Origin of the sequence: Pelagibacterium limicola, assembly GCF_015694405.1 — a bacterium.
Lineage (GTDB): Bacteria > Pseudomonadota > Alphaproteobacteria > Rhizobiales > Devosiaceae > Pelagibacterium > Pelagibacterium limicola.
On sequence record NZ_JADQDB010000004.1, the window covers coordinates 112,033 to 339,768 of the forward strand.

Here is a 227,736-nt window from a genome sequence, read left to right on the forward strand (position 1 = left end):
GAGAACGTAGTATTTGACGTCGAGGATACGCGCGGTGTTGTCGGCCCGCTCGATGAACCCGCCCGCTTGCGCGAAGGCAAAGCCATCGGTCCGCATGAGCGTGCCGAGTAGCGCTCCCCGAAACTGGTTCGAACTCTGCTTGATCGATTGCATAAAGGCGGGGAGCTTGTTGCCCAGCACATGTCGGGGCTGGACCTGCGAGAATTCGAGCCATGTGCCGTTAAGGCTCTCCCACATGTCGGTGGTGATTTCGGTGCGTACCGACTTGGCATTGGTGCGCGCATTGAACAGGCAGCTCTTGACCGAGGATGGATTGTCGGTGTCGAACAGCATGTAATGGGCAACCGAAGCGACATCGACCGCTTCGTGTTTGGCAGCAAAGCCTTCCTCGGCCTCGGCGGCGCGCAGCATCGACATAAGATATTCGCTCGTGCCGTCCTCGCCGCGTTCGGTCAGGCTCATGCGATAGCCCACCTCGAGTAGCCGGGCCATGTTCTCGGCCCGCTCGACGTAGCGCGACATCCAGAAAAGATTGGCAGCGGAACGTCCCAGCATCGCCCTAGTCCTCCAGCACCCAGGTGTCCTTTGTGCCGCCTCCTTGAGAGGAGTTGACGACGAGGGACCCTCGCTTGAGGGCGACGCGGGTCAGCCCGCCCGGGGTAATGCGGATCTGGTCGCCCACCAGAACGAAGGGGCGCAAATCGACATGCCGGGGCGCGATGCCGGCATTGGTGAAGGTGGGGCAGGTAGAGAGCGCCAGCGTCGGTTGCACGATGTAGTTGTCGGGCCGCGCCCTGATCTTCTCGGTGAATTCGGCGCGCTGTTTTTTGGTCGAGGCCGGTCCGACCAGCATCCCGTAGCCGCCTGATCCGTGCACCTCCTTGACCACTAGCTCCGCCAGATTGTCGAGCACATAGGCGCGCTCGTCGACGTTGGTGCAATTGTAGGTCGGCACGTTCTTGAGGATCGGTTTTTCGCCCAGATAGAATTCGATGATCTGCGGCACGTATGTGTAGACCGCCTTGTCGTCGGCGATACCTGTGCCTGGTGCATTGACCAACGTGACGTTGCCGGCGCGATAGGCGTCAAAAAGCCCTGGCACTCCGAGCATCGAATCGGGCCGGAAGGTTAGGGGATCGAGGAAATCGTCGTCGATCCGGCGATAGATGACATCGACGCGTTCCGGTCCAAGGGTCGTGCGCATGTAGACCTTGCCGTTATCGACAAACAGGTCATGCCCCTCGCAAAGCGTTGCGCCCATCTGGTCGGCGAGGAACGAATGCTCGAAATAGGCCGAGTTGTAGATGCCCGGCGTCAGGACAACGATATTGGGTGATCCCGCACAGCTGTCAGGCGCCACGCTTTCGAGCGTACGGCGAAGATTTTCCGGATAGGTCTCGACCGGGGCGACCTTGAGCTTATGGAACAGGTCGGGGACCAGATGCATCATCGCCTCGCGGTCCTCGAGCATGTAGGAGACCCCGGAGGGCGTGCGCAGATTGTCCTCAAGCACGTAGAAATCGTCGGGCCCCGTGCGGACGATGTCGACACCGATGATATGCGAATAGATGCCACGCGGCGGATTGAGTCCCATCATATGCGGGCAAAACGCTTCGTTCTGTATGATGAGCTTTTCTGGGATACGCCCGGCGCGGATGATGTCCTGGTTGTGGTAGAGATCGAACAGGAACATGTTGAGCGCCTTGACGCGCTGCTCGATCCCCTTTTCCAATCGCCTCCACTCGTTGGCGGATATGACCCGGGGGATGACGTCGAACGGGATCAGCCGTTCGGTGGATTCATTGGAACCGTAAACGGCGAAGGTGATTCCCAGTCGGCGAAAGATGGTTTCGGCGTCGGCGGCTAGTTGCTTGAGCGCCGTCTTGGGTTGGGATTGGACCCAGTCTGCCAGTATTCGATAAGGGTCGCGAACCGAGCCGTCCGCATTGAGCATTTCATCGAAATATTTTTTCTCGCTCATTCGCCTTCTTTGCGCAGCCGTTTTTTACCGGCCTTCCCCTCACATCGCCCATTGGTGCACATTTGCGCATCCCCTGTCCAGCGGGCGTTGCAAGGGAAAGTGGTTCTCTAAAGCCAGCCCTGCGGGTCGGCGATCGGTTTGGAATCGATCGCCAGAACCAGCCCGCGTACGCTGCGGAACAGGAACCAGGCTGCAACGGCAAGCATGACGAGCGGCCCGATCAGGACGATAGTGAGCACCAGCCCGACCAGCGCGGCGACCAGTCCGATCCAGAACGTCCGGATCGCCGAAACCGCGTGCGATTCGAACGCCGTGCCGGCAAGCTCGTCGCGCTTCAAATAGGCGAGGATAAGGCCCACCAGACCGGAAATGCCGGTGACGAAACTGCCGAGATACAGCGCCCAGATGACTATGGTCCATGTACGCGGATCAAGAGAAGAATTGGATGTCTGAAGTGACATTGCTTTTGCCCCACAAGCCGATGTGCCCGTCTTCGCATCGCCCGAACACAAGTTCTCTTGCCTCGGGTGCTTTGCGATCATGCAGCATCGGACCTGTTTGACAAGGCCATTGCGACCGGGTCCAATCGATTCTACCGGCACCCGGCGCTCAAAGAGGAGAATAGGCGGTGAAACCAGCCGTATTGTTGACCCATCGCCTTTACCAATCCACAGTCGTAGCCATAGAGGCGCGCTTTGACGCCATCCGGCTCTATGAGGGCCCCGATCCTGACGCGGTGCTGGTCCGGGTGGGGGAACGGGTCCGGGCCATTGCAGGCGGACACGTCAGTGCTGACCTCATGGCGAAACTCCCCAATCTCGAAATTATCGCCAATTTCGGAGTGGGCTACGATTCGGTCGATACCACCGCTGCCAAGGCGCGCGGGATCGTCGTCACCAATACGCCGGACGTGCTCAACGACGCCGTTGCCGAACTCGCCATCGGGATGATGCTCGCGCTCGGCCGGAAAATCCCCCAGGCCGATCGCTTCGTCCGTGAGGGGCAGTGGGCGCATGACGCTTACCCCCTCACAGGAGAACTCAACGGAAAGACCGTGGGCATTCTCGGCCTCGGACGGATCGGCAAGGAAATCGCCCAGCGCGCGCAGGCCATGAAGATGCGCGTCGTCTATCACGGCCGCCAAAAGCAGGACGACCAACCCTACATCTACTACAACAATCTCTCCGACATGGCGCGGGACGCAGATTGGCTCATGGTCATCGTTCCGGGCGGCGCAGCAACGCAAGGCATCGTTACCCGCGATGTTCTCGACGCGCTGGGTCCCGAAGGCGCTATCGTCAATCTAGGACGCGGGAGCCTTGTCGATGAACCCGCTATGCTCGACCTTCTCGAAACCGGCAAGTTGGGCGGCGCAGCCCTCGATGTGTTCCTCGATGAGCCCCGCGTCGATCCGCGCTTCTTTGCGCTCGACAACGTGGTCCTTTCTCCCCACCAGGGCAGCGCCACGCACCAGACCCGGCACAAGATGGGGCAAACCTTAGTGCGCAATCTCGAAGCCTATTTCGCCGGCCATCCGCCTCCGAACAGGGTTATCTAGCACGGCGCATCCTCGAGATTGGTCTGGACGATCGTATCCGCATCGTGAATGCACATCATCTTGAGTGGTGCATCGCCAGGATTGATGAAGCCGTGCGGCGTGTTCGGCTCGACGACGACGATATCGCCGGGCGTGCCCATGACGGTCTCTTCGCCCACGCGGAACCGCACGGTTCCCGACTGCACCATCCATACCTCGCTATATGGATGGACGTGTAAAGGCGCACCCTTGCCCGGATCGGCATCGACCGCGAAAAACGAGACATTGGCGCCAAATGGTGCACCCTCGAACTTCACTGTTCGGCTTGGCCCGGGCTGCCTGTCTGCGGCGCGGAGAATATGCGGCATGTCGATGATCCTACGTGATCCTCAGAGTCGTATCGGGATCGAAATAGCATATTCCTGACGTGTCGACACTGAGCGATACGGTATCCCCCGTTCGAACATTCGCCTTGCCCGAAAGCCGCGTCATCAGCTTTTGTCCGCCGAGCGTGAAACTGGCAAAGGTGTCGGAACCCGCATTCTCGGTCATGCTCGCCGTCAGCGCGATATCGCCGTTCCCCTCGGCAATCTCGAAGGCTTCCGGGCGCATACCGACAACGACTGGACGGTCGCGATAATGTGCCAGCGCCGAGGGGGAGGGGCCTGCCGTAAGCGATACGGCGTCCGCCCCGCTTCCGAATGTGATCCTTGTCGACCCGCCCTCGGGCGATACCGCGCCACGGATCAGATTCATGGGCGGGGAACCCATGAAGTCGGCCACGAACATGTTCTCGGGTTGCTCATAGATTTCCGTTGGCATGCCGTGCTGCTGGATGATGCCGTCCTTGAGAACCACGATCCGCGTGCCCAGCGTCATCGCTTCGATCTGGTCGTGGGTTACATAAACGATCGATGCGTGAAGCCGCTGATGCAACGCCTTGATTTCGGTGCGCATCTCGACCCTTAGCTTGGCGTCGAGGTTGGAAAGGGGTTCATCGAACAGAAACAGCGCGGGCTCGCGCACCAGCGCCCGCCCCATCGCGACACGCTGACGCTGGCCGCCCGAAAGATGGGCCGGCTTGCGGTCGAGCAGATGCTCGATCTGTAATAGCCGCGCGACATCCTTGACCTTGCGGACCTGCTCGGCTTTTCCCACGCGCCGAATCTTCATGCCGAACGCGATATTTTCCGAGACCGTCATCGTGGGATAGAGCGCATAGGACTGGAAGACCATCGCGATGTTTCGGTCCCGCGGCGGTACCTGGGTCACATCGCGCCCGGCAATCGAAATAGTCCCGCCACTGGTTTCTTCCAGCCCGGCGATGCAATTGAGCAGGGTCGACTTCCCGCACCCCGAGGGGCCGACGAGAACCAGGAAATCCCCTATCGCCATCTCCAGTGAGATGTTTTTGAGCACGTCTACCGTGCCATACCGCTTTTCTAGCGAAGCGATGGCCAGAACCGAGGGATATGCCTCGGCCTGAGGTGCGGCCGCTACCATGATTGTCCTCCGGTTGCAGGCGCGGCGCCCGTCGAGCCGCGCACGATGAGATCGACATCTGCCGTCTTTTGAAGCGTTTTTGGATCGGCGCCACCGATCCGCTTGTAGATCATGTCCGCCAGCGCGAACCCCGCATCGCGGATCGGCACCCGTGTCACCGTCAGCGGTGGCCAGTAATTCTCGGCCCGCAAATGCGGCAGCACGTCGTCATGGGCGATGATCGAGATGTCCCTGCCAACCTCGAGCCGCGCTTCGGCTGCGGCGCGGTATACGCCGAGGGCAAGCAAGGTGGAGGAGCAGAGGAAAGCCGTGGGGGGAAGGGCGTCCCGCGCCGCCAGCCACTCGGCCGCCCTCTGGTACCCTGCATCTTCGCTCATGTCCGAATGGCTCACGAACCTGTCCGGGACGTGAATCCCGTTTGCGGCCAGTACCGTGAGGAACGCGGCCTCGCGTTGGATGGCGAAGGCGAGCCCACTCGCTCCGTTCAAAAATGCGATCCTCCGATGGCCCAACGCGACCAGCAGTTCGGTGGCGCGGGTGAAGGCGCCGTGATTGTCTATGTCATAATAGCCATAGGGAAGGTCTTCTCCAACCCGGCCGTGGACGACGAAGGGAAAGTCGCGTTCGGTCAGCATGGCGATACGCCGGTCATCCACCTCGGGCGCCGAGACGATCAGCCCGTCGATCGCCCCCGAGGCGATCAGGCGTTCGTAAGTGGAGAGTTGCGCCCCGGGCGGCGCGTGGCGGAGGATCAGGTCCATATCCCGTTCGGCCAGCCCCATGCTGAGCCCAGCGAGATATTCCACGAAATGAGGATCCACCAGCAGGTTCCGCGCGGCCCGGAAGATGATGCCAACCATCCCCGATTTGCCCGTGGCCAGTTTCTTGGCAGTGGAATTGGGCCGGTAATTGAGTTCTTGTGCTGCAGCGATGACCCGAGCCCGCGTCTTTTCCCTCACTTCGGGGAACCCGTTGAGAGCGCGGCTAACGGTTGCCGGCGAAAGGCCCAAATGCCCAGCGAGTTCGCGCAGCGTCGTCACCACAGGCCTCCCATCCCAGGTTCCCAATATTGGCCAAACTTAAACCGGTTTGAATTTTTGATGTCAAGCGAGCGCGGTGATTTATAAGCAATGGGGCAGCGATGCTGTCGCATGTTCAAATCAGTGTTGACAAGAGTTTCAAACCGGTTTGAATTGCCGGCGATTTGAGGGGGCTGGTAACCTGAAACGAGACTTTGGGAGAAAGCGCATGGCTGAATGGTGGCGTGGCGGAGTGATCTATCAGATCTATCCGCGCTCCTTTCAGGACAGTAATGGCGACGGAATTGGCGATCTCAGAGGCATCATTTCTCGGCTTGAGCACGTTGCCAGCCTCGGTGTCGATGCTATCTGGCTCTCCCCCATCTTCCCTTCGCCCATGGCCGACATGGGGTATGACGTTGCCAACTATACCGATGTCGATCCGTTGTTCGGCGTACTCGCCGATTTCGACGCCCTCATCGAAAAGGCGCATGCGCTGGGCCTCAAGGTCATCATCGATCAGGTCCTGAGTCACACTTCCGATCAGCATCCCTGGTTCCAGGAGTCAAAAACGTCGCGCACCAACCCGCGCGCCGACTGGTATGTCTGGGCCGATCCCAATGACGACGGTACCCCGCCCAACAATTGGCCTTCGGTGTTCGGCGGTCCTGCCTGGGAGTGGAATGGCGCGCGCCGTCAGTATTACCTGCATAATTTCCTGATCAGCCAGCCGGACCTCAACTTCCACAACCCCGACGTGCAGGACGCGGTTCTGGATGCAATGCGCTTCTGGCTCGACCGTGGTGTGGACGGCTTCCGGTTCGATACGGTCAATTACTATTTCCATGACGAGGAACTGCGTAGCAACCCACCCGCCCCGCGCGAAAAGGAAACGCCGCTGGAGGCTGATCCCTACGGGATGCAGCTCCATCTCCATTCAAAGAACCGCCCCGAAAACATAGACTTCCTCAGGCGCGTCCGTGCGCTGCTCGATGAATATCCCGGCACGACGACCGTTGGCGAGGTCGGCGAGGCGCATCGCGCGATCGATATCATGGCCGCCTACACCACCGGCGACGATCTTTTGCACATGTGCTACTCGTTCGACATGCTTGGCCCTCAGTTTGCTGCCAGGCATTTCCGCTCGCGCGTCGAAAAGTTCTTCGCAGGCGCTCCCGATGGCTGGCCGTGCTGGAGCTTTTCCAACCACGACGTCGTGCGTCACATTTCCCGCTGGGAAGCCCACGAGGTTACGCCTGAAACGCTCGGGCGGCTGACCATTGCCTTGTTGCTGGCACTCAAAGGGTCGGTCTGCCTTTACCAGGGCGAGGAACTCGGTCTGCCTGAAGCCGAGCTCGAATATTCCGAGCTCACCGATCCTCCGGGTCTCCGCTTCTGGCCCGACATCAAGGGGCGCGACGGTTGCCGTACGCCCATGCCCTGGACGGACGCACCAAACGGAGGGTTCTCGGAAACCAAGCCGTGGCTTCCCGTCAAGCAGCCCCACCTCCAGCGCAACGTGGCGGCGCTCGAGGCCGATCCGGACGCGCTTGTTCACTACTACCGACGGATTCTATCCTACCGGAAGACCAACCGCGCGCTCGTGGATGGCGACGCCCATTTCTTCGATGTCCCCGAACCGATCTTGGCCTTCGCACGCACGGGCGCTGACGGTGATCTCGTTTGCATCTTCAATCTTTCGGCAAAGCCGTGCCGGCTCACACTTGCCGGGTTGCCACGGTCGTCAGTGCTTGCTGGGGTGTCGAATGGCGCTGAGCGCAAAGGCGGCACGCTCGCGCTCGCAGGCAACGGCTTTGCCTATCTCGAATGTGGCGCAGGGCTCGACCCCAAAGCCATTTCGGTCAAACCCGCAAAGGGCTAGGCCGCAACCAAGACGCCGCCGGTTCATGCCCGGTGGTGCATCAAGCATAGTGTCAAGGGAGGACACATCATGAAAAACAAGGCTTTGAGCCTTACCGCCGCGCTCGGCCTGCTGGCGGCTTCCACTTCGATGACCTTCGCGCTGGAAGACGGCAAGCTGCTCGTCTGGATCAATGCCGACAAGGGCTATAACGGCCTGCAGGAAGTCGGCGACTGGTTCACTGAGGAACTCGGCATCGAGGTCGTCGTCGAGTACCCTGAATCGGTCACCGACCGTTTCCAGCAGGCTGCCGCGACAGGGCAGGGCCCCGACATCTTCATCTGGGCGCACGACCGCTTCGGCGAATGGGCTGCTGGCGGACTGATTTCTCCGGTCAATCCGAGCCAAGCCGCCCGCGACCGGGTTTACGATTTCGCCTGGGACGCCGTGACCTTCGGCGGCGAAACCTGGGGCTATCCGATCGCGGTGGAAGCCGTGGGGCTCATTTACAACAAGGACCTCGTTCCTACGCCCCCATCCTCTTTTGAGGAAATCGTCGAAATGGATCTTGGCGACGTGACGCCGATCCTCTGGGACTACAACAACACCTACTTCACCTTCCCGCTCCTGATGGCGAATGGCGGCTATGCCTTTGAAATGCGAGACGGCGCCTATGACGGCACTGATACAGGCGTCGCCAATGAAGGCGCTATCAAGGGTGCGGCGATGCTGCGCCGCCTGATCGACGAGGGCGTCATGCCTCCGGGTGTCGACTACGGCGTCATGGAAGCTGCCGTCAATCGCGGCGAAGCAGCCATGATGATCAACGGTCCCTGGGCCTGGGGGAACCTCGAACAGTCGGGCATCAATTTCGGCGTTGCGCCGATCCCGAGTGTCGACGGCGCACCCTCCAAAGCCTTTGTGGGCGTGCTCGCGGCGACCATCAACGCGGCCAGCCCCAATAAGGACCTCGCGGTTGAATTCCTCGAGAACTACCTGCTCACCCCAGATGGGTTGCGCATGATCAACGATGACGTTCCGCTTGGTGCTGTCGTCGATGTCGAGTTCGCAGAGGAAGTCGGCGAGAACGAGAATATCGCCGCAACCCTCGCCAACGCCGAAACAGGCGTCCCGATGCCGTCCAACCCTGAAATGGGCAAGTTCTGGGCGGCAATGGAGCCCGCACTTCAGGCCATCACCTCCGGAGCCCAGTCGGTCGAGGACGCATTGGCCGATGCTCAGGCGCGTATTCTCGCGAACTGATACTGCCCGATTGCACGCGGCGGCCGGCGGCTTTTCGCCGGCCGCTTCGGGTTCCGGTCCCAATGGCGCGAGGCACCGATGGCGACGATGGCTCTGCAACGCGATATCCCGCCCGCGGGATCTCCGCTTGAATTGCGCACAATCGTCGGCACCCTGATCAAATGGGCGTTGCTTGCGGTTTATGGCCTCGCGCTGCTTTATATCGCCTGGGGACTCTACGCTGCGGGCGAGGCGCTGTTTGCCGCGGTGGTGCTGGCGCTGATGGTCGGCACGACCATCGTTTTCGGCCTGCGCCGGTTCTATACCATCCGCTTCATCTTCCCCGCCGTCATGGCGGTGCTGATCTTCATCGCGCTGCCGGTCGGCTTTACCTCCTATGTCGGCTTCACCAATTTCGGCGCCCGCAATCTGCTCACCCAGGATCGCGTGATCGCTTACCACATGCAGCGCACCATCGTGGATGCGAGCACCGAGCGCCCCTTTGTGCTCAGCCGCGATGTCGAAGGCTATCGTCTATTCCTGCCGGAAGGGGAGGGCGGGTTCATCTCCGAGCCCTTTGCCCTCGATGGTTCACCGGTCGAAATCGGAATGACGCCGGTGTCCCAGGCTCCCGAAACCGTGCTCGAAATGCGCGACGTCGTACAACTGCGCGGACCGCTCGGCGCGGTCACTGCCGTCTTGCCTGATGGCACCGACCTGACACTTTCGGGACTGCGTTCCTTCGCCACCGTCCGTCCGGTCTATGAAGAACAGCCCGATGGCTCGCTCCTCAACATCGCGGATGGCACAGTGCTGACACCCGATCAGTCGGTGGGGTTCTACCGCAATGAGGAGGGGCAGGCGATCGCGCCGGGTTGGCGCGTACATGTGGGCTGGGCAAACTTTCAGCGCGTGCTCTTTTCGGACAACGTGCGCCAGCCCATGCTCCAGATTTTCGTCTGGACGGTCGTCTTCGCCTTCCTCTCGATGGTGCTGACGTTCTCCGTCGGCATCCTGCTAGCCTCGCTGCTGCAGTGGCCGCACCTGAGGTTCAAGGGCTTTTACCGGATCATGCTTGTGCTGCCCTATGCGGTGCCTGCCTTTATCTCGATCCTCGTTTTCCGAGGATTGTTCAACCAGAATTTCGGTGAGATCAATCTGATCCTCCAGACGCTTTTCGGCATCAAGCCGCAATGGTTCACCGATCCAAACCTCGCACGGGCCATGACGCTCATTGTCAATACCTGGCTGGGCTACCCCTATATGATGCTGCTCGGCATGGGCTATTTGCAGGCCATCCCGCAGGACCACTACAAGGCCGCCGCGCTCGAAGGATCCGGGCCGCTTCGCAACTTCTTTGCCATCACCCTGCCGCAACTCCTGCCGCCCTTCGTGCCGTTGCTGATTGCCAATTTCGCGTTCAACTTCAACAATGTCGTGCTGATCCTCTTGCTGACGCGCGGCCTGCCCAACATTCCCGGCACCGAAATCCCGGCCGGAGCGACCGACATCCTCGGCTCGTTCACCTACCGGATGAGCTTTAACGACGCGGGGCAGAATTTCGGGATGGCGGGCGCCATTTCGACTTTGATCTTCATCGTCGTGGCCATCATTGCCTATGCCAACTTCGTCGCCATGCGCCGCTATGCGGCGGCAAAGGGGAGGGGACAATGATCGTTGAAAACCCGCGCGCACTGTTCTTCAAAAAACTGGCCGCGCACACTTTCCTCATCGCGTTCATCGCGCTGATCCTTTTTCCCTTTCTGATGGTGCTCTCGATTTCCTTCCGCGAGGGCAATTTCTCGACCGGCAGCCTCTGGCCCGAACGCCCGACGCTCGAGCACTGGTATCTTGCTTTAGGCATTCCCTACGAGCGGCCGAACGGCGTCATCGTCCAGCCGCCGTTCCCTGTGATGCTCTGGCTCTGGAATTCGATCAAGATCGGGGTCATCGCCTCGGCGGGCATCCTGATGCTTTCGACCACCGCAGCTTATGCGTTCTCAAAACTCCGCTTCCGCCACAAGGGGATCGTCCTCGATTCCCTCCTCATCATCCAGATGTTCCCGGCCGCCCTCACCGTCATAGCGCTCTATACGCTGTTCGATGCGCTTGGCTCGATCACCCCGCTCCTCGGCGTGGATAGTCACTGGGCGCTCGTTATCGCCTATCTCAGCGCTATCACGCTCCATATCTGGACCATCAAGGGCTATTTCGACTCGATGGACCCCGCGCTCGACAAGGCCGCCCAGATCGATGGTGCGACGCCCTGGCAGACCTTCCGCTTCGTCTTCCTGCCCATGAGCATTCCGATCCTTGCGGTGGTGTTCGTGCTGGCGTTCATTTTTCTCGTCACCGAATATCCGATTGCGGCGGTGTTGCTGCGTGAGCAAGGCCAGATGACGCTGGCCGTGGGGGCGCGGCAATACCTTTACGAGCAGCGTTACCTCTGGGGTGATTTCGCTGCCGCGGCGATCCTCTCGGGTATCCCCATCACGCTGGTCTTTCTTCTGGCCCAGCGCTACCTGGTGTCGGGGCTTTCCGAAGGGGCGGTGAAGGGCTGAATGCTCCCTACTGCGCGGGAAGCGCTCGTTCGGCCAGCCGCGCCCAGAAGCTCACGCCGTAGGGAATGGCCTCTTCGTTGAAATCGTATGTGTCGGTATGGAGGTCCGAGGTATCGCCATTGCCGAGGAAAATATATGCGCCCGGCCGGGCGTTGAGCATATAGGCGAAATCCTCCCCGCCCATAGTCGGGTCGACATCGGGGTTCACATTGGCTTCCCCAACGATTTCGCCCGCGACAGACGCCGCAAAAGCCGTCTGTGCCGGTGCGTTGACCGTTACAGGATAGCCGCGCCTATAGGTAACGCTCGCCGTCGCACCGAACGCCTCGGCGAGCTGTGGTGCAAGGCGCTTCATGCCCTTTTCCATCTGTGTACGCACCTCCTCATCGAGCGTGCGCACCGTTCCCGTAAGGCGCGACGTGCGCGGGATGACGTTGTGTGCCGTTCCCGCATTGACGGTCGTGACTGAAAGCACCGCCTGCCGGATCGGGTTCACGTTGCGCGAAACCAGCGTTTGCAGCCCCGTGATGATATGCGCGGAGACGATCACCGGATCGACGGCGAGATGCGGCATGGCCGCATGGCCGCCATGCCCCTCGATATCGATGATGAACTCGTCGGTTCCTGCCATGATTCCGCCCTCGCGGATGGCGAACTGGCCGAGGGGAATTCCCGGCATGTTGTGCATCCCGAACACTTCGGAAATTCCGAAACGCTCCATGATGCCGTCCTCGACCATCTCCCGGCCGCCGCCGCCGCCTTCCTCGGCGGGCTGGAAGATAACCGCGACCGTGCCGTCGAAATTGCGCGTCTCGGCGAGATAGCGCGCCGCGCCGAGCAGCATCGCCGTGTGTCCGTCGTGCCCGCAGGCGTGCATCAAGCCCTGGTTAGTGGAAGCATAGGGTTTGCCGGTCGCCTCGGTGATCGGCAAGGCGTCCATGTCGGCCCGCAGGCCGACGGTCTTGCCACTCGTGTTTGTCTTGCCCCGGATGACACCCACGACGCCCGTCCGCCCCAGCCCGGCCACCACCTCGTCAACCCCGAAGGACTTGAGTTTCTCCACAACCAAAGCCGCAGTACGGTGCACGTCGAACAATAGCTCGGGATGGGTGTGGATGTCGCGCCGCCACGCGACGATATCGGCCTGCAAATCGGCGATGCGGTTGATAATGGGCATAGAAATTCCTGAAGGGATCGTTCAGTAAGGGGGTAGTTTCGGTTCCCTGACCGGGCGCGTCAATGGGCTGACGACAAATTGTCGACCAGGATAATGGAGAACATGCCGGTCGAAGAACGTCTGATCATCGATTTTGTAGGTGGTGCCGTCGGCTACCGCCTGCGCCAGCGCGAGGGTCGCGGACAGGCGCTTCCGAAAGCCATCGGCCTGGGGAAAGGCGCGCCACCCTTTATCGTCGATGCCACAGCAGGTATGGGTCGCGATGCCTTTCTTCTCGCTTCGCTCGGTGCCCATGTAACGCTGATCGAGCGCAACACGGCGGTTCATGTTGCGCTCGCCGACGCAATGGAACGGGCACGGAAAACCTCCCCCGAGTTCAGCGAAATCATCGGCCGGATGACGCTCCTTTGCGGCGACTCGCGCGAGCTTCTCGTGGGTCTTGCGCCCGAAGTCGTGCTGGTCGATCCCATGCATCCTCCGCGCGGAAAATCGGCGCTGGTCAAAAAGGAAATGCGCGTCCTGCGCGAATACGTGGGAGACGATCCCGACCAGCGGGAGTTGATCGAGACGGCGCTCAATGCGGCGCGCCAGCGGGTCGTGCTCAAGTGGCCGTTGCGGGCAAAGCCATTGGGAGGGCTGCGCAAACCCAGCCACCAGATCATTGGCAAGACCACCCGCTACGACGTCTTTATGATCTCATAGCAACGATTCCATTGCAAACCGTCCGCCGCCGACTATAAAGACCGCGCGCCTATCTCCTCTTCTCCGGAAAACCAGATGTTCGAGACTCTCTCCAAGGCACCACAGGACAAGATTTTTGCGCTCATGGCCGAGGTCGCTGCCGACGCGCGGCCCGGCAAGATCGATCTCGGTATTGGCGTCTACAAGGACGACGACGGCAATACCCCGATCATGAGCGCGGTCCGCAAGGCCGAGGAACGCATTCTCACGACCGCCAGGACCAAGACTTATATCGGCGTGGCAGGCAACAAGGGGTTCTGCACCGCCATGGTCGACCTGGCGCTGGCAGGAACCGTTCCGGCAGAGCGCGTGCGTTCCGTGCAGGCGCCGGGTGGCACGGGCGCGGTTTGGGTACTGTTGACGCTTTTGAAGCGGGCAAAGCCCAACGGCCGCGTCTGGATATCCGATCCCTCCTGGCCCAATCATAAGCCGATGGCTGAGCAGGCTGGTTTCGCTGTCGCCACCTATCCATATTTCGACCCCGCGACGCGAGGCGTGCGGTTCGAGGAAATGCTCGCAACGCTCGACACGCTCGGGCCGGACGACATCGTGCTCCTGCATGGCTGCTGCCATAACCCCACCGGCGCGAACCTGACGCCCGGCCAGTGGGACGAAGTCGTGGCCTCGCTTTCCCGCACGGGCGCGTTCCCCCTCATCGATCTCGCCTATCAAGGCTTTGGTGACGGGCTCGAAGAGGACGCCTACGGCGCCCGCGCCATTGCAAAGGCAATTCCCGAATTCGTGCTCGCCACCAGCTGCTCGAAGAATTTCGGCATCTATCGCGAACGCGTCGGGTGCGCCATCATCGCGGGCAAGGACGCGGCCGCTGCAGATGTCGCCAATTCGCAGATGCTCAACATCGTGCGCGGTGCCTATTCCCAGCCCCCTGATCACGGCGCGGAGATCGTACGCATCATCCTTGAAGACAAGGACCTGCGCGCCGAGTGGCAGGCTGAGCTCGAAGCGATGCGCCAGCGAATGGTAGGCAACCGTCAGGCGCTTGCCGACGCCATCCGTGCCAGATCCAACAGCACCGACTTCGATTTCGTCGCCCAGCATCGCGGCATGTTCTCGCTGCTCGGACTCGGCGTTTCGACGGTCGAACATCTTAAGGCCAACAATGCGGTCTATATGCTCGACGACAGCCGCATCAACATTGCGGGGCTGGCCGACGAACGTATCCAACGGCTGGCGGATGCCATTGTCGGAGCGACGCACTGACGGCGAAATAGGGTCTCCAAAGAAATCCAGCTTTCAGCCTTGAAGCTGGCCGGTCCTTGGGCCATTTTGGATATTAGACTAAAGTATCATCCCAAAGGGGGAGAGAAATGAAGTTTTTTGTCGATACGGCCGAAGTTGCCGAAATTCGTGAACTGCACGAAATCGGGCTGCTTGACGGCGTCACCACCAATCCTTCGCTCGTTGCCAAGTCGGGCCGCGACTTCAAGGAAGTGGTCAAGGAAATCTGCGACCTGTTGCCTGGCCTGCCCGTTTCGGCCGAAGTGGCGGCAACCGACTTTGACGGCATGATGGCAGAAGCGGACGTGCTGTCCAGGATCGCCGACAATGTTGTTATCAAACTGCCCCTCACGCTTGCCGGCCTCAAGGCCTGCAAGGCGCTGACGGACAAGGGAATCAACACCAACGTCACCCTTTGCTTCTCGGCCAACCAGGCGCTGCTCGCCGCCAAGGTCGGTGCGACCTACATTTCGCCGTTCATCGGGCGCATCGATGATATCAACCTCGACGGTATGCAGCTCATCGAGGATATCCGGCAGATTTACGACAATTACGGCTTCGAGACCCAGATTCTCGCCGCTTCCATCCGCTCGATGAACCACGTTTCCGAAGCCGCGCTTGCCGGTGCAGACGTGGCGACCATCCCGCCGAACGTTCTGAAGAAGCTGGCCGACCATCCGTTGACCGACAAGGGTCTGGACGCCTTCGTCAAGGATTGGAAGTCCACGGGCCAGTCGATCCTGTAGGCGTCGATGGCCGAGGAAGCCATAAAGGCCGCGATCCTGAAGGCGCTGGGCTCCATCGAGGTGCCCGGCGGCGCGTCGCTGGCCGAATTTCCAGGGCTCTCCGATGTCATCGTGACCAAGGGCGCGGTCGCCTTCGCCATATCGGTCACCCCCGGAATGGAGGCCGCGTTCGCTCCTGCGCGGACGGCAGCCGAACAAGCAGCGGCAAGCGTAGCCGAAGGCCGCAAGATCATGGTGTCGTTGACCAGCGACAGGACCCCGGTGCAGGCCGCGCCCGGCGGCGCGCAGAAGCGTCCCGGTCCGCCCCCGCGAACCCCGGTTCCCGGCATCCGGAACATCCTCGCTGTCGGATCGGGCAAGGGCGGGGTGGGCAAATCGACCTGCGCGGTCAATATCGCGCTGGCCCTTTCGGCCAAGGGCCTGCGGGTCGGCATTCTCGACGCCGATCTTTACGGCCCCTCGATTCCCAAGCTTCTTGGCATCGACGGCAAGCCAGCCTTCCGCGATGACGGCATTTTCCGGCCCTTTGAGGTCTTCGGCATCAAGGCGATGTCGATTGGCCCGATGCTGGAGGGCAACCAGGCCGTTGTCTGGCGTGGCCCCATGGCAACCTCGGCCTTGCGGCAATTGTTGCGCGAGACCGATTGGGGCGAGTTGGATGTCCTCGTCGTGGACTTGCCGCCTGGCACCGGCGACATTCAGATATCGCTCGTCCAGCAGGTGGAATTGGCCGGTGCCGTCATTATCTCGACGCCGCAGGACCTTGCGCTGATCGACGCAAAAAAGGCGATCGACATGCTGGCCAGGGTCGGGGTGCCCGTCACAGGGATCGTCGAGAATATGAGCTATTTCGTAGCGCCCGATACCGGCAAGCGCTATGACATCTTCGGACATGGCGGGGCCGAAAGGGCGGCTGTGGAACTGGGCCTCCCGTTCCTAGGGAAGGTGCCGCTCGTCATGACCATCCGCGAGGGTTCTGATCGAGGCACGCCACCCGTTGCCGCCGAGCCAGAAGGCCCTGAAGCCAACGCCTTCAGCGACATCGCACAAGCCCTGCTTTCCCGGCTGAAGCTCGACACCCACGCTTGACGCTTTCGTCACGGATGGTGACAGAATGTCACGAGTCTGCTACATCTCGTTGTAATCGATTACAAATGTATACCGGGTGGAGAATAGCGCTATGATGTTCACGCATAAGCGCGCCGATTTCGGCGAAGGTTTCGTGTTTGGTGCGGCCACCGCCGCTTATCAGATCGAGGGCGGGCACACCGAGGGCAGGGGCTCTTCCATCTGGGACACCTTCGCGGGGACCCCGGGCAATGTTCATAATGGCGATAACGGCAAATATGCCTGCGATCACTATAATCGCTGGTCGGAGGATCTTGATCTGCTCTCCGATGGCGGGTTCGACGCCTATCGCTTCTCGTTCGCCTGGCCGCGCATTCTGCCTGAGGGCATAGGACAAGTGAACCAGCGCGGGCTCGACTTCTATGATCGCCTGATCGACGGGATGCTGGAGCGCGGCCTTAGTCCATTCGCGACCCTTTATCACTGGGATCTTCCGAGCGCGCTGCAGGACAAGGGTGGGTGGCTCAATCGCGACATCGCCGGATGGTTTGCCGATTACGCGGTTCTCGTTACCCGCCGGTTCGGCGATCGGCTCGCCTCCACGGCCACGATCAATGAACCCTGGTGTGTCGCCTTCCTCTCGCACATGCTCGGCATCCACGCGCCGGGATATCGCGATGTGCGCGCCGCCGCCCGCGCCTCCCACCATGTCCTTTACGCTCATGGTACGGCCATCGAGGCAATGCGCGCCGTTGGGGGCAAGAACCTGGGAATCGTCCTGAATTTCGAGGTCGCACAGGGCGCCACCAACAAGGCAGAAGACATGGCCGCCGCGCGGCTCTGGGACGGGATATTCAACCGATGGTACCTCGACGGCGTGTTCCGCGGCAAATATCCCTCCGATGTGCTGGCGCATTTTATGCCGCACATGCCTGACGGCTTCGCCGACGATATGGCGAGGGTTTCGACGCCGATCGACTGGCTCGGCGTCAACTATTACACGCGCGGGCTTTATGAGCACGATCCGGACCGCGCCGTATTTCCCCTTCGGAAGGTCGACGGCCCGCTCGAAAAGACCGATATCGGCTGGGAGATTTTCCCCCAGGGACTCGAGGATATTCTCACTCGCATATCCGCCGATTATACATCCATCCCGATCTACGTGACTGAGAACGGAATGGCCGAAGTCGAAGGTGTCGATGATCCGCGTCGGGTCGCCTATTACGATTCCCACCTTGCTGCAGTCCTTGCGGCCAAGCGGCGCGGGGCCGATGTGCGCGGATATTTCGGCTGGTCGCTGCTCGACAATTTCGAGTGGGCAGAAGGCTACAACAAGCGCTTCGGGCTGGTCCATGTCGACTATAGGACCCAGAAACGCACGCCGAAATCGTCTTATCGGGCCTTCCAGGATCTTCTCACCGGGGCCAACCGCAAAGTGGCGTGACTTCACGCCCTATTGCCCGTTTCGCGATTTCTAGGCCTGACCTTTCCCTCGAGGCGAGGGCTTGCCGCTGACCGTGGCCACTCGGGCCGTGGAGTGAAAGGGCAGGAGATCCGACGCAAAACGATCCCGTCTTGGCAAGAATGGGAGTTTGTGCAACCTTTTGCGATACCGCAAAGCGTTAGCAGGCTGCCCCAATTCGCAGCGAAAACGTTTTGGTTGCCAAAACGTTTTGGAAGGCGTAAGCGGCGTGATGGACGCTTCATGCAGTGTCCGAAAGTGTGCCATGGGAGGACTACATGCACAAAACCTTACTGGCCGGGGCATCTGCTCTGGTGCTTTCCCTTGCTCTTGCCGCTCCTGCTTCCGCGCAGGCAGTCGAACTGCCGGATTTGAGCGGTCAATCCCTGACCGTCTTCGGGCCCTGGGTGGGCGGCGCAGAAATCGCGGCGATCTCGGCCGTGATTGCCGAATTCAACGAACAGACCGGCGCCAACGCCGAATATGTGGGGTCGGACAGTCTCGAGCAGCAGATCGTCATAGATGCTCAGGCCGGCTCGGCTCCTGAAGTGACATTCTTCCCCCAGCCCGGCCTTGCCGCCAACATGGCATCCCAGGGTTTCCTCACGCCATTGCCCGAGGGATCCGATCAGTGGATTCTTGACAACTACGCCGCCGGCCAATCCTGGGTGGATCTCGGTACCTATGCCGATGCGAACGGCGAGGACCAGCTCTATGGGTTCTTCTACAACGTGAACCTCAAGTCGCTTGTCTGGTATGTCCCGGACAACTTCGAGGATGCTGGCTACGAAGTGCCCGAAACGATGGAAGATCTCATCGCCCTTTCGGAACAGATCGTTGAGGACGGCGGTACCCCGTGGTGCATCGGCCTCGGTTCGGAGGCAGCCACCGGCTGGCCTGCGACAGACTGGGTCGAAGACCTGATGCTGCGTCTGCACGCCCCCGAGGTCTACGACCAGTGGGTTTCCAACGAAATTCCGTTCAACGATCCGCGCGTAGTCGAAGCCATCGAAGCTTTCGGCATGTTCGCAAAGAATGATGCGTGGGTAGCAGGCGGCGCGCAGGCGGTCGGTACCACCGACTTCCGTGACAGCCCTGCCGGCCTGTTTCAGGTGCCCCCGCAGTGCTACATGCACCGCCAGGCTTCGTTCATTCCGGCCTTCTTCCCGGATGGAACCGAACTCGGTGTGGATGCGGATTTCTTCTACTTCCCGTCCTATGCCGAAAAGGACCTCGGCAACCCCGTGATGGGCGGCGGTACGCTGGCGGCAATCACCAACGACTCGCCTGCTGCCCAGGCCTTCATGGACTATCTCAAGCTGCCCGTGGCCCACGAAATCTGGATGAGCCGCTCGGGCTTCCTCACCCCGCATCAGGGCGCCGACCTGGCCGCTTATGCCGACGATACCCTGCGCGCCCAGGGCGAGATCATGCTCAATGCGACGACGTTCCGCTTTGACGGATCCGATCTGATGCCGGGTGCCATTGGTGCCGGAGCTTTCTGGACCGGCATGGTGGATTTTGTTGGCGGTGCGTCCGCAGAAGATGTGGCCAACAATATAGAAACGGCCTGGAGCAACCTCTGATCCTCTGACAAACTGACGCCGGTGCGGTTTCGCACCGGCGTTTTCAAATCGCCCGGCATATGAGCGGTTCCGGGGAAAGCTCTTTGGGGAGTGGGGGAGCACAATGGTTGAGCAGATACTCTACGCGGCCCTTACCATCGCCGTTGGCGTGGGGTTCGCCTTCGTTTATTTCTGGGGAAGCAACTGGCTGCTGGACAGGGCTCTTTCCACACAGGGGCTCGACGGTCCCGCCTCGGCGCGGCGCGATACCTTGCGCACCCGTATCCGCCCCTGGCTGTTTCTGTTTCCGGCCCTTTTCTTTTTGACCGTCTATCTCGTCTATCCGGTCTTCGAGACCATCAGACTGACGTTCTACGATGGCGGCGGACGCAACTTTGTCGGAGCCGCCAACTGGATTTGGGCTCTCAACAGCCCCGCCTTCGTGCAATCGCTCATCAACAACGCGCTGTGGCTTATCTTTGTGCCGACCGCCGCAACGGCTTTCGGCCTGCTCGTCGCCGTCCTAGCCGACAGGCTTTGGTGGGGCAATATCGCCAAGTCGCTTGTCTTCATGCCGATGGCCATTTCCTTCGTCGGCGCATCTGTCATCTGGAAGTTCATTTACGACTATCGCGGCACGGGCGAGCAGATCGGCCTTCTCAATGCCATCGTCGTCGCCTTCGGCGGCGAGCCCCAAGCCTGGATCACCGTGCCCTTCTGGAACAACTTTTTCCTGATGGTCATTCTCGTCTGGATTCAGACCGGTTTCGCTATGGTCATTCTCTCGGCCGCTCTCCGGGGCATCCCGGAGGAGACCATCGAAGCCGCTCGCATCGACGGGGCCAGCGATGTGAGGATTTTCTTCGACATCATGATCCCCCAGATTCTGCCCACCATCCTCGTGGTCTGGACCACCATCACCATCGTCGTGCTAAAGATCTTCGATATCGTGCTCGCCATGACAGGGGGGCAATGGAACACACAGGTTCTCGCGAACCTGATGTACGACCAGATGTTCCGCGCCAACCATTTCGGCCGCGGTTCTCTGGTGGCTCTGGTCATCATGATTGCTGTTCTGCCTGTGATGATCTGGAACATCCGCCAAGCCAGATCTGAAGAGGGGACGCACTAAATGGCCACGATCACCCAATCGAGCCCGGTGACGGCGGAGCCCAAAGCCGGCATTCTCAGCAATATCAAGGTCACGCCGGGCAAGGCGATGGCCCACCTGGCGCTATTGCTTCTGGTTCTCATCTGGACCGTACCGACCTTCGGTCTGCTCATTTCCTCGGTTCGCGACAGGGACCAACTTGCGGTCTCCGGGTGGTGGACGTCACTGACCACCGTTCAACGGTCCTTCGCCGGCGTCCTGGGCACGCCCGCAGATCAGGTCCAGGAGGACGACCAGTTTGTCATTCGAGGCAATGTTCTCGGAGACGATTCGAACCAGGTGCTCGTGGGCTTCGGCACCTCGATCAACAATCCCGCCGAGTTTCCCGCCGGATCGAGCGTCGAGATGCGCACTGGCGGCACGATCACGGTCTCGGAGGACGGCAGCTACGTCTGGACCTCGCCAACCGCTTTCGCTCATAACCGCGTTCGTCTGTTCTACACCTCGCAGGTTCCTCCCCGCTTCACGCTCGATAACTACGTGGAGGTTATTACGGCGGCCGGGATCGGGCGGGCTTTCGTCAACTCGTTCACGGTAACCGTCCCGGCGACCATCATCCCTATCCTCATCGCGGCCTTTGCCGCCTATGCCCTGGCCTGGATGCGGTTTCCAGGCAGGACATTGCTGGTGGCGCTGATGGTCGGGCTTCTCGTCGTCCCGCTCCAGATGTCGTTAATCCCCCTCCTGAGGCTATATAACGGCATCGCAACAACGTTCGGAGGCAGCGCCAAGTCCTATCTCGGCATATGGCTGGCCCACACCGCCTTCGGTCTGCCGCTCGCGATCTATCTGTTGCGTAACTATATGGCCGGGCTGCCCCGGGAAATCATGGAAAGCGCCCGCATGGACGGCGCGTCCCATTTCCAGATTTTCGTGACGATGGTTCTGCCGCTATCCTTCCCGGCGCTCGCCTCGTTCGCGATTTTCCAGTTCCTCTGGGTCTGGAACGATCTTCTCGTGGCCATCGTGTTCCTGGGCCAAAGCCAGAATGAACTGGTGCTCACAGGCCAGTTGCGCGCACTGCTCGGCTCACGGGGAGACAATTGGGAAATTCTGACCGCCGGCGCGTTCATATCGATCGTCGTGCCGCTGGTCGTTTTCTTCTCGCTGCAACGCTACTTTGTCCGCGGCTTGCTCGCTGGGTCGGTCAAGGGCGGATAAGGACGACTTGCCCCATCTCTTCCAAGGAAAGGCCGCCTCTAAGGCGGCCTTTTTTTAAGAGAGACAACTCAGGCGAAGAGCACCTTGTCGCGGATGGCCGCCGGATCGACCCCTTCTGCGAGGTCGAAGAGCGAGGGGATCAGCGTGCCGCTCACCTTGTTGCGCTCGCATTGGCGGATGACTTCAGCGACCAGCGCGCGCCCCGCCGCACGAAGCGAAGAACGCACGAACGTCATGTTGGCGCCGTCATGGGGCAGATGCAGATATTGGAGTTCGTCGTTCATCGCCGCGATCATCACGTCGCGCCCCGGCTTTCGTCCCGCGCGGCTCAGGGCTGACATTCCCTCCACGGCGAGCAGCACGGACGAGTAAAGGAAAGCGGTGACGCCAGGCTCGCCCAGCGCAAGCTCGGTGAGTTGGTATCCGGCTTCGAACATGGGATGTGTGCCGCGCAGGTAGAGGCAGCTATCCTGCGAAAGCCCCATATCGCGCAGCGCGTCCTCCACCGCCTTGCGGCGCGTGGTTGCGTACATGAAACGCTCGTCGCCATTGATGAAGGCGAAACGCTTGTGTCCGTTGGAAACGATCAGCCGGGCGAGATTGTAGAAATTGCCGTAATTGTCGACGTCTACCCAACCATAGTCATCGGCTTGCTCGTTCCGCCCATGCACCACGAAAGGCACCCCAGCCTCGCGCAGGAACTTGATCCGCGGGTCGCCCGGCTGCGGCAGGTCGACGATGAACCCGTCGACGCTCCCGTCGCTCACATAGCGCTCATAGGCCGCGATCTGCCGTTGGGGCGTCTCGCTGGTCATGACGATATCGTAGTGGCTCTGGCGCGCCTCGCGCAGCACGCCAACCATGACTTCCACAAAGTGGGGGTCGACGAACTTGTTGTCGTCGTCCGACTGCACCCAGGCAATCGAGTGGCTTCGCCGCGTCACCAGCCTCTGCGCATTGCGGTTGGGCGTATAGCCCAGCCGCCGCGCACCTTCCACGACCCTTTTCCGCGTCTTCTCGCCAACGTCGGAATAGCCGTTGAGCGCACGGGAAATCGTGGTGATCGACAGTCCGAGTTCTGCTGCAAGGTCCTTGATCGTAACCTTGCGCGGCGTTCCCGTCGTCCCCCGATTTTGGCGTTCTTGCCGCGGCGCCATCACCTGAGACTTCTTGTTTGTAGCCGTTGCAGGATAGACAAGACCTGCTCCTCCCTTTGCGCCTCGCGAACAGCCTCCTCTGCGCCAGCGTCGGCGATACATTTAGCGTCTGGATAATGCAAGGACCACCGCAATAATCCCGTTGACGAAGGGCGAAGCGGGCGCGTATGGATTCCTTTGCCAAAACGTTTTGGTAGTATAGCCCGTTTGGCACGAAAAGGGCATTCCTGATCGACGGCGGGCGAAAATTTCCCGGCTGGACCGAACAGGGCTCGTCAGGATGAGGTGCGGCGGCGGTTTTTGCCGCAGGCGGGGCGACTTTGAGCGCCACAACGGTTTTAAGTTTCTGGAGCGTGCGGAAGCGGCATGAGTTATTTTACGCTTGAGTCCATGCAGGTCTCGCACCCAGCGGACAATTCCCCTGTTAATGCCAATTGGTGGCGTGGCGCAGCCATTTATCAGATCTACCCGCGCTCCTTTCAGGACCAGAACGGAGACGGTATCGGCGATTTGGTCGGCATTACGTCACGCCTCGAATACGTGGCTGATCTTGGTGTCGACGCCATCTGGCTTTCTCCGGTCTTTACGTCCCCGATGAAGGACTTCGGGTATGACGTCGCCAATTACCGCGACATCGACCCTCTGTTTGGAACACTGGAGGATTTCGACCGGCTGGTAGAAAAGGCTCATGCGCTCGGCCTCAAGGTCATCATCGATCAGGTGATCTCCCATTCGTCGGACCGCCACCCCTGGTTCGCCGAAAGCCGAATTTCGCGCACAAACGAGAAGGCCGATTGGTATGTCTGGGCCGATCCCAAGCCCGACGGTACGCCGCCCAACAACTGGCTTTCGATCTTCGGTGGCTCGGCCTGGCACTGGGATGGGCGTCGGATGCAGTACTATCTGCACAATTTTCTCTCCTCCCAGCCAGATCTCAACTTTCACAACCCAGCGGTTCAGGACGCCGTTCTTTCGGAAATGCGGTTCTGGCTCGAGCGCGGCGTTGATGGCTTCCGGCTCGATACGGTCAACTTCTATTTCCATTCCATAGGACTTGAGGATAACCCGCCCATCCGCCCCGAGGAGTTCAACACCTCGACGGCGCCGGCGGTTAATCCCTACAACCTTCAGGACCATCGCTACGACAAGAGCCAACCGGAAAACGTGGCTTTCTTAAAGCGTGTGCGTGCGCTGCTAGATGAATATCCCGGCTCGACCAGCGTGGGCGAGATCGGAGATGCCCAACACCAGCTCGAGATCATGGCCGAGTATACCTCCGGCAATGGTATGCTGCACATGTGTTACACGTTCGATTTTCTCGGGGGGGAGTATTCGGCGCGCCATTTCGCGCAGGCGATCGATGCAATTGCGGAAGCGGCGCCAGACGGTTGGATATGCCTTGCCTTTTCCAACCATGACGTCGTACGCCACATTTCGCGCTGGGCGCCCCACGGTTACGAGGACGTCATGGGGCGCCAGGCAGCGACGCTTCTGCTGACCATGCGCGGCTCGGTATGCCTCTATCAAGGGGAAGAACTCGGACTGACGGAAGCCGAATTGGCCTTCGAGGACCTCGCGGATCCCTATGGCCTCGAGTTCTGGCCAGAGTTCAAGGGCCGCGACGGTTGCCGCACGCCGATGGTCTGGCAAGCCCACACCCATCAGGGCGGGTTTTCCTCAGCCAACCGGACTTGGTTGCCGGTGCCTGCGCAGCATCTCGGCTATGCGGTCGACCAGCAGGAGAACGTCGCCAATTCCATGCTGGCCTTCTACCGCGCCATGTTGCGTTACCGCAAAGGTCACACGGCGCTGATCACGGGCGACATCGAGATCGTGAGCGGCACGCCGGAGGCCGTTCTGGCCTTCACGCGTCGGTCCGAAGAGGAGACGCTGTTCTGCGCTTACAATATGAGCGCCGAGCCGGTGGAATACGAAATCCCGGGCGGGCTTGCCCTTACGGAGGCGGGAGCGCCCGGCTCGGACACTCCGCTCGAGGATGGCAGGTTGAGTTTCGGGCCGTTCGGGTCCTATATTGGCGTAGTAAATCAGGGTATTGAATAACAAATTCAAACGGGGAGGGAGCTATGGCTGATCTGAGGATTACCAATCTCCACAAGCGCTATGGCAATGTCGAGGTCTTGAAGGACATCAACCTTGACATAAAATCTGGGGAATTCATCGTTTTCGTCGGTCCGTCCGGCTGTGGCAAGTCCACTTTGCTCCGCACAATTTCGGGGTTGGAGACGATTTCAAGTGGAACGCTCGAAATCGGCGGTCGCGTTGTCAACGACATCGCGCCCTCCAAGCGCGGCATCGCGATGGTCTTCCAGTCCTACGCGCTCTACCCGCACATGACCGTGTTCGACAATATGGCCTATTCGCTCAAGCTCCAGCGCGCGTCGACCGCTGAGATCAAGCAGAAGGTCGAAGCGGCAGCCGACATGCTGCAGTTGCGCCCCTATCTCGAGCGTCTGCCCAAGGCGCTCTCGGGCGGCCAGCGCCAGCGGGTTGCCATCGGACGGGCCATCGTGCGCAATCCTCAGGTCTTCCTGTTCGATGAACCCTTGTCCAACCTGGACGCTGCGCTGCGGGTCGCGACCCGCATGGAGATCGCCAAGCTCAAGGAATCTCTACCCGACACCACAATGATATATGTCACGCATGACCAGGTCGAAGCCATGACACTGGCCGACCGGATCGTCGTTCTCAAGGATGGCGTGGTGATGCAAGTCGGCTCGCCCATGGAGCTTTACGACCACCCGCAATCGCTCTTCGTTGCCGGCTTCATCGGTAGCCCCAAGATGAACTTCATGACCGGCGCCGACGCTGCCAAATATAACGCAGCGACAGTCGGCGTGCGTCCCGAACACATGGAAATCCAGCCCAAGGGCAAAGGCGTCTGGAGCGGTAAGGTCATCTATTCGGAAAACCTGGGCTCGGACAGCTTCATCTATGTCGATATCGGCGCTGAGGAAGCGGTTATCGTGCGACAGGAGGGCAAGGCGAGCTACCATGCCGGAGAAACCATCAGCTTTGGTCCGCAGGGAAATCTGTTCCATCGGTTCGATGCCGAGGGCAAACCGCTGAACGGAGGCGCCGTGACGCCCCCCAAGGCGCCGGCTAAGCGCCCCGCCAATGCGGCCAAGGAAGGCGTGCCCGACAAGGGCGTCGTCGGTTCGGCCGGTGCCGTGGCGATGCCTGCGAGTTCCGGCAAGAAACCGGCAGCCAAAGGCCCCTCGCCTAAGGCCGGCACGATCAAGTCGGCGGCCGCGCGCAGAGCGCCGGCCCGCAAGGCGCCGGCCAAGCCCAAGGCCTGAAATCGTCAGGATATCGTGATCAGGGCCGGGCCGCTTTATGCGGTTCGGCCGTTCCCATTCGGGCCAGAAGGATCACCGGCAAAATGCCGATAACGATAATGATGAGCGCGGCCAGTGATGCGTCTTCATAGACGCCGCGGGCAGCTTCCCCATATAGCAACGTCGAAAGGCTTTCGAAGTTGAGCGGGCGCAGCAGGAGTGTTGCGGGCAGTTCCTTCATGCAGTCGACGAATACAAGCAATCCCGCCGCGGTCAGCGCGGTGCGCGACAGCGGCAGGTGAATACCGAAAAACGTGCCCGTTGCGTCGCGCCCGAGCGTTCGCGCAGCTTGATCGTATGAGGCGGGAATACGGCTCAGCCCCGCTTCGATGCCCCCCACGGAAATGGCCATGAAGCGTGCTGCGTAAGCGTAGACGAGCGCCGCGCCCGATCCGAGCAGCAAGAGCCCGGTCGAAACGCCGATCGTATTGCGCAGGAGCCCATCGAGCGAACGGTCGAACCACGCAACAGGGATAAGGATGCCGATCGCCAGAACCGTTCCAGGAACTGCATAACCCAGCGATGCGGTACGCATGACAGCGTTGGAGAGCGTTCCAGGCCTGAGGCGGGCAGCATAGGCGGCGGCGAATCCGAGCACCAGTACGGCTACGGTCGCAGCGCTCGAAACCGTCACCGTATTGACCGTCGCCCTCACAATAGCCGCCGAAATTCCGTTATGTTCGATACGCTTGAGGGCGGACCAGACGAGGTAAATAAACGGGCCGGCAAAGCCGACGAGAATGGGGAGAAATCCGAAGCTGAAGGCGATCAGTGCCTTGATGCCGGAAAGGCGTACAGGCTGCATGGGCCGGGCGCGCTGTGCGGAGTGCGAGAACCGTTGATTACGCCGCGCCCAACGCTCCACCACGATCAGGGCCACCACCACCACCAGCATGGCCAATGCGATTTGGGCCGCTCCTGGCAGGTCGCCGCGATTGATCCAGGTCGAATAGACCGAAGCGGTCATCGTCCGGACGCCAAGGAACTGCGTCGCCCCGACATCGTTAAGCGCCTCCATGAGCGCAAGGCTTACGCCCACCGCTATGGCCGGACGTGCCAGCGGCAAGGCAACCCGCCAGAATATGCCGGACCGCTTGACACCCAGCGTGCGCGCCACCTCAACGACGTTGGCTGCCTGGGTGAGGAACATCGCGCGCGTCGTAAGGTAAATGTATGGATAGAGGACAAAGCCGAAGATCAGGATCGCGCCCCACATCGCGCGGATGTCGGGCAGGCGGAATTCGCGGGGGCTGGAATAGCCGAGCATCCAGCGTATCCCGCCTTGAATGGCCCCGAGCGGGCTTAGAATATCGAGATAGGCATAGGCCATGATGTAGGTCGGTACGGCCAGAGGCAGCAGAAGCGCCCATTCGAGAAAGCCGCGCCCCCGGAAATCATAGGCCGAAACCAGCCAGGCCGCCCCGGTACCGATCATCGTGGCGAGAATGCCGGCGCCAACAAGCAGCGTCACCGTATTGCGGGTCGCGTGCGGAAGCACGTGAACGAGGATATGTGACCATAAATGTCCGGTATCGGCAGCGGCCATGACCGCGAGCGTGCCCACCGGCAACAGCGCAAGAACCGCGGTGGCCATCGCCAGCGCGGTCCAGATATTGATGCGACTTTTACTCCGGCCGTTTATCCGGCCTGCTATCGTGCTCATGCATGGACTGGCGGCGGGTTGCCCCGCCGCCATGATTCTCAGTTCTCGAAGGAGTCGAAATTCACCTCATCGACCAGCTCGCTGGCGCGGGCGCGGTAAGGCAGGATTTCGGTGAGCGAGGTTCCGTCTATATTGAGTTCACCGAACGAGGCGATGATCGGATGCACTTCAGCGGCAGGGTTCACCGGGTATTCGAAATTGGCCTCGGCGTAGATTTTCTGGGCCGGCTCTGACGCCAGATATTCGAGAAGCTGAATGGCTTCGTCACGGTTCGGTGCGTGGGCAGCAACACCAGCACCCGAGACGTTGACCAGCGTACCCCCATTTTCAAACGTGGGCAGGATCACCTTGATGGCGTCGGACCAGCCCTTCTGTTCTTCGCCGGAGCTGCCGCTGGCCATGTGGCCGTAATAGTAGGTGTTGGCAATGGCGATGTCGCAGACGCCCGCGGCAATGTCGCGCGCGCCGTCACGGTCGCCACCCGCAGCGGGGCGGGCCTGGTTGGCCTTGAGGTTCTCGAGATAGGTGCGAGTCGCATCTTCGCCGTGATGGGCCATATAGGCCGCGAACAGCGCGGTGTTGTAAACGTGCTGGCCGGAGCGGATGCAGAGACGGCCGCGCCACTCTTCGTCGGCAAGCTCTTCGTAGGTGATCGCTTCGATATCGCTTTCGATAGGCAGGTAAACGGCACGTGCGCGACCGGAAAGCGCAAACCAGTTGCCTTCGGGGTCGCGCAGCGCTGCGGGTACTGCGGCTTCGAGGGCCTCCGACTGTACCGGTTGGGTCAGTCCGGCTGTGACCAGCTCGATCAGATTGCCGAAATCGACAGTCATGAGAACGTCGGCGGGGGAGCTTTCACCTTCGGCGGAAACGCGCTCGACGAGCCCGTCTTGCACATGCACGGTATTGACCGTAACGCCGGTTTCGGCGGTAAAGGCATCCAGAAGCGGCTGGATCAGGCCGGGCTCGCGGGTGGTGTAGATATTGACTTCGGCGGAAACGGCTGGTGCGGCTGCGCTGAGCGCTATGAGGCTGGCAGCGGCAAGGGCCTTGATTGAAATCTGGCGTGACATGGGAATTCCCTTGAATGAACGTATGGTTCAAAGCGCCTGGTGAGGAGCAGCGCGCTCGACGGTCCCGCTTAATTCATAGTTGAGAGTGGCAGTCAAGTAATTTCGACATAGTTTAGAAACGTTCTAAATTATTGGAATTCTTCGGGTTTTAGGGCGTGGTTATACGCCGGGCAGAGCGGAGCGTGCACTTTCGTCCGCTGCAAAAACCATGATTTCGTGCGGGTCGATCTTGACCTGTACCGTGTTGCCCACGTCGAGGCCGCATCTGGCGCTCGTGCGCATGATGAGCGGCGTCTCAAGCCCGCTGACCGACAGGCTGACCTCTTCGATTTCCCCCAGCAGCGTGCGACCCATCACGGTGGCCGCCACGCCTTGCGTGTCCAGCAATACCGATTGTGGCCGGACATAGACCAGCACCGCGCCCGAGCTTCCACATGGTGCGGGAAACCGCCCGACGGCTGTATCGAGCCAATCGCCAGAGCGGTGGGCAGGAATGCGATTGACGCGCGAGAAGAACTCGGCGGCATAGGCAGTCTGGGGGAACGAATAAATGGCGTCCCCGCTCCCCGTCTCGATCACTTTCCCCTTGTGCATCAGCACAACCTTGTCACCCAGTGACAGGGCTTCCTCGGGATCATGGGTCACGATGATCGCTGTCGTTCCGAGCGAACGCAGCAGCGTTACGGTTTCCTGTCGCACCGTATCGCGCAGCCGCCTGTCGAGATTGGAGAACGGCTCGTCCATCAGGAGCACATGCGGCTGCGGCGCCAGCGCGCGCGCCAGGGCAATGCGCTGTTGCTCGCCGCCCGACAACATATGCGGATAGCGGTCGGCCAGTGCAGAAATGCCCAGCCGCGCAATGGTCTCGTCGGCGCGCACCGCTGCTGCCGCCCGCCCTAGCCCCTTGAGGCCGAACAGGATGTTCTGCCGCGCGGTGAGGTGAGGGAACAGCGCGTAATCCTGGAACATGAAACCGACATTGCGGTCTTCGGGCTCGACGAACACGCCCGATCCCGTCACCACCCTTCCCTCGATGGTAATCGTGCCGCCATCGATATCCTCGACGCCGGCGATCGTGCGCAGCAATGTCGATTTGCCGCAGCCGGATTGGCCGACGAGACAGGCGATCTGGCCGCGCGCAATGTCCACCGACACCGCGCTCAGTGCTTCGAGCGAGCCGAAGCGCTTGGTCACCTTGTCGATGGAAAGGGCGGTGCTGCTGGTGGCCATTGCCATGTCCTCAAATCCGTCCCTTCAAAGGACCAACATGAACATGTTTGTCAAGTTGTACCCCACATGGGACGTGGGAAGGGGGATGTAAAGGCTGAGAGCCGCCCGGGATCAGGGGGAACAGACTTAGGAGAGGTTCTCCGCCCGTCGTACCACCAGTGAAGCGGGAACGGTGAGGGTCATCAGCGTGCCGGATTCCGCCGCCGGATCGAGGCTCAGCGAACATGCGTTTACGGCCACGAGCGTGCGGGTCAGGGTCAGCCCGATGCTCGACCGTACCGGCTGGCGGGCCGACCCGTCGCGCGATTGCCCGTCGCGGAACACAACGAAGTGATCGGCCAGAATGTTAGGTCGTCGCGCCGCGTCGCGCACGTGAACGCTGACCGTGCCGTCGCTATCCTGTTGGGCGGAGACCACGACCTTATTGCCTTCTCCGGCCTCGTTGATCGCGCTTGCCAGCATGTTGAGAATCGCCTGCTTGAGCGTCCCTGCATCTGCGCGGACCATTGGAAGACGCTCGGAAATGGCACTGCGCAGCAAAACGCGCTCGGCTCCGGCCTGTCCACGTACGCGCACGAGGCAATCGGCTAGCAGCGCAGAAAGGTCGATATCGGCTGGCGTGAGTTCGACCTTGCCTTCGGCCAGCCGCACATAATCGTCGAGTTCGTCCGCAAGATCGGTCATGACCGCGCCAGCGGCATTGATGTCCCTCGCATATTCGAGATAGCGCGGATTGGATACCGGACCGAAACTCTCCGATGCGATCAACTCGGAAAAGCCGACGACGGTGTTGAGTGGACGGCGCAATTCCCTCCCGATGCGTGCAAGCGCTGCTGCAGGCAGGCCGCTCGGCTGGTCTGCTGAATGGCGGCCTCTTTCAAACAACGCGCAATATCCCGTCACTACCCCCGCCCGCCCCAGCGCGAAAACCGTGAGGCTGCTTCCCGGCACCTTGCCATTGAGCGCAACCGCCGGACGTTCCGTTTCGGCAAAACGAGCGGGCAAGGTGAGAAAACCCGAAAGGGCAGGCAGGCTCTCGACGGCAACCAGTTGCGAGATGCGCTCGCCAGGCTTGGCAATGGAGGGAAGAGTGTCGGCTGCCCCACTCGTTGCAGTGATGATCCCGATCTGGTCGGATTCGACATAGCCCGCGCCCATTATTTCGGCGAGTTGGGCGGCGAATCTGCGGATTTCGTCCTCGCGCCCCGCTATGCCTTCGAGGATGCGGGCCGAAAGCATGACCGCGCTGCGGCCCTGCCAACTCACCGTGTTGAGGCGCGCAGCGACGGCGACGCGCGCGCCGTCACGCCTGAGCAACTGACTGACCGGGCCGGCGGGTTCGTTCCCTTCGGTCACCGGTATGACAGCGCTGAGCCCTACGGCGCGAAGCATGGTCGCGTTTCCATATCCGGTCATATCCACCAGCGCGCGGTTAGCGAAAAGGATGTCCTGGTCGCGAAAGATCAGGATGCCCAACGGCAGACGGTTGAGCACCAGCGTCTCATCGCTCAGCGAAACGAGGTTGGACGGTTGCTCGGCGATTACCGGTTGCGGCTCCGATTCCGTCGACGGCTCCTCGGCCTCGCGCCCCACCCGGTCGTGCAGGATACGCGCCAGTTCCTCGAAATTGTATCGCGAAACCTGTTCGATGGATTCGTCCTTGGGCGCCCCCGGAAGTTCTTCGTCTGGGAGTTCGACCGGGGCGATTGTCAGTCCACGACCGACAAGCTGCCACAGGCCCGCACGGCTCGGTGTCTCGTCGGCATGTGTATCGTCGGTAAAGGCCTGTTCTTCGCTCGAAAACGAACCCGGGTAATCCCAATCGCTTTCCCGTTTCGGCAGATCGGCGGCAGTCGCGATATCTTCCGGGCCCCTGTCAGGCACTGCCTCCATCGTTTGTGCAAGCGGGTCCAACTCCTCCTCATCGCCAAGAGGCGCGAACAGCCGCTCGTCGCCTGCCAGACGATCGACCAGAGCGCCGAGGCCCTCGCGCGCAGGCTCCAGTTCATCGGTCGTCACCGGCGGTGAGGGGGGAGCCTCCTCGTCATGTGCGTCTTCGAGTGCCGGCGATTCGATCGGATCGAATGCCAGAATCTCTCCAGCAATCGGATCGACGCCAGTTATCAGCAGGCCCGGCCTATCCTCGCCTATGGCGAGCGGTGTGCAAAGGCAGGTCGCGGATAAGGGCTTGCGCCCAGCGATGAACTGCATGCGCGACAGCATCGGCCGGCCGGCGAGTCCCAGCCGCAGTATGCGCCCGATCTGGCCTTTGATTGGCACGGGCGCCTCGGCGCGCTTGAGCGTCCCGTTCTTGGCTTTCGCCCCGAACAGCGTCGCAGCATGGTTGTGCCAGAGGAGCCGCGTGCCATCGCCCGACCAGAGCCACGCCGGACGTGGGTCCGCTGCGAGCGTGAAAGCACGCTCCGCATCGGGCTGGCTGGTCCAGGCATCGGTCATTAGGCGGCATTTACTCCGGCGGTTTGGCCTAGGTCTACATGCGGCTGTTGTTCATAGTTTGTTAAATATAGTGCTGGCCGCGCGCGGTCCATCGCCCGGCGACATTGGACCGCAGCCAATCGCTATAATGGTTAAAGGCAAAAACGGCATTAATGGAGATAAACGGCCTTGTCTTTGGCGGCGAGTGGCAATATGTTCCGCCCCGTTCCGGAGACGAGGCCTTGCCCGCCGGCAACCCCCGTGCCGTCGTAGCTCAGTTGGTTAGAGCGCCAGATTGTGGATCTGGAGGTCCCCCGTTCGATCCGGGGCGACGGTACCACTCAACTCCCAGGTCGAGGAAATCAGCGCGAAATCCTGAGCGCCGCGAGCTGACTCGCAATTTCCTCGAACACGCCATTGAGTTCGGCCGGGTTGTTGGTGAAGTGTGCGTCGGCCCGATTCGAGGCGCAGCGGCGCAGGAGTTCCTTTGTCGCCTCGGTGGGAACCGAAAGCCCAATGGAATAGATGCGTATGCCGGCGGCCTTGGCGTTGGAGCAGGTCTCCTCGAGCCGCTGGTCCATGATCGCTTCCATCTGCGCGTTACTCCAAAGCCGCTTGCCGAGCCTAATCACACCATCGAGGCGGTCTGCGGTATTGGTTGAACTGCGCTGGTTGTTTACCGGGTGGCCGTAGGCCGAATAGAACCACGACCCATTGAAGTCGTTGTTCTGATAATAGGTATTCACCCCGTCGGTCATCAGGATCATCACCTTGGCGGTCTGGTCCTCATAGGGCCGGGCCGGAAACGGTTCATTGGGCGATAGCAGATGGAAACCCCACATCGCGCCGAGGTGAATATTGGTACCGCCTTCGGCGACCATTGCATTGATCCCGGCCTGGATCGGCGCACGCTGATTGGTCATCGGTTGGATCGGTGAGCCACAATCTGCATTCGGTCCCCGGAACTGGGCTGCGGTGTTGGCGGTCGCGCCAATGTATTTGCACAAGCGTTCCTGGCGGTTGAGGTCGCCATTGGCGTCGTTGGTGGGGGCCGGGTACGACGAGTTATAGTTACAGATGCCCCCGGTATCGCCGACATACTGGAGATAGGTATAGTTGCCGCTGCTGCCAAACCGGTCCGGAATATCGGGTGCAAACAGCGGCACAAAAAGCGTATCGGTGTGGGAGAGACCCGTGGGAAGCGGGAAAGCCGGATCGTATGACGCCATGGGCGGGGTGTCGCGCACGTCGAGGGGGTAGGGACGCGACTCGACGCAGCCTTTCCAGTTAACCCCGTTGAGACGGCTATAAAGCCACACGCGGTCGACGCGCGCATTGTTGTATGTCGTGCCCGTATGGGGGCGCTGGGAGGCCGGTAGGCCGTTTATGAACGACTGCGTGCGCGTGTCGTACTGGAAATTGTCGCCTGAAGCCTTCGATTGCCCCCGATCGATCCACCAGAAAGGGTTGTTCGGATTCGCGCCTACATTGACCTGATACGTATAGGGCACCACACTGAGAAATGTGTCCTCGTGGCTGTTCTGTCCCTCAAAGAGGATGTTGACGGCATTGAGCGCCGCTTGCTTGAGGTGAACCATGCGGTTCTCCTGCAGCATCGATCCTGAATTATCGAGAACCAGCGCGACTTCGAGCTTGAGCTTTTTCTGAATGGCCTCGGAGACCAGCGTCGCCTCGAGATAGTTCACGCCGATCAGCCGGGCGAAGTTCATCGGCACGTTGATGCCGCCCCTCAGCTGGAGCCTGCCCGCCGTGATCTCGACTTCCACATTGTCGATCCAGGAAGAAACGCCTTCCGACCCGAGCCGCTCGGCAACCAGTGCTGCAGCGGCTGCGCGGATCTGGTCGGGTGTGTCGGTATAGATGCGCGGTTGGAGCGCCAGCGTTGCCGCATCGAGTGCGATCTGCGCGCGGTTCCGCTTTTCCTCGAGAGAGGTGTAATCCACCACCGCGCCCGTCAGCGCCACGAGCACCACCGCCATGAGCCCGAACATCATGGCAAATGCGCCCGAATCGTCTTTTACGAAACGGGAAAACAGGGAGTTAAGGCGCCGCACTTTTGTCACCACCGCAAAAGCGTTAACTAATCGTCGCGATCCTTCGCCGGAAAACATTACTAAATGACCACAACTTTAGTTCCAATTTGAACGCGCCGGTATAAATCGATCACATCTTCGTTGGTCATGCGAATGCACCCCGAGGAAACCGACTGGCCGATGCTCCACGGCTCGTTGGTGCCGTGGATGCGGTAAAGCGTTGAGCCGAGATAGAGCGCCCGCGCGCCCATCGGGTTATTTGGCCCGCCTGGCATGAACCGGGGCAGGCCTGGTTGGCGCGCATGCATTTCAGTCGGCGGTGTCCAGCTTGGCCATTCGCGCTTGTCGGTGACCCGATGCGTCCCGCTCCACTCGAAGCCGAGCCGCGCCACTCCAATACCATACCGAATGGCTTTGCCGCCGGGCATGACGAGATAAAGAAAGTGCCGGCGCGTGTCGACGACGACCGTCCCCGGCGCTTCGTGAGTCTGGTAATTGACTACTTGGCGCAGAAACATCGGGTGGCGCACATATTGCGTCTGGTACTGAAGCTGGTGCACCGGCGCACGTTGGGTCAGTTCTGCCCCCGCCGGCGGGCCGAACATTGCGTCCATGAAAGCACGGTTGGAAGACGCAGCGGCCGGCGCGGCAAGCGCTGCGAGCAATGCAAGGGCGGCGAGGATACGCATGGCGATTGTCCGGATCTCGTCGAAATTGCGAAAGACCCCAACCTACGCCCCGAACAGAAATATTGAGTCAAATGAGATGGTTAAGGCTCTCTGGCCCGCTATGGTTGAGAGTCCCTGAACATGTGATTCCCAAGGGGAAGAGATGACCGAATTTGCAGACGGAACCCCGTGCCCCTGGGCAGGAAGCGATCCGCTCTACATCGCCTATCACGATAACGAATGGGGCCGGCCCGTGGCCGACGACGCACGGCTTTTCGAAAAGCTCTGCCTTGAAGGCTTCCAGTCCGGGCTCTCCTGGATCACCATACTGAGAAAACGCGAAAATTTTCGCGCGGCCTTCGCTGGGTTCGATATCGCAAAGGTTGCCGCTTTCGGGGAGGGGGACATCACCCGGCTCCTAGCCGATGCAGGCATCGTCCGCCATCGGGGCAAGATCGAATCCACCATCAACAACGCCCGCCGCGCGCTCGCCCTGCGCTATGAGTTCGGCTCGCTCGCTGCCTATTTCTGGCGCTTCGAGCCGCACCCCGACGCAAGGCCGGACGATCTTTCGTGGGAAGCTCTGCGCAAGATCGCCCACACCGATGCCTCCAAGGCATTGTCAAAAGATCTCAAGAATCGCGGCTTCTCTTTCGTCGGTCCCATCACCTGCTACGCCTTCATGCAGGCGATGGGCATGGTCAATGACCACATAGAATCCTGCCCCCAGCGCTTGGAGGTCGAACGGCTGAGGGCAGGTTTTGTGAGGCCGCGTTAACGGACCCTCCAGGCTAGGGCTTGTGATACAGCATCATCACAATCGGCGTTGGCGGGTCGTCCGCTGGCGGCAGGCCGATGTCCGCGCGCAGCCGGTTGGACATGTGCGGGACGTAATGCCGCCGCTGCCGACGCGGTTGGGACTGCATCGCTGCAACCAGCGCAGCGAGCGCAACGCGCCAGCGGCCATGATCGGCGATGAGGGTATCGACGCTGACCCGCAGCAGGGCGGAATCGTGGCGTGCTTCAATATTGGACATAGTGTCATCCAGACGCTTGTAGCGTGCTGGCTCCTGGTTTGGAGGTGGAGTGGTGGCTGGCGGCAGGGCGCAATATGCCCCGGCGTCAGAACCGGATCGTCACGGAAGGGTGGTGTAGGAAGGGGGCCGGATCGACCCAGAAATTACGCCCGGTTGAGGCGCATGTGGAGGCAGGCTACGTGCCAACCTCGGCCTTCGACACCACGGGTGAGGCGAAGTACTGATACTGTCATGTCGCGCCTCCCTGAGAGGTTGGTGTTGAAGGTGACGGTTTCATACGCCCGTGAATTCGAGTCGCCAACCCCGCATGTGGCGGGTTGTCGCACTTGAACATGGGTTGTGGCAGATCGGCAACACCGCCCTTTGCCTTGTTTCGATTGGGCTAATCGGCTAGAGCGTGTCCAGCAAATCCGCCCGTATTCGCAAGGGCAAAGGGACTTTTAGGCCAATGGCAAAGAACACCTCGCTCATCGAACCGCGCCTGCCGCGCGGTTTCGTCGATTCAGAACCTGCCGATCTCGCCGCCATCGAACAGATGGTGGCAAAGATCCGCAAGGTTTACGAGCGCTATGGCTTTGACCATATCCAGACCCCCTTCATGGAATACACCGAAACCCTCGGCAAATTCCTCCCCGATACCGACCGGCCCAATGCCGGAGTTTTTTCGGTGCAGGACGATGACGAGCAATGGATGAGCCTGCGCTACGATTTGACCGCCCCGCTCGCCCGCTATTTCGCCCAGAACTATCAGGAACTACCAAAGCCCTTCCGCTCCTACCGGCAGGGCTGGGTGTTCCGCAACGAAAAGCCTGGCCCGGGCCGCTTCCGCCAGTTCATGCAATTCGACGCCGACACCGTCGGCGCGGCAGGCCCCGAGGCCGATGCCGAAATGTGCATGATGATGGCCGACACCATGGACGCGCTGGGGTTGGCGGGGAAGTATGTGGTGCGGGTCAACAACCGCAAGGTGCTCGATGGCGTGATGCAGGCCATCGGCGTCGCCGATGAGGCACAGAAGCTGACGGTGCTGCGGGCGATCGACAAGCTCGACAAGTTCGGGCCGGAGGGTGTGCGCCTGTTGCTTGGTGAAGGTCGTAAGGACGAGAGCGGCGATTTTACCGAGGGTGCCAAGCTCAATGCCCTTCAGGCCGAAGCTGTTATAGAGTTGATGGGCGCTGGGCGGCTGGATGATCTGGTCGATCTGGAGGACGATGCGGGCTCCGATGGTTTTCTCGATGCCGAGTTCAAGACTTCGGCACTATCGAGCTTCAAGATTACGACGGCGTTTGCGGAAGGCTTTGCTGAGCTGCAGGCCATGGCGGCGCTGTTCGCCTCAGCCGGATATGGCTCCGACCGCATCAAGATCGACCCCTCCGTCGTCCGCGGACTCGAATATTACACCGGCCCGGTCTTTGAGATCGAAATGACCTTCAAGGTACAGAACGAGAAGGGGCAGGATGTCGTGTTCGGCTCGGTCGGCGGTGGCGGGCGCTATGACGGGCTGGTCTCGCGCTTCCGCAATGAGGAAACCCCGGCCACCGGCTTTTCCATCGGCGTCTCGCGTCTGGCCTCGGCGCTCAAGCTCACCGGCAATCTCTCGTCCGAGCCGACGACCGGCCCGGTCGTCGTCACCGTCATGGAAAAGGAGCGTATCGCGGACTACCAGCAGATGGTCGCCGACCTCCGCAACGCCGGCATTCGCGCCGAACTGTTCCTTGGTGCGTCCAAGAACATGGGCAAGCAGATGAAATACGCCGACAAGCGCAACGCGCCTGCGGTGATTATTCAGGGTTCCGATGAACTCGCGCAGGGCGTCGTCCAGATCAAGGACCTCGCTGAAGGCGCCGAAGCGGCCGCTTCGATCACCGACAACGCCGCCTGGAAAACAGAACGTCCCGGCCAATACTCGGTGCCACGCGCAGAGATGGTGGAGTTCGTAAAGCAGATCCCGGCGGTCGCCGCGTGGATGAAGGCGAACGGGTGATGGTCAAAATGGGGCTGATACGAAGCGCATGGCTTCACCCCACCCCTGGCCCCTCCCCCTCAAGGGGAGGGGGACGACGGAGTGATTATTCTTCCAATAAACCTGGAGAAACGAACGAACGTTGCCCCACGGTCTCCCTCCCCCTTGAGGGGAGGGAACAAGGGTGGGGGTGTTGAAGCCAGCCATGTCCGCTGAAACCCGCCGCGAAGCGCTGAAATCCCTCGTTTCTGGCGAAGGCGTCAACTTCGTCACCACGCCCATCCTCATTCCCCCCGCACCCTATTTCGATCTCGCGGGCGAGGAGTTCGGTGCGCGGCTGATCCTCACGACCGGCGCGGATGGCGCGGAGTTCTGCCTGCGGCCCGATTTCACCTTGCCGATTGCCATCGAGCATCTCAAATCCGGCGCGGCGACGCCCGCCGCCTACGGCTATCTCGGTCCGATCTTCCGCCAACGCACCGACGGCCCCGCCGAATTCGATCAGGCCGGGCTCGAGCTGCTTGCAGCGCCCGATGCGGATGCAGCGCTCGATCAGGTCATTGCATTCGCTCGCGCCGCACTCGACATCTATGGGATAACGCACCCGGCGATCCGCGTCGGCAGTATCGATCTTTTCGAGGCGCTGCTGGCAAAAGCCGACATGCCGGACGTCTGGCGCCCCCGCATCCGCGCCCGCTTCGGCCATCCCGAAGCAATGAGCCGGTTGCTTACCCGGCTTGCCAACCCTCACAAGCCCGCCCCCGGTCCTGAGGGCATGCCCGTATCCGATATTGCCGATTGGGTGAGCGAGTTGCTTTTGACCAACGGGCTCAGCCTCACCGAAAGCCGCGGCCCTGAAGAGATTGCCATCCGCTATCTAGAAAAACAGGCGCTCGAAGCCGCGCACGTGCCAGAGGCGACAATAGCCCTTTTGCGCGAATATCTTGCCATAGCCGGGGATGCGGACGCAGCGCTTAGCGCGGTCGAAACCCTCGCCGATGCCAACGGCATCGTCCTCGACGCGCCCTTGCAGGCTGCACGTCAGCGCCTTGCCCAATTGCGCAATGGCGGCAGACTCAACGGCCTCGTTTTTGACGCCGGGTTCAGTCCGCGTCTCGATTATTATACCGGCATCACCTTCGAGATGGCCGGCGCAGGGGGCGAAGTGCTCGTTTCGGGCGGCCAGTACGACCGTTTGCTGAGGCGTCTCGGCGCGGGAAGCGATGTGCCATCGGTTGGGTGCGCCCTCTGGGTTGACCGGCTGGAGAAGGAGGCTGGCCGATGAGTGCGATCATGCTTGCCTTGCCCTCCAAGGGGCGTCTGCAAGAAGAGGCAATGGCTCTGTTTGCCGGATCGGGTCTCGCTATCGAGCGCCCCGGCGGCGCGCGCTCCTATCTCGGCGAAATGGCTGCGATGCCCGAGGTGGTCGTGCGGTTCCTTTCCGCCTCGGAAATTGCGCGGGAACTAATCCGCGGCACTATCGATGTCGGGATCACCGGAGAGGACCTCATCCACGAAAGTGCAGAGACCGGCCCCGCGCAGGTGCGGATCGTCAAGCGTCTGGGCTTTGGCCGTGCCGATGTGGTGGTCGCGGTGCCCGACGCCTGGATCGATGTCACGACGATGGACGATTTGTCCGACGTTGCGGCCGATTTCCGTGCCCGGCACGGCCGCTGGCTGCGTGTTGCAACCAAATATCTCAATCTCACCCGCCGCCATTTCGCGCAGGCCGGCATCGCTGAATACAGGATCGTCGAAAGCCTCGGCGCCACCGAAGCCGCTCCGGCCTCCGGTGCCGCGGATCTGATCGTCGACATCACGACAACGGGGTCGACCCTTCAGGCCAATGGGCTTCGTGTCATCACCGACGGGGTGATGCTTGAAAGCGAAGCTGTGCTGATGGTGTCGCGCAACGCCGGTTGGGAAGGTGCCAGACGCTCAACGCTCGATGCACTGCTGCAAAAGATCGGCGCCGAGCCGTTCTAGAATAAAGGGCCGCTCGCGAGCGGCCCCTGTTTGATTAGCGGTTGTCCACCGAAAATGGACCCGCGCCAAAGGCAAACACATAAAGCATGCCGCCGGCGATCGCGAGGTTCTTGAGGAACGCGGTCAACTGCATCTGGTCGGCGAAGTCGGTATGGAAGATGACGGCGGTGAGGAGCGAAAAGAGCCCAAGCGCCAGCGCGGCCCAGCGCGCCTGATATCCGACGAGAAGCGCTATGCCGGCTCCGACTTCAACGATAACCGACGGCCAGAACAGGATGCCGGGAACGCCATAGGCTTCCATATAGCCGATCGAACCGGCAGGGGCGGGAATCTTGCCCAGCCCGGCAAGGATGAAAATTAGAGCGAGAAATACCCGGCCCAGGGCCGGCGAAAACTTCTGAACAGCGTCCATCTAGAGGAACCTCGTGTTGACATAGATCAATACACTGCCCGTCATCCGCCTGGGCGAGAATTCCCCGCGTACCGGACAATTCGTTCACCATTTGTGACCAATCAGGGACGAATGATCGGCCTTTGTCTGGAAAAGGCCCGTTGCAAATTACGCGAGCTTGGTGCAGCTAGCGCACGTTCATTCCTCTGCCTCGGGGCATTCTCTTGCTTGATCTTTGGGTTCTTTTCGCTCTTGGCGGGGTCGGTGTCGTCGCCGGTTTCGTGGACGCGGTGGCCGGTGGCGGCGGGCTCATCGCACTTCCCGCGCTGTTGAGCGTCGGGCTTTCGCCCGTGGCGGCGCTGGCCACCAACAAGGCCCAATCCGTCGTCGGGACTTTCACCGCCGCCTTCACCTTCTGGCGCGGCGGGTTCGTGGCGCTCAAGACGATGATTCCCGGCATCGCCTTCACCTTCGTGGGCTCATACATCGGCGCCTTGGTCGTCAAGGCGATCGATACGTCCGCGCTCTCGGTCGCGGTGCCCGTCGCCGTCATCGCGGTCGCGCTCTATTTCAGCTTCTCGCCCTCGATCAAGGATGTCGACAGCACCGCGAGGCTCAAATTCGCGATCTTCGTTCCCGTTGTCGGCTTCATCATCGGCTTTTACGATGGGCTGTTTGGCCCCGGCACGGGTTCGTTCTTCATGCTGTGTTTCGTGGCCCTCTTCGGTCTTTCCGCCACAAAGGCGTCCGCCCACACCAAGGTTCTCAACGTTACCTCCAACCTCGCCGCTCTCGCGCTGTTCATTCCCGCAGGGGACGTCCTATGGCCCGCCGCCATAGCAATGGCCATCGGGCAGTTGATCGGGGGCTATTTCGGTGCGCTGACAGGAATAAGGTTCGGTGCGAAGGTGATCCGGCCCCTGGTGATTGCGGTGTCGGTGATCCTTGCCATCCGGCTCTTGCTGTTCCCCTGAGAAAAAGCACTCCGGCGCTGTCGGAACGGGCGGTTGTCGTTCGTCTAATCTGTGTGAACTGAAGCCCACCGGATAAGGAAGAGCAACGAGAACCGCCATGCCCTATGTCGAAGGTTTTATCGCCGCCGTGCCGACGGCCAACAAGGACGTCTATATCAGGCATTCGCGGGAAGCGGCCGACTATTTCAAGAAGCACGGCGCCACACGGCATGTCGAATGTTGGGGCGATGATGTGCCCGCCGGCGTTGTTACCGACTTCTATAAGTCCGTGCAGGCCAACGATGACGAGACGGTCGTCTTCAGCTGGATCGAATATCCCGACAAGGCGACCCGCGACGCTGTGAACCAGAAGATGGGTTCGGATCCCCAGATGATGAACATGGACATGCCGTTCGACGGCAAGCGCATGGTCTGGGGCGGTTTCGAGATCGTCATGGACGAATAACAGCGCGAAAGGGCGGCCACCCTAAAGAAAAGGGCAGCCCTGAGGCTGCCCTTCCCGTTCGAGACCTGGAGAGGTCTGGATAGCGTGAACCTTAGAAGTCCATGCCGCCCATGCCGCCCATGCCGCCGCCGCCAGGCATAGCCGGAGCGGGATCCTTGGGCAGTTCGGCAATCATCGCTTCGGTCGTGACCAGAAGACCGGCAACCGAGGCAGCATCTTCCAGAGCCGTGCGGACCACCTTGACGGGGTCGATGATGCCCATCTTGATCATGTCGCCATATTCGCCGGTCTGCGCATCATAGCCGAACGCATCGGAAGAATTGTCGAGGATCTTGCCCACGACGATCGAGCCTTCGCTGCCCGCGTTGTTGGCGATCTGACGGACAGGCTCCTGGAGGGCACGCTTGACGATAGCGATACCAGCGTCCTGATCGGCATTGACGCCCTTCACGGTGAGAGCAGCCCCTGCGCGGAGCAGGGCGACACCACCACCCGGTACGATGCCTTCTTCGACGGCAGCGCGGGTTGCGTTGAGCGCGTCGTCAACGCGATCCTTGCGTTCCTTCACCTCAACTTCGGTCGAGCCGCCGACCTTGATCACGGCAACGCCGCCCGCGAGCTTGGCAAGACGCTCCTGGAGCTTCTCACGGTCGTAGTCCGAGGTGGTTTCCTCGATCTGCGCCTTGATCTGACCAACGCGGCCTTCGATGTCTTCCTTGGCACCCGAACCATCGACGATGGTGGTGTTTTCCTTGGTGATTTCGACGCGCTTGGCAGTGCCCAGCATGTCCAGCGTCACGTTCTCGAGCTTGATGCCGAGGTCTTCCGAGATAACCTGGCCACCGGTCAGGATCGCGATGTCCTCGAGCATGGCCTTGCGGCGGTCGCCGAAGCCCGGAGCCTTGACGGCAGCAACCTTCAGGCCGCCGCGCAGACGGTTGACGACGAGAGTGGCGAGCGCTTCGCCTTCCACGTCTTCGGCAATGATCAGCAGCGGACGGTTGGACTGGACGACGGCTTCGAGGACCGGCAGGAGCGCCTGCAGGTTCGAGAGCTTCTTTTCGTGCAGCAGGATGAGGGGATCTTCGAGCGCCGCCACCATCTTTTCGGTGTTGGTCACGAAGTAAGGCGAGAGGTAGCCGCGGTCGAACTGCATGCCTTCGACGACATCGAGTTCGGTTTCAGCGGTCTTGGCTTCCTCGACGGTGATGACACCCTCGTTGCCGACCTTCTGCATGGCGTTGGCGATCATCTCGCCGATTTCCTTTTCGCCATTGGCCGAGATCGTGCCAACCTGAGCGACTTCTGCCGAGGAGGTGATCTTGACGGCCTTGGAAGCAAGGCTCGAGATCACTTCGGTTACGGCGAGGTCGATACCGCGCTTGAGGTCCATCGGGTTCATGCCGGCGGCAACGGCCTTGACGCCTTCGTTGACGATCGACTGTGCCAGAACGGTCGAGGTGGTGGTGCCGTCACCGGCGATGTCGTTGGTCTTGGAGGCGACGGTGCGCAGCATCTGCGCGCCCATGTTCTCGAACTTGTCTTCAAGTTCGATTTCCTTGGCAACCGTCACGCCGTCCTTGGTGATGCGCGGGGCGCCGAAGGACTTTTCGATGACGACGTTGCGGCCCTTGGGGCCGAGGGTCACCTTGACCGCATTGGCCAGGATGTTGACGCCGCGCAGCATCTTGTCGCGGGCATCGGTCGAGAACTTTACGTCTTTAGCGGACATGGCAAGTTTGCTCCGATTGAGGTTCAGATAAGGGGCCGAAAGCTTACGCCTCGATCACACCCATGATGTCGGACTCTTTCATGATCAGCAGGTCCTGCCCGTTGATCTTGACTTCAGTGCCGCTCCACTTGCCGAAAAGCACGCGGTCTCCGGCCTTCACATCGAGCGGGGTAACCTTGCCCGCATCGTCGCGGGCGCCCGGGCCGACCGAAACGATCACGCCTTCGGATGGCTTTTCCTTGGCAGTGTCGGGGATGATGATGCCGCCAGCGGTCTTTTCCTCGCTGTCAACGCGCCGGACTACAACGCGGTCATGCAGGGGACGGAAGCTCATGGTCGCTCCTTGGAACGTAGGGTTGAAAAAGCAATTTCCCAGCTGTTAGCACTCTATCCACAAGAGTGCTAACGGCATGGCGGTGAAATAGGATCAGCCTGCAACGGAGTCAAGGCGCGCGGAGCCGAAAAATTTTGCATCCCGGAGCGCCACTTGCTATGCGAGCGTCGAGCCGACGTCTGTAATAAGAAGATTGATATGACCTCCAGCCTATCCGCTCTGGACAACATCGCCTGGACGCCGCCAAAACTCTCGGTCATCGTGCCCACCTTCAATGAGCGCGACAATATCGCGCCGCTGATAGAAAAGCTTGAGAAGACGCTGAAGGGGACGGCGTTCGAGGTCATCATCGTCGATGACAACAGCCCCGACGGAACGGCCGATCTCGCCAAGGATATCGCACGCCAGAAGGCCCATGTGCGCTGCATACATCGCGTGGGTCGCCGTGGACTGTCTTCGGCCTGCATCGAGGGGATGGCGTCCTCGTCGGCCGATTACGTGGCCGTCATCGATGCGGACCATCAGCACGATGAATCCATCCTGCCTGAAATGCTTCGGCGCGTGGAAGAGGGGGCCGACATTGCCGTAGGTTCGCGCTATAGCGGGGAGGGCAGTTCGACCCAGGGGCTATCGAAACGCCGCCAGGCCGGTTCGACGCTTGCCACACGCCTCTCCGGCATTCTCACCGGAAAGGCACTGGCCGACCCCATGAGCGGCTTTTTTCTCATGCCCCGCAGCCTTTTCAATGAGGTCGCGCCCAGGCTTTCGCGCGAAGGCTTCAAGATCCTTCTCGATATCATCGTCTCGGCCAATCGCCGCCGGGGCGGCAAGCTCGTTCTCGCTGAAGTGCCCTATAGCTTCCGCCCGCGCTTTGCCGGCGAAAGCAAGATGAGCCCGTTGATCGTCGCCCAGTTCCTGGGATTGATCGTTTCGCAGATTTCGCGCGGCCTCCTGCCCACGAGTTTCCTGTTGTTCTCGCTGGTCGGCGCCTCGGGTGTCGTTGTGCACCTCGCCATGCTGACACTGGCCTTCGAGGTGCTCGATTTCAATTTCGCCAACAGCCAACTCGTCGCCACGCTGGTTGCGATGACGAGTAACTATCTCCTCAACAACGAGCTGACCTACGCCGACAAGAAGCTGCGCGGGCGGCGGTTCTGGACCGGGCTCCTGAGCTTTTACATCGTATGCAGCTTCGGCACCTTGGCCAATGTCTCGGTGGCCAGTGTCCTCTACGAGGCCAATCTCGCCAATTTCCTCATCGCGGGCATTGCCGGCGCCGTCATGAGCGTAGTCTTCAACTATGCGGTTACCCGCATGTTCACCTGGCGGTAGGCCGATGACCCGTCACGACCGGACAATGTCCACCCGCATTGGCCCGTTCACCCCTGAGCAGGCCGTATTGCTCCTTATCGCTGCCACTTTCGTGCTGCGGATTCTGGGTGGCGCAGCCATCGGTTGGGGGACAGGGGAGGCCTATTACCTTTCCTCGGCACGCCAGTTTCACCTGAGCTATTTCGATCAGCCCCCGCTCTCGCTCTGGATTATCTGGGCGACGATGCAGCTGACAGGTTCGGAGCATGTCCTTGTCGTCCGGTTGCCTTTCATTGCCATGTTCGCCGTTTCGACATGGCTGGTCTTCGATATCGGCCGCCGCATTCATACCCCGCTCGCGGGGTTTTACGCGGCCCTGATCGTCAACGCCTGCGTCCTCTTTTCGCTTTCGATCGGTTCATGGACGCAGCCGGACGCGCCCATGGTCCTGTTCTGGCTCGCGACCGTCCGCATCTTGCTCGAAGTCTTCTTTGGGGAAGGGGGGCGGCGTCCCTATGCCCTCTGGGCGCTTGCGGGACTGATGCTTGGCCTCACCTTCCTCTCCAAATATCACGCCGTCTTTCTCGTCGCGGGGACAGGGCTGTTCATCTTGTTGAACTCCACCCAGCGCCACTGGCTCCGCCACAAGGGGCCCTGGCTGGCCCTTGCAGTCGCGTTCACGGTATTCTCGCCGGTTATTATCTGGAACGCACAGAACGATTGGGCGTCCTTCGGCTTCCAGGGCGGGCGGGCGCTGGCCGAATCCGGCCTGCGGTGGGACGGGTTCCTGCGCATGATCTGGGGGCAACTGCTGTATATGGTGCCCTGGCTGGCCGTGCCGGCGCTTTATATCGGTACCCGAGCCCTAAAGGCAGGCCCACGTGGACAGTTCCCCACAGGTGCAGTTGCCGGCTCGGCGGCCCTGTTCGCCTATATCGGCTGGCCGCCCATTGTGTTTTTCACCCTGGTTGCCCTCTGGTCCGACACCCAGTTCCATTTCCATTGGCAGGCGCCAGGCTATCTCATGCTGTTTATCCTGATGGGGGTATGGGCCGCCGAGCGGAATACGCTGGGCATCCGCATCTGGCTTTGGGGTTCCGCGGCGGCGACGCTGGCCATCTTGACGCTGCTCGTCACCCACGCCGCCACCGGCTGGGCGCGCCATGTATTTCCCGGCGAATGGGAAGATCCGACGGCCCTGCAACTTCCATGGACCGAGCTGGGCGAAGCCCTCGAAACAGAAGGGGCGTTCACCGGCGGGCGGGTCTTCATCGCCGGAACCGACTGGATCGATTGCGGCTATATCGATACCCAGGTCGCCGGGCGGACGCCGTTCGCCTGCATCGGCCCCGATCCCCGCAACCTTGCCTATAATTTCGATCCCGACAGTTATGCCGGCTGGGATGCCTATATCGTCGTGCAGACGGGTAGGATCCGATACGCCGAGCCGCATTTTGAGGACATCGAGCACATCGCGACGCTTGATATATCCCGAAAGGGAATCGTCGAACTGACCGATATCGCCGTTTACCGGGCGACCGGGTTCAGGCCCTAGGCTGCTCCCCGGTCCCAGCTGACCTTCTTGCGGTAGATGGTGGAGGGGCTGATTTCGAGCGCGGCGGCGGCGCGGGCAATGTTGCCCCCGAAGGCCTGCAGCGCGTCCTCGATAATCTTCTGTTCCTGTTGCCACATCGGCAGTATCCCGTAGTCGGGCTGCGTTGACGCTCCAGGAAAGGTCGCCACCGTCTGTGCGGCTCGGGACTCGATATCGGCGGCCATCGCCATCTCGGCTGAAACGATCCCGCCGTCGAACATCACGACGATCCGGCGCACCAGGTTCTGGAGCTGGCGTACATTGCCCGGCCAGTCTCGCGCAATGAACAGATCCGCGGCCTCGGACGCGAAGCCCTCGAATCGCTTTTTCTCTTCTGCGGCAAACCGAGCGAGAAAGTTCTGTGCCAGAGGCACGATATCGGCGGGCCGCTGCCGCAAGGGGGGCAAATGGATCGGCAGCACATGGAGGCGGTAAAAGAGATCTTCGCGGAACTTCCTTTCCGACACCAGTTGCATGGGGTTGCGGTTCGTGGCGCAGACCACGCGCACATCGACCTGATGGACCTTCGATTCCCCGATCCGCGTGATGGTGCCCGTCTGCAGGAATCGCAGCAATTTCGATTGCAGCGAAAGGTCCATTTCGCCGATCTCGTCAAGAAACAGCGTACCGCCATCGGCTGACGCCACCGCACCCCGGCGATCCTCGGTCGCGCCGGTGTAGGCGCCGCGCACGACCCCGAACAGTTCGCTTTCCATCAACTCGCGCGGAATCGCCCCGGCATTGATCGCAATAAAGGGACCGTCCGCGCGGGGCGAACGCTTGTGTAACGCCTCAGCGCTCAGTTCCTTGCCGGTCCCGCTTTCCCCTGTGATGAAGACCGGGGCAGAGGACGGCGCGATGCGCAGGATTTGATCGTAGATCGCCTGCATTTGGGGCGACGCGCCGACAAAGCCCTCGAAATCGGCATCCGCGCCTCGCGGCGTCTCGGCGAGCACAGCCCGCGCCTTCCCGTGACGCTGGCCAAGTTCTTCGAGCCGCATGGCCAACAGGCGTCCACCGGCCGGCTTGGTCAGGCAATCGTGCGCGCCCGAGCGCAAGGCCGCGACGGCAGAGGAAACCGAATCGCTCTCGGAAAGCGCAATCACCAAAGCCCCGCGCGCCGATTGCGAAAGCGCAGCAAACGCATCCTCGAGGCTCCGCCCGCCTTCGGTAAGCGAGGCCATGTCGGCCAGCACCACGTCGAATATGCCGGTCTTGAGATAATCGAGCGCCCGTCTTCCATCAGCACATATCGTGATGCGCGCAGCATCGCACCAATGATCGGCAATCGCCGCCATTGTTTGGCGTGCGCTCGCCGGTACGGCGTCGATGAGTAAAAACGTCACGTCTGCGGCGGATGGAACTCCGGGTCGCATGTGCGGGCGTCTCCTGGCAAAGTCTCTCGCCGCACTATCTTTCAGTTAGGGTAAACAAACAGTTGGCAAGTGGAGCGATCATGGCCATGAACGCTTTTTCCCGGCTGCCCTCAATGGTAAGACTTGACAGGCGATTCCCTTCAAAAGGCATGAAGGCGTGCAAGGTCTGGTCTACGTGTTCATGGGGTTGTGCGGTCTCGCCATCGGCGTGGCGGGATATTATCTGCTCGCGCTTACCCCGGTAGAGTCCACCCTGCTGGCCATTCTCGCAACTCTGACCGCCGTCATCGTCCACGAGCAGCGCCTGCGGCGCCGTGCTGAAAAACGGCTGGAAAAAGGTATAGAGGAATTGGGGCGCCTCCTCAGCACCGACGCCCAGGCGGGTCAGGTGCTCAGCCAGCGAGTCAACACCCTCGTCAATCTCGATATCGGCTCGCGGCTCGACGTGATGGAAGCCGATATGAGTGTATTGGGCACCGTTGTGCGGCAGGTTGCCGAAGCCGTGTCCGAACTGGAATCCAGCCGGGCGACGGAAGCCGAGGCCCCAACGGCCGGCGGAAACGGCAAGGCGGCCATTATCCGTCACATCCCGACCGTCCCGCTCCACACGGTGAAAATGGCTCTCGATGAAGGCCGTCTCCTTCATCACGTCCAGCCCGTGGTTACGCTGCCTCAGCGCAAGATCCACGCCTACGAACTCGTGCTGCGGCTCATGCTGGGCAAGGGCAACATCGCCGATCCTCCCGACTACATGCCGGTGCGCAACGCCGAGGGCGACATTGTCCTGCGCCGGATCGAGCGAATTCTGGCCGACGAGGCAGTGAAAATCGTCCGGCGCGGACGCCTTGCCGGCAATCCCGTGCGGCTGCTGACCCGGCTGTCGCTGGCGACTCTTTCGGACAAGTCCGCGGTCGATCAGCTCATCGCGGTGCTCGCCGGCAACCGGGCCGTCACCCCCGACATGTGTTTCCTGCTGGACCACGCCGATTTCGGCGACATGGACCGGCTCGAGACCGACATGCTGAACCGCCTCGTCCAGCAGGGCATCACGGTCGGCCTTAGCAGCTGCCACTCCCTACGCCTCGATTTTGCCGGCCTTGCCGGTCGCGGCGTACGCTACATCGCAGTCGACGCCGTCGAATTCCTCGGCAATCCGACGCGCTTTTCCGATTTCCACGCCTCGGACATCAACGATTACGTTGCCCGTTTCGGTATCAATCTTGTGATGAGCGGTATTTCGAACGAACAACAGGTGCTTGCGTTGCTCGATGATGGCATAAAGTTGGCGCAGGGCGACGCGCTCGGTCCGCTTGGCCCGTTGCGAGAAGATTTGCGCGACGACGGCAACGACGATTTGCGCAGCGCCGCCACGAACTGAAGAATTAGCAGGCCCTAATGACGCGTATTCAAGGACCCCAGCCGGGCCTTTCGGCAATCGCAACAGGTTTTGACGGTATTCTCTCCGACGTATGGGGCGTGGTCCATAACGGCCAGGAGCCGCACGGCCCCGCGGTCGACGCGCTGGTCCAGTTCCGCCGCAATGGTGGCCGGGTCGTATTGATCACCAACGCTCCCCGCCCGCGCGGGCCCATCATGGAGCAACTCGATCGCATCGGCGTCACCCGCGAGGCTTATGACAACATTGTCACCTCGGGCGATGCGACGCGCATCCTGCTCGAAGGCTACGCGGGAAAGGTCGTTCACCGCGTCGGCCCCGCACAGGATGTCGTCCTCTTCGAGGGGCTGGGCATTACCTTCGGGAATGTCGAGGAGGCCTCGGCGGTGGCCGTCACCGATCTCGATACCGACGACGATACCCCGGCCGATTACACCGAACGCATGCGGGCTTGGCTCGCGCGGGGACTACCCCTCATTTGCGCCAACCCGGACAAGGTGGTGGAAGAGGGCGACCGGCTGATCTATTGCGGCGGCGCGCTTGCCGATGCTTATGAGGATATCGGAGGCCGCGTGATGATGGCGGGTAAGCCGTTCAATCCGATCTACGAAGAGGCCAAAGCCCTGCTCGACAAGGCCGCGGGACGTCGCATTGCGCGAGAGCGCGTCCTCGCGATCGGGGACTCGGTGAGAACCGACGCGGTCGGCGCAGCGCAATTCGGTATTCCCTTGCTGTTTGTCACCGGTTCCATTCACGCAGAGGAACTCGACGCCTTCAACGATCCCCCGCCCAAGCGCGTCCACGATTTCGTCTCGGTTTCTCGCGCCAACATGATCGGCTATATGCCCCGGCTGGCGTGGTGAATGGCGCGCGACCCTGCGCAATACATCGCCCGTAATCTTCCTGTCCGCCCCGTGCCGCACTTGCCCGGAATCCGCCTGTACATGGCCGTTCCCGAAAGCGGGGTCTGGCGGCTGGCCCGCAATGGTAATCCGCCCTATTGGGCATGGTGTTGGCCTGGCGGTTTGGCGCTGGCGCAATACATCGCGGCCAACCCCGGATGTGTCGCGGGCAGGACGGTGCTCGATCTCGGCACGGGCTCCGGCCTCGTCGCGATTGCGGCCGCGCTGGCGGGAGCCCGGCGCGTCCTTGCTTGTGACATCGACCCCGTCGCGCTAGCTGCCGCGCGCCGCAATGCAGATCTGAACCAAGCGGCCATCGAAACGCTGAATGAAGATCTGCTGGAAGGGCCGCCGCCCGATACCGACATCGTTCTGGCGGGGGACGTTTTCTACGATGCCGGCCTTGCGAGCCGCATGCTGCCTTTTCTCCGCCGATGTCGGTCGGCGGGCGTCGACGTGCTCGTTGGCGATATTGGCCGCGCCGATCTTCCGCGCGAGGCGCTGAGCGAACTGGCCGCCTATCCCGTTTCCGAGTTCGGAGAGGGCCTAAGTGCCGGCCAACGCTTTGCCTCGGTCTTTGGCCTCGCGCTCGACATCTGAACGCTTGCATTCTTTGCCGCAAAAAGGCAGGTTCCGCCCCGCGTAATCCAAAAGGCCTCACCCTTATCCATGACTTCCGGCAAGAGTTTCACCCGCCTCGACGGTCTCGACAGCGTTCCGGAAACGCTGCGTGGCGGCGTGGTCGCCATCGGCAATTTCGATGGGTGCCATCGCGGTCATCAGCGGGTGTTTGCAGCCAGCCTCGAGATGGCGCGCGCGAGTAACGTCCCGGCGCTGATGCTTACCTTCGAGCCGCATCCGCGCGATGTCTTCGCCCCCCAGCCCTTCCTGCACCGGCTTACGCCGCCTGACGCCAAGGCCGAACTTGCGAAGGCCCTTGGCTTCGATGCCATCGCCATCATGCCCTTTTCGCGCGAGCTGGGCGGGGTTGAAGCCGAGGATTTCGTGGCGCGCTATCTGGTTTCCGCGCTCGACGCCCAAGGCGTGGTGGTCGGCGCCGATTTCCATTTCGGCAAGCAGCGCAAGGGTACTCCGGAGTTCCTCAAGGCCGAGGGCGAACGGGCCGGCTTTGCCGTGCGCGTCATGGACATGCTCGCCGAGGGCGAGGCGCCGGTATCGTCCTCCCGCGTCCGCGAGGCGCTCGCTACGGGCGAGGTCGAAACCGCTAACGCACTTCTGGGCTACCACCATTTCTTTTCCGGCACGGTTATCGAAGGCGACAAGCGCGGGCGCGAACTTGGGTTCCCCACCGCCAATTTCGCGCTGCCCGAAACGGCCCGGCTCGAGCAAGGTGTCTACGCCGTCAAGGCACGGGTGGGTGGCAAGGTTTATGGCGGGGTCTCCGCCTACGGCAAGCCCATGTTCGACAACACGCGCCCGCCCTTCGAGACTTTCATTTTCGATTTCGACTCCGAGATTTACGGGCAGACGCTCGACGTTGCGCTCATCGCCTTCATACGCGGCCAGATGACCTTTGACGGCCTTGATGGCCTCATCGCCCAGATGAAGAAAGACACCGTCGATGCCCGAATTATGATCGCCCGCGCGGCTCCGCTTTCCGGGCTGGACGCTGCGCTGGGCATGATCGATGGCGAAAAGCCATTGGATTGAGTGGCCCCCGCTGTTAAAAGCGGTGCCGAATTCAGGCCGATTTCCAATAATCCCTGTGAGATTTATATGACCGAGACCCAATCGGGCGCGACCACCGAGCGCGACTATTCCGCAACTCTTTTCCTTCCGCAGACCGATTTCCCGATGCGCGCGGGCCTTCCCGACCGCGAGCCGTCCTGGCTCGAGCGCTGGGAGAAGATGGACCTCTACAACCTCCTGCGAGAGCAGAGCAAGGACCGCGAGAAGTTCACCCTCCACGACGGCCCGCCCTATGCCAATGGCAACATCCATATCGGGCATGCTCTCAACAAGACCCTCAAGGACCTCGTTTCGCGCTCCATGCAGATGCTGGGCTACAACTCGGCCTATGTGCCGGGCTGGGACTGCCACGGCCTTCCGATCGAATGGAAGATCGAGGAGCAGTATCGCGCCAAGGGCAAGAACAAGGACGAAGTGCCGGTCAACGAATTCCGCGCCGAGTGCCGAACCTTTGCCGAGCACTGGGTGGACGTGCAGCGCGAGGAGTTCAAGCGCCTCGGCGTGATGGGCGATTGGGACAATCCCTATCTCACCATGAGCTACGACGCCGAAGCGACCATCGCCAGCGAGCTGATGAAAGTCGCCATGAGCGGCCAGCTCTATCGCGGGTCCAAGCCCGTCATGTGGTCGGTCGTCGAACGCACCGCGCTGGCAGAAGCCGAGATCGAATATCAGGACTATGAGTCCGATGCGATATGGGTGAAGTTTCCGGTTCAGACTGGTAGCGTGCTTCAATCAATGCCGCGTGGAAGCACGCCAGAGTATAGTTCACTTAGCAAATTCTACGACGCTTCAGTTGTCATCTGGACAACTACCCCGTGGACCATTCCCGGTAACCGCGCGGTTTCATATTCAAATAAGATTGCGTACGGTCTCTATCAGGTTGTCGCCGCCGAGAACGAATTCGGCCCCCAGCCCGGCGAAAAGTTGATCTTCGCCGACAAGCTGGCGGATGATTGCGCGACCAAGGCCAAGCTGACCTTCAATCGCCTTGGCGATGTGGCGGCCGACGAACTCGCCTCCATGACCCTCCACCACCCCCTCCGCGGTGTTGGCGGCGGCTACGAATTCCTCGTCCCACTTCTCGATGGCGATCACGTCACCGATGACGCGGGCACGGGTTTTGTCCATACCGCACCCGGCCATGGCGCGGACGACTTTGATATCTGGATGGCCAAGGGCCGCGAGATCGCTGCCAAGGGCATCGATACCGCAATCCCGTTCACCGTCGACGACGCAGGCTATTACACCAAGGACGCTCCGGGCTTCGGGCCGGACGCCGAGGGCGGGCCTGCGCGGGTGATCGATGACAAGGGCAAGAAGGGCGATGCCAACCAGCGCGTCATCACGGCTCTGATCGCGGCGAACAACCTTTTCGCGCGCGGGCGATTGAAGCACCAGTATCCCCATTCCTGGCGCAGCAAAAAGCCGATCATCTTCCGCAACACGCCGCAGTGGTTCGTCTATATGGACAAGCCGCTCGACGACGCGAACGAAACCCTGCGTACCCGTGCGCTCGCGGCCATCGATGCCACCAAATTCGTGCCCCCCGCCGGCCAGAACCGCCTGCGTTCGATGATCGCCGACCGTCCCGATTGGGTGCTCTCGCGCCAGCGCGCCTGGGGCGTACCGATCACGGTTTTCGTCAACGTTGACACCGGTGAAATACTCAAGAACGAAGCCGTCAACAAGCGCATCTTCGATGCCTTCATGACCGAGGGCGCCGACGCCTGGTATGCCGAGAACGCAAAGGCGCGGTTCCTGGGCAGTGATGTGGCCGACCATGACAAATGGACCAAGGTCACCGACATTCTCGATGTGTGGTTCGATTCAGGCTCGACCCACGCCTTCGTGCTGCGCAACAGGGAAAAGTGGCCGCATCTGAAATTCCCGGCCTCGATGTATCTCGAAGGCTCGGACCAGCATCGCGGCTGGTTCCATTCCTCGTTGCTCGAAAGCTGCGCAACCAACGGCCATGCACCCTATGAATCCGTCCTCACCCACGGCTTCACCATGGACAAGAACGGCTTCAAGATGAGCAAGTCGCTGGGCAATACCATTGCCCCGCAGGACATCATCAAGAAGTTCGGCGCCGATATCCTGCGCCTCTGGGCCGCTACCATCGATTATGCCGAGGACCATCGCATCGGTGATGAAATCCTCGCCAACACGGTCGAAATGTACAGGAAGATGCGCAACACCTTCCGCTGGCTTTTGGGTAACCTCGCCCATTACAGGCAAGAGGAAGCCGTGGCGCACGCCGACATGCCCGAGCTCGAACGCTTGATCCTGCACCGGCTCGCCGTGCTCGACCATGAGGTGCGCGAGGGCTACCGCGCCTATGACTACAAGCGCGTGGTCACGACCATCGCCAACTTCATGAACCTCGAGCTTTCGGCGTTTTATTTCGACATCCGCAAGGACGCGCTCTATTGCGATCCGCTCTCCTCGGTCACCCGGCGGGCAGCGCTGACCGTGCTCGACCAGCTCTATTCCTGCCTCACCGCCTGGCTTGCACCTGTGCTGGTGTTCACGATGGAAGAGGTGTGGCTCGAGCGCAATCCGGGGGAAACATCCTCGGTGCACGCGCGAACTTTCCCTGAGCTTCCCGCCGAATGGCGCGACGACGCGCTGGCGGCAAAGTGGCAGAAGATTCGCGCCGTCCGCCGCGTCGTTACCGGCGCGCTGGAGATCGAGCGCAAGAACAAGGTCATCGGCTCCTCGCTCGAGGCGGCGCCCTTGGTCGAGATCGAGGACAAGGGGTTGTTCGACGCCGTGATGAGCCAGAACTTTGCCGATCTCTGCATCGTTTCCGGCATCAGGGTGGAGAATCGCGCCGTTTCGAACGCCGATGCGTTTACGCTCGAGGATGTTCCGCGCGTCGGCGTCACCTTCGCCCGCGCCGAAGGGCAACGGTGCGCGCGCTCCTGGAAGGTTCTCCCGGAGGTCGGAAGCGATCCCGAATATCCCGATCTCTCCCCGCGCGATGCGCAGGCCATGCGCGAACGCGTGGCCGCCGGGTTGCCGGTATGAATTGGGCCGCAAAACCGTCCGTCCTCTGGAGCCTGATCCTGGGGACGGACGTCCTGATCCTCGATCGGCTGCACAAGTTCGTCCAGATCGATATTTTTGGCTGGATGGGCGGCGAGGTCGTCAATATTGCCCCGTTCTTCGATTATGTGCTGGTGTGGAACACCGGCATTTCCTATGGCATGCTTGGCGGTCTGACGCCCGAAATGCTGTTGGCTGTGATGGGTGTCGCCGTCCTGGCGCTGGCCTACTGGTGGTGGAAGGACGACTCGCTTCTCACGCGCCTCGGCATCGCGCTCGCCATTGGGGGCGCGGTTTCCAACGCCATCGACCGGGTGGTCTACGGCGCGGTGGCCGATTTTTTTCATCTCTTCTGGGGCAATTTTTCCTGGTACGTCTTCAACATCGCCGATGTTGCGATCACCTTCGGGGTGATCCTGCTGATCTACGACGTGCTGAAATCCAAGCCCCGGCAGCCGTCAGGAACCTGAATTCAGTCAAATTCTGGTCTTAGGACGGACGATAGGGTATAACGCCGCCTCTGGAACGGGATGCATTAATCCCGCTATCCTGTAAATAGAGCGGGCAAAAGCGCAGGTAGGTCGAGGTTTTGATGAGTTTCCCAGTAAAGTGCCGGAGTGTCGTCGGACGCCCATCCCTGCGTCTGATCCTCGCCGGTTTCGGCGCGGCGCTCGCTTTGTCGGCCTGTACCACCGTCGAGGGCACAAACGCCCTGGTCGATCCCATGACTTTCGAGCGCGAGGTGTTGCGCACGACCCTTTCGGGAGTTGGCGTTATCGACCAGCCGACCAAGGAGCCTGTCGCCGTCGAGCGCAGCCCGCTGGTCCTTCCCGCCTCTGGTGCTACCCCGCCACCGCCCAGCCAGTCCGTGGCCTCGATCCCCGAGGATAGCAGCCGCGTGACCATCGACGCGAGCGGCCTGACAACGGCCGATCTCGAAATGCTGAGACAGGGCAGGGTCATTGGTTCCGGCTCGATCACCGGCCGTCCGTTGACCGATGCCGAAACCCGCCAGCTCGCCGCCCGCATCGCCGCTTACCGGCGCGCCCAAGGGCTCGAAGAACGCAATATCTACCTGCCGCCCGAGCAGTATTTCCGCCAGGTCGGCAACCAGAACCTCATCTGCCTTGCCGCCAATGGCGATCTGGTCGCGGTGGACGATCCCCGCTGCCCACCCGACGTCCGCGCGGCGCTGGCTAATCGCTGAGATCTATCGCCGCTAGTGAAGAATATAAAGGCGAGGCCATCGGGCCTCGCTTTGTTTTGAAAGAAAGAGATACCGCTCCCATGAGCGACAAACCTGCCCCCCAGCCCGGCGAACGCCTCGCCAAAGCCGTCGCTCGCGCCGGCATCTGCTCGCGCCGCGACGCTGAAACCTGGATCGCAGCCGGCCGCGTTGCCGTGAACGGTTCCGTTGTAAAGACGCCGGCCTTCAATGTCGTTGAGGCCGATACTATTGCCGTCGACGGCAAGGAAATCACGCGCAAGCAGGCCACCCAGCTCTGGCTCTATCATAAGCCCGCGGGGCTGATGGTCACTGAAAAGGACCCTGAAGGCCGCCCGACCGTATTCGAAGCGCTGACGCGCCTCGGCCTGCCGCGCGTCCTCACCGTGGGCCGTCTTGATTTTAACACCGAAGGGCTTCTGCTCCTGACCAATGACGGCGGCCTGAAGCGCACGCTCGAACTGCCCGCTACCGGCTGGGTCCGCCGCTATCGCGTCCGTGCCTTCGGCTCGGTCACCCAGGAAAAACTCGATACGCTTAAAGAGGGCGTCACCGTCGAGGGTGTCGAATACGGCCCCATCGATGCCGAACTCGATACCGTCACCGGCTCCAATGTATGGATGACGGTCGGCTTGCGCGAGGGCAAGAACCGCGAGGTGAGGAACGTTCTCGGCGCGCTCGGGCTCGAGGTCAACCGCCTTATCCGCATTTCCTATGGCCCCTTCCAACTCGGCGACCTGCCTTCCGGACACGTCGAAAAGGTCAAGACCCGCATTCTCAAGGATCAGCTCGGCAAGAAGCTGGCTGCCGCCGCGGGTGCCGATTTCGACACGCCCGAACCCGATGAAGCCGGGCAGCCCCGCCGCCGGGCACCCGAGAAAACTACAACCGAGCGGGACCGGTATACCGGCCTCCGTCGTCGCCCCGACAACCGGCGCGAGGAACGACCCGAACAGGCGCCGCGCACCGTCCATTTCGACGATGGCCGCCCCTCTGAAAGCTTTACGCCCAGGGGCAAACCTCGCGGCGGCAAGGATGGCGGGCGCGACGAGAGACCGGCGCGCGGCGAAGGCTTCAAGAAGCGCTTCGACGACAAGCCCCGCCGCCCGAGCGCGGAAGGCGACAACAAACCTTTCCGCAAGGGCCCACGCGCTGCCGAGGGCGAGCGTCCGGTGCGCAAGGACGGGTATAAACCACGCTTTGAACGCGAAGCGGGTGATGCGGATGCGCGTCCGCGCCGTTTCGGCCCGCGCCCTGAAGGGGCCTCGGGCGACCGGCCTTTCCGCAAGGAAGGGTATCGTCCGCGCAGTGAAGGCGGCGACAAGCGCGAGTTCGGCGATCGCGCGCCGCGCCGCGATGGCGGCAAGCCTTTCGGCAAGGGCCCGCGCCCCGAAGGGGCCTCCGGCGACCGTCCTTTCCGCAAGGAGGGGTATCGCCCACGCAGTGAAGGCGGCGATAAGCGCGAGTTTGGCGATCGCGCGCCCCGCCACGATGGCGGCAAGCCGTTCGCAAAGGGCCCGCGCCGCGAGTTCGACGGGGATCGCCCCCCGCGCCGCAAGGACGAGGATCGCCCGTTGGCGCGCCGCTCCGCGCCCGGCAAGGAGGGTAAGTTCGGCCAAGAGCGCAAGGGACCGCGCAAGGACGGCGGAAAGCCGTCCGGAGGCCCCAAGCGCCCTGACCGCGGACCCCGCAGGGACGATACGCGGCCGTCCGGCGGGCGGCCTTTCAACAAGGGTCCACGCCGTCCGCGGGACGAATAGCTCATGCGGATCGTCGCCGGAAAATTCCGGGGCAAGCAACTCGATACGCCCAAGTCGGCCGACATCCGTCCAACGACGGACCGCGTGCGGGAAGCTGTCTTCTCGATCATCGGCTCAAAGCTTGGACCCCACCTCTCGGGTCACCGCGTGCTGGACCTTTTCGCTGGCACCGGCGCGATGGGGCTCGAAGCCCTCTCGCGCGGTGCGGAAACCTGCGTCTTCGTCGATACCGGCATCGAGGCGCGCGGGTTGATCCGGGGGCATATCGAAAGCTTCGGCATCGGCGGGCAGACCAAGCTATTAAAGCGCGACGCCACCGACCTCGGCCCCATCGAGCGCCTCAAACCCGCGACCCTCGTCTTCGCGGACCCGCCCTATGGCAAGGGGCTGGGGGAACAGGCCATAGCCAGCGGGCTGGCCGGCGGTTGGATCGAAAAGGGAGCCCTGATCGTCCTCGAAGAGCGCAAGGACGGCACGGTCACGGCGCCCGAAGGCACGGCAATTGTTGACCGGCGCGAATATGGCGATACCGCAGTGACCTTTCTCATCGTTGCTTGAATTCTTACTTGAACGAATTGAACGATTTTCGTACAATTCGTTCAAGTTAAAATTGGGGAGGTCCTCTCGATTTCCTCGGTTGCCTTCCATAATCAAGCTTAGTGTCGCGGCGGGATGCGGGCATAACCCGGTGTTTCGCCTCAAAGAGCGAGCTGCATGATGTGCTTGCGCGTCCCCGCTCGTCCGGCGGGAGCAAAGCCGCGATTTTCAAACAGCGACACGAATCCCATGAAGCGGTAGCTGGGGGAATCCGGATCGACCGGATACCCCTCCAGCATCTCGGCACCGCGCTTCCGGGCATAGGCGATGGCTGCCGCGAGCATTTGCGCTGAAAGCCCTCTGCCGCGAAAATCGCGCCGTATGAAAAAGCAGGTCACCGACCATATGCCGTGATCGTCCCCGTCCTGCGGGTTCCCCAGCTTCATGAAGCTCTCGCGGGGGCCGAGAGAGCACCACGCCACAGGCTCGCCTGTCAGATATCCGACAAGGCCGATCGGCACGCGTTTTTCCACCCGCGATTTGAGCGCAGCCTTCCGGTCGGCGTTGCCGGCTTTGGCGCGATCGTCCATCGCCCGGTACGGCATGCACCAGCAGTAACTTGGCCCGCCCTTGCTTTCGAACAAGGTTTCGAGGTCGGGCCAGGATTTGCCGGTTACAGGCTTTACCTTGAGCGTTTCCATGCTGTGCCTTCGGCGGCCTTTTCACCGCCGCCGCTATCGGACGTATTTACGCCAGTTGTGCTGCTCGGAAAATCCCAATACCTCCCGGATTTTACGGTTCGAGAGCGGCGCTTCGAAATCACCCATCTCCCGCGTGACCGGTGATTTGGGTGCCCATTTGGAAAGGAACTTTGCCGTCGGTTCATCGGCGGTGATGGTGTCGTTGACGGCGTTGAAAACCTGAAAGCCGAGCCCGTCCTTTTCGATACAGAGATCGACGATCTGCCCCAGATCCCGCGCATCGATATAGCTCCACGCATTGCGCTTGCGCGACAGCGGATTGGCGATGAAGTCGGGGAACCTGTTGTATTCGTGCGGCTCGATCACATTGCCGATCCGGAGCGCATAGATATCGGCGCCGAACCGCATCGCAAAGGCGCGTGCCGTCTTTTCGTTGACTACCTTGGAGAGCCCGTAGCTGTCCATCGGGTCGACGTCGTAATCCTCTTCGAGCGGGAACGATTTGTAGTCCCGGTCGCCCTCGGCAAAGCAAACGCCATAGGTCGTTTCGCTCGACGCGATGATCACCTTGCGAATGCCGAGCTTCATCGCCGCTTCGATAACGTTGTAGGTCGAAACCGTATTGGCCGCGAAGGTCGCGTGATCGGGCTGCAGGAGCACGCGTGGCACGGCGGCGAAATGCACCACCGCATCGACCGGCGCCGGCCCTTTGCCGGTGTCGTATCCCTCGAAGCCGAAATGCATCGAAAGCGCGTTGAACGCCGAGCCGCTATCGGTAAGGTCGGCCCTCAATGTGTTGACGCCCGGATAATCGAGCGGCACCAGATCGACATTGAGGACCTCGTGCCCTTGCTCGACAAGGTAAGGAACGGCATGCCGCCCCGCCTTGCCGCTGCCCCCAGTAAATACGATCCGCTTTGCCATTCTATCCTCCGCGTTCTTTAATTCCTACGGGTGCCACCGCACGCCTCACCGCCTCCCGAACAACCGCTCGAGATCGCTTTTCTTAAGTTCGATATAGGTCGGACGCCCGTGAATGCATTGGCCCGAGTGGGGCGTCGCTTCCATCTCGCGCAATAGAGCGTTCATTTCGTCAGCCCGCAAGCGCCGTCCCGATCGCACCGAGCCGTGGCAGGCCATGCGCGCGATTATGGCATCCATGCGTTCCTCGAGCACCGCGACATTGTCCCATTCGGCCAGTCCGTCCGCCAGATCGCGAATAAGCCTTGAAACGTCGGTCTGGCCCAGAAGGGCAGGGGTTTCGCTCACGGCAACCGCGCCAGGCCCGAACCGCTCGAGGTAAAGCCCGAGTCGTTCGAGCACCGGGGCTGCATCCTCAAGTCGCTCGCAATCTTCTTGGGGCAGATCGATGACGACCGGGATGAGTTGCCGCTGGCTCGGCACCGGGCCTGAGCGCAGTTGCGCACGGAATTTCTCGTAGACCAACCGCTCATGGGCCGCGTGCTGGTCGATCAGCACCAGGGCGTCGCCGCTCTGGGCGACGATATAATTCTCGAAAACCTGTGCCCGTGCGACGCCGAGCGGGAAATCCGGCGCGTCTCCGGGCATCTCCGAAACCGGCTCCATCCGCGCGCTCGGCCCGTCAAAATGTCGGACATCGGCCGCAAGGGACGGGGAAAAGGAGGGCTGGTAGGGCGGGGGTCGGGATGGCTCTTGGCGCAGGGGCTCACCCACCAACTCAGCAAACCCGGCGACCGGTTCGGGCGCCTTGAAACTGGCGAGCGCGGACTCCGCAACGCTTGAGGACGCCCGGAACCCCGCGGCGCCCAAGGCTTCGGAAATCGCCCGGATTACCGTGCCCCGAACCGCGCCGGAATCACGGAAGCGAAGCTCAGCCTTGGCAGGGTGGACATTGACGTCCACTTCCGCTGGATCGATGGCAACGAAAAGCGCAATCACCGGGAACCGGTCACGATGCAGGAAATCGGCATAGGACGCGCGCACCGCGCCGAGCAGAACCTTGTCGCGCACCGACCGACCGTTGACGAAATAGAACTGATTGAGGGTGTTGGCGCGGGAATAGGTCGGTAACCCCGCGAGTCCTCCGACGACGATCCCGCCGCGCGAAAAGGCGATCTCCTGCGCGTTCTCGGGAAAATCCGCCCCGATGATTTGCGCTAGCCGCGCATGAACGGCTCCCGGACCCTCCTGCGCGGGCCAATTGATCGGTGAGCGGTCGGACCCCGTGAGCACGAAATGCACGTTCCGGTGCGCCATGGCGAGGCGCTTGACAACATCGGTAATCGCGGCGGCCTCGGCGCGGTCAGACTTGAGGAACTTGAGTCGCGCCGGTATGGCTGCAAAAAGGTTTTTGACCTCGACGACAGTCCCCCGGTTCATCGGATGCGGCACGGGACCGTTCCGCGTCCCGCGCGAAAGGGTCAGCTTCAAGCCGCTCTCGGCATCCTCGGTCCGTGATGCGATGGAGAGGTCCGAGACCGACCCTATGGAAGCCAGCGCCTCCCCCCGGAAGCCGAGTGTGCGGATGTCATCGAGGCCGTCGTCCTTGAGCTTGGAGGTGGCATGCCGCTCGACCGACAGCACCAAATCGTCCGCATCCATCCCGCATCCGTCGTCCTCAATGCGAATGAGACTCTTGCCGCCCGCCGCGGTAGTGATCGCGATACGGCGCGCACCCGCATCGAGTGCATTTTCCACCAGTTCCTTGACGACGCTGGCCGGTCGCTCGACAACCTCGCCGGCGGCAATCTTGTTGACCAGATCGTCTGGAAGCTGGCGAATGGCCATCGGGATTGATTCTCCTTGGGCGCTATCTTATCGCGGGGACAGGTGGGTGCAAAATGGATAGGGTGTCGACCGTGATGTCTCGTGGGAGAGGAAGAGGGTTGGGGGCAACGATGATTGCCGCACGCTCCAAATGACCGAACCGGACAAAGCCCCGATGGGCCGACCCACCCCGATGGACGCCGCCCTCGCCCTCGCTGAAGAAGCGGCATTCGCCGGCGAGGTGCCGGTTGGGGCTGTCGTCGTTCGCAACGGAGAGATCATCGCCTCAGCGCGCAACCGCATGCGCGAGTTGGCCGACCCCACCGCCCATGCGGAATTGCTCGCCCTCCGCGCAGCGATTGAAGCGTTGGGCGCGGCGCGGCTCCTCGAGTGCGACCTCTATGTGACGCTCGAACCCTGCACCATGTGCGCAGGCGCCATCTCCCACGCCCGCATCCGGCGGCTCTACTATGGAGCGGAAGATCCAAAGGGCGGGGCGGTGGATAACGGCGTGCGTTTTTTTGCCCAACCAACATGCCACCACCGGCCCGAGGTGATTGGCGGTGTGTCCGAAGACCGCTCCGCGGAAATGCTCAGGAGATTTTTCGCTGAGCGGCGATAAAGGACTCGATTTTTGCGGTCAGCGCGTATTTGAACCGGTCCTTGTCGCGGTCTGCAGCATCCATGATCTGCCGGACCTTCCAATATTCATAGGCGCCCACGCCTTTGATGCGCGGGCGGAAATAGAGATCCGGGCGGTAGGCGGCGATAAGGTTCGCGATCAGCGAATGCGCCATGATCTGTGCCGAGCCGAGCGCGATGTCGAGGGGGGAAGGGACACGGGTGGCCGGCCAATCCTGTGGATCTCCATTGACGTCGATCCCGATGAGTATGTCGGCATCGGATGCCACGGCGTCGAGCGGCATGGGATTTGTCACCCCGCCATCAACGAGGAATCTGCCCATATGCTGCACCGGACGGTAGAGACTGGGAACGGCTAGCGATCCCGCCACGGCCGGGCGCAACTGCCCCTCATAAAAGACCACCTGGTGCCAGGATTTGAAATCCGTTGCAACGCAGGTGAAGGGAATGGCGAGCTTGTCGAACGTCTCGGGAAAACCGGGCGGCGTAAAGGTGTCGTATATCTGCTGGGGATCGAGCTGGATTGAAAGCCCGGTGCGGAAGCTCTGCTTGAGCGAACGCATCTGCGTGGCGAACAACCGCCCGAAAAGCCCGTTGATCGAGCCGAGCATTTCATAGGACAATTCGCGGACGTCGGCGCCTGAGAGCCCTGCTGCCCATCCCGAGCCAAGCAGTGCGCCGATGGAAGTGCCTGAAATCCGCGCCGGCCGCACACCAAGCTCGTCCATGGCCTCCATGAACGGCACATGCGCCAGCCCGCGCGCAGAGCCGGAGCCCAAAGCTATGCCGATACGAGGATCGCTGATGCCCACGGCGATATCTCCCACAACAGGAACAATATAGTGCGCCCTGAGTGGTTGATAAGGAGTTGCGCCCGGCGTCAGCGCTTAACGGCGGCTCTGTTCTGGGCGGCGACGGCTTGGGAGGGCTTGAAACGTAGAGCCCTGTGCTGCGCCGCTAACGTGATACGGCGCGCCAGCCGATATCCCGCCGGCAGAAGCCCTCGGGCCAGTCGATCTTATCGACCGCCGCATAGGCGTGGGATTGCGCCTCGGCCACTTCGGCGCCGTAGCCGGTAACGTTGAGCACGCGGCCGCCATTGGCTCTGAGCGTTCCGCCGTCCTGCTCGGTGCCGGCATGAAACACCTGCACCTTGTCGGTGTCGAGCCCTGCAACGCCCTTGATCTCGCTCCCTTTCTCGTAGGCGCCAGGGTAACCCCTTGCTGCCATGACGACCGTCAGCGCCACCCCCTCGCGCCATCGCGGCTCGACCGCGGAAAGGCCGCCCTTGGCCGCGGCTTCGAGCATGTCCAGCAGGTCGCTTTCGTATAACATCATCAACACCTGACACTCGGGATCCCCGAACCGCGTGTTGAATTCGATGAGCTTGGGACCGGCTTCCGTGATCATCAACCCGGCAAACAACACCCCCGAAAACGGCGTACCGCGCGCGGCCATGCCCTTGATGGCCGGCTCGATGATTTCGCGCCGGCTGCGGGCGATAAGTTCAGGCGTCATGACAGGTGCGGGCGCATATGCGCCCATGCCACCGGTATTGGGACCAGTGTCTTTATCCCCCACGCGCTTGTGATCCTGTGCGGCAGGCAGCAACAGGATGTGCTCGCCATCGGAAACCGCAAAAAGGCTTGCTTCCTCCCCGACGAGGCATTCCTCAATGACCACCTCCGCCCCGGCCAAGCCAAATGCTCCGGAAAAGCAGTCCTCAAGCGCGGCTTCGGCCTCCGGGATCGTTGCGGCGACGGTGACACCCTTGCCAGCGGCCAGCCCGTCTGCCTTGATGACGATGGGCGCGCCCTGCTCGCGTACATAGGCGAGCGCGGGCTCGAGCGCCGTAAAGCGGGCATAGGCGGCGGTGGGAATGCCGGCCTCGTCGCATAGCGACTTGGTGAACGCCTTCGATCCCTCGAGCTGCGCGGCCGCCTTCGAGGGGCCGAAAACGGCAAACCCGGCGGCACGCAGATCGTCGGCGATACCCGCGACCAGCGGAACCTCCGGGCCGACGACGACGAGGTCGATATTCTCTCTCTGGCAGAACGCAACGACAGCCGTGTGATCTTCGATATCGAGCGCTACGTTCTCGGCCACCAGCGCGGTGCCGCCATTGCCCGGTGCGACGAAGAGTTTCGAGAGGCGTTTTGAGCGCGAGAGAGCCCACGCCAATGCGTGTTCGCGTCCACCCGATCCGATCAGCAGCACCCGCATCGACTCTTTTCCTTGCCCATCTGTTCCATGCGCGCCCCTAACACGGTTTTTGCCGTGGCTCTAGCGGCCCTTGACGGAATCTCCGTCCTCGTCCACCAAACTCAAATGACCGATGCTCAGTCCAACGCGCACGAATTCACCGTTTCCGAGGTCGCCAACGCGGTCAAGCGGACCATCGAGGACCAGTTCGGCTTTGTCCGCGTGCGGGGCGAAGTATCTGGTTATCGTGGCCCGCACAGTTCGGGCCACGCCTATTTCACATTAAAGGATGAAGGCGCCACCATCGACGCGGTGGTCTGGAAGGGCAATTTCGCCCGGCTCGCCTTCAAGCCCGAGGAGGGTTTGGAGGTCATCGCCACCGGGCGGCTGACCACCTATCCGCGTTCGTCAAAATACCAGATCGTCATCGAGCAGATCGAACCCGCCGGGGCCGGCGCGCTGATGGCGCTGCTTGAAGAGCGCCGGAAAAAGCTGCTCGCCGAAGGTCTTTTCGCCCCCGAGCGCAAGTGCGCGATTCCCTATCTCCCTCGCGTCATCGGGGTCGTGACCTCCCCGACCGGGGCGGTGATCCGCGATATTCTCCATCGGCTCGAGGACAGGTTCCCAACGCATGTCATCGTCTGGCCGGTGCGCGTGCAGGGCGACACCTGTGCCTCCGAAGTGACGCGCGCCATAGGCGGGTTTAACGGTTTTGAGCCTGACGGCCCCATCCCACGGCCCGACCTCCTGATCGTGGCGCGCGGCGGAGGGTCCATCGAGGACCTCTGGGGCTTCAATGAGGAAAGCGTGGTTCGCGCTGTGGCGCGCTCGCACATCCCCATAATCTCGGCTGTCGGGCACGAGACCGACATCACGCTGATCGACTACGCTGCCGACAAGCGTGCGCCAACCCCCACGGGGGCGGCGGAAATGGCGGTGCCGGTGCGCGGCGAACTCATCGCCTATGTCGACGATCTCGGTTCGCGCCAGCGCGGCGCGGCGCGGCGCTCAGTAATAAACTTGCGCGACAGGCTTCGCGCGGCCTCCGCAGGTCTGCCGCGGCCAACGGACCTCACTTCCACCCAGCGCCAAAGGCTGGATCTGGTTTCGGCGCGGCTGGAATCGGCCCTGCGCAATGCCTACCAGAAGAAGGCCCTGCGCTTTGCCGAAAGGGGCGCGACGTTCGGCCCGGCGATCTTGAGGCGCCATTTCGAGCGGGAAGGCTTGCGCCTTTCTTCGTGTGCCCAACGCCTCCAGCCGGATATGCTCGACCGCCGCATTGCCGATTTCCGGACGAAGCTCGACCAGTTCGGCGCGCGCGCGCCGGTTGCGCTCGGCAATCTCGCCGGCCGCGCGGCGCTCAGGGCTCGTCCGATCATCGCAAGGCTGCAACCGGCCTTTGCGCGACGCGTCCTCGACAAGCGCCGGGAACTTGAGGGCGTTTCAAAGCTCATCGAGTCGCTCAGTTATCGGCGCGTGCTCGATCGCGGCTTTGCGCTGGTTGCCGATGAAGACGGCAATATTGTCACCACACCCAATGCCGTTGGACCGGGCGAAGCGCTAGTCATCACTGTCGCCGAGGGTCGGATCGACGCCACGGTAAGCGGTGCGCCGTCCGCGTCCCGACGCAAGCGGCCCACCGAAGGCGGCAGTCAGGAAAGCCTATTTTGACCGGTAGCACAAAGGCGGGTATGAAACACCCATGATGAACATTCTCGACTCCGGCTTTTCCCCATCCGAAGCGCAGGTGCGGTACCTCGACGCCGAATATGTCGTCGTCAAGCCTGGGACGTTCGTACGCTGTGCGATCACCGGCAAGCCAATTCCTGTCGAGGAATTGACCTATTGGAGTGTCGATCGTCAGGAAGCCTATGCCGACGCCGCGGCGGCCTTTGCCGCCCACCAGCGTTCGATTGGCGAGATCAAATAGATATTATTCGGCGTCTGCGGGGTCGAGCAGGCGGTGCAGGTGGACCACGAAATAGCGCATTTCGGCATTATCCACGGTCTGCTGCGCCTTGGCCCGCCAGGCTTTGTGCGCTTCGGCATAATTGGGGTAGACGCCCACGATGTCGACTTCGTCGAGGTTCTTGAATTCGGCGCGCTTGGGATCGGTCACTTCGCCGCCGATGACGAGGTGCAGCAGCTGCTTGGACGGTGAATCGGTCATTTTGAAGTCTCCAACTGTTCGCCTTCCTCCGCGGGGCAGCCATAGACGATCCTGAGGGCGTCTTGCAATGGCGTTATCAGGCTCGGATCACAGGTCGCCGCCAGCGCAGCATGGCGCGTATCGGGCCTGTTGTAGCGCGGCACCCCGAAGCAGACATCGGTGAGTTCGATCCCGGATTCACCGAGGATGATGTCGGCCCCGGCCACATCCCAATCCTGCGCGCCCCGCCGGGCCACCGCCGCGTCGAGCCCGCCCGAGGCGACCTGGACCAGCCGGTAGGCGAGGGAAGGGTAGCTGGGGCCTCGTTGATAACGCAGGTCGGCCAGCGCCAATTCGTTATGTACCGCCGCTGGCGCCGGGATGATCCGCTCGCGGCCATGCCGAGGTTCGGGCGCAAGACGGTGCCCGTTGAGCGTTGCGCCGCTCCCGATCGTCGCAGCGTACATCTCGTCGCGCACGGGAGCGTAAACCACGCCGGCGATGGGACGACCGTCTTCGACGACCGCGAGCGAAATCGTCCAGCTGTCCTCCCCCTTGATGAACCCGCGCGTGCCATCGATCGGATCGACGACGAAGACGCGCACCTGGCTGAGCCGGTCGGGCGTGTCGGCCGTCTCTTCGCTCAGCCACCCATAATTCGCGCGGGCCGACCGCAAGGTCTGGGTCAGGAAATTGTCGATGACGATATCGGCTTCCGAAACGGGAGACGAGACATTCTTGGTCCACGTCCTGAGATCGGTGCGGAAATAACCGAGTGCGATGATCCCGGCATGAACGGCTGCAGATTTGAGCAGTTCAAGATCCTTGATCGCATCGCTGTGGGTTTGGGCGGACATCGCCTCTCCAGGCCGGGAAGGAGCAAGAGTATGGTGGCGCGATACACGCTGGAAACTGGCGCTCTTCCTAGTCTCTTCACATCTGCCGCGCAAGAGAGGTTAATCCGGCCTTACATAGGGTCACGATCTGCTAACCCATTTCGCGACAAGAGAAACTTAACCCCATTTTTTAAGCCGATGATGAGACCGCCGCGCTAGATTGGCTTCAACAAGAGAGCACCAAAAAACAAAAAGCTCTCGGAAGTTGACAGGAAGGCTAGTTATGGTTCGCGGTGTGACGATGGGCGATGCGCCCGTCGCCCTGTTCCTCGGGGCGGCATATCCAAGAAATCTGGTTCTCAAGCCGGCCAACGACAATGGCCCCCGCCAGGAGAGCATGATGGTCACCGTGCGCCGCAAGCTCGACAAGAGCGGCGTGGCCGTCAAGATCAAGGTGCCGGTTGCCGAATACGTAGGGGTCGCCGTCGGCTCGCGCATCAGCCCCGAAGGCGTGCTCACCAGCACCATCGAACTGGTCCATCCCAACGAGGAATTCAACTATCAGGTCTATGCCGAGGACGGCAACGCCGACGTCGTCGCCGAATGGCAGAACTGGGGCAAGAAGCTCCGCCTGCCGCTCTATATCCGGGCGGGCGATGGCAGCCTCGTGGCATATTCCCAACAGGTTGGCGGCGTGATGGTCGGCCACCAGAGCGGTCGCCGGATGCTGGCCGCCGATGCCGAGCGCCGCACCCGCTTCGCCCGCCGCCGCAAGCCCGGCGAGCAAACGGCCTGATTGGTCGAAACATATCTCCAAAGCAGACCGGCAGACCCCGCTCACCGAGCGGGGTTTGTTCTTTTAGCGACTTCCTTGGCGGCGGACCGCGCATGGCCGGAACCGAAACCCGCTGTTACGCAAATCCGCCAAAAAGCACTGCCACGGTTATCGCAAGTCCAAGCCAGTGGTTGGATTTGAAATGCATAAGGCATTTCGCCCCGTTGGCGCGTTCCAGTGTCACGACCTGCCATACGAGCATCCCCAGCGGTACGGTACCCAACACCCAGAATGGCCAGCCGGCACCGGCCAGAAAAGCTGAGACCGCCCAGAGGACCGCTGCAATCGCATAGAACGTCGCGATGAAGGGTCTTGCGTGATCCCCCGCCAGCCGCGCGGTGGATTTTACCCCGATGAGCGCATCATCCTCGACGTCCTGCAGGGCGTAAATCGTATCGTAGCCGATCGTCCATGCGATGCAGCCCAGATAGAGGACAATCGCCGGAAGCGCCAGCGAGCCCGTCACTGCTGTCCATCCCACCAGGGCACCCCACGAGAAGGCCAGCCCGAGGAAGAGCTGGGGCCAGAAGGTGATGCGTTTCATGAAAGGGTAGATGGCCACAAGCACCAGCGAGGCGATGCCGAGAAAAATCGTATAGGTGTTGAACTGGACGAGCACCAACAGCCCGACTAGCGATTGCGCGATCATCCAGACGATTGCCTGTTTGACGCTGACCTGCCCTGAGGGAATCGGGCGTGAGCGCGTGCGGGCGACCTTCTCGTCGATATCCCGGTCTACAATGTCGTTGAAGGTGCAGCCCGCACCGCGCATGGCGATGGCACCGACAAAAAACAGCACCAGATAGTACCAGTTGAAATCGGTGCCGGTGGCGATGGCAGCAAGACCGAGAGAGAAGGCGCACGGCCAGAACAGTAGCTGGTACCCGATCGGCCGGTCGAGGCGCGACATGCGCAGATAGGGTTTTGCCGCCTCGGGAGCGAAACGGTCCACCCAGTTGCCCCGCACCGCATCGGCTACCACGCCGGTTTTGTTCTCTTGCATCGCGCGGGCCTTTTTCCCTTCCCCGTTCTCTGGCACAAAGGCACTAAACCCATAAGTGCACAAGTCAACATGCCCCGAACTCACAAGACCTTGCCGCGCCTCCATATCGACACTGCAATGAGTGCCGGCGTTCGGCTGCCGCTAGACAAGGACCAGACCAACTATCTGGTCAATGTGCTGCGGCGCGGGCAAGGGGACCGGTGCGTGGTATTCAACGGCCGTGACGGCGCATTCCTTGCCGAAATTGGTCAGGCATCGAAAAAGACGGTCGAACTGACCCTCATAGAACAAAGCGCCGAACAACCCCAGGCGGCGGACCTCTGGTACGGTTTCGCGCCGATCAAGCGGCTCGATTACGTGGTCCAGAAGGCGACCGAGATGGGGGCGGGCATCATCCAGCCGGTCATCACGCGCTACGTCCAGAACCCCAAAGTCAATCCAGACAAGCTCAGGGCAAACGCTATCGAAGCGGCCGAGCAATGCGAGGTCCTCTCTGTCCCCCGCGTCGACCCTGCCATCCCATTCGTGCGTCTCATGGAAACCTGGCAGCAGGTCCACGGCGACCGCACGCTTGTCTTCTGCGACGAAGAAACAGCCTCGACTTCGCCGGTCGATACGATCGCAACGCTTGAGGGAAAGCGGCTCGGATTACTCGTCGGGCCCGAGGGCGGATTCGCGCCCGAGGAGCGTGACATGCTCCGTGCCCAACCCTTCGTGGTGGCCATAAGTCTCGGGCCGCGTATCCTCCGGGCCGATACAGCCGCGGTGGCCGCTCTCGCACTCATTCAGGCCGTAGCAGGGGACTGGTGAACATTTATCGTCAATCTACGATAAAGGGGATTGATCTCGGTATCGATGCCGCTATTGTCGCGCAACCACTCGGCCTCGGGCCTGATGGTTGGACTTCCTAGAGGTATCTCATGGCCTATTCGCCATCCCCCGTCATCGAATCGCGTGCGCAGCTTGTCGAAACCCTTTCGCGCGGCTGCAAGCCCAGGGAAGATTGGCGGATTGGCACCGAGCATGAGAAATTCACCTTCTATCGCGACAGCTTCAAACCCGTGCCTTATTCCGGTGAAAACGGCATTGGCGCGCTGCTCGAGAAGGTCCAGGCCGAAACGGCTTGGACGCCCTATTATGACGGCGAGAACGTAATCGGGCTCAACGATCCCTTGGGTGGTGGTTCGATCTCGCTAGAGCCGGGCGGCCAGTTCGAACTCTCCGGTGCCCCGCTTGAAACCCTGCATCAGACCTGCGTCGAGACCAACGACCATTTGCGGCTCTTGCGCAAGTTCACCGAACCGATGGGCATCGATTTCCTCGGAGTCGGCGTCGCGCCCACTTGGACGCTCGATGAAATCCCCGCCATGCCCAAGTCCCGCTACGGGATCATGACTCCCTATATGGACAAGGTCGGCACGCTGGGCACGTCGATGATGTACCGCTCTTGCACCGTGCAGGTGAATCTCGACTTTTCGTCCGAAGCCGACATGGTCAAAAAGCTGCGCGTGAGCCTCGCGCTCCAGCCCGTTGCCACCGCCCTCTTTGCCAATTCCCCTTTCCTCGAGGGCAAGCCGAACGGCTTTTTGTCCTTCCGCTCGCATATCTGGCTCAATACCGACAATGCCCGCACCGGCATGTTGCCCTTCGCCTTCGAGGACGGCATGGGCTTTGAACGCTATGCCGATCATGCGCTTGACGTGCCGATGTATTTCGTCATCCGGGATGGCAAATACATCAATTGCGCCGGCGAGAGTTTTCGCGCTTTCCTTGAGGGCAAGCTGCCGCAGCTTCCGGGTGAGAAGCCTACGGTCAAGGACTGGGAGGATCATCTTTCGACGCTCTTTCCCGAAGTGCGGATGAAGCAGTTCCTCGAAATGCGCGGTGCCGACGGCGGGCCCTGGCAGGGCATTTGCGCCTTGCCGGCTTTCTGGGTCGGGCTACTTTACGATCAGACCGCGCTCGATGCGGCTTGGGACCTCGTCAAGGACTGGACCGCGCAAGAGCGCGACACCCTCCGTCATCAAGTGCCCGGGACAGCCCTCAAGACCGCTTTCCGGAATGGAACGGTGATGGATATCGCCAGGGAAGCGCTGGCGATTTCGCGCGCCGGGCTCAAGGCCCGCAATCGGCTCAACTGGGAAGGCGCCGACGAGGCGGTTTTTCTCCGGCCACTCGATCACACTCTCGAAATGGGCAAGACCCCCGCCGAGCGCCTCCTCGATCTCTATAACGGTCCGTGGGGCGGCGACGTTACCCGCATCTTCCTTGAAAAGGCGATGGGGAAGGGGGCCTGAAGCCCTATTCCGCCGCTTCCTCGGGCTGGGAATCCTGATTTCGGCCCGGCAGGTTGCCCATGCTCTCGACGATATGCCGTGCCAGCGCATCGTAAATGCCGCCATACGCGTGGCTGGCGCGCATCAGCGCGATCTGCGCGTCGGCGAGGCGGGGCAGGCCATAGTCTTCGGCGATGATCTTCATTCCCGGCTGGATTGCGCTTTCGGGCAGAAAACCCACCGCAAGGTCGGAAAGCACCGCACTGGTGATCGCCGTGGCGTTCGACGAGGTGTAGGCAACCCGGAAATCGCGATTCATCCGGCTTAGCGCCTCAACCGCATCGGCACGCCAGATGCAGTAACTCGGCCCGCAGGCCAGCGGCAGGGGATCACTGGCCAAGGCTGCACCGCCATGGCTGGCGACCCAGTGCATCTTCTCGGTCCGGAACAACTCGCCGAACTCATGCATCGTGCCTTGGGTAAAGACGATGACGTCGTATTTCCCCGAACGCATCCCTTCGAGCAGTTCCTCGGAAGGCTGGCAGCGTACGTCCACCGTGATCTTGGGGTGAGTCCGCTGGAAGCTTGAGAGAATCACCGGCAGCAGCTTGACCGCATAGTCATCGGGCACCCCGAACCGGATATTGCCCGAGAGATCGTCCGTCGAGAACATGTCGACGATTTCGGCATTGATCTTGAGCATCCGCCGGGCACGGGCATAGAGCGCCTCACCTTCGGTGGTCAGCGTCACGCGCCGTCCGTCGCGCAGAAAAAGCGCCTGCCCAAGCCTGTCCTCAAGCCGCTTGATCTGCATCGAGACTGCCGATTGGGTCTTGTAGACCCTTCGGGCCGCCTCCGTGAAGCTGCCGCAATCGGCGATGGCACAGAACGTTTGCAATTGGTCGAGATCGAGCGGGCTGACCATGCTGAAAATCCATCACTAATATTGATCGAAAGAATGAAATCTATTTGTTTGAATAATGAGATGCAAGTGCCTATCTATGGGGAGCTAAAGACGACTTGAATGGTAGAGAGAACGATGGCACATTTTTTCCCTTGGGCGCGCAAGGGCGCGGGTATGCGCCGCTCCACTCTGCGTGAACTCCTCAACATGGATCCGGCACTGCTGAGCGACATCGGCCTGAGCCGGTACGATATCGCGGACGCCCTCCAGAGCGGCAGCAATGCCGGTCGGCTTCTCGCCGCCCGCCGCTCTGCCCGCGCCACCGAGTGGCTGCGTTGACCATTTGACGAATTGGAACGCCGGCCTTCCCCCCTTGAGGTCGCGCCGTTCCGATAGCGGGTTTCCGCGGCGGACAAGCGTTTTTGCCGGCGCCCGCCAAACCGGAAGCCCAATAAGAGACAAAGCCATTTGCCTTTTGGCCTTGTTTCCTGACCCAAGCCGGACCGAGAGGTCCGGCTTTTTCATTTCGACGCGTAGGGAGTTTACGGGAGCGCCTCGAAACCCTCTCCGAAACCGGCGAGCGAAACCGGAATGCCTATGCCTTCCTCGGGGGTCTTGAAGACGATAAAATAGCCGGTCGTGCCGTCCGCGAGCTTTTCGATGAGTTCATCGTCCATCACCACCTCGGCCACACACCCATTGGGTAGGCACCGCACAAACGCCACACGTCCCTGGTCCTCGCCATCGATATTGAGCCCCAGCCCGTTGGGGAGCAGAACCCCGAGTGGGGCGAGGACGCGCAACAGCCTAGCCTGTCGGTCCGCCGTCTTGAGCACGATCACCGAGAGCGCGACATTGGGCTGATCCTCGGCTGTAACGTTCTGGATCAGGGCGCATTGCTCCTCGCTTGCCCCTGGCAGCATGTCGCAGCTCATCTGCCAGTCCCCGTGCTGGGACCGAACGGTGCCCTGCGCCTGCGCGGACGAGGTTCCGGCAACGACAAGGAACGTGAGCGCCAAGGTGCAAATTGCTGCATGGATGCGGTTGTGCAAGGCTTATCTCCTGCCGAATCCGGACGAAAGGTTACCAGCGTTCATGTCGGCCAGCGGGGGCGGTATTGTCAACCTTGGCGCCAACCAAGCCCCGCCCGCGACGCATCCCCTTGGCGCAATATGACGCACAAATTGTGGCATTGTGGTCAATTGCCTTGAATAGCCGGATGTGGTTTAGCTGAACGCATAAAAACCTGCACCCTGGACCTGAGTCGGGAGCGTGCGGCATTTGCCATGCGCGAACGTTTCGGTATAGGGAGCGCAAATAACAACACGTTCAGGAGAGATCCAGGTGACAGGATTGTCTTTCCGTCTCATCCAGGCCTCGCTCGCCGCGCTTCTTGCGTTCATTCCCGCAGCAGCCTACGCCCAGGTCGGACAACCCGCTCCCGGCCAGGTTGGATTCCAGACCTCGGTGACCCCGATCATGGATTCGATCGTGGCTTTCCATGACAACCTGTTGATGTGGATCATCACCGGGATCGTCCTGCTGGTGCTTGCGCTGCTGATCATCGCGATTGTGCGGTTCAACCAGCGGGCCAATCCGGTCCCCGCCAAGTTTACCCACAACACGGTCATCGAGGTGGTCTGGACCGTCGCCCCGGTTCTCATCCTGATCGTTATCGCCATCCCGTCCTTCGGCGTTCTCGCCGATCAGGAAACCATGCCCGATGGCGAACGGCGTTACCTCGGTGCAAACATCTTCTCTACGGGAGACGTCGAGGTCCCCGAGCCCACGCTCACCATCAAGGCGACCGGTTTCCAGTGGTATTGGGGCTATGAATATGTTGATGAGGGCTTCGATTTCGTCTCGGTGATGCTCAACGAAGAGCAGCGCATGGCGGCCAAGCCCGATGAGCCGCGCCTTTTGGCGGTCGATCAGGAACTGGTCGTCCCGGTCAACACGACCGTTCGCGTCCTCGTTACGGCCGCCGACGTGCTGCATGCCTTCGCCGTGCCGTCCTTTGGCGTCAAGGTCGACGCGGTAACCGGTCGTCTCAACGAAACCTGGTTCTACGCCCGCCGCACCGGCATGTATTACGGACAGTGCTCGGAATTGTGCGGCAAGGATCACGCCTTCATGCCGATTGCCGTCCGCGTCGTCGAGCAGGACGAATATGACGCCTGGCTCGCGATCGCCGAGACCGGCGATTTGAACGCTGCCAATTTGGTCCTGGCGCAAGCCAACTGATCAGGCGCAGGCAGGAAGTTTAAGAGGGAATAAAATGGCTCAAGCGCACGCAGAACACGCCCACGACGATCACCACGGTACGCCGACGGGCTGGAAGCGCTGGTTGTACTCGACCAATCACAAGGATATTGGCCTGCTCTACCTCTACTTCGCGATCTTCGCGGGGATCATCGGTGGTGCGCTCTCGGGCTTCATGCGCTGGGAGCTAGCCGAGCCGGGTATCCAGATCTTCCCGGGCCTCGCCCAGATGGTATACGGGGTCGGCGGCGACGCTTCGCTCGACGCGGGCAAGCACATGTTCAACGTGTTCACCACGGCTCACGGGCTGATCATGGTGTTCTTCGTGGTCATGCCGGCGGTGATCGGCGGGTTCGCCAATTACTTCGTGCCGCTCATGATCGGTGCGCCGGACATGGCTTTCCCGCGCATGAACAATATCTCGTTCTGGCTTCTCCCGCCCGCCTTCCTGCTGCTGCTGTTGTCGCTGTTCATGGAAGGCCCTCCGGGCGCGATGGGCGTCGGTGGCGGTTGGACCGTCTATCCGCCCTATTCAACCTCGGGTCAGCCCGGGCCAGCGATGGATTACGCGATCCTCTCGCTCCACATCGCCGGCGCATCCTCTATCCTTGGTGCGATCAACTTCATCACCACCATCTTCAACATGCGTGCCCCTGGCATGACGATGTTCAAGATGCCGCTCTTTCCGTGGTCGGTTCTGGTGACGGCGTTCCTTTTGCTACTCGCTCTGCCGGTTCTGGCCGGTGCGATCACCATGCTTCTGACCGACCGCAATTTCGGCACGGCGTTCTTCGATCCGGCCGGCGGCGGCGACCCGATCCTGTTCCAGCATCTGTTCTGGTTCTTCGGGCACCCTGAAGTCTACATCATGATCCTGCCCGGCTTCGGCATCGTCAGCCACATCATCTCGACCTTCTCGCGCAAGCCGATCTTCGGTTACCTCGCGATGGTCTATGCGATGGTGGCCATCGGCGCTGTCGGCTTCATCGTCTGGGCGCACCACATGTATACGACCGGCATTTCGCTCAACACGCAGCGCTATTTCGTTGCCGCGACCATGATCATCGCCGTGCCCACGGGGGTCAAAATCTTCTCGTGGATCGCGACCATGTGGGGCGGCTCGATGCGGTTCACGACACCCATGCTCTGGGCCATCGGCTTCATCTTCCTGTTCACCGTCGGTGGCGTGACAGGCGTGGTGCTGGCCAATGCGGGTGCCGACCGCGCACTGCACGACACCTATTACGTGGTGGCGCACTTCCACTACGTACTCTCGCTCGGTGCGGTCTTCACGATTTTTGCGGGCTGGTATTACTGGTTCCCCAAGATGTTCGGCGTGATGTACAATGAGTTCCTGGGCAAGCTGCATTTCTGGATCATGTTCATCGGTGTGAACCTGATCTTCTTCCCGCAGCACTTCCTTGGCCTCGCCGGCATGCCGCGTCGCTATATCGATTACCCAGATGCCTATGCGCTGTGGAACAGCGTTTCGTCCTGGGGATATCTGGTGACTCTGGTTGCCATGGGCATCTTCTTCTTTGCGATGTTCGAGGCCTGGGCGCGCAAGCGCAAGGCTGCGGACAATCCGTGGGGCGAAGGTGCAACGACGCTGGAATGGACCCTGTCGTCCCCGCCGCCCTACCACCAGTTCGAAAACCTGCCGCGTTTCAAGTAACGGACGGCATTTCGAAAACAGAAATAGGCATGACCCGGGCATCCGGGTCATGCGTTATTGAAGACACTGGGAACCTCACTCGTGGCCTACGCTGACGACCATCGCGAAACCTCGGCAGCCTCCTTCGGGCAGGTCGAGGATTATCTCGCGCTGCTGAAGCCGCGCGTGATGTCGCTCGTGGTGTTCACGGGCATTGTCGGCATGCTGGTTGCGCCGGGCGGAATTCACCCTGTTATCGGGTTTATCGCCATTCTGTGCATCGCCATCGGGGCAGGGGCCTCGGGTGCGCTCAACATGTGGTATGATGCCGATATCGACGCTGTGATGAGCCGTACGCTCAACCGCCCGATTCCCTCGGGCCGGGTCACGCGCGACGAGGCCCTGTTCTTCGGCATTACGCTTTCGGCCTTTTCGGTGGTCGTTCTGGGGCTGGCCGCCAATTGGCTCGCTGCCGGGCTTTTGGCCTTCACCATCTTCTTTTATGCCGTCGTCTATACGATGTGGCTCAAGCGCTCGACGCCGCAGAACATCGTGATCGGTGGCGCCGCCGGTGCCTTCCCTCCGATGATCGGCTGGGCAGCCGTGACCGGTTCGGTCTCGATCGACGCGCTGATCCTCTTCATGATCATCTTTCTGTGGACCCCGCCCCATTTCTGGGCGCTGGCGCTCTATAAGAAAGGCGATTACCAGGCCGCCGGCATTCCGATGCTGCCCAACGTGGCCGGCGAATTGGTCACGCAGAACCAGATTGTCATCTACACGGTCCTGTTGACGCTCACCGCATTCGGACCCGTGCTGACCGGTTTGGTGGGCTGGTTTTATGCGGTTCCCGCTACCCTTCTGGGCGTTGGCTTTTCTGTTCTTGCCGTGCGCCTCCGGTTCTCGGAAGGCAAGGAGATGAAGCGGCGCGCCCGCGTCCTTTTCGCCTATTCCCTGAGCTATCTCTTCGTGCTCTTTGTCGCGCTGCTGGCCGATGTCGGCCTCATCAAATGGTTCGGAGTTCTCTGATGGCCGACGAAAAGCCCACCCCGCAGACCGATGAGGAATTCCTGCGCCGCCGCCGCAGACGCTCGATCGCGATTGCGCTGGCGCTTGCTGCGCTGGTCGTCATCTTTTACGCCATAACCGTGGTCAAGCTCGGCCCCGAGGTGCTGGTGCGGGAAATCTAGATGAGCAGCTTGTCCGCCCATAGCGAGAAAGACGCCGCCAACCGCAAGGTAATGCTCTGGCTGGTCGGTGTCGCCATTTTCATGCTTGGCGCCTCGTTCGCCGCCGTGCCGCTCTACGATCTCTTCTGCCGTGTTACCGGCTATGGCGGGACCACCCAGGTTTCCGACGGCAACGTCAAGGGCGTGATCGGGCGGGAAATGGGCGTTCGTTTCGATGCCACCATTTCGCCCGGCTTGCCGCTGCGCGTTCAGCCCGCGCGAGTCGAAACCAACCCGATCGGGGAGGTGAGCACTGTCGTTTATCGAGCCACGAACCTGAGCGACAAGCCGCTAAAGACGACGGCAAGTTTCAACGTCACGCCCGAATCCACGGGGATCTATTTCAACAAGATCGAGTGTTTCTGCTTTTCCGAACAGGAACTCGCGCCCTACGAAACCGTCGAGATGCCGGTCACATATTTCGTCGATCCCGATCTCGACCTCGACAGCGAATTGCGTACAATCCGCCAAATCACGCTGTCTTATACATTCCATGCTCTATAACTGGGGATAAAACCGACATGGCAGCCCACACCAAGAACCATGACTACCACCTGGTAGATCCCAGCCCCTGGCCCATCCTGGGTGGCGTTGCCGCTTTTGTGATGGCAATCGGGGGCATCAACTGGATGCACGGTGGTGTGCCCTGGCTGTTCCTTGCCGGGCTAGTGGGCGTGCTCTACGTCATGTTTGCCTGGTGGTCCGACGTGATTGCGGAAGCCAATTCGGGTTATCACACACCGGTTGTCCAGCTTCATCATCGCTACGGCATGATCCTGTTCATCGCCTCGGAGGTGATGTTCTTCGTTGCGTGGTTCTGGGCCTATTTCGATGCTGCCTTCTTCCCCGACGAGATCGTCCAGGAAGCGCGCGTCGCCTTCACTGGCGGCGTCTGGCCCCCACATGGCGTCGAGGTGTTCGACCCCTGGCACCTGCCGCTGTTCAACACACTCGTGTTGCTGCTCTCGGGCACCACGGTCACCTGGGCGCACCATGCGCTCCTCGAAAACGATCGCGAGGGCCTCAAGTGGGGCCTCGTGCTCACCGTGCTGCTGGGCGCTCTGTTCACCGCAGTGCAGATTCTCGAATATTCGCAGGCGCACTTCTCGTTCGCGGGCAATATCTACGGTGCCACATTCTTCATGGCGACAGGCTTCCACGGCTTCCACGTCTTCATCGGAACCGTGTTCCTCCTGGTCTGCCTGATCCGTACGCTCAGGGGTCATTTCACGCCCAAGCAGCACCTCGGCTTCGAATTCGCAGCCTGGTACTGGCATTTCGTCGACGTGGTCTGGCTGTTCCTTTTTGCCTCGATCTACGTTTGGGGTTCGTGGGGCGCGACCATAGCGGTTCACTAAAACCTGAAAGGCGCCGGGAGAGCCCTGCCTCCCGGCGGCTGTCCATATGACCGAAAACTCCAGTGGCCTCTCGCCTTTTGCAACCGGCCTGCGTGGCCGCTGTCCGCGTTGCGGGGAAGGCCACCTCTTCAAGGGCTATCTGAACCTCGCCAAACGCTGCGAAAGCTGCGGGCTGGATTTCGGGTTTGCCGATAGCGGCGACGGTCCTGCCGTCCTCATCATGTTCCCCGTCGGCACCATTATCGTGGCGCTCTGGCTCATCACCGACGCCCTCTGGCATTGGCCGGCCCTCGTCCATCTCATGGTGTGGCTGCCGATGACGGTGATTCTTTCGATGCTTTTCCTGAGGCCGTTCAAGGGTGCGCTGGTCAATCTGCAATACAAGGCCGGGGCTAAGCCCGGTGGCGAACCGGGCGAGCGGATCGACTAGATGACGTCATCGCCCATCGAGCAGGTCGGTGTGTTCGGGCGGATCGGCTTCGTCGTCCTGATGCTTTTGCTCACGGCGCTGTTCGTAACCCTCGGGGTCTGGCAACTCCAGCGCCTGGCCGAAAAAGACGCGCTCATTGCCGCCGTGGAAACGCGCCTCACCCAGGCGCCCCTCGCCTTTCCCTCCGCTTCCCAGTGGCCCGGCATCACGCCTGATGCGTTGGACTATCGGCCGGTCTCACTCTCGGGCACATTCGACCATGCCCGCACAGTCCTTGTCTTCACCAACCTCTCGGATCCGCAGGGTCGATACGGGCGCGCGGGGTACTGGGTGATGTCCCCGCTCGAAACTGCCGATGGCGGTATCGTATGGATCAATCGTGGCTTTGTTCCCGAGCACCTTGCCGCTGGTTACGCAGACGGAGGCCTCGTCTCCGAAACCGAGGTGCGTCTGGAGGGCATCGCCCGCAAGCCGGAAGAGGCCAACCCCTTTACGCCCGGCCCCGATTTTGCCGCGCGTCGCGAATGGGTTCGCGACCCTGCACGCCTGTCGGAGGTCGCGCGGCTGGAGGACATCGCCACGGCTCCGGTGACCGTCGATCTGCCTGCGGGCGAGCCTGGCATGCTGCCGCAGGGGGGAGAAACGCAGGTCACCTTCCCCAATCGCCATCTCGAATACGCCGGCACGTGGTTCATATTTGCCGCCATTACGCCGATCATGCTCGGCTTCTGGCTCTGGCGGCAAAGGCGGAGCACAAATCTTGCCCCGGGAGGCCGGCGGGATTAGGGTGCGCGCGTCGCTTGAAGAGGACTTTCGTTCGATGCGGTATGTAAGCACGCGTGGCAACGCGCCAGCGCTAGGGTTTTGCGAAGTTATTCTGGCCGGACTGGCGCGCGATGGCGGGCTCTACGTCCCCGAGACGTGGCCGCAGTTCACATCCGAGGAAATTCATAACTTCGGGAATCGCCATTACGAAGACGTGGCATTCGCGGTGATCTCGCGTTTTGTGGGCGACGAAATTCCGCCCGACGATCTCATGGCGATGATCAAGGCGGCATATAAGAGCTTTACCCATCCCTCGCGTACGCCGCTTCTCGAGCTCGAGCCGGGCCACTTCGTGCTCGAGCTCTGGCATGGTCCCACGCTCGCCTTCAAGGACGTGGCCATGCAGTTCCTGGCCCGCGTGATGGATTATGTTCTGGGACAGCGTGGCGAGCGCGCGACGATTGTCGGCGCGACCTCGGGCGACACAGGTTCGGCGGCTATCGAGGCGTTCCGAGGCCGTACCAACACCGACATCTTCATCCTGCACCCCAAGGGTCGTACGTCCGACATCCAGCGCCGCCAGATGACGACTGTACTCGAGGACAACGTCTTCAACATCGCTATCGAAGGCACGTTCGACGACTGCCAGGCCATCGTCAAAGGCATGTTCAACAACCATGCCTTCCGCGATGCGGCCAAGCTTTCGGGCGTCAATTCGATCAACTGGGGCCGCATCGTCGCCCAGGTCGTCTATTATTTCACGGCTGCCGTCGCCTTGGGCGCTCCCCACCGCGCCGTGACCTTCGTCGTGCCCACGGGCAATTTTGGCGATATCTTTGCCGGCTATGTCGCAAAGAAGATGGGCTTGCCGGTCGAAAAACTGGTCATCGCCACCAATTCTAACGACATCCTGCGCCGCGCGGTCAAGTTCGGGCGCTACGACAAGCGCGGCGTTGTCAGAACCGCCAGCCCCTCGATGGACATCGAGGTGTCCTCGAACTTCGAGCGGCTGCTGTTCGAGGCGCTCGGGCGCGATGGCGAGCGCACTGCGGCCCTGCTCAACTCCTTCGACCAGTCTGGCGGCTTCGCTATTCCGGAAAGCGCCCTCGCTGTCATCCGCGAGGAATTCGGCTCCGGCATGGCCGACGAAACAGCGACATCGGCGATCATTGCCGACGTCTTCAATCAGTCGAAATATCTGATCGATCCGCACACCGCAGTCGGAGTCGCGGTCGCACGCGGTTTCAATTTCGGTCATACGCCCCTCATTACCCTCTCCACTGCCCATCCGGCCAAGTTCCCCGAGGTTGTCGAAGCCGCCACCGGCGCCCATCCCGCACTCCCCCGACATATGGCGGACTTGGGTGAGCGGCGGGAAAGCTTCTCGGTATTGGCTAACGACCGGCAGGCTGTGGAAGATTTCATCCGCGCAAAGACCCGCGCATGGGAGGACTAACACCTTGAACGTCCGTACAACGACACTGGACAACGGCATGACCGTAATCACGGACACCATGCCCCACCTTGAAAGCGCCGCGCTCGGTGTTTGGGTGAAGTCCGGTTCGCGCAGTGAGACCGCCACCCAGCACGGCATATCGCACCTTCTCGAGCACATGGCCTTCAAGGGCACCACAACCCGCTCGGCCCGCGAAATCGCCGAAACCATCGAGTCCGTTGGTGGCGACCTGAACGCCGCAACCTCAATCGAGCACACAGGCTATTTCGCCCGCATTCTCAAGAACGACGTCACGCTCGCCGCCGATATTCTTGCCGACATTCTCCAGAATTCGATTTTCGATGAGCGCGAATTGGCGCGTGAACAGCACGTCATCTGCCAGGAAATAGGCGCTTCCCACGACAATCCGGATGATTACGTCTTCGACCTCTTCCAGGAAGCCGCCTTTCCCGACCAGCCCATCGGCCGCACCATCCTGGGCACCGAGGATTCGGTACGCAGTTTCGATACGGATGCCGTTCGCGCCTATATGTCCGATCATTACGTGGGCGACAGCATGGTCGTCTCGGCGGCCGGTAATGTCGATCACGACCAGCTTGTCGACCTCGCGAACGACCGCTTTCACACTTTGCGCGTCAGTGGCGCGCCGACTCCCGAAAAAGCCCGTTATATCGGCGGCGAGCATCGCATGGCCTCGAGCCACGAGCAGGCGCACATCGTTCTCGGGCTGGAAGGCCGTGCCTATAATTCCGACGGTTTTTACGCGGCGCAGATATTGTCCTCGATCCTGGGCGGCGGCATGAGTTCGCGACTGTTTCAGGAGGTGCGCGAAAAGCGCGGGCTCTGCTATTCGGTCTATTCTTTCCATTGGGCATTTGCCGATAGCGGGGTGTTCGGCGTGGCCGCCGCCACGGGCGAAAACGACGTCGCCGAACTGCTTCCCGTCATCCTCGAGGAGTTGCACCGCGCTTCAAAGGACATCACAGAGGAAGAGGTCAGCCGCGTTCGGGCGCAAATTCGCGCCGGCTTGCTGATGTCGCTCGAAAGCCCGTCCTCGCGTGCCGGTCAGCTTGCCCGCCAGCAGATCCTGTGGGGTCGCCCTATCCCCCTTCAGGAAACGGTCGACCGCATCAACCGTATCGATGCGGCCCGCGTGCGGCATGTGGCAGGTCAGATTCTCGAGGCAGCCCGACCCGCGGTCGCAGGCATTGGTCCGGTCCAGAACATGCTGGACTATTCAGCCATAGAAAACACCTTCCGGTAGCGGCGGCGCGTCATGTTCAGCTTCGTGACCAGCCGTCAGACGACACCGGTCATCGTGGGAGATGGACTGACGATCCGCTGTCCGCATCTCACTGACCATGCGGAATGGCGCGCGCTGCGTCTCAGGAGCCGACAGTTCCTGACCCCGTTTGAGCCACGCTGGGGGGAGGCCGAACTGACCGCGAGGAGCTTTGCAGACCGCGTGCGACGCAACCGGCGCGATGCGGCGGCAGGCACTGAATTTTCTCTTCTGATCTTCGAGCACACACCGCGGCGTCCCGTAATGGTGGGCGGCATGACGCTATCCAACATCCGTCGCCGTGCCGCGCAGAACGTCACCCTGGGTTACTGGATGGCTGTGGATTTTGCCGGAAAAGGCATTATGACGCGGGCGGTTGCCCTGATCCTGCCTTTCGTCTTCGACACCTTGGGCCTGCACCGGGTCGAAGCGGCTTGTCTCCCAGACAACGTCGCCTCGCGTCGCGTGCTCGTATCCAACGGGTTCAGGGAAATCGGACTTGCCGAATATTACCTCCAGATCAACGGCGAATGGCGCGATCATCTCCTGTTCGCGCTGACCCGCGAACACTATAACGGCTTTGCCGGTTGATAGTCTTATTCATGGGTTGCCAGCCCGCAAGAAAGCCCGCTACCACGGGAAAATCAATTCGGGACCGAGTATTTATGCATTTTTCCTTCCTCCGCCCGCTGCTTGTTGCCGCCATGCTTATGCTGGCGTCCATGGCTCTGGCGGGGCGCGTACAGGCATTCGAGATCGTATCGGTGCCCGAGGGAATCAATGCTGTCAATCTTGGTGCTGCCATCGATATCGTGCCCGGGCAGGAGGGGCGTGTGCAGATCAGCACCGCGCCGGGAGAGGACGGTATCATCCGCCGCATCGAGGTGATCTCTCTGGCGCCCGGAGACAATCCCAACTGGGCTGTCTTTGCGTTGCGCAACGAAAGCGACGTCCAGATCGAGCGCCTTCTCGTCGCACCTTACTTCAGGCTTCCCGGCTCAGGTGTCTTATATCCCGATCTCGGTTCCGCTCGCATCACGGCGTTGACGCCAAGCCACGGTCTGCGGCCCGAGCGTGTTCAGGATCGCGAGGCCGATGTTTTTCGTGTCATCATCGATCCTGGCGCAACCACGACACTGGTGGCTGAACTCTCATCGCCGACGCTTCCCGAGCTCTATCTTTGGGAGCCCAACGCCTATCGTGACTACATCAATTCCTTCACGCTGTTCCGCGGCACGGTGCTCGGCATTTCCGCGCTCGCCGCGGTTTTTCTCACCATCATGTTCGTGGTCAAGGGCAGGGGCGTGTTCCCGGCCACAGCGGCATTGTCCTGGTCGGTTGTGGCCTATCTCCTCGTGGATTTTGGCATTCTCGGGCCGCTGAGCGGTACGGGAAACGCCAACATCCAGGCTTTCCGCGCGGCGGCCGAAGCCGGACTTGCCACAACGCTTTTCGGCTTCCTGTTCATCTATCTCAATCTGCACCGCTGGCATTTCCGCTTCGCACATCTCGCGCTCGGCTTCTCGGTGATTTTTATCGCTCTGCTCGGATACGCCTTCTTCAATCCCCCGCTCGCCGCCGGTATCGCGCGCTCCGCGCTCGCTTTCATCGGGCTCATGGGACTGTTTCTTGTCCTGCTCCTTTCGATCCGTGGCTATGACAGGGCGGTTATGCTGGTCCCAACCTGGGTCATCTATCTCGCCTGGCTGGTTTATGCCTGGATGGTCGTCACAGGTCAGGTGAGCAACGACATCGCCCAATCCGCCGTTGCGGGCGGACTGGTCCTGATTGTCATGCTCCTGGGCTTTACCGCCGTGCAGCATGCCTTTTCGGATGGACAGGTCTCGATCGGCTCCCTCTCGGAAGTCGAGCGCAGGGCCCTCGCCATGACCGGCAGCGGCGATTTCGTGTTCGATTGGAATATCGACCGCGACAAGGTCAGCGTTTCCGACGAACTCGCCATCCGGCTGGGCGAGCGCAAGGGCGCGCTACGCGGCGCGATTAAGCGCTGGCTCGACCGCATCCATACCGACGACAGGGACCGATTCCGCACCGCCCTCGATACGCTCATCGAACTCAAGCGGGGCAAGGTCAATTCCGACATTCGCATTGCCGGGGCCGACGGCGCGTACCGCACCTTCAAGATGCGTGTGAAGCCCGTGGTGGGCGGGGACGGGCAGGTCAACCGGATCATCGGCACGCTCCAGGACGTGACCGACGATCGCGCCGCGCGCGACCGGCTGCTCCACGACGCCGTCCATGACAGCCTCACCGGCCTACCCAACCGCCAGCTTCTCATCGACCGGCTTGAGCGGGCATTGCTCCGGGCCCGTGAGTTCAACGAGGTCAAGCCTGCCGTATTCCTCATCGATCTTGACCGGTTCACCGAAATCGATGAGCGCATCGGCCATATGGCGGCGGACTCCGTTCTGCTCGCCGTCTCGCGGCGTCTCGCGCGTCTGTTACGCCCACTCGATACACTGGCACGCTTCAGCGGCGATCAGTTCGCCGTCGTTCTCCTGTCCGAGCAGTCTGCCGCAAAGATCGCCGAGATTGCCGAGCAGATGCGAAAAGCGCTGCGCGCTCCGTTCAATTTCGGTGACCGCGACCTGGCGGTCACCGCCTCCATCGGCATCACGATTTACGACAACAGGCCGGTTTCTGCCGAGGATGTGTTGCGCGATGCCGAGCTTGCCATGCATTACGCGAAGCGGCACGGCGGCGACCGGATCGAGGCGTTTCGCGCGGTCACGCGCTCGATCGCCGTCTATGCCCAGGCGATGGAGGACGATCTCGCCCAGGCACTTGAAAAACGCGATCTGCAGTTGCTCTACCAACCCATCGTCGACATCCATTCGGGAAAGATCGTCGGTGCCGAGGCGCTGATGCGCTGGACCCACGCCGAGCGCGGGCAGGTCAGCCCGAATGCGTTCATTCCATTGGCTGAACGGACAGGCCAGATCGAGAAACTCGGCCGCATCGCGCTGGAACAGGCCGCCGAGCAGACGCGGGTTCTGGCCTCCGGGCTCAAGCTACCCGAGGGCTTTTTCGTTTCGGTCAACCTTTCTGCCACGCAGTTGACCAGTGAAACCCTGCTTAACGACGTCAAGTCGATGGTCGCAGATCACAAGGGGCTGGCTCGCCATATCAAGCTGGAAATCACCGAGAGCCAGCTGATGAGCAATCCAGAGCACGCGGTCGCCATGCTTCATGCCTTCAGGGAATTGGGACTGGGGCTTGCACTGGATGATTTTGGAACCGGGTATTCCTCGCTCGCCTATCTTCACCGGTTTCCGTTCGATACGGTCAAACTGCCCGCAAGCTTTGTTCAGATACGCGACGAGAGTGGCATTTCCCACACCCAGATTCCGATCATCAATGCCGTGGTCTCGTTGGCGCGAGAGCTCGATCTGGCGCTGATTGCCGAGGGCGTGGAGACCGAGGACGAGATCGAACGGCTCAAAAGCCTCAACTGCCGTTATGCTCAGGGCTTTGCATTCGGCGCCGCCATGCCGGGCTCCGAACTCCAGCGCAAGCTGTCCGCGCAGATTGCGGCAGGCTAGGCAGAGCCTGCCTGTGTGCTCAGCGTAGCGCGGGTCAAGCCCATGCTGGCAAGCGCGGCATCGTAGCGCTTTTCAGGCGGAACCTTGAACAACACGTCTTCGCTCGCATCGACCGTCAGCCAGCCATTGGCTCGCAATTCGTTTTCGAGCTGGCCGGCGCTCCAGCCGCAATACCCGAGCGCCAGGAGCCTTTTGGCCGGGCCGGTGCCCTTGGCGATGGCGCGAAGCACGTCGAGCGTGGCGGTGAGACAGATACCGTCCTCGACCGGATAGGAATTGCCATCACGAAAATAATCGTCCGAATGGAGCACGAAGCCACGGCTGGTTTCCACGGGGCCGCCGCGCAATACGTCGTCATCGAGCTTGCTTTGGGGGATGCGGATTGTGTCCTCGCCCTCGCTTAGGTCGACCTCTTCGAGGATGTCGGATATGTGCATGTCAGGCAGGGGCTTGTTCACGACCAACCCCATTGCACCGTCTTCGCTGTGCGCGATGAGATAAACGACCGTATCGGCAAACCGCTCGTCAACCATGTCAGGCATCGCGATCAGGAATTGGCCCTTGAGCGTATCCATCGTACTTCTCGCTTTCTGCCCGCCGCACCCATTAAGTTAAACGCTCTTCCGAAAAGTGCAATTAAACATCGATCACGAACCCCTGATCCGAGACCGACTTTTTCATAAGATGCATCTGGGTTAGATGTTCCACCTATGAAGTCGATCCTCAAAGCCCTGTTGCTCGTGATGGCCGCAACGCCGGCAATGGCGGGCGAGACGCCGTGGCAGGAAGTCATGCCGGACGTGGCGATCCGCCTGGTATCTGTGGACCTCGCAACCGAAGCGGGAACGACCTGGATCGCACTTGAGATCGACATGCCGGCTTCGACCAAGACCTATTGGCGCGTGCCCGGGGAATCCGGCATTCCGCCCAAGTTCGACTTTTCGGGCTCGACCGATATAGGCGGCGCCACCGTCGCATGGCCGTACCCGACACGCGCTGAGACCGATACCTATCTCGACCATGCCTATTATGGCCATACAATCCTGCCTATCGAAGTCGAACTGACCGGCAACCGGCCCGTTGTCCAACTCAGCGCAAAGCTCGGTATCTGCTCCGATATCTGCGTCCCGGTGAGTGTGGATTTCGCGCTCGGGATAAATCCGGCCGCCCCTGACGCCGCAAACATGCTGCGCGTACGTCAGGCGCGCGCCGAGGTTCCGGCCGCTTGGGAAGGGCCTGATCCCATCGGCGAGGTGGTGTACCTTTCCGCCGAGAACGTGCTTGTTGCCGTGCTGGCAGATGAGGACTTTCCCGATGAAACCGCGATCGCCGATATCGCCGGTAAGCATCTTCTATTTGGTCCCCCCAAGCGGGATCGAACAGCCGGAACGCTGCGCTTTCCGCTGCTGGGCAAGGGTGATGCCGGCCTTGCGGAAGGCGCAACGGTACACATCACGTTCTTGGCCCCCTCGGGCCCCTATGAGGTGGTGCGCACCCTCCAGACCACCTCATGTGTGGGCAATGGTTGCGATCCATTAACGTAAACCTCGACGCGATCCCCCAAGTGCACTAAGACTGCATCTAAAGAGGCATGTTTGCGCTTGGCTGTCTTGGTCTGGCCGCATTCAGGTGTTGCCTTGCCGCCGGCTGTGGGTGGCGCGGGCGCCTCCATTGCGTTTTGTCTAGAGGATACTTGCGTTCATGACCATAATGACCGGCCAGCCGGTTCCTGCCATTCCCGTAAAACACGTTGCTGCCGATGGCGTTTCCGATACGACGGCGGATCAGGTGCTGGGCTCGGGAAAAGTGGTGCTGTTCACGGTTCCCGGTGCCTTCACGCCCACCTGCCATGCCAATCACTTGCCCGGATACCTCGCCGCCGCGGACGACATCAAGGCGCTGGGCGTCGAAAAGATCGTCTGCGCCGCAGTCAACGATCATCACGTGATGAAAGCTTGGGCCGAGGCGACAGGTGCGCTGGCGGACATCGAATTCATATCCGACGGATCGGCTGCTCTGGCAAGGGAACTGGGATTTGACAAAGACATGACGGCCAGCGGCATGGGCACGCGTTTCGGCCGGCATGCCCTCATAATCATCGATGGTGTGGTACAACACGTTGCAAGCGAGCCGGAGCGCGGTGAAGTCACCGTGTCCGGCGCGCCGGCCATCATCGAACAACTGACCGCGCTGTAGGGAAGGGGACGACGGCAATGCTTACCGGGATTTCCAAGATTTTGGGCAGCGGAGCGCTCGCCTTGGCGCTTTCGGCCTGCTCGATGGGCTCGATGTTCGGCGGCAATGACGATGCGCAGTTCGCAGGCGCCACGGCATCGCAGGCCCAGGTCGCCCAGGGTGCCAGTACTGCCGTACCTGCAATCGCCACCGAGTGTCCGCCAATCCGTATCCGAGAAGGCGCCGGGAGTCATCGCGCGTTCACCGGCAATCGGACGTCGGATCCGCAAGCCCTGCGCTACCAGAGCGTAATCGACCGCATCTCGCGCAACTGCACCGTGGCCAACGGCGTCATTACCATCCGCATGGGCGCGGTCGGACGCGTTATCCTGGGACCCCAGGGCCAGGCCGGAAACGTCAACGTGCCGCTCCGTTTCGCTGTCGAACGCGACGGACTGGCGGTCTTCTCCCAGCGTTACGACCTCGCAGTCTCCGCATCGCCATCTACTCCAAACGAGTTTTCGCACACGGTGGAAAACGTCACGGTGCCGTACGTGGGTGGGGAAACCATCACGATATGGGTGGGGTTTGATACGTAAAACCGATTGACGCGCGGCGATGATTCTTTCATGGTCGCGCCCGACAGCGGGAGAGATCGTTTCGGTTTGACCGGAACGGCGCCGAAGGAGCAACCGCCCCGGAAACTCTCAGGCACAAGGGACCGCCGTCAGCTATAGAACTCTGGAAAGCGGAAGCGCTAATTGCTTCCCACCGAAGGGCGTAGCCGGGAAATTCCCGGGAAATCTCTCAGGTCAAGGACAGAGGGGGCATCGAAATTGACGCGAGAGCGCCGCTCGATGCTGCCCGCATCCTTGTGCCGGAGAGAAAATAATGGCTGAAGACCCCGCCACCGAACTCAAGAGAACAGCGCTCTATGACCGCCATGTCGCCGCAGGCGGACGCATGGTCGAATTCGGCGGCTACGCGTTGCCCGTGCAGTATTCGGGAATAGTTGCCGAGCATAATCACACCCGTAGTGCAGCAAGCCTGTTCGATGTCTCTCACATGGGGCAGGTGGTTATCACCGGACCCGATCATGGGACCACCATCGCCGCTCTCGAAACGCTCACCCCCGCTGACCTGGCCTCGCTCGCGCCGGGCGAGATGCGCTACACAGTCCTGCTCAATCCCCAGGGCGGCATCGAGGACGATCTGATCGTTACCCGCCCGGCAGAAGGGCAGGCGGCGGACGGCGTGATGTTCATCGTCGTCAACGCCGCGCGCAAGCACCACGACCTCGCTTATATGCAGAACCCGGTCAGGACCGTTACTTTTGAGTTGCGCGACGAGCTGGCCCTTGTCGCCCTGCAGGGCCCTCGCGCGGCGGAGGTGTTGGGCAAGCACTGCGACATTTCCGACCGTCTGGGCTTCATGCAGGCCGCTCCGGCGACGATCAGCGGTATCTCTGCCAATGTCTCCCGTTCGGGCTATACGGGCGAGGACGGCTTCGAGATTTCCATCGCCAACGCGGACGCCGCGGCGCTTTTCGATCTCCTCGTTGCCGACGCGTTGGTCGAACCGGCAGGTCTCGGCGCCCGCGACAGCTTGCGGCTTGAAGCGGGGCTTTGCCTTTATGGCCATGACATGGACGACAACATCGATCCGGTTTCCGCCAATCTGCTCTTTGCTATAGGCAAGCGCCGCCGCGCAGAAGGCGGGTTCATCGGCGCCGGAAACGTTATCGAGCGCCTTGCCAAAGGCGCAGACACCCGCCGCGTCGGCTTGCGCTTTGAGGGGCGCCAGCCGGTACGCGAGGGAGCCGAGCTTGTCGATGAAAACGGTACCGCTATCGGCCGCGTCACCTCTGGGACCTTCGCCCCGACCGCGCAGGCTTCGATTGCCATGGGCTACGTTCCGGCGGCGCTTGCCGCCGAGGGCACCCCGGTCACCGCAATGGTGCGCGGCAAGCCCGTCCCCGGCGCGGTTGCCAAAATGCCGTTCGTCCCGCAACGCTATGTCCGCAAACAATAACCTAGAGGGAACCTCACCATGACCATCCGCTACACCGAAGATCACGAATATATCCGCGTCGAAGGCAAGATCGGCATTGTCGGGATCTCCAATTACGCCCAGGAGCAACTCGGCGACATCGTCTTTGTCGAGCTGCCTTCCGTGGGCGCAAGTTACAAGAAGGGCGACGAAGTCGCGGTGGTTGAATCGGTCAAGGCCGCTTCTGAGATCTACGCTCCCGTTTCGGGCAAAGTGGTTGAGGTCAACGAAAAGCTCAATGACGAACCCGGCCTCATCAATGCCGACGCCGCCGGTGGCGGCTGGTTGCTTAAGATCGAGCTTGCCGATGAGGGCGAGCTTGACGCCCTGATGGACGAAGCCGCCTACGCCGATCATACCGCCTGATCGAAAAGGGAAATCGATGCGCTACCTCCCCCACTCCGAAGCCGATCGCGCCGGTATGCTCGCGGCCATCGGCGCCAAATCGGTCGATGAGCTTTTTGCCGCTGTGCCCGCGCGCGTCCTCGGGACGTTTTCGCCCGATCTGCCAGATCACCAGCCCGAATTCGCCGTCGAGGCACATATGCGCGCGCTGGCGGGCAAGAACCGCGTGGCGGGCGATGGTCCGTTCTTCGTTGGGGCAGGGGCGTATCGCCACCACGTACCGGCCAGCGTCGATCACCTGATCCAGCGGTCCGAATGGCTCACCGCATATACGCCGTACCAGCCCGAGATCTCGCAAGGCACGCTCCAGATGCTTTTCGAGTTTCAGACTCAGGTTGCGCATCTGCTTGGCATGGAAGTCGCCAATGCCTCGATGTATGACGGCTCGACCGCCACAGCCGAAGCCGTGCTGATGGCCCGTCGCATCACGAAAAAGGACAAGGTGATCCTTTCTGGCGGACTGCACCCGCAATACCGAGACACCGTCGTTACCTATCTCTCCGGCCTTTCAGGCCTGGAATGCCTGACGCCTTCGCCGGAAGGGCAGGGCGACATCGTCGACCATATCGATGACGACACGGCGGCCATCGTCGTCCAGACCCCCGATTTCTATGGCCATCTGCGCAACGTTTCGGCGCTCGCGGATGCCGCGCACGCCAGGGGCGCGCTGTTGATCGTCGTCGTCACCGAAGTTGTCTCCCTGGGTTTGGTCGAAGCCCCCGGTGCGTTAGGGGCCGATATCGTGGTTGCCGATGGCCAGTCGATCGGCAACCCGTTGACCTTCGGTGGCCCGTATGTCGGCCTCCTCGCCTGTCGCGAGAAATTCGTGCGCCAGATGCCCGGAAGGCTCTGCGGGGAGACCGTGGATGCCCACGGTCGCCGTGGCTTCGTTCTCACGCTTTCGACCCGCGAGCAGCACATCCGTCGGGAGAAGGCGACCTCCAACATCTGCACGAACTCCGGGCTCTGTGCGCTGGCCTTCTCGATCCATCTTTCGCTGCTCGGCGAGCGTGGATTGCATCGTCTCGCCAAGCTCAACCACGCCCGCGCCTGCGCCCTGGCCGATGCCCTGGCCGGCGTGCCGGGTGCTGAGGTGCTCAACAAGACCTTCTTCAACGAAATGACCCTACGCCTGCCGGTCGCTGCCGCTCCGCTGGTCGAACGTCTCGCGGAAAAGGGCATCATCGCCGGTCTGCCGGTATCCCGTCTTGAGCCGGGTAAGCCCGAAGTCGAAAACCTCTTGGTCCTCGCTGCCACCGAACTGACCACCGACGCCGACATCGCAGCACTGGCGGACGCCCTCAAGGGAGAACTTGCATGAGCATGAACACCCAAGGCCGCCCCACCGCCCCGCAGGCCGCAAGTGCGGCCGCCGCTGGCTCCGCGCTCCTGCCCGAAGAGCCGCTTCTTTTCGAGATAGGGGATCACGATCATTCCGGCGTCGACCTTCCCGACGTCGACGTATCGGATGACCGCCTCGGCGGGCTACGCCGCCAGTCCCCGCTCGATCTGCCAGGCCTGACCGAACCCGAGGCCATGCGTCATTACGTGCGCCTCTCGCGGCGGAATTATTCCATCGATTCCGGCATGTATCCGCTCGGCTCATGCACCATGAAGCACAATCCGCGGCTGAACGAGAAGATGGCGCGCCTTGCGGGATTTGCCGATGTCCACCCGCTCCAGCCGGTTTCGACCGTTCAGGGTGCACTTGGCGTTATCGATGAACTCGCCCGATGGTTGATGGAGTTGACCAACACTGTCGCCGTCGCCATGTCGCCCAAGGCAGGCGCGCACGGGGAACTGTGCGGCATGATGGCCATCCGCGCCGCGCATGACGCAAAGGGGCAGGGGCACCGCAATATCGTCCTCGTCCCGGAAAGCGCGCATGGCACCAACCCGGCAACCGCGGCATTCCTTGGCTATACGGTCAAATCCATCGATGCCAACGAGAATGGCACCGTCGATGTCGAAGCGGTCAAGGCCGCGCTTTCCGACGATGTCGCCGCCATCATGCTGACCAATCCCAATACCTGCGGGCTGTTCGAGCCGCAGGTGATCGAAATCGCGCAGGCGGTCCACGAGGCTGGCGCCTATTTCTACTGCGATGGCGCGAACTTCAATGCCATCATGGGGGTGGTGCGTCCCGGCGATCTCGGGATCGATGCCATGCACATCAACCTTCATAAGACCTTTTCGACCCCACATGGTGGCGGCGGACCGGGTGCCGGGCCTGTAGTGCTGTCCGAAGCGCTCGCGCCCTATGCGCCCGTGCCGTTCCTGCGCCGTGATGGCGACAAGCTCGAACTGATCGAACATGCCGGGGCCGAAAGTTTCGGCCGGCTGACGGCCTTTCACGGCCAGATGGGCATGTATGTCCGCGCACTGACCTATATGCTGAGCCACGGTGCTGACGGATTGGCACAAGCGGCGCGCGATGCCGTGCTCAACGCCAATTATATCAAGGCGAAATTGCGCGACGTGATGAGCGCGCCATTCAACGGCCAACCGGTCATGCACGAGGCGCTGTTCGACGACACTTTCCTCAAGGGCACCGGCGTTACCACCCTCGATTTCGCCAAGGCGATGATCGACGAGGGCTTTCATCCCATGACCATGTATTTCCCGCTGGTTGTCCACGGGGCCATGCTGATCGAGCCTACCGAAAGCGAATCCCTCCAGACCCTCGACGTCTTCATCGCCGCGATGCGCGATCTGGTCCAGGACGCCAAGGCCGGAAACGTTGAACGCTTCACCTCGGCACCCCGCCGGGCGCCCTTGTCGCGCCTCGACGAAACCCGCGCCGCCCGCCAGCCACGTCTCAAATGGACCCCGCTGGACAACTCCCGCGAGGCGGCTGAATAGGGCGGGGCGTTTGGCCGGACACTCAGGGCGCGCGCTGATATTGCTGCTCCTTCCCCTCAAGGGAGAGGGGAACGGAATCGTTGTTATGGCTAGCGCTTGACTAAAGGCACGTTGAGGATTCCCCTCCCCTTGAGGGGAGGGGCTAGGGGTGGGGTACATCGCCACCCCGCCCGCAATTCCCCATTGATCCTATCGACAAAGGCCCTAAACTCCCCGGCTGTCGGCTGGACAGTCGACACGAAGTCGGAGGGCACCGAATGACGCATATGACCCCGCATGTGGCCGAAACCTTCGTGTTTCAGGCCGCAGCCTGCCGAAGCCTGGGTTCGCCATTCACTGCAAATCTCTGCGAACTGCTGCTCAAGAATCTCAACGATTCGTCCCGATTCGGCGGCCGAATCATCAACTGGCCTGATTCGGCGCGAGCCGACGCGCTTGCGCTGCGCGCCTGCGGGGCTCTGCATTGGCTCGCCCGCTCGGGAAATGCGCGGGAGCTGGCGGCCCTCTATCCGCCGCTCGAAACCAAGCCCGAGGTGCTTTGGGAGGCAATAGCCGACGCGATTGTGCGGCACGACGATGCGCTCTACGATTTTCTGGACAGTCCGCCGCAGACCAATGAGGTTGCACGCTCCTCGGCACTTCTGGGCCTCGCCCTCCGGCTCGCCGGACGCCTCCGTATGCCGCTCGCGCTCTATGAGATCGGCGCCAGTGCCGGCCTCAATCTTGCGTTTGACCGGTATCACTATCTGCTTGGCGAAGAACGCGAATGGGGCGATTCCGACGCCTTGGTCCATATCGACAGCGAATGGCGCGGCAACCTACCCCCGCTCGAGACGGAACTGGAAATCGCATCGCGTGCCGGCTGCGATCGCAATCCCCTCGATCCGCACGACCCGGCGAGCGTCGAACGCCAACTCGCCTATATCTGGGCTGACCAGCACGAGCGCATCGGCCGCATTTCCGCGGCACTGACGGCCGCTGCGGCCATGCCCTACGCCGTCGATAATTCGGACGCGGCCGATTGGGTGGAGGCAAAGCTGGCCGAGCCGCCCCTAGAGGGCGTGGCGCGGGTCTTTTTCCACACCATCGTCTGGCAATACCTGCCCCGTGCCGCCAAGGACCGCATAACTGCAGCCTTTAGCGAGGCCAGCGCCGCCGCGACCGAGGCTACACCGCTCATCTGGATGTACATGGAAAGTGAGGATCACCCCGCCGGGGCGATCCTCAAGCAAACCGTGTGGCCGGGCGGCGAACTCGAGACAATGGGATTGGCCGATTATCACGGCCGCTGGGTGGACTGGGTTTAGGTCGCCGGCAAGGGCGGATCAACTGACGTCCGCTTTGGGTTGCCGCCGCAGCCCCATCGAACCTGCGCTTCGCTCCGCCATCATCTCCCTCGTGGAACAAGCAGAGAGCCCCGTATGCGATGGCCCGCGAGTCCCTATCCCATTGCGGGAGAGGGACTCGCGGAGCGCACTATGCATCCCGAAAGGCTAATGCCAATCGTAAGGCCTATTCGGCCGCTGCCACGACGACGATTTCCACCCTCAGGTTGGGCGACGCCAGCCGTGCCTCGAACGTCGCGCGGGCGGGCGGGTTGGCCTTGTCGATCCACTGGTCGTAGACCGAATTCATGGCCGCGAAGTCGGCGATATTGTTCAACAGCACCTGTACCGACAACACCTTGTCCTTGCCCGTGCCGGCTGCGGCGAGCAGGGCGTCGATCTTGTCGAGCACCTGCTTGGTCTGGACTTCGATGGTGGCGAACTCATCTTCGGCGACCTGGCCGGCAAGATAGACCGTGTTGCCGTACTTCACGGCCTGGCTCATGCGCGCGCCGGGTTGGATGCGGGTGATGCTCATTTGAACTCTCCTTGGGTTGGATAGCAAAACGGGCCCCGTAGGGCCCGTTTGAAAACGGTCTGTGAGGCCGGGCCTAGTTAAGACGAGCCGCAACGTCCTTGATCGACTGGTCGACCAGCGCGCTTCCGTCTTCCTTGACTTTGCTTGCCAGCAGCAGGCGAGCCGCTTCCACGGCAACGTCCGTCGAACGGGCGCGAACCTCGGCCAGGGCGTGCGCTTCGGCCTGCGCAATCTTGTCTTCGACCGCCTTCGTGCGGCGGGCAATCATGTCCTCGAGCGCGGCCTGCGCCTCGACGGCGAGGCGTTCGGCTTCCTCATGGGCGGCAGCCACGATCGCTTCGGCTTCGCCTTCGGCAGCCTTGCGCTTTGCCTCGTACTCGTCGAGCAGCGCCTGCGCGTCCTCGCGCAGCTTCCGGGCTTCCGCCAGATCGGTTTCGATCTTGGCGATGCGGGCATCGAGCGATTTGGCAATCATCCCCGGCACTTTGAGGTAGATCGCAATGCCGACGACGATCAGAAAGCAGATGAAGGCCCAGAAAGTGGCATCGAGTTCCATGCGATTATTCCTTGCCTACCTTGGCGACCGCGTCGCGGGCATCCTTGGCCGTTACGGTGCCGGCGAGTTGCGCGACGACAGTCTGAGCGATATCGGCAGCGATTTCGTCCACGTGCTCCAGTGCGGCCGCCTTGGACTGGGCAATCCGGCCTTCGGCATCGGCGACCTTGCGGCCCAGGTCTTCCTCGACGGCCTTGCGCTTCCCGTCGAGTTCGGCGCGAATCTTTCCGCGTGTTTCCTCGGCGATGCCGTGGGCATTTTTCCGGGCTTCTGCCAATGCTGTTTCGTAGCTTTCGATCGCCGCATCGGTCTTTTGCTGCAGGCGTTCCGCTTCGGCGATATCGCCGTCGATCCTGTCGCGCCGTTCCTCGAGAATTGATCCGATGCGGGGCAGGGCGACGCGCTGCATCACAATGTAAAGCAGCCCGAAGGTGATCGCGAGCCAGAGAAGCTGGGATGGGAACGTAGAGGCGTCGAAGGGCGGGAACACACTGGTGTGGTGTTCATCGCCGTATGCATGAATTTCCTCATGCAGAACCGCGTCTTCGGGAAGGCTATGATCGCCACCAACCGATTCGAGTTCGACCGGTTGTTCTCCCTCAGCCTGGGCGACAATAATGCGTGCCATATGTGTCACTCGCCGTCAGTTGCGCCGGGCGGCGCCCGGACAATAAGGCGGCAGCCGAAGAATGGATACCCCGGCTGCCGGAAACGTCATGCGCCTCGCGCGCAGGTCCAGATCTTAGACCGCGAACAGGAGCAGAAGGGCAACCAGGAACGAGAAGATACCCAGAGCTTCGGTCACGGCGAAGCCGAAGATCAGGTTACCGAACTGGGCCGGGGCCGCAGAAGGGTTACGCAGCGCGCCGGACAGGAAGTTCCCGAAGATGCTGCCCACGCCGATTGCGGCACCAGCCATGCCCACGCAGGCGATACCGGCACCGATGAACTTTGCGGCTTCAGCTTCCATTTTATAATCCTTTCAGAGCCTTGCTTTTTAAGCAGTTGGTTTATTGGGAGCGGCGGTTGCCGCGTTTGACGTCAATGCGAGGGGTGGATCGCATCGTTGAGGTACATCGAGGTCAGCACCGCAAACACATAGGCCTGCAGGGCAGATACCAGGAGTTCGAGAACCGTGATCGCCACGCCCATGATGAGCGGCAGCACCGACCCCAGAATGCCGAGTGCGCCAAGCGAGGAGAGCGTCACGATGAAGCCAGTGAACACCTTGAGCGTGATGTGGCCGGCCAGCATGTTGGCGAACAGACGGACCGAAAGGCTGATCGGACGTGACAGGAACGAGACGATCTCGATGGGCACGACGATGGGCAGCACATAGCCCGGAACGCCGGAGGGCACAAAGAGCTTGAGGAATTTGGGACCGTTCCGGACGAAGCCGTATACGACCACCACCGTCATAACCAGCATCGCAAGCGCAAAAGTCACGATAATATGGCTGGTGACTGTGAAGAAATAGGGGAACATGCCGAACATGTTCGCCACGAGAATGAACATGAAAAGCGAGAAGACGAACGGGAAGAACTTCATCCCCTCGGTGCCCGCGCTTCCTCGGACCATATTGGCCACGAACTCGTACATCATCTCGCTCAGTGCCTGCCAGCGGCTCGGCACGATCGAACGTCCGCTCGTCGACAGCAGCAGGTAGCCGATGATCAGCCCGCTCGTAAGGACCATGAACAGCGCGGAGTTGGTGAAGGCGATCGTGATGCCCGTATCGGCATGGCCATCGCCGCCGAAGGTCCCCAGGGTGAAGATATCTTCGATGACAAACTGGTGAATCGGATCGTTCGCCAAGTCTCTGGACCCCTAGTTCTGCCTGTCGTCCACATCCCCGGTCGGGGCGGGCTTTTGCGTATTCAATTCCGCCACTACACGAGTGACATTCAAAATTCCAGCGGCAAAGCCCACCATGAACATCACGAGCAATGCCCAAGGCGCGGTCCCCGCAATCTGGTCGATCAGGTAGCCGATACCCGAGCCTACCAGAATGGCTGCGACGAACTCCGCTGCGATGCGCAAACCGCGCGCCAGCATCGTCATGTCGCCCTGCCGGGAAGCCGGTTCGCTGCTTTTGGTCGCGGCTTGCCGTGCTTCCTGTGCCTGCCTGATCCGCGCCGCAAGTTCGGATGTCTCCGAAATACGTGGGGTCGAGGGGTTGCGCCCGTCGGGGTCGTTGTCGGAATTGGCCATTAAACCTTCCCCTCAAACCCCGCCCGGACACCCGGCAAAGGGTGCCTTGAAAGTCGCGCGCACCATAGTTGCGGCTCCTTTTGAAGTCAAGGCGCGAGCGTTGGCATTTTTGCGTTGAAAATCAATATGTTACCTTGAGGCGATGGGGGTGCGGCATCGCGTCAACATGCATCGATGTGGCCAAAGGATGGCGCCCAGGGATTCTCGGTGGGGAATGTTGGGCGGGAAACCCTAGCTCGCTTCGAGGAAACTCTCGGCGGTCCGCAGGTCCACGGAAACGAGTTGGCTTACGCCGCGTTCAGGCATGGTGACCCCAAACAGCCGGTCCATGCGGCTCATGGTGATGGGATTATGCGTGACCACGACGAACCGCGTCTCGGTACGTTCGCGCATGGAATCGAGCAGGTTACAGAACCGCTCGACATTGGCGTCGTCGAGCGGGGCATCCACTTCGTCGAGCACGCATATCGGCGCCGGATTGGTGAGAAACACCGCGAATATGAGGCTCATCGCCGTCAACGCCTGCTCGCCGCCCGAGAGCAGCGTCATGGTCTGGGGCTTCTTGCCTGGGGGCTTGGCGATGATTTCGAGGCCCGCTTCAAGCGGATCGTCGCTCTCGACAAAAGTCAGCTCTGCCGTCCCGCCGCCGAAAAGCGTCGTGAAGAGATCGCGGAAATGCGCGTTGACCTTGTCGAACGCTTCGGTGAGCCGCGCGCGGCCCTCGCGGTTGAGGCTCGCAATCCCCGTGCGGAGTTTGGCGATCGCCGCGATAAGGTCTTCGCGGTCGGCGATCATCTGATCGAGCTTGTCCTGGACCTCGCGCGATTCCTCTTCGGCCATGAGATTGACCCCGCCAAGCCGTTCACGCTCGGCCTTCAAACGCTCGACGCGCGCTTCCACCGCCTTTTCCTCGGGCAACGCGTCTTCGGGCTTTATCCCTGCGGCTTCAGCCGTCCGGCTGGCCGGAATGTTAAGCGTTTCGCCAATCTGACGCTCGATCTGCTGGCGCTGGACGATATTGCCCTTGAGGCGTTCCTCGACGCGCGCAATTTCGGCCTTGGTGTCGGCGAGCGCTTCCGCTGCCAGCCGCGCGGCGCGCTCGGCCTCGCGATAGCCGGTCTGGGCTTCGGTCAATTTGTCCGATGCGCGTTTGCGCGCCTGTTCCGCTTCGGCGATCTGCTCATCGAGTTCGGCCCGCCGCTGGTCGAACGCATCGGGTGTCGCGTTGAGCGCCTCGAGCTGCGAGCCGATCTCGCTGCGACGGGCCTCGAGCGTCGCGATCTGGTTTTCCGCCTGCCCCTTGCGTCGTTCCCAGCTTTCGAGTTCGGAGGCGATCCTGTCGAGCCGGGACTTCCGCATTTGCGCCGCGCTGTCGAAACCGGCCAGTCGGACGCGCGCCTGCTCCGCCGCATCGCGCAGACCGGCAAGCGCCCGCTGCCGCGTTTCCGCTTCGCGCACCGCGTCGCCCTCATCTCCTGCCTCGGCCAGGGCGGCATCGGCGGTTTCCTTTTGCGCACGCGCTTCGGCCAGCGTTTCCTCAAGCCGGGCGCGCGACTCTTCCAGCGCCGATTGCCGGGCGACAAGATTGGCGAGGTTCTTTTGCGCCGCATCCAGTCCGGCCTGCGCGGCGGTTATCGCACGCTGCGCTTCGCGCCATTCGTTGCGCCGGGCCGTTTCCGCTTGCCGTGCCGTATCCAGACCGGCACGCAACGCGCCCAGATTTTCGCGCGCCACTTCGCATCCTCTGCGCATATGGGCAATCTCGGCATCGAGTTCGGCCAACCGGTTGCGCTGGGCAAGCCGCTGAGCCGCCGGCGTTGGGGCGTCGGCCTTTGCAACGAACCCGTCCCAGCGCCAGAGAGCACCCTCCAGGCTCACGAGCCGCTGGCCGGGCCGGAGCTCGGTCGCAAGCGCCGCACCGGCCTCGACGGAAACCAACCCGATCTGGTCGAGCCGGCGTTTCAAAAGCGGCGTACCGGAAACGAATTGCGAAAGCGGCACTGCGCCTTCGGGCAGCGGGGCGTCCGCTGCGCCATCCCCTGCGTTTGACCAGTAGAGCGGCGCCGCGCTGTCCGATGAGGCTTCGAGATCGTCGCCCAAGGCGGCGCCAAGCGCCGTCTCGTAACCCGGCGTGACGCTCAGCGCATCGACGATGGCTGGCCACAACGATCCGCCATCGACATTGAGCACCCGTGCCAGCGTCTCCGCCTCGCTTTCGAGCCTGTTGAGGCCGGTTTCAAGATCGGCCAGTGCCGGTTGCCCGGCCTCAAACGCGATCTGCGCCTCACGCGCCACCTGTTCGGCCTTTTCTGTTTCCGCCTCGGCGGCGGTAGCTGCGCCTTGCGCCGCTTCGAGCGCACTGCGCCGTTCATTGACGGTGTGGTCCGCCGCAAGGCTCTGCGCTACCGCTTCAGCATCGCGCACGATATCGGCCATCTGGCCTTCGAGGCGCTCCAGCCGTTGCGCGGCCTCCTGGGCACCACGTTGCGCCTGCGCCCGCCGGGCCCTGATTTCTGCCACGGCATCCCCGGCCGCGCGTGCGATTGCTTCGGCCTCGGCCAGCGCCACCTTGGCAACTTCGGCCTGATTGCGCGCGGTTTCGCTGGCCTCGCGGTCTGTCTCTGCCGCTGCTGTCAGTTCGCCCCGCTCTGCCGAAAGCGCCTCGATAATCCCACGGCTTTCCGCGATCAGCGCCGTCTCGCGCGCGCTATCGGTATCGATTTGCTTGATCCGGTCCTCGAGTTCGGCGCGCCGCGCATTGGCCTGCCGCCATTCGTCCTCGATCTGCGCGCGCAGAATGGTGAGCCGCTGTAGGACCGCCCCGGCTGCGGCGTCGGCATCCCGTAGAGGCTGCAGCGCAGCATCGGCATCTTCGGCCACCTTGCGTGCAGCAAGGTCCAGATGGTTGGCCTCGGCGAGCTGGTTTATCAGCCGGCCCTGTTCCGCCTCGGTTTGTTTTTCCGCGAACCGGGCCTGAACCCAGCGGATATGGTACAGCGCGGCCTCGGCGCGCCGGATATCGCCCGAAAGCGAGCGATAGCGCGTCGCTTGCCGAGCCTGACGCTTGAGCGTTTCGAGCTGCACCTCCACCTGCGCGATGATGTCGTCAACCCGTTCGAGGTTCTGTTCGGCCGCCCGAAGCCGCAATTCGGCCTCGTGCCTCCGCGAATGCAGCCCCGATATCCCCGCAGCTTCTTCCAGCAGCGCGCGCCGCTGCGTCGGCTTGGCCGCAATCAACTCGCCGATCTGCCCTTGCCTGACGAGGGCAGGGGAATGTGCGCCGGTCGAAGCGTCGGCGAACAGAAGCTGCACGTCGCGCGCCCGCACATCGCGCCCGTTTATGCGGTAGGCCGAGCCTTGCTCGCGCTCGATCCGGCGCGAGATCTCCAGCGTATCGGCAGCGTTGAACTGCGCAGGCGCGGTGCGGTCGGTATTGTCGAGCGTTACCGTTACTTCCGCGGAATTGCGTGCTGGGCGGTTGCTCGATCCCGAAAAGATCACGTCGTCCATGCCCGAAGCGCGCATGGCCTTGTACGAGCTTTCGCCCATCACCCAGCGCAGCGCCTCTACAAGATTGGACTTCCCGCACCCGTTGGGCCCGACGACCCCGGTGATGCCTGGCTCGAATACCAGTTCGACCGGGTCGGTGAAGGATTTGAAACCGGTGAGCTTGAGGCGCGAAAATATCATCTTCCGCGCCCCATGGGAGGTAGACTAGAGCTGGGCGTCGATGGCCGCCGAAAGGCTTTCGAAAGTAGCACCCGTTTCAAGCCTTTGCCCATTGATAAAGAAGGTTGGAGTGCCTTGGAGACCGAACTGGTTGAGAGCCTGTTCGCGCATGGATTCCAGTGCAGCGAACATTGCCTCATCGGTCAAGACTTCCTCGAACCTTTCCTGTGTAAAGCCGAATTGTTGGGCCACCTGGAAGATCGCCTGACGCGGGTTGTCGGCGGTCGCCCATTGGTTCTGCGTGGCCATATAGGCCGAAAGCACCTCGTGATAGGCCGTGCCCGAGGCTTCCGCCACCATAAGCACGGCGAGGTCAAGCACGTTGCGCCGGAACGGCCGCGTGATGAATCGGATGCGCCCGGTGTCGATATAGGTTTCCTTGATGCGCGGTAGGACCGTATTGTGGAAAGTCGCGCAATGCGGGCAGGTTGGGGAGACGTATTCGATCACGGTCACCGTCGCGTTGACCCCGCCCAGCGGGCGGTCTGGCAGCCCGTCCGGATTGTTGATCGGCTGGTTGTCGATCGGCTCGACCGGCGACCCATCATAAAGCGCGACCTCGCCTTCCGCGGCCCCGGTATCCCCCTCTGGCGTCGCCTGGGCCTGGGCGGTGTTGCTCGTCGTGTCGCCGCATCCGTAAAGGAGCGTCGCGACAGAAACGCCAGAACCGAGAACGATGAGGTTTCTGCGATTGAGCAATGGATCAACTCCCGATCGATAAAAGTAATTCGCGGCGCACACTACACAGACAAACCAAGGCCGCAAGTGGGCACCGCCATCAACTCAAGGTTACCTTTTTGCCCAGAACCCCCCTCCCGAGCTTTTCGAGCGCGGCGCGCAGGTCTTCGTCTTCGATATTGGACACCGCTTGTGCCAACTGTGCCGCCTTTTCGGGCGGCAGCGCACGCGTGGCGATCGGCGCGTTCGGTTCGGACGTCGTCAACGGGTTGGGCGAGAGCTTGACCCTGGAAACCAGGAGATAGCCGAAATAGCGGTTGACCGCTGCGGTGATTGCCGGCGCCTCGTGGGTCAGCGCGAGGGCTTGTCCCTCGCGGCAACGCAGGTAAAGCACCGCTCCTTCGGGATCCGGCCGGTCGCGCCGCGGCCAGACCAGCTTGTCGGGGGCAGAAACGGTATCGTATGGCGTAGGCGCAATGGACGCCCAGTTCGCGATCAGGTCACGGCTGGCGAACCCTCGGCGCCGCAACGCAGGATCGAGCGTATTGCCGAGCATGTCGCCAAGCTGGACGGCGCGGTTTGCGCGTTTGGGCGGTGGAGATTTCTCGGCCATGCTTGCCTGATGCGTGCGGATCGGGTTGTGTCCATCATTATGGAATACGACGTCCCCGTGCAACATTTCCCCAAGTCCGTGGATGCCACGGCCGTCCTCGACTGGTATGACCGGCATGCGCGCGTCCTGCCCTGGCGCGTCTCACCCCGGGACCGGGCGCGCGGCATAAGGCCTGACCCCTATCATGTCTGGTTGAGCGAGATCATGCTCCAGCAGACGACGATTGCCGCGGTGGGCAAATATTTTGCCGCCTTCACGCGCCTCTGGCCCACGGTCGTCGATCTTGCCGCTGCCCCGCTCGACGATGTCCTCGTACAGTGGGCGGGACTGGGCTACTATGCCCGCGCACGCAACCTTCACGCGTGTGCGCAGGAAGTCGTCGCCCGCCACGACGGTATATTCCCGACGACCGCCGCCGCCCTGCACGATCTCCCTGGCATCGGCGATTATACGAGCGCCGCCATCGCCGCCATCTGTCATGACGAGCAGGTTGCGGTGGTCGATGGCAATGTGGACCGGGTCATTGCACGCTATCTCGCCTTGCCGCGCCCGGTGCGCGAGGAAAAGCCGCGGATTCGCGCGGTGGTAGCCGCCTCGGTTCCCCAAAGAGCGGGCGATTTTGCGCAGGCCATGATGGATCTCGGCGCCACCGTCTGCGCGCCGCGCTGCGTTAGCTGCCTTGTTTGCCCTCTCAAACCGCAATGCGCGGGTGCCGCCCGTGGCGATCCGCTCGCCTTCCCGGTCCCTCCGGCAAAGCCGGTCCGTCCGACGCGTTACGGCCATGCCTTCGTCATCCGCCACCCGCTCGGCAAAGTGTTTCTTCGTCAGCGTGGCCCCAAGGGCTTGCTGGCCAAGATGACTGAAGTTCCCGGCAGCCAATGGACGTCTGAGGAGGGCCAGCCGGCCTTTCCCTTTGAAGCCGGGTGGGCTCGCGCGGGAACGGTCGAGCACACCTTCACGCATTTCCATCTCGTCGCCCATGTGTGGAGCGTCAAGTCCGATCGGGCGCTTGATGAAGGCTGGTGGGCCGAGATCGGCGCGCTCGGCAACGAGGCGCTGCCGAGCGTTTTCCGCAAGATGCTGAGGGCAGCAGGGATTGAGAATTAGGGTCCCAACGGCCCCGCACCTTGGAGGCATGGGAGTGCGCTAAAAAAAGCCCCCGAGCACTGCCGGGGGCCAGAATGCCTGACTGATTGGAGGTCGGAATCAGGCAGAAATCTTCTCTAGGTCTGCGCGCACCTTGCCGCGCAATTCGTCTATGGGAACAAGATTTCCCTTGTCCTCGTAGTGCCAGAACGTCCACCCGTTGCAGGCCTCAAAGCCCTGCACCAGTGCGCCGACCTTGTGGATCGATCCACTCTTGCCGTCGCTGACAAGCGAGCCGTCCGCACGAACCGTCGCCCTATAACGCTTATGGGCGTCGAACAGTTGCGTTCCCGGAACAATTACGCCTTGTTCGACCAGCAACCCGAACGGAATGCGCGGTTCGCTACGTTTCGGTGTTGTGGTTTCAATAGATGCGGAATCGTGCGGTTTAATGGCCGCAATGCGTTTCAAAGCTGCATTGATATAGGCGTTTTCGCGTTCAATGCCGATGAAATGCCGCCCCAGCTTCCGTGCCACCGCCCCCGTGGTCCCCGTCCCGAAGAACGGATCGAGCACCACGTCGCCGGGTTTGGTTGTCGCCATCAGCACCCGGTGAAGCAGGGCCTCGGGCTTTTGCGTAGGATGAACCTTGTCGTCGTTGGCATCGCGAAGCCGCTCGCCGCCCGTGCAAATGGGAAACAGCCAATCGGAGCGCATCTGCACCCCGTCATTGGCAAGTTTCAGCGCCTCGTAATTGAAAGTCGGGCGGGATTTCTGGCTGCGCGACGCCCAGATCAGCGTTTCGTGCGCATTGGTGAACCGCGTGCCGCGGAAATTGGGCATGGGATTGGCTTTGCGCCAGACGACATCGTTGAGGAGCCAGTAGCCAAGGTCTTGCAGGGCCGTGCCGACGCGGAAAATATTGTGGTAGGACCCGATCACCCAGATTGCCCCGTTGGGCTTCAGTATTCGGCGCGCCGCGCGCAACCACTCGCGCGTGAAGGCGTCGTAATGGGCAAAGCTCTCGAACTTGTCCCAATCATCGTCGACCGCATCGACCTTGGACTGGTCGGGCCGGGTCAATCCCTCTTCAAGCTGGAGATTGTAGGGAGGATCGGCAAAGACAAGATCGACCGAGGCTTCAGGCAACGCATCCATCTGCGCGATGCAATCGCCGACGAGAATGGTATCGAGGGGAAGGTGACTCTCGCGAGCCTCCGGGGCGCGCTTGCGCGCGGAACCGGTACTCAACATCTTGATAACCCTAACGCAATACTAATTGGGGTGTTGTACCCCGTTAGGGTTAAATGCCGCCTAAGGTTTAGGGTTAACGGCTGCTTACCGGATCGCTGCCATCACGGGCGCAAAGCTCATGCGGTGCACTTCGGAAGGCCCCAGGCTTTCGAGCGCCGCCATATGCACCGGGGTTCCATACCCCTTGTGGCGTGCAAAGCCGAAATCGGGATAGCCGCAATCCATGATCGCGCACATCCGGTCGCGCACGACTTTCGCGACGATCGAGGCCGCAGCGATCGAAAGACTTTTCGCATCCCCACCGATGACGTATCGACCGGGACAGGACAGGCCGGGCGGCACGTCGCGTCCGTCAATCAGGGCGATATCGGGCTGGACGGGCAGGGAAAGCACCGCCTGCGTTATTGCCCACAGTGTCGCGCCACGAATATTGAGCCTGTCGACCTCCACCGAGGGCGCCGCGCAAAAACCGATCTGGCCCGTTTCGAGGATTGCTGCAAACAGCGCTTCGCGTCGCGCTTCTGTTAGCTTTTTGGAGTCGTTCAGCCCTAAAGGAATATTGTCCGGATCGAGAATGACGGCTGCTGCAACCACCGGTCCCGCCAGCGGCCCGCGTCCAGCTTCATCGACACCGGCAACGAGGCACGCACCGTCGGCCCGCGCTGCGTGCTCATGAAACAGGTCGGGCTGATCGGGTTGTGCCGCACCGGCTATCGAATCAATCATTGCCATGGACGGACAATGCCCCAAACGACAACCTACCGAAAGAGGCAGGAAACCCCGCTCCAGAGCGCCTCGACGACGTCGGTCTCCTCGGGGCCGCTGACGATGCCGAAAAGGGATTCGCTCCAGAACTCGTGGCCAAGCGTGGTTTCCTCGACCTCGATCTCATGGAACAATGTCGCGCGGACATCGGAGAGGGTGCTTCCCAACCCCAAGCCACTGCTGGTTTCGATTGCGGCGCCCTGTTCCATGAACCAGCCCTCGAAAGCCTCCTCCTGGAAATGTAGCGTCATCGAATTCTCGAACGCATCGTAATCCATCGGTCCCGCGCCGCATTCTTCCAGGGAGCCGCTATGGGCCGGCTCACCCCAGAGCTTTCGCGCCAGCTTTTCGACTTCGGCCTGGTCGGTCCCGAACGGAATGAAATGGATTTCGCCGTCCTGCTTGAGGTTCAATCCTCCGCCTGCCGGATAGAGCGCCCATTCGGTTCCTCCGGCAAATGCCTCAAATGACAGCGCGCCCATTATCGTCGCCAGAATCAACTTACTGCCAAAGTTCGACATACTGCGCTCTCCCCCAAAAGACCGCTGGAAGGGTATCAGAAAAGGCTCAGTTGTGGCTCGTCCTTTTTCGCATGCGCGAAAAGATCGGTCCTCAATGCCGGCCCGCCAGTCTCAAGCCCAAGCCGGGCAATTGCCTTTTCGAACCGCTGCTGCATCAGGAGCGCATAGGGCCCTTCGCCCTTGAAGCGTGAACCGAAGCGTGGATCGTTCTCCTTGCCGCCCCGCATGTCGCGCACAAGGTTCATCACGTGCCGTACCTTATCGGGATAGGTCTTGAGCAGCCATTCGCGAAAAATGTCCCGCACCTCCCCCGGTAGCCGCAGAACGATGAACGAGGCCGCCGTTGCCCCCTGCGCCTTGCCTGCATCGAGAATGCGTTCAAGCTCGTGGTCGTTGATCGCAGGGATCATGGGTGAGGCCATGATCCGGGTCGGTATTCCGGCTTCCGAAAGCAGCTTGAGGGCTTCGAGCCGCCGCGAGGGGGTGGAAGCGCGCGGTTCCATGAAGCGCGACAGCTTGTGGTCCATCGAGGTCACCGATATGCCCACCGCAACCAGATTGTGCTTGGCCAGCTTGGTGAGGATGTCGAGATCGCGCACGATCAGCGCCGATTTGGTGACGATGGTCACCGGGTGCCGGGTTTCGAGCAGCACCTTGAGGATTGATCGCATCAGCCTGTGCTTGCGCTCGAGCGGCTGGTAGGGGTCTGTATTGGTGCCGATGGCGATCGGTCGCGGCTTGTAGCGTGGATTTGCCAGTTCGGTGCGCAAAAGCTCGGCGGCGTTGACCTTCACATAGATATCGCGCTCGAAATCCACCCCCGCCGAATGACCGAGATAGGCGTGGCTGGGGCGCGCATAGCAATAAGAGCAACCGTGCTCGCAGCCACGATAGGGGTTGATCGAGCGATCGAACCCGACATCGGGAGAAACGTTTCGCGTGATGATCGATTTGGCGCGTTCGATATGCTCGCGCGTCTCGAAGCCTTCCTCGGGCTCCGGCTCCCAGCCGTCCGCGAACATCTCGCGCCTGTGCACCTCGAACCGTCCGGCCTCGTTCGATTTCGCGCCGCGCCCGCGCAGCCGCGCGGAGTCGATCACAGGCCGGCTCAAAAGGTCGAAATCGCGGGTGCCGAACAGCCGCCTGCGCGCGTCAAGCGCCTCACCAGATCCTGTCTGCGCCATTGTTCCGCTCCATTCTTCCCGCCCCAAATGGACAAGGCGAATCGTGCCTCGACCGTTCCTTAACCTTAGCGAAAGAATTGGAACATAACAAGAACAAGAAGCGAGGCCGGTTACCGCTCGTGCAGTCGCGGCATGACTTCGATAAAGTTACACGGCATATGTCGGCTGTCGAACTGGTGGCGCAGAATTCCTTCCCATGCGTCCCGGCATGCCCCCTTGGAGCCCGGCAGGCAGAAGACGAAGGTCGATCCAACAAGTCCAGCCGTCGCGCGCGATTGGAGCGAGGAGGTGCCGATGGTTTGCGCCGAATATTGATGAAAGAGCACGGAAAACCCGTCCATCCGCTTGTCGAACATCGGCTCGATGGCATCTGGCGTCACGTCCCGCCCCGAAAAACCCGTACCGCCAGTGGTCAGCACAACGTCGATCGTCGGCTCATCGATCCACTTCTGAACCTGTGCGCGGATAACCTCGGCATCGTCCTTGACGACGGCGCGTTCCACGCAACGATGGCCATCTCCATCGATCATCTCCGAAAGCAGGGCACCCGAGGCGTCGGTTTCCAGCGTTCGCGTATCGGACACCACCAGGACGGCGAACGTCACGGGGACGAAGACGCGCGTCTCATCGATCTTGAAGGGAAACATCTTTTCTCTCTTAAGGTTCGTTGCTCTCAGGCAGCTCGAAGCTTTCATCATCTGAACGCGGGTCGAGCCCGATCGTTTCGGAAGTTACGGTGCGTTCGGTCGGCAGGGGACGGAACGGTGCGCGGTCCTCGGCAGGCGTCGCCGAGCGCACCTGCATCCTGAGCCATGCTGTGGCAGCAAGGGCAGTATGGAAAACCACCGTCACCAGAAACAAGGCGACGGGACCGAAAAACTGCATGGTGAGCGAAGCGGCGATCGGCCCCAGCACCATGCCCGAGCCCAGCACGAGCAGCATTCCAGAGGCAATCTTGCCGAAATTTCCTTGTTCGGCAAAGTCGTTCGCATGGGCCACCGCAATGGCATAGAGCGAATAGGCCGCCAGCCCGTAAAGCGCGAACAGGATATAGAGAACGGCATTCTCGTCGGGATTGAAAACGATGAGGAGCAACCCCGCCAAAGCACCGATCATGGCGACGCCCATCATCACCTTGCGCCGGTCGATCCGGTCCGAAAGCCGGCCCAGGGGAACCTGTGCAATGGCACCCGCCACGATCGCAAGGCTCATGAGGTAGGCGACGGTCGCCGTCGAAAACCCGCGCTCGATGCCGTAAACCGGTGCAAGCGTACCGAATGCTCCGTTCGCCATGCCCACCGAAAAGGCGGCAATCACCGCGATGGGCGATGTGCGGTAGATGAGCCCGATATCGAACGAGGCCGATTTGAGCGGGGCTGGTTGTGGGGTGCGCGTCACGGCCGTGGGGAGCACAGCGCCGATATAGGCAATCGCCGCGAGGACAAACGGCAAAAAGCCGGCCACGCCAGTTGCGGCGATAGTCATCTGTCCGGCGGTCGAGGCGAACAGCGTTACGCTGACATAGATCGAAAAGGTGGTGCCGCGGTTCTCGTTATCCGAGACCTCATTGAGCCAGCTCTCCACCACCATCGCTGCCCCTGCAAAGCAGAAGCCCGAAAAAATGCGCAGGCCGATCCAGGCCAGATCGTTGATGAAGATGAGATTGAAAAGAATGGTCATGCACGCGATCGACGCCATAACGGCGTAAGACCGGATATGTCCGACCCGGCGCACAAGGAACGGCACGGCAATCGAACCCGATATGAATCCGACCGACCATCCCGTGCCGATGAGGCCCAGCGCCAATAGCGAAAACCCTTCCTCGGAACCGCGCACGGGGAGAATCAGCCCGTGCATGCCCCCCGCCACCATCAGGAGAGCTGAGCTCAAGAGAAGCGCGGAAATCCTGACGATCTGAGACATTTGGGAGAATATGGCTGGCTTGGAGAACTGCGGCGCACCCTATCCGGTTTGCCCGCTCCTGCCTACTCCGCAACCGACATTGCCGGCAGTGCCCTTAATAGGCCCCCCGCCTTGCCTTTGCGGTCCAAGAGGCGTAGCCATTGACCGCGAGACGAATTTTTCCTCCTTCTCGTTCTTGCTGGTTTCTGTCGTGTCCAATTCCATCCCCCCATCGCCCGGATCGCGTTCCGGGGTCAGACGCTATCTGCCCACAGGGGCGATGCTCGGCATTTCGCTCAAGGTGGCGTCGGTCGTGGTTTTCGTGGCCATGAGCGCGATCATCAAGGGCGCAGAGGGCGTTCCGGTCGGGCAACTTGTCTTCTTCCGCTCCCTTTTTGCGCTGGTCCCGATTTTCATCCTGCTGGGCTTTCGGGGGGAACTGATCTCCGGGTTCAAGACCAAACGTCCCATGGCACATGTCCTGCGGGGCGTGGTCGGCACGGTGGGCATGTTCCTCATCTTTTTCGGTCTGACGCGCCTGCCGCTGCCCGAGGCAACCACCATCAATTATGCGACACCTCTGTTCATCGTGATTTTCTCGGCCGTGTTCCTGCGCGAACGCATTCGCTTTTTCCGCTGGAGCGCCGTGGTCGTGGGTCTGATCGGGGTGATCATCATCATGTGGCCGCGCCTGACCGTCTTTTCGGGCGACCTCTCGAATGTCGGGCCCCAGACGGAGGGCGCCATTGCCGCTTTCATCGCCTGTATGACGGCAGCTGTCGCCATGCTTACGGTGCGCAATCTCGTCAAGACCGAATCCAGCGCCACCATCGTCATCTATTTCTCGATCGTGAGCACCGTGATGGGGCTGCTGAGCATTCCTTTCCTCGGATGGGTGCCGCTTTCTCTCGAACAGACGCTGGTGCTGATCGGGGCGGGTTTTGCCGGCGGGATCGGCCAGATTCTGCTCACCGAAAGCTACCGCCACGCCGAACTGACCACCGTCGCCCCTTTCGAATATTCCTCGATGGTTCTCTCGATCGTCATCGGCTTTGCGATCTTCTCTGAAATCCCAACCCTCGAGATGCTGATCGGCGGCACGATTGTCACGGCCGCTGGGATTTTCATCATCTACCGCGAACACCAGCTCGGACTGGACCGCAAAACGGCGCGCAAAGTTTCGAGTCCGGCCTAAAGTACCGGCGTCGCCGCCACCCAGTAACCCGAGAGCTTCTCCCGCAGGTCGTGGGCGGCCTGATGCGCGGCTGGAGCGCTGCCGTAAAGCCCGAAGCAGGTCGCGCCCGAGCCCGACATTCGCGCCAGGGCGCAACCTGACGTGGCCTTTATCGCCGCAATGACATCGGTGATGGCCGGTACGACCTCGGTGGCAGGCGCTTCGAGGTCGTTGCGTGTGTCCTCAAGCCAGAGCGAAAGCATCGCCGCGCGGTCGAGTGCTTCGGGAAGTGTTGGCATGGGCGGGTTTTCGCGGCTGCTGAGCCGCTGGAACACGTCCGCCGTCACCACCGGCGTCAGCGGGTTGACCAGCACCAGGTGAACAGGGGGAAACATGCTGAGCGGCTTGAGCCGCTCGCCGATTCCCAGCACCTCGCAGGTGGTGGAAAAAAGGCACATCGGCACATCCGCGCCCAGCGATGCCGCCAGCGAGAACAGGTCCCCGTCTGTCACGGGAGGCGAACTCATGCGGGCCAGCATGCGCAACACCGCCGCCGCATCGGCGGAACCACCACCTAGCCCCGCGGCAACTGGCAGGTGCTTTTCGAGGTGAATCGCCACCCCGCCATTGAGGTGGTCGGGAAACTTCAGGCGGAACCTTTCAATCGTGCGCAACACGAGGTTGGACCGTCCTGAGGGCAGGTCCCCGGCAAACGGCCCGGAAATGGTCAGCCGGTCCTCCTTTGCAGGGGCGGCGAAAAGCTGGTCCCCGAGTTCGGTAAAGACACATAGCGAATGAAGCGTGTGGAAACCGTCCTCACGCCGTCCTGTCACGTGCAGCGCGAGATTGACCTTGGCGGGCGCCGACTCGAAGATTTGCTCCCGCATCAGGGGGTGAGATGGGCGTCGGCAACGGGTGCGTCGGGATCCAGCCCGTCGAAGAGCTTGGCGGAAGCCCGTTCGGCGACGGAACCGTCGTCGTCGACATCCACGGCAATGCGCCACTGGAACATGGCTTCGCGCTTGCGCCCCGCGACCCAATAGGCGTCGCCCAGATGGTCGTTGATTTCCGCCGAATTAGGCAGGTACTGCAGGGCGCGTTCGAGTTCGGCGATGGCGTCATCAATTCGGCCGAGCTGGTAGTATGCCCAGCCGAGGCTATCGATGATATAGCCATCCCGCGGCAGGATGGCGACAGCGCGGTCAATCATCTCAAGCGCTTCATCGAGATTGAGCCCTTGGTCCACCCAGGAATAACCCAGGTAATTCAATACGTAGGGCTGATCTGGGTTGAGTTCGAGCGCCTTGAGGAAATCGGGCTCGGCGAGCTCCCATTGCCCCGAACGCTCATAGGCGATCCCTCTCACGTAAAAATAGCGCCATTCATGCGGGCGATTGCCGTCAACCCGCTCGATCAGTTTCGAATAGACCTCGGCAGCTTCCGCCCATTGTTCGTCATAGCGCAGGATATCGCCCAGTGCGCCCAGCGCCTCGATATTGTCGGGGTGGATCACTGTAATATTGCGCAACCGCGAAATGGCGTCCTCGCGCTCGCCGGCGAGATCGAGATTTTCCGCCTGACGCACCAGTGCATGGGGGTAGAACGGCGACTCCTTGCTGATGCGGGCAAAGAAGGCGCTTGACCGCTCATAGCGTCCGGCACGGGCGAACAACTCGCCAAGCGTCATGGCCACCGCGGATGCGTCAGGGTCGAGATAAAGCGCCAGTTGAAGGAAGATCGCCCCGAGCTCGGTCGACCCCTCCTGAGCGATTGCCGCGCCCAGCCCGTGCAGGACTTCGGCCGCTCCAGCCTGTACATTGGCCGCAAACAGCCCGGGCCTCCGCTGTGCGCCGATGGGCTCGGCAAGGGCATCGAGGTAGGGGTGCGAGATGCCCTCGTCATTCAAGGCATCAAGAATTTTCTGTGCCTCGTCATACCGCCCCGCATTGGCGAGGATGCGGATGTAGGCCTGTGCGACGCGGGGGTCACGCGGATCGATTTCGTAGGCTTCGCCGCCATAGCGCAGAGCATCGGAACGGTTGCCGGCGACATCGGCCATTATGGCGCGGTGGAAGACGAGAAATTCGTCGAACCCGCCGCCAGACAGCCGGTCCATGGCGGCAAGGGCCGCCTGGGAATTACCATTGCCGACATTGGCCCAGGCGCCGAGAATCCCGGCCGTAATGCCGATCAGCGAAAGGTCGGGTACCCGCCCCAGCTCCTGGATTGCCGAGGGATAGCGGCGCTGCTTGAGCGCCACCGTTCCAAGCGTCAGGCGCGCGAGTTCATTTTGCGGGTCGATATCGAGCAGGTGCTGGGCGCTTGCAGCAGCATCCGATATCCGCCCGGCGACCAGATAAGAGATGAACGCGCGTCCCGAGTAGAACGGATTGTCCCAGTCCGCTTCGGCGGCCCGTGCGAAATAGCTTGCCGCCGTGCTGGCATCGAGATTGTCCAGCGCCGCCATGCCGGCGATGTAGCTGCCGGTTGGGCTCGAGCGCCGCAACGGGAACGTCTCAGCTTGCACCTGAAAGGAAACAAGCGTCGTGGCCGACAGGCAGATCGCGACACCTAGGCCGGCGGCGGCTTTCAGAAAGTTGGGCACGTCGTATTCGGGCTCCCCGATTCGGGCGCATTCAGAGCGCGTTGCACTTTTCCGTAAATCCGTGGCAGGAGCAAGGCCAGCGCTTACATCCCGGAATAATTAGGCCCGCTGCCGCCTTCGGGCGGCACCCAGTTGATATTCTGGGCCGGGTCCTTGATATCGCAGGTCTTGCAATGCACGCAGTTCTGCGCGTGGATACGAAAGACAGGCTCCCCGCCGTCTTCCACCACCTCGTAAACGCCTGCCGGGCAATAAAGCGGTGCAGGCTCCCCGTAGCGCGGCAGGTTTTCGCGGATCGGTATCGTGGGATCGGCCAGTTTGAGGTGTACCGGCTGGTCCTCGTCATGGGCGATATTGGCCCGATAAACCGCTTCCGAGCGTAAGAACGTCAGCTTGCCGTCCGGCTTGGGATAGGCAATCGGCATCACCTCCGAAATCGGCCTGGTGCGCGCGAAATCGGGCTTGGAGGAAACCATGCCGCCGAGCGGTGAGATTTTGGTAAGGCTCGATGCCCACATGTCCGCCCCGGCAAGCCCCACGCCCAGCAACGTGCCGAAGCGCGTCCAGAGTGGTTTGACCGCGCGCACCGGATAGAGGTCATCCCGGATGCCAGAGGAAAGGACCGTCTCGTCGAGCGACTCGATCGCGTCGTTTGCGCGCCCGGCGGCAATCGCGGCCGCGACTTCCTTGGCCACTGCCTGTCCGGAACGGATCGCATTGTGGATCGCCTTCAAACGCGGCACGTTCATGAACCCCGCCGCGCAGCCGATCAGCGCACCGCCAGGGAAAGCGAGTTTGGGAATCGACTGCCATCCGCCAGATGTCAGCGCGCGTGCGCCGTAAGAGATGACCGTCCCGCCCTCGAGCAGACCGGCGATCCGGGGATGCTGCTTGAAGCGCTGGAATTCCCCGTAGGGGGAGAGGGTGGGGTTCTCGTAGTCGAGATGGGTAACAAGCCCGAGGTAAACCTTGTTGTCCTCGGCGTGGTAGCAGAATCCGCCACCCCCGGCTGCCTCGCCCAGCGGGTAGCCCATGAAGTGTTCGACCTTGCCGGGCTTATGCTTTTGGGGATCGATCGCCCAGATTTCCTTGATGCCCAGACCATATTTCTGCGGTGCGCGGCCCTCGGCAAGCGCAAATCGGGCGATGAGCTTTTTGGCGAGCGAGCCGCGCGCGCCTTCCCCGATCAGCGTATATTTGGCGCGAAGCTCGATCCCTGCAGCAAAGGTCGATTTCGGTGTGCCGTCGCGCGCCACGCCAAGATCGCCCGTGACGATGCCGAGGATCTCCCCGTTGGGACCCATAACCAGATCTGCCGCAGCCGTGCCGGGAAATACGTCGACCCCCAACGCCTCGGCCTCGCCAGCCAGCCACCCACATAGCGCGCCCAAAGAGAGGATGACACCGCCCCTGGTCCGCATGATCGGCGGGATCAACAGGTCGGGGAAGGGAATGGCGCCGGTTTTGGTAAGATAGACGAAATGGTCTTCGCTCACCTCCGGCCCCACTGGCGCGCCCTTGTCGCGCCAGTCCGGGATCAGGCCATCGAGGCCGACGGGGTCCATCACCGCGCCCGAAAGAATATGCCCGCCCACCTCTGCCGATTTTTCCACGACCATAACGGACAGGTCCGGCGCCGTCTGTTTGAGCGCGATTGCCGCGGCGAGGCCAGATGGTCCGGCGCCGACGATAACGACGTCGGTTTCCATGATTTCGCACGCGTTGGCCTCGGTCATCCGGTGGTGTCCTCCCGATGGCGGTGGAAGTGAGGTTTGGGCTGTGACATAACAGAGTTCAATGCCAGATCGACACATAAATCGCGAAGAAATGTTGGCCATGCTGCAGTGGTACGAAGCAGCGGGCGTAGATATGGCCGTGAGCGAAGAGCCTGTCGATCGCTTCGCCCAATCGGCTGTCGCCCCGCCGCCGGCTCGAGCTCAGGCTCCCGCACCTGAAACGTCGTCGCCAGCTATCGCTGCACCTGGTGCCGATGCCGACCCGCAAACCGCGCGCGATCTTGCCGCAAAGGCGACAACGCTGGACGCGCTGCGCGAAACGCTCGAGAGCTTCGAGGGCTGCGGCCTGAGACTTCGAGCTACAAACCTCGTCTTTGCCGACGGCAACCCGGAAGCCGACATCATGCTTGTCGGCGAAGCGCCTGGTCGCGACGAGGATTTGCAGGGCAAGCCTTTCGTCGGCCGCTCGGGACAGCTTCTAGACCGGATGCTCAAATCCATCGGCCTCGACCGGACCAAAGTCTATATCGCCAACACCGTTCCCTGGCGCCCGCCGGGCAATCGCACCCCCGCGCCTTCGGAAGTTGCTGTCTGCCTGCCGTTCCTTCACCGCCAGATTGAACTCGTGGCCCCCAAGGTCCTCATCGCGCTGGGTGGCGCCTCGGCGTCGACCCTATTTGAGACCACCGCGGGCATCACGCGTATACGCGGCCAATGGCGCGAGCTGACCGTCAATGGTCACACCATGCGCGCAATCGCGACGCTGCACCCGGCCTATCTGTTGCGCCAGCCCGCGGCCAAGCGCCTCGCCTGGCAGGACCTGCTGTCGGTGAAATCTGCACTGGACGGTTTGGCTTAATCGTCCAGAGCGATCAATTCCCCCACCGCGGCATTGGCGGGGTGATTGGCGATGTCCTCGAATGCTCCGGACTGGATGATGCGGCCTCCTTCCATGATCGCGATGCGATCCGAGAGCCTTCTGGCATCGTCTATATCGTGTGAAACCAGTATGATCGGAACGTCGGTACGCTGCCTCAGACTAGCAATCTGCGCCTGCAATCGCCTGCGGGCGATGCGGTCGACTGCAGAGAAAGGTTCATCGAGCAGAAGCACTTCCGGCTCCCGCGCGAGGGCGCGCGCGATGGCCACGCGCTGCTGCTGGCCACCGGAAAGTTCGGACGGATAGCGGTGTTCGAGTCTGTGAAGCTCGACTATCTCAAGGAGCGCCGTCGCCTTTTCGCTCTTTTCGTGTCGTGGCAGTCCATCGCCCAGCGCGGCCATCACGTTGCCCAGCGTGTCGAGATGCGGAAAAAGCGCATAGGACTGGAACACCAGCCCGACCCGTCTGCGGTGGGTCGGTAAACTCACATTCGCCTCGCTGTTGTACCATTCTCCCGAGGCCACCCGCACTCTCCCGCCCTGAGGCGCGTATAGTCCGGCAATCGCTCGGAGCAGCGTTGACTTGCCGGACCCCGAACGCCCGATGAGCGCGAGAGACTCGCCTTGCCCGACGCTCAGTGCGACGTCGAGAAATATGGGTGCGCGGGCCTTGATGACGACGTCCAGCCCCGTCACGGCAGCCTCCGTCCTGCACGGCCCGATAGCCAGAACGTCGTGGTGATCGTCGCCAGCGAGACGCCGAAAAGCACAAGCGACATCGTATTGGCCGCCTCGAAATCGAATGCCTGGACGCGGTCATAGATGGCAATGGCGATGGTTTTCGTTTCCCCGGGTATCGACCCGCCCACCATGAGCACGATCCCGAATTCGCCGAGCGTATGCGCAAATGTGAGCGCCATGCCCGTGAGAATGCCCGGCCATGCCAGCGGCAGTTCAACCCGCAGGATCGATTGCAGGGGACTCATGCCGCAGCACCGCGCAGCCTCGCGCAAGGCAGGGGAAATCGCTTCGAAGGCTCTCTGCGCAGGCTGGATTGCAAAGGGCAGATTGAAAATCACCGATGCGACCACCAGTCCCTCGAAACTGAACACGAACTGGTGTCCGAACGTCGCCCGCCAGAATTGCCCGACCGGCGAATTCCCACCGAAGGCGACAAGCAGATAAAAGCCGAAAACGGTTGGCGGTAGAACTAGGGGCAGCATGACCAGCGCCTCGAGCAGAACCTTTGCGCGAAACGTGTTGTAGGCCAGGTACCGCCCGGCCAGGATCGAAACGGGAAGAAGCAGGACCAGCGTCCACACAGCAAGATGAAGCGAGAGCCAGAGCGCGGTCCAATCCATACCTATTCGCTTTCCGGCAAGGCGAAACCGTAGCGGTCCATGATCGCGCGCGCGGCGGGCCTTTGCATATAGGAGTAAAGGGCTTCTGCCGTTGGCGTTGCCCCGTCAAGAAGGGCCATGCGCTGGCGTAATGGCTGGTGCCAGTCCTCAGGTATCAACGCGAAACTGCCATGGTCCGATATGTTGGGCGCGAGAGCCAGAGAATAGGCGATGATGCCACCTTGTGCATTGCCCGAAAGGGCGAATTGCGCCGCCTGGCTGACATTTTCTCCAAGGACCAGATTGGGCTGGATACGGTCCCAAATTCCCTTATGGGCGAGAGCCTCCTCGGCCCGCATCCCGTAAGGAGCGTGCTCAGGGTTGGCGATGGCGAACCGCTCCAGTTCTCCCGCGTCGAGCGCGGCAACAAGCCCATTGAGTTCTTCGTCCACGGCAAGCTTCGATCCATGAGGCGCCATCACGACGATACGCCCGACCGCATAGAGGTCGCCTTCATCGCGCGTAAACCCGTCGCGGTGGAGCTCCTCGATAAAGCGTTCGTCCGCTGCCATGAATATCTCAAAAGGCGCGCCCTGGCGGATTTGCGTTGCAAGATTGCCCGTCGAACCCATCGACAGCCGTACCGGGAGGCCCGTTTCCGCCCTAAAGGCTTCCGCTACCTCTGCCATGGCAAATTGCAGGTCCGATGCTGCCGCTATCACGGGCCCTTCGCTCCGGGCATGGGCACCGGACACTGGCCCCGCCAGGGCAACGGCCGCAATTGCTGCGCGGAAAAGGGAGGTCGTCACAGTTCGCATCGCTATATCTCCAGAACTATAACGCTCATCATCCCACAGCGCATGCGTCAAGGTGTTCCGCTGATTTACTTCGTTTTTCTGAGTTTGGAGATGAGCGCAGCCTTCTCGTTCTGCGCGGTCCTCAGCGCCGCTTCCTCGATCGCCCGGTAGTGTCCCAGTACTGCTTCACCGAGATCGGAAAGCCGCGCGCCCCCGCCATGCGCACCGCCGGTGCTGGTTTCGACCAAGACGCCTTCAAAGCAGGCATTCATGGTCTCGACCATCTGCCAGGCGCGGCGGTAGCTCATCTCCATCGCACGCGCGGCACCGGAAATCGAACCCTCGGCCCTTATTGCCTCCAGCAGGTCAGCCTTGCCGGGTCCGATAGCGATTTTGCAGTCGTGCAGGATCCGAACGCGGAACTGGATTTGCGCGGGCGATGGCGGCATCGTTACCAACCGCCGCCGCCGCCGCCCCCTCCGCCACCGCCGGAGAACCCGCCGCCGCTCGAAAAGCCCGAACTCGACGATTTCGCCGGCTGCGCCGCGATCATCGCGCTCGATAGGCCGGTGGCAATCACGCTCATCGACTTCGAGAAGGTACTTGGAGAGAACGAGGAGCCGCGATACCAACCTGGGGCGTAGTTCGGGCCGGCGTCTCTCACCGCATTGCGCGCAAGGTCGGCCTGGAAGCGGTCCGACCACGGCTTTTCGACGCCCAGCGCCATCGCATAGGGTAGGATGCGCTCGAAGCGAGCGACGGTCATGTCGGGCTCGTTCTGGAAGTTGAGCCGCTCTATCTCTGCCGTTTCGAGATACATCTTGAACCCATCGATCTCGTCCATGACCCTGCGGCCGTGCACGGTCGGCGCGCGCATCAGGATGCCGAAGATCAGCGTGATTGCGAAGATGGACACGGCGGCGATAAACGGAAAGTTGAGCCAGTCAATGACGACGAGATCGAGCAACAGAAAGGAGAAATTCGAGAGAATAAATCCCATGACGACCACCGATACGACCTTGCTCAGCGCCGGCCCTTGCCACATCTGGCGCAGACCCAGTCCGAACATGCCGATAAAGACCGCCGCAAACAGCGAAAAGAACACGAACATGACGTCCAGCACATCGAACAGGGCCATCGTAACGACCGAGGCAAACGCCAGCACGATGCCGAAGACGACGAATATCACGTGGCTGTTGAAATAGACCGAACGGTTCTCACCTTCCAGGGCTTTGAGGAAATTGCCTTTCGTCGTGTTGAGCGCTGGCCCGTTCGATGTATCGATCACGACGCGCGACTTGCCTTTGAGATACCCGAATATCACCGCCTCACCTGGCGGCAGGGTTTCGTCCGGGCTCTTGCCCGTCGGGTCGAGCGCGGTCTTTTTGCCCTCCTTGTCGATCGCGATCAGGCCCTTGGTCGCCAATGAAACGAGCGCGGCGGAAAAGGCCAGCCAGCCATTATTGGTCCAGCCCATCCGGTGTACATAATGGGTGAGCGCAGGGGAGAATCCCTGCGGCGGATGAAACCGCGGAAAGATGACCCCCTTGGCCGGATCGCGCCCGACCCGCATCCAGGCTGTAAAATTATAGAACAGTGCAACGAGCAGAAGGACGGCGGGTACGACCGTGTTGCGGTTGTCCGAAAGCCAGTACCAGAATGCGTCCATCCCCTCGGGCGCAACGAGTACGCCCTTTTCGAACGCCACCGCCACGGTCATGCCCTCAAAGGGCTGCAGGGGCCGGGCAAGGGTGAACCGCACCTGATAATCGGACAGACGCTCGACGCGTGCATTCGACCCGGTAGCGCCCTGGGCGCCCGTGAACACGTTGAGATCGAGGATGTTGGCGTGCTCGGGAAGCGTGATGACGCTCCTCGCCTCGAGAATGGGGAACTGCCAGAAGTTGCCCGTCACGTTCCAATAGAGTTCGTCATGGTCCGCGAACATCCGAGCCGCCCGTTCCATGGTGTAGCGGATCTGGTAGCGGTGAATGCCGTGCTCGAGAAACACGTCCGCATTCCCGATCCGGATCCGCGCGCCGTCACGGATCGATTCGAGCACATAAGGTTCGGCTGTGCCGTTGCGCGTGACTGAGAGGACCTCGAGATTGCTTTGGATACGCGTCCCATCATCGCCAAGGAGTATCGTCGGGATATCCCTGAAGATCCCCCGCCTGATATCGCGCCCCTCGGCATTGACCGCGATGGTCTCGGTGATGGTCACCGAGGCATCCCCATGCACGATGATCGCCGTATCGAAATTCCGGATCACCTCCTGCCCGAAAGCGGGGAGGGCGGTGATCGCAATGAGCAACACGAGAATAGATTTTGCGATTGTCAGCATCGATCCCCAGGCCTGCAATCTTCCACCCATGGTTTTTCCGGTGAAAGCGGGTGTAAATGCCTCAATGCTTGCTGGCGTCGAGGCCCTGTCCTGGGTTCCAGCTTTCGCCATAACAGCGGGGGAAGAGGACGAGGGCGCTTCCATCATAATCTGAAGCGCTTTAGCTAAATTTCACTTGCGGAACCGCTCGATCCGCTTCGTTGTCGAGCTCGAAATACTCGGCTTTGGAGAAATGGAAGGCGTTGGCAATGAGATTGGAAGGGAATGATTCGACCGCCACGTTGAGGTTGCGGACAGCCCCGTTGTAGTAGCGTCGCGAGAGTTGGATTTCGTCCTCGACCGTCTGTAGGGCGTTCTGGAATTCGAGAAAGGTCGTGTTGGCCTTGAGGTCGGGATAGGCCTCCGCCACGGCAAACAGCCGCCCGAGCGCGCCCGAAAGCTGACCCTCGACCCGCGACCTCTCTGCGGGCGATGCATTTCCTGCCGCCTGCACCGCCGCGCGCGCATCGGTTACCGCCTGCAGCGTCTCGCGCTCGTGGCCCATATAGCCTTTGACGGTTTCCATCATGTTGGGAATGAGGTCGGCACGGCGCTTCAGTTGCACGTCGATCCCCGACCAGCCCTCTTGCGTGAGCTGCCGGTTTTTCACCAGCAGGTTATAAGCATAGATCGCATAGCCAATAACCGCCGCGATCAGCGCAAGAACAACCCATTCCATGACTTATGCCCCCATCCGCAGGAATTTTTGGGGAGATTGGCACTTGGGGCGAGGGATGGCAATGGTGCGTAGGGGTTATTCGGCCCCGCCGCCCGCCGTTTGCAACCAAGCCTCGCCGCAGAGCTTGGCCAGCTCTCGAATGCGCAGGATGTAGCTCTGGCGTTCGGTCACAGATATTACCCCGCGCGCATCGAGCAGGTTGAACACGTGCGAAGCTTTGACGACCTGCTCATAGGCAGGTACGGCCATCGTCTGGCGGTTCCCGGATGCACCCTTGTCGAGAATCGCCCTGCACTCGACCTCGGCATCCTTGAAATGCCTGAACAGCATTTCGGTATCGGCAGCCTCGAAATTATATTTCGAGAACTCCTGCTCATTCTGCAGGAAAACATCGCCGTAGGTCACTTTGTCGGCGCCATCGCGGCCGTTGAAGTTGAGATTGTAGACGTTATCAACGCCCTGCACATACATCGCCAGGCGCTCGAGCCCGTAGGTGATCTCGCCCGGCACTGGATTGCACTCGATCCCGGCGACCTGCTGGAAATAGGTGAACTGGCTGACCTCCATCCCGTCGCACCAGCACTCCCAGCCCAGCCCCCAGGCGCCGAGCGTGGGGCTTTCCCAGTCGTCCTCGACGAACCGGATATCGTGCACTTTCGCATCGAGCCCGATGGCGGCGAGCGATTGCAGGTACAAGTCCTGGATGTTGGCGGGTGAAGGCTTCAGGATAACCTGGAACTGGTAATAATGCTGGAGCCGGTTGGGGTTCTCTCCGTATCGCCCATCGGTCGGGCGCCGCGAGGGCTGGACATAAGCCGCATTCCACGGCTTGGGCCCCAGCGAGCGCAGCGTCGTCGCCGTATGGAACGTCCCCGCGCCCATCTGCATGTCGTAGGGCTGGAGGATCACGCAGCCCTGATCCGCCCAGAAATTCTGCAAGGTCAGGATCAACCCCTGAAAGGAGTTCTTGGGGTCCATATGGGGCTTGATGGCATCGCTCATCGCGTGACGGTCCGGGCAGGAGGTTGAAGGCGGCGCGACCCTAGTGGTGGCGCGGTTGGAGGTCAAGCTGGGGCAGTTACTCGTCTCCTGGCCTATATACCCCGTCATTCCCACGCTTGAGCGTGACGACACCCGGCTTCTTGGCTTCCTGCCGGTTGCGTTCCAGCACCTGCTTGTGCCGCTCGGCCTTTTCCTTGTCCTCGGCCTGAAATTGCTTTTTCCAGTCACGCAGAATCGTGCGCAGACCGAAAAAGACAGTGAAGCCGATGACGATGTAAATGAGCGTCGTGCCCATGCTAGAGGCCCAGCCGCGACCAGATCAGCCGGTCCTCGATCAGCGCCAGGACCTCGCCGCCGATATCGCCGCCCGCGGTCGCCCGGGCTCCGAAGGCCGGAAGCTGGAACAGGCTGCGCTTGGGCACGATGAATTTCAAGACGACGTCCTTGCCGAAGCGTGCCTTGAGAGTTGAATGGATATCGCCCAGCCCGTCGACCAGCCCCATGTCCAACCCGCGCTTGGCCGTCCAGAACTCCCCCGTGAACAGCGCATCGTCCGGCGCTTTGAGCCGGTCCCCGCGCCGCGCCTTGACGTAGTCAATGAACACCGCGTGGATATCGAGTTCCATCTGCTTGATGCGGGCGACGTCCTCTTCCTTTTCCGGCAGGAAGGGGTCGAGCGTCGACTTGTTGCGGCCCGCCGTATAGAGCCGCCGCGTGATCCCGAGCTTGTCGATCGCCTCGACGAACCCGAACCCGGCAAAGATCACGCCGATCGAACCGACGATCGACGAAGGGTCAGCAATGATCTCGTCGCCCGCACAGGCGATGAAATAGCCCCCCGAGGCCGCCGCGTCCTCGACGAACATCAGTACGGGCTTGCCCTTCTCATTGGCCAGTTGCCTTATGTGCTCCGCGATCAGCCGCGATTGCACTGGCGACCCGCCGGGCGAATTGACGACGATCGCTATGGCCGGCGCCTTTTTGAACGCGAACGCCTTTTCGAGCAGCGGGGCTACGGAGGTGATATTGAGACGCCCGACCCTCTGCTCTGCCATGATCGTTCCCTGCAGGCGAACCACAGGAATGACGGTTCCACGGCGCAGAATGCGCTTGTACCAGGGCAGGGGAGGCGTCGTGTCTGTCATTGCTTTGCCGTCGGTTCGGAAGGAATGCCCCCGGATATAAGGACTGGGGAGCCCCTTTGCCAGTCGAACCGTGCTGTGCCCCGGAGGACGGCATCGATCTCCGGTACAAATCCGTTCCCTTCGTCGCCGTGCAGGGTTATCGGGGGCAGCAGCGTTGTCGGCGCGCGCGATCCCTTGCGGCCTTTGACCATCACGCGGCTGGCCGCCATGCCTGGGCGCGGCGAGAGAGGAAGCACCACGATCCCGCCCATGCGCGCACTAAAAGCCCCGAGCAGCTCCGGCAGGGCATCGGCGGTGTGGATAAAGATCACCGTGCCTTGTGCATGGGCGCTGGAAACCGCCGTCTTCACCCATCCGTCCAAGAAGGTGGCTGCCATGTGCCGGGCTCCCGCACGCGTTGGGTCCGGCGCCAGTGTTCCTTCCGAAAAATAGGGTGGGTTGGCGATCACCACGTCGAAGCGATCAGTCGCAAGCCCCGCCGTCTTGCGTTCGGCCCCGGCGGCGAGCACGTCAAGCGTGACCACGCCTGCGCGGTGGCCGAACCCATTTTGCGCGACGTTGAGCCGTGCCAGTTCTGCCATATCGGGGTCGATCTCCACGAACGTCGTTTCCAGAGCCTCCTCATGCGCCATTGCGCAGAGCCCGGCCACGCCCGCGCCGGCCCCGAGATCGAGCAGTCTGCGTGTCCCGGAAGGTACGCTCGTGCCCAAAAGTACTGAGTCCAACCCGGCCCGGAAACCGCTGCTAGCCTGCAATATGGACAATTTGCCGCCCAAAAACGCGTCCTTTGTGTGCGCTTGTGGTTTTACAAATCCGGGCGGCTGGTTTACCGACATAAGTTAAGCGGGCCTTGTTGCGGAAAGCCTCGCCAGCATAAACCAAGCGTACTGGACGGCCTAGAGCTTGTCCGGCGGAGAGCATCGCCGATGGCGGTTGAAACTTTGGCGCAAAGGCCGCGGGCCGACGCCACGCAAACGATAGATCACCTGATCGCGGCAACGCGCGAGGGTATGGAGGCGGTCAACCGGCTCATCCTGTCGCGCTCGGATTCCCCGGTCGACATGGTACCCGAAATCGCCAATCACCTGCTCGACTCGGGCGGTAAGCGTCTGCGTCCCATGCTCACCATCGCCTCGGCGCAAGCGTTTGGCAGGGCAGGGGGCAACGAAATTCGCTTTGCCGCTGCCGTAGAATTCATGCACAACGCAACGCTCCTTCACGACGATGTGGTGGACGAAAGCACCATGCGTCGCGGGCGCCCCGCCGCCCGCACCATATGGGGCAACCAGGCCTCGGTCCTCGTGGGGGATTTCCTGCTCGGCCAGGCGTTCCTGATGATGGTCGAGAGCAAGGATCTCGAAGCGCTCGGCGTGCTCGCCAAGGCAGCCTCAGTGATTGCCGAGGGTGAAGTTTTCCAGCTCGCCAAGGCAGGCGATCTCGAAACCACGGCTGCCGACTACGAACAGATTATCCACGCCAAGACGGCGACCCTCTTCGAGGCCGCAACGGAAGTTGGCGCGATGGCCGGCGGTGCCGATCCTGCCGCGCGCAAGGCACTCGCGGCCTATGGCCGGGAGCTAGGCATGGCCTTCCAGCTCGTCGATGACGTGCTCGATTATGGCGGGGCCCGAGGGAGCCTGGGCAAGAACACGGGCGACGATCTGCGTGAAGGCAAGATGACTCTGCCTGTCATCCTCGCCCTGGCGGCGGGCACGGAGGAAGAAAAGTCGGCGATCGCATCCGCGCTTGGCAACCCCGAGGCGGGAGAGCGCGAACTCGAAGCTGTTCTCGCGGTTTTTAACCGTTACGGCACATTGGCTCAGGCGATGGCCAAGGCCGAGCGGCACGCCGAAGCGGCCCGCGCGGCGCTTGCCGATCTCCCTCGGTCGATTGAGCGCGACATCTTGTTCAACGTGCCGGAATTCTGCACGCAGCGAGCCTACTAGGTTAGCCACGCAACCCCGAACCGAGTGATCGAACGCGTTCGATATGCCGCGTTCTCTGCGCGCCCGTGCTTCTTCCGATGCTTCCGAAACGCGTCACCTTGACCGGCTTGATCCCGCAATAGCCCAGCGTCGCCGTCTTGACTGTCACCACGTCGCTATTGCGGTATACAAGCAGGGTATAAAGGTTGGGCGCATCCGAGGTCGTGATGATATGGCCTGACTTGCCTGCCAACAGCTTGTCCCACATCGGATCGTTCTCATGGGGATGGAAGGCGAAGCCCGGCAGGAGAATGCGGTGGAAATAGCCGCGCAGCAGGGCCGGAGCCGATCCCCACCACACCGGGTAGACGATGACCCAGTGGTCGCACCATTTGATGTTGTCCTGAGCGAGCAGGAGATCGGGCTCGAGCGGCTGGATGGCATTGTATCCCTTGTGCAGAATGGGATCGAAACTCATATCCCCCACATTGTGCCGCAGTACCTCGTGTCCTGCCGTGCGGGCGCCGTCTTCGTAGGCGTCGGCAAGCGCGGCATCGAAACTGGATGTATCCGGGTGCCCCAGCAGTAGGTAAATGTTCATCGTGATCTCGCGGGATGCCGATATCGATCACGCTTATAAACCTCTTTGGCGCGGCAGCGTTGATTGGAATCAACCATTGCTCCCCGATGGACATGGACCGCTGCCCCTGCTAACCGTTCGGCCCGCACAAACGTCCCGTTTTCAAGGCCTCTGATCATGCCCGAATTGCTGCTTGAGCTTTTCTCCGAGGAAATTCCCGCGCGCCTGCAGCGCAAGGCTGCCGAGGATCTGAAAAAGGCCGTCACCAATGCGCTGGTCGAAAATGGTCTGGTCTATGAGAGTGCCGGGGCATTCGCCACGCCGCGCCGCCTTGCCCTGACCGTGACCGGGCTGCCGTCCGCATCGCCCGATACCCGGGAAGAGCGCAAAGGCCCAAAGACCGATGCGCCGCAGCAGGCAATCGAGGGATTTCTGCGCGGAGCAGGGCTTTCGAGCATCGACGAGGCCAAGGTGCAGTCCGATCCCAAAAAAGGCGATTTCTATGTCGCGGTGATCGAAAAGAAGGGCGCGCCTGCCGTCGATATTCTGCGGGAGATCCTCCCCGCTGCCGTGAAAACCTTTCCCTGGGGCAAGCCGATGCGCTGGGGTTCTGGCCGCACCGAATGGGTGCGACCGCTGCGCGCCGTGACCGCGACCTTTGGCGCCGACGGCGAAGACCCCGAAATCGTGCCGTTCAAGATTGAGGACGTCACGTCCTCCAACGTCACCTTCGGCCATCGTTTTATGGCGCCCGACGCCATCAAGGTGCGCCGGTTCGACGATTATGTGCAGGCGCTTGAAAAGGCCAAGGTCGTCCTCGATATCGATCGGCGCAAGGACATCATCCGGTCAGACGCCGAGCAGTTGGCATTCGCGCAGGGGCTCGAACTGATCGCCGACGAAGGGCTTCTCGAGGAGGTCGCCGGGCTGGTCGAATGGCCAGTCGTCATGATGGGCGCGTTCGATGAAGCGTTCCTCAAGGTCCCGGAAGAAACCATCATTGCCACCATCCGCGCCAACCAGAAATGCTTCTGCCTGCGCGACAGCGCGACGGGTAAGCTGGCCAACAAGTTCATTTTGACCTCCAACCTCGCTGCCGAGGATAATGGCGCGACAATCGTTGCGGGGAACGAGCGGGTCATCCGCGCGCGGTTGTCGGACGCCAAATTCTTCTATGAGCAGGACCTCGCCACCCCGCTCTCGGATAATCTGCCCAAGTTGAAAGACGTGGTCTTCCACGCCAAGCTCGGCACGCAATATGAGCGCATCGAGCGCATCGAAAAACTCGCCGCCGAAATCGCCCCGTTGGTCGGTGCCATTGTCGAGGACGCTAAACGCGCCTCCCGCCTCGCCAAGGCCGATCTGCCCACCGGCATGGTCGGCGAATTCCCCGAACTGCAAGGCCTGATGGGCCGCTATTATGCGCTCGCGCAGGGCGAAAAGCCCGAGGTCGCAGCGGCCATTGAGGATCACTACAAGCCGCTCGGCCCGTCGGATCGTGTGCCGACGGAACCGGTTTCGATCGCTGTGGCGCTGGCCGACAAGCTCGACATTCTCACCGGCTTCTGGGCGATTGACGAGAAGCCTACGGGGAGCAAGGACCCCTATGCCCTGCGCCGGGCAGCGCTCGGGGTGATCCGGATTATTTCGGAAAATGCGCTTCGCCTGTCTCTGGGCCGCTTTGTATCTGACACTGATCTTCTCTCATTCTTCCACGACCGTCTCAAGGTTTCCCTCCGCGATGCCGGCGCTCGCCACGATCTCGTGGATGCTGTGATTTCGGCCGATAGCGACGACATCCTCCAGATCGGCAATCGCGTCAACGCGCTCGGCGGCTTGCTCGAGGCGGAAGACGGCAAGGCGCTGCTGGCGGGCTACAAGCGGGCAGTCAACATTCTCGTTGCCGAGGAAAAGAAGGATGGCAAATCCTATACTGGCGATCTCGACGATGCCGCCCTGTCGGCCTCCGAGGAATCGGTGCTCTCTGCCGCTATCGATCTCGCCCGCACCGACGTTTCGGTGCGGCTCGAAGCCGACGACTATGCCGGTGCCATTGGTTCGCTGGCAACGCTGCGCGCGCCGGTCGATGCGTTCTTTGAAAAGGTGCTGGTCAACGACCCCGATTCGGCTATCCGCGCCAATCGCCTGAACCTTCTCGCCCGCCTCCGCGACATCATGCACCTCGTGGCGGACTTCGGTAAGGTGGCAGGTTAGGGGGCTTACCTGGCCTACCCTCCTTTCGTCTTCCTTGGGCTTGACCCGAGGACCATGAGGCGTGTCCGCTCGTTCGAAAGCGGCCCGCTCGATCCACCGCATAGGGTTTTGGGTCAAGCCCGAGCGTAAGGTGGTGTGAGGCACCTGTTTCCACACAACCTCATACGACGGCTTCTTTGCCCGCTTGACACATCGCGCCGCTTTATATAACCATTAAGTTACGGAACAAAATGGTTATAGAAAGGGAGTCGTTCCATGCCTGCCGCCGTTAAAGTCGAAACCCCAAACGATCGCGATATCGTCGTCACGCGCGTCTTCTCCGCGCCCGCCGATCTGATCTTCAAGTGCCATACCGTGCCTGAATATGTGCAAGCCTGGATGCTCGGCCCTGACGGCTGGCACATGCCGGTCTGCGAGATCGATCTGCGCGTGGGCGGGAAATACCACTTCGTCTGGCGCCAGAACGATGCCGACAATCAGTTCGGCGCCAAGGGCCAGTATCGCGAGATCAAGGCGCCCGAATTCATCGTCCATACCGAACGCATGTACGGTTTCCCCGGTGAGGTGGACGGTCCCGATGGCGAGGCGCTCAATACCCTGAGTCTTGTCGAAAAGGACGGCAAGACGATCCTCACCGCCACCATCCGTTTCGCCAATTCCAACATCCGCGACGGCGCCCTTGCCACCGGCATGACCGACGGCATGAACATGAGCTACGATCGGATGGAGCAGTTCATTTCAGAAAAACTCGCCAAGTAGCGACCGCAAGCGCCGCGCCAAGGCTCCGCTATTGGCGTGGCGCTGGGACAACGAACAAGGGGAACCTATCGAGCACCCTTGAACGGGGCCATGCCCTCGTTCGCCAGCCGGTCGGCACGTTCGTTAAGCTCGTCCCCGGCATGGCCCTTGACCCAGTGCCAGGTGATGTCGTGGCGCTTTGCCACCTCGTCGAGCGCCTGCCAGAGTTCCGTGTTCTTGACGGGTTTTTTGTCGGCGGTGCGCCAGCCGTTCTTCTTCCAGCCGAACATCCAACTGCTAATGCCGTTCTTGACGTATTGGCTGTCGGTATAAAGCTCGACCTTGCAAGGACGTTTGAGCGCAGTCAGCGCTTCGATAGCGGCGGTCAGTTCCATCTTGTTGTTGGTCGTCTCCGCCGCGCCGCCTTTTAGCTCCTTGATGTGCCCATTGTGTTGCAGCACCGCGCCCCAGCCGCCCGGCCCGGGATTGCCTGAACAGGCCCCGTCGGTATGGATGATGACGGTATCGGTCATCGTGCTGTCCGATAAAGGACATAGAACTGGTGCGGCATGTCGGCGATTTCGGCCGTATGAGTCCGCATCATGCCGAGTTTCTCGAGGATCCGTTGGCTTGCAGCATTGTCCACATGCGCAAAGGCAATGAAATGGTCCTCATCGCGGGTCTGGAAATACCAGTCCCGGAGCGCTGCGGCGATCTCGGTCGCATACCCCCGGCCCCAATACGCGGCGTCGAGCGAATAGCCCAGCTCGGGCGCCATGTCGTCGATCACAGAAAACCCCGCCCGTCCCACGAAAGCGCCGTCCTCACGCCGCCGCAGCGGGAACTTTCCAAGGCCAAGCGTCGCGAATTCCGCCTGCCAGCCGGTGACACGCTCCCGCGCCTTCGCCCGGCTCCAGCCGAGCCCCTTCGCATCGAGATAACGCTGCACATCGGGGCTGTTGTGCATGGTATGGAGCGCGGCAATCGCCTCCTCGTCCCAAGGGGTCAGCATCAGTCGTTCGGTCTCGATAGCGTGGATCGGGATCACCGTCCGCTGGCCTCTTCGAGCTGGCGCAGCACGCGCGGGATGTTGAAGGCGATGTTCTCTTCCGCCGTTGTCGAGATCTCGACATCGACGTCGAACCGCTCGGCAAAGGCGTCGATCACTTCCTCGACCAGCGCTTCCGGCGCCGATGCGCCCGCCGTGATGCCGAGCGAGGAAATTCCCTCGAACATCGTCCAATCAATATCGTCCGCGCGCTGCACGAGCACCGAGACCTTGCAGCCTGCGCGCTCACCCACCTCGACCAGCCGCATGGAATTGGAGGAATTGGGGGCCCCCACGACAATCATCGCGTCCACTTTCGGCGCGACGGCCTTCACGGCCTCCTGCCGGTTGGTGGTGGCGTAGCAGATGTCTTCCTTGTGGGGCACGGCGATGTTGGGAAAGCGGCTTTTCAAGATCATTACGATGGCGCTGGTATCGTCCACCGAGAGGGTCGTCTGCGTCACCAGCGCCAGATTGTCGGCATCGCGCGGGATAAAACTCTCTGCATCGTCCACCGTCTCGACAAGTGAAATACGGCCCGGCGGCAACTGCCCCATCGTACCGATCACTTCCGGGTGCCCCCGGTGCCCGATCAGCACGATGTCGCGTCCCTCCTCGGCATGGCGCTGCGCCTCGACGTGAACCTTGGTGACCAGGGGGCACGTCGCGTCGAGATAGAACATGTTGCGCGATTTGGCCTCCGCCGGCACCGATTTCGCGACGCCATGCGCGGAAAAGATCACCGGCGCGTCAGTGCCCTCGGGGATCTCCTCGAGTTCCTCGACAAACACCGCACCCTTGGCCTTGAGCCCGTCCACCACGTATTTGTTGTGCACGATCTCATGGCGGACATAGACGGGCGCGCCGTACTTCCTGAGCGCCAGGTCGACGATCTGGATGGCGCGGTCGACCCCCGCGCAGAACCCGCGCGGTGCGCACAACAGGATATCGAGTTTGGGCTTTGCAGTCATGGCCCATGACATGCGGGTTCGCCCTGCCCAAGTCAAGCCATGTTCATGTGACGAATGGGCCCGTGAACGCCTGTTGCGGGATACGGCCCGCATAGGCAATATGTAGCTTGAATCGTTTGGGAAAATCCTGGTGGCACCATCCCAGCAAATGTTTGCGGTTGCACCGGCGCAGGGAAGGCCTTCGCTGAGCAAGAACCAGATACGTCTGCTCAAGGGCAAGGCGCTCTGGCTCTATACCGTCGCCGATGCCGGACTGCCCGTCGTTCCGACAATTGCTATCACCCGCTCGGCTTGGGAAGCGCTCGAGGCCGAGCGCCAGTCGGGCGGCGATACGCTGCGCAAGGTCTGGGTCGCGACACTCTTCAAGCTCGTGCGCCCCGGTTCCAGGCCCCCCGAACTCGTCGTGCGGACCTCCGCTGCGCGTCATATCCCAGGCCTTCTCTCCGCGCGCGTCGGGCTTCTCGCGCCGGCCGATGAAGAAGAGGCCGTCAATCCCACGCGACCCTTCGGACGCGCGATCAGTTCTGCCTTCGGCTCTTATGGTCCGCCAGCGCCGGGCTGGGCCACCGAGGCCGAGCTCGAAGCGCGCGCAAGCGAGATCGTCATCGTGCAGGCCTTGGCCAATGGGCGCATCGAGCAGTTCCTGACCCGCAACACAACCACCGGTGCCTTCGGACCTGATCCGCTTCCGGGCAAGCCGATGCCCGAACTGCCGCCCAATGTCCGCGAACTGACGACAAGGATCGATGCGGCCTCGGGCCAGCATATGGCGCTGCTGGTTTCCATCGAAAGCGACGAAGCGCGCCTGCTTTCAGCCCGGCCGGTTCAGGTGAGCGCCGGGGCGCAACTCGAGGCCGCCGTCGATCGCGTGGACAGCAAGGTCTGGACTCCGGCCGATGCCGTGCGCCGCTTCAATCCCGGCCAGTTGCCCCAGCTGCTCCACCCGCGCCTTGCCGCGCCCGAAGGCGCGCAACCGGTGGCGTCCGGGCTGGGCGTCTCGCCGGGCGCTGCAAGCGGCGAGATCGTCTTCACGCCCGATGACGCTGCCCGCTGCCGTGCGCGTGGACGCCATTGCATCCTCGTCGTCATCGAAACCGGGCCCGGCGATATCGAGGGCATGAAGGCCGCCACGGGCTTTGTCACGGCGCGCGGCGGTATGACAAGCCATGCCGCCGTTGTCGCCCGCATCACCGGCAAGCCCTGCGTCGCCGGGCTGCGGGCCTTGAGCATCGATACCGAAAATGGCACCTGCCGAATCGGCGACCGTACGTTCGCTGCCGGTGAACGCATAACCATCGACGGCAATGAAGGTCACATCTATCCAGATGCCCTACCGCTCTCGCGCCCTCATATCGGCGGTGCGCTGTCACGTCTGCTCGATTGGGCGGACGACAGCCGCACCATTGCGGTCAGGACCAACGCGGAAACCATAGAGGCGGCGCGCACCGCGCTTTCATTCGGCGCTGAAGGCATCGGCCTTGCGCGCTCCGAGCATATGTTCTTTTCCTCCGAACGCATGGTTGCGTTGCGGCGCCTCATTTTGTCGGAAAACGAAGATGACCGCGAAGCGGCTCTGGAGGGCCTCGTCGACTATCAGGCCGGCGACTACGCCTCGCTGTTTGCAACCATGCAGGGCAAGCCGGTGACCGTGCGCCTGTTCGATCCCCCGTTGCACGAATTCCTGCCGCGCAGCGAGGACGATATCGAGGATACGGCCGCCTCTCTCGGGCTCTCGGTCAAGGCATTGCGCGCCCGGCTGCAGCGGTTGGTTGAGGTCAACCCGATGCTCGGCCATCGCGGCTGCCGTCTCGTCATCACCTATCCCGAAATTCTGTCCATGCAGATCCGCGCACTCGTCGCGGGCGTGGAAACGGCCATGGAAAACCAGGACGTTCCCGTCGCGCTCGAAGTCATGGTGCCGTTCGTAACCTCTGCGCGCGAGGTGTCCTGGATCAAGTCCCGGGTCTTCGACTATGTGAGCACAGCGGAGGCGTTTCAGCGGGGCGCAAGTTTTTCCTTTGGCACCATGATCGAACTCCCCCGCGCGTGCCTGCGGGCAGGGGATATCGCAAAGGAAGTGGATTTCATCTCGTTTGGCACCAACGATCTGACGCAGACCACGTACGGGATCTCCCGCGACGACGCTCCGGCCTTCCTTGCGGCCTACCACCGCAAGGGCCTTTACGATGTCGACCCTTTCGTCACGATCGATCAGCGCGGCGTCGGCGAACTGATCAAGATCGCCATCGAGCGCGGAAAGGCCGTTAACCCTCATCTCAAGGTCGGCATCTGCGGCGAACACGCTGGCGAGCCCAATTCCCTGCGCTTCTTTTCTTCCCTCAATATCGATTACGTCAGTTGCTCGCCGTATCGCGTGCCGGTGGCCCGAATGGTTCTGGCGCAATCGGATCAGTAGATTGCGTGCCCCAATTCGAGCCTGAATCTTTCCCGCCTCCGCCGCAACCCGGCCTTTCCCGCGCCAATTTCGCGCTGTTTACACCTTTCTAACCTTAATAATCGATCATCCAGATTGTCGGCATTTGATCTATCGGCTGTTGCCTCCGTGCATCACCGCAAGATCGCCCCCGGAGTGGTCCGGTCCTGCTCTTGCATCGAGTGTGGTCAGGCCTCGCGTTCCGCCGGCACGAGTAAAGTTGTGGCGTAAAAAGCGTAAGTGATGGCGTATTGGCAAACTCCGGTGCGGGCCCAAGGGTCCCGTGCACTGACCGTTCTGACGCGAAGCGCGGCCGCGCTGTCCCTGAGTCTGGTGATGTATGGCGCCACGGCTTTCGGCACCGGCGGCGACCGCGAGGTCGATGCGGCAACCGAGCTTCCCCCTGCCATCGCCGCCCTCTCATTCGAGAACGACCAGCCGGTTATCGTGGGCTCGGTGTCTGGCCTGTTTTCGGGCCCGGTGTTCGGTGGAACGAACCGAGCGGAAAAAACCGACCGCGTCACCCCACAGGCCGATGTTGCCAGCTTCGTCCAGAGCTTCGATGCCGTGCGGCTTTCCATCGCCGAAGCGCGCGCCGCCGGCGATCCCTATGTCACGCGCCAGTCCGGCGTCATGGTCGCTGAAGCTGAAGGCGCCCAAGAGGTTGGCCCGCGCATGTCGGTAGCGTCGATCAATCCCGCCAGCATAGATTCGGACGGTCTGCGCGCGATTGCGGCGGTGGCCGATCCGAACCTCGATCCCGCGATCCCGCGTCCCGTTGCGATCCCCGAAACGCTGGCCTATGGCCGCGCCAACACCCCGGCCACAGATTTTACGCCCAAGCATAATTGGTCCGACCGCGAGCAATGGTGCATGGCCACCGGCATCTATTTCGAGGCGCGTGGAGAGAGTTACCGTGGACAGGTGGCTGTGGCGCAGGTCATCATGAACCGCGTCGCGCACGATAATTATCCTTCGACGATATGTGGTGTGGTCTACCAGAACCAGCACCGCCGCAACGCCTGCCAGTTCTCATTCGCCTGCGATGGCAAGACCAACGTCAATCGCACGCCGGAGGTCGCTGCCTGGGCCCAGGCACAGGAAATCACCACCAAGGTGCTCAACGAGGAAATCTATCTTCCCGAAGTGGCCAACGCGACTCACTACCATGCCACCTATGTCCGCCCGCACTGGGCGCGCAACATGACGCGCCTCACCCAGATCGGCCTGCACGTGTTCTACCGCTTCCGACCCGGCTGGCAGTTCGGTTAGGTCAACGCACCGAACAGGCGGCGCCGTTATCGAGGCTCATGCACATGAACGAGCCGCGCGGCGTCAACGCGTTGAATACGCGATTGCCCGAGGGGCTGCGCCCATAGGTGAAGAGATAGGTGCCGGGCACGCGCTCCCAGTAATAGCCCCTGCTGGCTGCTGCTGTCGGGGTGGGGCGCACCGATATCCCTGGATAACGGACATGAGGGGAAATCATCCCGTCGCTCGAATAGGTGCCGGTCGAGGTAGTCACAATGGCAACCTCGCTGACCCGGCCATAGCCAATCTTGCGCACGGTGTTCGATGAGATCGGGTCGAGCGACACCCAGTCCGCTGTCGTCACCTCGTAGTCGCGGTCGCCGAATTTGACGAGTGTGGAAAGCGGCGCCGGAGGGGCGACCGAAATCGCATCCGCGTAACTTGCGCCCGCCGCAATCAGCGCCACAAGCAGAAATCCCGCCGCGATCGCGATCCGTCGGGTCGAAAAGGGGACTTTCTTGCGTTCCCAGATGAATGTGGTCGGCATGGAATCACTTACTCAAAATGCGTTGCGTACACTCTTTATCAACCTTAACGAGGTGTTAACGCAAAGCCGATCCAGACCTAGGGTTAATGCCTAGAATTTGAATCAAAGTTTACGTATATCAATAAGTTAGGGCGACTCCCAGTTTGCGAGATCAAGCTCTTGAAACTCTGCCGCCTCGGCCCCGGCGAGCACCGGGATCCATGCCGCCGCCGGCGCGCGCAGAGAAATCGACCGCGATTTCCCCGGGGAAGTGAAAGGAGAATGAAGCCTTGGGAAGGCGAAGGGCGCGAGCCGCCCTTACCGCTCGAGCGAAACGAAAACCCGCTTGGAAATCCCGCGTTCCACGACATCGAACGAACGCGAATAAGCGTTGCCCTTGCGGCGCGCCTCGGCAATGGCGGGAATATCGATCCCCTGGCCGGCAAGGGCGCTGATTGCCGCGCGGGGAAGCACCTTGTCTGCGAACCGCACGAGGAATGCCGGAACGGTATAGGACGCCTCGTGGGTCTGTCCCGAGAACTTGGTGATGTGAACCATGTACATGCCGCGCCCCCGCGTCCCTTTTCCACGACCGGGATTTAGTCACATCAATGTGACTGTTCAAGCCGGAAGTGTCAGACTTTCGAAGGTGGCTATGAACCGGTCATGGGCCTCCTGGGTCGGCCATGGGCGGATAAGCCGGTCGAAGCCCGGCAGATCGAAACCGGCAAGGCTCGGCTCTCCGAAATATTTGCGGGCCTCTTCCGGGGCGAATCCGGCGAGGTTCACCGCTTCGATGAAGGCCGCTTCGCGATCGGCCCGCTTTATGAGCTTTGTGAGGGCCGCAGGCCGCTGGGCGCCCAGGCCGAACCGGATATGGATCGCGCCCAAAAGCCGCGCCTCGACGTCCTTGTAATTGCCTCCCATCGCCGCCTTGAAGGGCGAGATGATATCGCCCATCACATATTCGGGGGCGTCGTGGAGCAGGGCATAGAGCCTGCCTCTGTCGTCGACGTCGGGATCGAGGTTCGCAGCGATCTCGAGGACCAGCACCGAGTGCTGGGCTACCGAAAAGGCGTAGTCCCCCCTGGTCTGCCCGTTCCATCGCGCCACGCGGGCCAGCCCGTGAGCGATATCGGAAAGCTCGACGTCGAGTGGGGAGGGGTCCAGCAGGTCCAGCCTGCGCCCCGACAGCATCCGCTGCCATGCACGGGATTGTATGCGCGCCAAAGTACCCCCGGAATGTGCTCTATTCGCCCTCAGACTCAATGTCCGCAAAACGGTAACTGGCCCAGCCGGGCAGGACAAGCGTTACGGGGGCACCGTTTATCGCCGCTGCGCCATCCGCCCCCACTTTGTCGATCCGCACAACGGCCACCGCATCGCCATCGACAGGCGTTCCAAGCGTTCCGGCGTTCTTTCCGTTTACCGTCACCGTCTCGCCGCGCATCCCGCTCACACCACGAGCGAGAACGGGCCGCCGCCGCGCAGTGCCTCGGTGCTGCATCCGCGAGACCACTTCCTGCCCCACATAGCAGCCCTTCTTGAAATCGACCCCACCCAGATGGTCCATGCCGATATCGTGCGGAAAAACGTCGTCCGCATCGAAATCGGGGCCCATCTCGGCGATCCCGGCCGCGATCCGCGCGCGAGCCTGCCCCGCTCCCGCTTCCCATCCTTCCGCATCGACAGCCGGCGCAATCACCCTCCAGCCAAGCCCTTTCCCCCGACCGTCCTGATGCACCACGCCATCTTTCGGCGCGTCGGCGCTCCAGCCCACGCGATGGCTCTCGTCGAGCATCTCGATCTCCATCTTTGCGCGTAGCCGGTACATCTTCATGCGCTTGAGAAAGGACTCCGCAACTTCCCGGTGCACGTCGAGCCAATATGCGTTGTCGGCCCAACCGATCAGCCCTTCGGCAAGAATCTTGCCCTGCGGCGAGAGCAGCGCGAACCAGCGCGCAACGCCGACCTCCTCGCGGACAGGCGGCGTCAACACGTCATGGAGAAGCCGCGTCGTGTCCTCCCCGGAAAACCGGAAGGCGATGCGATCCTCGCGAATTTCGATGCTCATAAGCCAGTTATCCTTGCCTTGCGCGCGCTCACTCCGCTAAATCCCGCGGCAATGCCACCCGCCATTCGGAGCTTTTGCCATGAGTCGCCATTTCGATACGATCTTTGCGGGCGGCACATTGGTCAATCACGACGGTATAGGTAGCGCCGATATCGGTGTCATCAAGGGGCGCATCGCCGCCATAGGCGCATTGACCACCGACACCTCCGACACGCTCGTCGATTGCACGGGACTCACCATACTTCCCGGTGTCATCGATACGCAGGTCCATTTCCGCGAGCCCGGCCTCGAGCACAAGGAAGATTTGCAGTCCGGTTCCCTGGCTGCCGTCATGGGCGGCGTCACCGGTGTCTTCGAGATGCCCAACACCAATCCCCTGACAACGACCCGCGAGACGTTCGAGGACAAGATCCGGCGCGCCACGAAGCGCATGCATTGCGATTTCGCCTTCTATATCGGCGGCACGCACGAAAACGTCGCCGAGCTTCCCGAGCTCGAACGCCTTCCCGGTTGTGCGGGGGTGAAGGTCTTCATGGGCTCGTCCACCGGCTCGTTGCTGGTCGCCGACGACAGCGGCGTGGAAGCGATCCTCAACGCCATCTCCCGCCGCGCCGCCTTCCATTCCGAAGATGAGTTCATGCTCGAGGAGCGCAAGCATCTCCGCGTCCCCGGCGATCCATCGAGCCATCCCGGATGGCGCTCGCCCGAAGTGGCGCTCAATTGCACGAAGCGCCTTGTGGCTCTTGCCCATAAGACCGGCAAGCGTATCCACGTCCTTCACATCTCGACGCGGGAGGAAATCGAATTCCTCGCCGATCACAAGGACGTCGCCTCCGTCGAAGTGACGCCCCATCACCTGACGCTCGATGAAACCGCCTATGAGCGGCTCGGCACGTATGTCCAGATGAATCCCCCCGTCCGCGACGCCGCTCATCGCGAGGGCATATGGATAGGCGTTGCCAATGGTGTGGCGGACATTCTGGGTTCCGACCATGCCCCTCATACCCGCGAGGAAAAGGATCACCCCTATCCTGAAAGCCATTCGGGCATGACGGGCGTCCAGACCCTCGTGCCCATCATGCTCGATCACGTCAACCAGGGGCGCCTGAGCCTGCAGCGCTTCGTCGACATGACCAGCCATGGTCCGAACCGTCTGTTCAATCTCGCCGGCAAGGGCCGCATCGCCGTCGGCTACGACGCCGACCTGACCATCGTTGATATGAACCGCGTCCAAACGATCACCAACGCCTGGATTGCATCCAAGCCCGGCTGGACCCCCTATGACGGCGTCCCGGTCAAGGGCTGGCCGGTCGGCACCATCATCCGTGGCAATACGGTGATGTGGGAAGGCGAACTGGTAACCCCCGCCCAGGGCCAGCCGATACGCTTCATGGAAACGCTGGAGGCCGAGGGCTGAAGCTGTGGCGGCAGCCCCAAACCGCCTGTAATATGCCCGGCAAAGAGGGATCGATGACAAACTTCAAACGCCTCGCCGCAATGCTTGTGATGACTTGCGCCGCCACCGGCGCCGCCAAGGCCGAATGGCATTTCGAAATCTATGAGGACGAATTCGCGCAATTCCTCCTTGCCGACGTCACCGACGAAACCGGCTCGGCGATGCTCGAGGTCGGGTGCTATGTCGACCGGGATACCGGCCCCCGGGAGTCAACGTTCTATCTCAAGGTCGACGTTCCGGCCGAGGATCTTCCGCCTGCCGCCGAACTGACCGTCGATGCCGGCGAACAATTTGTCCTGACCGCCACAGTCACGTACCTCGGCGGCATGCAGATTTTCGGCGTGAGCGGCCTCGACGATGCGACGGTTGCAACTGTCGCGGAGGCCATCCACGCTGCCGCGACCCCGATAGAAATCTCGGCCCTCGGGTCCAGCTACACCTTCACCGCAAGCAATGCAGCAACGGCCCTAAAAGAGGTGGTCGATACCTGCGCTATGCCAGCGCCATAAGCGTCGCATTCCCGCCGGCCGCAGCCGTATTGGTGCTCACAGAAACCTCATCGACCAGCAGATCGATCGAATAAACCGCATCGCCCGACACCAGCCGCTCGGTTGACGCTCCCTGCATCAGTACGATGGGGCCCTCCCAAGCGGCAGCGCGCTTGCCCACTGCAATGATCGCGTCTGCATCGCCCTCGGCAAGAATGGTGTTCACCGCACCCGCGGTCATCGGCCGCCGTGCGACGTCGACACGCGGCCTGACCTCGTCGGGGAGGCTCGCGAGCACGGCGCCGAGCATCGGGTTGGCCTCGACCACGGCATCGTTTCCGCTGGCCAGCGCCGCGGCAAGCCCATGCACCAGCCCGGCGATCGTTTGCGGCACAACCAGCACCTTCCCCCTGGCACGCGTTGCGTAAGTGTTGCGCTCGCCCACCGGCCCGTCGAGCGAGCAAAACGCATTGATTGCCGCGCTGGAGCCATAGGCAACGGCTTGCCCCGCCAGCGCGTCATAGCCCTTGCTGCGCACCCAGTCGGCGAACGCCAGAAGTGTTGGTCCCGGTTGGCGCGGTGGCAGGCCCCAGGCATTGCGGCGCACCGTCGATACCAGCCGCCTGAGATAAAGTGGTCCGCCCGCCTTTGGACCGGTGCCGGATAGCCCGTGCCCGCCGAAAGGCTGCACCCCCACCACCGCGCCGATCTGGTTGCGGTTGACATAAATGTTGCCCGCGCTGATTTTTCCCGTCACTTCGGCTATCGTCGTATCGATCCGCGTATGCAGCCCGAATGTCAGCCCATAGCCGAGTCCGTTGATCTTCGCGATAGTCGCTTCCAGTTCCCGGCGCTTGAACCGAACTACGTGCAGAACAGGCCCGAACACCTCGCTGCCAAGCTCGGAAATATCGCCGATCTCGATGATCGTGGGGGGAACGAAAGTGCCGTGCCGCGTCTCGTCCGGCAGCGCGGCCCGCGTAATGCGGTGGCCCTTCTCGCGCATCGCCGCGATATGCGCCTCGATCCAGTCGCGCGCCTCGGCGGTGATCACCGGTCCGACATCGGTCGCAAGGCGCCCCGGATTCCCCACCGCCAGCTCCGCCATCGCGCCCTTGAGCATGGCGAGCGTCCGATCGGCACATTCCTCCTGCAGACACAGGAGCCTTAACGCCGAACACCTTTGCCCCGCGCTGTCGAACGCCGAGGCCAGCACGTCGAGCACCACCTGCTCGGTCAGGGCAGAACTGTCGACAACCAGCGCATTCTGCCCGCCTGTTTCAGCAATCAGCGGCACAGGCGAGCCGTCCTGCAATGTCCGCTCCGCAAGCTGCTGCTGGATCAGCCGCGCCACCTCCGTGGACCCGGTGAACATCACCCCGCATGTCGCCGGGTGTCCCACCAGCGCCGCGCCGAATTTCCCGTTGCCCGGCACGAACTGCAGCACGTCATCGGGGATGCCTGCCTCATGCAGGAGCCGCACCGCCTCCTGCGCGATGAGCGGGGTTTCCTCGGCCGGCTTGGCGACCACCGGATTACCCGCCGCAAGCGCCGCAGCGATCTGACCGGTAAAGATCGCCAGCGGAAAATTCCAGGGCGAAATGCACACCACAGGTCCCAGCGGCCGGTCTGTCGTATTCTCGAAACTCTCAGCTACCTGCTGGCCGTAGTAGCGCAGGAAGTCCACCGCCTCCCGCACCTCGGCCACGGCATTGGCCGCCGTCTTGCCCGCCTCCCGCATCGCCAGCCCCATGAACCGCTCTTTCCGCGCCTCCATGAGATCGGCCGCTCTTGCCAGCAGGGCCGCGCGCTCTTTCGGCGCAACCGTCGCCCACGCAGGCCCGGCAGCGGCTGCCCGCTCCATGATTGTGGGGATATCGCCGGTATCAGGTTCGATGACATGCCCGACAATATCGCGATGATCGGCGGGGTTCAGAACAGGAAGGGCAATATCGCGGGCCTTCTCACCCCCGGTTCCCCTCCCAAGAGGGGAGAGGGGGGCTGATAGGGTTGCCGCCCGGTTACCCTTCTCCCCTCGTGGGAGAAGGTGGCCCGATATAGCCGGGTCGGATGCGGGAGCGTCGATGCTTGCTACAAAATTTGCATCGACGGTTTCCCCCAGCCCCTCCCGCAACCCCGCTAGCACAGCCTCGCTCGCCAGATCCAACCCTGCCGAATTCTTCCGCCCCGCCGCCAGAATATCTTGCGGCAAGCAAATAGCGGGATGCGGGCTCCCTGGCGGAGTGATCCGCCGCGCCACCTCCACCGGATCGGCGACCAGCCGCGCGACAGGGATATCCTCGTCGGCGATCTGATTGACAAAGCTCGAATTGGCCCCGTTCTCGAGCAGCCGCCGCACGAGATAGGCCAGAAGCGTCTCGTGGCTGCCGACCGGGGCATAGATGCGGCAGGGGCGGTCGAGTTTGTCCTGGCCGACCACCTGCTCGTAGAGCGGTTCGCCCATCCCGTGCAGGCACTGGAACTCGTACGATCCCAATGCGAACTCCGGCCCCGCGATCTCATATATCGTCGCCATTGTCTGCGCGTTGTGCGTGGCAAACTGCGGGAACACCGCCTCGCGCGCCGCCAAGAGCTTTTTCGCGCACGCGATATAGCTGACATCGGAATAGACCTTTCGGGTGAATACCGGAAAGCCCTCGAGCCCATCCACCTGTGCGCGCTTTATCTCGGAGTCCCAATAAGCCCCCTTGACCAGCCGCACCATGATCCGGTGCCCTGAGCGTTGCGCCAAGTCGATGATCCAGTCGATGACGAATGGGCAGCGTTTGGAATAGGCTTGGACGACGAACCCCAGTCCATCCCAGCCATCGAACGTGGGATCGAGTGCCAGCGCTTCGAGGAGGTCCAGCGAAAGTTCCAGCCGGTCCGCCTCCTCGGCATCGATATTGAGGCCGATGTCGTAGCCCTTTGCCAATTCCGCCAGCGCCTTGAGCCTAGGCAGCAGTTCAGCCATTACGCGCGCGTGCTTGGCTCGCGCGTAACGCGGATGCAGCGCCGAAAGCTTTATGGAAATGCCCGGTCCCTTGTAGACGCCCTTGTGCCGTGATGCCTTGCCGATGGCATGGATGGCGTTGACATAGTCCGCCATATAGCGCTCGGCATCGTGCGCGGTCGTCGCGGCTTCTCCGAGCATGTCATAGGAATAGGAAAAGCCTTTCGCTTCCCACGTGCGCCCGTTCCGCAGCGCCTCGCCGATCGTCTGGCCGGAAACGAACTGCTCGCCGAGCATGGTCATCGCCATGCGCACGCCGGCGCGGATCACTGGTTCGCCCGAGCGCGCCACCAGCCGCGTCAGCGCGCGGCTCAGGCCCTGCTCGTCCACTGGTGTCACGAGCTTGCCCGTCAGCGCCAGCCCCCATGTTGCAGCATTGACGAACAGCGAGCGGTCGAGTCCCAGATGGCCCTGCCATTTGCCCGGCGCGATCTTGTCGGCGATCAGCATGTCGCGCGTTTCATTGTCCGGCACGCGCAACAGCGCTTCGGCAAGGCACATCAGCGCGATGCCTTCCTGGCTGGAAAGCGCATATTCGTGGATCAGTCCATCCACCCCACCCCCTGGCCCCTGGGCGCGGATCGCCTTGACCACCTTTTCCGCCAGCGCGCGGATTCGTCCCGCCTGCGCGTCGGTCACCGCCGCCGCCTCGATCAGCGGCGGTACGCAATCGGGTTCGGGCAGACGCGTCGCTGCGGTGATCCGTTCGCGCAACGGCCCGTCCTGCCCGCGCGGGCGACTGTCGAAATCGGCAAAAGGGCGTTCCAATGGCGGGCTGGAGGGCATGTCTGCGGTCTCCGGCTGTGCGTGTTCAATGGCGCTGTCCATCCGACTATCTCCCAATTGCCCAGACGCGGCAATCGCCGCGGGCGTGATCGGTCGAAACCGAAACTATCGGGATTTTTTCGTAGTTCCATTGCAGATTACCCCGTTAAACCGTATATTTCGCGAAAAAAGGCCGGAGCGCCGTATGTCCGAAATTGACCGCATAGACCGTCGCATCCTCGATCTGCTCCAACGCGACGGCAGGATAACCAATGCCGAACTCGCCCAGCGCGTGGGCATTCCAGCCACATCGATGAGCGACCGGTTAAAGCGTCTGCAAAAGCACGGCTATATCCTGGGGTTTACCGCCCGCATCGATCCCCATCGTGTCGGGCTGGGACTTTTGGTCTTCGTCGAGGTTTCGCTGGACAAAACCACCCCCGACGCGTTCGAGAAATTCTCCCGCGCCGTTCGTCACGCCCCGGAAATCCTTGAATGCCACATGGTCGCCGGCGGCTTCGATTATCTCGTCAAGGCTCGCGTCACCGACATGGCGCACTACCGCTCTTTTCTCGGCGATGTCCTCCTCAACATGCCCGGAGTCGCCGAAACCCGAACCTTTCCAGTCATGGAAGAAGTCAAACCCGACGCACCCTTGCCGATCTAAACATTGGCCTGTAGCTCTTACCTCACCCGCCGCCCCAACAGGGAACTGCCGCCATGATGCACGGCCTCGCCGACCACCTCTCAGCAACGCTGGCGCAGATCCGCGCCGACGGACTCGAAAAATCCGAGACGGTCATCGGCTCGTCCCAATCGGGAACGGTCACCGTCGGCGGCCGCCAGTTGGTGAACCTCTGCGCCAACAATTATCTCGGCCTCGCCGACCACTCCGAGGTGGTCGAGGCTACCATCAAGGCCACGGAAAATTTCGGCTCGGGCATGGCCTCGGTTCGTTTTATCTGCGGCACGCACGAACTGCATAAGGAGCTGGAAAATTCCGTCGCCCGCTATCTCGAAAAGGATGACGCCATTCTCTTCGGCTCCTGCTTCGATGCCAATGGCGGCATATTCGAAACCATCCTGGGCCCCGAGGATGCGGTGATCTCCGACACCCTTAACCACGCCTCTATCATCGATGGCGTACGGCTGAGCAAAGCCCGGCGCTACCGTTTCCAAACGTCGGACATGGATGACCTGCGTCTTCAGCTCCAGGCTGCCGATGACGACGGCGCACGCTTCAAGCTCATTGTCACTGACGGCGTCTTTTCGATGGACGGCTTCATCGCCAATCTCCCCGAAATCTGCAATCTCGCCGAGCAATATCGTGCCGCTGTGATGATCGACGAGTGTCATGCCACCGGACACCTGGGCGAAAAGGGCAGGGGCACCCCGGCCCTCACCGGTGCGGGCGGTCGAGTCGATATCATCTCCGGCACATTCGGCAAGACGCTGGGCGGTGCGATGGGCGGCTTTATCGCCGGCCCGCAGCCGGTGATCGATCTGCTGCGCCAGCGCGCACGGCCCTATCTCTTTTCCAACGCCCTGCCGCCCGGCGTTGCCGCCGGTGCGATCAAGGCCATTGAGATTGCCGAAAAGGCCGACGATCTGCGCCGGACCCTCGCGAACTATACCGCCCGTTTCCGCTCCGCGCTGACCGAAGCGGGTTTCGACCTTGTCCCCGGCGAAACCCCCATCATTCCCCTGATGCTCTACGATGCGGTCAAGGCGCAGAAGATGGCTCAGGCCTTGCGTGATCGCGGCGTCCTCGTCTCCGCCTTTTCCTTCCCCGTCGTCCCGCGCGAAAAAGCCCGCATCCGCACCCAGATGTCCGCTGCATTGACCGACGAAAATATCTCATTCGCCATCGACGCATTCATCGGGGCGGGCCGGGACGTGGGGGTGATTTGATGACCCGCACGATGAAAGCCCTCGTAAAAGCCAAGGCCGAACCCGGCCTCTGGATGCATGAGGTTCCTGTTCCCGAAATCGGCCCCGATGACGTGCTGGTCAAGGTCACCCGCACCGGCATCTGCGGCACCGATCTGCACATCTTCAAATGGGACCAATGGGCGCAAGGCGCGGTGCCCGTACCCATGACCATCGGCCATGAATATTCGGGTACCATCGCCGAGCTGGGCACCAATGTCACGCATTTGAACCTCGGTCAGCGCGTCTCGGGCGAAGGTCACGTGATCGGGTTCAAGTCCCGCGCTTCACGTGCCGGGCGCTTCCATCTCGATCCAGAAACGAAGGGCGTCGGTGTCAATCTCCCCGGTGCCTTCGCCGAATATGTCCGTATCCCTGCCTTCAACATCGTGCCGCTCCCCGATGCGGTGGACGACGAACTCGCCTCGATCCTCGATCCCCTCGGCAATGCGGTCCACACCGCGCTCGCCTTCGATCTGGTGGGTGAGGACGTTCTGATTACCGGCGCAGGCCCCATAGGCATCATGAGCGCCGCCGTCGCCCGTCATGTCGGCGCCCGCCACATCGTCATCACCGATCCCAACGACAACCGCCTCGAGCTTGCAAAAAAGGTCGAGCCGTCCGTCGTTACCGTCAATACCACCGAGGATCTGCGCGCCCTCGCCAATTCTCTCGGCATGACGGAGGGTTTCGATATTGGCTTTGAGATGAGCGGCGCGCCCGCCGCGATGGCGACTCTTACCGAACACCTCGTCATGGGCGGACGTATCGCCATGCTGGGCCTGCCGGCAAAGCCCTTCGAATACGACTTCGCCAAGATGGTCCTGAAGATGCTGACCATCAAAGGCATTTACGGACGCGAGATGTTCGAGACCTGGCACAAGATGCTCGCCATGCTCCAATCCGGCCTCGAAATCCGCCCGGTCATCACCAACCGCTTCAAGGCCGAGGATTTCGAGACCGCCTTCCAGTCCGCCATCCAGGGCGGGGCCGGCAAGATCGTTCTCGAGTGGTAGCGATGAGCGTTCTCGACAAAACCGTGCAGCGGCTTTGCGGTTCGAGAACGCGAAAATAGAGTGACCGCCAATGCCCAGACCCAAGCTCCATTCCGACGAAACGATCCTCACCAAAGCCCATGAGGTGCTGGTTGCAAAAGGGCCGTCGAACTTTACGCTGACTGATGTGGCGAACGCCGTGGGCATTTCGCGCGCGGCGCTGATTCAGCGGTTCAACGACAAAGACACGCTGCATCTAAGGGTCATGGAAAAAGCGACCGAAGAGGTCCGCGCCTATTTCGCTGCCGCATCCAAGGACGTTGGGCTCGGCCCACTCTGGAATATGCTGAAGGACCTGATCGCGGGCGTAGGCACCGGCGAGGATTTTGCCGGATACCTCCTCCTCGAGTGGAGCGACGTAACACACCCCGCGCTCAATACGCTGGCAGTGGCGCGCAATCGTATGGTGCGAAACGCCATCAGAGACCGCCTGCCGGAAGGGCCGCATGATCGAGACAAGGCGGCGTTGTTGATCCAGTCAGTGATACAGGGCAGCTGCATGCAGTGGCTGGTTGAAAAACAGGGTACGCTCAACGCGTTCATGCTGGCGCAAACCCGCGCCATCATCGATACGCTCTATCCGGGCCAGGATCTGGGAAAGAGCTAGACTTTCTTGCTCGTATCTGATTTGGCGCCGGACTTTACGGCTCCCGCCTTCTTTCCGGTCTTGAGCTTGTCGAGCAAAGCCTTCTTGGCGTCATATGCCGACTGGCGTCGTTCGGCGTAATCGTCGTTGCGTGGGGGCTTCATATGTCTGTCTCCTCTAATCCGGCCGCTGCGCGCAGTGCATCGTTGATCCGCTCCTGCCATCCCGGCCCGTCGTCCTGAAAATGCTCAAGCACGTCGCGGTCGATGCGGATCGAAACGAGTTCCTTGCCCTTGGGGATGGCGTTGCCTTTCGGCTTCACCTCCGCGGGCTTGGTCGTGGCGGCCTTGAAAAGGGCTTCCGCCCGATCGATGGCGCTGGTCGGACGGCGGGGAGTATGGGCCATTTGCTCATAACCATGCAGGGGAAATGAATGACCCGGCCACGAGGTGGAATCTCTGGCCGGGCCGAAGCCCCTGATCGGCGAGATCAAGGACATGGGAAGCGATAGAGCAAGCCGACCGTGGCGACAAGACCTATTCGCATCTCGGCACGGCCGAGATGCTGCAACCCTTCGCCATGCGATTCCGTTTAGCCCGGTAGCCAACAGGAGGACTCGATGGAAGCCCAGAAATTGCATCGCGGCCGGCTTATCGATCATCTGCAGCTTGTCGTTGCCGATTTTCCGGCGAGCCGACGACTTTACAGCGCCATAATGGAGGCGCTCGATATCCCGGTCGGAGGCGAGGGCGAGAACTATATCTGGTTCGACGAACTGTTCATCTCGACAGCCGACAGCGAGGCAGCCGCCGGCGAGTTGACAGGCCGCCACCATCTCGCCTTTCAGGCCCGTGATCGGGCAATGGTCGAAAAATTCTACGAGGTAGCGCTTGCCAATGGCGGGCGCGACAATGGCGGGCCCGGCGAGCGTGAATACCATCCTGGCTATTACGCTGCCTTCGTGCTTGACCCGGACGGGAACAATATCGAAGCGGTCTATCATGGTCCGGCCACGCTCAGCGCCAAGTCGGTCGAAGTCACCTTTTGACGCCGTGACTTGATAATAACCGACACGACTGTTATAAATTGGCTATGAAGGCTGCGCCCCACGCGTCGCCAAACATTATTCTTAGCCGTTTCATGTCCACCGCCCTTCCCGCTACGAAGACGGCCGCGCCTTTGCGCGCCGCCACGCAGCCATTTGCTCTCGATTTCGACCGCGCCGCATTCGAGCGTCTCAACGCGCAGCCCGGCCCGAGTATCGCCTATCGCACACTCTTTTCGCCCCATGCCAATCTTCCGGTTTCCTTGTGCAATTGGTGCAAGGCGCGGGACATCCCACCGCGCCGTCTCGTTAAAACCGCCCATGAGCGGGGAGGGCGTTCCGAGAAAATCCTGTTCGGCTTGTCCGACGGCTATGCCATTGAAACCGTTCTCATTCGCCGCCACGATGGCTACACGGCCTGCATCTCCTCACAGGTAGGCTGTGCCTTCGCTTGCCGCTTCTGCGCCTCGGGGCAGGCGGGTTTGAAGCGCAATCTCTCGCCCGGCGAAATCGTCGAGCAAATCGTCCGCCTCGGCCCAAGGGTCAACCGCATCGTTTTCATGGGCATCGGCGAGCCGCTCAACAATTATGCCAACGTCCTTGCCGCTATCCGAATTCTGCGCGAGAGGGAGGGCATGGCGTTTCCCACCTCAGGCATCACCATCTCCACGATCGGCATTCCCAAGGCCCTCAAGGCCCTGCGTGAGGAACATCTGAGGATCAACCTCACCATCTCGCTCCACGCCACGACGCAGGAGACGCGCGCCGCGCTCATCCCCGGAGCGGCAAGGCACGACATCGGGGAAGTCGTCGCCCGTTCCCTCTCCTGGGCCGAACGGCACAATCGCATCGCTACCTTCGTCTATCTCATCCTGCCCGGCATCAACGATACGCGCGCCGATCTGGACCGGCTGTCGTCGATGTTCGCCGGTCAACTCGCCCGCATCAATCTCATGCGCTGGAACCCGGTCGATGGCATCGCACTCAAGCGCACCGATGACCATACCCTGAGCGCCTTCCGAGATGGGCTCGAAAAGGCCGGGATCCCCGTCGTCGTGCGCGACACGCAAGGGCGGGACATCGCTGCCGCTTGCGGTCAGCTCTGGCTACGGGATTTGAAAGGACTCCGGGTCGGGACAAGAAAGCTGGTTGACGAACAAAATTATCTGACTTAAGTCAGGTAAATCATGCAGCCAGATCCTATCTCCCGCGTCCGCCGCTTCGCCCGCACCGTGACCTCCGAGGTCGGCGCGCTCGATCAGTCCTTTCTCGGTCGCGGCCGTCCGCTAGGGGTGGCGCGTGTGCTCAATGCCATCGGGCACGGCCGTACCGATGTTGCAGAGATCCGCGATTATCTCGGCCTCGATTCAGGGCTTATGAGCCGCATCCTGCGTGGCCTTGAAGATGAGGGTCTCATCGAAACCCGCCCCGACCCGGCCGACGGCCGCCGCCGCATCGCCGCCCTTACCAAAGCCGGCCAACGCGAATTCCGGGCCTATGAAAAGCTCTCCAACGCCCGCGCCGAAAGGGTACTGGCCCGCCACCCGCAGCCCGAAATCCTGCTCGCCGCGATGGATCTCGTCGCTTCGGCCTTGGGTCGCGATCGCATCGCCTTCGAGCAAGTGGATCCTCGCGAGGAACGGGCGCGCTATTGCCTGGGAGAATATTACGCCGAGCTTGCCCGGCGGTTCGAGAACGGCTTCGAGGTGTCATTGTCCGCCGATCCGCAGGCAGACGACATGATCCGTCCCCGCGGCGCCTTCATTCTGGCCATGTCCGACGGCCTGCCCATCGGCTGCGTCGGATTGAAGGGCACCGACAAGGGCTATGCCGAGGTCAAACGCCTTTGGGTCGCCCCCTCGGCGCGCGGGCTCGGCCTTGCAAAGCGCCTCATGGACGTCACGGAACGCACAGCGCGCGAACTTGGCATAAGGACCTTGCGGCTCGACACCAATCGGGCACTCCCCGAAGCCATCAGAATGTATCGCAACTCCGGCTGGACCGAAATCGACCGCTTCAACGACGATCCCTATCCCGACTTCTTCTTCGAAAAGCACCTCTAGCTTTGCTCACGCATATGCGCGATAAAGCCATCCATCTTCGCCGGATGGCCGATATGCGCGCTCGCACTCCCTTTCCATCCATAGCCGTACTGCTTCTCGTCCTCGCCGCCGCCCTCTTCGGGCCAGGCTGGGGACAGGCGTGGCCTTTCGCGGCAACGACAGATCGAGGGTATATCTCCGCCCTCGTGGACGCGGACGCGAGCCTGCGCCCGCACCTCCCGAGTGGTGTCGCGGCTTTCGCTGATGAGGATGCCTCCGAGACATTCTTGATTCCCGGCGCCGGCCAGCCTGTTCGAGCTCGGGGGTTGGCCGCGCTTTTGCCCGGCTCGCAGCCTGTACTTGGCCCCGCCGGCCGCCAAAGCCTTTATTCGCCCCGCGCCCCGCCGCTCGCCTGACCTTTCAACAGTCTCTCGTTCCGTGCGTCCGCATCACCCGTGCGGCGCTGTATGTTGTGGTTACAAGGTCATTCCAATGTCTGAAATTCAATCTTCCGGCGAGGGGCATTTCCCCTACTTCCGCATGCCCCGTTTCGCTCCGACCGATGCCCGCCGGCCCATCTGGGCGATAGTCCATGCGCTGCCCGCGTTCCTTTATCTGGCCCTCAACGTCTGGATCGTCGGGCTGGGTCTGGTGCTGGTCGTCAATATGGCGGTCCCATTGCCCGCGCCGGTGCTCGCCACCTTGATCGGTCTCGTCGCCATTCCCTGCGGAACGGCGTCGTGGGTACTGTTCGTGCGCTGCGTTGAAGTCGAGGCGGCAATCGCCTCGTGAGCGTCCGGCCCGCGCTTCGCGGTGCGGGCCGTTTACGACCCGGGGCTTACTGGACCTTGCGGTCGAGCGTATATTCGCCGTTGCTGATCCGGTCCGGGATTTCCCCGATCAACCGCGCGACGGCTTCTTCGCCGTAGTCTTGCACGAGCGTTGCAATGGCCGCAAAGAGCGAGGCATGGGCGAGCGCAGCGGTATCGATTCCATCCGCCTCGGCGGCGTTCCAGGCGTCGGCCAGATATTCGAGCGCAATCTGGCGTTCCTCGTGCTCGGCCTCGAAGGCGGCCTCGGATACGGGAAACGGAAATGTGGTGCGCGACGTGCTCATACTATGCTTGTTAGCACGCCTTTGCGTCACCGCTAAGCACAAATGACCAATTGGTTAACGCGCCGATTAGAATTGGTGAAAACCTTGCCGGACCAGGAGGTCACTCCGCGTAGCGGGTGTGGATGTCGCGTGCCAAGGTTTCACCCTCGCCCAAAAGCAGCGCGATCGCTGCTTCTGCCGAAGGCGTGCACGTACGGTAAAAACGTGCGTAAGCCTCATATCCCGCGTTGAAGGCGCCAATCAGCCGCATACGCCGGTCTGCGTCCGGCTCGTCAAGGGTGATGAGCTCGGCCACCTGCTCGCGCCAGTCGATAGCGGTATGCCCGCACATCGGCGCGAGGATATAAAGGCTGCCCAGAATTTCCGCCAACCGCTCCATCTGCGCCTGGTAAGGAGGATCGACCGCGAGCGCGGGGAAGGGCAGGGCGAGCGCGATTGCCAGAAAAACCGCGCGCGGCCGTTTGAACAGGAATCGGGAAGTTTTCATGGGCGCTCCGAAGACAGCCCAAGCATGTCGGCGCACGCGCTGACGATCTCGGCCAGATTGTCGGTCGTGGCATAGCCGTTCAATTCGGAAATTTCCACCCAGTCCCAATCGGCGATCTCTTGCGAGACGACCGGTGCCACATATACCTGCCGCGCGGTGAACACCGAAAGCGTAAATGTGCGGTTGCCCTCGCCGACCTCTTCGACGAGTACGGGAATGGGATCCTCAATCAGCATCCCCGTCTCCTCGAACAGCTCGCGCTTGACGCAATCCTGGGGCGTTTCCCCCGGCTCCATCCGCCCGCCCGGCAGCGTCCAGAGTTTTTCGAAAGGCGGATAGGCACGCTGGATCAGAAACACACGGCTCTCATCGATCAGTGCAATCGAACACGCATCGGGCTTCATGCCGGCGGACTGGCTGCTATACTCGTGGCGAATAATGGGGGAGCGCGTCATGTGCGGTCGAATTGTCCATACCCTGCCGCCTGAGGCGATGCGGTCGCTGCTTCGGACGCGGAATCTACTGGACTCCGTACCGCGATACAACATCGCCCCCACCCAACCCCTCATCGCCGTCTGGGAAGAATCGGGGCACCGCGAAGCAAAGCTGGCGCGCTGGGGCCTCGTCCCGCGCTGGGTCAAGGACCCCCGCGATTTTCCCCTGATCATCAATGCCCGCGCCGAAACGATGGCGGAAAAGCCGGCCTTTCGTGATTCGCTCAAGCACCAGCGCTGCGCCGTTCCCGCCTCGGGCTACTACGAGTGGCGAACCGACCCTGCAGGCCGCAAGCATCCCTATTTTATCACTTATGGGGATCATCGCCCCATGATCATGGCGGGGCTCTACGCGACCTGGACCGGGCCGCAAGGCGAGGAATTCGATTCTCTCGCCATCATCACCGTGCCCGCAAACACGGATCTCGCCCACATTCACGACCGGATGCCGGCGCTTATCGAGGGGGACGGCATCGAGCGGTGGCTGGACGTCAGGACCGTAAGAGCGAACGAGGCGGTATCGGTGATCGGTCCGGCCCCTGAAGGTACGATGGCTGCCCACCCCGTTTCGCCACGCGTCAACTCTGCCCGCAACGAAGGCCCCGATCTGATCGTACCGGTGCCCGAGGATCCGTTCGCCGCCGCATCACCCAAGCCCCTGAAAGAGAAAGCGAAAAATCCACAGCAGTTTGATCTTTTCTGATCGCTGAACCCGGAACCGCATGCGCTCGATGCGCATTTGTTGGCAGGAAATTTCGGGGGCGGCTGCCAATTTGACACATTCACCCTCGATTCTCCGCTTAACCCTTGATATAAAGACTCAACCGCACCAGATAGGTGTGCGGTTTGGTCAGGCTGGAGTACGGCGAATGCAAACACGAACTGTATGGGCACGCCTGACCGCGTCCGTCTCCGCTTATCAACCCGTACGACTTAAACATACGGGACACATGTGTAGCTTCTGGACCTGGCAAAACCCGCGACATTAGTCGCCGCCCCGTCACAAGACCCTCACATTGAACTGGTAGCACCACCTCCTGCGCTGGGTGGTTGCTTTGGAGACTATCTCAAATGACCAAGCCGATCGTTATTTCCGTTCGTGGCGAACCGCAGGGCGTCGTTGTCCCCAACGGCGGCGATTTCCGTTTCATGGCTGTCAAGCTGGGCGTGTTCCCGCTTGAGGGACAGGTCTTTGAATCCGTCCAGGCCGCCCGCGCCGCCGCTGAAGCCATCGTGCGTCAGGGCGGGAGTGTGGTGATCGAATCCGGCATCCCGGAAAGCGGTTCGGCGGCCTAGGGCCAGTCGATCGTTGGCGCGCGTGGCAGGAATCGCGCGCGTCTCATCCCCTATCTTACGAGGCAAATCGCCGGGACGGAGCGTTTGAGGTGCGAGACGGGTGAGGGCACGCCAAGCCAACCCTAAAATTCCAATCGCCGGCGACTAGCGCACCATTCGCTCACACAGCAGGACTATCCCCTCACGCACGTTCCGGGGCCTCGGGAATTTCATCACTAGCCCCGAACAGGCCGCCATCAGCACCGATACTATTTTCTCGGCATCGCCAATTCCCGCTGCCGTCATTTCGGCGATAATCGTCTCCGTTATGGCCGCGTCGGCGGCTTCGAGGCGCGTGGAGAGACGTTTGTGCTCACCGATCAGTTCGAATGCAAAGGCCGATCCCTCGAGCAGGTCGGCGACAATGCCGAACATGGCAGCCAGTCCGCGCCCCACGCGCGTCGCAATGGCTCCTTCCTCGATGAAAGCCTCGGCGAATGCGTCTGTTTTTGCCTCAGCCAGATCTTCGATCAGCGCCAGGAGGATCGCATCCTTATCGGGGAAATAGGCATAAAGCGTGCCCTTGGCGATGCCGGCTCGGGCCGCGATCGCTTCCATCGTCGTCCCCTTGGCCCCCTTTTCAAGCAGCAGAATCCGCGCTGCTTCGATCATCCTGAGCGCCATTTCAGGTGATTTTTTTCGCATTCCCCCGCTCCTTGCAGAATCTTAATTGAACGAATTGAACGAAATTCGTATAATTCGTTCAATTATAGTACAGGAGACCAATATGTCAGACCGCGTCCTTCTCACCGGAATCTCCGGATATCTCGGTGGCCACACCGCCCTGGCGCTGCTCGCGGCCGGGTTCACCGTGCGCGGCAGCGTGCGCAATCTGGCAAAGGCGGAGGCGGTTCGCAAGACGCTGGAAAAACATGGAGGCGACGTTTCCCGCCTCGAATTCGTTGCGCTCGACCTGATGTCGGACGGAGGCTGGGTCGAGGCCATGGAGGGTGTGCGCTATCTCGTCCACACCGCCTCACCGTTTGTCCTCAAGATGCCCACAGACAAGACGGAACTGATCCGTCCCGCCGTCGAGGGGACCGAACGCGCGCTCAATGCGGCCTTCGCCGCTGGTTTAGAGCGCGCCGTCCTCACCTCATCGATGGCGGCCATCGCCTACGGCCACGACAAATCGCGCACCGAGCCCTTCACCGCCGCGGACTGGACCAATCTCGAAGGCCGGGGCGTCAACGCCTATATCGAATCGAAAACCCTTGCCGAGCGCCGCGCGTGGGATATCGCCCGTTCGGCCGGGCGCGAAATCGATCTCGTCACGATCAATCCCGCCGGCATTTTCGGTCCTCTGCTCGATGAGGATCCCGGCACGTCCGTGGCGGGCATTCAGCGCATGCTCAACGGCAGCGTGCCCGCCGCGCCGCGCATCCCTCTTGTCGTTGTCGACGTTCGTGATGTCGCCGCCGCCCATGTTGCCGCGCTGACGGCACCGGAAGCCGGCGGCAAGCGGTTCCCGATGGGCGAAAGCACGATGTTCCTTTTCGAAGCGGCATGCGTGCTGCGCGAGGCCTTCCCCGGCCACGCCGGAAAACTCCCGCGCTTTGAGATGCCCGATTGGGGCGTCCGCATCTATGCGCTCTTTGACGGCGACGTGCGGGGCCTCCTGGGCGAATTGGGCGTCCGCAAGAGCCTGGATTCCACGCCCACGATCGGCCTGTTGGGCCGCCCGCTGATCCCGGCCCGTGATACCATCGTCGCAACGGGCGAGAGCCTTATCGCGCAAGGACTCGCTTAAACGCCGATCCGGAAATATCCGAGCGCGTCCCCGATCTCTTCCTCCTCGTATCCGAGATGGGAGAGCAACACCCGCTCCAGGGCTTCGTTGACCTCGCGGGCGCGTGCAAAGTTTTCCGCGCTCGACTCGCGGGCCAGCCTGTTGAGCGCCTCGACCAGTTTTTCGAGCAGCGCGTGCACCACCCCATGCTCGGCGATCAGCCTGTCGGTGACCTTCTTCCAGGCCTCGCCCTTTTCGGAAAGGGCAGGGAAGATATGCGCGTCCTCGATGGAATGGTGCGTGTTGACGATATAGCAGTGCTGTCCGCAAAGGTTGCCGAACCGCCGGTAGTTGCCGATCATGTCGAGCGCTTCCGCCTCGGCTTGCACCTGCTCAGCGGTCATCTCGCCCCTGGCCACCTCCTCGGTCATCCGGCGCAGAGCGTCGATGTTCTCGCGCAGATGGTTGTGGATCATCCGGAGGTGCCGCCCGGGCGCCCTCTGTTCCGGGGTGAGGTTTTCCAGTTTCGGTGCGCGCGGACGCGTTGCGTCGTCAAGGAACTTGATATCGAGAAGCATTGTGAGGGAAAAACTGACCTGTTGGGATAGACAAATATGTAGGAAGCAAGGGACGTCGTTTCTACCCCAGCAGCTTGCCGGGGTTGAGGATGTCCTTGGGGTCGAGCGCCGATTTGATTGCGCGCATCATCTTTAGGGCGACTGGATCTTTGACTGCGACGAGAAGCGCAGTCTTGAGCTGCCCGATCCCGTGCTCGGCCGAAACCGATCCACCCAGTTCCCGCACGACAGCATAGACGGCCTCGTGAATCTCACCCGCGCCAGCCATGAAGGCCAAGGCATCCGCCCCTTCGGGTTGCGAGAAATTGAAATGGATATTGCCGTCGCCGAGATGCCCGAACGGTACCGCCCGAATGCCGGGCACGAGCCGTTCCGCCGCCTCTGTGCCCCTGGCGATCAGTTCCGGCACCGCCGCCACCGGCACCGACACGTCATGCTTGATTGAGGCACCTTCGCGCGATTGGACCTCGCTCATCTGTTCGCGCGCCAGCCACATCTCGTCCCGGTGCTTGAGCGATCCAGCAATCGTACCGTTGCTCACCAGCCCGTCCGAAAAGGCTTCCTCGACAGCAGCGGCGAGTCTGCCCGCTTCTCCGCCCCGCGGCACCGATATCTCCACCAGTACATGCCAGGCCGAGGGCTCGGGCGCCGGGTCCTGCGCGATCATGCCGTGCTTCAATTGCAAGGCGATCCCGATACGCGGCATCAACTCGAAGGCTGTCAGCATATTGCCCGCCCGCCCGCGGATCCGCGTGAACAGTTCCAGCGCGGCGTCCGGCGAAGCGACATTGAGAAACGCGGTTTCGTGAAAATCCGGCTTGGGAAAGAGCTTGAGCGTCGCCGCCGTAATGATCCCGAGCGTGCCTTCCGAGCCGACCAGCAGATCCTTCAGATCGTATCCCGTATTGTCCTTGCGCAGCGCATTGAGCCCTGAATAGAGGGATCCATCCGCCAGCACCGCCTCCACCCCGAGGCACAATTCGCGCGCATTGCCATAAGAGAGCACCTGCACGCCCCCCGCGTTCGAACCCAGAACGCCCCCGATCCGCGCCGACCCCTGGGAGGCGATATAGAGCGGGAACAGCATTCCTGCCTTTTCGGCAACCTCATGGGCCTCATGCAGTGTCGTTCCGGCGTCGAGAGTCATGTGTCCCGCCGCCGCATCGACATTGCGCACGCCCTCGAGCCGGGAAATCGAAACGATGATCTCATCGCCGAACATCGGCACCTGCCCGCCGACCAGCCCGGTATTGCCCGCCTGCGGAATCACCCTCACGGCGTTCTCGTTTGCCCACGCCATCAATCCTTGCACCTCTTCCACCGTCCGCGGCAGCGCAACGGCGAGGGCAGGGACATGAAACCGCCTCCGCGGTTCGGAAACATATCCGGCCATCTGCCCGGGCTCGGACACGACGCTGTCGGCGCCAAGCATTTGCGTGAGGGCGGTGACGATCTGTTGGGGAGATAGAGACATTGAGACGGTCCGATTTTTGTCGGGGCGCACTATGGCACGCGGAAACGACAAGGCAAGCCGCGAAGTCCCCTCGCTCCACCTTGCCCGTAGCCCGGCCCTGTGCCAAAACCGGAGGCGAGAGAGACCACATTCGGAGAAGAACATGGCTGGTTTGATGGAAGGCAAGCGCGGGCTCATCATGGGCGTCGCCAACAACCGCTCGATCGCATATGGCATTGCAAAAGCCGTGCATGCGCAAGGGGCGGAGCTGGCCTTCACCTACCAGGGCGAAGCCCTGCATCGCCGCGTTACCCCGATTGCCGAGGAATTCGGCTCCGATCTGGTTCTGCCGTGCGATGTGACCGATCCCGACGCGATGGACGCGGTGTTCAACGTCCTAAAGTCCAAGTGGGGCAAGCTCGATTTCCTCGTCCACGCCATAGGCTTTTCCAACAAGGAAGAGCTGGACGGACGCTATGTGGATACGACCCCGGGCAATTTTGCCCTCACCATGAACATCTCGGTCTATTCCTTCACAGCGCTCGCCAAGCGCGCTGAAGCGCTGATGACCGATGGCGGTTCGCTCCTGACGCTGACCTATTACGGGGCGGAAAAAGTGCTGCCGCACTATAACGTCATGGGCGTCGCCAAGGCCGCGCTCGAAGCATCGGTGCGCTACCTCGCCGCCGACATGGGCCCCAACGGCATCCGTGTGAACGCAATCTCCGCCGGTCCCATCAAGACCCTCGCGGCTTCCGGCATTTCGGGCCTGCGCGAAATGCTCAAGTGGAACGAGGAAAATGCGCCCCTGCGCAAGAATGTGACGATCGACGAGGTAGGCAACGCTTCGCTCTACCTCCTCTCGGACCTCGCAAGTGGGGTGACCGGGGAGGTCCATTATGTCGATGCGGGCTACAACGTCATCGGCATGAAGACCCTCAACGAGAACGAGGCGGGCGAATAACCCGCCACTGACCGGAACAGCTTACCGTCATGTCCAACGTCCAATGGCCGGACTTCTATTTTGCGCGCCACGGTGAAACCGACTGGAATTTCGAGCGGCGCTATCAGGGCAGCCGTGATATTCCGTTGAACGCACGCGGGCAGAAGCAGGCCGATGCCAACGGCATCCTGCTCAGGCTCCTGCTTGAGGAAGATGGTGTCGATCCCGCATCCCTGAACTGGTACGCCTCGCCCCTGAGCCGGGCGCGCGAGACAATGGAGCGGATGCGGGCCGCTTTCGAGACCCCGCTGCCGGATGTTCGCTTCGACGAGCGGCTGGTGGAAATTTCGTTCGGGAATCTCGAGGGTCGCCTTCACGCCGAAATCGCCCGCGAGATGGCGCTGGCCGCCCCTGGCGAACGCGATGAAAGCTATTGGCATTTCCGGCCCGAGGCTGGCGAGAACTACGACGATGTCGCTCGCCGGCTTCTGGCATTTGCCGAAACCATAACCCACAACTCGATCATCGTGGCGCATGGCGGCGTGATGCGTGTATTGCGCCATCTGGTGGAGGGCGTGGAGCGGGCCGAAGTGCTCAACTGGGATCCGCCACAGGGTGTCATTGCTCATTTCGCCAATGGAGTGATGCGCCTTCACGCTGCGAAAAAGACATGGTGACCGACGATAACCCGCTGACCCGTCCCGGCCCCGCGCATCCCGATATCACCGATGCCTCCATCTCAAAGGTGGTCGCGACCTTTTATGGCCGGGCGCGGGAGGACGATATTCTTGGCCCGATCTTTAACCGCGCCGTCGAGGATTGGGACCATCATATCGAGCAGATCACCGATTTCTGGAGCTCGGTCCTCCTGCGCACCGGCCGGTATTCGGGCCGCCCGCTCAACCCGCACCTGCGCCTGCCGATCGAAGCCATCCATTTCGACCGCTGGCTGGAGCTATTCGAAGAGACGGTGACCGAAATCGAAGGCGAGGAGATAGCCCAGGCCTATCTCGAACGCGCCCGCCGCATCGCCGACAACTTCGAACTCGCCATCGGCAATTTGCGCGGAGAGATGAGGGCGCCGAGGCACAGCCGTTAGGGCTGTCGCAGCCCTAACCCATCTATCGCCGCAACCTGTTCGACATCCAGCGGTCCCAGCTCTTCCGCCTTCAGCGCCTCCCGCAATTCCGCGCGATTTTTGACGCCGAGCACGAGCGTATTGACCCCGTCCATCCCCAGCGCATAGCGATGGGCGACGAGGGCCGGATCCTCGCCCCATTTCGCGCAGAGCTCACGGAACGGTTCGGCCCGCCGGAAGTCGCGCATGTCGTGGCTGTCTTCATCCATACTGCGGTCGAACCGCGCGGTGAGCGCTCCAGCCTGAACCGCCCTGATGCCCATGACGCCCACGCCCTTGCTGTTGGCGGCGGCAATGATCTCGCGATGGCGCGGCGGCTCGATATCCACACACAGGCCGCCGGAACTGTCGAGAAGATTGGCGACGGCCTGAATGACGTGCGGTCGGGGCGTCTCGGTCACGGCGTCTAGAATGCACTGCGCGCGCGATACCCCGGTGAGGCCCCAGGCGCCGATCAGTCCTTCTTCCTTGAGACGCTCGAAAGCTTCGATGACATGATCGCGGTAAACCGGCCAGCGCGTGAAATGATCGTGCCCCGCCGGGGGCAAGTCGCCTTCAGGGCGGATTTCATTGTGAAGGAAGAAGACATCTACCCGCTCGATCCGCATATCAGGAAGGCTCTTGAGCAGGGACTCCCGGAAGCGCGGATAGATGGCCTCGGGCGCCGCCTGGGCAATGCCGCACTTCGTCGTAATCCGCACGCCTTCTGGCAAACGGCCGCCGAACGCCTCGCCGATCAACTCCTCGCAGACATTGTATCCCGGTGCAGAGTCGATCAGGTCTATCCCGTTGTCGACAGCAAGCTTGAGCGTTGCGATGCCTTCCTCGCGCGATGTCTCACCCCACACCTGCCCGATGCCGCCGCCGCCCAGCGTCAGGCGGCTGACCAGTCCAAGTGAGCCGAACTTGTTGCGTTGCATTTTCAATTATCCTCCAGCCGTAACGTGAAACAGACAATGACAAAAAGGCCGCCGCCGGCGCTACGGGCACAGTTGCAAAGGCCTTTTCAGCAATGAAAAGGATTGGCACCTTTTGCCCGAACGCTTCATCCACCCATCGGACGATTGACCGCGCCCAGCGTGCCCCATAGAACAACGCCAACGAAATCGGGACCGCGCTTTCATGAGCTATAACAGTTTCGGCCACATGTTCCGCTTCACCACCTGGGGTGAGAGCCACGGACCTGCGCTCGGGGTGGTAGTCGATGGTTGCCCGGCAGGTATCGCGATCAGCGCGGACGTGATCCAGCGCGATCTGGACCGCCGCAAGCCCGGCCAGTCCCGCTACACCACCCAGCGCCGCGAGGCCGATGAGGTCAAGATTCTTTCGGGCGTCTTCGAGGACGAGCGCACGGACGGTCTGCGCACGACGGGCACGCCGATTTCGCTGATGATCGAAAACACCGATCAGCGCTCCAAGGATTACAGCGACATCCGCGACAAGTTCCGCCCCGGCCACGCCGACTACACCTATTTCCAGAAATACGGCATCCGCGACTATCGCGGCGGTGGGCGCTCCTCGGCGCGTGAAACGGCTGCGCGCGTGGCTGCGGGCGCGGTAGCACGGCTCGTGATCCCCGGCGTTACAATCCGCGCATCTCTCGTCCAGATCGGCCCGCACAAGATCGACTACGCCAATTTCAATTGGGACCAGGTGGACAAGAACCCCTTCTTTTGCGCCGACGCCAAGGCAGCCGAGAGATGGGCGGACTACCTTGACGGTATCCGCAAGGCTGGCTCTTCGGTCGGCGCGATCATCGAGGTGGTGGCCGAGGGCGTCCCGGCCGGCTGGGGCGCGCCGGTTTATGGCAAGCTCGACCAGGACATCGCCTCTGCCATGATGTCGATCAACGCCGTCAAGGCCGTCGAAATCGGCGCGGGCTTTGAAAGCGCGGAATTGACCGGCGACGAGAACGCCGACGAGATGCGCTCGGATAAACCCCTGCCCAAATTCCTTTCCAACAAGGCCGGCGGCATTCTGGGCGGGATTTCCAATGGGGATCCCGTCGTTGCGCGCTTTGCGGTCAAGCCCACGAGCTCGATTCTCACCCCGCGCCAGACCGTGACCACCGCAAACGAAGATGCCGACATCATCACCAAGGGCCGGCACGATCCCTGCGTCGGCATCCGTGCCGTGCCCATCGGCGAAGCCATGATGGCCTGCGTCCTTGCCGATCACTTCCTGCGTCACCGCGGCCAGTCGGGCCGGGAGGGCGGTATCGGATTTGAAGGATAGGGCAATGCTCAGCGAATCCGACCGCCGCGTCGAAGCCGCCCTCGAGGCTATGAAGAAGGGCGGGATGGTCGTCGTTGTCGACGATCACGACCGGGAAGGCGAGGGCGATATCATTGCCGCTGCCTCGACAATCACGTCCGAGCAGATGGCCTTCATCGTGCGTCATACCTCGGGCATCGTCTGCGCGCCCATAACCGGCGAGCGCGCCGCCCGGCTCCATCTCGACCCGATGGTTGCCGTCAACGATTCCGCGCATTCCACGGCCTTTACCGTATCGATCGATTTCAAGCATGGCACGACGACCGGCATTTCCGCGGACGACCGCACCGCCACGGTCCGCGCGCTGGCCAACGGCAATGTCGGCGCCGAGGATTTCTCCCGTCCCGGCCATATCTTCCCGCTCATCGCGCGGCGGGGCGGCGTGCTGATGCGCTCGGGCCATACCGAGGCCGCCGTAGATATGTGCACGCTCGCAGGACTGCCCGACGTGGGCGTCATCTGCGAACTGGTCAATGACGACGGTACGGTGACACGTGGCCGGCAGGTAACTGAGTTCGCGCAGAGCCACGACCTGCCGCTGGTCTCGGTCGCCGACCTCATCGCGTATCGCCAGCGTCGTGAGAAGCTCGTCGAGCGCGTCGGCACGTTCGAAATCGAAACGGTGGCCGGGCGGGCCATCGCTTATGCCTATTCCACCCCGTTCGATCGTGTGCAGCACCTCGCGCTCGTTTTCGGCGAGGTGACCACAGGACAAGCCGTCGCGGTCCGTATCCAGCGCGAAAGCATTACCGCTGACGTTTTCGGCGGTGCGCCAAAGCTCAACGATGCCCTCAAGAGCCTCTCACAAACCGGCGGTGTGCTCGTCTATCTGCGCGAGGGAACTGCGGGCGTAGCCTGGAAGGACGACTCCGTTGCACATGCCCGCGGCAGCGAGGATCACGGTTCGGCCCGTGACCGTGAGGCCGAATGGCGCGAAGTCGGGCTAGGCGCACAGATCCTGCGCGACCTCGGTGCCACCACCATCCGCCCCATGACCTCCCGCTCCCGCCGCTATATCGGCTTGGAAGCGTTCGGAATCAGGACTGTGGAGTAGGGCGCGAAAAAAATGCCACGGTTTCCTGGTTGCCGTCCCCTCCCTTGACCGGGGACTCGATCTGCCCCACCAGCCGCCAGCCGGACGCGGCCAGATAATCCAGCACGGCAGCGACAGCCGCCGCGACATGCGGTCCCGGCGCGACGATTCCGCCCTTACCGACATGCGCCCGGCCGACCTCGAACTGCGGCTTGATGAGCAACACCGCTTGCGCATCAGCCGCGCAAAGCGCGAGAGGCGCATCCAGGATCTTGGTGAGGGAAACAAAACTCACATCGCTGACCAGCAGGTCGATGGGGTCGGGGATGAGGCCCGCGTCAAGGTCTCGCGCATTGGTGCCTTCAAGGCTCGTAACCCGCAGATCGGCCGCGATATCGGGGTGCAACTGCCCGTGTCCCACATCGACCGCATAAACCCGCGCCGCGCCGCGCTCGAGCAGCACCTGGGTGAACCCGCCGGTGGAAGCGCCAAGATCGAGGCATATCTTGCCTTGCGGATCGAAACCCGAAGCGTCGAGGCCGGCAATCAGCTTGAGCGCAGCGCGCGAAACATATCCCGATGCCGGATCGTCTATGGCGATGACATCCTCGACCCCGACCGGTTGTCCCGCTTTGGTGGCAACATCGCCGTTTACCGTAACGGTGCCGCGCGCAATCGCATCGCGTGCCCGGGAACGGGACGGGACGAGCCCGCGTTGCTCAAGGGCGACGTCAAGCCGCGTTCTTCCGCTCACGCGCCGGTAAGCCTGCGGATCTTGTTCATTGCGGTTTGCGTGTCCTCGCCCCAGCCAATGGTGCCGAAGAAGGTGCCGTTGGCATCGATCAGGAAGACGCTCGCCGTATGATTGACGAGGTACTCGGTCGAGCCCTCCGCCTCAACCTTTTCGGAAAACACGCCATAGGAGCGCTTGATCTGTTCGGTCTGCGCCTCGTTGCCGACCAGCCCGATCACATCCGAGCCGAAATTGGAAAGGTAGGTTGCCACATGCTCGAGCGTATCACGCTCGGGATCGACGGTAACGAAAACGACGTTGAGCTCTTCTACGCCCAGCCCCAGCTGCGCCTTCCAGCCCATCGCTTCGGCCAATGTCGTGGGGCAGACGTCCGGACAATAGGTATAGCCAAAGAACATCAGCGTCGGGCGGCCCTTAAGATCGTCCTGCGTGTACCGTTCGCCGGTCGTCGTTGCCACCATCTCGAAGGGCCCACCGAACATGGCGCCCGAAGGAGAAATGGGCCGGGTGAAGTAGATGACCGTTGCCCCGATGGCAGCGAGAATGACGAGACCCCAGAGGGCGATGCGAACTTTTGCCAGCACGGCGATATCCCGATGTTTTTATTGAGGATCCAGCGGCTCGGTGCCGGTGGGCGTCCCGTCCTTTGACAAGGTTATCTTCTCGATCCGGGCTTCGGCCTGTTTGAGCAGGGTTTCGCAATGGCGCTTGAGCGCTTCGCCGCGCTCGTAGATCGCGATGGATTCCTGCAGGGGCGCCCGCCCGCTCTCAAGCTGCTGGACGATTTTTTCGAGTTCGTCCAGTGCGGCTTCGAAGCTCATCTCGGCGATGTCGGTCATTGCGGCTCCTCGTTTTCCCTCTCGGTTCCGGCTTCGCCGGTGAGCAACATGCCTATATGCGCCGCCACACCCGAAGCAAGGCCACCCAGATCGTATCCACCTTCGAGTAACGAGACGATTCTGTTTGAGCAGCGCTTCTCGGCGATGTCCATCAACTTTCCTGTGAGCCACGCATAATCGGAGCCCACCCATTCAAGCTGCGCCAGCGGGTCGCGCCTCTCGGCGTCGAAGCCGGCGGAAATGAGGATGATGTCCGGCGCGAAATTGTCGAGAGCGGGCAGGATGCGGTGGCGGTAAGCCTCGCGCATCTCCTCGCCGCCTGTGCCCGCCTTGAGCGCGGCGTTGACCACATTGCCCACGCCGGTCTCGTCGGGCGACCCGGTAAACGGATAAAGGGGCATCTGGTGCGAGGAAGCATAAAAGATCGACGGGTCCTTCTCGAAGATGTCCTGCGTCCCATTACCATGATGGACGTCGAAATCGATGATCGCGATGCGCTCGGCGCCATAGAGGCGTTGGGCCTGCCGGGCGGCGATGGCGATGGTATTGACGAGGCAGAACCCCATGGGGCGGTCGCGCTCGGCATGATGTCCCGGCGGCCGGGCGGCGACGAAGGCATTGTGGGCTTCGCCCATCACGACAGCTTCGATTCCCCGCAGGATGCCGCCAAGCGCGGTCGCTGCCGCATCGAGGCTGCCGGAGGAAATAAAGGTGTCCTCGTCGATCTGCCCGACGCCTTCGGCGGGCCGCGCTGCGCGGACACGGTCCATCACCTTTTGCGAATGCACCAGCTCGGCAAGCGCAAGATCGCCCGAGGGGGCAGCCTCGCGTTTGAGCGCCCCGAAGCGGGGGTGTTCGAGCGCGCGCGCCACGGCCTTGAGCCGGTCTGCCCGCTCGGGGTGGCCCTGCGGCGTCTGGTGGCGCTCGAAATTCGTTTGGCTGACGAGAAGCGTTGTCATCGTGACGGCCTTCTTGACGCGGCGCAAAGCGCTTGTCAAACAGCCGCGATGCCGCACGCTCCCATAGACCCGCAATCGATCGACCAGGCCGCCGCGCTGATCCGCGCCGGAAAGCTCTGTGCGTTCGCGACCGAGACGGTCTATGGGCTGGGAGCCGATGCGACCAGTTCCGATGCCGTGCTTGCCATTTACGAGACCAAGGGGCGTCCGCGGTTCAACCCTTTGATTTGCCATTGCGCCGATATGGACATGGCGCGGACCTATGCGCGGTTCTCCGAACTGGCCGAGAAGATTGCCGCCCGGTTCTGGCCGGGTCCGCTGACGCTGGTGCTGCCGCTGGTTCCGGGCGCCGGACTGTCCGATATCGTCACGGCCGGTCTGGAGACGGTAGCGCTGCGCATTCCTGGCCATGCCGATGCGCGCGCCCTGATTGCGGAGGTCGGCGTGCCGGTTGCCGCGCCATCGGCCAATCCTTCCGGCAAACTTTCCCCGACGACGGCCGAACACGTCCGCAAGGCTTTCGGGGGCAGGGTGCCGGTGCTTGATGGCGGCCCCTGCGAGAGTGGGTTGGAGTCGACCATATTGTCGCTGGAGGGGGACACGGTTACCCAGCTCAGGGCAGGGGTATTGCCGCGTTCTGACGTTGAGGCATTTCTCGGGCTCGCCCTACAGGTCGCCGATCACGAGGCGGCCATTACCGCCCCCGGCATGCTCAAGAGCCACTACGCCCCCAATGCCGCGCTCCGCCTGAACGCCGATTCGCCGCGTCCCGGCGAAGCCTATCTCGCCTTCGGCGCCGAGCCTCACGGCACAACCGGGCCGACGCTCAACCTTTCACCTGACGGCGACCTGCACGAAGCGGCGAGGAACCTCTTCTCGTATCTGGCAAGGCTCGATGCGGAAGGAGCGAACGGGATCGCCGTTGCTCCGATCCCACATCACGGACTTGGAGAGGCGATCAACGACCGGCTGGACCGGGCGGCTGCTCCGCGATCCTGAACGTCGCCCTATTCCCGCACCTTGTACGGCTTCTGGTCGCGCCAGAACCGCATCAGGCTTTCGAGATCGGGATCGCCACCTTCGGGCAGAACAATCCGGAGGTTGACAAAAAGGTCCCCCTTGCCGAACAGGCCCTTGCCCTTGAGGCGGAGGGCCTTGGAGGTGTCGGGCCCGGGGGGCAGGTTGAGTTCGACGGCTCCGGCCAGCGTGGGCACACGCACTTTGGAACCCAGTACGGCCTCATAGAGCGTGATCGGGACATCCACACGCAGGTCATTACCGTCCCGGCGGAAGGTCTTGTGCTTGGCGAACTTGACCGTCACCAGCACATCGCCTGGCTGGCCGGTGAGCGGGGATGGCTTGCCCTGGCCGCGCAAGCGGATCTGCTGGCCTTCCTCCAGCGGGGAAGGGAGCTTAACCGACACAGTCTTGCCTGTCGGCAGCGTCACCGGCACGGATTTGCCTGCATGCGCGTCTTCGAGCGTTACGGCGAGATTGACCACCGTGTCCGGACGTTTTCCGGTCGACGCGCCAGGCCCGGCGGTGCCGGTAAAGGGGTCCCAGCTTGCCCCGCCGGCCGCCCCGCCGAAAGGATTGGGGCCACGCCGCGCGCCACCCGCGGCGTTGAACCCGCTCATGAATTCCTTGAGGATATCCTCGGCGCTAAACCCGCCTGCACCCTGCCGCGCCCCGCGCGCCGCGCCGGGATCGAAGCCGAAGCCTGCAAACCTCGGATTGCCCTCCGCGTCGATCTCGCCGCGGTCATATTGGGCGCGCTTGGCCTTGTCCGACAACAGGTCGTAAGCCGCCGTGGCCTCGGCGAATTTCTCGTGGGCCGTCTTGTCGTTCGGGTTCTGGTCCGGGTGCAAAGTCTTTGCGAGTTTGCGGTAAGCAGACTTGATGTCTTTCTCACTCGCACTCTTTGGCACGCCGAGCACGGTATAAGGGTCGCGCATCAATTCTCCTGAGCGTTTCCGCAACGATGTCCGGAACGCTTCGATGAAACCGTTGAGCGGCCTGTTGAAGCGCCGCTCGTTTGCGTTCTATATGGCCACAGCCCCGAATAATGTCCAGAAGCAGGCCCTAAATGAGTCCTATGGCGACGCCCTTGAGTGACAGCATTTTTGATGATTCCTTCAAGGGGGACATCGATCCCTTCGGTCTCTTCGACGAGTGGCTTGCTGCGGCGCGCGAGAGCGAAGTCAACGATCCCAATGCCATGACGCTCGCCAGCGTCGATGATGCCGGCCTGCCGGATGCGCGCGTCGTGCTGCTCAATGGCCTCGACCCGCGGGGGTTCGTGTTTTTCACCAATTTCGGCTCGAACAAGGGCCGGCAGTTGCGCGCCCATCCCAGGGCGGCGCTGCTCTTTCACTGGAAAAGCCTGCGCCGGCAGGTGCGGATACGCGGCGATGTCGAGGAGGTGAGTGCCCAGGAAGCTGACGCCTATTTCGCCACCCGCCCGCCCCAGTCCCGTATCGGCGCCCATGCCTCGGCCCAATCCCGCCCGCTGGAAAGTCGCGCGGTTCTCTTGGAAAAGACCGAGCAGCTCACGGCCACTTTCGGCCAAGGCCCCATTCCGCGCCCCGACTACTGGTCGGGCTTTCGCATTCGGCCCCTCGAAATCGAGTTTTGGAAGGATGGCGCCTTCCGCCTGCATGATCGCGTCGTGTTCACCCGCGACAGCGATCGGTGGGCCCGCACCCGCCTTTATCCCTGAGCGCGGGTAGCCGGCATTGCGTATCCTCATCCGGACATCGAAGTGCGCCATTTGGTCCCGCCGGATAGCGAGCTTTGCCTTGGCGGTACTGGCGGTGTCCGTCCCGCTGCATATCTTCGACCTCGTTGCCTCCAACGTCTTCGAAATCAGCCTCGCGATCGGTTTTAGTGCGGCGTTACTCGCCTTGTTGCTGGGAATATTGGCCTATGTCCGGCTCTGGTTCACCGGGGACAGGGGATGGCGGCCGGCGAGCCTGGGCGTGGCCCTGGGGCTCGTTTGCCTTACGCCAGCCGCCTATGCCGGATATCTCGCATTCACCCTGCCCTCGACCGCGGACGTCTCTACCGCGCTCCTGAGCCCGCCCGATCTCATTATGGCTCGCGGCGCAACTGCGGAAATCGATCCCGAACTGATCCTCGTGTCCTACCCCAACCTCATTACGCGCTTTTACCAGATCCCGACGACCGTCCTCTTTGAACTGGCAGAAAAGCAGGCGCGCCAGCGCGGCTGGCAGGTTATCGGGTCGATGGCGCCGGAAGCCGAGGGCGAGGGCGGATCGCTCAACGCCCTGCGGCGCTCGCTTCTGGGATGGAGCAACGAAATGGCCATGCGCGTTGCGCCTGGCCCGGTTGGCGCCCTGATCGACCTGCGCGCCGCCTCTCTTCACGCCACCCCGCACGACCTCGGCGACAACGGCCGTGCCATCGAAGGCTTTTTGCGCGCGCTCGACCAATCCGTCACCGAATATATCCAGCGCAACATGGCCTTTACGGACGACGACGCGCAGGAGACGGTGGTCGAAGGGTTGGAGGGTGACGGCCTAGAGGGCGAGTGAATAGCGCGTCCCGAACACGCCGAAACTGCTTCTTATCCTGCCTGTCGCTTCGAGATATTCGAGATGGGATAGCAGCGTCCGCCTTGCGCCGGCGCGCACGCGGGGCGGCACGTCGGGATAAACCCTTTTCGCGAGTTGACCCAGATTCAAGGGGCTCTGCTCGAGCGCCCCGAGAATTTGCCCGTTCCGCATCTGGCGATGCGCGCGTACGGCCCGCGCCCGCGCGCGACCATCGGCGATTTCGCTCCCATGCGCGGGGAGATAACGGGTCTGGGGCAGGGCCTCGAGCCTGTCGAGCGAGGTCAGATAGTCCGCAAGGCTGCCGTCCGGCACGGCCACCACAGTCGTGTTCCACGCCATCAGATGGTCGCCGACCAGAACGGAATCGGTGTTGTCCAGCGCGAAGGCGAAATGATTGGCGCAGTGGCCCGGCGTCGCGACCGCGACGAGCGGTACCCCGCCAAAGACCAGCCTTTCCCCGTCCGCAATCTCCCGGTCGGGCACGAGGCTGAAGTCCGATGCATGCGCGAAGGGGTTGCGCTCGAAGGCCTTGAGCGGCCTTGAAAGCCTGTGCCGTCCGCCAAAGACGAGGGGCGCGCCGGTTACAGCCTTGAGCCGCGGCGCCAGTGCGCAGTGATCCAGATGGGTATGCGTGAGAACGATAGCCTCGATCCTGCGTCCCGCGGAAGCCGAGAGAATCGCCATGAGATGCCGGTCGTCGTCTGGCCCGGGATCGACTACGGCCAGGGTTTCATGGCCGACCAGAAACGTATTCGTGCCGGTATGGGTATAGGGGCTGGCATTGGGCGCCGTCAGCCGCGCAAGCCCGGGAAAAACCGTGACCAACTCGCCCACGCGGGGGTCGAACCCGTTATCGGCTTCGGGGGATGGAGAGTTGGCGGCCATTGCGCTCGGCAGAATGAATGGTTAGAAGGCGACAATGTCTGGGTTTAACGCAAAGGACCTCGCGATGGCCATGACTTTCGCCACCCCCAACACGCTTCTTGGCAAGATGCAGCCCAAAGGGCTTGCCGCACGGATCGCTACCACGATTGCGATTGCCTTCCTCGGCTCGATCCTCATCACCATTGCCGCCAAGACCAGCGTCCCGACCTGGCCGGTTCCGGTCACGCTTCAATCGATGGCGATCGCCATCATCGCTGCGGCGGTCGGTTTCCGGGTGGCTGTCGCTACCGTCTTCCTCTATCTCGCACAGGGCCTGGCGGGCCTGCCGGTCTTTGCCGGCGCTTTCGCCGGTGTTCCCTATGTGCTGGGCCCCACAGGCGGCTTTCTCATCGGCTTCCTCGTCATGGCGGCAATCATCGGCTTCCTGGCTGACCGCGGCGCAACGCGCAACGTCTTCTCGAGTTTCGGCGCGATGATGCTGGGCGCCGTGGCGCTGTTCGTCTTTGGCTTTGTCTGGCTTATGGCCATGTCCGGCAATGCAGGCTGGATCGATCAGTCCGACGTTGTCGGCTCCGCCTTCCGTGGCGCCGTCCAGCCCTTCATCGTCTGGGACATCCTCAAGATGGCCTTCGCTTCGATGACCGTGGCCGGCGGCTGGGCGATCGTCCGCCGCTTCTGACGGCTTTCCGCCAATAGCACTTTCAAGGGCCGGTCCTCTGGATCGGCCCTTTGCTTTGCAACCACGTCAGCATTCAGCCCGTTGTCCTTTTGCGTTTGGAAACAACGGAGCCGTGAAATGGAACTCTCTGCAATGCCGTGGTTGTTCGCCGTGTTCGGTGGTGCGGCCATATTGGGCCTTGCCATAGCTTATGGAGCGCTGAAGTCGAGGAAGGCCAGCCGCCGACAGCGCGAAGCAGCCGAGCAGGGCGCGCGTGATCTTTACCATAAGGATCAGAGCAAAAGCTGACATGCAGGACCGCGAAGCGAGGGTTGTCATCGTTGGCGCCGGGTTCGGTGGACTAACAGCCGCAAAGACGCTGGCGAAGGCGGGTGTCCCCTTCGTGCTGATCGATCGGCGCAATCATCACCTGTTTCAGCCTCTGCTCTATCAGGTCGCGACTGCCGCATTGGCGCCGGCCGATATCGCTGTGCCCATCCGTGCAGTGCTATCGCCGGGGCGGCAGAAATCGCACATCGAAATCCTGATGGACGAAGTCACGGGCATCGACCGCACGGCACGCACCATTTCCACCCAGGGCGGCGCAACCATTCCCTTTTCCCATCTCATCCTCGCCACCGGCTCGGATTACGCTTATTTCGGCAATGAGGACCGCTGGGCGCCGCATGCGCCCGCGCTAAAATCGCTCGACGATGCCCTCAACATACGGCGCCGGGTGTTGCTCGCTTTCGAGCGTGCCGAAACCACGTCCAACGTCGCATTGCGCCAACGGCTTATGACCTTCGTTGTCATCGGCGGCGGCCCGACCGGTGTGGAAACAGCCGGCGCGCTGGCGGAATTGGCGCGCGCCACGCTGGCGCGGGATTTTTCCAATATCGATCCGCGCACGGCGCGGGTGGTGCTGGTGGAAGCCCTCGACACCCTCCTTAATGCCTATCCCCGGCGCCTAGGAGCCTACACCCGCAAGAAGCTGGAGCAGATGGGCGTCGAGGTCATTACCGGGAGGCCGGTCGAGGACATTACGACCGATGGTGTGCTGCTCGAGGATCGCTCGATCTTGACGGCCAATGTCTTCTGGTGCGCCGGCGTCAAGGCCACCCCGGTCGGCGAATGGCTGGGTGTCGAGACCGAAAGGAACGGGGCCGTCCGTGTAGGGCCCGATCTGCGGCTGGAGGACGATCCGCACATTTTCGTCATCGGAGACGCCAGCAGCGTCGACGATGAGTCTGGCGACCCTTTGCCTGCCCTCGCGCCCGTCGCCAAGCAACAAGGCCGCTACGCCGCCGAGACGATCATCGCCGAAGCCCGCAACCACCCTGCGCCCGACCCCTTCCGCTATCGCGATTGGGGTACGATGGCCACCATCGGACGCGCGGCCGCGGTGGGTAAGTTCGGCAAGCTCGAAGTCACCGGGTTTCCCGCCTGGTTGCTTTGGGGCGCCGTCCATGTGGCGTATCTGGTGGGCTTCCGTAACCGTCTCAGCGTCATGCTCAACTGGCTATGGGCCTGGGTCTCCTACGCCAAGGGCTCGCGGCTTATCACCGGCCCCGACGAGGCAGCAATCGATGCGCTCGACAGCGGCCGGGCGGTCGAGGCGGAACTGGACAAGACTGTCACGAATCTCGAAGAGAGATGAGCGAAGCGCGCTTCAATGCCTCCTCCATGCCCAGCCTCAGGTCCTCGCTGGTGAAGGGTTTGGCGACGACGGCCGCAAGCTCCCATTCCGCGGGCACCTCCCGCCGCGCGGAGCCCGTCATGAGCACGAATGGTGTTCCTCGGCTGCGGCAGGCCGCCGCTATCCGCGTATCGTTGAGCGAATCCAGACCAATGTCCAGAATGGCAAGATCAGGTCTAACGGTTTTCAGAAAGTCCAGAGCGGCGTCCTCGTCGCTCGCAACGCCGTCCACCTCCCAACCGTATTCCCGCACCTCGGTTTCGATCAGTGTGGCAATGAGTGGATCGCTTTCGAGGATAATCAGTTTCTTTGAAACGCCGTTCATTATACTCTCCGCCGCAAAGGTCAGAACGGTAGACCAAAAAAGGGCGCCTCGGGTCGTTTGTAAGCAAGCGTACGAAGCGCCCTCCAGCCATCGTTTTGATACAATATCTGGAATCGATTTAGGCGTTGGCGGCGAGACAGATGTCGCGCTCTTGCCCCGATCGCCGCGAGGGGGCAATTGAGCATTCAGCAGGAATCGATCCGAAACGGGATCCTGGCAGGCATTCCGTCTGCCGATTTCGAGTGTTTGCGAGGTTTTCTGGAGCCGGTGACGCTCAAGAAAGGTTTCCAGATCGCTCGCGAGGATGAGCGAATCGAATGGGTCTATTTTCCGGAAGCCGGTATCGGTTCGGTGGTCGCCGTCTCGCCTGAAGGCAAGAGCGTGGAGGCAGGGCTTTTCGGACGGGAAGGCTTCAGCCCGACTGCCGCTCTCATCGGCACCGAGATCAGTACGCATCGAATCATCGCGCAGGCCCCCGGCGGTGCCCACAGGATGGCCATAACAAAGTTCCGGGACTGCATCGTCCGGTTCCCCTCCATGCGCGATCTGCTCGAGCGCTACATGCACAATATGTCGACGCAGATGTCGTATACGGCCCTTTCCAACGCGGTTCACGTGATCGACGAGCGGCTCGCGCGATGGCTGCTCATGTGCCACGACAGGTCCGACAGCGACGAAATGGCGCTCACGCACGAGTTCCTGGCCCTTATGCTCGCCGTTCGACGGCCGAGTGTCACCACCGCGCTGCATGTGCTCGAGGGGAAGGGGTTCATCCGGGCGGAACGTGGCTATGTCACGATCCGCAATCGCGCCGCGCTCGAAGAATTTGCGGCGGATGCCTACGGCAAACCGGAAGAAGAATACCGACGGCTCATCGGAAACGGCGTGTAAGTTCGCCCTAGTCGGAACCGGGCCGATCCTGACCCGTTTTCCATGGAAATGGCCTTGCTGAGGCCGCCACCAATGGAGGACATGATGGAACAGCTTCCCAACAACATCCGTGTCGGCATGGACGTCTTCGATGCCGACAACAGGCACATCGGTTCGGTCGAGGACTTCAAGTTCGGCGAGGCAGGCGCTGCGCCCACACCACCGCCGAACCAGTACCGCGCCAAAAGCCTCGTTGAAAACATCGCCGAGGCCATCTGGCCCGACGACATGCCCGAGTCCCATCGTGCACGGCTCTATCAGGAGGGTTATGTGTTGCTCGATGCCGACGGCATCATGCAATCGGACCGCTACGTGCTGCCAAGTCAGATTGCTTCGGCGTCCGAGCAAGGGATATTCCTGCGTGTCAGGCGCGACGAACTCGCGAAAGCCTGATCCTGCCCCCGAAAACTGAACAGCCCGGCCCATCGGATGGATGGGCCGGGCTGTTTATTGGTCGGAGTAGGGTGATTCGAACACCCGACCCCCTCGTCCCGAACGAGGTGCGCTACCAGGCTGCGCTATACTCCGGCAATGTCGGGCGAAAAGGCCCGAGGTGAGGGCTATATATAGCGGGAACTGGACCGGTTCAAGCCCGTTCGGCGCAGTTGCGGACGCCAGACAAACAGTGTAGGAACCAACCCGCTTTGGGGCGTCGCCAAGTGGTAAGGCATCGGTTTTTGGTACCGACATTCGCAGGTTCGAATCCTGCCGCCCCAGCCAGCTTTCCCTGAATCAACGGATCGCGTTCGCAGGTCGGGCAGGACGCCTGGATCGGGAACCGACTGCCGTATTGCGGTGGGAAGGGACAATCCGCCTCTAGTTAGTTTGGGGGATAGCTACCGTTTCTATCCTATCGCTTCTCGAAGACGACGAAACTCCAACGCACCTCCACAATCAAACTCGGGCAGCTATTCGCCGTCGGGGCTCGAGCACTAGCCTTTGATGTAGAAAAGCACTTCCACCTGAGTTTGCAATACTTTGGCGATTTTCAGGGCCAAAAGAGTGGAAGGGATGAAAACACCGTTCTCCACGGTGTTGATGGTCTTTCGAGAGACCCCTACCGCAGCGGCCAGTTCAGCTTGTGTCAAATCGAGTTGAACCCGGTGGAGCTTGAGATTGTTGAGCAGTTGCTCACTTTCCGGCGCCATCGAAGCGCTCCATAATAGCAAAGGTTAGCATCGGGACAGCTGCACCAGTCACCAGAATTGCGCGCGCCATATCTGCCGGATCGATCTGATCATTGCTGGTAAACACCAGTGCTAGGCCGGCGCAGAACATGGCGCCCCAATAGCCCATCACCAGGGCACGACGACGGTTGTACCGGGTCAATTCGTCTTCAAGTTGCTGACGAATGAGCCGCTCGGCAGGCTTTAGAAGAAGCAACAACAGCGACGCGGCCCACATGACAATGAGAACGGGGGGGCAGAAAGGCTGCCCAACCTTCAGCAAAGCTCTCACGGAACACGGTGATCTCGGTAGCTTGCCAGGCAAGAAGCGTGATCGCATTGGAAATCAGCAAAATACTCCGACGGCGAGAATAGCTTTCAACAGTGTGCATGGAGCGCTCTCCTTTTGGGGCATTATTGATGTAACTTAAGGGTGACATATAGAGAAGTCAAGGTTACATCTGACATTGTGAGATCGCAGGGGAGCCAAGCTTCTGGTGGACGCCGCCGGGCCGGCTGCAATTAGGTTCGGCCGCGCCGATGGCAAACGTCTGAAACGGGTTCGAAGCGGGCATCCGTTCAAGTTTATTCAGCTCGGCCAAAGGGTGAGCTCAATTACATCCGGCTCGACCGGCACGCTATCGTCCCGGCTGCCTTGGAACTCCTTCCACTGAAGGCGAACCGCTGCCCTTTCGGCTTCAAGAATAAACAAGCGACCGGCCGGCAGGGGATGCGGGATTGACGGTGGCGCAAATCTCAGAGTTTTCTTTGATATTCATGGCAATGGGGCTCACGCTCGGCCACGTTACCGAAGACGCGTTGGGGTTGGTAACGTTGGTTGGCCTCGTGACCATTACTGTGTCCGTTTACATGATCACGTGGTCGCATCGGCTCTATCAGATTTTTGAGCCATATCTCGGCATCTTCGAACGAAGGACGCCCTATCGCGAAACCGACGACGAGGGCGTATCCAAGACCAAACACGACTTCGTTGTGTTTGGATTAGGCAGATACGGTAGCCGTATTGGGCTTCGTCTGAATGAGTTGGGGTTTCAACCGCTGGGGGTGGACTTCGATCCTGAGGCGGTCGCTGCCTGGCGTCGACTAGGCCTCGATGCTGAGTATGGTGACGCGACCGATCCTGAGTTCCTGGCGCATCTGGATCTCCAGCAAGTTCGAGCCGTTGTCAGCGCGGTGCCCCGGGAACGCGGCGCCCTTACGGAGGCCGATCCCCAACTGGCTCTGCTACATGGACTGACGTCGTCAGGGTATAAGGGAAAGATCTTCCTTTCGGTGCAGACAATGGCCGACACCGAGGATCTGATCAGTCGAGGCGCGAGCGTTATCCTGCACCCCTTTGATGACGCTGCGGACTACGCTGTCAGGCAGTTGGTATCTTGATGACCCTTAGACGCAGCAAGCCCTCTGAATCTTCAGCTTTTGCTTCGTCGGCCTTTCGGCTGCATTCGATCGCTGGGGCGTCGGCATTCGAACTTCCAAAATCTGCAGCCAGAATGTTTGGCTGCGATAACATTGTTCGACTTTCATTCGCTGTGTATCTGGCTGAGCTTCGCGAGGTAATCCCGCAACAACCTTGCCCGTCGGGGACGGAAACTGGTGCCGAGGCTTGCAAGGCTCTCGATCCGGTCGACCCTAAACATTCGGAAGTCATCACGCAGGCAACACCAGGCTAGAACAGTCAGGACGTGATCGCTATACATGATAGCAAGGGGGCGAATGATGCGCTGGCTGGCGGTGCCCGCTTGATCGCGATAGCCGATTTCGATCTCCAGTTCCTCCCAGCACGCCTTCCGTATCGCTTGCAGATGCGCAAGCGGGCCGTAGCGACCCGCAGGCCGATAGACGTGGGATATTGAGTGCAGCAACTGCTGCTCGCGATCATCCGGCAGGGTTGCGGCAACTTTGGCGAGCACAGATTTGGCGGCACGCGCCAAGTCCGGATCGCCCATCTGGCGCACTTCGCCTAACCCCAAGGTAATCGCTTCGATTTCCAGGCGATCGAATGTTTGCGGGGGCAGCGCATAGTCCTCGATCAATCGATAGCCATAGCCGCGTTCTCCCTCAATCTGGGCGCCCGACAGCCGCAACAGTTCGATATCGCGGTAGATCGACCTTACCGACACGCCGCGTTCGACCGCCAGCCGTTCCGCCGTGATGGGGGGCGCCATGACGCGCATGAGCTGTAAAAGGCGCAGCAATCTATCAGGTCCGCTCATCGTCCAACTGCCGTGAAGTGTCAGTTGGATACTACTATACCCGATCTGTCTATTTCACATAGCCAGAGGGCGAGACAGAGATCAGCCAAACCGTCGCACACGCCAACTTCCAGGGTCGGAGCGCCCCGAGCTCCGCCCTTCTCACACAGCAGTGCCAGAGACGCTCATTGAGCTCACCGCGATAACAACCAAACAAGAGAATGAATCATGGTTTTCAGTGCATTCACCCAAATCAGTATCTGGGGCGCTCTTGCGGCTTCCGCGTTCAGCTTCGTATTCGGCGGCGTGTATTATGGCGTCCTGGCACCCAAATACTACGCAAGATCGCTGGGACGGGAGTCTGAGCCGGCCACCAAGCCGGACATGCTTACCATCCTCGGCCCCTTCGTGTGCAACATCGTGATGATTGTCACGACGGCTGCGATCATGCGCATGATCGGCATTGCCTCGCTTGCGGATGCCCTGTGGCTCGGGCTGGTAATCGGTGCCGGCTATCTCCTTCCGATGTGCTTGACGATCGCGATCAATCCCAATTTCCCCAAGCCGTTCTCCTACACGACGGTGAACGCGCCCTATTTCCTGGTCAGCAGTCTCGTGATGAGCGCCGTGCTGTTCCTGTTGCAGTAAGCGTGTCTCGCGCCCAAGCCGCTGACGATGTGAGGCCCTTTGAGTGCCGGAACTGCAGGCGAGAATTATGGAAATCCCGCCTGCAGTTTTTGCATAGACGGTTATGGCCAGCCGAAAGTGTACGCTGCAGGTTCCGCTCAATGCCCCGCCCGTCGCTCGATGGCGTAGCGCGTCAGGGCGCCGAAGCGGTAGAGGCCGTGGACGAATTTTGAGTAGGGCATGGAGAGGAACAGGGCGAATACGACGCCAAGATGCAGCGCCAGCAGGATGCCCATTGCGGGAGTCACGCGCAACAGCATCAGTGCCATCCCCGACAGGCCCGTCAGCAGCAGCATCAGGATGAAGCCGGTATCCATGCCAAGCCGCGCGGTGTCGAGCATGTCCGGTTCGCGTTTGAACTTGGCGACCAGCAGCCCGATTGGCCCGGCGATAAGCCCGATGCCGCCCAGCGTTCCGAGCAATTTGGGAAGCTGGTACCAGTCATAAGGCGCGGGCATGGCGAGCAGGTAGTGGTAGACGCTCCCCGCCGTGGTTGCGGCAAAGCACAGCATGAAGCCGTAGAAGGTGAGGTGGTGATAGATCCGCCGCCGGTCGGTCGGCCGTTCATCTTCGTTGTAGCACCCGACGCCCCCGCCATCGAGATAGCGCAGCGAGGAGGCATCCTTGATCGCCTGCCAGAGCGAGGGCGTGTCCTCGCCCTTGAGGCCATTTGCTCCGATATCGCGCCAGAAATTGCGAAAACCCATGGTCAGTGCGACGACGGTGAAGGCCGTGACGGCGAGAAAGATGCCCGCCATTACGTTATGCGGCATCAGGCGGTAGAAATTCCCGCCATCGGTGAAGAGTACGTCGGGATCGTGCCAGAGGACGAACCCGAGGATGAAGATTGCGACACTGAGTGCTGCGACGATCGAGATCGCCATCCCGTTGCGATCGAACAGCGGTTGCAGGAAACCCGGCCAGGCATAGGCGCGATAGGAATCTCCGCGCACCTGCGCCAGGACCTTGGGGACGTTGACATCGAATTCGTGCGGGGGCGAGAATTGGCAATCGACGTAACAGGCCCCGCACCCGTGGCAGAGATTGGCGAGGTAGTTGAGATCGCCATCGTCAAAGGCCCGGCGCATCTCCATGGCGGGAAACACAGCGCACAACCCCTCGCAATAGCGGCATGAATTGCAGACCGTCGTCAGGCGGTCGGCTTCGGCCAGATTGTCGCTAGCGTGCATGTTTTGCGGCCTCCTCGCCTGCAATGCGTCCGAAGACGGACCCGATCGTCATGCCGATGCCGGCCGCATAGCCGCGTCCGAGCACATTGCCAGCCATGATTTCCCCGGCGGCAAAAAGGTTCGCCGCCGACCCACCGCCTGCCAGTTGCATCCGGGCCTGTTTGTCGACCTTCGTGCCGAGATAGGTGAAGGTGATGCCCGGGCGGACGGGATAGGCATAGTAAGGGGGCTGCTCGAGCCGCCGCGCCCAGTGGCTCTTGGGCGGATCGAGCCCTTCGGTACGGCAATCGTCGAAGACCGTGTGGTCGAAAGTGCCTTCCCTGACCGATGCGTTGAACCGGTTCACCGTGGCCGTCAGCGCCTCGGAAGAGAGCTCGAGCTTTTCGGCGAGCCTAGCGATGGTCTCGGCTGTCACCGGCGGGTAGAGGGAGGGCATGAACAGTTCGAGCGAATGCGCATCGAAGATGATGTAGGCGATCTGGTCGGGCTGTGCGGCGACAAGGCGCCCCCATATCGCATAGCGTTTGGGCCAGAAGTCCTCGCCCTCGTCGTAGAAGCGCTGGGCGTTTTTGTTGACGACGATACCGAACACCACGCAATCGAGGCGCGTGATGATCCCGCCATCGAATTTAGGCGCCCGTGCGTCGATGGCCACCGCGTGGCATTGGGTCGGATCGCTGACGGGCGCAATGCCTTTTTCAAGAAGGCGCTTGAGGATGTCGCCGCGATTATAGGGCGTGCCGCGGATGAGGAAATTGTCGGCCGGCGGGCCCCAATGTTCCTTGAGCCATTCGATATTGGCCTCGAACCCGCCCGCCGCCGCGACAACGGATTTGGCCCGGATGGTCCGCATTTCACCATCGATTCTGGCGGTGACCGAACGGCACTGCCCGCCTTCGATGTCGAAATCGAGGACAGGAGAGTCGTAATGAACCTCGACGCCGAGCTTTTCGGCAGTGAGATAAAGCGCGTTGAGCATGGCGCGGCCGCCGCCAAGAAAAAAGGAATTGGTGCGGCCAAGGCTCAGCGTGCCGCCGAGCGAGGGCTGAAAGCGCACGCCCTGTTCGGTGATCCAGTTGAGCATGGGCTTGGACAGGGCGATCATGTGCCTGGCCAGCGCCTCGTCGGTGTGCCCTTCGGTGACGCGATAGAGATCGTCCCAGAACTCGTCTTCCGTATAGGGGCCGGTGAGGAAATCGGTGGCGGCGTCATGAGCGCAGCGCATGTTGCGGGTGTGCCGGGTGTTGCCGCCGCGATAGAATTTCGGCGCAGCCTCGAGCACCAGAACCGAGCGTCCGGCCCGGCGCGCGGCAATGGCGGCACATAGGGCGGCATTGCCGCCGCCCACGACGAGAACGTCAATAGCGTCCCGGTCCATCGAAATCCCTCAGCAATAGATTGTATACAATAGTATACATACGTATACAACTGCATGCAGGCTTGTCACGAGGAATTTGCACGCTAGATCGTTTGGGGGAAAATCGGCATGAGGCAGAGGCGATGAGGGCAGGGCTGTCGCGAGCGGAGAGCGTGTTTCAAACGCTCAAGCAATGGATCGGGGAAGGTACCCTCCCGGCCGGTCGGCGCATGCGGGAGGAAGACCTTGCCGAGATGCTGGGGGTCAGCCGCACACCTGTGCGCGAAGCCTTGGGGCGGCTCGAGGCGCGCGGGCTCGTTTCGCCGGGCGCCGATGGGCTGGTCGTGACTGAACTGACGCGGCACCAGGTTATGGAGCTCTATTCGGCCCGTGGCATCCTTGAGGGTGCCGCAGCGCGGCTCGCTGCCGAAAACGCCTCCCAATCCGACATCGCCGCGATGGAGCACCTGCTGGAATTGTTCTCCCGTAATGAGGGCGACGCCGAGGCGGCCGCGCGGCTCAACATCGCGTTCCACGACGCGATCTATGAGGCCGCCCATAACGGCTATATCCAGCGTATGCTCGGTGAGCTCAACGACACGCTTACGCTGCTGCCGAGCACGACCTTCACGGTCGAGGGTCGGCCCGAGGCCGCCATCGGCGAGCACCGCGGCGTCCTCTCGGCCATCATCGCGCGCCGCCCGGACGATGCCGACAGGGCCGCCCGCGATCACATCGCCAACGCCCTCAAGGCACGGCTGGTGCTGATGTTTGCTTAATCGCTGAGCCGTACCGAATATTCGCTCGATAGCATGGTGAGGATGCGGCGGCGGACTTCGGGCTCGATCGTCGTTCCGGCTACGAACAGCGCCTCGGCGGCGCGGCCGGTCACCTGACCATAGGCCCCCAGTACCGCGTGGACACGGGCTTCGTATTCGGGATCGGCAAAGACATCGCGCCAGGCCTGCTGCCACGCCTCAACGATCTCGGGCGGCGTGCCTGCCGGCAGGACGACCATTTTCTGGGCCGCAAACCCGGCAATGTTAAAGGCCTTGTAGGCGTCGTAATCGGGGCCCGAAGGAGCGACGCCGAACAGCATCTCGTAGACTTCCTCGAGGATCGGCAGGTCGGGGAAGGTGGGATCGCGCTGCATCTGGCCGTGCTCGTCGAGCACTCCCCAGCTCATGAGAGGCACCGCGTTACCCGCTTCGATCATCGGCACCACATTGCGCAGAAAGGATGCGGTGGTCTGATAATCGATGGTCACCTCGCCGCGCGACATGGCAATCAACCCGTCGCCCCGGCCGGTATAGCCAAAGACGTAATCGACATCGAGACCGAGCAGGCGAAAGGCGAGCATGGGCACGAGATCGAGCGAGGTCGGCCCCTGGCTCGCAAAGACCAGCCGCTGGTCCCTGAGCTTGGCGAAATCCTGGGGCGATGTCACACCGGTTTCCGGCGCCACATAGACCACCCCGCCGGTGGGGGCGACCATAACCGGCTCCCAGTCCTTGTATTCGTAGCGTACGCGCAGATCGCCGAGCAGATAGGGAAACTGGGTGGAACCGGAGGTGCCAAGGACAGTAAGCCCGTCGGGGCGCGCGCGGCTGGCAAAAAGGTTCGGCCCTCGTGTCCCGCCGCCGCCTGGCTCGTTGACGATCCTGATTTCGGGATTGCCCGGAAGGTGCCGGGCGAGAAAGGGTGCGTTGAACCGCGCCCAAGTATCGGACCCGCCCCCCTGGGTGAACGGAATGATCCAGTCGATCGTCTTGCCGGCAAAGCTGACCGGGTCCGCCTCGCTCTGGGCGGGCCCGCTACCTGTCAAGCCGAGCGCGAGCATCAGCCCGCCGACCCAGCCAAGCATACGTCCCATCGAGTCCTCCCCGGTGCCGTCAGGAATGAAACCGCCTTCCATTTTCGGCCCGAACCTCCGTTTTTCTAGCGCCTCAATTGCCGCGAGGCCACCCCTTGCGTGAAAAGGCTTGCCACCCGGGCGGGGCCGGGGACACACTCGCCTTATCGAACGGACAGGGAGGATTGCCGCGCGTGCGCATCGTCTTGATCGAGGACAACACCATGCTGGCGCGCGCCGTGATCCAGGCACTGGAGGATGAGGGCCACGCCGTGGACTGGCTCGCCAATGGCGAGGATGGCGGACGGTTTCTGGCGACCGAAGGTGCCGATCTCGCCATTGTCGACATCAACCTGCCCAAGCGCAGCGGGCTCGAGGTCATCCGCACGCTCGGGGCCGAACGCCGCGACATTCCTGTCCTCGTTCTCACCGCCCGCGACAGCCTTGGGGATCGGATCGAGGGGCTCGATGCCGGAGCCGACGACTACATGACCAAGCCGTTCGAAATGGCCGAGTTGAGCGCTCGCGTCAGGGCACTGGGGCGGCGGCGGGGCAAGCGGCTGCACAATGTCGAGACCTGCGGCGCGCTCGAGTTCGACCGCCTGTCGCGTCAGCTTTCCTCCCCCGAGGGCCCCATCGCCCTGCCGCGTCGCGAGCTCGCGCTCTGGGAAGTCCTCCTCGATCACGCCGGGCGCGTCGTCTCCAAGGACGCGTTATGCGACAGCATCTATGGAACTGGCGCCGATATCGAGGTCAACGCCGTGGAACTGCTGGTGTCGCGCCTGCGCCGCAAGATCGAGGGGCACGGGGTGACCATCCGGGCCATCAGAGGGCTTGGATACGTCCTGCAAAGGATTGAGGCGCAATGAACCAGCCCCGTCCGCGCCCCGACAGCCTCCGCGCGCGCCTTTTCGTCCTGATCGTCGTGCCGCTGATCTTCGTTGCCCTGGCGTCGAGCCTCGTGCGCTACTGGTCGGCGCAGGACATGTCCAAGGACCTCTACGACGATACGCTCAAGGTGGTCGCCCATGCGGTGGCACGCGAGGTGGTGCTAACCAAGGGTGATCTGCTCACCGACGCCTTGCTCGATTCTCTCGTCGGTGCGCTTGGGGACCCGATTTTCTATCAGGTGCGTGCTGCGGACGGTCGCTTCGTCACCGGCCATTCCGATGCGCCAATCGCAACCCATGAGCTCGAACTGCCCGGCGGCACGCCGGTCTTCTTCGACGCGATCTATCACGACCGTCCGGTGCGCGCGGTGATCCTGCGCGAGTTCATCGCCGACCCCGATTTCGACGGCTGGACCACCGTTCAGGTCTGGCAAACGGTCACCCAGCGGCAGGCACTTAGCCTGACCCTTCTCGGCCAATCGGCCCTCAATCTGTTCCTTTTGGTCGGTTCGGCCGCGATCCTCGTCTGGTTCGGTATCAATCGCGGGTTAGGACCGCTCACCGATTTGCGGGCCGCCGTTGCACTCCGTTCTGCAAGCGAACTCAACCCGATCCGCCGCCCTGTACCCTCCGAGGTGGCCCCGCTCGTCGAGACGATCAACAACCTCTTCGCCCGGTTGCGCGAGGAGCTCGACCGGCGCAACGCCTTCATCGGCAATGCCGCGCATCAATTGCGCAACCCGGTAGCAGCTATTCAAGCACAGGCGGAATCCGCCATCACGGCCAGCGATGAGGCCGGGCGTATGGCCCGCCTGCACGACCTCGCGGAAGCAGCGCGGCGTCTTTCGCGCATGAGCAACCAGTTGCTCAATTTCGACATCGCCTCGGAGGGCAGCGAGGCAAACCTCGCGCCGCCATCCGATCTTTCGGAAATGGTGGCGGAGGTGGCGCGCCGTCACGTCCCCCGCGCGCTCAAGGCGGGGGTCGAAATGGCTCTTGAACCGTCCGCTACCCCCCTGCCAGTTGCGGGTAACCGGGTGATGATCGAGGAAGCCATCGACAATCTCATCGACAATGCGCTCAAATATGGCTGCCAGCAAGGCGGACACCTGTCTCTCCGCGTGGTCCGCGTCAACGGCAATGCCGTTCTGACGGTGGAAGATGACGGCCCAGGCATCCCGCAAGACGCCGCCGAGCGTGTCTTTGACAGGTTCGTCCGGCTGGCTGACGACGACGAAAGCGGCTGCGGTCTGGGGCTCTCGATTGTCCGCGCCATAGCGCAAGCGGCCGGCGGAACGGTAACGATTGTCCCGGCGGAAAACGGCTGCACGATGCAACTGACGCTGCCGATTGCCGAAGCGGCGGATAGCCGGATCGCGGCTGAATAAGGGGGTGGCCAGCATCCGGGCATGGCCCCCACCCCCCGCCCCTCCCCTCAAGGGGGAGGGGAATCCTTTCAGTGCTTTTGGCAGGCACTTTCCTCATCCGCCATGTAGTCCCCCTCCTCCTTGAGGGGAGGGGCTAGGGGTGGTGGATAACGCAGGTTGAGCGGCTCCTAACGCGGTCCTGCCCCCGACAGTTTCCCGACAGCTTGATGTTGCATGATGGCCCAAGGCGAGCGTCCACCGCCCTTGCCGGCATTTCAGCATGTTCGATGAAAGCCGGCCGCAGGAGGAGCCGGTTTGGGAGGACCGGGCGCTTGGCTTCATATCCTTTGGGAGGACTACACATGAAAAATTCGCTTCGCTTCGCCAAGGGCGTTGCCGCTGCCGTTGCTGCCGCCGCTACGCTGGCATTGACTGTCCCGGCCCAGGCCGAGGTCGATTTCTCCGGACAGACCGTCGAATGGTGGATCCCGTTCGGTGAAGGCGGCGGGTCGGACGTCTGGGCGCGCTTTTATGCGCCCTATCTCTCCAAATACCTGCCCGGCCAGCCCAACGTGATCGTGCGCAACGTTCCCGGCGGCGGTTCGATCACCGGCACCAACGAGTTCGTGGCCCGCGCCGCACCGGACGGATTGTCGATCATCGGTACTTCGGGTTCGACGCAGTTTCCCTATCTCCTCGGCGACAGCCGCGTGCAATATGAATATGCCGATCTCGAGCCCGTGCTCGTCTCGCCCACCGGTGGCGTCGTCTATATTCCCGCGCACTTCGGCGTTGCCGATGCGTCCGAGCTCGGCAAGCTGATGGGTACCGAACTGATCTATGCCAGCCAGGGCGCAACGTCGCTCGATCTCGTGCCTATGCTGGCCTTCGAGGTCATGGGCCTCAATGTCCGCCACGTCTTCGGCATGACCGGGCGCGGCGATGGTCGTCTGGCTTTCGAGCGCGGCGAAGCCAACATCGACTACCAGACCTCGTCGGCTTATCTCACCAACGTCCTGCCGTTGGTGGAAGCGGGCGATGCGGTACCGCTCTTCAGCTGGGGCGTCCTTGACGCACAGGGCAACGTCCAGCGCGACCCGACTTTCCCCGACCTGCCGCACTTCCTCGAAGCCTATGAAATGGTACACGGTCCGATCTCGGCCTACGGCATCGAGCTTCAGGCCTATCTCGCCTTCTTCGGTTCGGGTTTTGCCGCCCAGAAGCCGGTAATGCTGCCAAATGGTACGCCAGACGAAATCGTTCAGGTCTATCGCCAGGCGTTCATCGATGCCGTCAACGATCCCGACCTGCAGGCCGCCAAGGGCGACATCCTCGGCGACTACGAGCAGGCCGTCGGCGATGACGTGGCGGGCGTCTATGCCGCCGCGACCAGCATCGATCCGGTCGCCCGCGACTGGGTCCGGACCTATCTCTCGGAAAACTACAACGTGACCCTCGACTAGTCACAAGCGGGCGTCGCAGCCATAATAGCTGCGACGCCGTTTTTCCGTTTCGGCCTGCCCCGGTCTCGGTTGGCCGATCTGGCGTGTGGGGGGACCAGACTGTCTGGCTTGCGGACCTGACGAGACGGTCAGTCTCCGCAGGCAACGCGGAAACAGATCCTGCGGGTGACAACGATGCTCGACACTCTTTTTGCAGCGCTTCTCGGCCTTTTGACGTTCCAGCACATGGGCTTCATGGCCTTGGGCGTCATTCTGGGCCTCATGGTCGGTATCCTGCCAGGGCTTGGCGGTATCGTCGGGCTCTCGCTGCTGCTGCCTTTCCTCTATGGCATGGACCAGACCTCCGCGCTCGCCATGCTGATCGGTCTCGTCGCCGTCATCCCGACATCCGATACGTTCGCTTCTGTGCTCATGGGCATTCCAGGTTCGACCGCGAGCCAGGCCACCGTGCTCGACGGCTTTCCGCTCTCAAAGAAAGGGCAGGCGGCACGGGCGCTTTCGGCAGCTTTCTCGGCCTCGCTAATGGGCGGGCTGTTCGGTGCGCTGGTGCTGACCGGCTTCGTCGTCGTGGCCCGGCCTCTGATCCTGAGTTTCTCATCGGCCGAATTGTTTGCCCTTACCATCTTCGGGCTTTCGATGGTCGGCGTGCTTTCGGGCAGCAATCTCGCCAAGGGCGTCGCCGCGGCGGCGCTAGGGCTGGCCTTCGGCGCCATCGGCGCTGCGCCCGCGACCGGCGAATACCGCATGGAATTCGGCTGGCTCTATTTGATGAACGGCGTTCCGCTGGTCATCGTGGCGCTGGGGCTCTTTGCCGTCCCTGAAATCGTCGATCTTTTACGCGGCGGTTCCTCCATCGCGGGCAAGACGACGCTCGGCAAGGGTTGGATCGAGGGGATCAAGGATACCTGGACCTATAGATGGCTCGCTCTGCGCTGCTCGGGGCTGGGCGCGATCATCGGCGCCATCCCCGGCCTCGGCGGCTCGGTGGTGGACTGGATCGCCTACGGCCACGTCGTCCAGACCTCCAAGGATCGCTCCCAATTCGGCAAGGGCGACATCCGCGGTGTCATCGCGCCGGAATCTGCCAATAATGCCAAGGAAGGCGGCGGGCTGGTGCCCACGCTCCTGTTCGGCATTCCCGGTTCTGGATCGATGGCCGTGTTCCTCGCCGGGCTTATCCTGCTCGGCGTCCAGCCAGGCCCTGCCATGGCGGGACGCAATCTCGACGTGACCTACACGATCGTCTGGTCGCTGGCGCTCGCCAACGTGATCGGCACGCTCCTCTGCATCGTCGCAGCCCCCGGTATCGCGCGCCTGACCACCATTCGCTACACGCTGGTCGCGCCCTTCATGATCATGGTGATCTCGTTCGCCTCCTTCCAGGCCACGCGCTCGCTCTACGATCTCATTGCGCTCCTGGTCATGGGCATCGTCGGCGTACTGCTCAAGCGCTTCGGCTGGCCGCGGCCGGCCTTCCTCATCGGCTTCGTTCTGGCGACCCAGGCCGAACGCTATCTCTATCAGGCCGTCCAATTCTACGATTGGGGTTTCCTCACCCGCCCGCTGGTTTTGACGATCATCGGACTGACGGTGATTTCGGTCTGGCTCGGTGCGCGCAAGAAGCCCGGCGAAAAGGCCGCAAGCGTCAACACCGAAGGGACGTCCGAACTGGCGCAGGCGGGGCAGGTGTGGCCGCAGCTCGTCTTCGGGGGGCTGATCCTGGCTGCCTTTGCCTTCGTCTTCTGGGAAAGCTACGGACTCTCTCAGCTTGGAGGCATCTTCCCCACATGGGTCGCGGTGATCGGCTTTGCCGCAACGCTCGTGGCGCTCCTGCCGTTGGCCACCGGCAGGCTTGAGACGACCGCCAACTTCGATGCAGAAACGGCTAAGCGCGAGAGCGACGTCAAGGGAGGCGCGTGGGCCATGCTGGCCTGGCTGGCCGGGTTCGTCGGCGGCGTGGCGCTGGTGGGCTTCTTTGCCGCACTGATGATCTTCTTTGTGGTTTTCTTGCGGACGATGGCGAAGACGAGCTGGGTAAAGACGCTTCTTTTGACGCTGGCAGCCGGCATTTTCATGCTCACGCTGGCGCGGGCGCTCAATCTCGTAATGCCGGCCGGCCTCCTGCAGGCCCAGTTCAACCTGCCTTGGCCGTTCCGTTGATGGAAACGCGGGCATTGCCCAATCGCGATGCCAGCCAACGCAATTGCTCAATGCCCGCCCGGGGGCGTTCCTGATATCAGGAACGCCTAGAACCGATTTCAAGGCCGACGATGACAAAGCAAAGCGCCATCCCATGCATCCTGATGAGAGGCGGGACCTCCAAAGGGCCCTATTTCGTGACGTCCGACTTGCCTTCGGACACCGAGGCGCGAGACCGGGTACTGCTCGCTGCCATGGGGTCGCCCGATGCTCGCCAGATCGACGGCATCGGGGGTGCTGACACACTGACCTCAAAGGTCGCGATGGTCTCGCCATCGACGCGCGAAGGGGTAGATGTGGATTATCTCTTTGCACAGGTCTCGGTGACCGAGGCCGCCGTCGATACCGCGCCTTCCTGCGGAAATATCCTCGCAGGTGTCGGCCCCTTCGCCATCGAGCGCGGCATGGTACCCGCGACAGGGGAGGAAACGGCGGTCCGCATCTTCAACGTCAATACCAATAGCCGCATCGAAGCCATCGTCAGGACCGAGGGCGGAAGCGTCGTCTACGACGGGGATACCGCCATCGACGGCGTGCCGGGCACGGCAGCACCGGTGCGGCTCAACTTCATGGATATCGTCGGATCGAAAACCGGCAAGCTGCTGCCGATCGGCTCTCCCCTGGACACCATCGACGGGGTGGAGGTGACGCTGATCGACGTTGCGGTGCCCATGATGATCTTCCGCGCCGCCGACATGGGCAAGACGGGCTATGAAACTGCTGCCGAACTCGACGCCGACACGGCGTTTTTTGCCCGCATGGAAGCCATGCGCAGGATCGCGGGCGAGCGCATGGGGCTGGGGGACGTGACCGGCAAGGTGATCCCCAAGGTCGCCATGCTCGCCGCCCCGCGCGGGGAGGGGCACCTTGCGGCGCGCTATTTCGTGCCGCACAAGACCCATGCCGCCTTCGCGGTCACCGGGGGCCTATGTGTTTCAAGCTGCGCCATGCTCGAAGGGTCGGTCTCGGATGGTCTCGCCAAACGGCCGGAGGGCGATGACAGGCTGGTTTTGATCGAACATCCGGCAGGCCTGCTCGATGTCGCGCTCAAGACCGAGGGGCAGGGGGGCGCTATGGAAATCGTGAGCGGCGGCGTGATCCGCACCGCGCGAAAACTCTTTGCGGGCGAGGTCTACGTCCCGTCCAACCTTCTGGGCTAGCCGATGAGACTGCTCGTTCTGCCCGGCGACGGGATCGGCCCTGAAATCATGGCAGCGAGCCTCGACGTGCTTACTGCAGCCGACCGCCGGTTCGGGCTTGGGCTCGCATTCGAGCATCGTGCTGTCGGTCTTCAAGCCCTCGAGAGCCACGGCACCAGCCTGCCCGACGACATCCTGCCCTTGGCGCGCGAGATGGACGGGGTGCTGCTCGGGCCTATGTCCAACATGGAATACCCGCCGCGCGAAAAAGGCGGTATCAATTTCTCGGCGGCCTTCCGCATAGGGCTCGACCTTTACGCCAATATCCGCCCCGCCCGCACGCGTCCCGGCCTGCCTCATCGCGGGACGGAGATGGACCTCGTCATCATGCGCGAGAATACCGAGGGCATGTACCCGGACCGCAATATGGTGTCCGGCCCGGCCGAGTTCATGCCGGTGCCGGGCGTGGCGATCTCGATGCGCAAGATCACCGCCTTCGCCTCCGAGCGCATCGCGCGGCGTTCGTTCGAATTGGCTCGCAAGCGCCGGGGCAAGGTGACTGCAGTCCACAAGGCCAACGCATTCAAGATGACCGACGGGTTGTTTCTCGATACCGTCCGGGCGGTGGCCAAGGACTTCCCCGATATCGAGCTCGAGGACGTGCTGATCGACGCCATGGCCGCGTTGCTGGTGCGCGATGCCTCACGCTACGATGTGATCTGCACCACCAACTTCTATGGCGACACGCTTTCGGACCTGGCGTCCGAACTTTCCGGGAGCCTGGGGCTCGCGGGATCGCTCAATGCCGGGGACCACCACGCCGCCGCGCAAGCCCAGCACGGCTCGGCCCCCGATATCGCCGGACAGGACCGGGCCAACCCGGCATCAATGATCCTCTCTTCAGCCATGCTGCTCGATTGGCATGGGCGGCGGCGGGGTATCGCGGCTTTTATCGATGCTGCTGCGGCGATTGAAGCGGCGGTGGACCGGGTTTTGGCCGATCCCGAAACGCGGACACGCGATCTGGGCGGCTCGCTGGGGACGAAAGGGTTTGCGCGGGTGGTTGCCGGAGCGGTCTAGTTTCTGCGTTCCTTGCCACCGCTGCACTTCTTGGCACCACCGATTATCGGTCCGGCGCCGCAAGCACGCGTACCGCAGCACCTTTTCGCCAGGCGATGATGTTCTCGACTGTATCGCGGTAAAAAGCCTCGTAGGTCTCCTGGGTAACATAGCCCAGATGCGGGCTGAGAACGCAATTGGGTGCGCTGCGCAAGGGGTGATCGTGTGGCAGGGGTTCGATATCGAAAACGTCGAGCCCGGCGCGAATGCGGTTCTCGTGGAGCGCTGCAAGCAACGCCACCCCATCGATCAGCGGCCCGCGCGAGGTGTTGACGAGGATCGCGCCCGGTTTCATCAAGCCGATCTCATGCGCGCCGACCGTATGGCGCGAGCGGTCCGACAGAACCAGATGCAGGCTCACCACATTCGCCTCGCGGAAGAGGGTGTCCTTGTCGACCCGACGGACACCGCATTCGGCGGCGCGTTCATCGGTGAGGTTGGAACTCCAGGCGATCACCTCCATCTCGAAGCCCTGTGCGATTTTCGCCATGCGGCTACCGAGCTTGCCCAGCCCAACGATGCCAATGGTTTTCCCGCCCAGCCGCGTTCCGATCGTGTTCTGCCAGAGCCCTGAGCGCATCCGCGCCTCCTCCTGCGGCAGATGCCGGGCGGCGGCGAGGATCAGCGCCCAGGCGATTTCGGGCGTGGCGTGCCTGGAGTCACCCGCATAGGTGTGGCACACCGTGACACCCCGTGCCGCCGCGTGCTCCATGTCGATGACCCGCACGCGGGCGCCGGTCACGTTGACCTGCTTGAGGTTCGGAAGCCTGTCGATGAGCGCAGCGGAAAGCGGCATGCGTTCGCGCATCAGGCAGAGGACATCGAAATCGGCGAGCGCCTCGGCGGCGGCATCCTCGGTGGCAAGATTCTCGTTGAAAACCTCGATGTTCACCTCGCGCCCAAGCTGGCTCCAATCGGCCAGCGAAAGTGCGACGTTCTGATAGTCGTCGAGAACCGCGATCTTCAGCACCATTGCATCTCCGATATCTTCAGGTGGCGTCGGATCGCGGGCGATAGGTTGCGCGCGCCAGATCGAGGAATGCGGTAACCGATGCGGCAATCGGGGTGCGCTTGCGGCGGGCGATCATCAGCTTGCGTGCCGCCCAGCTCTCGGCGAGCGGCGCATGGACGAGATCGGTGCCCGCAAGAAGGTGGATCGATGAATTGCGCAGGAAGCCGATGCCGAACCCGGCTTCGACCATGCGCACCAGCGAGGGAAAGCTTTCGACGTTGACCCGCTCGCCCAACGGACGACCGGCCTTGCGCGCCGCATCGTTGATGAGCCTGTCGAGCGCGCCGGTATGGTGTACACCGACGACCTCATGGACGATGACGGCCTCGAAGGGCAGCGGCTCGCCGTCCGCGATCCTTTCGGCCAGCGGATGGTCGGGCGAGGCGATGACCCAGACATCGTCATCCTCGAACATCTCGGCATCGAAGGCCGAATAATCGTAATTGTCGGCAAAGATCGCAATATCAACCTGGGCGTCCTCGAGCGCCGTCAGGGTTGCGCGCCCGGACATTTCCCGGATATCGAGCCTGACGCCGGGATAGAGCCCGGCATAGTGCGCCAATAATTCCGGCAAACGGCCCGAGAGGGCAGAACTCGACGATGCAATGCGCAACTGACCTTCCGAACCGGCGGCAAAGCCGGTCATCGCGGTGTGGAGGTCGGCGATCTCGCGGAAGATACGGCGGCATCCTTGGGTATAGGTCTCACCGGCCGAAGTAAGCGCGACGCCGGTTGCCGACCGGTCGAAAAGGACGATCCCCATCCGTGCCTCAAGATCGGCTATGCGCCTGCTGACGGCGGAGGGAGCGATGTTCTCGCGCTCGGCGGTCTTGGCGATCGAGCCGTCCCGCGCAAGGGCAAGGACGAGGCGGGCGGTTACGGGGTCGAAATGCTGCATGGGCGCTTCCCGATTCTCGGTTCGCGCCCACTATAGCAAGTTCCAACCCCTTGTCGCCAAAGCCTTAGTCTTCAAGGCCCAGCCGGAGGCGTGCCGAAGGCGGGAGCGCGTGGTGGGCCTCGGAATAGAGCACGAAGCTCTGGTAAAGCCGGATGCGCTCAATCTTTTCGCCGATGATGGCAACCGTCGATTTCAGTCTTGGAATGACATTCATTTTCGATCTCCTCTGGAGGCCGTGTCTGTTGCCCGTTTTAATACGGCGGGCGCGGGCCGGGTGCCATCTCCTGTTGGCGAGAGGGGACATCGCGGCTGGGCAAGGGAGATTGCGCCATCGCTGCCTCCATCCGTGGGCAGTGTTTACATTGGACTTGATGGATATGGATTGGCGCGGATACCGCGGTTCCATCGCCTCCCTCCCCCTTGAGGGGAGGGATTGAGGGTGGGGGTATCGGAGCCCGCAGGAAGCGCGGCGTTTCTGGAAAGATCGCTGCACCCCCACCCCGGCCCTCCCCTCAAGGGGGAGTGGGCGCAAGAGGCGAAACTTTTCGTCTCCAAAGTCCAATGCAAACGCGCCCATCCGTGGAAGAGGGACAGAAATGCCCAATGGTCCTTGGCCTAGTGTTCCGCGGGTTTCCCGGCCCAAAGAGGTACGAGGATCGGCAGGAAGATGAGGACCAGGATGATGCGGAAGAGGTGGTGGATACTCACAAAGGCCGCGTCAAGGCCGAGCGCGATGGAAACGAGACTCATTTCCGGCAGCCCGCCGGGCACCAGCGCCATGAGCCCTGTTGCGAACGGTACGTCGAGCCAGGTTTGAAAGCCCAGCGCAAAGAGGGCCGCGACGCCGAGATTGATGATCGTGAGCCCGCCGCCGATAGCCAGTCCGGCCGCGATCTGCCGCCAGCCCGTATCGGAAAAGAATTGGGCGACAGAGGCGCCAATGACGATCTGTGCGATGATCAGCAGGATTTGCGGCGGGCTGACGGTGGTAAGGCCCGTATAGTGGGCGATTGCCGAGAGGATCAGCGGGCCGGTGAGGTGGGCGGCGGGGAGCCGGATGCGGCGCCCGCCATACATCCCGATTACAAGGCAGGCGACGAGGATCGCGAAGTCCAGGAGAGGCATGGTGACGGAAAAATCGATGGAACGATCGACCGTGACCAGCCCGGCCGCGCCGGCCCCAACCGTGGCAACGACAGTGGGCACGACGACGAGGATGACGGCGAGCCGCATCCCGTGAACCAGCGAAAGCGAACGCACATCCGCGCCATAGGCCGGTCCGAGGACGAGAATTTCACTGAGGCCGCCCGGCGCGGCTGAAAAGGCGGCGGTAGGTCGGTCGAGGCGTCCGATTACACGGCACATGAAGATGCCGATGATCGAGATGATGACGCAATAGATCGTGACGCCCGTCAGAGTGAACGCCCACTCCGCCATGCGGTCGAAAATTCCCGGAGTGAACGCCCCGCCCACCATCAGGCCGATGGTGCCGATCATCACCGAGCGCAAGCTCCACGGTGTGGGCACACGGACCCCGACCATTGCACAGGGAATGGTGGCGAGCATGGCGCCGACCAGCCAGCCGAGCGGAAAATTGAAGAGATACCCGACCAGCCCGCCCAGCGAGCCGATGAGGAAAGTCCGGAGATAAAGTATTTGGATTGGCATTGCGTTCGGTTCCGCTCCCGTAACGGAACGCCCATCCATATCAGTGTGGTTCCCTCCAGCCATTGCCCAGCCGCGAAAGGGGGCTCGCGAACGGCGATGGACGGGCTCAACGGGTATCTGGCGCGCCTTTGCCCATCGCTTCGAGCACCTCGTGGACGTCGCCGGTTTGGATCGGCAGATCGCCCAACAGCTGCTGCCACGCGACCGTTGCCAGCGTCATGTGGTTTGGCAGGCCGAGTTCGTCGACCATGCTGGCGGATTCGCGCATTTCGGCGGCGCGGCGGCGGCCGTGGACGGTCATGCGGTCGAAACTGTAGGCGGCGCGCTTGCGCCAGTCTATATCCGGGTCGCTCGCTTCGAGCGAGGCCAGCACGGCCTCTTCGACACCGCCTAGCCGGGCCGCGAGTATAAATTCGGCGAACAGCGCTTCCATGCCCTTGATCATGATCGAACGCGTCAGCTTGATGGCCGAGGCTTGCCCAACCGTATCTCCGGCAATGCGGGGTGACATGCCCAAGCGCTCTAGGCGAGTCTTGACCTCTTCGGCGTCTGGCCCGGCCAGCAGGATGGGGGTCTTTTCACGTTTGGGGTGAACCGGCGCCATCACGGCCATGTCCACATAACGCCCGCCAGCCGCATTTATAGCCCGGGCAGCGCGGGCCTTGGTTTGCGGCGAGCAGGAATTGCCATCGATGAACAATGCACCGGGTGCGATCACCTTTGATGCTTCCGATGCGGCCAAGAAAGCCTGATCGGCAAAGACGAGGCTCACGACAAGATCTGCTGTGCCGAAAGCCGTGGCGTGATCCTTGGCGGCAACGACCCCGTGTTGCCCGCACAGGGCCATCAGGCGGTCGCGCGATCCGGCATCCTCGATCTTGAGGTCGTAGGCCGTGATCGAGGCGACGGGCGCACGGTCCCAGCCCGAGACGAAAGCCGAGGCGGCCTCGCCAAAGCCGAGCAGGCCGATTGCGAGCGCGTCACGCGATGGCGTCATTCTCGATACCCCTGCGGCACCTCAATTGCCCGAAAAGAGTTCCACGATCTCGACCCGCCTGTTCTGGGCGCGTCCGTCTTCGGTGCGGTTGGTGGCGACGGGGGAGACCATGCCGGCCCCGGCAGGCGTCATGCGGGTGGCGGAAATGGAATAGCCCGAGGCAAGCGCATCGACCACCGCCTGTGCCCGGCGCTGGGACAGGGACAGGTTGTATTCGAACGATCCCATGGAATCGGTGTGCCCGACGATCACGACATTGAGGTTGGGGTTATCGACCAGCAACTGGCCCAGTTCATCGATCTGGGGTTTGGACTCGGCCCTCAAATCGGCTGAGTCGAAATCGAAGGTGATGCCATAGACCGCAATCCGGCCGTCGCGAGCAAAGGCCTCCTCGATGGCCGAGGCTTCGACAAAGGTGATGCGGTCGGTTTGCATGGGTTCAGATTCGACAATGGTGACGGCGGTGTGGGCGGTGAGCGGGGTTTCACCGCGCGCCCTGACCTCCACGGTCAACATGCCCACCTGGACGTGGCCCGCGGCGTCGTTGCGCTCGGCCAGCAGGTAGATTGTCGTATCCCAGGTTGTAGGCAGGCCGGTGCCGCCACGGCCATTGTCCCAGAAGGTCGGAATGCCGCCCCCTTCGGTGCATTCGCCATCGCCGCGGCAGAAAAAGACAATCTCGAACCCGGCATTGGTCAGCGCACGCTCGTAATTGCGCATGATCTCGAGGCCTGAACGATCCCCCGGTCCTTCATAACGGATCGAGGTGAGGATACCCGACATGTCCCGGCTCCAGCTCGCGACTTCGTTCTGCGCGCCGCGCGGCATCTGCCGATCGGGCAGGCGCAGCTCCTCATAGGCCTTGGTCTGGTAAAAGGTGATCTTTGAGCCTTCATAGCGACCGACCAGAGGGTGATCGCCGGACCCGGCGACATCCTGAGCTTGGGCGATTGCCGGCGCTGCGAAAAGTGAAAACAGGACCGCAAGAATCCCTAAACGCCTGTTCAGTGTCATCGTCCGCGTCTCCCGATGGCTGATAGTGGTTGCCGATAATAGGCAAGCATTGGCGGGTGACAACCGAATTAAGGCTGGGCAATTGTGTCAAGAGGGGGTGGGCGCTGCAAGGGGCCTACCCGTCCCGAACATCGACCCGGTGGTCGGGGTAAGATCAGGCCATCGTCGGCATCGAGAATTGGGCGCCTTCCTTGAGGCCCGAGGGCCAGCGGGAAGTGATGGTTTTGGTGCGGGTCCAGAACTTGATCGAATCCGTGCCGTGCTGGTTGAGGTCGCCAAAGGCAGAAGCCTTCCAGCCGCCGAAGGAGTGATAGGCCAGCGGCACCGGGACCGGCACGTTGATGCCGACCATTCCGATATTGATGCGCGAGGCGAAATCGCGCGCCGTATCTCCGTCGCGGGTGAAGATGGCGACGCCGTTGCCGTATTGATGCCTGAGGGGCAGCTCCAGCGCCTCTTCATAAGAGCCCGCGCGAACGACCGAAACGACTGGGCCGAAGATTTCTTCGCGATAGATATCCATCTCGGTGGTCACATTGTCGAACAACGTCCCGCCGACGAAATAGCCGTCCTCATAGCCTTGGAGCTTGAAGCCCCGGCCATCGACGACGAGCTTTGCGCCCTGTTCGACGCCCTTGTCGATGAGCGAGAGTACACGCTGCTGCGCGGCCCTGGTCACCAACGGACCCATGTCGGACTGGGCATCGGTATAGGGGCCGATCCTGAGCGCCTCGACCTTGGGCGCGAGCGCGGCGACCAGCCGGTCGGCGGTTTCTGCGCCCACTGGCACGGCGACGGAAACTGCCATGCACCGCTCGCCCGCCGAACCGTAGCCAGCACCCATCAGGGCGTCGGCGGCCTTGTCCATATCGGCATCCGGCATGACGACCATGTGGTTCTTGGCGCCGCCGAATGCCTGCACGCGCTTGCCGTTTGCAGCGGCGGTGGCATAGACGTAGCGGGCGATAGGCGTCGAGCCGACGAAGGAGATCCCCGCAATTTCGTGATGGTGGAGAATGCCATCCACGGCTTCCTTGTCGCCATTGACGACGTTGAGGATGCCTGCGGGCAGTCCGGCTTCTATCATCAACTCGGCCAGCCGCATGGGCACGGACGGCGCGCGTTCGGAAGGCTTTAAAATAAAAGCGTTGCCCGCCGCTATGGCCGGGGCGAACATCCACATGGGGATCATGGCCGGGAAATTGAACGGCGTGATTCCTGCGCCGACGCCGACCGGCTGGCGCATGGAATACATGTCGATCCCGGGGCCGGCACCCTCGGTAAACTCACCCTTCTGTAGATGCGGAATGCCGCACACGAACTCGGCGACCTCCATGCCGCGCACGATATCGCCCTTCGAATCCTCGACTGTTTTGCCGTGTTCGGACGAGAGCAGGACGGCTAGCTCATCCATGTGCTGGTTGATGAGATCGACAAAGCGAAAGAATACCCGCGCCCGGCGCTGCGGGTTGGTGGCGGCCCATTTGGGCTGGGCGGCGAGGGCAGAGGCCACGGCAGCATCGAGCTCGGCCGCGCTGGCCAGCGCGAGGCGGGCACTGACTTCGCCTGTGGCGGGATTGAACACATCGGCGGAGCGGCCCGACTTGCCCTCGACGCGCACGCCGTTGATGAAATGTCCTATGCTCCGCATCGCCTGCCTCCCTCCGTGTTGAATATGCAGGGGAAAGATCGGCTTTAATAATTGAGCAATCAATGCCATAGTTTCGGCATCCGTTGTGCATGAATTATAGCCAGATGAACTGGGACGATATCCGCATATTCCTCGCTATTGGCCGCGCGGGGCAGATCCTCGGTGCGGCGCGTGCATTGGGGCTCAACCACGCCACGGTAGCGCGGCGGCTGACAGCGCTGGAGACGAATTTCGGGGCGCGGCTGTTCGTGCGGCGCACCAATGGCTGCGATCTGACGGCGGAGGGCGAGGCGCTGCTGCCGCGCGCCGAGGCGATGGAAAGTGCCATGCTGGGCGCCGCCGCGGAAATCGGCAAGGCCGACGAAGCGCTTTCGGGTACGGTCAGGATCGGCGCGCCGGACGGGTTCGGCGTGGCGTTCCTCGCGCCGAGGCTCGGGGAGCTGGCGCGGGAGCATCCCGCGCTCAGGCTGCAACTCGTGCCCATCCCGCGCAGTTTTTCGCTCTCGCGCCGCGAGGCCGATATCGCGATCACCGTCGAGCGGCCGACCGAGGGGCGGCTTGTGGCGCGCAAGCTCGTCGATTATCGCGTCGGGCTCTACGCGGCGCGCAGCTATATCGAGCGGGCGGGGGTCCCAGAAAGCCGCGAGGCGCTGGCGGGGCACCGGCTGGTGGGCTATGTCGAGGACCTGATTTTCACGCCTGCGCTGGATTTCAGCGCCGCCTTTTCAAGGGACTGGCAATCGGCGATCGAGGTGTCGAGCGCCATCGGCCAGACCGAGGCGGTGCGCGCCGGAGCGGGCATCGGTATCCTCCACGCCTTCATCGCCAGCCAGTATGACGAACTGGTTCCTGTCCTGCCCGAACTCGGCCTCACGCGCGCCTATTGGCTCGTGCTCCACGAGGACGTTCGGGACATACGGCGCGTGGCGCTTGTCGCCGATTTCATAACCCGGCAGACCGCGACGGCGCGGGCAATCTTCGGCTGAAGGCTACATCGACTCCGGAAAACAAAGATATGGCTCAAGAAACCGCTGGCCGGGAAGGCTGTCGCGGTTGCCCCGGGTAGCGTCGACCATCAGCGCGACGAGGTCCTGGCAGAGGATTTCGAGCGGCGTGCGGATGGCCATCAGGAGATAGCGGTCCGATAGCGCGGCGCGTGACTCGGGAGTAATTTCGTTGACGATCAGAGCCACCTCGCCCGGAGCGCGCACCTCGCGCAGCGCGGCAATGGCACCCTCCATGCCGCCGCCTGCCACATACATTCCCTTGATATCGGGATGGCGTTCGAGGAGGTCGAGCGTCGCCTCGTGGGTCAATTGCCGCGTTTCGAGGTTGACCAGCGTGTCGAGCACCGTGAAGCGGGGCTGGTGTTCGCGGAAATAGCTGCGGAATCCCGTCTCGCGCAATTCGTGGCCATGCCAGCGGTGTCCGCCGACGAAGAGGGCGACCTTGCCGGGCTCGTGGATAGCCATGGCAAGAATGGAGGCCACCAGCCGCCCCATCTTGAGATTGTTGAGGCCGATATAGGCCATTCGCTCGCCCTGGGCATAGTCCGACAACAGGGAAATCGTCGGCACGCCCGCCGCCTTGAGATCGCTCACCGCCGCCGTGGTATATTGATGGTTGGTCGCCACCGCCGCCAGCACGTCGACCCTCGCCCCAAGGTCGCGCATCATGTCGGCTATGTCCTTGGGCGCCTGGGTGGGACAGAATTCGATTGTGGCCTCTGCGCGGACGCCGGGCATCGCGCGCGTGGCCTGCTCCAGTTGCGCCGCCATCGATTGATAAAAGAACTGCCCCTGCTTGGTGAGGACAAAACCCAGCCGCACCGAAGGTGCGTCCGCGGTCATGCGGTGCTCGATGAGGCGTGCGGCATGATAACCGATCTGCGCTGCGGCATCGTAAACCCGCCGCACCGTGTCCGGATGCACATTGCTGCGGTCGTTGAGCACGCGGTCGACTGTGGCGGTGCTGACGCCGGCCTTCCTTGCGAGGTCGGCTATGGTGGGTCGTCGGGCCATCTGCGGCTCGCTGATTGTTTTCCATCACGTTCGTGTATCCTGTACTTCATTCTGATGGAAAAGGAAGTCGGGGTAGTGCGCTCCACGGCTCTCCTTGGCCCCACTCCAAAAGGGGGTAGGCAAAAAGGATAGAACTTTCATCGGGATAAATCACCGCGTTCTGCCGCGTCGGATCGGCAACAGCCTGATGTAGAACCATCAGGGCCACCGGATATTTGCTGATCGAAAATGATGCAAAAAACATCACAGCAATTGACGGGCGATAATCCGGGCGGCCATCATTGGGACGACGGAGGAGTCCGGCGCGGCGCGACCCGGTCGAAGCCCTCAACTATCCCGGAATCAGGGACGGCACCGGCAGCCTGACGCGGCTCGAAAACCGCGTGCTGTCCATCGAGGCCGGATCGGTGCGGGTAGACTGCAAAGAAAGCGGCACGGCCGCGACTCGCACATGGAAAGTGAGAACTGATAAATGACAGTGAGAATTGGCGTCATTGGCACCGGTGCCATTGGTCGTGACCACGCCCGCAGGATAAACCAGGTTTTGGCTGGGGGCAGGATCGTGGCGTTGTCGGACGTCAACGGCGCATCGGCGGAGGCAGTCAAGGCCGATATTGCGCCCGATGCCAGGATTTACGCCACCGGCGAGGAACTGATCGCCGCCAGCGACGTCGATGCGGTTCTCGTCACCTCCTGGGGCACGACCCACGAGCAATACGTGCTGGGCGCAATCGCCGCGGGCAAGCCGTGCTTTTGCGAAAAGCCGTTGGCGACGACGGCAGAAGGAGCCAGGCGCATTGTCGATGCCGAGGTGGCGCATGGCAAACGGCTGGTTCAGGTGGGTTTCATGCGCCGCTATGACGAGGGCTATGTTGCACTCAAAAAGGCAATCGAGACGCAGACCGGCGCACCGATCATGGTCCACGCCGCACACCGCAACCCGACCGTGCCCGAGAGGTACATCACACCGATGGCGGTCCACGATACGCTGATCCATGAGATCGACGTCTTCCGATGGCTGCTCAACGACGATTACGTCTCGGCCCGCGTGCTCTTTCCGCGCAAGGCGGTCCGTTCACACGGCAAGCTGCGCGACCCGCAGGTGGTGGTGCTGGAAACCCGGAACGGCGTGCTGATCGATGTCGAGATCTTCGTCAACTGTCACTACGGCTACGATATCCAGTGCGAGATCGTGGGCGAGGATGGCACCGCGCGCCTGCCTGAGCCGATGGCGGTCCCGATGCGGCTTGGCGCCAAGCTGCAAAACGAAATCCTCTATGACTGGAAGGACCGCTTCATTGGGGCCTATGATGTGGAGCTTCAGGATTTCCTGAAGGCTGCCGCGCAAGGAACCGCCGTCGGCCCGACCTCATGGGACGGCTATGTCGCGGCCATCACTTCGGATGCCTGCGTGAAGGCGCAGGACCTAGCGGGCGACGCCGTCGCAATCGATCTGGCTGAAAGGCCCGGACTGTATGCCTGACGCAAGAACCCTCGATGTGATCACCATCGGCCGGTCGTCGGTCGACCTTTACGGCGCCCAGATTGGCGGACGGCTCGAGGACATGGGTTCGTTCAACAAATATATCGGCGGCTCACCGACCAATATCGCCTGCGGCGCGGCGCGGCTGGGGCTGAAGTCGGGTCTCATCACCAAAGTTGGCGACGAGCATATGGGCCGGTTCATCCGTGAGCAGCTTTTGCGCGAGGGGGTGGATGTCACAGGGATTGCAACCGATCCCCAACGGCTGACGGCGCTGGTCATTCTCGGCATTCGCGACGAGGAGCAGTTCCCGTTGATCTTTTACCGGGAGAACTGCGCGGACATGGCCTTGAGCGAGGACGATATCGCGGAGGAATACATCGCTTCGGCGCGCGCCATTGTCGTGACGGGCACCCATCTCTCGCACCCGCGCACCGAGGCGGCTGTTCTGAAGGCGCTCGCGCTTGCCCGCAGGCACGGCGTGCGTACCGCGCTCGATATCGATTATCGCCCCAACCTCTGGGGGGTAGCCAGGCACGGGGAGGGGGAAAGCCGGTTCGTCGAAAGCGCAAAGGTCACCGCCAAGCTGCAATCGAGCCTGCATTTGTTCGATCTGATCGTGGGTACCGAGGAAGAGTTCCACATCGCAGGCGGATCGACCGATACGGTCGTGGCGTTAAAGGCGGTGCGCGCGGTCTCCAAAGCAACGCTGATCTGCAAGCGCGGAGCGGCGGGTGCGGTGGGGTTCGAGGAGGCAATTCCCGAGAGCCTTGATGACGGCCAGACCGGGCCGGGTTTCCCGATCGAAGTGTTCAACGTGCTGGGCGCGGGGGACGGGTTTTTCGCCGGGCTCCTCAAAGGGTGGCTGGACGATGAGGATTGGCCGACGGCGCTCAAGTATGCCAATGCCTGTGGAGCCTTTGCGGTGTCCCGTCACGGCTGCACGCCGGCCTATCCCTCGCTCGAGGAATTGCAGTTCTTTTTGAAGCGCGGCGTGGTGCGCCCCGATTTGCGCAACGATGCGGAACTCGAACAGATCCACTGGTCGACCAACCGCCACCGCAATCACGGCGGCGACTGGTCCGAGTGCCGGGTGTTCGCCTTCGATCACCGCCTTCAGCTCGAGGAGATGGATGGCTATACGCTCGGGAAGGGCGGGGCGTTCAAGGAGCTATGCCTCAGGGCTGCGCTCGACGTTCAGGACGGGCGGCCCGGTTATGGGATATTGTGCGATCACCGCATCGGCCGCCATGCGCTGCACGCGGCCTCGGGCACGGGGTTGTGGATCGGGCGGCCCTGCGAATGGCCGGGCTCGCGCCCTCTGGCTTTCGAGCCCGAGCTTGGTGCCGATTGCGGCGGTTTGGGCGAATGGGCACGGGAGAACGTCGTCAAGGTCCTGTGCTTCTGCCATCCCGACGACGATGCGGCCATGCGCACCGAGCAGGAGCAAAGCGTCAAGCGTCTGTTCGATGCAGCGCGGCGCAACAGTCTCGAATTCCTTCTGGAAATCATTCCTTCCAAGGTCGCTCCGGTCGATGACGACACCATCGCCACGCTGATCGGCCAGTTCTATGCGGCAGGGATCTATCCCGACTGGTGGAAGCTCGAACCGATGAAGACGGCCGCCGCCTGGCAAAAGGCCTGCGCGGCGATCGAGGCGCGTGACCGCTATACGCGCGGCATCGTTGTCCTCGGGCTCGATGCGCCGGAAGCGGAACTCGCGTCCAGCTTCGAAATTGCAGCCGGGTTCGATCTGGTCAAGGGTTTCGCCGTGGGGCGTACCATCTTCGGCGATGCGGCGCGCGCCTGGATGAAGGGCGAAATGGACGACGCAGCGGCGGTGGCACAGATGGCGGAACGCTATGCCCGCCTGTGCGAGATATGGGACGAGGCGCGAAAAGCAGCTCGGGAGAAAGCAGCATGACTAGGACGATCAGATTGACCGCCGCGCAGGCGATGGTGCGGTGGCTTTCGGTACAGATGACCGATGAAGGCGAACGCTTCATCGAAGGCGTGTGGGCGATCTTCGGGCACGGCAACGTAGCCGGGCTCGGCGAGGCGCTGCACGGGATCGGCGACAAGCTGCCCACATGGCGTGGCCAGAACGAGCAGACGATGGCTCACGCCGCGATCGCCTACGCCAAGACCAAAAAACGCAAGCGGGCACATGCGGTAACCAGTTCCATCGGCCCTGGGGCCACCAATATGGTGACCGCGGCCGCGCTCGCCCATGTCAACCGCATCCCGGTGCTGTTCATCCCCGGCGACGTCTTTGCCAACCGCCGCCCCGACCCGGTGCTTCAGCAGGTCGAGGATTTTGACGACGGCACGGTTTCTGCCAACGACACCTTCAGGCCGGTCGTGCGTTATTTCGACAGGATTTCGCGGCCCGAGCACCTCCTGACCGCTCTGCCGCGTGCGCTTGCCGTGATGACCGATCCGGCAAATGCCGGGCCGGTATGCCTTGCCTTCTGCCAGGACGTGCAGGCGGAAGTCTACGACTATCCGGAAAATTTCTTCGATCCCAAGGTCTGGCGCATCCGCCGCCCCGAGCCCGACCCGCGCGAGGTCGAGGATGTCGCGGCGCTGATCCGGCAAGCAAAGAACCCGATCATCCTTTCGGGCGGCGGGGTGATCTATTCGGAAGCCGAGGAAACCCTCGCGCGCTTTGCCGAGGCGCACAATATCCCCTTCGCGGAAACGCAGGCGGGGAAGGGCGCCAACGGTTGGAACAACCCGTTCAATTTCGGCTCGCCCGGCGTCACCGGGTCGCAGAGTGCCAACGATCTTTGCGAGAAGTCCGATCTCGTGATCGGGGTGGGCACGCGCTTCCAGGACTTTACCACCGGGAGCTGGGCGCTGTTCAAGAACGAGAACCGCACAATCGTTTCGATCAACCTCCACGGCTATGACGCGACCAAGCACGGCGCGGTGCCGTGCGTTGGCGATGCGCGGGTGACGCTCGAAAAGCTCTCGGCGCGTCTCGGCGGGCACAAGGCCCCGGCATTCGATGCGAAATCGCGCACCGATTGGCACGAGGCTGTGAAAAAGGTCACCGCCGCGCCCGATGGCAAGCCGACCAATTACCTGCCCACCGATGCACAGGTGATCGGCGCGGTCCAAAGGGTGGCAACCGAAAAGACCGTCGTGATGTGCGCTGCCGGGACGATGCCGGGCGCGCTCCATGTGCTCTGGCAGGCAGCGCCGGGCGGCTACCACATGGAATACGGCTATTCCTGCATGGGCTATGAGGTGGCCGGGGCCATGGGGATAAAGCTCGCCGTCCCGGAAAAGGAAGTGATCTGCTTTGTTGGGGACGGCTCATACATGATGGCCAATTCCGAACTGGCTACCGCCGTCATGCGCCATGTGCCGTTCACGGTCGTCCTCACCGATAACCGCGGCTATGGCTGCATCAACCGTCTCCAGATCGAGACCGGCGGGGCCGAGTTCAATAACCTCTACAAGGACGCCAATATCGAGGAGCAGCCTCAGATCGATTTCGTGGCCCACGCCGCTTCGATGGGCGCATACGCCGAGAAGGCCGCCGATATCGCCGATCTTGAAGCAAAGATCGTTGCGGCGCGGGGGCGCGACAAACCCACCGTCATTGTCATCGATACCGATGCGGTGCCCGGCACAGGGGCGGGCGGGCATTGGTGGGACGTCGCTGTGCCGCAGGCCGGAGGTCCCGAACGCCTCGAGCAGGCGCGCCAACGTTACAACCGGAACATCACGCAGCAGCGCGCATTCGATTAGGACAGCACTATGATCTTGTACGGCACCAACCCAATCGCCTGGTCCAACGATGACGACTGGTCCATTGGCGACCACCTCTCGCTCGAAGACTGTCTTTCGGACTGCCAGAGGATCGGCTTCGATGGCATCGAGAAGGGGCATAAGATGCCCGACGATGGCAATGCGCTCAAGGCCAAGCTGGGCGAATTCGGCCTGCACTTTGCCGCGGGATGGTTTTCCACCAATCTGCTGGTCAACGACATCGAGACCGAAAAGAAGGCGCTCAAAGCCTGGATCGATTTCACCAAGGCCGCGGGCGGCGATCACATCAACGCCTGCGAATGCTCCAACACCGTGCACGGCAATGACAAGGTGGCGGTCAACGACCGTCCGATCATGAATGACGAACAGTGGGAGCGGTTCTCCAGGGGCTATGAGGAGCTTTCGCGCTTCGCGGCCGACGAGGGCGTCCGGATGGGCTACCATCACCATATGGGTACCATCATCGAAAGCCCCGAGGACATCGACCGCTTCATGGAAATGGCCGGACCCCACACCCGCCTGCTGCTCGATACGGGCCATGCCTTGTTCGGCGGCGGCGATCCGGTGGAACTGGCACGCAAATATATGGACCGTGTGACCCATATCCATTGCAAGAACATCCGGCCCGAGATCATGCGGCAGGTGCGCGAGGAGGGATTGAGCTTCCTCGAGGGCGTGCGGCGGGGCGCGTTCACCGTGCCGGGCGACGCTGAAGGCTGCATCGATTTCGAGCCCGTGCTGCGGATTGCAGCCGAACACGATTATTCCGGTTGGGTGGTCATCGAGGCGGAGCAGGACAGCGCGGTGCGGGAGCCGTTTCATTACCAGAAGATGGGCCTTGAGACGCTCAAGGAGATCGCCGCGCGTATCGGGCTTGGAGGCGGGCAATGACCAACCTCCTGCGCAAGCCCTTCGGCACGCATGGCAAGGTGCACGAGATCACCCCGCAATCGGCGGGCTGGCGCTATGTCGGTTTCTCGCTCTACCACCTGCGAGCAGGGGAGAAGGTAGCCGAGGCGACCGGGGACAACGAGGTGATCCTCGTAATGATCGAGGGCAAGGCCGCTATAAACGGCGCGGGGCAGGAATGGGGCGTGCTCGGGGAGCGCATGAATGTCTTCGAGAAAACGCCGCCCCACTGTCTCTACCTGCCCAATGGCACCGAATGGGAAGCGCGGGCCGAGACCGATTGCACCGTCGCGGTCTGCTCGGCGCCCGGCAAGGGTGGCCACGCCGCGCGCCGCATCGGGCCGGACGGCATCACGCTGACCGAGCGCGGCAAGGACACCAACACCCGTTATATCAACAATATCGCGATGGAAAACGAGGATTATTGCGACAGCCTTCTGGTGACCGAGGTATTCACGCCGGCAGGGCACTGGTCGAGCTACCCGTCTCATCGCCACGACGAGGACGATTACCCGCGCATCACCTATCTCGAAGAGACCTACTACCACCGGCTCAACCCGGCCAACGGGTTTGGCATCCAGCGGGTCTACACCGACGATTCCCTCCTCGATGAAACGATGGCAGTCGCCGATGGCGACGTGGTTCTCGTCCCCCGCGGCCACCATCCCTGCGGCGCGCCCTATGGCTTCGAGATGTACTATCTCAACGTCATGGCCGGACCCTTGCGCAAATGGCGCTTCGTCCCGGCGCCGGAGGTCGCGTGGATTCTGGAACGGGACAAATAGAGCGGTTCGCGATTTCGCCGGGAACCGCTTCCACCTCCATTGACTACTCCTGAAGAAAGAATCCGCCAGGCTTCCGGCCCCGGTTGACTCCATCCTTCAACCCGTGTGATAAATTTAAAACGTTTGCAGGATCGAAAAAGGAAAATTGCAAACGTTTTAAACGAGGGGCGACAGAATTTCCATGCGGGCGCGCACGCTCAAGGAATTGGCAGAGAAGCTCGGTGTCTCGGTGACAACGGTCAGCCGGGCGCTGGCTGGCCATGAGCAGATTGCGCTCAAGACCCGGCAGCGGGTGGCCGAGGCTGCGCGTGAGGCGGGGTATGTGCCCAATATCGCCGGAAGACAGCTCGTTTCGGGACGCTCGAACTTCGTGGGCTTCGTGCTTCCGATCCGCGGGCCCAACTTCATGGACTCCTATCTCGGCGAATTCATCACAGGGCTCGGCGAAGGGCTGGTCCACCATGGGATCGACCTTATCCTCGCAACCGTGCAGCCCGGCCAATCCGAACTCGAGGTGTTGCGCCATCTCGTTGAGTCGGGCCGCGCCGACGGCGTGGTCGTCCCGCGTATCGCGGCACACGACGAGCGTGTTCAATATCTCGCCGAACGTGATTTTCCCTTCGTTGCGCACGGGCGGGTCGAAAACGAGGACTTCGCCTATAGCTGGCTCGATGCCGACGGCTATGCCGCGTTCGAGCAGGCGTTCGATCTTCTCTATGATCTCGGACACCGTCATTTCGGCATTGTCTCGATTGCAGAGAACATGACTTTCCGCAACCTGCGCGAGCAGGGGTTCAGGAAGGCGATGACGCGGCGCCGGGACCCCGATTTGCGGCTCGACATCGAACGCGCGCCGCGCTTTGACCGCGGGGCGATGGTCTCGGCCATTGGCAGGATGCTCGATGCACCCGAGCGGCCCACAGCAATCATCGGGCTGTTCGACGAGATCGCGCTCACCGTCATGGACGAGGCGCGGCGGCGCCACATCTCGATCCCGCGCGATCTCTCGGTGGTCGGCTTCGACAACATCGCCGCATCGGCCTATGCGCCGCCGGGGCTGACGACATTCGAGGTCGAGACCCGCTCCATGGCGCGCGCAATTGCCAACATCCTCGTACGCCGGATTGACGGCGCCCCCCCTGGCGAAGGCAACAGGCTGATAGAGCCGAGGCTCGTGGAGCGGGCGAGCCACGGACCGGGCCCGAAACGGGGCCTGTAACGATCAACAAAACAATACCCATCGATGCAAGGGAGGTTCAAAAAGCACGATGAAAGCTTCAGCAAGATATCTCATATCGACGGCCTTCGGCCTGTCATTGACCCTCGGCGTGACAGCCGGCGCCGGTGCGCAGGTGCTGTTCTGGTCCAACCAGGCCGCGCCGATCGAGGAAACCCAGGCGATGCGCGAGCAGGTGCTGGCCGGATTCGACGGGCAGGTGGACTTCCAGACCCAGGAGCCCGGCCCCTTCCTTACCCGCCTCGACGCGGAGCTGGAAGCTGGCAGCGGTGCTATCGGAGTCGTTGGCGCCCTGCACGGGGAGCTGTCGAACTACACCGAGAGCTGGATGGATCTTTCCGGTCTCGATCTGGGCGTGACGGTTGGCCCCGCCCTGCTCGAACTCGGCCGTCTCGGCACGGACGAGCTCAAATACCTGCCCTGGATGCAGGCCAGCTACGTCATGGCCGCCAACGTGCAGGCACTTGAATATCTGCCCGAAGGTTACGACCTCGACGCGCTGACTTACGACCAGCTCGTCGAGTGGATGGAAATCCTCGCCACCGAAACCGGTTCGCCTAAATTCGGCTTCCCCGCCGGACCGCAGGGCCTCAAGCACCGCTTCTTCCAGGGCTTCCTGCTTCCATCCTATGCCGGATCGACGGTGACGAAGTTTCGGTCCGCCGAGGCCGTTGCCGGCTGGGAGATGTTCCGCGAGCTCTGGCAGCACACCAACCCGGCATCGACCAATTATGGCTTCATGCAGGAACCTTTACTTTCGGGCGATGTATGGGTGGCGTTCGATCACGTCGCGCGGCTGGGTGACGCGTTCAACCAGCGCCCGGACGATTTTTTAGCCTTCCCGGCCCCTGCCGGGCCGATGGGGCGCGGCTTCATGCCGGTGCTGGCAGGTATTGCCATTCCGCAGGGCGCGCCGAATCCGGAAGAATCCCAGGCCCTTGCCATCTACATGATGCAGCCTGAAACCCAGGTGGCAACGCTGCGGGCGACCAACTTCTTCCCCACCATCGACATCGATCTGCCCGACGATCTGCCGAACTCGGCACAGGCGCTCGGAGCCGCGATCACCACGATGACGGGAAGCGACGATGCCCTTCCCGCGCTGTTGCCGATCGGGCTGGGCGATCTGGGCGGGCAGTTCAACCAGGTCTATGTTGACGCCTTCGAGCGCATCATCCTCGCCAATCAGGATATCGCTCAGGTCCTCGACGACCAGGCGAATGCCCTGCGCGATGTCATCGACCGTGCCGGCGCGCCCTGCTGGGCGCCGGACGCGCCCTCGGAAGGGCCTTGCCCGATCGAATAATCCGCGTCCGTCATGGGTGACACCTCCTCCTGTCGCCCATGATCCTCCTGCCGCCCGGACGCTTTCCTCAAGGGTGTCCGGGCGGAGCATCCAACGTCGGCCGGGAATGCCCCCATGACCAACAAGGCCCTGCCATATCTGCTGTTGACCCCGGCAATCCTGTTTTTGCTGGTGTTCTTCCTCTACCCGTTCGTGCAGATCGCGGTTCTCGCGTTCGCCGGGCCGGAGGGGTTCACGCTTTCCCATTTCCAGCGCATGACATCGCACTGGAAGTTTGGCACCGCGCTCGCCAACACGCTCATCCTGACGGCGATCATCGTCCCCGTGCAACTGGCCCTGGCGCTCTCGATGGCCTCCATCGTCACCCGGCTCAAGACCGGGCGAAGCACCATTCTCTATATCTTCGCCATTCCGCTCGGCCTTTCCGATCTGGCCGCCGGGATCATCTGGCTGGCAATCTTCGAGCAATCGGGCTTTCTCAATTCGCTTCTGGTCGGGCTCGGTCTCGTCGAGCGTCCCGTGCTGTTCCTGGGCTATCAGAACATCGGCTGGATATTCGCCGCCGTCATCATCGCCGAAATCTGGCGCGCCACGGCCATCATGATGGTCATCCTCGTTTCGGGCATGGGCATCATTCCCAAGGAATATTATGAGGCCGCAGAAGTGTTCGGCGCCTCGCGCTGGCAGCGGTTCAGGAAGGTCACGCTGCCCATGCTGCGCCCCAGCCTTCAAACCGCGCTCATCCTGCGCACCATCGCTGCCTTCGAGGTTTTCGCGGTCGTCGTCGCGCTTGGCGGCACGACGCTGCCGGTCCTGATGGGCGAGACCTATCAGTGGCAATTTTCGCTGCGCGACCGTTCGGTTGCAGCGTCCTATGCGCTCGTTATCCTCGCTATATCGATTGCCGCCACGCTCGTCTTCCTGCGCTTGTTGCGCGTGCCCAAGGAGGCCAAGATATGAGTTCGGCTCCCGTCGCTGCAAATATCGAAGACAGGCCGCGCCCGGTGGGCGATGCGGGCAGGGCAGGGCAATTCGTTTTCGTTGCTGCCATCATCCTGCTCTGCGCCTGGATCCTCGTGCCGCTCTACCTGCTGTTCGTCAATACGCTCTCCTCGCCGGCCGAGGTCACCGGCTTCCCCAAGTCGGGGCTGCCCAGCTTTTCCATGGGGTCGGTGCAGTTCTTCCTTTCCTTTTCGGGTGTCGGGCAGGCCCTGTGGAACTCGCTGCTTGTCGCAGTCCTGACCATGGTGTTCTCGATCCTGCTCGGCGCACCGGCCGGCTATGCCCTTTCGCGGTTCGAATTCCCGGGCAAGGAAATCTTCCGCCTGCTGGTTGTGATGACCCGCGCCTTCCCCCTGCCGCTGCTCGCCCTGCCGCTGGCGGTGATGTTCATCCGTACCGGGCTCGACGATACGGCGCTCGGGCTGGCATTGGTCCATACCGTACTGGCCTTGCCCTTTGCCGTGCTCATCACCTTCTCGCTTTTTGCGGGTATACCGGTGGAGCTCGAGGAAGCGGCATGGACGCTGGGCTGCAACCGGTTGCAGGCCTTCATCAAGGTCATTCTTCCGCTCGTCCTGCCCGGCATCGTCGCATCGGCGGTCTTTGCGTTCACGATCTCCTGGAACGAGGTGTTCGCGGCCTCTGTGCTCACCATCGAGAACCGGACACTGACCGCGTTCCTGGTGCAGAACCTCAACGTTTCCCCGCTTCATCTCAAATTTGCCGGAGGCACCGCGCTTGTCCTGCCTGCACTCATCTTCATCTTCGCCGTTCGCAAATACCTGTTTGCGATGTGGGGCATCGCTAACCGATAGGAGCTGCCTATGGCCGAAATCGTCATAAAGAATGTCGCCAAGAGTTTCGGCGCGTTTCAGGCTCTGCACGCGCTGGACATGGCCATCGCCGACCAGGAATTCATGGTCCTGCTCGGCGCCTCCGGCTGCGGGAAGACGACGCTTTTACGCATCATCGCCGGGCTCGAAACCCCGACGCAGGGCGAGGTCTGGATCGGAGGCCGGCGGGTCGACCACCTGCCGCCGCGTCAGCGCGGCATCTCGATGGTCTTCCAGAACTACGCTGTATTCCCCCACCTGACTGTCTTCGAGAACATCGCCTTCGGCCTGCGTATGCAGAAGATGGGCCAGCCCGAGGTCGAGCGCCGAGTCCGGCGAACGGCAGAACTGATGCATATCGAGCAACTGCTCGAGCGCTATTCGGGCCAGCTTTCGGGCGGACAGCGCCAGCGCGTCGCGGTTGCGCGCGCGCTCGCCATGGAGCCCGACGTCATCCTGATGGACGAGCCGCTCTCGAACCTCGATGCACTGCTGCGCCTTGAAATGCGCGCCGAGCTCAAGGGCGTTCTGGCAGAGTCGAAAACCACGACAATCTACGTGACGCACGATCAGGTGGAGGCGATGAGCCTTGCCGACCGTATTTCGGTGATGAACGGGGGCAAGATCGTCCAGAACGATTCCCCGGTCGAAATCTACCGCAATCCCGCGGCTCGGTTCGTGGGCAGCTTCATCGGCAACCCGCCGATGAACTTCATACCGGCCAAGCGCACGGACAATGGTCGGTGGGCTGTGGCCGGGCTCGAACTCGATGGACCGCGGACCGAACGCGAGTTGATCGAATTCGCGATCCGTCCCGAAGATGTGTTCCCGGGCGAGGAAGGCTTTGTTGCGGATGTGCGCGTGGTCGAACCGCTCGGCGCGCATACGCTCGTCACCTGCGATGTTGCCGGAAAACCTTTCCGCGCCGTCCTCGAATCCGACAGGCGCGTATCGCCCGGCGAAACGCTCAAACTCATGCCAGCCGCCTCGCGCATCCGCTGGTTCGACCTCGATACCCAGACGGCCATCCCCGCCTGACCCAACGCCACAGAGACAAGATGACCACGACCGATCCGCGCGACCACGCCATTGCCGTTCTGAAAGAAAACGATCGCGGCACCTATACAGTCCCGACCAAGGGACTCTACCCCTTCCAGTGGAACTGGGATTCGTGTTTTACCGCGATCGGCCAGGCCCATTTCGACGAGAACCGCGCCTGGACCGAGATGGAAACCCTCTTCGCCCACCAATGGGCCGATGGCATGGTTCCGCACATCATCTTCCATGTCTATGACGACGGCTATTTTCCCGGTCCCGACGTCTGGCGTACCAACCGCCCTGTCAAGACATCGGGCATCACCCAGCCGCCGGTGGCAGGGTTTGCGCTCAAACGCCTCTACGAGACGAGCACGGACAAGGAGGCCGCTGCACGCCGGGCCAAAACGCTTCTCGCACCCATCCACCGCTGGCACCGCTGGTTCTATGCCTGCCGGGACCCCAAGGGCGAAGGGCTCGTGGCCATCATCCACCCCTGGGAAGCAGGGCGCGACAACTCGGTCGATTGGGACGAGGCTTTCGCACGGGTGCCGACCGAAGGCGTCGATCCTTATGAGCGCCGCGACCTCCGGCACGCCGATCCATCCCATCGCCCGACCAAGGAGCAATACGACCGTTATCTCTGGCTCGTTCAGCACTTCCGCGAACTCGAATGGGATAACACGAGGCTCCATGACGCCTCGCCCTTCCAGGTCATCGATCCGGGGTTCAACGCCATCCTCATCCGCTCCTGCGCCGATCTCGCCGACGTCGCGGACATGCTCGGCGAAACGGCGATTGCCGACGAGAACCGGGAGTGGGTGGAAAAAAGCATCGATGCGCTCGATACGCTCTGGAGCGAGACGCATGGGCAGTATCTGTGCCACGACCGCGTGACGGGCGATCTGATCGACAGTGCCTCGATCGGCGGTGTCATGGCCGTCGTCGCGCCAGTCCCCGATCATCGCGCGGCCTCCATCGCCCGGACCATCGAGCGTGAGGCGGAAAAGGCACGGTTTATCGTGCCCAGCCATTCGCTGGACGACCCCCGGTTCGATTCCAAACGCTATTGGCGCGGCCCGGTCTGGCTGGTGGTCAATTATCTCATCGCCACGGGGCTGCGCGCGGCGGGGGAGGACGCGGTGGCCGATCATATCGTCAAATCCTCGCTCGATCTGATCGCACTTTCCGGCTTTGCCGAGTATTATGACCCTCTCGACGGGGCACCGCTCGGCGGCCGGACGTTCACCTGGACGGCAGCCGTGGTGCTCGAATTTCTGGCCGGCAAACCCTGACCATGACCATCCTCGCCCTCGGCGCGCATCCTGACGACATCGAAATCTTCATGTTCGGAACCCTCGCGGCCTTCCGCAGGATGGGGCACGAACTGGTATTCGCCGTCGCCACCGACGGGTCCATGGGCGGAACCGGAAACAGGGAGGAACTGGCGCGCGTCCGGGCGCGGGAAGCAGCTTCGGCTGCCGCGCTGCTCGATGCCGATCTGCGGCTACTGGGATTTACCGACGGCGAGCTTGTCCCCGATGCCGCGCTTGTCGGAGCGGTGCGGAGCCTGATTGCGGCGGTCGAACCGGACTTGATCCTCACCCATGATCCCGGCGACTATCATGGCGATCACCGTGCCCTCTCCGCGGCCGCCGATCTGGCAGCATCGTTCCGGGTGCCGGTGATCTATGCCGATACCCTCAACGGCACCGGGTTCGCGCCCACCCACTACGTCGACATCACCGGCCACATGTCGCTCAAGGAAGAGTCGATCCTGTGCCATATCAGTCAGGACCCTGGGCGGTTCATCGACATGATGCGGGCCCACAACCGCTTCCGCTCGGCGCAGTGCTATCGGCCCAACGGCTTCGCCGAAGCCTTGCGCTTCGTCCAGCGCTCGCCCTTTGCCGACATCCGCGACCTGCTTCCTCCTGCTCCTCCCGTCACCACCGTTCGCGACCGCGCCAAGCAATCGGGGCGGAACGGGAACGAGGAATGGACCCCTAAGTCCTAGGGAGAAAGGGCGGCGATGCGAGAGCTATCGGCCCGCTGCCTTCACGCAGTCGCCACCGCGTTGTTTCTGTAAAGCGCCCGCAATGTCGCGGACAGCGTCCATGCGGCGATCATGCCAGTTGTCCCCGTTGTGAGCAGGAACATTGCCGGGATTTCCATCTCGACCGCTCCAAAAAGCAGAACTGCGAAACCGGCGGCAATCATGGCGATGCCGTTGAAAGTGTGATTGACGCCGATGAACCGCGCGCGCTCGTCGTGGGGCGTGAGTCTTTGCAAGGCCGCGTGGAGCGGAACGACATAAAAACCGGTACCGATGGCAAGCAGAAAGAGATCGAACATGGCGCGCATGACGCCTTGTGACGTCTGCATGGGGCCAGCGAACCACAGATCGACCCCCGGCAGGAAGACGACTGCAAAGACGGCAACCGGCAGCCAGGCCGATGTATTCCGCACCGCAAGGAGGCGAGCGCCCAGCGCCCCGACGGCCACACCCATGCCCGAAGCGATCAGCAGCAGCGAGACGACATTTTCCGCGCTGTCGGGCGACGCCGCGACGTAGAGCGGAAAGAGCGTGGTGTTGACCGCGCCCTGAAACCAGAACCAGCTGCACCCCACAACCGGCAGGATGACCACGGGCACAGCGCCCAACCGCCGGAAGCAGCTCCAGAAATCGAGAACGAGATGGGCGGGATGGAGCTTGAGGCTGGGCATCAGAGCCCTCGTATGCGGCAATGACAGACTGGCGACCCACCCTGCAACGCCAATGGTAACCCCGCCGATCGCAACGATATAAAGCCCGCCATCGAGGAGGATCAGAAGATTGCCCGCTATGAGCCCAAGCAAGATTGCCATCGTGTTCGTCGCGCTCATGGACGCATTTGCCGCCACAAGATCATCGGCAGGTAAAAGCTCGGGCAGGACGCCGAATTTGGCGGGCCCAAGCAGCGCTGCCTCAACGCCCGCGAGCAGGATCGAGAGCAGCAGCAGGGGGACATTCATCGATATGAGGGCGACGCCGGCGATCAGGAAGACGGGAATTTCGGTGGCCTTGATCGCCTGGATGACGCTGGCCTTCGGCCATTTGTCGGCCATGCGACCACCAAAGATCGAAAGGGTGGCAAAAGGAGAAACGATCAACAGGGTGCTGAGCGCAACCACGGTTTCAGCACTCATGCCGTATCGATCCATTTCCCGAAATGCGACGAGAGTCAGCAGGGCAGATCGCAATTGGTTATGATTGAATGCGCTCAGCGCTTGCAGGATCAAAAGCGCGCGATATCCGGGAACCGCCCCGCTTGCCCATCTGAACATTGACCGTAGCCCTCCCCCTTGAGGCCAATCGCCGGACATGATGCCGAGAAACGGTTTATCCAACGAAACCGAGATTCCTGCCCCCGATTTAATCAGAGAGAATTAATTCAGGAACAAGGCGTTTGAGACGAATTGGCCTGGCGACCGGAAGCCGGTTCCTGCCGGATGTGATCAGACCACATTCTGCCCGAACCTTATCCCCTTGATTTCGCTGGGGCGAATGCCAAAAAGCTCCCGAAACTGGCGGGCGAAATGTACACTGTCTTCGATGCCACAACGCAGGATGAGGTCGCTGATCTTGTCGCCAGCCGCACTATGTTCAATCAGATGGCGGGCGCGGATCAGCCGGATGGCGCGGATGTGGCCGGCAATCGTCAGGCCGTGGCCGGCAAAGGCTCGGTATAGCGTGGCGCGGGACACGCCCAGCTGGCCGGCGATGTAATCGGCGTCCAGCCTTGCATTGTCGAGATTTGTGGCAATCACGTGCTGTGCGGCGACAATCAGGCCGCGTCGCAATTCACCCACGTCCATGTCGGGAAGCTCCGGCGCCTGCTGCAGCATCAGCAGAGCCAGATCGCTCGCGATGTCCAGCAAGCGGCCGGAATCGGGCGGGTCCGGACGCCGCCGGGCCTCTATCAGCATGGCCAGTTGCATTTGCAGGAATGGCCTCAGGGGAGAGCGTTCCAGCCGGTACAGCAGACTGGCGTGATCCTGACGGCCCTGCGGGAGAACCCGATCCACTGCATCAGCCTTGATGCTGAGGTAGGTAACCTGGTGCTCGCTCATCTCGAGTCGTGAGGCGACGGCAGCATCGTAGAGATAGAGCTGGCCGGCTTCGGCGCGGTGACGCCAGGAGCCGGCTTCGTAGTCGCGCCGTCCGGACAGCATGAAGCCGATGGTGAGATTGGCATTGGGCAATTGGCTGATGCCGGCGCCGGTTCTTGCTCCGGCCAGGTCCGCAGACCGCGAATACACGAATTCACCGCGAAGCGAGACCACGGCCTGGGCGCTGGCGTAAAAGGGTACGCTCTGATCGGCTCTCCGATCGGCGGCGAAGTCGTAAAAGACCCGGTGGCGCCAGAATTCGTATGGGTCGCCATCGGCCGCATCGGTGCTGAGACGCAGCGTGAACCATGAACGGTCGGGCGCCGGGCTGGCCGGTCGCTCGCATGCGGTCCAGCGATCGGGCAGGGCCTGGACCCAGTACCAGGCATTGCGATGTTCGTCTGGCGTCATAAGCACCTTCCCCCAGGGGCTGATGTCAGAAATGCCCGATGATGACGCGGCCGGCAACCGGCGATGCGTAAATTTTTCTCTGTGAGACGGAATGGTTACCGGCCTGCCTGTCCAGCCGCTAGATCGGGACTTGCCGAGACAATGGGGGCACGGTTGGGACGATACATTCCTGCGCACATCGCTTTTTGGTCTCCTGACGGCGTAGCCGGAGTCAGCCGGTCTTGCTCAGGAGGCAAGGGACCGGCTCATGACCGCGACGGGAGGGCGCTAACGACCTCCCGGGCGCTGCAGTTTCTAACTATTCGAGGGGTACGATGAACCGCTATACTTTTATTTTGGGGGCCACGGCGCTGTCCTGCGGTCTGGCGCTTGGCACCGCCCCGGCACCTGCGCAGAGCTTCATCATCCTGAACGGACAGACGGTAAACGTCACCCAGATCATGGCCGGCCCTGACGATATCGGCGTGGTCGAGCTGGGCGGGGCCATCGAAACGTCAGGAGGCTTCCACGGCATCCACTCCCTCGGCACAAACGCGCAGATTACCAACAGCGGGACCATTGCAACGCAAGACTGGGGAGCCCTCGGCATATGGTCCACCGGCACAAACGCGCAGATTTCCAATAGCGGAACCATAACGTCGGACGGTTTCTACGCCCACGGCATCTACTCCGAGGGTGACGGCGCTCACGTCGCCAACAGCGGAGTCGTCGCGACGCTAGGCTGGTCCGCCTATGGCATCAACTCCGTAGGGAGCAGCGCGTACATTACCAACAGCGGAACCATCGCAACGCAGGACGGCTCAGCTCGCGGTATATGGTCCGACGGCGCCAATGCGCAGATTGCCAACAGCGGAACCATCACCACGCAAGGCAACGCCGCCCACGGCATATGGTCCCGCGGCGATGACGCTCAAATCGCCAACAGCGGAACCATCGCTACACAAGGCAACACCGCCTTTGGCATCTCGTCCCTCGGCGCCAGCGCGCAAATTGACAACAGCGGAACGATCTTGACGCAAGGCGAGATAGCCCACGGCCTCTACTCCGAGGGTGACGGCACTCGCATCGCCAACAGCGGAGACATCGAGACGCAGGGCTGGGCCTCCTCAGGCATCGTTTCCTTTGGCGCCGACGTGCAGATCACCAACAGCGGAACCATAACCACGCAAGACGACGACGCCTACGGCATCGCTTCCCTCGGCACCGGCGCGCAGATTACCAATAGCGGAACCATAACCACGCAAGGTTTGGAAGCCTATGGCATCTACACCGACGGTAACGACGTGCAGATTGCCAACAGCGGGACTATCTCGAGCGGGACAGTCGGCATCTTGTCTGTAGGTGCAGACGCGAAGATCGCCAACAGCGGGGCCATCTCGAGCGGGACCATCGGCATCTCATCCGATGGCGCAAGCGCCTATATCGACAACAGCGGAACCATCTCCAGCGGGACTGGCGGCGTTTCGTCCATGGGTGCCGACGCCCAGATCGTAAATAGCGGTACCATCGCCACGCAACTCGGCGGCGCTCATGGTATCACCTCCGACGGGGCCGGCGCGCGGATTGCCAACAGCGGGAGCATCACCACCCAAGGCAACTCGGCCCAAGGCATATCGACCGGAGGCAATAACGCGCGCATCGCCAACAGTGGAACCATCGCCACGCAAGCCTCCAACGCCTATGGTATCGCCTCTGACGGCGCAAACGCCCATATCGCCAATAGTGGGATCGTCGCCACACTGGCCTCCAACGCCCACGGTATCGTCTCCGATGGCGCAAACGCGCGCATCGCCAACAGTGGAACCATCGCCACACAAGGGGGAGGTGCCTTTGGCATCGCCTCCGATGGCGTCGGCGCGCGGATTACAAACAGCGGAACCGTTGCCACGCAAGGCGTGTCCGCCTTCGCCGTCGCTTCCGATGGCGCCGGCGCACGGATCGCCAACAGCGGGGCTATCACTACGCAGGGTTGGGTCGCCTATGCCATTTCCGCCGCCGGTGATGACGCGCAGATCGCCAATAGCGGATCCCTCACGACGCATGGCGGGGGTGCCTCGGGCATCTTGTCGATTGGTGCCAACGCGCGGATCGCCAACAGTGGATCCATCACGACGCAAGGCAGCGTTACCGAGGGCATCTACTCCGAAGGCGCGAACGCGCGAATCGTCAACAGTGGATCCATCTCCGCGCTAGGCCACCAAGCCTGGGGCGTCGTCTCCAACGGCGCCAACGCGCACATCGTCAATAGTGGCGCCATTCGCGCGCCCGGAACGGACTCCATGGCGATCTATATGGACTCCGGGGCCACCAACGCCACCCTCGACCTGTTGCCGGGCACGGTGCTGGAAGGCGCGATATTCGTTCACGATACCGTCGCGCCGGGCATGACCATGAACATCGGATATGGCCCCAACACCAGCATCCGTTTCACGGACGCCGGCTATTTCCCTTGGGACACAGGCGCCCTTCCCGGCACGATCAATGCGAAGGCCGCCATGGTCGTGATCGACCAGGATGCCATGACGGTCATGACCGCGGACGCCACAGCGCCGCAAGCCGCGGCAAGTACGCTCGGCAGCCTGACCGGCGGCATCTTTGGCGCCATCGGCGCGCGAGACACCGGCGGCGCCCTGCGCACACCGGTCCAACCGCTCGGCTATGCGCCCGCACGCCCTTCGCCCACAAATGCCTTCGATATCTTCGAGGCCATGGACGAGGCCTATTCGCCGCAAGCATGGATCGCCGGCTTCGGCGGCTTTGGCTATCGCGACCCAGCGGGCACATCGCCCGGTCACAGGCACGGCATGAGCGGTATCGTCTCGGGCATCGATCTCGGCGCAAACGAGGCGGGAACCTCGGGCATCCTCATTGGCGGCGCATGGGAACGTACCGACGTGCCAGGCAGCCAGACAGTCAATGCCAGTTCCATCTTCGGCGGCGCCTATGGCGCCATCGCGCTGGGGGATACCAGCATCGATCTCGGCCTTATCCTCGGCCGCACGAGCTTCGAGAGCACGCGCGCGGTATTCGACAACATGGCCCCGGGCGGTATCGCCAACGCGCGGGCCGAATATGGCGGGGTCTTCGTCTCTCCGCACCTTGCCATAACCCAATCGGTCGATCTCGGAGGGCAGGCGGTGAAGGTGGGCGGCTCAGTCCGCTATTCGGGCCTCTTCCTGGACGGTTATGCCGAAACTGGCACCAACGCCCCGCTTTCGGTCGACGCCCGCGACCACCACGCCGTCACGGCCCGCGCGTTCGTCTCGGTCCCGTTCCAAACGCAGCACGATGATGGTGCCATCTCCCGCATCACCCCGACCCTCGGAGTCGAGGGTACCCTCCAGTTCGGCGCCGACACGCTGACCGGCTCCCTGAGTGGCATCGGCGTCGCCTTTTCCGCTGGCCATCGTAACACGCTCGGCGCGTTCGCGGGCTTGCGGCTGGAACACGAGACGGCGGATAATCTCTCGATTTTTGCCGAGGCGCAGGGGACTCTGAGAGACGACCGGTCGGGCGATTTCTCTGCAAGCTTCGGGGCGAACGTAAAGTTCTGAGCATTGGCGCGCGACGGCATCATTTGTGTACGCTGACGCGCGCCGCGCGCTCGCCAAATAGACGCAATGGCTTCATGACGCCGGCCGATGGCGTCGATTTCTGGTCTTCCGCCAGTATCGGCCGGCAAATCTCCCGCACGATCACGGAATGGCGAAGCCTTTACGGTCCCAGCGGAGTCCTGGCCCTTGGCGCAGGCTGGCCGACACGTTTGCTGCCGAGATGGGTCCCTGATTCTCGCTTAAGACACCGGCACCGCCTGGACTCATTGGCGCCGCCCACTGCGGTCAGGGACCGCGCAAGGTTCGGGAATCCGATTGAATCCCCCCGTTAACCCCTCTTTGAGAGGGGTGGTTCATTGTTATTTCGAGGGTGGCAGGGAGCGCGTCGGTCGATTGTTGCGTTACAGCCGTGTGGCCTCATGCTGCCAGGGCCGCAATGCCTGCAGGGAAGTACGCGCGTATGGATTATGCAAAGGGTGTCCAGGATCGGACCGCGGCTATTCTGGACGATCTAATCCGGGATCCTGCCATAATGGCCGAAACCGAGCGGCAGTTGTCTGGTCGGACGAGGCATATCCGGCTCGAAGGGGCGATGGCAGCGGGCTATCGCGCGCGGATGTGGCGTCAGCACGCCAAGGTGATCCGATCCTGGATGAGCTGGGTCATCATCATTAATGCCCTGACCCTTGTCCTGAACATGGTGTTGCTGCCCGATACCATCGCCAACGCCATGCTGGCCCCAGGCGCAGTTATCTTTCCCGCGGCGCTCGGCGTGATCCTCGTATGGCTCAGGCGGCGCCAGCCGATTGTTGAGGACGCCACATTGCTGGGCGGGCTATTCGTCATCCTGCTGGCGGTCTCGTGGATGGCGGTCGCGGCCGGCCCTGTTCTGCTCGAACGCTACCTTAACATCATGCTGTTCGTCGGCATCGCCGCCATCATCATCTTCGACGTACCCTTTCGCCAGACGCTGGCCATAGCGGTCTATCTGCTGGCACTTTATCTCATCTTCCATTTTGGGGCAGGCGGGGCGGACTCCAGAACGATTCTTTCAGGCTTCATGTTCTTTGCCAGCGGTGTCGCGGCCACGGTCATGGCGCGGCGCACGATGAGCATTCTCGCGCGCAAATCGTTCCTGCTCGAACTGCGCGACCGTCGCCGGATGATCGATCTGAGTGAGACCAATGTCAGCCTTGAGCAGCTATCGCGCGTCGACGGCCTGACCGGACTTTCCAACCGGCACAGGATGCACGAATGCATGGCGGCGCTGTGGCGAACCGGCAGCGACATCGGGTTGCTGATGTGTGACGTCGACGATTTCAAGGCCCTTAACGATAGTCTGGGCCATTTGGCCGGAGACCGATGCCTCGTGGAAGTCGCACAACTGATCAAGAAGAGCACGCGGCAGGCCGATTGCGTCGCCCGCTACGGCGGCGAGGAATTCGTCGTCGTGCTGTCAGCGTCTTCCAGCGCCCATGCAAGCACCATCGCAGAACGCATCCGCAAAAGCGTTGAGGAAGCAGGGCTACCGCATCCTGCCTCGCGGGTCGCGCCGGTGGTAACGCTCAGTATCGGCATTGCCATATGGAAGGGGACCAAGGAACAGTTGAGCCCCGAACAGCTTCTCGGCCGTGCCGATGCAGCCCTTTACCGCGCCAAGCAATCGGGCCGGAACAGAGTCGAGGAATGGACGCCCGCGCTCGATCCCGCGGAGGCGTGAGGGGCCGGCTCGAAAAATCGGATCGTTGAGACAGGCGTGGGAACCGCGCGGCGTATCTTAGGCCTATTTTGATGGTTAAAGGTGCGGCGGGCGGGAAAGGGGCGGTCTGGATCATTTGACACGGGGTTGGACCGTTGCGCACGCTGCGGGCAGGCGCTAAAGCCTAGCACCACACTTTCTGAACGATGAGCAAAATCTTGACGGTTGATCGGCGCGCCTCCGCTCCTCTAGTGCACGTACTTCCGACCTCGCCGGTTTTCCTTCCCGAAGCCAGCCCCATGCGGCGCCTGCCTCGTCGCCCGGAGCGAAGCCGCCCTCCAGAATTCTTCGCGGCCTTTGAAGACAGGGCGCTGTTTTACGACTGCTTTCGCGCCGGGTCGTCCGATATCGTTCTGGTCGGCCCTCCGCCGCTGAACCTGACGCCCCTTCTCAGGTCCGCGCGCTTTCGTGCGCTGCCTTCGGGGGAGATCGTTGAGGCATCATGGTTTCCTTCGCGGTCCACGATGACCACGCTGCTGCGGAGCGTGGTCCCTGGCACCGAAGCGGTGGAGATTCGCTTCGAAGGGTTCGCCCAGACGATACCTGTACAGCCACAATCCGACCTCTTCAGGAATCGGCGCGTCATGTTCACGATGAACAAGGACAACGAACTGGAGTGGATCAACGCCTGGGCGAATTGGCATTGCCGGATGCACGGTGTCGATGCCATCGTGATCTTCGATAACGGGTCTACCCGATATCGGCTCGAGGACATCGCCGCCGCGCTAGCCGGGATTGAGGGGCTCGAGGCGGTTGGACTGATCTCCTGGCCGTTCCGCTATGGGCCTGTCGACCCGGCAGTGCTCTCGCGTCCCTATTGGCCCAATTTTCTTCAGGTGGCGAGCTTTACCGTGATGCTGCGCCGCTTCGCGGCCGGGAGCGCCGGGATTCTCAATTGCGACATCGATGAACTCGTGGGGCGGGCCGGAGACGAGGACGTGTTCTCGCTTCTGGCGGACAGCCGCGATGGTTATGTCCGGCTCAAGGGAACTTGGATCGAGGCCGTCGAAAGCGGCGAGTTGGCGGCAGCAACGCCATCGCCAGCGCATTTCCGGTTCGAGCATCGCGTCAAAAACCCGCTGCTGGCCCGCTGCGCGGACAAGTGGGCGCTGGATCCTCAACAGGCCTGGCTGCAGGACCTCGGGATATTTCCCATGATGCACCGCATCTATGGGATGCCCCGCGCGCAGGCGTTGCTGGCGCCGACCTCTCCGTTCTGGCATTTTCGCGGGATCAACACGAACTGGAAGGAAGAGCGCGTGAAGCGCGAACTGCCCCCTGCCGACCCGCGCCGCCACACGAGGGACTCCGGCTGGCTCGAAGCCCGGCGGCTGTTTTCTAAAGGCGGTACTCCCACTAGCGTCGGCGGTGAGACGCTCTAAGGTCCATTGAACTGTTTAGGCGGTGCGTGGCGGTTTTGATCGTGCCTTGCCAAGGAGCCCAGCCACAGGGGCAGCGTCGATCATCAGGCAAGCCGAACAGGCCGAGGGTCATTCATCGGGATTGCCCAGGTGACATCACCGATTTCAGTTCAGTCATACTTGGGGTGATTGTGGTGAACGCCGCGGGCGCGAGTGGAAAGCTGCAGCCCGATAAAAATAACGACGATGCCCGGTATTATGGCTGTGCCCGGTACTTCGGAAAAAACGAAATACCCTGTCAAAGAAGCAAAAACGATCGACAGGTAGCCAAGAGGGGCCAGGATACTGGCCGGGGTGGATTGATAGGCTTTGAGGAAGCAGAATTGCGCGATTTGGGCCAGCAGGCCTATCCCGATCAGGAGTGGCCAATCCCCAACGGCAACAGGATTCCAGAATAATATGGCCGGTACAGCGGTCAAAATGGACAGCCCCACCGTATAGAACACCATCATCACCGTGGTGTTCTCGTCTTTGAGCGCCCGGGTCTGTATGGTGGCCATTGAGCCGAAAAATACAGAACCGAATGCCGCAGCAAGCCCCCAATCAAAGGGAATCTCTCCCGGCGCAATGATAATCAGGACGCCAGCGAAGCCAAGTGCCACGCCAACCCATTGCATTGCCCCAACCCTCTCGGCAAGGAGTATGACAGCAAGAATTGTAACCACGAGCGGGCGCATGAAGCCGATGGCATTGACCAGTGCAAGGGGCAAAGCCGCCAATGCCGAGAAATTGCAGGTAAGTGCCAGCGCATTGCAAAACACACGAAAGCTGTGCCGTCCGGCTCGCCGCGTTGAAAACACCTCGGCGCGGTAGCGCCAGATAAGGGGCGTGATCGCACCCAGACCGATCAGCGACCGAATGAACACCAACTGGATTGCCGGATAGTCGGCGCCTGCCAACTTAACCAGCGCCGTCATAGCCGTTACAAGCAGCATGTCGGCCAAAAGCCACGCCATCCCCGATCTGTTGGCTGCGTCGGGTGCGCCCATCATCCGATCAGGCCGGTTGCACCAGATTGGCCACCAGGCGGAACGCCCCGGGCACCAGTCGGTCAAGCTGGTGGTGCAGCACGAGGCTCGTGTGGGTATGGCGACCTTTGCCAATTTTTGCTGAAATCAGCGAACCGATGAGCGGTGACTCTCCAGCATCGTTCATTGCCAGCAACGGCGAATATGCAGGGTCCCATTCTGACGCGAAGTAAAGCCCGCGTTCCTTGTCCCAGCCGGAAAAGTCGTTCAGCGTGATCTGGTTCGGCCCGCAGAGCAGAGGATGACGGGGCTCCAATATATTTACAGGCGCTGCCGGATCGGTTACCCGCCAACGCAAAGACGGCGAGCCGATGACTATTCGTCCCGGAGGGGTTCGCTCGGGGTCCCAGCCATCAGTCGGCCTGTGATAGAGCGTGAGCAGATGACCACCTGCCTCGACCCAGCGACGCAGCTTGTCGCGTGCTGCAATTAGATCGGGCCGCAAACCAAAAGCAAAAATTCCAATAACGATGGTTGTGAAGTGCGAAAGGCCCCCGGCCAATTCGTCGGCGCCAAGCAGGGTGACATCAAGTCCCATCCGCGAGAGCCATAACCCCACCCGGTCGGCGCCGCCGCCGGCATAGCCGATACGGGCTCCGTCGGGGCGTTTAAAATCCAGCGCCAACACCTCTAGGGTTTCTGGCCGGAAAAATCGGGCTCGTCCTATGTGGTCGTAGTCAATATCGCTTTGTCGATAAGCTCGCTCGCCATCGATATCAAGGGCCAGCGAATGCCGTCCTGATGGAAGGTCTGCAGGTGTCACTATTAGAAATCGGTCGGCATTTCGCCTCACCTCGATTCCATTTAGGGCCGATAAATGGGCATTCTGGTCCCCCGCACCGCGCAATGTCACCACATGCTCGACGGCGCTCACACCCATCGGCACGATCAGCGCCTCAGGATCGAGAGCCACAACATGACGTGGAACGATCTGTACGGCTTCTTCAAGATCGATAGGCACCGAGATTGCACGCCCCCCGATCTGCGTTTCGACTTTCACGCTGACGAGGCCGTTGCCGCCGATGCTGGAGAAATCGGGCGGGAAGCCGTTTGCCGGTATGGCATCCGCGGCAACCTTGAGCACAAAGCTGGTGATGTTCCCTGCCTGCTCTGAGTGTGCCGCCGCTAGCACATCGGACAGCACAGGTCTGATGGTTACGGGGGCGAGGTGCGATCCCAACTCCACATGGATATTAAGGCGTGTCTCACCAGCCGGTGGCAGCGCGTTCTGCTCAGCCCAGCCGGTGATCCGCAGCCCGGCAGCGACGGCCAGCGCCGTATCGATTTCTTCAAGTTTGCGTTTCAGCCTATGCGTGTGTTGGGCGGGAGTATCCTTTTGCACACGTTCGATTTCGCCTGCTGCGGCTGCAAGTTCGGCAATGATTGTTTCGCGATTGGGAAAGGCGGCAATGGCGGCATCAATATGGACTTGCGCCTGGGTAATCCCTCGCTTGGAGGCTTCCGGCATATCGTGCGCCAGATCTCCAAGAGTGGCAGGGAGCCCATCGCGGATATCCAACTCGGCTTTTCCCTCGGCCTGCTTCAGGTGCAACGGCCAATCCGACCTGGGTTCTGCGCTCCAATGTCCCATACCCTGCGAGGCATGGTACGCGCGTGACCATTCTCCGATCTCGTCGTAACGCGCCCCGGTGGCAGGGTCCCTTCCCGGATCGACAACCGAAACCGTCGCTGGCGGTGGCGGCACTTCGTCATCATAGGTGCCACCACCACCCGGCCAGGAGGGAAGATAGTATTTCGCGACGGTCCAGGGCTCCAATCCCCATGCGCTATGCTCGGGATAGGCATCGGGATCGGCAGCCAGCGCCAGCGCCGTTTCGGCCGCTTCGGTCATGGCGCGATGGTGACCATGCTGACCGGGCACGTCCAGGAAGGTTGGGATTACGATATCGGGGCGGAACTGACGATAGGCGCGCACCAACCGCTCGATGGTGCGCTCACGGCCCCAGCGAGCAAGCGTATCGGTTCCTTTCTTTGAAAAGCCGAAATCGTGAACCGGATCGTCAGGACCATGACCGAGCCATGCGATATCGGCGTCGAGGACCTTTGCCGCCTCCTCGAGTTCGCGCGTGCGCAATACGCCCAGAGCGCCGGCGCGCTCGGGGCCGAGGCTATTCTGGCCGCCTTCGCCGCGGGTTGAGCACGCAATGACGGTACGCATCCCCATTCCCAAACGCATGACCGCCAGCATTCCGCTTTGCTCATCGTCGGGATGGGCGCCCGTATGCATCACCGTTATTACGGAGCGCAGGCGGCTCAATGCGCGGTGGAGTTCCAAGAGATAGGGGCGGGACTGAGAGCGCATGAGGCGCTGCCTATCGGTAAGCATGGCTAAAACCTCATCAAGCGAGCGACGGTAGGTGCATTGGAGCAGGGGCGGTGCTCAGATGCGGGGATACGGCATCGAGCAGGGGCAACGCGGCCGCACCCAGCGCCGCCGTCAGTTGGCCGGTTTGGCCGATGAGCACGCGTGGATGGGTCCGGCCGGGCCG

The 227,736-nt window shown here is 61.9% G+C and carries 218 protein-coding genes, 3 tRNA genes, 2 pseudogenes and 1 riboswitch (2 of these 224 cut by a window edge); of the genes and pseudogenes, 120 read left to right on the forward strand and 103 right to left on the reverse strand.

Annotated elements, in window-relative coordinates:
- The 3 genes from I2G20_RS09435 to I2G20_RS09445 all read right to left on the reverse strand — a co-directional run.
- Positions 1-555, reverse strand: partial view of an alpha-E domain-containing protein gene (locus I2G20_RS09435; protein ID WP_196259461.1) — the 5' portion only. It extends 390 nt beyond the left edge of the window; 555 of the gene's 945 nt are visible here — the first part of the coding sequence; it begins with the start codon at positions 553-555; its stop codon lies beyond the left edge, outside the window.
- A gap of 4 nt (positions 556-559) precedes the next feature.
- The gene (locus I2G20_RS09440) at positions 560-1,981 is read right to left on the reverse strand and encodes a circularly permuted type 2 ATP-grasp protein (protein WP_196259462.1); all 1,422 of its coding nucleotides are present in this window, start codon (positions 1,979-1,981) and stop codon (positions 560-562) included.
- 107 nt (positions 1,982-2,088) lie between these two features.
- Entirely contained in the window at positions 2,089-2,442 is a 354-nt protein-coding gene (locus I2G20_RS09445; RefSeq protein ID WP_196259463.1) for a DUF4870 family protein, read from the reverse strand.
- A gap of 167 nt (positions 2,443-2,609) precedes the next feature.
- Between I2G20_RS09445 and I2G20_RS09450 the strand changes: the two genes are divergently transcribed.
- The gene (locus I2G20_RS09450) at positions 2,610-3,539 is read left to right on the forward strand and encodes a 2-hydroxyacid dehydrogenase (RefSeq protein WP_343070323.1); all 930 of its coding nucleotides are present in this window, start codon (positions 2,610-2,612) and stop codon (positions 3,537-3,539) included.
- On the opposite strand, the gene I2G20_RS09455 is transcribed toward I2G20_RS09450, so the two are convergent.
- The 3 genes from I2G20_RS09455 to I2G20_RS09465 are packed head-to-tail and all read right to left on the reverse strand — an operon-like array spanning position 3,536 to position 6,061.
- On the reverse strand, positions 3,536-3,886 hold the full coding sequence (locus I2G20_RS09455) for a cupin domain-containing protein (protein WP_196259464.1): 351 nt from the start codon (positions 3,884-3,886) through the stop codon (positions 3,536-3,538). The genes I2G20_RS09450 and I2G20_RS09455 overlap by 4 nt on opposite strands.
- A 10-nt stretch (positions 3,887-3,896) precedes the next feature.
- On the reverse strand, positions 3,897-5,021 hold the full coding sequence (locus tag I2G20_RS09460) for an ABC transporter ATP-binding protein (RefSeq protein ID WP_196259465.1): 1,125 nt from the start codon (positions 5,019-5,021) through the stop codon (positions 3,897-3,899).
- The gene (locus I2G20_RS09465; protein ID WP_196259466.1) at positions 5,015-6,061 is read right to left on the reverse strand and encodes a substrate-binding domain-containing protein; all 1,047 of its coding nucleotides are present in this window, start codon (positions 6,059-6,061) and stop codon (positions 5,015-5,017) included. Before I2G20_RS09465 ends, I2G20_RS09460 begins: the two co-directional genes overlap by 7 nt.
- Before the next feature lie 208 nt (positions 6,062-6,269).
- On the opposite strand from I2G20_RS09465, the gene I2G20_RS09470 reads away from it, so the two are divergent.
- From I2G20_RS09470 to malG, 4 genes are all read left to right on the forward strand, one after another.
- Positions 6,270-7,922, forward strand: coding sequence for an alpha-amylase family glycosyl hydrolase (locus I2G20_RS09470; RefSeq protein ID WP_196259467.1), 1,653 nt, complete (start codon positions 6,270-6,272; stop codon positions 7,920-7,922).
- A gap of 69 nt (positions 7,923-7,991) precedes the next feature.
- On the forward strand, positions 7,992-9,164 hold the full coding sequence (gene malE, locus I2G20_RS09475) for a maltose/maltodextrin ABC transporter substrate-binding protein MalE (RefSeq protein WP_196259468.1): 1,173 nt from the start codon (positions 7,992-7,994) through the stop codon (positions 9,162-9,164).
- A gap of 78 nt (positions 9,165-9,242) precedes the next feature.
- Positions 9,243-10,817 carry a maltose ABC transporter permease MalF gene (malF, locus tag I2G20_RS09480; RefSeq protein WP_246472996.1) on the forward strand — a complete coding sequence of 525 codons (1,575 nt, stop codon included), beginning with the start codon at positions 9,243-9,245 and terminating at the stop codon, positions 10,815-10,817.
- Complete coding sequence (gene malG, locus I2G20_RS09485) at positions 10,814-11,704, forward strand: maltose ABC transporter permease MalG (RefSeq protein WP_196259469.1); 891 nt, start codon at positions 10,814-10,816, stop codon at positions 11,702-11,704. Before malF ends, malG begins: the two co-directional genes overlap by 4 nt.
- Positions 11,705-11,711: 7 nt before the next feature.
- Here the strand turns inward: malG and I2G20_RS09490 are convergent, their stop codons facing one another.
- The gene (locus I2G20_RS09490; protein ID WP_196259470.1) at positions 11,712-12,881 is read right to left on the reverse strand and encodes a M20 aminoacylase family protein; all 1,170 of its coding nucleotides are present in this window, start codon (positions 12,879-12,881) and stop codon (positions 11,712-11,714) included.
- 102 nt (positions 12,882-12,983) lie between these two features.
- Between I2G20_RS09490 and I2G20_RS09495 the strand changes: the two genes are divergently transcribed.
- The 8 genes from I2G20_RS09495 (at position 12,984) to I2G20_RS09530 (ending at position 22,034) form a co-directional block, all read left to right on the forward strand.
- Positions 12,984-13,583 carry a class I SAM-dependent methyltransferase gene (locus tag I2G20_RS09495; protein ID WP_246472997.1) on the forward strand — a complete coding sequence of 200 codons (600 nt, stop codon included), beginning with the start codon at positions 12,984-12,986 and terminating at the stop codon, positions 13,581-13,583.
- Between the two features lie 75 nt (positions 13,584-13,658).
- On the forward strand, positions 13,659-14,843 hold the full coding sequence (locus I2G20_RS09500; protein ID WP_196259471.1) for an amino acid aminotransferase: 1,185 nt from the start codon (positions 13,659-13,661) through the stop codon (positions 14,841-14,843).
- A 107-nt stretch (positions 14,844-14,950) separates the two neighbouring features.
- Positions 14,951-15,607 carry a fructose-6-phosphate aldolase gene (fsa, locus tag I2G20_RS09505; RefSeq protein ID WP_196259472.1) on the forward strand — a complete coding sequence of 219 codons (657 nt, stop codon included), beginning with the start codon at positions 14,951-14,953 and terminating at the stop codon, positions 15,605-15,607.
- Positions 15,608-15,613: 6 nt separating this feature from the next.
- Positions 15,614-16,696 carry an Mrp/NBP35 family ATP-binding protein gene (locus I2G20_RS09510; protein ID WP_196259473.1) on the forward strand — a complete coding sequence of 361 codons (1,083 nt, stop codon included), beginning with the start codon at positions 15,614-15,616 and terminating at the stop codon, positions 16,694-16,696.
- Positions 16,697-16,787: 91 nt separating this feature from the next.
- On the forward strand, positions 16,788-18,119 hold the full coding sequence (locus I2G20_RS09515) for a GH1 family beta-glucosidase (RefSeq protein ID WP_343070324.1): 1,332 nt from the start codon (positions 16,788-16,790) through the stop codon (positions 18,117-18,119).
- 296 nt (positions 18,120-18,415) lie between these two features.
- Positions 18,416-19,723, forward strand: a complete 1,308-nt coding sequence (locus I2G20_RS09520) for an ABC transporter substrate-binding protein (protein WP_196259474.1) — start codon at positions 18,416-18,418, stop codon at positions 19,721-19,723.
- 103 nt (positions 19,724-19,826) lie between these two features.
- Positions 19,827-20,834, forward strand: coding sequence for a carbohydrate ABC transporter permease (locus I2G20_RS09525; protein WP_196259475.1), 1,008 nt, complete (start codon positions 19,827-19,829; stop codon positions 20,832-20,834).
- Between the two features lie 87 nt (positions 20,835-20,921).
- Complete coding sequence (locus I2G20_RS09530) at positions 20,922-22,034, forward strand: carbohydrate ABC transporter permease (protein ID WP_196259724.1); 1,113 nt, start codon at positions 20,922-20,924, stop codon at positions 22,032-22,034.
- Positions 22,035-22,102: 68 nt separating this feature from the next.
- On the opposite strand, the gene I2G20_RS09535 is transcribed toward I2G20_RS09530, so the two are convergent.
- The gene (locus tag I2G20_RS09535) at positions 22,103-23,191 is read right to left on the reverse strand and encodes a LacI family DNA-binding transcriptional regulator (protein WP_196259476.1); all 1,089 of its coding nucleotides are present in this window, start codon (positions 23,189-23,191) and stop codon (positions 22,103-22,105) included.
- Between the two features lie 390 nt (positions 23,192-23,581).
- Between I2G20_RS09535 and bglA the strand changes: the two genes are divergently transcribed.
- Positions 23,582-25,252: a beta-galactosidase BglA gene (gene bglA, locus I2G20_RS09540; RefSeq protein WP_196259725.1), complete on the forward strand. Its 1,671-nt coding sequence runs from the start codon at positions 23,582-23,584 to the stop codon at positions 25,250-25,252.
- A 23-nt stretch (positions 25,253-25,275) separates the two neighbouring features.
- Positions 25,276-26,271 (forward strand): annotated as a pseudogene (locus tag I2G20_RS09545) (ABC transporter ATP-binding protein); the annotation flags it as partial.
- 256 nt (positions 26,272-26,527) lie between these two features.
- Here I2G20_RS09545 and I2G20_RS09550 read toward each other — a convergent pair.
- The 4 genes from I2G20_RS09550 to I2G20_RS09565 all read right to left on the reverse strand — a co-directional run bounded on the left by I2G20_RS09550 (position 26,528) and on the right by I2G20_RS09565 (position 32,970).
- Positions 26,528-28,210 carry an ABC transporter permease gene (locus tag I2G20_RS09550; RefSeq protein ID WP_196259478.1) on the reverse strand — a complete coding sequence of 561 codons (1,683 nt, stop codon included), beginning with the start codon at positions 28,208-28,210 and terminating at the stop codon, positions 26,528-26,530.
- A gap of 38 nt (positions 28,211-28,248) precedes the next feature.
- On the reverse strand, positions 28,249-29,271 hold the full coding sequence (locus tag I2G20_RS09555) for an extracellular solute-binding protein (protein WP_196259726.1): 1,023 nt from the start codon (positions 29,269-29,271) through the stop codon (positions 28,249-28,251).
- 171 nt (positions 29,272-29,442) lie between these two features.
- Positions 29,443-30,513, reverse strand: coding sequence for an ABC transporter ATP-binding protein (locus I2G20_RS09560; protein ID WP_196259479.1), 1,071 nt, complete (start codon positions 30,511-30,513; stop codon positions 29,443-29,445).
- 126 nt (positions 30,514-30,639) lie between these two features.
- Entirely contained in the window at positions 30,640-32,970 is a 2,331-nt protein-coding gene (locus I2G20_RS09565; RefSeq protein WP_196259480.1) for a sensor histidine kinase, read from the reverse strand.
- 242 nt (positions 32,971-33,212) lie between these two features.
- On the opposite strand from I2G20_RS09565, the gene I2G20_RS09570 reads away from it, so the two are divergent.
- Positions 33,213-33,289, forward strand: a tRNA-His gene (locus I2G20_RS09570).
- Between the two features lie 22 nt (positions 33,290-33,311).
- Here I2G20_RS09570 and I2G20_RS09575 read toward each other — a convergent pair.
- Positions 33,312-35,024 (reverse strand): pilus assembly protein TadG-related protein, encoded by a 1,713-nt coding sequence (locus tag I2G20_RS09575; RefSeq protein ID WP_196259481.1) that lies wholly within the window; start codon positions 35,022-35,024, stop codon positions 33,312-33,314.
- Between the two features lie 59 nt (positions 35,025-35,083).
- A complete protein-coding gene (locus I2G20_RS09580; RefSeq protein WP_196259482.1) occupies positions 35,084-35,692 on the reverse strand; it encodes a L,D-transpeptidase in 609 nt (202 codons plus the stop codon).
- Between the two features lie 142 nt (positions 35,693-35,834).
- On the opposite strand from I2G20_RS09580, the gene I2G20_RS09585 reads away from it, so the two are divergent.
- Positions 35,835-36,449 carry a DNA-3-methyladenine glycosylase I gene (locus I2G20_RS09585; protein WP_196259483.1) on the forward strand — a complete coding sequence of 205 codons (615 nt, stop codon included), beginning with the start codon at positions 35,835-35,837 and terminating at the stop codon, positions 36,447-36,449.
- 13 nt (positions 36,450-36,462) lie between these two features.
- On the opposite strand, the gene I2G20_RS09590 is transcribed toward I2G20_RS09585, so the two are convergent.
- A complete protein-coding gene (locus I2G20_RS09590; RefSeq protein WP_196259484.1) occupies positions 36,463-36,708 on the reverse strand; it encodes a hypothetical protein in 246 nt (81 codons plus the stop codon).
- Positions 36,709-37,156: 448 nt separating this feature from the next.
- Between I2G20_RS09590 and hisS the strand changes: the two genes are divergently transcribed.
- From hisS to hisG, 3 genes are all read left to right on the forward strand, one after another.
- Complete coding sequence (gene hisS, locus I2G20_RS09595; RefSeq protein ID WP_196259485.1) at positions 37,157-38,692, forward strand: histidine--tRNA ligase; 1,536 nt, start codon at positions 37,157-37,159, stop codon at positions 38,690-38,692.
- Positions 38,693-38,876: 184 nt separating this feature from the next.
- Positions 38,877-39,956, forward strand: a complete 1,080-nt coding sequence (locus I2G20_RS09600; protein WP_196259486.1) for an ATP phosphoribosyltransferase regulatory subunit — start codon at positions 38,877-38,879, stop codon at positions 39,954-39,956.
- Positions 39,953-40,657, forward strand: a complete 705-nt coding sequence (hisG, locus tag I2G20_RS09605; RefSeq protein ID WP_196259487.1) for an ATP phosphoribosyltransferase — start codon at positions 39,953-39,955, stop codon at positions 40,655-40,657. Before I2G20_RS09600 ends, hisG begins: the two co-directional genes overlap by 4 nt.
- 34 nt (positions 40,658-40,691) lie before the next feature.
- Here the strand turns inward: hisG and I2G20_RS09610 are convergent, their stop codons facing one another.
- Positions 40,692-41,069 (reverse strand): DoxX family protein, encoded by a 378-nt coding sequence (locus I2G20_RS09610; RefSeq protein WP_196259488.1) that lies wholly within the window; start codon positions 41,067-41,069, stop codon positions 40,692-40,694.
- Positions 41,070-41,272: 203 nt separating this feature from the next.
- Between I2G20_RS09610 and I2G20_RS09615 the strand changes: the two genes are divergently transcribed.
- Both I2G20_RS09615 and I2G20_RS09620 read left to right on the forward strand, forming a co-directional pair.
- A complete protein-coding gene (locus tag I2G20_RS09615) occupies positions 41,273-42,022 on the forward strand; it encodes a TSUP family transporter (protein WP_196259489.1) in 750 nt (249 codons plus the stop codon).
- A gap of 97 nt (positions 42,023-42,119) precedes the next feature.
- Positions 42,120-42,467, forward strand: a complete 348-nt coding sequence (locus I2G20_RS09620; RefSeq protein WP_196259490.1) for a DUF1428 domain-containing protein — start codon at positions 42,120-42,122, stop codon at positions 42,465-42,467.
- 91 nt (positions 42,468-42,558) lie between these two features.
- Here the strand turns inward: I2G20_RS09620 and groL are convergent, their stop codons facing one another.
- Both groL and I2G20_RS09630 read right to left on the reverse strand, forming a co-directional pair.
- The gene (gene groL, locus I2G20_RS09625; RefSeq protein ID WP_196259491.1) at positions 42,559-44,199 is read right to left on the reverse strand and encodes a chaperonin GroEL; all 1,641 of its coding nucleotides are present in this window, start codon (positions 44,197-44,199) and stop codon (positions 42,559-42,561) included.
- Positions 44,200-44,242: 43 nt separating this feature from the next.
- Positions 44,243-44,533: a co-chaperone GroES gene (locus I2G20_RS09630; protein WP_196259492.1), complete on the reverse strand. Its 291-nt coding sequence runs from the start codon at positions 44,531-44,533 to the stop codon at positions 44,243-44,245.
- 198 nt (positions 44,534-44,731) lie between these two features.
- On the opposite strand from I2G20_RS09630, the gene I2G20_RS09635 reads away from it, so the two are divergent.
- Together I2G20_RS09635 and I2G20_RS09640 are read left to right on the forward strand one after the other, a co-directional pair.
- On the forward strand, positions 44,732-45,865 hold the full coding sequence (locus I2G20_RS09635; protein WP_196259493.1) for a glycosyltransferase: 1,134 nt from the start codon (positions 44,732-44,734) through the stop codon (positions 45,863-45,865).
- A gap of 25 nt (positions 45,866-45,890) precedes the next feature.
- On the forward strand, positions 45,891-47,399 hold the full coding sequence (locus I2G20_RS09640; protein ID WP_196259494.1) for an ArnT family glycosyltransferase: 1,509 nt from the start codon (positions 45,891-45,893) through the stop codon (positions 47,397-47,399).
- On the opposite strand, the gene I2G20_RS09645 is transcribed toward I2G20_RS09640, so the two are convergent.
- On the reverse strand, positions 47,396-48,814 hold the full coding sequence (locus I2G20_RS09645) for a sigma-54-dependent transcriptional regulator (RefSeq protein ID WP_246472998.1): 1,419 nt from the start codon (positions 48,812-48,814) through the stop codon (positions 47,396-47,398). The genes I2G20_RS09640 and I2G20_RS09645 overlap by 4 nt on opposite strands.
- A 157-nt stretch (positions 48,815-48,971) precedes the next feature.
- Between I2G20_RS09645 and I2G20_RS09650 the strand changes: the two genes are divergently transcribed.
- The 9 genes from I2G20_RS09650 (at position 48,972) to rsmD (ending at position 59,416) form a co-directional block, all read left to right on the forward strand.
- Positions 48,972-50,192, forward strand: coding sequence for an EAL domain-containing protein (locus I2G20_RS09650; RefSeq protein WP_196259495.1), 1,221 nt, complete (start codon positions 48,972-48,974; stop codon positions 50,190-50,192).
- Between the two features lie 17 nt (positions 50,193-50,209).
- Positions 50,210-51,073: a TIGR01459 family HAD-type hydrolase gene (locus tag I2G20_RS09655; protein WP_196259496.1), complete on the forward strand. Its 864-nt coding sequence runs from the start codon at positions 50,210-50,212 to the stop codon at positions 51,071-51,073.
- Positions 51,074-51,712, forward strand: coding sequence for a class I SAM-dependent methyltransferase (locus I2G20_RS09660; RefSeq protein WP_196259497.1), 639 nt, complete (start codon positions 51,074-51,076; stop codon positions 51,710-51,712). It begins immediately after the preceding gene.
- 69 nt (positions 51,713-51,781) lie between these two features.
- On the forward strand, positions 51,782-52,783 hold the full coding sequence (locus I2G20_RS09665) for a bifunctional riboflavin kinase/FAD synthetase (protein ID WP_196259498.1): 1,002 nt from the start codon (positions 51,782-51,784) through the stop codon (positions 52,781-52,783).
- 66 nt (positions 52,784-52,849) lie between these two features.
- A complete protein-coding gene (gene ileS / locus I2G20_RS09670) occupies positions 52,850-55,855 on the forward strand; it encodes an isoleucine--tRNA ligase (protein ID WP_196259499.1) in 3,006 nt (1,001 codons plus the stop codon).
- On the forward strand, positions 55,852-56,343 hold the full coding sequence (gene lspA, locus I2G20_RS09675; protein WP_196259500.1) for a signal peptidase II: 492 nt from the start codon (positions 55,852-55,854) through the stop codon (positions 56,341-56,343). Before ileS ends, lspA begins: the two co-directional genes overlap by 4 nt.
- 122 nt (positions 56,344-56,465) lie before the next feature.
- Positions 56,466-57,080 carry a hypothetical protein gene (locus I2G20_RS09680; protein WP_196259501.1) on the forward strand — a complete coding sequence of 205 codons (615 nt, stop codon included), beginning with the start codon at positions 56,466-56,468 and terminating at the stop codon, positions 57,078-57,080.
- Between the two features lie 80 nt (positions 57,081-57,160).
- Positions 57,161-58,858 (forward strand): pseudouridine synthase, encoded by a 1,698-nt coding sequence (locus I2G20_RS09685; protein ID WP_196259502.1) that lies wholly within the window; start codon positions 57,161-57,163, stop codon positions 58,856-58,858.
- 3 nt (positions 58,859-58,861) lie between these two features.
- Positions 58,862-59,416 (forward strand): 16S rRNA (guanine(966)-N(2))-methyltransferase RsmD, encoded by a 555-nt coding sequence (gene rsmD / locus I2G20_RS09690; RefSeq protein WP_196259503.1) that lies wholly within the window; start codon positions 58,862-58,864, stop codon positions 59,414-59,416.
- 140 nt (positions 59,417-59,556) lie between these two features.
- Here rsmD and I2G20_RS09695 read toward each other — a convergent pair whose 3' ends face one another.
- Genes I2G20_RS09695 through mutL form a run of 3 tightly spaced genes read right to left on the reverse strand, consistent with a single transcriptional unit; the run spans position 59,557 to position 62,865 of the window.
- Positions 59,557-60,096, reverse strand: a complete 540-nt coding sequence (locus I2G20_RS09695) for a GNAT family N-acetyltransferase (protein WP_196259504.1) — start codon at positions 60,094-60,096, stop codon at positions 59,557-59,559.
- 33 nt (positions 60,097-60,129) lie between these two features.
- Entirely contained in the window at positions 60,130-61,020 is an 891-nt protein-coding gene (locus I2G20_RS09700) for an NAD-dependent epimerase/dehydratase family protein (protein ID WP_196259505.1), read from the reverse strand.
- A gap of 45 nt (positions 61,021-61,065) precedes the next feature.
- A complete protein-coding gene (mutL, locus tag I2G20_RS09705; protein ID WP_196259506.1) occupies positions 61,066-62,865 on the reverse strand; it encodes a DNA mismatch repair endonuclease MutL in 1,800 nt (599 codons plus the stop codon).
- 154 nt (positions 62,866-63,019) lie between these two features.
- On the opposite strand from mutL, the gene I2G20_RS09710 reads away from it, so the two are divergent.
- On the forward strand, positions 63,020-63,466 hold the full coding sequence (locus tag I2G20_RS09710) for a nucleoside deaminase (protein ID WP_196259507.1): 447 nt from the start codon (positions 63,020-63,022) through the stop codon (positions 63,464-63,466).
- Here the strand turns inward: I2G20_RS09710 and I2G20_RS09715 are convergent.
- On the reverse strand, positions 63,438-64,298 hold the full coding sequence (locus I2G20_RS09715; protein WP_196259508.1) for a patatin-like phospholipase family protein: 861 nt from the start codon (positions 64,296-64,298) through the stop codon (positions 63,438-63,440). The two genes, I2G20_RS09710 and I2G20_RS09715, sit on opposite strands and share 29 nt — an antisense overlap.
- 145 nt (positions 64,299-64,443) lie before the next feature.
- Entirely contained in the window at positions 64,444-65,709 is a 1,266-nt protein-coding gene (gene purD / locus I2G20_RS09720) for a phosphoribosylamine--glycine ligase (protein WP_196259509.1), read from the reverse strand.
- Positions 65,710-65,814: 105 nt separating this feature from the next.
- On the opposite strand from purD, the gene xseA reads away from it, so the two are divergent.
- Together xseA and I2G20_RS09730 are read left to right on the forward strand one after the other, a co-directional pair.
- Positions 65,815-67,359: an exodeoxyribonuclease VII large subunit gene (gene xseA / locus I2G20_RS09725; RefSeq protein ID WP_196259510.1), complete on the forward strand. Its 1,545-nt coding sequence runs from the start codon at positions 65,815-65,817 to the stop codon at positions 67,357-67,359.
- Positions 67,360-67,390: 31 nt separating this feature from the next.
- Positions 67,391-67,618, forward strand: coding sequence for a DUF2093 domain-containing protein (locus I2G20_RS09730; protein WP_207747596.1), 228 nt, complete (start codon positions 67,391-67,393; stop codon positions 67,616-67,618).
- Between the two features lie 3 nt (positions 67,619-67,621).
- On the opposite strand, the gene I2G20_RS09735 is transcribed toward I2G20_RS09730, so the two are convergent.
- Both I2G20_RS09735 and I2G20_RS09740 read right to left on the reverse strand, forming a co-directional pair.
- Positions 67,622-67,858 carry a DUF4170 domain-containing protein gene (locus I2G20_RS09735; RefSeq protein WP_196259511.1) on the reverse strand — a complete coding sequence of 79 codons (237 nt, stop codon included), beginning with the start codon at positions 67,856-67,858 and terminating at the stop codon, positions 67,622-67,624.
- Positions 67,855-68,694, reverse strand: coding sequence for a 3'(2'),5'-bisphosphate nucleotidase CysQ (locus tag I2G20_RS09740; protein ID WP_196259512.1), 840 nt, complete (start codon positions 68,692-68,694; stop codon positions 67,855-67,857). The genes I2G20_RS09735 and I2G20_RS09740 overlap by 4 nt, the downstream gene beginning before the upstream one ends.
- A gap of 262 nt (positions 68,695-68,956) precedes the next feature.
- Here I2G20_RS09740 and I2G20_RS09745 point away from each other — a divergent pair, with 262 nt between their 5' ends.
- Positions 68,957-69,469, forward strand: coding sequence for a DUF6101 family protein (locus tag I2G20_RS09745; RefSeq protein WP_196259513.1), 513 nt, complete (start codon positions 68,957-68,959; stop codon positions 69,467-69,469).
- A gap of 115 nt (positions 69,470-69,584) precedes the next feature.
- Here I2G20_RS09745 and ubiA read toward each other — a convergent pair whose 3' ends face one another.
- The gene (ubiA, locus tag I2G20_RS09750) at positions 69,585-70,511 is read right to left on the reverse strand and encodes a 4-hydroxybenzoate octaprenyltransferase (RefSeq protein ID WP_196259514.1); all 927 of its coding nucleotides are present in this window, start codon (positions 70,509-70,511) and stop codon (positions 69,585-69,587) included.
- Between the two features lie 69 nt (positions 70,512-70,580).
- On the opposite strand from ubiA, the gene I2G20_RS09755 reads away from it, so the two are divergent.
- Together I2G20_RS09755 and I2G20_RS09760 are read left to right on the forward strand one after the other, a co-directional pair.
- Positions 70,581-71,321 carry a 16S rRNA (uracil(1498)-N(3))-methyltransferase gene (locus tag I2G20_RS09755; protein ID WP_196259515.1) on the forward strand — a complete coding sequence of 247 codons (741 nt, stop codon included), beginning with the start codon at positions 70,581-70,583 and terminating at the stop codon, positions 71,319-71,321.
- Positions 71,322-71,431: 110 nt separating this feature from the next.
- Positions 71,432-72,808 (forward strand): glutamate--cysteine ligase, encoded by a 1,377-nt coding sequence (locus tag I2G20_RS09760; RefSeq protein ID WP_196259516.1) that lies wholly within the window; start codon positions 71,432-71,434, stop codon positions 72,806-72,808.
- 4 nt (positions 72,809-72,812) lie between these two features.
- Here I2G20_RS09760 and I2G20_RS09765 read toward each other — a convergent pair whose 3' ends face one another.
- Positions 72,813-73,712, reverse strand: a complete 900-nt coding sequence (locus I2G20_RS09765; RefSeq protein WP_196259517.1) for a LysR family transcriptional regulator — start codon at positions 73,710-73,712, stop codon at positions 72,813-72,815.
- Positions 73,713-73,826: 114 nt separating this feature from the next.
- Here I2G20_RS09765 and I2G20_RS09770 point away from each other — a divergent pair, with 114 nt between their 5' ends.
- On the forward strand, positions 73,827-74,030 hold the full coding sequence (locus I2G20_RS09770; protein WP_196259518.1) for a YjiS-like domain-containing protein: 204 nt from the start codon (positions 73,827-73,829) through the stop codon (positions 74,028-74,030).
- A gap of 203 nt (positions 74,031-74,233) precedes the next feature.
- Here the strand turns inward: I2G20_RS09770 and I2G20_RS09775 are convergent, their stop codons facing one another.
- Entirely contained in the window at positions 74,234-74,743 is a 510-nt protein-coding gene (locus tag I2G20_RS09775) for an invasion associated locus B family protein (protein ID WP_425502633.1), read from the reverse strand.
- 292 nt (positions 74,744-75,035) lie between these two features.
- Here I2G20_RS09775 and coxB point away from each other — a divergent pair, with 292 nt between their 5' ends.
- The 12 genes from coxB (at position 75,036) to I2G20_RS09835 (ending at position 87,690) form a co-directional block, all read left to right on the forward strand.
- Positions 75,036-75,935 (forward strand): cytochrome c oxidase subunit II, encoded by a 900-nt coding sequence (gene coxB, locus I2G20_RS09780; RefSeq protein WP_196259519.1) that lies wholly within the window; start codon positions 75,036-75,038, stop codon positions 75,933-75,935.
- Positions 75,936-75,969: 34 nt separating this feature from the next.
- A complete protein-coding gene (gene ctaD, locus I2G20_RS09785; RefSeq protein ID WP_196259520.1) occupies positions 75,970-77,628 on the forward strand; it encodes a cytochrome c oxidase subunit I in 1,659 nt (552 codons plus the stop codon).
- Positions 77,629-77,709: 81 nt separating this feature from the next.
- Positions 77,710-78,636 (forward strand): heme o synthase, encoded by a 927-nt coding sequence (locus I2G20_RS09790; RefSeq protein WP_196259521.1) that lies wholly within the window; start codon positions 77,710-77,712, stop codon positions 78,634-78,636.
- Positions 78,636-78,797: a hypothetical protein gene (locus I2G20_RS09795; RefSeq protein WP_196259522.1), complete on the forward strand. Its 162-nt coding sequence runs from the start codon at positions 78,636-78,638 to the stop codon at positions 78,795-78,797. The genes I2G20_RS09790 and I2G20_RS09795 overlap by 1 nt, the downstream gene beginning before the upstream one ends.
- Entirely contained in the window at positions 78,798-79,340 is a 543-nt protein-coding gene (locus I2G20_RS09800; protein ID WP_196259523.1) for a cytochrome c oxidase assembly protein, read from the forward strand.
- Between the two features lie 17 nt (positions 79,341-79,357).
- The gene (locus tag I2G20_RS09805) at positions 79,358-80,194 is read left to right on the forward strand and encodes a cytochrome c oxidase subunit 3 (RefSeq protein ID WP_196259524.1); all 837 of its coding nucleotides are present in this window, start codon (positions 79,358-79,360) and stop codon (positions 80,192-80,194) included.
- A gap of 46 nt (positions 80,195-80,240) precedes the next feature.
- A complete protein-coding gene (locus I2G20_RS09810; RefSeq protein ID WP_196259525.1) occupies positions 80,241-80,624 on the forward strand; it encodes a DUF983 domain-containing protein in 384 nt (127 codons plus the stop codon).
- A complete protein-coding gene (locus I2G20_RS09815) occupies positions 80,625-81,410 on the forward strand; it encodes an SURF1 family protein (protein ID WP_196259526.1) in 786 nt (261 codons plus the stop codon). It abuts the gene before it with no gap.
- A gap of 34 nt (positions 81,411-81,444) precedes the next feature.
- Positions 81,445-82,845, forward strand: coding sequence for a threonine synthase (gene thrC, locus I2G20_RS09820; protein WP_196259527.1), 1,401 nt, complete (start codon positions 81,445-81,447; stop codon positions 82,843-82,845).
- A gap of 37 nt (positions 82,846-82,882) precedes the next feature.
- Positions 82,883-84,109 (forward strand): M16 family metallopeptidase, encoded by a 1,227-nt coding sequence (locus tag I2G20_RS09825; protein WP_246473000.1) that lies wholly within the window; start codon positions 82,883-82,885, stop codon positions 84,107-84,109.
- A 12-nt stretch (positions 84,110-84,121) separates the two neighbouring features.
- Positions 84,122-84,718: a GNAT family N-acetyltransferase gene (locus tag I2G20_RS09830; protein WP_196259529.1), complete on the forward strand. Its 597-nt coding sequence runs from the start codon at positions 84,122-84,124 to the stop codon at positions 84,716-84,718.
- A gap of 74 nt (positions 84,719-84,792) precedes the next feature.
- Positions 84,793-87,690 (forward strand): EAL domain-containing protein, encoded by a 2,898-nt coding sequence (locus I2G20_RS09835; RefSeq protein ID WP_196259530.1) that lies wholly within the window; start codon positions 84,793-84,795, stop codon positions 87,688-87,690.
- On the opposite strand, the pseudogene I2G20_RS09840 reads toward I2G20_RS09835, so the two are convergent.
- Positions 87,687-88,268 (reverse strand): annotated as a pseudogene (locus tag I2G20_RS09840) (YqgE/AlgH family protein); the annotation flags it as partial. The gene I2G20_RS09835 and the pseudogene I2G20_RS09840 sit on opposite strands and share 4 nt — an antisense overlap.
- 132 nt (positions 88,269-88,400) lie before the next feature.
- On the opposite strand from I2G20_RS09840, the gene I2G20_RS09845 reads away from it, so the two are divergent.
- From I2G20_RS09845 to I2G20_RS09880, 8 genes are all read left to right on the forward strand, one after another.
- Positions 88,401-89,234 (forward strand): protein-disulfide reductase DsbD domain-containing protein, encoded by an 834-nt coding sequence (locus I2G20_RS09845; RefSeq protein ID WP_196259532.1) that lies wholly within the window; start codon positions 88,401-88,403, stop codon positions 89,232-89,234.
- Positions 89,235-89,391: 157 nt separating this feature from the next.
- Positions 89,392-89,886, forward strand: a complete 495-nt coding sequence (locus tag I2G20_RS09850) for a peroxiredoxin (RefSeq protein WP_196259533.1) — start codon at positions 89,392-89,394, stop codon at positions 89,884-89,886.
- 17 nt (positions 89,887-89,903) lie between these two features.
- Positions 89,904-90,464: a hypothetical protein gene (locus I2G20_RS09855; RefSeq protein WP_196259534.1), complete on the forward strand. Its 561-nt coding sequence runs from the start codon at positions 89,904-89,906 to the stop codon at positions 90,462-90,464.
- A gap of 37 nt (positions 90,465-90,501) precedes the next feature.
- A riboswitch (glycine riboswitch) is annotated at positions 90,502-90,599 on the forward strand.
- Between the two features lie 157 nt (positions 90,600-90,756).
- The gene (gene gcvT, locus I2G20_RS09860) at positions 90,757-91,896 is read left to right on the forward strand and encodes a glycine cleavage system aminomethyltransferase GcvT (RefSeq protein WP_196259535.1); all 1,140 of its coding nucleotides are present in this window, start codon (positions 90,757-90,759) and stop codon (positions 91,894-91,896) included.
- An 18-nt stretch (positions 91,897-91,914) separates the two neighbouring features.
- Complete coding sequence (gcvH, locus tag I2G20_RS09865; RefSeq protein WP_196259536.1) at positions 91,915-92,280, forward strand: glycine cleavage system protein GcvH; 366 nt, start codon at positions 91,915-91,917, stop codon at positions 92,278-92,280.
- A 16-nt stretch (positions 92,281-92,296) separates the two neighbouring features.
- Positions 92,297-93,640 carry an aminomethyl-transferring glycine dehydrogenase subunit GcvPA gene (gcvPA, locus tag I2G20_RS09870; RefSeq protein ID WP_196259537.1) on the forward strand — a complete coding sequence of 448 codons (1,344 nt, stop codon included), beginning with the start codon at positions 92,297-92,299 and terminating at the stop codon, positions 93,638-93,640.
- Positions 93,637-95,181 carry an aminomethyl-transferring glycine dehydrogenase subunit GcvPB gene (gene gcvPB, locus I2G20_RS09875; RefSeq protein WP_196259538.1) on the forward strand — a complete coding sequence of 515 codons (1,545 nt, stop codon included), beginning with the start codon at positions 93,637-93,639 and terminating at the stop codon, positions 95,179-95,181. Before gcvPA ends, gcvPB begins: the two co-directional genes overlap by 4 nt.
- A gap of 257 nt (positions 95,182-95,438) precedes the next feature.
- Complete coding sequence (locus tag I2G20_RS09880; RefSeq protein ID WP_246473001.1) at positions 95,439-96,488, forward strand: DUF2332 domain-containing protein; 1,050 nt, start codon at positions 95,439-95,441, stop codon at positions 96,486-96,488.
- A gap of 205 nt (positions 96,489-96,693) precedes the next feature.
- On the opposite strand, the gene I2G20_RS09885 is transcribed toward I2G20_RS09880, so the two are convergent.
- The 9 genes from I2G20_RS09885 to I2G20_RS09925 form a co-directional block, all read right to left on the reverse strand.
- Positions 96,694-97,044: a RidA family protein gene (locus I2G20_RS09885; protein ID WP_196259539.1), complete on the reverse strand. Its 351-nt coding sequence runs from the start codon at positions 97,042-97,044 to the stop codon at positions 96,694-96,696.
- 73 nt (positions 97,045-97,117) lie between these two features.
- Positions 97,118-97,600, reverse strand: coding sequence for a F0F1 ATP synthase subunit B family protein (locus tag I2G20_RS09890; RefSeq protein ID WP_196259540.1), 483 nt, complete (start codon positions 97,598-97,600; stop codon positions 97,118-97,120).
- A gap of 4 nt (positions 97,601-97,604) precedes the next feature.
- The gene (locus I2G20_RS09895) at positions 97,605-98,228 is read right to left on the reverse strand and encodes a F0F1 ATP synthase subunit B (RefSeq protein ID WP_196259541.1); all 624 of its coding nucleotides are present in this window, start codon (positions 98,226-98,228) and stop codon (positions 97,605-97,607) included.
- A 114-nt stretch (positions 98,229-98,342) separates the two neighbouring features.
- Entirely contained in the window at positions 98,343-98,570 is a 228-nt protein-coding gene (locus tag I2G20_RS09900) for a F0F1 ATP synthase subunit C (RefSeq protein ID WP_196259542.1), read from the reverse strand.
- A 71-nt stretch (positions 98,571-98,641) separates the two neighbouring features.
- A complete protein-coding gene (locus tag I2G20_RS09905; RefSeq protein ID WP_196259543.1) occupies positions 98,642-99,415 on the reverse strand; it encodes a F0F1 ATP synthase subunit A in 774 nt (257 codons plus the stop codon).
- 12 nt (positions 99,416-99,427) lie between these two features.
- A complete protein-coding gene (locus tag I2G20_RS09910) occupies positions 99,428-99,811 on the reverse strand; it encodes an AtpZ/AtpI family protein (protein WP_196259544.1) in 384 nt (127 codons plus the stop codon).
- A gap of 231 nt (positions 99,812-100,042) precedes the next feature.
- Positions 100,043-103,501 carry an AAA family ATPase gene (locus I2G20_RS09915; protein ID WP_196259545.1) on the reverse strand — a complete coding sequence of 1,153 codons (3,459 nt, stop codon included), beginning with the start codon at positions 103,499-103,501 and terminating at the stop codon, positions 100,043-100,045.
- A gap of 24 nt (positions 103,502-103,525) precedes the next feature.
- Positions 103,526-104,239, reverse strand: a complete 714-nt coding sequence (locus tag I2G20_RS09920) for a DsbA family protein (protein ID WP_196259546.1) — start codon at positions 104,237-104,239, stop codon at positions 103,526-103,528.
- 79 nt (positions 104,240-104,318) lie between these two features.
- The gene (locus I2G20_RS09925) at positions 104,319-104,831 is read right to left on the reverse strand and encodes a DUF721 domain-containing protein (RefSeq protein ID WP_196259547.1); all 513 of its coding nucleotides are present in this window, start codon (positions 104,829-104,831) and stop codon (positions 104,319-104,321) included.
- 78 nt (positions 104,832-104,909) lie between these two features.
- Here I2G20_RS09925 and I2G20_RS09930 point away from each other — a divergent pair, with 78 nt between their 5' ends.
- Complete coding sequence (locus I2G20_RS09930) at positions 104,910-105,938, forward strand: NUDIX domain-containing protein (protein WP_196259731.1); 1,029 nt, start codon at positions 104,910-104,912, stop codon at positions 105,936-105,938.
- Positions 105,939-106,037: 99 nt separating this feature from the next.
- Here I2G20_RS09930 and I2G20_RS09935 read toward each other — a convergent pair whose 3' ends face one another.
- The 6 genes from I2G20_RS09935 to I2G20_RS09960 form a co-directional block, all read right to left on the reverse strand.
- Positions 106,038-107,171 carry a site-specific DNA-methyltransferase gene (locus I2G20_RS09935; RefSeq protein WP_196259548.1) on the reverse strand — a complete coding sequence of 378 codons (1,134 nt, stop codon included), beginning with the start codon at positions 107,169-107,171 and terminating at the stop codon, positions 106,038-106,040.
- An 84-nt stretch (positions 107,172-107,255) separates the two neighbouring features.
- The gene (locus tag I2G20_RS09940; protein ID WP_207747597.1) at positions 107,256-107,903 is read right to left on the reverse strand and encodes a ribonuclease HII; all 648 of its coding nucleotides are present in this window, start codon (positions 107,901-107,903) and stop codon (positions 107,256-107,258) included.
- Positions 107,904-107,929: 26 nt separating this feature from the next.
- Positions 107,930-108,418: a hypothetical protein gene (locus tag I2G20_RS09945; RefSeq protein WP_196259549.1), complete on the reverse strand. Its 489-nt coding sequence runs from the start codon at positions 108,416-108,418 to the stop codon at positions 107,930-107,932.
- 74 nt (positions 108,419-108,492) lie between these two features.
- Complete coding sequence (locus tag I2G20_RS09950; protein WP_196259550.1) at positions 108,493-109,641, reverse strand: PA0069 family radical SAM protein; 1,149 nt, start codon at positions 109,639-109,641, stop codon at positions 108,493-108,495.
- 110 nt (positions 109,642-109,751) lie between these two features.
- Complete coding sequence (gene moaB, locus I2G20_RS09955; RefSeq protein WP_196259551.1) at positions 109,752-110,288, reverse strand: molybdenum cofactor biosynthesis protein B; 537 nt, start codon at positions 110,286-110,288, stop codon at positions 109,752-109,754.
- A gap of 10 nt (positions 110,289-110,298) precedes the next feature.
- Positions 110,299-111,531, reverse strand: coding sequence for an MFS transporter (locus I2G20_RS09960; protein ID WP_246473002.1), 1,233 nt, complete (start codon positions 111,529-111,531; stop codon positions 110,299-110,301).
- A 292-nt stretch (positions 111,532-111,823) separates the two neighbouring features.
- Here I2G20_RS09960 and I2G20_RS09965 point away from each other — a divergent pair, with 292 nt between their 5' ends.
- A complete protein-coding gene (locus tag I2G20_RS09965) occupies positions 111,824-112,738 on the forward strand; it encodes a DMT family transporter (RefSeq protein ID WP_196259733.1) in 915 nt (304 codons plus the stop codon).
- Here I2G20_RS09965 and I2G20_RS09970 read toward each other — a convergent pair.
- The 3 genes from I2G20_RS09970 to I2G20_RS09980 form a co-directional block, all read right to left on the reverse strand.
- Positions 112,735-113,604: a 4-(cytidine 5'-diphospho)-2-C-methyl-D-erythritol kinase gene (locus I2G20_RS09970; RefSeq protein WP_196259553.1), complete on the reverse strand. Its 870-nt coding sequence runs from the start codon at positions 113,602-113,604 to the stop codon at positions 112,735-112,737. The genes I2G20_RS09965 and I2G20_RS09970 overlap by 4 nt on opposite strands.
- Positions 113,604-115,322 carry a tetratricopeptide repeat protein gene (locus tag I2G20_RS09975; protein WP_196259554.1) on the reverse strand — a complete coding sequence of 573 codons (1,719 nt, stop codon included), beginning with the start codon at positions 115,320-115,322 and terminating at the stop codon, positions 113,604-113,606. Before I2G20_RS09975 ends, I2G20_RS09970 begins: the two co-directional genes overlap by 1 nt.
- An 83-nt stretch (positions 115,323-115,405) precedes the next feature.
- On the reverse strand, positions 115,406-117,058 hold the full coding sequence (locus I2G20_RS09980) for an electron transfer flavoprotein-ubiquinone oxidoreductase (RefSeq protein ID WP_246473003.1): 1,653 nt from the start codon (positions 117,056-117,058) through the stop codon (positions 115,406-115,408).
- A 100-nt stretch (positions 117,059-117,158) separates the two neighbouring features.
- On the opposite strand from I2G20_RS09980, the gene I2G20_RS09985 reads away from it, so the two are divergent.
- Positions 117,159-117,917: a uracil-DNA glycosylase gene (locus tag I2G20_RS09985; RefSeq protein ID WP_246473004.1), complete on the forward strand. Its 759-nt coding sequence runs from the start codon at positions 117,159-117,161 to the stop codon at positions 117,915-117,917.
- Here the strand turns inward: I2G20_RS09985 and I2G20_RS09990 are convergent.
- The 10 genes from I2G20_RS09990 to I2G20_RS10035 all read right to left on the reverse strand — a co-directional run bounded on the left by I2G20_RS09990 (position 117,914) and on the right by I2G20_RS10035 (position 126,008).
- Entirely contained in the window at positions 117,914-118,633 is a 720-nt protein-coding gene (locus I2G20_RS09990) for an ATP-binding cassette domain-containing protein (RefSeq protein WP_196259556.1), read from the reverse strand. The genes I2G20_RS09985 and I2G20_RS09990 overlap by 4 nt on opposite strands.
- Entirely contained in the window at positions 118,630-119,298 is a 669-nt protein-coding gene (gene modB / locus I2G20_RS09995; RefSeq protein WP_196259557.1) for a molybdate ABC transporter permease subunit, read from the reverse strand. The genes I2G20_RS09990 and modB overlap by 4 nt, the downstream gene beginning before the upstream one ends.
- 2 nt (positions 119,299-119,300) lie before the next feature.
- Complete coding sequence (gene modA / locus I2G20_RS10000; protein ID WP_196259558.1) at positions 119,301-120,095, reverse strand: molybdate ABC transporter substrate-binding protein; 795 nt, start codon at positions 120,093-120,095, stop codon at positions 119,301-119,303.
- A 65-nt stretch (positions 120,096-120,160) separates the two neighbouring features.
- Entirely contained in the window at positions 120,161-120,523 is a 363-nt protein-coding gene (locus tag I2G20_RS10005) for a winged helix-turn-helix domain-containing protein (protein ID WP_196259559.1), read from the reverse strand.
- Between the two features lie 2 nt (positions 120,524-120,525).
- Complete coding sequence (locus I2G20_RS10010; RefSeq protein WP_196259560.1) at positions 120,526-122,448, reverse strand: DUF2207 domain-containing protein; 1,923 nt, start codon at positions 122,446-122,448, stop codon at positions 120,526-120,528.
- Positions 122,449-122,578: 130 nt separating this feature from the next.
- Entirely contained in the window at positions 122,579-123,136 is a 558-nt protein-coding gene (locus I2G20_RS10015; protein WP_196259561.1) for a LemA family protein, read from the reverse strand.
- A gap of 75 nt (positions 123,137-123,211) precedes the next feature.
- Positions 123,212-124,138 carry a glycine--tRNA ligase subunit alpha gene (locus I2G20_RS10020; protein ID WP_196259562.1) on the reverse strand — a complete coding sequence of 309 codons (927 nt, stop codon included), beginning with the start codon at positions 124,136-124,138 and terminating at the stop codon, positions 123,212-123,214.
- Between the two features lie 76 nt (positions 124,139-124,214).
- Positions 124,215-124,433 (reverse strand): hypothetical protein, encoded by a 219-nt coding sequence (locus I2G20_RS10025; RefSeq protein WP_196259563.1) that lies wholly within the window; start codon positions 124,431-124,433, stop codon positions 124,215-124,217.
- A gap of 1 nt (position 124,434) precedes the next feature.
- Positions 124,435-125,283: a S49 family peptidase gene (locus tag I2G20_RS10030; RefSeq protein WP_196259564.1), complete on the reverse strand. Its 849-nt coding sequence runs from the start codon at positions 125,281-125,283 to the stop codon at positions 124,435-124,437.
- The gene (locus I2G20_RS10035; RefSeq protein WP_196259565.1) at positions 125,280-126,008 is read right to left on the reverse strand and encodes a tRNA1(Val) (adenine(37)-N6)-methyltransferase; all 729 of its coding nucleotides are present in this window, start codon (positions 126,006-126,008) and stop codon (positions 125,280-125,282) included. Before I2G20_RS10035 ends, I2G20_RS10030 begins: the two co-directional genes overlap by 4 nt.
- Before the next feature lie 201 nt (positions 126,009-126,209).
- Between I2G20_RS10035 and I2G20_RS10040 the strand changes: the two genes are divergently transcribed.
- A complete protein-coding gene (locus tag I2G20_RS10040) occupies positions 126,210-127,229 on the forward strand; it encodes a polyprenyl synthetase family protein (protein WP_196259566.1) in 1,020 nt (339 codons plus the stop codon).
- Position 127,230: 1 nt separating this feature from the next.
- Here I2G20_RS10040 and I2G20_RS10045 read toward each other — a convergent pair whose 3' ends face one another.
- Positions 127,231-127,809, reverse strand: a complete 579-nt coding sequence (locus tag I2G20_RS10045) for an NAD(P)H-dependent oxidoreductase (RefSeq protein ID WP_196259567.1) — start codon at positions 127,807-127,809, stop codon at positions 127,231-127,233.
- Positions 127,810-127,965: 156 nt separating this feature from the next.
- Between I2G20_RS10045 and glyS the strand changes: the two genes are divergently transcribed.
- A complete protein-coding gene (glyS, locus tag I2G20_RS10050; protein WP_196259568.1) occupies positions 127,966-130,002 on the forward strand; it encodes a glycine--tRNA ligase subunit beta in 2,037 nt (678 codons plus the stop codon).
- Between the two features lie 255 nt (positions 130,003-130,257).
- Positions 130,258-130,761, forward strand: a complete 504-nt coding sequence (locus I2G20_RS10055; protein WP_196259569.1) for an SRPBCC family protein — start codon at positions 130,258-130,260, stop codon at positions 130,759-130,761.
- A 65-nt stretch (positions 130,762-130,826) separates the two neighbouring features.
- Here I2G20_RS10055 and rnhA read toward each other — a convergent pair whose 3' ends face one another.
- The 3 genes from rnhA to ispH are packed head-to-tail and all read right to left on the reverse strand — an operon-like array spanning position 130,827 to position 132,771.
- Entirely contained in the window at positions 130,827-131,273 is a 447-nt protein-coding gene (gene rnhA, locus I2G20_RS10060) for a ribonuclease HI (RefSeq protein ID WP_196259570.1), read from the reverse strand.
- Entirely contained in the window at positions 131,270-131,788 is a 519-nt protein-coding gene (locus I2G20_RS10065) for a GNAT family N-acetyltransferase (protein WP_196259571.1), read from the reverse strand. The genes rnhA and I2G20_RS10065 overlap by 4 nt, the downstream gene beginning before the upstream one ends.
- Positions 131,785-132,771, reverse strand: coding sequence for a 4-hydroxy-3-methylbut-2-enyl diphosphate reductase (gene ispH, locus I2G20_RS10070; RefSeq protein ID WP_246473005.1), 987 nt, complete (start codon positions 132,769-132,771; stop codon positions 131,785-131,787). The genes I2G20_RS10065 and ispH overlap by 4 nt, the downstream gene beginning before the upstream one ends.
- Before the next feature lie 118 nt (positions 132,772-132,889).
- Here ispH and I2G20_RS17265 point away from each other — a divergent pair, with 118 nt between their 5' ends.
- On the forward strand, positions 132,890-135,175 hold the full coding sequence (locus tag I2G20_RS17265) for a putative PEP-binding protein (protein WP_196259572.1): 2,286 nt from the start codon (positions 132,890-132,892) through the stop codon (positions 135,173-135,175).
- A gap of 261 nt (positions 135,176-135,436) precedes the next feature.
- Positions 135,437-136,465 carry a cell wall hydrolase gene (locus I2G20_RS17530; protein ID WP_196259573.1) on the forward strand — a complete coding sequence of 343 codons (1,029 nt, stop codon included), beginning with the start codon at positions 135,437-135,439 and terminating at the stop codon, positions 136,463-136,465.
- 1 nt (position 136,466) lies between these two features.
- Here the strand turns inward: I2G20_RS17530 and I2G20_RS10085 are convergent, their stop codons facing one another.
- From I2G20_RS10085 to ygfZ, 4 genes are all read right to left on the reverse strand, one after another.
- Positions 136,467-136,991: a hypothetical protein gene (locus tag I2G20_RS10085; RefSeq protein WP_196259574.1), complete on the reverse strand. Its 525-nt coding sequence runs from the start codon at positions 136,989-136,991 to the stop codon at positions 136,467-136,469.
- 297 nt (positions 136,992-137,288) lie between these two features.
- Positions 137,289-137,534, reverse strand: a complete 246-nt coding sequence (locus tag I2G20_RS10090) for a hypothetical protein (protein ID WP_196259575.1) — start codon at positions 137,532-137,534, stop codon at positions 137,289-137,291.
- 57 nt (positions 137,535-137,591) lie between these two features.
- Positions 137,592-138,167 carry an HD domain-containing protein gene (locus tag I2G20_RS10095; protein ID WP_196259736.1) on the reverse strand — a complete coding sequence of 192 codons (576 nt, stop codon included), beginning with the start codon at positions 138,165-138,167 and terminating at the stop codon, positions 137,592-137,594.
- 52 nt (positions 138,168-138,219) lie between these two features.
- Positions 138,220-139,044 carry a CAF17-like 4Fe-4S cluster assembly/insertion protein YgfZ gene (gene ygfZ, locus I2G20_RS10100; protein WP_196259576.1) on the reverse strand — a complete coding sequence of 275 codons (825 nt, stop codon included), beginning with the start codon at positions 139,042-139,044 and terminating at the stop codon, positions 138,220-138,222.
- 79 nt (positions 139,045-139,123) lie between these two features.
- Between ygfZ and I2G20_RS10105 the strand changes: the two genes are divergently transcribed.
- Both I2G20_RS10105 and I2G20_RS10110 read left to right on the forward strand, forming a co-directional pair.
- The gene (locus I2G20_RS10105) at positions 139,124-140,461 is read left to right on the forward strand and encodes a dihydroorotase (RefSeq protein ID WP_196259577.1); all 1,338 of its coding nucleotides are present in this window, start codon (positions 139,124-139,126) and stop codon (positions 140,459-140,461) included.
- 53 nt (positions 140,462-140,514) lie between these two features.
- Positions 140,515-141,009, forward strand: coding sequence for a hypothetical protein (locus I2G20_RS10110; protein ID WP_196259578.1), 495 nt, complete (start codon positions 140,515-140,517; stop codon positions 141,007-141,009).
- Here the strand turns inward: I2G20_RS10110 and putA are convergent.
- Complete coding sequence (gene putA / locus I2G20_RS10115) at positions 140,993-144,787, reverse strand: trifunctional transcriptional regulator/proline dehydrogenase/L-glutamate gamma-semialdehyde dehydrogenase (protein ID WP_196259737.1); 3,795 nt, start codon at positions 144,785-144,787, stop codon at positions 140,993-140,995. The genes I2G20_RS10110 and putA overlap by 17 nt on opposite strands.
- Before the next feature lie 184 nt (positions 144,788-144,971).
- On the opposite strand from putA, the gene I2G20_RS10120 reads away from it, so the two are divergent.
- The 4 genes from I2G20_RS10120 (at position 144,972) to I2G20_RS10135 (ending at position 148,357) form a co-directional block, all read left to right on the forward strand.
- Positions 144,972-145,433, forward strand: a complete 462-nt coding sequence (locus I2G20_RS10120) for an Lrp/AsnC ligand binding domain-containing protein (RefSeq protein WP_196259579.1) — start codon at positions 144,972-144,974, stop codon at positions 145,431-145,433.
- A gap of 53 nt (positions 145,434-145,486) precedes the next feature.
- On the forward strand, positions 145,487-146,677 hold the full coding sequence (locus I2G20_RS10125) for a glycine C-acetyltransferase (protein WP_196259580.1): 1,191 nt from the start codon (positions 145,487-145,489) through the stop codon (positions 146,675-146,677).
- The gene (tdh, locus tag I2G20_RS10130; protein WP_207747598.1) at positions 146,677-147,711 is read left to right on the forward strand and encodes an L-threonine 3-dehydrogenase; all 1,035 of its coding nucleotides are present in this window, start codon (positions 146,677-146,679) and stop codon (positions 147,709-147,711) included. The genes I2G20_RS10125 and tdh overlap by 1 nt, the downstream gene beginning before the upstream one ends.
- 70 nt (positions 147,712-147,781) lie before the next feature.
- Positions 147,782-148,357 carry a TetR/AcrR family transcriptional regulator gene (locus I2G20_RS10135; RefSeq protein ID WP_196259581.1) on the forward strand — a complete coding sequence of 192 codons (576 nt, stop codon included), beginning with the start codon at positions 147,782-147,784 and terminating at the stop codon, positions 148,355-148,357.
- On the opposite strand, the gene I2G20_RS10140 is transcribed toward I2G20_RS10135, so the two are convergent.
- The gene (locus tag I2G20_RS10140) at positions 148,354-148,500 is read right to left on the reverse strand and encodes a DUF6481 family protein (RefSeq protein WP_196259582.1); all 147 of its coding nucleotides are present in this window, start codon (positions 148,498-148,500) and stop codon (positions 148,354-148,356) included. The genes I2G20_RS10135 and I2G20_RS10140 overlap by 4 nt on opposite strands.
- Complete coding sequence (locus I2G20_RS10145; RefSeq protein ID WP_196259583.1) at positions 148,497-148,742, reverse strand: BrnA antitoxin family protein; 246 nt, start codon at positions 148,740-148,742, stop codon at positions 148,497-148,499. Before I2G20_RS10145 ends, I2G20_RS10140 begins: the two co-directional genes overlap by 4 nt.
- Positions 148,743-148,955: 213 nt before the next feature.
- On the opposite strand from I2G20_RS10145, the gene I2G20_RS10150 reads away from it, so the two are divergent.
- The 4 genes from I2G20_RS10150 to I2G20_RS10165 all read left to right on the forward strand — a co-directional run bounded on the left by I2G20_RS10150 (position 148,956) and on the right by I2G20_RS10165 (position 152,215).
- The gene (locus tag I2G20_RS10150; protein WP_196259584.1) at positions 148,956-149,384 is read left to right on the forward strand and encodes a VOC family protein; all 429 of its coding nucleotides are present in this window, start codon (positions 148,956-148,958) and stop codon (positions 149,382-149,384) included.
- A gap of 92 nt (positions 149,385-149,476) precedes the next feature.
- Positions 149,477-150,556, forward strand: coding sequence for a 23S rRNA (adenine(2503)-C(2))-methyltransferase RlmN (rlmN, locus tag I2G20_RS10155; protein WP_196259585.1), 1,080 nt, complete (start codon positions 149,477-149,479; stop codon positions 150,554-150,556).
- Positions 150,557-150,568: 12 nt separating this feature from the next.
- Entirely contained in the window at positions 150,569-151,444 is an 876-nt protein-coding gene (locus tag I2G20_RS10160) for a bifunctional helix-turn-helix transcriptional regulator/GNAT family N-acetyltransferase (RefSeq protein ID WP_196259586.1), read from the forward strand.
- A 471-nt stretch (positions 151,445-151,915) separates the two neighbouring features.
- Positions 151,916-152,215 (forward strand): hypothetical protein, encoded by a 300-nt coding sequence (locus tag I2G20_RS10165; RefSeq protein WP_196259587.1) that lies wholly within the window; start codon positions 151,916-151,918, stop codon positions 152,213-152,215.
- A 46-nt stretch (positions 152,216-152,261) separates the two neighbouring features.
- On the opposite strand, the gene I2G20_RS10170 is transcribed toward I2G20_RS10165, so the two are convergent.
- The 3 genes from I2G20_RS10170 to I2G20_RS10180 form a co-directional block, all read right to left on the reverse strand.
- Positions 152,262-152,540 carry a hypothetical protein gene (locus I2G20_RS10170; protein WP_196259588.1) on the reverse strand — a complete coding sequence of 93 codons (279 nt, stop codon included), beginning with the start codon at positions 152,538-152,540 and terminating at the stop codon, positions 152,262-152,264.
- A gap of 100 nt (positions 152,541-152,640) precedes the next feature.
- Positions 152,641-153,027 (reverse strand): TIGR02301 family protein, encoded by a 387-nt coding sequence (locus tag I2G20_RS10175; protein WP_196259589.1) that lies wholly within the window; start codon positions 153,025-153,027, stop codon positions 152,641-152,643.
- Complete coding sequence (locus I2G20_RS10180; RefSeq protein WP_196259590.1) at positions 153,024-153,482, reverse strand: NUDIX hydrolase; 459 nt, start codon at positions 153,480-153,482, stop codon at positions 153,024-153,026. The genes I2G20_RS10175 and I2G20_RS10180 overlap by 4 nt, the downstream gene beginning before the upstream one ends.
- Here I2G20_RS10180 and I2G20_RS10185 point away from each other — a divergent pair.
- Complete coding sequence (locus tag I2G20_RS10185; protein ID WP_196259591.1) at positions 153,481-154,224, forward strand: SOS response-associated peptidase; 744 nt, start codon at positions 153,481-153,483, stop codon at positions 154,222-154,224. The two genes, I2G20_RS10180 and I2G20_RS10185, sit on opposite strands and share 2 nt — an antisense overlap.
- Positions 154,225-154,592: 368 nt before the next feature.
- On the forward strand, positions 154,593-154,817 hold the full coding sequence (locus I2G20_RS10190; protein ID WP_196259592.1) for a hypothetical protein: 225 nt from the start codon (positions 154,593-154,595) through the stop codon (positions 154,815-154,817).
- 144 nt (positions 154,818-154,961) lie between these two features.
- On the opposite strand, the gene I2G20_RS10195 is transcribed toward I2G20_RS10190, so the two are convergent.
- A complete protein-coding gene (locus I2G20_RS10195) occupies positions 154,962-155,501 on the reverse strand; it encodes a TetR/AcrR family transcriptional regulator (protein WP_196259593.1) in 540 nt (179 codons plus the stop codon).
- Positions 155,502-155,583: 82 nt separating this feature from the next.
- Here I2G20_RS10195 and I2G20_RS10200 point away from each other — a divergent pair, with 82 nt between their 5' ends.
- Positions 155,584-156,606, forward strand: coding sequence for an NAD-dependent epimerase/dehydratase family protein (locus I2G20_RS10200; protein ID WP_196259594.1), 1,023 nt, complete (start codon positions 155,584-155,586; stop codon positions 156,604-156,606).
- On the opposite strand, the gene I2G20_RS10205 is transcribed toward I2G20_RS10200, so the two are convergent.
- Complete coding sequence (locus I2G20_RS10205; RefSeq protein WP_196259595.1) at positions 156,603-157,163, reverse strand: hemerythrin domain-containing protein; 561 nt, start codon at positions 157,161-157,163, stop codon at positions 156,603-156,605. The two genes, I2G20_RS10200 and I2G20_RS10205, sit on opposite strands and share 4 nt — an antisense overlap.
- Before the next feature lie 61 nt (positions 157,164-157,224).
- Entirely contained in the window at positions 157,225-158,637 is a 1,413-nt protein-coding gene (locus I2G20_RS10210) for an FAD-binding oxidoreductase (protein ID WP_196259596.1), read from the reverse strand.
- A gap of 142 nt (positions 158,638-158,779) precedes the next feature.
- Here I2G20_RS10210 and fabI point away from each other — a divergent pair, with 142 nt between their 5' ends.
- Genes fabI through I2G20_RS10225 form a run of 3 tightly spaced genes read left to right on the forward strand, consistent with a single transcriptional unit; the run spans position 158,780 to position 160,658 of the window.
- The gene (fabI, locus tag I2G20_RS10215) at positions 158,780-159,580 is read left to right on the forward strand and encodes an enoyl-ACP reductase FabI (RefSeq protein ID WP_196259597.1); all 801 of its coding nucleotides are present in this window, start codon (positions 158,780-158,782) and stop codon (positions 159,578-159,580) included.
- A gap of 29 nt (positions 159,581-159,609) precedes the next feature.
- Entirely contained in the window at positions 159,610-160,236 is a 627-nt protein-coding gene (locus I2G20_RS10220) for a histidine phosphatase family protein (protein ID WP_196259598.1), read from the forward strand.
- The gene (locus tag I2G20_RS10225; RefSeq protein WP_196259599.1) at positions 160,230-160,658 is read left to right on the forward strand and encodes a group III truncated hemoglobin; all 429 of its coding nucleotides are present in this window, start codon (positions 160,230-160,232) and stop codon (positions 160,656-160,658) included. Before I2G20_RS10220 ends, I2G20_RS10225 begins: the two co-directional genes overlap by 7 nt.
- Here the strand turns inward: I2G20_RS10225 and I2G20_RS10230 are convergent.
- On the reverse strand, positions 160,655-161,617 hold the full coding sequence (locus tag I2G20_RS10230; protein ID WP_196259600.1) for an aldo/keto reductase: 963 nt from the start codon (positions 161,615-161,617) through the stop codon (positions 160,655-160,657). The two genes, I2G20_RS10225 and I2G20_RS10230, sit on opposite strands and share 4 nt — an antisense overlap.
- Positions 161,618-161,819: 202 nt before the next feature.
- Here I2G20_RS10230 and aroC point away from each other — a divergent pair, with 202 nt between their 5' ends.
- Entirely contained in the window at positions 161,820-162,932 is a 1,113-nt protein-coding gene (aroC, locus tag I2G20_RS10235) for a chorismate synthase (protein WP_196259601.1), read from the forward strand.
- A gap of 4 nt (positions 162,933-162,936) precedes the next feature.
- Complete coding sequence (gene ribB / locus I2G20_RS10240; RefSeq protein WP_196259602.1) at positions 162,937-164,025, forward strand: 3,4-dihydroxy-2-butanone-4-phosphate synthase; 1,089 nt, start codon at positions 162,937-162,939, stop codon at positions 164,023-164,025.
- On the opposite strand, the gene I2G20_RS10245 is transcribed toward ribB, so the two are convergent.
- The 4 genes from I2G20_RS10245 to I2G20_RS10260 are packed head-to-tail and all read right to left on the reverse strand — an operon-like array spanning position 164,009 to position 166,556.
- A complete protein-coding gene (locus I2G20_RS10245) occupies positions 164,009-164,758 on the reverse strand; it encodes an SAM-dependent methyltransferase (RefSeq protein ID WP_196259603.1) in 750 nt (249 codons plus the stop codon). The genes ribB and I2G20_RS10245 overlap by 17 nt on opposite strands.
- Positions 164,755-165,342, reverse strand: a complete 588-nt coding sequence (locus tag I2G20_RS10250; RefSeq protein ID WP_196259604.1) for an SCO family protein — start codon at positions 165,340-165,342, stop codon at positions 164,755-164,757. The genes I2G20_RS10245 and I2G20_RS10250 overlap by 4 nt, the downstream gene beginning before the upstream one ends.
- Positions 165,343-165,360: 18 nt before the next feature.
- Positions 165,361-165,597, reverse strand: a complete 237-nt coding sequence (locus I2G20_RS10255) for an exodeoxyribonuclease VII small subunit (protein WP_196259605.1) — start codon at positions 165,595-165,597, stop codon at positions 165,361-165,363.
- Positions 165,594-166,556 (reverse strand): histone deacetylase family protein, encoded by a 963-nt coding sequence (locus I2G20_RS10260; RefSeq protein ID WP_196259606.1) that lies wholly within the window; start codon positions 166,554-166,556, stop codon positions 165,594-165,596. The genes I2G20_RS10255 and I2G20_RS10260 overlap by 4 nt, the downstream gene beginning before the upstream one ends.
- A gap of 48 nt (positions 166,557-166,604) precedes the next feature.
- Here I2G20_RS10260 and I2G20_RS10265 point away from each other — a divergent pair, with 48 nt between their 5' ends.
- Entirely contained in the window at positions 166,605-167,555 is a 951-nt protein-coding gene (locus tag I2G20_RS10265) for an L-threonylcarbamoyladenylate synthase (RefSeq protein ID WP_196259607.1), read from the forward strand.
- Positions 167,556-167,563: 8 nt separating this feature from the next.
- Here I2G20_RS10265 and I2G20_RS10270 read toward each other — a convergent pair whose 3' ends face one another.
- Entirely contained in the window at positions 167,564-168,511 is a 948-nt protein-coding gene (locus I2G20_RS10270) for a DnaJ C-terminal domain-containing protein (protein ID WP_196259608.1), read from the reverse strand.
- A 140-nt stretch (positions 168,512-168,651) separates the two neighbouring features.
- Between I2G20_RS10270 and pdxH the strand changes: the two genes are divergently transcribed.
- Positions 168,652-169,275 carry a pyridoxamine 5'-phosphate oxidase gene (pdxH, locus tag I2G20_RS10275; RefSeq protein ID WP_246473033.1) on the forward strand — a complete coding sequence of 208 codons (624 nt, stop codon included), beginning with the start codon at positions 168,652-168,654 and terminating at the stop codon, positions 169,273-169,275.
- Between the two features lie 79 nt (positions 169,276-169,354).
- Complete coding sequence (locus tag I2G20_RS10280; protein ID WP_196259610.1) at positions 169,355-170,110, forward strand: DUF1499 domain-containing protein; 756 nt, start codon at positions 169,355-169,357, stop codon at positions 170,108-170,110.
- Here I2G20_RS10280 and I2G20_RS10285 read toward each other — a convergent pair.
- A complete protein-coding gene (locus I2G20_RS10285; protein ID WP_196259611.1) occupies positions 170,096-171,016 on the reverse strand; it encodes an MBL fold metallo-hydrolase in 921 nt (306 codons plus the stop codon). The two genes, I2G20_RS10280 and I2G20_RS10285, sit on opposite strands and share 15 nt — an antisense overlap.
- A 34-nt stretch (positions 171,017-171,050) precedes the next feature.
- Between I2G20_RS10285 and I2G20_RS10290 the strand changes: the two genes are divergently transcribed.
- The 3 genes from I2G20_RS10290 (at position 171,051) to I2G20_RS10300 (ending at position 173,331) form a co-directional block, all read left to right on the forward strand.
- On the forward strand, positions 171,051-171,695 hold the full coding sequence (locus tag I2G20_RS10290) for a biotin transporter BioY (RefSeq protein ID WP_196259612.1): 645 nt from the start codon (positions 171,051-171,053) through the stop codon (positions 171,693-171,695).
- Between the two features lie 117 nt (positions 171,696-171,812).
- The gene (locus tag I2G20_RS10295; protein WP_196259613.1) at positions 171,813-171,983 is read left to right on the forward strand and encodes a hypothetical protein; all 171 of its coding nucleotides are present in this window, start codon (positions 171,813-171,815) and stop codon (positions 171,981-171,983) included.
- Position 171,984: 1 nt separating this feature from the next.
- Complete coding sequence (locus tag I2G20_RS10300; RefSeq protein WP_196259614.1) at positions 171,985-173,331, forward strand: NAD(P)/FAD-dependent oxidoreductase; 1,347 nt, start codon at positions 171,985-171,987, stop codon at positions 173,329-173,331.
- On the opposite strand, the gene I2G20_RS10305 is transcribed toward I2G20_RS10300, so the two are convergent.
- Positions 173,309-173,695, reverse strand: coding sequence for a response regulator (locus I2G20_RS10305; protein WP_196259615.1), 387 nt, complete (start codon positions 173,693-173,695; stop codon positions 173,309-173,311). The genes I2G20_RS10300 and I2G20_RS10305 overlap by 23 nt on opposite strands.
- 177 nt (positions 173,696-173,872) lie before the next feature.
- On the opposite strand from I2G20_RS10305, the gene I2G20_RS10310 reads away from it, so the two are divergent.
- Together I2G20_RS10310 and I2G20_RS10315 are read left to right on the forward strand one after the other, a co-directional pair.
- A complete protein-coding gene (locus I2G20_RS10310) occupies positions 173,873-174,586 on the forward strand; it encodes a Crp/Fnr family transcriptional regulator (protein ID WP_196259616.1) in 714 nt (237 codons plus the stop codon).
- A gap of 84 nt (positions 174,587-174,670) precedes the next feature.
- Positions 174,671-175,018 (forward strand): hypothetical protein, encoded by a 348-nt coding sequence (locus I2G20_RS10315; protein ID WP_207747599.1) that lies wholly within the window; start codon positions 174,671-174,673, stop codon positions 175,016-175,018.
- Between the two features lie 58 nt (positions 175,019-175,076).
- On the opposite strand, the gene I2G20_RS10320 is transcribed toward I2G20_RS10315, so the two are convergent.
- Positions 175,077-175,153: transfer RNA gene (locus I2G20_RS10320), tRNA-Pro, on the reverse strand.
- A 117-nt stretch (positions 175,154-175,270) separates the two neighbouring features.
- On the opposite strand from I2G20_RS10320, the gene I2G20_RS10325 reads away from it, so the two are divergent.
- A tRNA-Gln gene (locus I2G20_RS10325) sits at positions 175,271-175,345 on the forward strand.
- A 212-nt stretch (positions 175,346-175,557) separates the two neighbouring features.
- On the opposite strand, the gene I2G20_RS10330 is transcribed toward I2G20_RS10325, so the two are convergent.
- On the reverse strand, positions 175,558-175,773 hold the full coding sequence (locus I2G20_RS10330) for a helix-turn-helix transcriptional regulator (RefSeq protein WP_196259618.1): 216 nt from the start codon (positions 175,771-175,773) through the stop codon (positions 175,558-175,560).
- A complete protein-coding gene (locus tag I2G20_RS10335) occupies positions 175,757-176,083 on the reverse strand; it encodes a hypothetical protein (RefSeq protein ID WP_196259619.1) in 327 nt (108 codons plus the stop codon). The genes I2G20_RS10330 and I2G20_RS10335 overlap by 17 nt, the downstream gene beginning before the upstream one ends.
- 452 nt (positions 176,084-176,535) lie before the next feature.
- Here I2G20_RS10335 and I2G20_RS10340 point away from each other — a divergent pair, with 452 nt between their 5' ends.
- Entirely contained in the window at positions 176,536-177,192 is a 657-nt protein-coding gene (locus I2G20_RS10340; RefSeq protein WP_343070331.1) for an NAD-binding protein, read from the forward strand.
- 143 nt (positions 177,193-177,335) lie between these two features.
- Here the strand turns inward: I2G20_RS10340 and I2G20_RS10345 are convergent, their stop codons facing one another.
- Entirely contained in the window at positions 177,336-178,028 is a 693-nt protein-coding gene (locus I2G20_RS10345; RefSeq protein ID WP_196259621.1) for a helix-turn-helix transcriptional regulator, read from the reverse strand.
- A 207-nt stretch (positions 178,029-178,235) separates the two neighbouring features.
- Between I2G20_RS10345 and I2G20_RS10350 the strand changes: the two genes are divergently transcribed.
- Positions 178,236-178,655 (forward strand): DUF1761 domain-containing protein, encoded by a 420-nt coding sequence (locus I2G20_RS10350; protein ID WP_196259622.1) that lies wholly within the window; start codon positions 178,236-178,238, stop codon positions 178,653-178,655.
- 137 nt (positions 178,656-178,792) lie between these two features.
- On the opposite strand, the gene tcuB is transcribed toward I2G20_RS10350, so the two are convergent.
- Positions 178,793-179,884, reverse strand: coding sequence for a tricarballylate utilization 4Fe-4S protein TcuB (tcuB, locus tag I2G20_RS10355; protein ID WP_196259623.1), 1,092 nt, complete (start codon positions 179,882-179,884; stop codon positions 178,793-178,795).
- The gene (gene tcuA / locus I2G20_RS10360) at positions 179,874-181,262 is read right to left on the reverse strand and encodes an FAD-dependent tricarballylate dehydrogenase TcuA (RefSeq protein ID WP_196259624.1); all 1,389 of its coding nucleotides are present in this window, start codon (positions 181,260-181,262) and stop codon (positions 179,874-179,876) included. Before tcuA ends, tcuB begins: the two co-directional genes overlap by 11 nt.
- Before the next feature lie 152 nt (positions 181,263-181,414).
- Between tcuA and I2G20_RS10365 the strand changes: the two genes are divergently transcribed.
- Positions 181,415-182,020, forward strand: coding sequence for a GntR family transcriptional regulator (locus I2G20_RS10365; protein WP_343070325.1), 606 nt, complete (start codon positions 181,415-181,417; stop codon positions 182,018-182,020).
- Here the strand turns inward: I2G20_RS10365 and I2G20_RS10370 are convergent.
- Positions 182,017-183,114 carry a Bug family tripartite tricarboxylate transporter substrate binding protein gene (locus I2G20_RS10370; RefSeq protein WP_196259626.1) on the reverse strand — a complete coding sequence of 366 codons (1,098 nt, stop codon included), beginning with the start codon at positions 183,112-183,114 and terminating at the stop codon, positions 182,017-182,019. The genes I2G20_RS10365 and I2G20_RS10370 overlap by 4 nt on opposite strands.
- A 173-nt stretch (positions 183,115-183,287) precedes the next feature.
- Between I2G20_RS10370 and I2G20_RS10375 the strand changes: the two genes are divergently transcribed.
- From I2G20_RS10375 to I2G20_RS10400, 6 genes are all read left to right on the forward strand, one after another.
- Positions 183,288-183,962 (forward strand): response regulator, encoded by a 675-nt coding sequence (locus I2G20_RS10375; protein WP_196259627.1) that lies wholly within the window; start codon positions 183,288-183,290, stop codon positions 183,960-183,962.
- Entirely contained in the window at positions 183,959-185,371 is a 1,413-nt protein-coding gene (locus I2G20_RS10380; RefSeq protein ID WP_196259628.1) for a sensor histidine kinase, read from the forward strand. The genes I2G20_RS10375 and I2G20_RS10380 overlap by 4 nt, the downstream gene beginning before the upstream one ends.
- Positions 185,372-185,712: 341 nt before the next feature.
- Positions 185,713-186,813 (forward strand): tripartite tricarboxylate transporter substrate-binding protein, encoded by a 1,101-nt coding sequence (locus I2G20_RS10385; RefSeq protein ID WP_196259629.1) that lies wholly within the window; start codon positions 185,713-185,715, stop codon positions 186,811-186,813.
- Positions 186,814-186,987: 174 nt separating this feature from the next.
- Positions 186,988-188,973 (forward strand): tripartite tricarboxylate transporter permease, encoded by a 1,986-nt coding sequence (locus I2G20_RS10390; protein ID WP_196259630.1) that lies wholly within the window; start codon positions 186,988-186,990, stop codon positions 188,971-188,973.
- Between the two features lie 110 nt (positions 188,974-189,083).
- The gene (locus I2G20_RS10395; RefSeq protein WP_196259631.1) at positions 189,084-190,172 is read left to right on the forward strand and encodes a 4-oxalomesaconate tautomerase; all 1,089 of its coding nucleotides are present in this window, start codon (positions 189,084-189,086) and stop codon (positions 190,170-190,172) included.
- Between the two features lie 3 nt (positions 190,173-190,175).
- Positions 190,176-191,231, forward strand: coding sequence for an isocitrate/isopropylmalate dehydrogenase family protein (locus tag I2G20_RS10400; protein WP_196259632.1), 1,056 nt, complete (start codon positions 190,176-190,178; stop codon positions 191,229-191,231).
- 43 nt (positions 191,232-191,274) lie between these two features.
- Here the strand turns inward: I2G20_RS10400 and I2G20_RS10405 are convergent, their stop codons facing one another.
- The 7 genes from I2G20_RS10405 to I2G20_RS10435 all read right to left on the reverse strand — a co-directional run bounded on the left by I2G20_RS10405 (position 191,275) and on the right by I2G20_RS10435 (position 198,510).
- Complete coding sequence (locus tag I2G20_RS10405; RefSeq protein WP_196259633.1) at positions 191,275-192,243, reverse strand: D-2-hydroxyacid dehydrogenase family protein; 969 nt, start codon at positions 192,241-192,243, stop codon at positions 191,275-191,277.
- 16 nt (positions 192,244-192,259) lie between these two features.
- Positions 192,260-193,180, reverse strand: coding sequence for a LysR family transcriptional regulator (locus tag I2G20_RS10410; protein ID WP_196259634.1), 921 nt, complete (start codon positions 193,178-193,180; stop codon positions 192,260-192,262).
- Positions 193,181-193,244: 64 nt separating this feature from the next.
- The gene (locus I2G20_RS10415) at positions 193,245-193,394 is read right to left on the reverse strand and encodes a hypothetical protein (protein ID WP_196259635.1); all 150 of its coding nucleotides are present in this window, start codon (positions 193,392-193,394) and stop codon (positions 193,245-193,247) included.
- A 401-nt stretch (positions 193,395-193,795) separates the two neighbouring features.
- Complete coding sequence (locus I2G20_RS10420) at positions 193,796-194,848, reverse strand: AbrB family transcriptional regulator (RefSeq protein ID WP_196259636.1); 1,053 nt, start codon at positions 194,846-194,848, stop codon at positions 193,796-193,798.
- A 106-nt stretch (positions 194,849-194,954) separates the two neighbouring features.
- Entirely contained in the window at positions 194,955-195,845 is an 891-nt protein-coding gene (locus I2G20_RS10425; protein ID WP_196259637.1) for an NAD(P)-dependent oxidoreductase, read from the reverse strand.
- A 21-nt stretch (positions 195,846-195,866) separates the two neighbouring features.
- Positions 195,867-196,859 carry an OmpA family protein gene (locus I2G20_RS10430; RefSeq protein WP_196259638.1) on the reverse strand — a complete coding sequence of 331 codons (993 nt, stop codon included), beginning with the start codon at positions 196,857-196,859 and terminating at the stop codon, positions 195,867-195,869.
- Positions 196,860-197,013: 154 nt separating this feature from the next.
- Positions 197,014-198,510 (reverse strand): CoA-acylating methylmalonate-semialdehyde dehydrogenase, encoded by a 1,497-nt coding sequence (locus I2G20_RS10435; RefSeq protein ID WP_196259639.1) that lies wholly within the window; start codon positions 198,508-198,510, stop codon positions 197,014-197,016.
- Between the two features lie 104 nt (positions 198,511-198,614).
- Here I2G20_RS10435 and I2G20_RS10440 point away from each other — a divergent pair, with 104 nt between their 5' ends.
- Positions 198,615-199,496: a LysR family transcriptional regulator gene (locus I2G20_RS10440; protein ID WP_196259739.1), complete on the forward strand. Its 882-nt coding sequence runs from the start codon at positions 198,615-198,617 to the stop codon at positions 199,494-199,496.
- 3 nt (positions 199,497-199,499) lie between these two features.
- On the opposite strand, the gene I2G20_RS10445 is transcribed toward I2G20_RS10440, so the two are convergent.
- Positions 199,500-200,531, reverse strand: a complete 1,032-nt coding sequence (locus I2G20_RS10445; protein ID WP_196259640.1) for a LacI family DNA-binding transcriptional regulator — start codon at positions 200,529-200,531, stop codon at positions 199,500-199,502.
- Between the two features lie 472 nt (positions 200,532-201,003).
- On the opposite strand from I2G20_RS10445, the gene I2G20_RS10450 reads away from it, so the two are divergent.
- The 12 genes from I2G20_RS10450 to I2G20_RS10505 all read left to right on the forward strand — a co-directional run bounded on the left by I2G20_RS10450 (position 201,004) and on the right by I2G20_RS10505 (position 214,918).
- A complete protein-coding gene (locus I2G20_RS10450) occupies positions 201,004-202,014 on the forward strand; it encodes a Gfo/Idh/MocA family protein (RefSeq protein WP_196259641.1) in 1,011 nt (336 codons plus the stop codon).
- Positions 202,007-203,938, forward strand: a complete 1,932-nt coding sequence (locus I2G20_RS10455) for a bifunctional 5-dehydro-2-deoxygluconokinase/5-dehydro-2-deoxyphosphogluconate aldolase (protein ID WP_196259642.1) — start codon at positions 202,007-202,009, stop codon at positions 203,936-203,938. The genes I2G20_RS10450 and I2G20_RS10455 overlap by 8 nt, the downstream gene beginning before the upstream one ends.
- Complete coding sequence (gene iolD, locus I2G20_RS10460) at positions 203,935-205,773, forward strand: 3D-(3,5/4)-trihydroxycyclohexane-1,2-dione acylhydrolase (decyclizing) (RefSeq protein ID WP_196259643.1); 1,839 nt, start codon at positions 203,935-203,937, stop codon at positions 205,771-205,773. The genes I2G20_RS10455 and iolD overlap by 4 nt, the downstream gene beginning before the upstream one ends.
- Positions 205,774-205,782: 9 nt before the next feature.
- On the forward strand, positions 205,783-206,685 hold the full coding sequence (gene iolE, locus I2G20_RS10465) for a myo-inosose-2 dehydratase (protein WP_196259644.1): 903 nt from the start codon (positions 205,783-205,785) through the stop codon (positions 206,683-206,685).
- Entirely contained in the window at positions 206,682-207,488 is an 807-nt protein-coding gene (iolB, locus tag I2G20_RS10470) for a 5-deoxy-glucuronate isomerase (RefSeq protein WP_196259645.1), read from the forward strand. The genes iolE and iolB overlap by 4 nt, the downstream gene beginning before the upstream one ends.
- Positions 207,489-207,669: 181 nt before the next feature.
- Complete coding sequence (locus tag I2G20_RS10475; protein WP_196259646.1) at positions 207,670-208,707, forward strand: LacI family DNA-binding transcriptional regulator; 1,038 nt, start codon at positions 207,670-207,672, stop codon at positions 208,705-208,707.
- Between the two features lie 49 nt (positions 208,708-208,756).
- Complete coding sequence (locus tag I2G20_RS10480) at positions 208,757-210,031, forward strand: ABC transporter substrate-binding protein (RefSeq protein WP_196259647.1); 1,275 nt, start codon at positions 208,757-208,759, stop codon at positions 210,029-210,031.
- A 114-nt stretch (positions 210,032-210,145) separates the two neighbouring features.
- Positions 210,146-210,991, forward strand: coding sequence for a carbohydrate ABC transporter permease (locus I2G20_RS10485; protein WP_196259648.1), 846 nt, complete (start codon positions 210,146-210,148; stop codon positions 210,989-210,991).
- Positions 210,988-211,848: a carbohydrate ABC transporter permease gene (locus I2G20_RS10490; protein ID WP_207747600.1), complete on the forward strand. Its 861-nt coding sequence runs from the start codon at positions 210,988-210,990 to the stop codon at positions 211,846-211,848. Before I2G20_RS10485 ends, I2G20_RS10490 begins: the two co-directional genes overlap by 4 nt.
- Positions 211,849-211,857: 9 nt before the next feature.
- Positions 211,858-212,904 (forward strand): ABC transporter ATP-binding protein, encoded by a 1,047-nt coding sequence (locus I2G20_RS10495; RefSeq protein ID WP_196259649.1) that lies wholly within the window; start codon positions 211,858-211,860, stop codon positions 212,902-212,904.
- Positions 212,905-212,924: 20 nt separating this feature from the next.
- On the forward strand, positions 212,925-214,196 hold the full coding sequence (locus I2G20_RS10500; protein ID WP_196259650.1) for an amylo-alpha-1,6-glucosidase: 1,272 nt from the start codon (positions 212,925-212,927) through the stop codon (positions 214,194-214,196).
- Between the two features lie 2 nt (positions 214,197-214,198).
- Positions 214,199-214,918: a PIG-L deacetylase family protein gene (locus I2G20_RS10505; RefSeq protein ID WP_196259651.1), complete on the forward strand. Its 720-nt coding sequence runs from the start codon at positions 214,199-214,201 to the stop codon at positions 214,916-214,918.
- 41 nt (positions 214,919-214,959) lie between these two features.
- Here the strand turns inward: I2G20_RS10505 and I2G20_RS10510 are convergent, their stop codons facing one another.
- Together I2G20_RS10510 and I2G20_RS10515 are read right to left on the reverse strand one after the other, a co-directional pair.
- Positions 214,960-216,228 (reverse strand): MFS transporter, encoded by a 1,269-nt coding sequence (locus I2G20_RS10510; RefSeq protein ID WP_196259652.1) that lies wholly within the window; start codon positions 216,226-216,228, stop codon positions 214,960-214,962.
- A gap of 171 nt (positions 216,229-216,399) precedes the next feature.
- Positions 216,400-217,464, reverse strand: a complete 1,065-nt coding sequence (locus I2G20_RS10515; RefSeq protein ID WP_196259653.1) for a helix-turn-helix domain-containing protein — start codon at positions 217,462-217,464, stop codon at positions 216,400-216,402.
- 314 nt (positions 217,465-217,778) lie between these two features.
- Between I2G20_RS10515 and I2G20_RS10520 the strand changes: the two genes are divergently transcribed.
- The 3 genes from I2G20_RS10520 (at position 217,779) to I2G20_RS10530 (ending at position 224,159) form a co-directional block, all read left to right on the forward strand.
- Positions 217,779-221,018 carry a beta strand repeat-containing protein gene (locus I2G20_RS10520; protein WP_196259654.1) on the forward strand — a complete coding sequence of 1,080 codons (3,240 nt, stop codon included), beginning with the start codon at positions 217,779-217,781 and terminating at the stop codon, positions 221,016-221,018.
- Positions 221,019-221,478: 460 nt separating this feature from the next.
- Complete coding sequence (locus I2G20_RS10525; RefSeq protein ID WP_196259655.1) at positions 221,479-222,738, forward strand: GGDEF domain-containing protein; 1,260 nt, start codon at positions 221,479-221,481, stop codon at positions 222,736-222,738.
- Between the two features lie 503 nt (positions 222,739-223,241).
- The gene (locus I2G20_RS10530; RefSeq protein ID WP_196259656.1) at positions 223,242-224,159 is read left to right on the forward strand and encodes a hypothetical protein; all 918 of its coding nucleotides are present in this window, start codon (positions 223,242-223,244) and stop codon (positions 224,157-224,159) included.
- 149 nt (positions 224,160-224,308) lie between these two features.
- Here I2G20_RS10530 and I2G20_RS10535 read toward each other — a convergent pair whose 3' ends face one another.
- The 3 genes in view from I2G20_RS10535 to I2G20_RS10545 are tightly spaced (at most 40 nt apart) and all read right to left on the reverse strand, a layout consistent with a single transcriptional unit that may run on beyond the window.
- A complete protein-coding gene (locus tag I2G20_RS10535) occupies positions 224,309-225,154 on the reverse strand; it encodes a DMT family transporter (protein WP_246473007.1) in 846 nt (281 codons plus the stop codon).
- Between the two features lie 40 nt (positions 225,155-225,194).
- Positions 225,195-227,573 carry a PIG-L family deacetylase gene (locus I2G20_RS10540; RefSeq protein WP_196259657.1) on the reverse strand — a complete coding sequence of 793 codons (2,379 nt, stop codon included), beginning with the start codon at positions 227,571-227,573 and terminating at the stop codon, positions 225,195-225,197.
- A 13-nt stretch (positions 227,574-227,586) separates the two neighbouring features.
- Positions 227,587-227,736, reverse strand: partial view of an ROK family transcriptional regulator gene (locus I2G20_RS10545; protein ID WP_196259658.1) — the 3' end only. 1,089 nt of this gene lie beyond the right edge of the window; the window shows 150 of its 1,239 coding nt (coding positions 1,090-1,239); the start codon falls outside the window, past its right edge; its stop codon occupies positions 227,587-227,589.

Coding starts and splice junctions, on each gene's coding strand:
- I2G20_RS09440 (WP_196259462.1), bottom strand. CDS start 1,981: ATGAGCGAGAAAAAATATTTCGATGAAATGCTCAATGCGGACGGCTCG.
- I2G20_RS09445 (WP_196259463.1), bottom strand. CDS start 2,442: ATGTCACTTCAGACATCCAATTCTTCTCTTGATCCGCGTACATGGACC.
- I2G20_RS09455 (WP_196259464.1), bottom strand. CDS start 3,886: ATGCCGCATATTCTCCGCGCCGCAGACAGGCAGCCCGGGCCAAGCCGA.
- I2G20_RS09460 (WP_196259465.1), bottom strand. CDS start 5,021: ATGGTAGCGGCCGCACCTCAGGCCGAGGCATATCCCTCGGTTCTGGCC.
- I2G20_RS09470 (WP_196259467.1), top strand. CDS start 6,270: ATGGCTGAATGGTGGCGTGGCGGAGTGATCTATCAGATCTATCCGCGC.
- malE (WP_196259468.1), top strand. CDS start 7,992: ATGAAAAACAAGGCTTTGAGCCTTACCGCCGCGCTCGGCCTGCTGGCG.
- malF (WP_246472996.1), top strand. CDS start 9,243: ATGGCGACGATGGCTCTGCAACGCGATATCCCGCCCGCGGGATCTCCG.
- malG (WP_196259469.1), top strand. CDS start 10,814: ATGATCGTTGAAAACCCGCGCGCACTGTTCTTCAAAAAACTGGCCGCG.
- I2G20_RS09490 (WP_196259470.1), bottom strand. CDS start 12,881: ATGCCCATTATCAACCGCATCGCCGATTTGCAGGCCGATATCGTCGCG.
- I2G20_RS09495 (WP_246472997.1), top strand. CDS start 12,984: ATGCCGGTCGAAGAACGTCTGATCATCGATTTTGTAGGTGGTGCCGTC.
- I2G20_RS09500 (WP_196259471.1), top strand. CDS start 13,659: ATGTTCGAGACTCTCTCCAAGGCACCACAGGACAAGATTTTTGCGCTC.
- fsa (WP_196259472.1), top strand. CDS start 14,951: ATGAAGTTTTTTGTCGATACGGCCGAAGTTGCCGAAATTCGTGAACTG.
- I2G20_RS09510 (WP_196259473.1), top strand. CDS start 15,614: ATGGCCGAGGAAGCCATAAAGGCCGCGATCCTGAAGGCGCTGGGCTCC.
- I2G20_RS09515 (WP_343070324.1), top strand. CDS start 16,788: ATGATGTTCACGCATAAGCGCGCCGATTTCGGCGAAGGTTTCGTGTTT.
- I2G20_RS09520 (WP_196259474.1), top strand. CDS start 18,416: ATGCACAAAACCTTACTGGCCGGGGCATCTGCTCTGGTGCTTTCCCTT.
- I2G20_RS09525 (WP_196259475.1), top strand. CDS start 19,827: ATGGTTGAGCAGATACTCTACGCGGCCCTTACCATCGCCGTTGGCGTG.
- I2G20_RS09530 (WP_196259724.1), top strand. CDS start 20,922: ATGGCCCACCTGGCGCTATTGCTTCTGGTTCTCATCTGGACCGTACCG.
- I2G20_RS09535 (WP_196259476.1), bottom strand. CDS start 23,191: ATGGCGCCGCGGCAAGAACGCCAAAATCGGGGGACGACGGGAACGCCG.
- bglA (WP_196259725.1), top strand. CDS start 23,582: ATGCAGGTCTCGCACCCAGCGGACAATTCCCCTGTTAATGCCAATTGG.
- I2G20_RS09550 (WP_196259478.1), bottom strand. CDS start 28,210: ATGAGCACGATAGCAGGCCGGATAAACGGCCGGAGTAAAAGTCGCATC.
- I2G20_RS09560 (WP_196259479.1), bottom strand. CDS start 30,513: ATGGCCACCAGCAGCACCGCCCTTTCCATCGACAAGGTGACCAAGCGC.
- I2G20_RS09565 (WP_196259480.1), bottom strand. CDS start 32,970: ATGACCGATGCCTGGACCAGCCAGCCCGATGCGGAGCGTGCTTTCACG.
- I2G20_RS09580 (WP_196259482.1), bottom strand. CDS start 35,692: ATGCGTATCCTCGCCGCCCTTGCATTGCTCGCAGCGCTTGCCGCGCCG.
- I2G20_RS09585 (WP_196259483.1), top strand. CDS start 35,835: ATGACCGAATTTGCAGACGGAACCCCGTGCCCCTGGGCAGGAAGCGAT.
- I2G20_RS09590 (WP_196259484.1), bottom strand. CDS start 36,708: ATGTCCAATATTGAAGCACGCCACGATTCCGCCCTGCTGCGGGTCAGC.
- hisS (WP_196259485.1), top strand. CDS start 37,157: ATGGCAAAGAACACCTCGCTCATCGAACCGCGCCTGCCGCGCGGTTTC.
- I2G20_RS09600 (WP_196259486.1), top strand. CDS start 38,877: ATGTCCGCTGAAACCCGCCGCGAAGCGCTGAAATCCCTCGTTTCTGGC.
- hisG (WP_196259487.1), top strand. CDS start 39,953: ATGAGTGCGATCATGCTTGCCTTGCCCTCCAAGGGGCGTCTGCAAGAA.
- I2G20_RS09610 (WP_196259488.1), bottom strand. CDS start 41,069: ATGGACGCTGTTCAGAAGTTTTCGCCGGCCCTGGGCCGGGTATTTCTC.
- I2G20_RS09620 (WP_196259490.1), top strand. CDS start 42,120: ATGCCCTATGTCGAAGGTTTTATCGCCGCCGTGCCGACGGCCAACAAG.
- groL (WP_196259491.1), bottom strand. CDS start 44,199: ATGTCCGCTAAAGACGTAAAGTTCTCGACCGATGCCCGCGACAAGATG.
- I2G20_RS09630 (WP_196259492.1), bottom strand. CDS start 44,533: ATGAGCTTCCGTCCCCTGCATGACCGCGTTGTAGTCCGGCGCGTTGAC.
- I2G20_RS09635 (WP_196259493.1), top strand. CDS start 44,732: ATGACCTCCAGCCTATCCGCTCTGGACAACATCGCCTGGACGCCGCCA.
- I2G20_RS09640 (WP_196259494.1), top strand. CDS start 45,891: ATGTCCACCCGCATTGGCCCGTTCACCCCTGAGCAGGCCGTATTGCTC.
- I2G20_RS09645 (WP_246472998.1), bottom strand. CDS start 48,814: ATGCGACCCGGAGTTCCATCCGCCGCAGACGTGACGTTTTTACTCATC.
- I2G20_RS09655 (WP_196259496.1), top strand. CDS start 50,210: ATGACGCGTATTCAAGGACCCCAGCCGGGCCTTTCGGCAATCGCAACA.
- I2G20_RS09660 (WP_196259497.1), top strand. CDS start 51,074: ATGGCGCGCGACCCTGCGCAATACATCGCCCGTAATCTTCCTGTCCGC.
- I2G20_RS09665 (WP_196259498.1), top strand. CDS start 51,782: ATGACTTCCGGCAAGAGTTTCACCCGCCTCGACGGTCTCGACAGCGTT.
- ileS (WP_196259499.1), top strand. CDS start 52,850: ATGACCGAGACCCAATCGGGCGCGACCACCGAGCGCGACTATTCCGCA.
- lspA (WP_196259500.1), top strand. CDS start 55,852: ATGAATTGGGCCGCAAAACCGTCCGTCCTCTGGAGCCTGATCCTGGGG.
- I2G20_RS09680 (WP_196259501.1), top strand. CDS start 56,466: ATGAGTTTCCCAGTAAAGTGCCGGAGTGTCGTCGGACGCCCATCCCTG.
- I2G20_RS09685 (WP_196259502.1), top strand. CDS start 57,161: ATGAGCGACAAACCTGCCCCCCAGCCCGGCGAACGCCTCGCCAAAGCC.
- rsmD (WP_196259503.1), top strand. CDS start 58,862: ATGCGGATCGTCGCCGGAAAATTCCGGGGCAAGCAACTCGATACGCCC.
- I2G20_RS09695 (WP_196259504.1), bottom strand. CDS start 60,096: ATGGAAACGCTCAAGGTAAAGCCTGTAACCGGCAAATCCTGGCCCGAC.
- I2G20_RS09700 (WP_196259505.1), bottom strand. CDS start 61,020: ATGGCAAAGCGGATCGTATTTACTGGGGGCAGCGGCAAGGCGGGGCGG.
- mutL (WP_196259506.1), bottom strand. CDS start 62,865: ATGGCCATTCGCCAGCTTCCAGACGATCTGGTCAACAAGATTGCCGCC.
- I2G20_RS09710 (WP_196259507.1), top strand. CDS start 63,020: ATGGGCCGACCCACCCCGATGGACGCCGCCCTCGCCCTCGCTGAAGAA.
- purD (WP_196259509.1), bottom strand. CDS start 65,709: ATGCGGGTGCTGCTGATCGGATCGGGTGGACGCGAACACGCATTGGCG.
- xseA (WP_196259510.1), top strand. CDS start 65,815: ATGACCGATGCTCAGTCCAACGCGCACGAATTCACCGTTTCCGAGGTC.
- I2G20_RS09730 (WP_207747596.1), top strand. CDS start 67,391: ATGATGAACATTCTCGACTCCGGCTTTTCCCCATCCGAAGCGCAGGTG.
- I2G20_RS09735 (WP_196259511.1), bottom strand. CDS start 67,858: ATGACCGATTCACCGTCCAAGCAGCTGCTGCACCTCGTCATCGGCGGC.
- I2G20_RS09740 (WP_196259512.1), bottom strand. CDS start 68,694: ATGTCCGCCCAAACCCACAGCGATGCGATCAAGGATCTTGAACTGCTC.
- I2G20_RS09745 (WP_196259513.1), top strand. CDS start 68,957: ATGGTTCGCGGTGTGACGATGGGCGATGCGCCCGTCGCCCTGTTCCTC.
- ubiA (WP_196259514.1), bottom strand. CDS start 70,511: ATGCAAGAGAACAAAACCGGCGTGGTAGCCGATGCGGTGCGGGGCAAC.
- I2G20_RS09755 (WP_196259515.1), top strand. CDS start 70,581: ATGCCCCGAACTCACAAGACCTTGCCGCGCCTCCATATCGACACTGCA.
- I2G20_RS09760 (WP_196259516.1), top strand. CDS start 71,432: ATGGCCTATTCGCCATCCCCCGTCATCGAATCGCGTGCGCAGCTTGTC.
- I2G20_RS09765 (WP_196259517.1), bottom strand. CDS start 73,712: ATGGTCAGCCCGCTCGATCTCGACCAATTGCAAACGTTCTGTGCCATC.
- I2G20_RS09770 (WP_196259518.1), top strand. CDS start 73,827: ATGGCACATTTTTTCCCTTGGGCGCGCAAGGGCGCGGGTATGCGCCGC.
- ctaD (WP_196259520.1), top strand. CDS start 75,970: ATGGCTCAAGCGCACGCAGAACACGCCCACGACGATCACCACGGTACG.
- I2G20_RS09795 (WP_196259522.1), top strand. CDS start 78,636: ATGGCCGACGAAAAGCCCACCCCGCAGACCGATGAGGAATTCCTGCGC.
- I2G20_RS09800 (WP_196259523.1), top strand. CDS start 78,798: ATGAGCAGCTTGTCCGCCCATAGCGAGAAAGACGCCGCCAACCGCAAG.
- I2G20_RS09805 (WP_196259524.1), top strand. CDS start 79,358: ATGGCAGCCCACACCAAGAACCATGACTACCACCTGGTAGATCCCAGC.
- I2G20_RS09810 (WP_196259525.1), top strand. CDS start 80,241: ATGACCGAAAACTCCAGTGGCCTCTCGCCTTTTGCAACCGGCCTGCGT.
- I2G20_RS09815 (WP_196259526.1), top strand. CDS start 80,625: ATGACGTCATCGCCCATCGAGCAGGTCGGTGTGTTCGGGCGGATCGGC.
- thrC (WP_196259527.1), top strand. CDS start 81,445: ATGCGGTATGTAAGCACGCGTGGCAACGCGCCAGCGCTAGGGTTTTGC.
- I2G20_RS09825 (WP_246473000.1), top strand. CDS start 82,883: ATGACCGTAATCACGGACACCATGCCCCACCTTGAAAGCGCCGCGCTC.
- I2G20_RS09830 (WP_196259529.1), top strand. CDS start 84,122: ATGTTCAGCTTCGTGACCAGCCGTCAGACGACACCGGTCATCGTGGGA.
- I2G20_RS09835 (WP_196259530.1), top strand. CDS start 84,793: ATGCATTTTTCCTTCCTCCGCCCGCTGCTTGTTGCCGCCATGCTTATG.
- I2G20_RS09845 (WP_196259532.1), top strand. CDS start 88,401: ATGAAGTCGATCCTCAAAGCCCTGTTGCTCGTGATGGCCGCAACGCCG.
- I2G20_RS09850 (WP_196259533.1), top strand. CDS start 89,392: ATGACCATAATGACCGGCCAGCCGGTTCCTGCCATTCCCGTAAAACAC.
- I2G20_RS09855 (WP_196259534.1), top strand. CDS start 89,904: ATGCTTACCGGGATTTCCAAGATTTTGGGCAGCGGAGCGCTCGCCTTG.
- gcvT (WP_196259535.1), top strand. CDS start 90,757: ATGGCTGAAGACCCCGCCACCGAACTCAAGAGAACAGCGCTCTATGAC.
- gcvH (WP_196259536.1), top strand. CDS start 91,915: ATGACCATCCGCTACACCGAAGATCACGAATATATCCGCGTCGAAGGC.
- gcvPA (WP_196259537.1), top strand. CDS start 92,297: ATGCGCTACCTCCCCCACTCCGAAGCCGATCGCGCCGGTATGCTCGCG.
- gcvPB (WP_196259538.1), top strand. CDS start 93,637: ATGAGCATGAACACCCAAGGCCGCCCCACCGCCCCGCAGGCCGCAAGT.
- I2G20_RS09880 (WP_246473001.1), top strand. CDS start 95,439: ATGACGCATATGACCCCGCATGTGGCCGAAACCTTCGTGTTTCAGGCC.
- I2G20_RS09885 (WP_196259539.1), bottom strand. CDS start 97,044: ATGAGCATCACCCGCATCCAACCCGGCGCGCGCATGAGCCAGGCCGTG.
- I2G20_RS09890 (WP_196259540.1), bottom strand. CDS start 97,600: ATGGAACTCGATGCCACTTTCTGGGCCTTCATCTGCTTTCTGATCGTC.
- I2G20_RS09895 (WP_196259541.1), bottom strand. CDS start 98,228: ATGGCACGCATTATTGTCGCCCAGGCTGAGGGAGAACAACCGGTCGAA.
- I2G20_RS09900 (WP_196259542.1), bottom strand. CDS start 98,570: ATGGAAGCTGAAGCCGCAAAGTTCATCGGTGCCGGTATCGCCTGCGTG.
- I2G20_RS09910 (WP_196259544.1), bottom strand. CDS start 99,811: ATGGCCAATTCCGACAACGACCCCGACGGGCGCAACCCCTCGACCCCA.
- I2G20_RS09915 (WP_196259545.1), bottom strand. CDS start 103,501: ATGATATTTTCGCGCCTCAAGCTCACCGGTTTCAAATCCTTCACCGAC.
- I2G20_RS09925 (WP_196259547.1), bottom strand. CDS start 104,831: ATGGCCGAGAAATCTCCACCGCCCAAACGCGCAAACCGCGCCGTCCAG.
- I2G20_RS09935 (WP_196259548.1), bottom strand. CDS start 107,171: ATGTTGAGTACCGGTTCCGCGCGCAAGCGCGCCCCGGAGGCTCGCGAG.
- I2G20_RS09940 (WP_207747597.1), bottom strand. CDS start 107,903: ATGGCAATGATTGATTCGATAGCCGGTGCGGCACAACCCGATCAGCCC.
- I2G20_RS09945 (WP_196259549.1), bottom strand. CDS start 108,418: ATGGGCGCGCTGTCATTTGAGGCATTTGCCGGAGGAACCGAATGGGCG.
- I2G20_RS09950 (WP_196259550.1), bottom strand. CDS start 109,641: ATGGCGCAGACAGGATCTGGTGAGGCGCTTGACGCGCGCAGGCGGCTG.
- moaB (WP_196259551.1), bottom strand. CDS start 110,288: ATGTTTCCCTTCAAGATCGATGAGACGCGCGTCTTCGTCCCCGTGACG.
- I2G20_RS09965 (WP_196259733.1), top strand. CDS start 111,824: ATGCTCGGCATTTCGCTCAAGGTGGCGTCGGTCGTGGTTTTCGTGGCC.
- I2G20_RS09970 (WP_196259553.1), bottom strand. CDS start 113,604: ATGCGGGAGCAAATCTTCGAGTCGGCGCCCGCCAAGGTCAATCTCGCG.
- I2G20_RS09980 (WP_246473003.1), bottom strand. CDS start 117,058: ATGACCGAGGCCAACGCGTGCGAAATCATGGAAACCGACGTCGTTATC.
- I2G20_RS09985 (WP_246473004.1), top strand. CDS start 117,159: ATGCTGCAGTGGTACGAAGCAGCGGGCGTAGATATGGCCGTGAGCGAA.
- modB (WP_196259557.1), bottom strand. CDS start 119,298: ATGGATTGGACCGCGCTCTGGCTCTCGCTTCATCTTGCTGTGTGGACG.
- modA (WP_196259558.1), bottom strand. CDS start 120,095: ATGCGAACTGTGACGACCTCCCTTTTCCGCGCAGCAATTGCGGCCGTT.
- I2G20_RS10005 (WP_196259559.1), bottom strand. CDS start 120,523: ATGCCGCCATCGCCCGCGCAAATCCAGTTCCGCGTTCGGATCCTGCAC.
- I2G20_RS10010 (WP_196259560.1), bottom strand. CDS start 122,448: ATGGGTGGAAGATTGCAGGCCTGGGGATCGATGCTGACAATCGCAAAA.
- I2G20_RS10015 (WP_196259561.1), bottom strand. CDS start 123,136: ATGGAATGGGTTGTTCTTGCGCTGATCGCGGCGGTTATTGGCTATGCG.
- I2G20_RS10020 (WP_196259562.1), bottom strand. CDS start 124,138: ATGAGCGATGCCATCAAGCCCCATATGGACCCCAAGAACTCCTTTCAG.
- I2G20_RS10025 (WP_196259563.1), bottom strand. CDS start 124,433: ATGGGCACGACGCTCATTTACATCGTCATCGGCTTCACTGTCTTTTTC.
- I2G20_RS10030 (WP_196259564.1), bottom strand. CDS start 125,283: ATGACAGACACGACGCCTCCCCTGCCCTGGTACAAGCGCATTCTGCGC.
- I2G20_RS10040 (WP_196259566.1), top strand. CDS start 126,210: ATGGCGGTTGAAACTTTGGCGCAAAGGCCGCGGGCCGACGCCACGCAA.
- I2G20_RS10045 (WP_196259567.1), bottom strand. CDS start 127,809: ATGAACATTTACCTACTGCTGGGGCACCCGGATACATCCAGTTTCGAT.
- glyS (WP_196259568.1), top strand. CDS start 127,966: ATGCCCGAATTGCTGCTTGAGCTTTTCTCCGAGGAAATTCCCGCGCGC.
- I2G20_RS10055 (WP_196259569.1), top strand. CDS start 130,258: ATGCCTGCCGCCGTTAAAGTCGAAACCCCAAACGATCGCGATATCGTC.
- rnhA (WP_196259570.1), bottom strand. CDS start 131,273: ATGACCGATACCGTCATCATCCATACCGACGGGGCCTGTTCAGGCAAT.
- ispH (WP_246473005.1), bottom strand. CDS start 132,771: ATGTCATGGGCCATGACTGCAAAGCCCAAACTCGATATCCTGTTGTGC.
- I2G20_RS17530 (WP_196259573.1), top strand. CDS start 135,437: ATGGCGTATTGGCAAACTCCGGTGCGGGCCCAAGGGTCCCGTGCACTG.
- I2G20_RS10085 (WP_196259574.1), bottom strand. CDS start 136,991: ATGCCGACCACATTCATCTGGGAACGCAAGAAAGTCCCCTTTTCGACC.
- I2G20_RS10090 (WP_196259575.1), bottom strand. CDS start 137,534: ATGTACATGGTTCACATCACCAAGTTCTCGGGACAGACCCACGAGGCG.
- I2G20_RS10095 (WP_196259736.1), bottom strand. CDS start 138,167: ATGCTGTCGGGGCGCAGGCTGGACCTGCTGGACCCCTCCCCACTCGAC.
- ygfZ (WP_196259576.1), bottom strand. CDS start 139,044: ATGAGCATCGAAATTCGCGAGGATCGCATCGCCTTCCGGTTTTCCGGG.
- I2G20_RS10105 (WP_196259577.1), top strand. CDS start 139,124: ATGAGTCGCCATTTCGATACGATCTTTGCGGGCGGCACATTGGTCAAT.
- I2G20_RS10110 (WP_196259578.1), top strand. CDS start 140,515: ATGACAAACTTCAAACGCCTCGCCGCAATGCTTGTGATGACTTGCGCC.
- putA (WP_196259737.1), bottom strand. CDS start 144,787: ATGCCCTCCAGCCCGCCATTGGAACGCCCTTTTGCCGATTTCGACAGT.
- I2G20_RS10120 (WP_196259579.1), top strand. CDS start 144,972: ATGTCCGAAATTGACCGCATAGACCGTCGCATCCTCGATCTGCTCCAA.
- I2G20_RS10125 (WP_196259580.1), top strand. CDS start 145,487: ATGATGCACGGCCTCGCCGACCACCTCTCAGCAACGCTGGCGCAGATC.
- tdh (WP_207747598.1), top strand. CDS start 146,677: ATGACCCGCACGATGAAAGCCCTCGTAAAAGCCAAGGCCGAACCCGGC.
- I2G20_RS10135 (WP_196259581.1), top strand. CDS start 147,782: ATGCCCAGACCCAAGCTCCATTCCGACGAAACGATCCTCACCAAAGCC.
- I2G20_RS10140 (WP_196259582.1), bottom strand. CDS start 148,500: ATGAAGCCCCCACGCAACGACGATTACGCCGAACGACGCCAGTCGGCA.
- I2G20_RS10145 (WP_196259583.1), bottom strand. CDS start 148,742: ATGGCCCATACTCCCCGCCGTCCGACCAGCGCCATCGATCGGGCGGAA.
- I2G20_RS10150 (WP_196259584.1), top strand. CDS start 148,956: ATGGAAGCCCAGAAATTGCATCGCGGCCGGCTTATCGATCATCTGCAG.
- rlmN (WP_196259585.1), top strand. CDS start 149,477: ATGTCCACCGCCCTTCCCGCTACGAAGACGGCCGCGCCTTTGCGCGCC.
- I2G20_RS10160 (WP_196259586.1), top strand. CDS start 150,569: ATGCAGCCAGATCCTATCTCCCGCGTCCGCCGCTTCGCCCGCACCGTG.
- I2G20_RS10165 (WP_196259587.1), top strand. CDS start 151,916: ATGTCTGAAATTCAATCTTCCGGCGAGGGGCATTTCCCCTACTTCCGC.
- I2G20_RS10170 (WP_196259588.1), bottom strand. CDS start 152,540: ATGAGCACGTCGCGCACCACATTTCCGTTTCCCGTATCCGAGGCCGCC.
- I2G20_RS10175 (WP_196259589.1), bottom strand. CDS start 153,027: ATGAAAACTTCCCGATTCCTGTTCAAACGGCCGCGCGCGGTTTTTCTG.
- I2G20_RS10185 (WP_196259591.1), top strand. CDS start 153,481: ATGTGCGGTCGAATTGTCCATACCCTGCCGCCTGAGGCGATGCGGTCG.
- I2G20_RS10180 (WP_196259590.1), bottom strand. CDS start 153,482: ATGACGCGCTCCCCCATTATTCGCCACGAGTATAGCAGCCAGTCCGCC.
- I2G20_RS10190 (WP_196259592.1), top strand. CDS start 154,593: ATGACCAAGCCGATCGTTATTTCCGTTCGTGGCGAACCGCAGGGCGTC.
- I2G20_RS10195 (WP_196259593.1), bottom strand. CDS start 155,501: ATGCGAAAAAAATCACCTGAAATGGCGCTCAGGATGATCGAAGCAGCG.
- I2G20_RS10200 (WP_196259594.1), top strand. CDS start 155,584: ATGTCAGACCGCGTCCTTCTCACCGGAATCTCCGGATATCTCGGTGGC.
- I2G20_RS10205 (WP_196259595.1), bottom strand. CDS start 157,163: ATGCTTCTCGATATCAAGTTCCTTGACGACGCAACGCGTCCGCGCGCA.
- I2G20_RS10210 (WP_196259596.1), bottom strand. CDS start 158,637: ATGTCTCTATCTCCCCAACAGATCGTCACCGCCCTCACGCAAATGCTT.
- fabI (WP_196259597.1), top strand. CDS start 158,780: ATGGCTGGTTTGATGGAAGGCAAGCGCGGGCTCATCATGGGCGTCGCC.
- I2G20_RS10220 (WP_196259598.1), top strand. CDS start 159,610: ATGTCCAACGTCCAATGGCCGGACTTCTATTTTGCGCGCCACGGTGAA.
- I2G20_RS10225 (WP_196259599.1), top strand. CDS start 160,230: ATGGTGACCGACGATAACCCGCTGACCCGTCCCGGCCCCGCGCATCCC.
- I2G20_RS10230 (WP_196259600.1), bottom strand. CDS start 161,617: ATGCAACGCAACAAGTTCGGCTCACTTGGACTGGTCAGCCGCCTGACG.
- aroC (WP_196259601.1), top strand. CDS start 161,820: ATGAGCTATAACAGTTTCGGCCACATGTTCCGCTTCACCACCTGGGGT.
- ribB (WP_196259602.1), top strand. CDS start 162,937: ATGCTCAGCGAATCCGACCGCCGCGTCGAAGCCGCCCTCGAGGCTATG.
- I2G20_RS10255 (WP_196259605.1), bottom strand. CDS start 165,597: ATGACCGACATCGCCGAGATGAGCTTCGAAGCCGCACTGGACGAACTC.
- I2G20_RS10260 (WP_196259606.1), bottom strand. CDS start 166,556: ATGACAACGCTTCTCGTCAGCCAAACGAATTTCGAGCGCCACCAGACG.
- I2G20_RS10265 (WP_196259607.1), top strand. CDS start 166,605: ATGCCGCACGCTCCCATAGACCCGCAATCGATCGACCAGGCCGCCGCG.
- I2G20_RS10270 (WP_196259608.1), bottom strand. CDS start 168,511: ATGCGCGACCCTTATACCGTGCTCGGCGTGCCAAAGAGTGCGAGTGAG.
- pdxH (WP_246473033.1), top strand. CDS start 168,652: ATGGCGACGCCCTTGAGTGACAGCATTTTTGATGATTCCTTCAAGGGG.
- I2G20_RS10285 (WP_196259611.1), bottom strand. CDS start 171,016: ATGGCCGCCAACTCTCCATCCCCCGAAGCCGATAACGGGTTCGACCCC.
- I2G20_RS10290 (WP_196259612.1), top strand. CDS start 171,051: ATGTCTGGGTTTAACGCAAAGGACCTCGCGATGGCCATGACTTTCGCC.
- I2G20_RS10295 (WP_196259613.1), top strand. CDS start 171,813: ATGGAACTCTCTGCAATGCCGTGGTTGTTCGCCGTGTTCGGTGGTGCG.
- I2G20_RS10300 (WP_196259614.1), top strand. CDS start 171,985: ATGCAGGACCGCGAAGCGAGGGTTGTCATCGTTGGCGCCGGGTTCGGT.
- I2G20_RS10305 (WP_196259615.1), bottom strand. CDS start 173,695: ATGAACGGCGTTTCAAAGAAACTGATTATCCTCGAAAGCGATCCACTC.
- I2G20_RS10315 (WP_207747599.1), top strand. CDS start 174,671: ATGGAACAGCTTCCCAACAACATCCGTGTCGGCATGGACGTCTTCGAT.
- I2G20_RS10330 (WP_196259618.1), bottom strand. CDS start 175,773: ATGGCGCCGGAAAGTGAGCAACTGCTCAACAATCTCAAGCTCCACCGG.
- I2G20_RS10345 (WP_196259621.1), bottom strand. CDS start 178,028: ATGAGCGGACCTGATAGATTGCTGCGCCTTTTACAGCTCATGCGCGTC.
- I2G20_RS10350 (WP_196259622.1), top strand. CDS start 178,236: ATGGTTTTCAGTGCATTCACCCAAATCAGTATCTGGGGCGCTCTTGCG.
- tcuB (WP_196259623.1), bottom strand. CDS start 179,884: ATGCACGCTAGCGACAATCTGGCCGAAGCCGACCGCCTGACGACGGTC.
- tcuA (WP_196259624.1), bottom strand. CDS start 181,262: ATGGACCGGGACGCTATTGACGTTCTCGTCGTGGGCGGCGGCAATGCC.
- I2G20_RS10370 (WP_196259626.1), bottom strand. CDS start 183,114: ATGGGACGTATGCTTGGCTGGGTCGGCGGGCTGATGCTCGCGCTCGGC.
- I2G20_RS10380 (WP_196259628.1), top strand. CDS start 183,959: ATGAACCAGCCCCGTCCGCGCCCCGACAGCCTCCGCGCGCGCCTTTTC.
- I2G20_RS10385 (WP_196259629.1), top strand. CDS start 185,713: ATGAAAAATTCGCTTCGCTTCGCCAAGGGCGTTGCCGCTGCCGTTGCT.
- I2G20_RS10390 (WP_196259630.1), top strand. CDS start 186,988: ATGCTCGACACTCTTTTTGCAGCGCTTCTCGGCCTTTTGACGTTCCAG.
- I2G20_RS10395 (WP_196259631.1), top strand. CDS start 189,084: ATGACAAAGCAAAGCGCCATCCCATGCATCCTGATGAGAGGCGGGACC.
- I2G20_RS10400 (WP_196259632.1), top strand. CDS start 190,176: ATGAGACTGCTCGTTCTGCCCGGCGACGGGATCGGCCCTGAAATCATG.
- I2G20_RS10405 (WP_196259633.1), bottom strand. CDS start 192,243: ATGGTGCTGAAGATCGCGGTTCTCGACGACTATCAGAACGTCGCACTT.
- I2G20_RS10410 (WP_196259634.1), bottom strand. CDS start 193,180: ATGCAGCATTTCGACCCCGTAACCGCCCGCCTCGTCCTTGCCCTTGCG.
- I2G20_RS10415 (WP_196259635.1), bottom strand. CDS start 193,394: ATGAATGTCATTCCAAGACTGAAATCGACGGTTGCCATCATCGGCGAA.
- I2G20_RS10420 (WP_196259636.1), bottom strand. CDS start 194,848: ATGCCAATCCAAATACTTTATCTCCGGACTTTCCTCATCGGCTCGCTG.
- I2G20_RS10425 (WP_196259637.1), bottom strand. CDS start 195,845: ATGACGCCATCGCGTGACGCGCTCGCAATCGGCCTGCTCGGCTTTGGC.
- I2G20_RS10430 (WP_196259638.1), bottom strand. CDS start 196,859: ATGACACTGAACAGGCGTTTAGGGATTCTTGCGGTCCTGTTTTCACTT.
- I2G20_RS10435 (WP_196259639.1), bottom strand. CDS start 198,510: ATGCGGAGCATAGGACATTTCATCAACGGCGTGCGCGTCGAGGGCAAG.
- I2G20_RS10440 (WP_196259739.1), top strand. CDS start 198,615: ATGAACTGGGACGATATCCGCATATTCCTCGCTATTGGCCGCGCGGGG.
- I2G20_RS10445 (WP_196259640.1), bottom strand. CDS start 200,531: ATGGCCCGACGACCCACCATAGCCGACCTCGCAAGGAAGGCCGGCGTC.
- I2G20_RS10450 (WP_196259641.1), top strand. CDS start 201,004: ATGACAGTGAGAATTGGCGTCATTGGCACCGGTGCCATTGGTCGTGAC.
- I2G20_RS10455 (WP_196259642.1), top strand. CDS start 202,007: ATGCCTGACGCAAGAACCCTCGATGTGATCACCATCGGCCGGTCGTCG.
- iolD (WP_196259643.1), top strand. CDS start 203,935: ATGACTAGGACGATCAGATTGACCGCCGCGCAGGCGATGGTGCGGTGG.
- iolE (WP_196259644.1), top strand. CDS start 205,783: ATGATCTTGTACGGCACCAACCCAATCGCCTGGTCCAACGATGACGAC.
- iolB (WP_196259645.1), top strand. CDS start 206,682: ATGACCAACCTCCTGCGCAAGCCCTTCGGCACGCATGGCAAGGTGCAC.
- I2G20_RS10475 (WP_196259646.1), top strand. CDS start 207,670: ATGCGGGCGCGCACGCTCAAGGAATTGGCAGAGAAGCTCGGTGTCTCG.
- I2G20_RS10480 (WP_196259647.1), top strand. CDS start 208,757: ATGAAAGCTTCAGCAAGATATCTCATATCGACGGCCTTCGGCCTGTCA.
- I2G20_RS10485 (WP_196259648.1), top strand. CDS start 210,146: ATGACCAACAAGGCCCTGCCATATCTGCTGTTGACCCCGGCAATCCTG.
- I2G20_RS10490 (WP_207747600.1), top strand. CDS start 210,988: ATGAGTTCGGCTCCCGTCGCTGCAAATATCGAAGACAGGCCGCGCCCG.
- I2G20_RS10495 (WP_196259649.1), top strand. CDS start 211,858: ATGGCCGAAATCGTCATAAAGAATGTCGCCAAGAGTTTCGGCGCGTTT.
- I2G20_RS10500 (WP_196259650.1), top strand. CDS start 212,925: ATGACCACGACCGATCCGCGCGACCACGCCATTGCCGTTCTGAAAGAA.
- I2G20_RS10505 (WP_196259651.1), top strand. CDS start 214,199: ATGACCATCCTCGCCCTCGGCGCGCATCCTGACGACATCGAAATCTTC.
- I2G20_RS10510 (WP_196259652.1), bottom strand. CDS start 216,228: ATGTTCAGATGGGCAAGCGGGGCGGTTCCCGGATATCGCGCGCTTTTG.
- I2G20_RS10515 (WP_196259653.1), bottom strand. CDS start 217,464: ATGACGCCAGACGAACATCGCAATGCCTGGTACTGGGTCCAGGCCCTG.
- I2G20_RS10520 (WP_196259654.1), top strand. CDS start 217,779: ATGAACCGCTATACTTTTATTTTGGGGGCCACGGCGCTGTCCTGCGGT.
- I2G20_RS10525 (WP_196259655.1), top strand. CDS start 221,479: ATGGATTATGCAAAGGGTGTCCAGGATCGGACCGCGGCTATTCTGGAC.
- I2G20_RS10530 (WP_196259656.1), top strand. CDS start 223,242: ATGACCACGCTGCTGCGGAGCGTGGTCCCTGGCACCGAAGCGGTGGAG.
- I2G20_RS10535 (WP_246473007.1), bottom strand. CDS start 225,154: ATGGCGTGGCTTTTGGCCGACATGCTGCTTGTAACGGCTATGACGGCG.
- I2G20_RS10540 (WP_196259657.1), bottom strand. CDS start 227,573: ATGCTTACCGATAGGCAGCGCCTCATGCGCTCTCAGTCCCGCCCCTAT.